Below are 216,018 nucleotides of genomic sequence, written 5' to 3'. Positions count from 1 at the left end.
GGTCACTCACGTGTTACTCACCCGTTCGCCGCTCGAGTACCCCGAAGGGCCTTTCCGCTCGACTTGCATGTGTTAAGCACGCCGCCAGCGTTCGTCCTGAGCCAGGATCAAACTCTCCAAACAATGCCTGAAAAATTCAACCCCAGCAGCACCCCAACACAACATTGGAATGCCACAAAGGAATCCGTCATAAAAGACGGGGTTCATGCATAAATGCACTGGCTTTTAACACGCTGTTGAGTTCTCAAGAAACGGACGCGATCACCATCACCCGAACCCGCAAACCGCGAGACCCGAACTCCGGGGCGTTCATTTCGTTGTGTCTCTATTCTCGCCGCCTGGAAGATTTCTGTCAAACCGACCCGATTCAGATCCATTTGACTCGAAACCCGCCAACCGACAGGAATTCGACGCCCCGTCTCCGGGGCAACCCCTCTACCTTACCCGACTCCAGACTCCGGTACAAACCGAAATCCCTAGCCGATCAAATCCAGAGGAGATGCCGACGACGGACACGCAGGCACCACACAACCACCGAGATGATCGAGAGGAGCCGCGCCGAACCGCGCCGACAACGAAAGATTACCAGCACTCGAACACCACAAGACCCGGCGAGACAGGGCATCCCCTCGCCGTGCTCCCGTCACCGCGGGCCGGCGGCGCTCGTGGAATCGCACCGGACGGCGGCGCACGGCGCAGGCCCCGCCGTCCACAACCAGCCGGGACGTGAGAGCCCGAGCGTGCTAGGACTTGATGCCACTCGCACCGCGTTTCCAAGGAGATGGAGGAGCGTCCTCGGCACGGGAGGCGGGCCGAGCCACACGGAGAGCCGAGCCACACGGAGAAGGGGTAGGAACGGAACTGTGACTCATCAGGGGATCCCTCGCACCCTGGCTGTTCTGCTTGGCGCCGCCGCAGCCGTCGTGACCCTCGCGGGCATTCAGGCGGTGGGCTCCATCGTGGGCCCGGTCGTCCTCGCGCTGACGCTGGTCATCGCCGTCTCCCCACTGCGCAACTGGCTGGCCCGGCATCACGCTCCCACGTGGGTGCAGGTAGCGGCCCCGCTCGCGGTGGTGCTGCTGGTACTGCTCGGCATGGTCGCGATCCTCAGCCTCGCCGCCGCCCAGCTCGCGATCCTGGCCCCGACGTACACCACGCAGTTCAACACGATGGTCGCGCAGGTCCAGCATTGGGCGGCCGGCCTCGGCTACGGCAGCGAGCAGTTGAACAAGGCGCTGGCGTCGTTCGACGCGGGCAAGCTGATCGGGCTGGCCCAGGGTGTGCTGTCCAGCCTGCTCGGCGTGCTGTCGAGCCTGTTCCTCATCGTGGTGCTGCTGCTGGCGATGAGCCTCGACGCGCCGGTGTTCGCGCGCATCCTCGCCGCCGCCTCCGCGGAGCGGCCGGCCCTGGCGCAGGCTCTCATGACGTTCACCGCGAAGACCCGCCGCTATCTCATCGTCTCGACCGTCTTCGGCCTGATCTGCTCGGTCCTCGACGTGGCGGCGCTGTACGTGCTGGCCGTGCCGCTCCCCCTGCTGTGGGGAGTGCTGGCCCTCATCACGAACTACATCCCGAACATCGGCTTCATCCTGGGCCTGATCCCGCCCGCCCTGCTGGGACTGCTGGAAGGCGGTCCCAAGACGATGCTGCTGGTGATCGCCGCGTACATCGCCATCAACGTGGTGATCCAGTCGTTCATCCAGCCGAAGTTCCTCGGTGACGCCGTCGGGTTGTCGACCACGGCGACGTTCCTGTCGCTGATCATCTGGGCGTGGGTGCTCGGACCGCTGGGGGCGCTGCTGGCGATCCCGCTAAGCCTGCTGGCCCGCGCCCTGTTGATCGACAGTGACCCCAACGGGGTCTGGGCCGCCGCCCTCGTGTCGGGGCGGCTACCCGAACGCGGCTCGGCTCCGCCGGATCAGCCGGCCACTCCCGGAGGGCCGCCGCCTGGCCCCAACGGTCTTCCCTCCGCCCCTGACCACTCCGCCCCTGACCGCTCCGCCACCTCGGACCGTTCCGCCGAGCTGGACGACTCCGCCGAGCTGAACCGGCCCCCCGCCCCCGATCAGCGCTCCTGACCCGCCGCACTCACCTGCCGCGCCGGCTGGGCGCGGCGTCTCGGACCCCGCGACATCGCGCACGTAGGGTCGGAACATGCGGCGATGGGATGACGACGAGCGCCTCACCGGGATCGCCGACGGCTCGGCGATGGAGCCTTCGGTGACCCGGCTGCTGGACGCCATGCGCCGGGACGGCTGGATCGCCGAGGACCCGCAGGCGCACCTGCTCCCCCACCTGCGCCGGGCCTGCGGCGCGGAGTGGCTGCTGACCGGGGATCGCCTCCTCGACGACGGGGTGTACGAGGTGCACGTCTCCCTCGCCGGCGACCAGGAGGGCGTACACGTGCACCGTGACGCCATCCGCCTCCTGTCGGCGATCGCCGAACCCGTCTTCTTCGTCCGGCAGGCGGGGGCGGGCGTGTTCGAGTGCGTCACCGGCGTACTGGACGGCGACGCGCCCGGCTTCGCGAGCCACGGGCATCTGGTGCGCCTCGTCGTCGCCTAGCGTCGCCGGATACCGGTCAGCCTGTGGACACCCGCACCGAAGCTCCTGGGACCGCGGGCACCGGACCGGGGTCCGCGGCCTGTCTGCGCGCCCACGGGAGCGCGGCCAGGAGGATCGGGAAGAGCAGCAGCGAGCTCAGCGCCCACGGCGCGTGGAGCTCGCCCCACTTAACCCCCTCGAACTGGGTCAGCACGATATAGCCGACCGCCGCCCAAAGGGAGCAGCCAATGATCGTCGGCCAGGCCGCGCGGGTGGGCCGGGCCACCAGGAACGGCATGAACCACAGCAGGTACTGCGCGCCCAGGCGCGGGGTGAAGATCATGAATGCCAGCAGGATCGCGATGCTGACGTCGATCGGATCGGCCTTGCGCCACCAGATCAGGCAGGCGAGCACCGCGGCGTAGATCATGTACTGGCCGATCCTGGCCGGGAGGGGGTCGAGGTTCCAGTTCCCGCCGCTCACCAGGGTCGTCCAGCCCCAGTCTCCGGTGATGGGACGGACGTCGCTCGGTCGCAGGCCGATCGTGTTCAGGATCTCGGGGAGCTTGGCCCACTCGGTGAAGCCGAGGACCGGGAGCGACAGCAGGAAGAACACGGGTGCGACACCGGTCGCGACCACCGCGACGGCGCGCGAGCGCAGTCCGGGCAGCAGCATCAACAGCGCGGGGACCAGGATGACGGGCCAGCTCTTGGCGCAGAGCGCGAGCCCCATCAGCAGACCGGCCCACAGCGCGCGTCCGGTCGCGGCGCGGTCCTCGGCGAGCGGATGGGTGAGACGGCGCACCATCTCGGCCGGGCGGAGCCACGGCAGCGGCTCGGGACGGCGCCACCCGGCCGGGCCGCGGGCCACGACGTACGCGGCCACGCCGAACACCAGGGAGACGGGCTCGACCTGGCCGTGCACGCTCGCCACCAGGATGGCGAGCGGGTTGCACGCGTACTGGAACGCCCGCAGTCGCGCGTTCTGGCCCCCGGCCAGCCTGCCGACGAGCGGAATGAGCGCGATGTCCGACACGACGGTCACCAGCCGCCCGGCCACGCTCCACGGGATGTGCAGCCACAGCAGGAGCCCGTAGACGTACGGGATCGCGGGCAGGAAGTGCCAGCCGCCGTTGCTCTCCAGCACGGGATCGCGGTGATCGAGGATCGCCTGGCCCGCGGGCTGGAAGCTCCTGACGTAGTCGACGGGCTGCCAGGTGTCCCTGGCCGAGAGCACCAGGATGAGCACGCGGACGGCGATGCCGACGGCCAGCGTGACGGCGAGGGCGGGCTGCCACCCTTTCCGCTGGGCCACGATCGCGGCCGCCACACCGGCGACGAGCACGAGAGCTGTGGGGATTGCGTAGTCCATGACGGTGTCAAGACTGCCTCACGAACCGTGAAGCAGGCGAGCCGGTAGGGGAAGTTCCCAGGCTTCGGTCGTATTTCGTCACACTACGGGGTACTCTGACTACGGACAGTGACCATCAGGAGACCTCGATGAAGATTCGGCTCTGGATCACCCTCGCCGTCGCCGTGTTCGTCGGCATGCTGATCGGCCTGCTGGCCCCCACGGGGAGCGGCGGCCGAGCCGGCGGGCTCATGCCGCGCCGACGAGCGTGAACACGCCCGCTCCGACGAGCGCGAACGCCCACATGCGGTCGAGGTTGAACCAGGCGCGGCGCAGGACGGCGACGCCCAGGAACTCGTAGACGACCAGGGCGATCGCGGCCGCCGTGAGGAACATGGCCAGCGTGTGGACGCCGGCCACGAGCATCCCGCCGGACAGCAGATGGCCGTGGTGCCCGGCGGGGATACGGGTCAGCACCGGCAGCAGCATCAGACCGGCGCCGTGCACCGACGACATCAGGAACGACCAGGCCGCGAGCTGTGGCAGCGACAGCCGCATGCCGACCCAGCGGAAGTGCCGCCGGGCGAGCAGATGCCACAGGCCGAAGGCGACGAGTATCACGCCCGATCCGATCGCCAGCGCGCCGCCCGTCACGATCGAGCCGGTGGCGCCCACGACGAGCACCACCAGCGCCACCGACGCGAGATGCCCGAGCGCGATCACCGGCAGGGACTGCAGCAGCAGGTCGCGGCTGCGCTCCTGCAGTCCCCTGGCGACCGCGAAGAGCCAGCCCATCGCGGGGTTGATCCCGTGGAACGCCCCAAGCAGGACGACGGCCGCCAGGGTCACGGGTAGCAGTAGGAGTCGGAGGACGCGTCGCCGCCCTGCAGCCGGGTCTGGTGCACGCGCAGCCCGCGGAAGTCGTCGCCGTGAGGGAAGAACCGCTCGTCCAGGGTGAAGGACTCGGCGTCCACCTTGGCCATCCACGCGCCCACGCCGTCGGGATAGAACTGGTCGTCCCAGGAGCCGTAGAGGGAGTTCGTCACATAGACGCGGCGGCCGTCGCGGCTGACCTCCACCATCTGCGGCCCGCCCGCGAGCGGCTCGCCGGGCGCCGCGGGATGGGCGGCGCGCCGGACGATGCCGCCGAGGCGGACCGACCCGATCTCCACCGGCTTGAACGGGTCGGACACATCGAACTGCTTGAGCTCGCCGGTGCCCCAGCAGGAGACGTACAGCCGCTGGTCGTCCACCGACAGGTCGATGTCGGTGACGAGCGGCGGGACGGCGCCGAACGGCTTGAGGACGTCGGGCAGGTCGTCGGGCGAGGCCGGTTCGGCCGGGATGTCGACGACCTTCCGGACCGCCCAGCGGGAGCCCTCCTCGTACCAGAGCCAGACCGAGGCCGACAGGTCCTCGACGCTGGTGACGACGCCGACGAACCCGTATTTCTTCGTGGGGTCGTGGGCGGGCCGCAGCTCCAGTGGCATCTGGTACTGGTCGCCCAGGTCGACCTCCTGGACGTGGCGGCGCCTGCGCAGGTCCCAGAAGTGCAGGCGGTGACCGTATTTGCGGCCGAGCAGCAGTTCGCCCACCACCCCGTCCTCGATCATGGAAGGGGTGCCCCACTCCGACGTCACGAGCACGTCGTGGTTGATGTGCCACCAGAAGTCGTAGGCGAGGTACTGCGGGCCGCGGTCGGTCTCCCACCGGCCGAGGACCTCGAACGAGGTGTGGTCGAGGATCGCGATGCCGCCCGGGCCCTCCTCGCCGTATCCACCGAGGGCGGAGACGTACAGGCCCTCGGGCCCGCAGTGGACGGTGTGGGGGCGGGAGTAGCCCGCGCGTTTGCCGAGGTCCTCCGCCTCGACGACCTTGACCAGCTCGGGGCTGACGCGGCCTTTGGTGTCGTAGACGTAGATCCGGGACGACCGCAGGCCCGGCACGATCAGGTAGCGCCGTTCGACGTGCGGGTGGGGCGCGGAGGGGCAGAGCGCGCTGCTGCACGCGTTCCATCCGAAGTGATGCAGCTCGTCGCCCGTGTACGGCAGGTCCGTCCAGCCCACCACCTGGCCGTACGACGACGACTCGGGGTCGGTGTCGAGCACGGCCAGCGCGTCGGGGCGCTCGGCCGAACGGTCGAAGGCCGCGACGTAGGCGAGCTTCTCCGGAGCCGCCGCGGCGGCGTCGCGGGGAGACGGATAGAACGTGGGGTCCGGCGTCCAGAGCGTCATGCCACCAGAGTCTTCCCGAATTACCCACCTGGTCAATAGGTTTGACCCCCGATAACCCGCTGCCCCGGCGACGTACGACCGGATATATCTTGCAATGTCACATTTAGTCGGGAGCAGGCATGTTCTTTGGGATCACCAACATCTGGACCTACGTCGCCGGCACATTTCTGATCATCCTGCTCCCCGGGCCGAACTCGCTGTTCGTGCTGTCGACCGCCGCCCGCCGCGGGGTCAGGGACGGCTACCGCGCCGCCTGCGGCGTCTTCCTCGGCGACAGCGTGCTGATGGTCCTCTCGGCGGCCGGGGTCGCGTCGCTGCTGAAGTCGACCCCCGTCGTGTTCTCGATCGTGAAGTACGCCGGCGCCGCCTACCTGGCCTGGATCGGGCTCGGCATGCTGCGGGCGGCCTGGACCTCCCTGCGGTCCCGTGCCGCCGACCGCGCCGCTGACCGGGCACCCGACGCCGAGCTCGGCGCGGCGGCCACCGCACAGGTGACCGCGGAGATCACCGCACAGGCCACCCCGGAGGCCGGTCCGGCGGGCGGGACCGGCCGGGCCGTGCGGAGCCCGTTCCGCAAGGCCCTGGCCGTCAGCCTGCTCAACCCGAAGGCGATCCTGTTCTTCGTGGCGTTCTTCGTGCAGTTCGTGGATCCCTCGTACGGCATGCCCGCGCTGTCGTTCCTGATCCTCGCGTTGATCGCGCAGGCGTTCAGCTTCGTCTACCTGAGCACGCTGATCTTCGGCGGCACGTTCCTGTCCGCGCATTTCCGGCGGCGGCGGGCGCTGGCCGCCGGCCTCACCACCGGGGTCGGCGCGCTGTTCCTGGGCTTCGGCGCGAAGCTGGCCACCGCCACGCTCAGCTGAGCTCACTCTCCCCGGTAGTCGGCCAGCGCGCCCTCGAAGGCGTCCATCGCCCGTTCGACGCGGTCGAGCCCGGCGGACGGAAGCCAGGCCATGACGCGGCGGACCCCGGCCCGATCGCACGCCTCCATCACCCGGGGGTCGGCCGGCACGGACAGCAGCATGACCTCGACCCGCCTGCCCGCCTCCTCCGCCAGCCGGAACAGCTCGGCGGCCCGCTCCAGCACGCCGGGGCCGTAGTTGGGCATCCAGGCGTCGCCGTAGGCGAGCACCCGGTCGAACACGCGCTTACCCGCGCCGCCGACCAGGATCGGCGGGTACGGCCGCTGGGCCGGCTTCGGCCACGACCAGATGGGGTCGAACGACACGAACTCCCCGTGATATGACGCCTCCGCCTGGGTCCAGATCGCCCGCATGGCGTCCATGTGCTCGCGCATCACCGCGAACCTGCGGGCGGGGTCGACACCGTGGTTGGCGATCTCCCTGACGTTCCAGCCCGCCCCCACGCCGAACTCGAAACGACCGCCGGTGAGGTCGTCCACGCTGGCGACGGACTTGGCCAGGCCGATCGGCTCGTGCTGCGGGACGAGGCAGATGCCCGTGCCCACCCGCAGCCGGGTGGTGGCCATGCCGGCCGCCATGCACGCGGTGATGGGGTCGTATGTGTGCCAGTAGCGGCGCGGGAGGTCCCCGCCCATCTGGTCCCTGGGCACGCCGCCTTCCGGCGGGACCGGGATGTGGGTGTGCTCGGTGAACAGCAACGCCTGGTGTCCCCGCTCCTCCACGAGCCGGGCCAGCGCCGCCGGGCGAACCGCGTCATGAGTGGCGAAGTATCCGAATCCTGAGTCCATTCGGCCAACGTAGCCCGCGCCGGCCGCCCCTCCCGGGAACGCGCCATCCGCGTGTCGCCTCGATGCGCAATGACCCATGCCGTACGGGTATGGGCGATTCCATGTATGTCACAGATCGGCCTCGAACCGGGGTCCGGTCGGGTACGGTAGGCGACCGACGACGGACCTTGCCCGGGCGTTATCGCGATGCATGTCCGGGTAGCGAGCTTTCTGCACGTCGGTAATCAACCGGCCGGTTGGAGTGTCATGTCCCATTCCTCCTTCGCCATGCCGCGGCTCACCGCGCTCATCAAGCAGGCGGTGCCCCGGCTACTCGAAGGGGTGGTCGCTCCGCTGGCCGTCTTCTACGGCGCCTACGCCCTGCTCGGGCAGAAGGGCGCCCTGGTCGCCACCCTGGGGTGGGTCTATCTCGGCCTGCTGTGGCGGATCGCCCGCCGCATCCGGATCCCCGGGACCATGATCTTCGCGACGTTGGCGGTCACCGCCCGCACCGCGGTCGGCCTGTGGACCGGCGATCTGCGGATCTACTGGATCCAGCCCGAGGTCGGCACCATCTGCGTCAGCATGGTGCTGCTCGCCTCGGTGCGGATGCGCCGGCCGCTGGTGGAGCGGCTCACGCTCGACTACATCCACCTCCCTTCGTTCGTGCTGCGCCACGAGCGGGTCCGCCGGTTCTTCGCGCGCATCACGCTCCTGTGGGCGTTCGTGCTGCTCGTCAACTCGTCGATGAGCATCTGGCTGGCGCTGCACGAGTCCGACGCCACCTACCTGCTGGTGCGCACCCCGACCGTCGCCGCCGTCACCGGGGTCGCCTTCCTCGGCTCCGCCTGGGCGTTCCGCCGGGTCCTGCGACGGCTTCAGGACGCACCGGCCTGAGCCGGGCGCGTGATAAGCAACCGGTATGAAAACAGCACTGGTCACCGGCGCCTCGCGCGGTCTCGGCGCCGCGATCGCGGAGCGGCTCGGGGCCGACGGATGGCACGTCGCCGTCAACTACGCCCATGACACCGAGGGCGCGTCGGCCGTGGCCGACCGGGTCCGGGCCGCCGGCGGCTCCGCCGCCCTGGCCCGCTTCGACGTCACCGACGAGGAGTCCGTACGGCGCGGCGTCGCCGAGATCGGCCCCGTCGAGGTGGTCGTCAACAACGCCACCGGTCCGCAGCCCTACATCCCCGCGGACAAGCAGACCTGGGCCGACCACCTCGACCAGCTCCGCTTCTTCGTCAAGGCGCCCCTGCTGATCCTGCAGGCGGTGCTTCCGGCGATGCGCGAGGCCGGATCCGGGCGGATCGTCAACGTCGGCAGCGAGGTGACCGACCTGGGCAATCCCGAGTTCGGTCACTACGTGGCGGCGAAGGCCGCGATGCACGGGCTGACCCGCTCGTGGGCCAGGGAGCTCGGGCCGTACGGGATCAGGGTCAACACGGTCGAGCCCGGATGGATCCCCGTCGAGCGGCACGCCGGCGTCACCCAGGAGGAGTACGACGAGTACCTGAGCCACCTCCCCCTCGACCACATGGGCGTGCCGGTCGACGTCGCGGAGACCGTCGCGTTCCTCGCCTCGCCCGGCGCGCGCTTCCTGACCGGTCAGCGGATCGCCGTCAACGGCGGCAGGACGATGAGCTGACCCCCGAACTGATCCCGAACTGTCCCTAAACTGATCCGGCACCGATCCCCGGCCGGCCCTCCCGCCCGCCGTACGGCGGGGCATTAGTCCCGCGTTCCCCCTCCCGACGCCCGGGTGAGGCGCGTCGGCAACGACGCCGTGCCTTCATTCAGGTGAAGGGAGGGCGGACCGTACGGTCCGCCCTCCACGAGATCGGAGCCGGATGAACCTCCTCGCGTCCAGTCCGCCGCCCGCCGTCCGCCCGGCCGAGCCCGTGCTGATCGCCACCGACACCTATCCTCCGGACGTGAACGGCGCGGCGTACTTCACCCGCCGCCTCGCGAGCGGCCTCGCGGCGCGCGGGAACCGTGTCCACGTGGTCTGCGCGTCCGCCGACGGCCCGCCGGGTGGCGAAAACGCGGACGGTGTGGTGGTCCACCGCCTGCGCTCGGTGCCGCTCGCCGGCCACCCCGCGATGCGGGTCGGCCTCCCTGTGGGGCTCGGCCACAGCCTGTCCCGCCTGATCGAGCGGATCAGCCCGCGCGTCGTGCACGTCCAGGGTCACCTCGTGGTGGCCGGGGCGGCCGTCCGGGCGGCGCGGCGGGCCGGCGTGCCGGTGGTGGCGACGAGCCGCTTCGTCCCCGACGACCTCGCCAGGTACGGCCGGGTGCCGGCCCGGCTGCGCGGCCCCGCCGGGCGGCTGGCCCGGCGCGACCTCGCCCTGGTGCTCGCCGTCGCCGACCACGTCACCACGCCGGCGCCCGCGGCCGGGCCGTTCCCCGGCGGCGGCGTCGCCCGGGCCGTCGAGGCGGTGTCCTGCGGCGTCGACCTGCGCCGCTTCCGGCCGGGACCGCAGGCGGGGGCCAGGCGGATGTTCGGCCTCGACGACCGGCCGACCATCCTGTTCGTGGGGCGCCTCCACGAGGTGAAGCGGCTGGGAGACCTGGTGCGCGCCCTCCCCCACGTGCTCAATCTCGTCGACGCGCAGGTCGTGGTCGCCGGAGCCGGCGGGCTGCGGGGTGATCTGGAGCGGCTCGCGACGCGGATCGGGGTGGGCGGCCGCGTGCGGTTCCTCGGCTTCGTGCCCGACGCCGAGCTGCCTCACCTCTATCCGGCCGCCGACGTCTTCGCCATGCCGGGCGCCGCGGAATCGCAGAGCATCGCCACCCTGGAGGCCATGGCCAGCGGGCTCCCCGTGGTGGCGGCCGGTCTGCCGGGGCGGCCGCATCTCGTCTCGGGCAACGGCCTGCTCTACCCGCCCGGCGACGTCAAGGAGCTGGCCCGATGCCTGACGGCGATCCTGTCGTCTGCGGAGTCGCGCGCGTCGATGTCGCGGGCGAGCCTCGCCCTCGCCGCCGAGCACGACCATGAACGCTCGTTCGCCCGCTTCGAGGAGCTCTATACGGAACTCTCCGGCAAAGCGAAGGCAAAGAATCATGGGAACAGGAGCTGAATTAGTCAAAAAATCGGTTAATGTCCGATCATGCCCGGCGCATATTTCCCCCGCATCCAGACAGTCACCGGAGCTCTTCCCGTCGCCGGAATCGAGGGCCCGATCCTCCCGTACGAGCACCTGCGCACCGACACGCGCTGGGGCATCGGCGTGGACTCCGACCCGAACCGCTGGCTCGACGAGGAGCGGCACGTCCTCGCCGAGATCAGGAGCCTGGGCCGGGAACGCGGCCTCGGCCTGGTCGTCGAGCACAGCGGCGCGGGCCTGGCCCGCGACCCCGCCCTGCTCGCCCGCCTGGCCATGGCGGGGCGGGTCCCCGTGGTCGCGGCGACCGGGTTCGGGCCGGAGCCGTTCGCGGGAGATCTGATCCGCCGCCACGGCGTGGACGACCTCACGTCCGACCTGCTGCACGAGATCGGCGTCGGGCTCGACGGCACCGGAGTGCGTCCCGGGCTCATCACGGCGACCTCGTGGGACGACACGCCGACGGCCGCCGAGGAACGGGCCGTCACCGCCGCCGGGCGGGCCTCGCTCCGGACCGATCTGCCGGTGGCCGCCGGGGGTCTGGAGGTGCTGGAGCTGCTGCTCACGCAGAACGTGCCGGCCGGGCGGATCAGCGCGCGGGCCGCCGACCTCGTGACCCAGCGCAAGATCGCCGAGACCGGGGCGTACGCGAGCGTGAGCGATCCCGAGGCGGTCCTCGCCCTGCTCGACGCGGGTCACGCGGAACGGGTGCTGCTCAGCAGCGGCGTCAGCCGCCGCGACCACCTCGCGGAGTACGGCGGGCCCGGCTACGGCCGGATGTTCGACGAGGTGATTCCGGCCCTGCTCCGCACGGGGGTCGACGAGGAGACCGTCACCCTCGTCACCCACGCCAACCCGCTGCGCTGGCTCGCCGGCTGAGCCGCCGGGAGACTAGGAGTCGAAGCCGAGGCCCATCGCGTCGAGGGCCCGCAGCCACACGTTGCGGCGGCCCTGCCGGGAGTCCGCGCGGGCGATCGACCACCGGGTGAGCTGGATGACCGCCGATCTGACCGGCTCGGGCGGGAACGGCACGGGCATGCGCCTGACCATGCCGAGCCGGGTCCGTTCGGTCTCCCGGCCCGAAAGCAGGTCGAGCATCACGTTGGCGCCGAACCGGGTCGCGCCGACGCCGAGGCCGGTGTACCCGGCCGCGTAGGCGAGCCGGGAGTCGTACGCGGTGCCGAAGAACGCGCTGAACCGGCTGCAGGTGTCGATGACCCCGCCCCACCTGTGGGTGAAGCGCACCCCCTCCAGCTGGGGGAAGGTGTCGAAGAAGTGCCCGGCCAGCTTCTCGAACGTGGCGTCGCGCTGGTCGTACTCGGGCCGGACCAGCCCGCCGTTGTGGTAGACGGCGTCGTACCCGCCCCACAGGATCCGGTTGTCGTCGGTGAGCCGGTAGTAGTGGAACTGGTTGGCCGAGTCGCCCACGCCCTGCCGGTTGCGCCAGCCGACCGCCGCCAGAGCCTCGGCGCTCAGCGGCTCGGTCATCAGGACGTAGTCGTACACCGGGACGAGGAAGTGCCGCAGCCGGCGCAGCAGCGGCGGGAACGCGCCGGTGCCGAGGGCCACCCGGCGGGCCCGCACCGACCCGTGCGGAGTGCGCAGCTCCAGCAGCGGCCCGTCGTCGCGCAGCGACCGCACCGGGGTCTGCTCGGCCACCCGGACGCCGAGGCGGACGCACGCGTCGCGCAGCCCCCACGCCAGCCGCGCCGGGTCGACCATCGCGACGCCCTCGCGGTCCCACAGGCCGCCGACGTACGTCGGGGAGTCGACCTCCGCGCGCACCTCCTCGCGGTCGAGCCGGACCAGCGGCCGGCCGAGCGACCGGGCGGCGCGGGCCGTCTCGTCCAGCCCGGCGAGCTGCCACTCCTCGGTGGCCGCCTGCAGCTCACCGGTCCGTTCGAAGGAGCAGTCGACGCCGTGCCGGACCAGGGACGCCTCGATCTCGTCGAGGTTCTCCCGGCCCAGCCGCTCCAGCGTGGCGATCTCGTCTGGCCAGCGGTCGAGGCCGTTGGCGAGGCCGTGGGTGAGGCTGGCCGCGCAGAAGCCGCCGTTGCGCCCGGACGCCGCCCATCCCACCCTGCCGCCCTCCAGCAGGACGACGTCGAGCGACGGGTCGCGTTCCTTTGCCATCAGGGCCGTCCACAGCCCGGTGAAGCCACCTCCGACCACGGCGAGGCCGGCGGTGACCTGGCCGGTGAGCCGCGGCAGCGGCTCCGGCGCGGCCGGGCGGTCCAGCCAGTACGACCTGCGCTCGGCGTCGGCGAGCGCCCGCTGCGGGTGCATGCGCGTTCACTTCCCTCGCGGGTCAGGCGCGCCGGCGTGCCAGCAGGGCATTGGCTACGGCGAGCAGGACACCGGCCGCGAAGATGAGCGTACCCATGACGTTGACCTGCGGCGGAAGGCCCACCCGGGTGGCGCCCCAGATCCACAGCGGAAACGTCAGCGTGCTGCCGGAGTTGAAGTTGGTGATGACGAAGTCGTCGATGGACAGCGCGAACGCCAGCATCGACCCGGCCAGCACCCCCGGGAAGATCATGGGCAGGGTCACGAGGCGGAACGTGGCCCAGGTGCCGGCGCCCAGGTCGCGCGCGGCCTCCTCAAGCGAGCGGTCCAGGGTCATGACCCGCGCCCGCACGGTCACGGCGACGAACGAGATCGAGAACATGACATGGGAGATCACGATCGTCCAGAAGCCCAGGGGCACGGCGAGGGTGACGAACAGCGACAGCAGGGACGCGCCCATCACGATCTCGGCGCAGGAGATGGCCGCGAACATGACGAGGTTCGTCGTGCCCGCGCCGCGGAACCGGTAGCGGCCGAGGGCGAGGCCGATGAGCGAACCGAGCACCCCGGCGACGACCATGGTCAGCACGGCGATGACGATCGAGTTCACCAGGGCCTGGGTAAGGTCGCCGATCTCGAACAGCTTGCCGTACCACTTGAGCGTGAAGCCCTGCCACGACGTGTTGTAGCGGCCGTGCGTGTCGTTGAAGCCGAACAGGATCATCACGGCGATCGGCAGCGCGAGCCAGGCGATCACCAGCCAGGTGTAGATCTGCAGGCCGCGGCCGCGCAGAAGTCCCCGGTTCATCGGGCGGCCACCTCCAGCACGTCCTCCGTGCCCAGCACCCTCGCGTAGGCGTAGATGCCGGCGAGCAGCAGCGCCATCAGCGTGAACGACAGGGCGGAGGCGACCGGGTAGTCCTGGTTGACCAGGAACTGGTTCTGGATCACGTTGCCGATCATCGTGTTGCTGGTGCCGCCGAGCACGGAGGCGTTGACGTAATCCGAGGTGGCCGGGACGAACGTCATCAGCACCCCGGCGAAGACGCCCGGCAGCGACAGCGGCAGCACGACGCGCAGGAACGTCTGCGTCCGGCCGGCGTACAGGTCCTGGGCCGCCTCGAGGAGACGGGGATCGATCCGCTCCAGGGCGACGTACATGGGCAGGACCATGAACGGCAGGTAGTTGTAGGCGAGGCCGCAGACGACGGCGACGCTCGTGGCCAGGATGTGGAAGTCCTGCGGGAGCAGGCCGAGGCTCTTGAGCGGGCCGAGCAGCAGCCCGTTGTCCGAGAGGAAGAACTGCCAGGAGATCGTCCGCAGCACGAACGACACGAGAAACGGCAGCAGCAGCAGGAACAGGTAGACGGACTTGCGCCGGCCGCCCCTGAACGCGATCCAGTACGCCACCGGGAAGCCGACGACGATCTGGATCAGCGTCGCCGCCAGGCCGTAGATCACGGACCTGACTATCTGGTCGTGGTAGGTGGTGATCCCGTCGACGTAGCTGTGCCAGTTGAACGTGAACGCGTAGCCGCTCACGACGTCGCCCGACTGGAGCGAGAGCGACAGCATGACGACGGTCGGGACGACGAAGAAGATCGCGAGCCAGAGCCCGCCCGGGAAGATCAGCGCGTACGGCGTGAGCGCCGCCCTCAGCCTGGAGCTCATGACGTCGTGATCGCCTGGAACAGGTTCTCGAACTGCTTCTGCCGCGCCGTGTCGGTGAAGCCGACGTAGGTGTGCAGCTTGGCGTAGTCGTCCTCGGAGGGGAACACGAGCGAGCTGCCGGCGACCGCGTCGAGCAGCTTCTTTCGGTCGCCGGTCGCCTCGGCGACGTCGGCCTGGATGACGCTCTGGGCCCCCGGCACCGGAGTGACGTAGTTGATGTACTCGGTGAGGTGGGCGGCGACGTCGGTCCGGTAGAAGAAGTCCATCAGTGTGATCGCGTCGACGGGGTTCTCCGCGGACTTCGGAATCATCATGTTGTCGGTCCAGATCGTGGCGCCCTCCTGCGGGATCACGAACTTGAGGTCCGTGCCGTCGGAGACGTTCTTCTGGAAGACGTCGCCGGACCAGGCCATCGTCAGCCAGATGTCGCCCCTGCTGAGCGGGTCGACGTACGACTGGTCGTAATACTTGCGCACGATGCCGGCGTCGCGCTGCTCGGTGAGCTTGGCGGCGGCCTTCTCCCAGTCGGCCTGTCCTGAATTGCCGGGATCGATGCCCAGCGCGAACATGCCGAAGTTCGCGATCTCCTGGGAGTCGGCCATCATGCCGACCTTGCCCTTGTACTTCGGGTTCCACAGGTCGAGGACGCTCGTCGGCGGGGTGTCGACGTACTTCGGGTTGTAGGCGATGCCGGTCATGCCGGACGTCCACGGGATGCTGTAGACGTTGCCGGGGTCGAAGTCCTCGGCCTTGTAGCGCGCACCGGCGTTGGCGGTGAAGTTCGGCAGCTTGGCGTGGTCGAGCGGGACCAGGTAGCCGAGCTTCACGAGCTGGCCGAACTGGATGCCGTTGGTGACGACCATGATGTCGTAGCCGATGGACTGTCCGGCGGCGAGCTGCGGCTGGATCTTGGCGAACCACGAGGGCATCTCGTGGATGACCTCGCGGTAGTTCACCGTGATGCCGGTCTCCGCGGTGAACTGCTTCAGCTCGGGGTGCTTGGGGTCCATGTAGTAGGGCCAGTTGGCGAAGTCGACGTGGCCGTTCCTGACCTTTCCCGTCCAGTACTTCTCGACGGCCGACTGGGCCTGGGCCGAGGTGGTGGGCTTGGCCACGCCCTTGCCCTGCACGCCGCAGGCGGCCAGGGCGAGGCCGGCGGCCGACATGCCGGCCAGGCGGAGGGCGTCCCGGCGGCCGATACGGCGCCGGGTCATGCCACGGAGGAACGCGGGGTCGCGGCTGAGGTCGTTCATATGGGTTCGTGCTCCGGGGGTATCGCGGGTCGTCACCGCAGGACGAAGGAGTGGCGGGGCTGCCAGGAGAGCCAGACGGTGTCGCCGCGCTCCGCGGTGGTGCTGCTGTCGTGGGCGTTCTGTTCGAACACGGTGATCTCGGCGCCGTCGGCCAGCACCACCATGTAGCTGTTGTACGTGCCGAGGTAGACGACCTCGGAGACCGTGCCCCGCACGACGCTCACGTCGCCCGCCGGCTGCTCGCGCGAGATCGTGATCTTCTCGGGGCGCACCGTGAGGTCGACGGCGTCGCCGGCGGCGACGGTCCCGCCGCGCGGGATCACAACGCGGTCGCCGGCGCCGAGCGCGAGGACGGCGGTGTCTCCCGCGACCTCCTGCACGGTGCCGCCGAGCAGATTGGATGTGCCGATGAACCCCGCGACGAATTTGGTGGCGGGCCGCTCGTAGATCTCCCGCGGGTCGGCGAGCTGCTCGACCAGTCCGTCGTTCATGACGGCGATGCGGTCGCTCATCGTGAGCGCCTCGCCCTGGTCGTGTGTGACGTAGACGAACGTGATGCCGACCTCGCGCTGGATGCGCTTCAGCTCGATCTGCATGTGCTGGCGGAGCTTGAGGTCGAGCGCGCCGAGGGGCTCGTCCAGCAGGAGGGCGCGGGGGCGGTTGACGAGCGCCCGGGCGAGCGCGACGCGCTGCTGCTGGCCTCCGGACATCTCCTTGGGACGGCGTTTCTCCCGGCCCAAGAGGTCGACGACCTCCAGGGTCTCGCCGACGCGGCGCCGGATCTCGGCGTCGGCGACCTTCTTGCGCTTCAACCCGAACGCGATGTTGTCCCACACGTTCATGTGCGGGAACAGCGCGTAGGACTGGAAGACCATGTTGACGTCGCGTCTGTTGGGGGGCACCCCCGTGACGTCCTCCCCGTGGAGTCTGACCACGCCCCCTGTGGGGTCCTCGAACCCGGCGATCATTCGCATGCTGGTGGTCTTGCCACAACCCGAGGGGCCGAGGAGGGAGAAGAACTCGCCCTCCGTGATCGTGAGGCTGACGCCCTTGACGGCCCTGACGACCTCGCCGTGCGAGGTGTATTCCTTGACCACGTTGTCGAGTTCGATGGCGGGCACGGTCTGGGAGGTGGGGGCGGCCGCGACGTCCGCCCCCGTGCCCGCCTGGGTTTCTGTCATTCCAGGCTTATCCCTCTTTATCAATAGGTCGTCGGCTTCTGCCGTCGGGGCCTATTCGCCGATGTAGTGCATGACGTGCTTGACGCGGGTGTAGTCGTGCAACCCGAAGACGGACAGGTCCTTGCCGTACCCCGAGTGTTTGAAGCCGCCGTGCGGCATCTCGGACACGAACGGGATGTGGGTGTTGACCCACACGACGCCGAAGTCGAGCCGCTTCGACATCCGCATGGCCCGGCCGTGATCGGACGTCCACACGGAGCCGGCCAGGCCGTACCGGACGCCGTTGGCCTTGGCGAGCGCGTCGGCCTCGTCGGTGAAGGTCTGGATGGTGATCACCGGGCCGAAGATCTCGTCCTGGATCATCTCGTCGTCCTGCCGGAGACCGTCGACCACGGTCGGGGCGAAGAAGTATCCCCGGTCACCGGCCCGCTTGCCTCCGGTGAGGACCGTGGCGTGGGCCGGGACCCGCTCCAGGAAGCCCTCGACGCGGGCGAGCTGGTTGGGGTTGTTCAGCGGGCCGAAGTAGGCCTCCTCGTCGTCGAGCCCGCCCATCCTGGTGGCGGCGGCCGCCTCCGCGAGCGCGGCGGCGAACTCGTCGTGGACGCTCTCCTGCACGATGACCCGGCAGGCGGCGGTGCAGTCCTGGCCCGCGTTGTACAGGCCCGCCTCCGCGACGGCCTGGGCCACCGCCCCGATGTCCCGGACGTCCTCGAAGATCACGACGGGGGCCTTGCCGCCCAGCTCCAGGTGGACGCGCTTGAGGTCGTCGGCGGCCGACCTGGCGACCGACATGCCCGCGCCGATGGAGCCGGTGATGGCGACCATGCTCGCGGCCGGGTGGCTCACGACAAGGGCGCCGGTCTCGCGGTCGCCCGTGACGACGTTGAAGACGCCGGCCGGCAGCACGTCGCCCAAGATCTCGGCGAGCTTCAGCGTGGAGGCCGGGGTGGTGTCGGACGGCTTGAGCACGACCGTGTTGCCTGCGGCGAGCGCCGGGGCGATCTTCCAGACCGCCATCATCATCGGGTAGTTCCAGGGGGTGACCTGGCCGACGACCCCGATGGGCTCGTGCCGGATGACGGAGGTGTGGTCGGCGAGGAACTCGCCGGCGGTCGGGCCCTCCAGCGTCCGGGCGGCGCCGGCGAAGAACCGGAAGTGGTCGGCGGCGACGGGCGTCTCGTCCTCGGCCATCCGGGCGCGCGGCTTGCCGGTGTTGCGGCACTCGGCTTCGTTGATCTCGTCGGCGCGCGCCTCGATGGCGTCGGCCACCTTGAGCAGCAGCGCGGCGCGCTCACCCGGGGTCGACTGCCCCCACGTCTCGAAGGCGGCCGCCGCGGCGGCGTAGGCCGCGTCGACGTCCTCCTGACCCGACACCGGCGCCTGCGCGTACGTCTCGCCCGTCGTAGGGTCTACGACGTCGGAGAATCGGCCGCTCGACGCGTCGACGAACTTCCCGTTCACAAAGTTCTGGAGACGGGTGGTCACCGTTGGCCTCCTCGTGAGGTGGCTGAGTTGTCGCGACTCTGGCAGACAAACACAACATGAACAAGGGATTTCGTGGCTAAGATACCAAATTGCTACGGAATCGCTTGACAAGGGCGATTCAGCTGACAACGTGTCAGACTCGAACCGCAACATGTCAGGAACAGCCGCGTAACACGAGGCCGGCAGGGCTCCCCCGGCACGCCCTGCCCAGAGAGGACACCCCCCTAGAATGACGACTCCGCAGAAGGTACGCGCGGCCGCCAAGGGTGGGCCCATCGTTCTCGACGAGATCTCCAAGCAGATCATCGAGCAGCTCCAGACCGACGGCCGCAAGCCGTACGCCGCGATAGGCAAGGCGGTGGGGTTGTCGGAGGCGGCGGTCCGCCAGCGCGTGCAGCGGCTGCTGGACTCGGGCGTGATGCAGATCGTCGCGGTGACCGACCCGCTGACGCTCGGCTTCCCCCGGCAGGCGATGATCTCGATCAAGTGCGAGGGCGACCTGGAGTCGGTCGCCGACGAGCTGGCCTCGATCGAGGAGATCGACTACGTCGTGCTGACCGCGGGCTCGGTCGACATCATGGTCGAGGTCGTCTGCGAGGGCGACAGCCACCTGCTGGAGATCCTCGGCAAGATCAGAGCCATCCCGAGCGTCCGCGCGACGGAGACGTTCGTCTATCTCAAGCTCCACAAGCAGACGTACTCCTGGGGCACCCACTAACGCGAGCACTGGCGCGGGCCGATCCTGGCCACCGCCCGCACCGGGGCGCCGTCGGCGCCGCGCAGCCGGATCGGCAGCAGCGACGCCTCGATGGCCCGGCCGGCCGCCTGGGCGTCGAGCAGCGTCTCCAGGTCGCGCAGGTTCTCCGCGATGACGGCGTGCGCGCCGCACAGCGTCCGGTGGGCAGGCAGGTCCGCGGCCGGGGTCGGGTCCACGCTGAGCGCGTCGACGCCGACGGTCCGCACCCCGGCCGCGACGATGAGCTCGGCCGTCTCCGGCGCCAGCCACGGGTGCGCGAGGTAGTGATCGGTTCCCCAGTGCGCCGACCAGCCCGTGGCGATCAGCAAAATCACGCCGGGGGCGAGATGCGGGGCGACCGCCTCCGGCGGGACGGGCGAGCGGGGTGCCAGGCCCCGCGCGTCGGCCACCGCCGCCGGGCCGACGAAGCGCTCGAGCGGGAGATCGTCGAGCGTGGGAAGCGCGTCGTCCAGGTGGTACGGCGCGTCCACGTGCGTGCCCGACTGCGACCCGAGATGCAGGGCGAGGACGTTCACGCCGTCGGCCGCGGCCGTCAGCGCCGGGGTGAGGACCACCTCGGGGTCCCCCGGGTAGACGGGCATCCCGGTCTCGACGGGCGCCGACAGGTCGACGATCACGTTCTCTCCCGCGGTGGATCACCGGCCGCTCCGAGCGCGAGCAGGCTCACCAGATCGTAGGCCACGTGCGAGGCGGCCACCGAGGTGATCTCGGCGTGGTCGTACGCCGGGGCCACCTCGACGACGTCGCCGCCGACGAGCCGGCACCCGGCGAGCCCGCGCAGGATCTCCAGCAGTTCGCGGCTCGTCAGGCCGCCCGCCTCCGGTGTGCCGGTGCCCGGCGCGTGCGCCGGGTCGAGCACGTCGATGTCGACCGAGACGTAGAGCGGCCGGTCGCCGATCCGGTCCCGCAGCGCGGCGGTCACCTCGTCGACCCCCCGGCGCATCACGTCGGCGCTGGTCACGACGCCGAATCCCATGCGCCGGTCGTCGTCGAGGTCCTGCTTGCCGTAGAGCGGGCCGCGGGTGCCCACGTGGCTGAGCGCCTCGGTGTCGAGGAGGCCCTCCTCGACGGCCCGCCGGAACGGCGTTCCGTGGGTGTACTCCGCGCCGAAGTAGGTGTCCCACGTGTCGAGGTGGGCGTCGAAGTGGAGCAGCGCGACAGGGCCGTGGAGCCGGGCGGCGGCGCGCAGCAGCGGCAGCGCGATGGTGTGGTCACCACCGACGACGACCAGGCGGGTGCCCGGCGCCATCAGATCCGCCGCCGCCCGCTCGACGGTCTCCACGGCCTCCCCGATGTCGAAGGGGTTGCACGCGACGTCCCCCGCGTCGGCGACCTGCGCGACCGCGAACGGCGAGACGTCCAGCCCCGGGTTGTACGGCCGCAGCAGGCGGCTGGCCTCGCGCACGGCGGCCGGGCCGAAGCGCGCGCCCGGCCGGTAGGACACCCCGCTGTCGAACGGCACGCCCAGCACCGCGACGTCGGCGCGGCCCACCTCGTCGAGGCGCGGCAGCCGGGCGAAGGTCGCCGGACCGGCGAAGCGCGGAACGCGCGAGGAGTCCACCGGCCCCCGGGGCTCCGTCATGTTCGGCGCCTCCCTTCTCGACGTCCTGTCTACCTTCTCAGCGGGACCGGGCGGCGCGCCTAGAGCTTCGGCTTGGCCGCTGTGTAGAGCCAGGCGTCGAAGAACGGGTCGAGGTCCTGCCCCGACGACCGCTCCGCGAGCTCCACGAAGTCGCGCGTGGTCACCGTGCCGTGCCTGTGCTCCTCGGTCCACGTCTTCAGCATCGGGAAGAACACGTCGTCACCGATCTTCACGCGCAGGGCGTGCAGCGTCATGGCGCCGCGCAGGTAGACGGCGTTCCAGTCGAACATGTCCTTCCGGCCCGGGTTGCCCGTCTTGAGGTCCCAGAAGTGGGCCTTCTGCTTGTAGTACTTGTCGAAGGTCTTCTGGGCGGACGGGCCGCCGTGCTGCTCCTCGTAGAGCCATTCGGCGTACGACGCGAAGCCCTCGTTGAGCCAGATGTCCTTCCAGCTCCGCAGGCCCACGCTGTCGCCGAACCACTGGTGGGCCAGCTCGTGGACGATCTCCAGATCCTCGCCGGGGCCGCCGTCGTACACCGGCCTGCCCTGGGTCTCCAGCGCGTACCCCACGCCGAGCTTGTCGCCGATGCCGCCGGTGGAGGAGAACGGGTACGGGCCGAACACCTTGGACTCCCACTGGACGGCCTTCTCCGTCGTCCGGTGGAGGTACTTCGACTTCTTGGCGACGGCCGGGTCGTAGGCCGTGATGCTGGGCACTCCGGCGACCATGCCCTCGGTGACCTTGAACTTCCCGATGGCGACCATGGCGAGGTAGGTCGCCATGGGGTGACTCATCTCCCACTTCGACGTCGTGTAGCCATGGCGGACGCCGACGATGCCGGCGTTCTTCGGCTCGCCGTTCGCCAGGACGGTGACGCCGACGGGCACCGAGACGTGGAAGGTGAAGGTCGCCTTGTCCTGGGGGTTGTCGTTCGCGGGGAACCAGCTGCGGGCACCGTCCGGCTCGGACACGACCGTGGCGCCGTCCTTGGTGTTGATCCAGCCCTCCAGGCCGAGCGCCTTGTCCTTGATGGGCTTGGGCGTCCCGGCGTAGGAGACCTCCACGGTGAATTGGCTGCCGGAGGCGAGACCGTGGCGCGGGGTGACGACGAGTTCCTGACCCGTGCGCCTGTAGGAGGCCCGCGTGCCGTTCACCTCGACCTTGGTGATCTTCGGGCCCGAGTAGTCGAGGTTGAACCGGGAGAGATCGGCGGTCGCCGTGGCCGTGATCGTGGTGGTGGCCGTCAAGTGGTGCGACTTCGGGGTGAAGCGCAGCTTGATGTCGTAATGGCCGACGTCGTAACCGCCGTTCCCGGCGTGGGGGAAGTACGGGTCGCCGAGGCCCGCCGAGCCCGGCTTGAACGTCTCGGTCCGGGCGGTGGCCGCGGACGCGCCGGCCGGGGCGATCAGGGGAAGGGAGACCGCGGCGAGCGCCGCGAGGGAGATCAATCGGGGAAACATGCCCCTATCGTGGTGCATTGCGGGGGTAATTTGGGGATTTTCCGGTTTGCGGCTCAGGGCCGTCTCGGGATGTGCCGCCTCAGGGAAACTCGTGATCGCGGGCGACGCGTGCGGCGGCTAGGCTCACAAACCTATGCGGGTCGCGAATCTCTCCTTCCGCTATGGGCGGCGGGCTCCGTGGGTGTTGTCCGGGGCGGAACTCTCCCTCGCCGAGGGCGACGTCGTCGAGGTGGTCGGGCCCAACGGCACGGGCAAGTCGACGCTGCTCCGCCTGCTGGCCGGGCTGCTCAGACCGGTGCGGGGCGCGATCGAGGACCGGCCGCCCGTCGTGGGCTACGCCCCCGAGCGCTTCCCCGCCGACCAGCCGTTCACCGTGAGCTCCTATCTGCGCCACATGGCCGCCGTCCGGCGTGCGGACCCGGCTGTCGTCGGCGAGTGGTCGGAGCGGCTCGGGATGGCCCACCTGCTGGACCAGCGGCTGCCCGATCTGTCCAAGGGGAGCGCGCACAAGGTCGGCCTCGCCCAGGCGCTTCTGTGTCGTCCGGGGCTGCTGATCCTCGACGAGCCGTTCGCCGGTCTCGACACCGCCACACGCGCCGAATTGCCGCGCGTCGTCGGCGAGGTCTCCGCCCGCGGCGGGATCGTCGTGGTGAGCGACCACCAGGGAGATCTGCGCGCCTTCCCCGGCCTGCGCCGCTGCGAGGTCCGCGACGGGGCGGTGCGCGCCTTGGATTCCACGGATTCCACGCGTGTGGAGACCCTCGTAGGGTCCCCGGGCGCCTCCTCCGGGGGCGCCTCTCCCGCAGGTGCCGGGCGTGCGGTCTCGTCGACGGTGCGGGCGGCCGTGCTGCGGGTCGAGGTGCCCGCGGCCGAAGCGACGGGGCTGGCCGACCGCCTCCGGGCGGAGGGATATCGGGTCGACATGGACTCCGGCGGACCGGCGAACCAGGACACTCCCCTACCCGAGGCGGCGGAATGATCGCACTGGCCAGGTTCCGTCTTGTGGGGTACATCGCCTCGCATCGGGCGCTCCAGCCCTTCATCGGGCTCCTGCCACTACTCGCGATCATGTACGCGACGCCCGTCCCGGCGGGTCAGGAGCTGGGCGCGATGGCCGACTCGGCCGGGATGCTGATCCCCGTGTTCGCCTGGGGCGCACGCGGGCTCCTGGACCGGGAACCGGACGAACAGCGGATGATCTCCCTGGTCGCCACCGGTCGCGGCGAGCTCTTCAGCGGCCTGCTCGCCGCTTACGCGTACGCCGGCGTGCTCGCGTCGATCTCCCTGATCGCTCTGGTGACGCGTCTCTCAGCGGATCCGACCGCGGGCATGCTGGCGATCGGCGTGCTCCTGCACGTGTTTTCGATCACGGCGGGTGTGGCGCTCGGAGCGCTGACGAGCCGGCCGATCCTCCCGTCACCGGCCGTCTCGACCATCGCCTTGATCGTCGGATACCTGGTGACGTTGATGGTCAGCACCTCCACCTCAGTCGGGCAGTGGCTCGCCGTCCCCGTGATGGCCTGGATGCGGGACGCCCATCATGGCCTGCTGACCGACCGGCTCCCGTTGCTCTCCGTTCAGTCACTGCTCTGGCCCGTCGTCGGAATCGCCGCCTACGCGTGGCTCCGTCGCACTCGCCCCTGAAGGCCCCTCAGACAGGCGTGGCGGCGGCGAGCTGGCCGCAGGCGCCGTCGATCTCCCGGCCACGGGTGTCCCGAACGGTGACGGGGACGCCATGGAACTCCAGCCTCCGGACGAACGCCCGCTCGTCCTCCGGGCGAGAGGCGGTCCACTTGGAGCCGGGCGTGGGGTTGAGCGGGATCAGGTTCACGTGGACGAGCTTGCCCTTGAGGAGGCGGCCCAGCAGGTCGGCCCGCCACTCCTGGTCGTTGATGTCCTTGATCAGGGCGTACTCGATGGAGATGCGGCGCTTGGTGATGGCCGCGTAGTTCCATGCCGCGTCGAGCACCTCGGCGACCTTCCACCTGGTGTTGATCGGCACCAGGGTGTCCCGCAGTTCGTCGTCGGGCGCGTGCAGCGAGACGGCCAGGGTGACGGGGAGACCTTCACGGGACAGCTTCTCGATCGCGGGCACCAGACCGACCGTGGAGACGGTCACGCCACGGGCGGAGATGCCGAGGCCTTCGGGCGCCGGGTCGACGAGCCGGTGGACGGCGCCGACGACGGCCTTGTAGTTGGCCATCGGTTCTCCCATCCCCATGAAGACGATGTTGGAGATCCTTCCGGGCCCGCCGGGGACGTCGCCTCGGGCGAGGGCGCGGGCGCCGGCCACGACCTGCTCGACGATCTCGGCCGTGGACATGTTCCTGGTGAGCCCCGCCTGACCCGTCGCGCAGAACGGGCAGTTCATGCCACAACCGGCTTGGGAGGAGACGCACATGGTGACCCGGTCGGGATAACGCATCAGCACCGACTCGACGAGAGACCCGTCGAACAGCTTCCACAACGTCTTGCGGGTCATCCCGTCGTCACAGGTGATCTCGCGTACGGAGGTGAGCAGAGACGGCATGAGCTGCTCGACCAGCCGGTCGCGGCTGTCACCCGGCAGGTCGGTCATCTGTTCGGGCGAGCCGGTGAGCCTGGCGAAGTAGTGGCGCGACAGCTGGTCGGCTCGGAAGGGCTTCTCCCCCAGTTCGACCACCGCTGCCCTGCGCTCGGCCATGGTGAGGTCGGCCAGATGGCGCTGGGGCTTGGCCCGGCGGGGCGCCACCAACGTCAGCTGCCCGGCCTTCGGCTGCTCGCTCACGCGAAACTCCTGATGATGAGGTCTTAACGGCTGCCCGATGCGGCTCTACATTCTGGTCTGGCGGTCAAATCCCGGCGGCGAACCCCGGAGGTCAGGTGTGACCATCGAAGCGGTGCTCACCAGCCCCAACCCTTACGGGAGCCGCACTCTGACGGTCGAAACGGACCGGGCGTCTTCGGTAGCTTACCTTCGCGACGCCCGAGGCACGGTCCACGGAGCGGTCTGGCTGGCCAACCACGTGCCCGCGCCGGCGACCATCGATCTGGTGAGAGCCAACACCGGGCTCCCGCCTCTGATGCCCGTGGGCGGTACGAAACGTCCCGAGGGGACTCCGCTCCTGGATCCGGCCGCAATCTCGGTGCTGTGGTTCGAGGAGGGTGACGGCGTCGCCCTGTACGAGCGCCAGGAGTTGCTCGCGATCATCCCCGGCTGGGCGGACATGGCCCGTGGGATGCCGGGGTACGCGCGGGACGCCGCCGGGGAGTCGCCGTTCGCCTGGTCCCTGAGCGAAGCGCTCGAGGGCCTGTCGCCGAGGGTGGCCAAGGCCCGGGCGTACTGGCACTGGCGCCGCGCGGAGGGCAGCTGGGAATCCTTCCAGCAGTTCGTTATGGGCCATCTCGACAGCAGGATGGGCCCGGCCGGGCGTTACTGGGACGTGAGCGGAGACCGGCTGCCCTTGGTGGGGGTGAGTGAACGCCCTCCGCGGGACGGCCGGGGATTCACCGTGCTCTCAACGGTGGGGATGAGCTGCCAGCGGATGCCGACCGCCGAGCGCTACGACACGTCGAGCCGCGTCGAGCTCGCGCTGGCCACCCGGCAGGATCCTCGGGTCGCCGCCCGGGTGTTCGCGTGGCTGGGCCAGTACCCGTGGCGGTCGGTCACCTGGCTCGGGCACGGCCATACGGCCCGCTGGTTCCAGCGGCCGGGAACGTTCCCCCTGAGCCTCGGGCAGGGCGAACAGGAGCTACAAGGTGTGATCATGCTGGCCGACCCTCCCGGAGTCCCGGAGACGAACGGCTTCATGTTCGGGGGTGACGCCGTGCGGTGGCTCTGGCTGATCCCGTTGACCGACGTGGAGCTGCGCCTCGTCGCGGACAGAGGCCATGAGGTGATCAGCGAACGCCTCGCCGTGCACACCAGGATCTGACCCGTAGACCGGCGGGCGACGGAGTCAGGCGGGCACCAGGAGCGTCAGCAGCAGCCAGACCGGGACCAGCGTGAAGAGCAGCGAGTCCAGGCGGTCCATCACGCCGCCGTGGCCGGGCAGCAGGGTGCCCATGTCCTTGATGCCGAGGTCACGCTTGATGACCGACTCGATCAGGTCGCCCAGGGTGGCGCAGACGACGGCGACCGCGCCGACGATCGCCCCCTGCCAGAGCTCGCCGTCGAGCAGGAACCGGACAAGTAACGCCCCTCCCACGACGCAGGCGAGTGCCGATCCGGCGAAGCCCTCCCAGGTCTTCTTCGGGCTGATGACGGGCGACATCGGGTTCCGGCCGAACAGGATGCCGGCGAAGTATCCCCCGATGTCGCTGCAGACCGTAACCGCGATGAAGATGATCACCCGGTCGGCGCCGTCGTCCGAGGCGAGGAGCAACGGTACGAATCCGGCGACCAGCGACGGGTAGACCGCGATGAACAGACTGGCGGTCGCGTCTCTGACGTAACCCTCGACGCCTTGGAACATGCGCCAGGCCAGCAGCACCATCACCGTCACGGCGAACGCGCCGACGAGGAAGGTGGTCCCCGCCCAGTACGGTCCGACGATCATGCAGGCCGTGCCGGCGAGCAGCGGGACCAGCGGCACCCGGATCCCTCGGCTGCCCAGGGCCTTGCTCAGCTCGTGCACGCCAAGCCCGACCGCCGCCAGGACCACGATGAGGAAGGCGACCTTGACGACGTAGAGGGAGCCGATGACCACCACCCCGAGCGCGACGCCGACGGCGACCGCGGCCGGCAGGTTCCGCCCGGTCCGGATCCGGCCCCCGTCGCCCTTGCCCGGCGGGTCGCCCTTGCCCGGCAGGTCTGCCGGTCCGCGCCCGTTGCTCGACGGGTGTGCCGTGCCCTCGGACGAGTCTCGATCGTCCGCGGCAGCCGTTCCGTCCACAGCGTCCCACTCTCTGTATACGCGTGATCCTTGTGCCGCATGCTCCACGCAGTGCGGCACAAGGATCACGGTCGTGCCGTTCGGCCTGGCCGGAGCGTCGCCCCGCCGGACCGGGTCCTCAGACCTCCAGCAGCTCGGCTTCCTTGTGCTTCAGCAGCTCGTCGATCTTCGCGACATGCTTCTGGGTGAGGTCGTCGAGCTCCTTCACCGCGCGGTGCACCTCGTCCTCGCCCGCCTCGCCTTCCTTGACGAGCTTGTCGAGGACCTCCTTCGCGTGGCGACGGATGTTACGCACCGCGACGCGGCCATTCTCGGCCTTGTTCCGGACGACCTTGATGTACTCCTTGCGGCGTTCCTCCGACAGCTCGGGGAACACCACCCGGATCACGGAACCGTCGTTGCCGGGGTTGACTCCGAGGTCGCTGTCGCGGATGGCCTTCTCGATCGTGTTCAGAGAGCTCTTGTCGTACGGCTGGACAAGGACCATGCGCGCCTCGGGCACGTGGAAGGACGCGAGCTGCTGGATCGGCGTGGGCGACCCGTAGTAGTCCACGCTGATCTTGTTGAACACGGAGGGGGTGATGCGGCCGGTGCGGATGCCCGCGAAATCGTCCTTGGCGACCGTCACCGCCTTGTCCATCTTCTCCTCGGCCTCGAAGAGGGTTTCGTCGATCACTGCGGCTCCCTATTTCCCTGCCGGACTCACCAGCGTGCCGATCTTCTCACCGCGGACCGCCCGCAGGATGTTGCCTTCGCCCATGAGATCGAAAACCACGATGGGCAGGCCGTTGTCCATGCACAGGCTGATCGCGGTGGCGTCCATGACCCCGAGACCGCGCGTCAGGACCTCGCCGTAGTCCAACTGGTCGAACCGCACGGCGTCCGGGTTCTTGCGAGGGTCCGAGTCGTACACGCCGTCGACCTGGGTGCCCTTGAGCAGTGCCTGCGCGCCGATCTCCAGCGCGCGCTGCGCCGCGCACGTGTCCGTCGAGAAGAACGGGGAGCCGAGCCCGGCGCCGAAGATGACGACCCGCCCCTTCTCGAGATGACGAATGGCCCGGCGCGGCAGGAACGGCTCGGCGACCTGCTGCATCGTGATCGCGGTCTGCACGCGGGTGTCGATGCCGCGCTTCTCCAGGAAGTCCTGCAGGGCGAGGCAGTTGATGACGGTGCCGAGCATGCCCATGTAGTCGGCCCGGGCACGGTCCATTCCGCCCTGCGACAGGGCCGCGCCGCGGAACATGTTGCCGCCGCCCACGACGACGGCCACCTGGACGCCCTCGCGGACCGCCTCGGCCACCGAGTCGGCGAGCTGGGCCACGACCAGGGGGTCGATGCCCAGCGACTCGCCGCCGGCGAACGCCTCGCCGGACAGCTTCAGCATTACGCGCTTCCAGCGCAGCGGCCCGTCGTACGACGAAGCCGCCGGCGTGGCGGGTCGGGTGTTCTCCTGCACGGCGGCGGCCTCCTCGTATGAGTGCGGGTCAAAGCTCCTGGCTGTCAGCCTAAGCCTGGCCCACCTTGTACCGGGTGAAGGCCAGGACCTTCACGCCCGCCTCATCCGCGACCTTCGTGATCGACTTCTTGTTGTCCTTCACGAAGGCCTGCTCCAGCAGCGTGAAGTCCTTGTACCAGCCGTTGACCCGGCCGTCGACGATCTTCGGGATGGCGGCCTCGGGCTTGCCCTCCTCGCGGGTCATCTGCTCGAACAGCGACCGCTCCTTCTCGATGACGTCGGCGGGCACGTCGGCGGGGCTGACGTACTTCGGCGCCATCGCGGCGATGTGCTGGGCGATGTCCTTGGCGATCTCGGCGTTCTCCTTGTCGAGCTGCACGAGCACGCCCACGGCCGGCGGAAGCTGCGGGTCGGTCTTGTGCATGTACGACGCGATGTAGCCGCCCTCAAGAACCGAGAACCGGCGGATCTCGATCTTCTCGCCGAGCGCCGCGTTGGCCTCGTCGAGCAGTTCCTTGACGGTCTTGCCGCCGACCTGCGACTCGAGCAGCGTCGGCACGTCGCCCGGCTTGGTCGCCACGATGTGCCCGACGATCTCGGCCGCGAGCTCCTGGAAGCGCTCGTTCTTGGCGACGAAGTCGGTCTCGCAGTTGAGCTCGAGCAGCGCGGCGAGCGAGTCGCCCTCGTGCTTGACGGCGACGAGACCGTTCGAGGCGGTCCGGGCCTCGCGCTTGCCGACGTCCTTGGCGCCCTTGAGGCGGAGGATGTCGACGGCCTTGTCGAAGTCGCCCTCAGACTCCTCAAGCGCCTTCTTACAGTCCATCATGCCGGCGGCGGTCAGCTCGCGAAGCCGCTTGACGTCGGCCATGTTCACGGAAGCCATTGTCCAAGTTCCTCTTCTGGACCCGAATTCTCTGGACCCGAATGCTGGTCGTCATGGGGGCGGGCGCCGAGTGCCGGCGCCCGCCCGGTGAAGCCGTGGTGCCGCCTGGGTGCCGCCGCCCTTCCGGGCCGGCGGAGACCAGGCCTGCTCGCCCTTACTCGGCGGGAGACTCGGCGGCGGGAGACTCGGCCGGGGTGGACTCAACGCTCTCGGCGGCCGGAGCGGCGCTCTCCACCGCGGCCTCGCCGGCCTCAGCGGTCTCCGTAGCCTCCGCCGTAGCAGCCGGCTCCGCCGTCTCCTCGCCGTCCGCGCGCTGCAGCAGCTCGCGCTCCCACTCCGCCAGCGGCTCGGCGGCGGCCACGCCCGCGGGCTTCTCGTCGCCGCGGCCGGCGCCGGAACGGGCCATGAGGCCGTCGGCCACCGCGTCGGCGATCACACGGGTGAGGAGGCTGACGGCGCGGATCGCGTCGTCGTTACCCGGGATCGGGTAGTCGACCTCGTCCGGGTCGCAGTTGGTGTCGAGGATCGCGACAACGGGGATGCCAAGCTTCTTGGCCTCGTTGATCGCGATGTGCTCCTTCTTGGTGTCCACCACCCAGATGGCGCTCGGCACGCGGGCCATGTCCCGGATGCCGCCGAGGGTGCGCTCCAGCTTCTCCTTCTCGCGGCGGCGCATCAGGAGCTCCTTCTTGGTGAGCCCGGACGCGGCCACGTTGTCGAAGTCGAGCTCCTCGAGCTCCTTCAGGCGCTGGAGCCTCTTGTGGACCGTCGAGAAGTTGGTGAGCATGCCGCCCAGCCAGCGCTGGTTCACGTACGGCATGCCGACCCGCGACGCCTGCTCGGAGATCGACTCCTGGGCCTGCTTCTTCGTGCCGATGAACATGATGGAGCCGCCGTGCGCGACGGTCTCCTTCACGAAGTCGTAGGCGCGGTCGATGAACGACAGCGACTTCTGCAGGTCGATGATGTAGATGCCGTTGCGCTCGGTGAAGATGAAGCGCTTCATCTTCGGGTTCCACCGGCGAGTCTGGTGGCCGAAGTGAACGCCGCTCTCGAGCAGCTGCCGCATGGTGACGACAGGGGCCATCGTGATGGTCCTCCATGGTTGTGTGCCCCACCGGCCCCTGAGGGCCTGAGAGGCACTGCCTCGGTTGGTCACGCGGGCGGACGCCCGCGCCCTGACGCCCCGAGCCGCTTTCGCCGGATCGGATCCGGACCGAGAAAGGCGACTCGTCATCGGGCGTGCGAATTCGGCCTGCCTGACAGGCCGTCGAACAGTCTACCCGGAACCGTCCCGTCAGATGACCGGCGCGACGCCCGTCCGGGCGTGGGTATCTCGCCAGGCCGCGAGCGGCGCCTTCGCCGGGAGCTACCAGTCAGGTGGATGTTCCCCGGGGCGTGGCGGAGGGCCGGCCCAATACGGGCGCGCACCTCGGATCATGCCCGGCGGCGTCACGTAGGTGAGCCGGCCGAACGCGCTGTCCATTGTGGCGAGCAGGCCGTCGGCTGAGGGCTCCGCGACGCCCCGGCCGTCGGCCCTGCCGAGATCGTCCAGCCACGCCGCCGTACGGGCCAGGGAGACCTCGATCCGCCACGGTCCTCCCTCCGCCCTACGGCGGAGCAGCGCGGCGACCGCGCCGAAAGCGGCGAGGTAGCCGGTGGCGTGGTCGAGCGCCTGAGCCGGCAGCGGTATCGGCCTGAGCACCGGTGCTCCGCGGGCCGGGAGACCCGGGGACGCGGCGGGGCCGACGGCCGCGGCGTTCTCGTGGGCGATCCCCGTCACCATCTGGACGAGGCTGTCGAACCCGCGGCGTCCACCCCAGGGGCCGTGGGACCCGTACGCGGAGATGTCGACACACACGATGTCCGGATTGAGCTCGGCCATGTCGGACGGGCCGAGCCCCCGGCCGCTCAGGGCGCCGGGCCGGTAAGCCTGGATCACCACATCGGCCGTCCGGATCAGGCGCCTGAGCGCGTCCGGCTCCTTACGGAGATCGATGTGGCAGGACCGCTTGCCGAACGCCGTCTCCACCACCAGTCCCGGCACCTCCGGGACGTGCGCGGCGCCGACCCGCAACACGTCGGCGCCGTGGGCGGCGAGCGTCCGGGCCGCGACAGGTCCCGCGATCACGCGCGTGAGATCCAGCACCCGCACCCCGCTCAGCGGCCGTCCGGCCGCGATCAGCGACCGCCGATCCCCCGTCAGCGGGTCCACCGTCAGCGGGTCCGCCTCAACCAGGCGAGCGAGATCGCCGGCAGCCGGACGTGCGAGATGCGCCTGATCCGTCCGGCTCCCGTGGGTTGGAGACGCGATCCGGCGAAGGGCGACCAGGGGCGACGCGGCGACGGCCTCGTAGTGAGGGTGCGCCCGCCACTCCGCCCTGCCGCGCATGGCCGCTGCGCACCCGTCCTCGCGGGTGACCGCCTCCTCGATCTCGACGGCGGTACGGCTCGCGCAGGCCTGGGCGAGATCGTCGCACCCCGCGTCCTGAGGAAGCCCCAGGGCACGCAGGACGGCCTCGCGATGGTGGTCGAAATTGCAGTGGAGCCGGACCCAGCCGTCCGCGGTCGGGTAGTCGCCGGACAGCGGCGCCCACAGGACAAGCGGTTCCCCGTGGATGCGGAAATGCCGTTCGCTCTGAAAGGCCACCGCCGCATGCCGTACGTCGACGGAAACCGCGGCGGCCGGGCCGGGCGCGTCACCGAGCGGTCCGGGTGGTGGCGCTTCCCCATCCTCACGGGCCGCGGTGTCAGCCGGCGGGAGCCGCCCGGCCGCGGCTCCGTACGCGGCGACCGCGGCGGTCACGGCGCCTACCGAGACGGCGGCGAGAGTGCCGAGCCGGTAGACGGAGGGCAGGACAGGATCTCCGCCCGTCACATGGACGTCGGGCACCTCCACGCCGGCGCTCTCGGCGAGCTCCTTGATCAGTGTCTGGATCACCCGCGGAACCCCCTCCCTGCCGAAGGCGACGCGCACCCCGGCCGCGCCAGTATCCATTGCCTGCCGTACCGGCTCTCCGGTTATCCACAGAATGGCGTTCTGCTTGTCGCGGCCTCGACTCGGTGGGCGAACGTCGGAGCCGGAGGTGATCCCATGGGCGCGAAAGACCGACTGGGCAGGCACGGTGAACAGCTCGCCGCCGACTATCTGAGCGCGAACGGCATGCGTATCCTCGCGCGCAACTGGCGCTGTCCGCAGGGCGAGATCGACATCATCGCCCGTGACGGGGAGGCGCTCGTCGTGGTCGAGGTGAAGACCAGATCCGGCCGCTCGCACGGCACGGCCTTCGAAGCGGTGACCCAGACCAAGCTGGTGCGCCTGAAGTGTCTGGCCGGTCGGTGGCTGGCCGGGCAGTCTGACCGGTTCGGAACGGTCCGGGTGGACGTGATCGCACTGGAGCGCTTCGCCGGTGACTTCGCCATCCGCCACGAGCGGGGGGTGGTGTGACATGGCTGTGGCACGGACCCGCTGTGTCGCGCTCCTCGGGGTGCGTGGCCGGGTCGTCGAGGTCGAGGCCGATGTCGGGCACGGGGTAGCCGGAACGCATTTCATCGGTCTTCTCGACACGGCGATCAGCGAGGCGCGCGACCGGGTTAGATCGGCTCTGATCAACAGCGGCTTCCCCTGGCCCGACTCGCGGGTGACCGTCAGCCTGTTCCCCGCGAGCCTGCCCAAGCGCGGCTCCACCTTCGACCTCGCGATCGCCGTCGCGATGCTCGCCGCGGCTCGGGTGATCCCCGCGCAGCGGGTGGCGGAGCCGGTGTTCCTGGGAGAGCTCGGGCTCGACGGCAGGGTGCGACCGGTCAGGGGCGTGCTGCCCGCCGTGATCGCCGCCGCCGAGGCGGGCGTGGCCATGATCGTGGTCCCCTCGCTGAACGCGGCGGAGGCCGCGCTCGTGCCGGGCCTCACGGTCGTGCCCGTCGTGAGCGTCGGAGAGCTGGTGGAGTGGCTGCGCGCCGGAGACTTGCACCGGCTGCCTGTCGTGGCGGAGGCGGCCTGCCTCGCCGACGGCGCTGACGACCGCGAGGGCCCCGGACCGCTCGACGACTCCGGCCTGCCAGCTGATCCTGATGTGCTCGATGATCCCGACGACGGCGAAGAACCGGACGACGAGGTTGCCGTCGGCGGCAAGGCGGCCGGAGGCGGCAAGGCGGCCGGAGGCGGCAAGGCGGCGGGAGACAGCTCCACGTCTGGCGGCCGCTCCTCTCGCCTCATCCTGGGCGGACAGACGCAGGACTTTCGCGGCCTCGACTTGCGCGATGTGGCCGGTCAGCCTATGGGACGCAAGGCACTCGAGGTGTGCGCGGCCGGTGGACACAACCTTTGGATGCTCGGCCCGCCGGGCAGCGGCAAGACGATGCTGGCCGAACGGCTGACGACGCTCCTGCCCCCGCTCCCGGCCGAGCACGCCCTGGAGGCCTCGGCGATCCACTCCGTCGCGGGCACTCTGCCGCCGGGACGCCCCCTGCTCACGCGGCCGCCGTTCATGGCCCCGCATCACAGCGCGACGATGGCGGCCGTGGTGGGCGGCGGCAGCGGCAGCGTGGTCCGGCCTGGCGCCGTGTCACTCGCTCATCGAGGCGTCCTGTTCCTCGACGAGGCACCGGAGTTCAGCACGGTCGTGCTCGAGTCGCTGCGGCAGCCTCTCGAGTCAGGTGCCGTGACCATCGCGCGGGCGGTGGGCACGGTGACATTCCCCGCCCGGTTCATGCTCGTCCTGGCGGCCAATCCCTGCCCCTGCGGGCTGCAGGGCACGGTCGGCCACCCGTGCAGGTGCACGCCGGCGGCGAGACGGCGTTACCTCGCCCGGCTCTCCGGCCCACTACTCGACCGGATCGACGTCAAGGTCCGAGTCGGCCGGGCCACGCGGGCCGAACTGCTGGCGGACCGCCGGCTCGCCGAATCCAGTGCCGTGGTGGCCGAGCGCGTGCTGCAGGCCCGAGAGCGGGCGGCGAAACGGTTGTCGCGAACTCCGTGGCAGAGCAACGCGGAGGTCTCGTCCGCGGCCCTGCACGACGAGTTCCGGCTGCCGCCGCAGGTTATGGCCCCGCTACACCGCGGCCTCGATCTCGGCACGCTCAGCGCCCGAGGGCTCGACCGTGTCCTGCGGGTGGCCTGGACACTCAGCGATCTGGCCGGGAAGGACCGGCCGACGGAAACCGAGACGTCAGCCGCGCTGGCGCTGTGGCTGGGGGCGGAGTGATGAGACCAGACAAGACGACCGAACAGGAGAAGCCGGCGGCCGAGGGCCTGCCACGGGAGGAGGAGCGGCTCTCGCGGGTGGCCCTCATGCGGATGGCCGAGGCGGGCGACCCGGTGATGGGCCGTCTGATCGCCGAGCACGGGGCCGTCAGGGCGTGCGTGAACGCGCGGCGCGGGGTCCTGCCGCCGGAGTTCGTCGAACGGGAGCGGGAGCGAGTGCCTGCCTCCCGGCGGGGGACGGATCTCGACCGGCTCGTCACGTCCTGGGCGGCCCGTTACGCCGACCCTGCCGCCGACCTGGCCCGTGGCCGGGAAGGGGGCTCACGCTTCGTCATCCCAGGCGATCCTGAGTGGCCGACGCAGCTCGACGATCTCGGTGACACGCGACCGTTCGGGCTGTGGCTGCACGGCCGGGCGAACCTCAGGCTCTCCTGCCTGCGGTCCGTCTCGATCGTCGGCGCCAGGGCCGCGACGCCGTACGGAACCACGGTGGCCGCCGAGATGGCGTCGAGCCTGGGTGATCGCGGGTGGTGCGTCGTCAGTGGCGGCGCGTACGGGATCGACGGCGCGGCGCACCGAGGGGCGCTGGCGGCGGGGGCGCCGACGGTGGCCGTGCTCGCCTGCGGCTCCGACGTCTGCTACCCGACTGCCCATGAGGACCTGTTCCGTGCCGTACGCGCCCAGGGCGTGGTGGTCAGCGAGTGGACACCGGGATCCCATCCCACGCGGCTCCGCTTCCTGGTGCGCAACCGGGTGATCGCCGCGCTGTCCCGGGGGACGGTGGTCGTCCAGGCGGCCGTCCGGAGTGGCGCGCTGAACACCGCCACGCACGCGTCCGGCCTGAACCGGCACCTGATGGCCGTGCCAGGCCCGATCACGACCGAGGTGTCCGCCGGGTGCCACGCGCTGATCCGGGAGGGGAAGGCCGTCTGCGTCACCGCGGTCGACGAGATCATCGAGCTGGTCGGGGCCATCGGTGACGACCTCGCGCCTCCGCGGAAAGGGCCGCCGCGCCCGCACGATGCCCTGAACGACGAGACACGGCGGGTACTGGAGGCGATTCCCGCCCGGGGTTCGGCAGGACCGGCCGCGATCGCCGTCGCCGCGGGAGTGGACCTCGCCACCGCGCTCGCCTGCCTCGGCGGTCTGGCCGCCGCGGGTTTCGTCGCCTCCGGCGAACGGGGGTGGCGTCTCAGTGGAGCACGGCGGGGCTGACCGGCGATCAGCCGTCCCGTTCGTGGCCCGGGATCGGCGGAAGTCCCGGTGGTCAGCCCGCCTCGGTGAGGTCGGTACTCGCGGCCAGTTCGGTGACCAGGTCGATGAGGTTGTGCAGGGTCGGCACGTCGAGCCTCGGGTTCCACGCCACCACGGTCTCCGCCTGATCGTCGAGAAGGGGGACGAACACGACCCCCGTTCTGCGCAGGCTGTGGGCCGAACGGGCGAGCCGGGTGACGCCGACACCGGCGGCGACCAGACCGAGCCCTGTCCGCCTCCGGCCGTGTCGACGTCGTGGTCAACAACGCGGGACACGGGTCGGTGGGCGCCGTCGAGGAGCTCACTCTGGCGGAGTTGCGCGCCCTCATGGAGGTGATGTTCTTCGGCGCGGTGGCGGTGACCAAGGCGGTCCTTCCGCACCTGCGACGCCGGCGGAGCGGGACGATCGTGCAGATGAGTTCGATGGGCGGCCAGCTCAGCATGCCGGGCTTCGGTGGGTACTGCGCGGCCAAGTTCGCCCTGGAGGGTCTGTCGGAGGCGCTCGCGGCGGAGGTGGCGCCATTCGGCGTGCGCGTGCTGATCGTGGAACCGGGTGCGTTCCGGACCGAGTTCGGCGGGGAGCGCATGCATCGCTCCACCGTCCTCGACGACTACCAGGTGTCGACGGGAGAGACCAGGGCCGCCGTGGACCGCATGGACGGCAGCCAGCCGGGTGATCCCGCCAAGGCCGCCCAGGCGATCATGCGGGTGCTCGACGACCCTCGGCCACCGCTCCGCCTGGCTCTCGGCGGCGACGCCGTGGACCACATCCGCGGCCATCATGAGCAACTCCGGAACGACCTGGACCGCTGGGAGAAGCTGAGCAGGGCCATGGATCTGTAGGGCGGCATGTTCTCTCCGAGCCGCCTCGGGCAGCCCACTAGCATGCCGCTCATGACCCCTCGTCCGCCCCGGCCGGCCGGCCGTCGTTCAGGTCCGCCTGCGGTTCCGGAGGCAGCTACGGTTCCGGAGCCGGATGAACTTCCGGAGGCAGCCGTGGTTCCGGAAGCGGCCGTGGTTCCGGAACCGGCCGTGGTTCCGGAACCGGCTGGGCGGACCGCGCCGGGATTCGACTCCGTCCGGGAGGCGTTCGAGCGGCATCTTCGCCTGGAACGCGGTCTGTCCGCGCACACGATCCGGGCGTATATGGGCGACGTGACGTCGCTGCTGGCGCATCTGGCGGCGGCGGGTCACGACAGCGTGGAGAGCCTGGGGGCCGAGGGGCTGGGGGTCGCGGCGCTTCGAGCGTGGCTGGGGGACCAGCACCGGGCCGGTCGATCCAGGTCGACGCTGGCGCGGCGGACCGCCTGCGCCAAGACCTTCACCGCCTTCTGCCATCGCCGAGGCTGGCTGGCCGCCGACCCGGGCCTGCTGCTCGGCACCGCCAAGGCGACCCGCGACCTGCCACCGGTGCTCGACCAGGCCGAGGCCGTGGCCATGCTGGACGGCACCGGCACCGGCACCGGCCCCGGCACCTGTGACCCCAGGGACCTGCGTAACCAGGCGATGGTGGAACTGCTCTACGCCACCGGCATGCGGGTGAGCGAACTGTGCGGCCTCGACGTGGACGACGTCGACCGCGAGCGGAACACAGTGAGGGTGCTCGGCAAGGGCGGAAAGGAGCGAACGGTTCCCTTCGGCTTTCCCGCCCTGCGGGCCCTCGACGCCTGGTGCGTACGCGGCCGGCCCCTGTGGCTCCGCGACGGCAGCGGGCCTGCCCTCTTCCTCGGCGTCCGCGGCGGCCGTATCGATCAGGGGACCGTGCGTCGCGTCGTCCACGCCCGGCTCGGCCGGGTCGAGGGCGCCCCGGACATGGGTCCGCACGGATTGCGCCACAGTGCCGCCACGCATCTCCTGGAAGGCGGAGCGGACCTGCGCTCGGTGCAGGAGATGCTGGGCCACGCGTCGCTCGCCACCACGCAGATCTACACCCATGTCTCCATCGAACGGCTCCAGGCCGCCTATCGGCAGGCGCATCCCCGAGCCTGACGGGAGCGCGGCGTCCGGCCGGTGGGGCAGAAGACGCACCTGTCCCCGGCCGAAGAGGAGCAGCGGATCCAGGTAGAGATCACCGCGTAGCAGGCCCCAGTGGAGGCACGATCGCGCGCAGTGACTCGTGTCGTCCTCCAGGACACCGATCACGTCGCCGGCCGTGACCGTGTCCCCGGGGCGGACCGACGCCCGGACCGGAAGGTAGGTCGTGCGGAGCCCGTCGGCATGGACGACGGTCACGACTCCACGCCCGGCCAGCAGACCGGCGTATCCCACGGTGCCGGGACCCGCCGCCAGGACCTCCTCCCCCGGACGTGCCGCGAGATCCACACCTCGATGTCCGCGGAGCCACCGCTGCGCCGGAGCGTCGAAGGGCCGGATGACGGGCGGCCGCCCCGGCAAGGGCTGTCCTGGCGGCCGCCTCGGCAGGAGCCGTCCTGGGGGCTGGCCTGGCGACAGCCGTCCCCGCAACGGCCACCGCCATGGCGTCCCGCCGGGGTCTCCCACCGCTCGGATCCGCGGCGCGGTTCCCACGCCCGCCACCGGCCCTCGCGGAACGCCTGGGGTGACGGCCGGTGCGACCCCGAAGTCGATGACGCCGGCGATCAAGACGGCGACCAGAGGGACGACCAGGAACGCGCGCATGCCCCAAGCCTTCCGTCCCACCGCCACCGGGACGCGCCCGAACGCCGTTCTGTGGACAGCGGCGGGTGGGAAGGCGGGACGGGTTCAAAAGCACAAAGCCGGCGGGACGGACCCGCGGACAGGGAAGCGGGGCCCAACCGGGAGGCGAGCCTCAGCCGGATGGAACTTGGCCGAGGGACGGACTCAGCCGGGAGACGGGCCTCAGCCGGAGAAGCCCTCCTTGGGCATCTCCAGATCTGGCTTGGCGAGCTCCTCGACATTGACGTCCTTGAAGGTCACCACCCGGACGTTCTTCACAAACCTCGCCGGGCGATACATGTCCCACACCCAGGCGTCCTGCATCTTCACGTCGAAGAAGACGTCGCCGTTCTCGGCCGTGCGCACGTCGAGGTCGACCGAGTTGGTCAGATAGAAACGGCGCTCCGTCTCGACGACATAGGTGAAGAGCCCCACCACGTCGCGGTACTCCCGGTAGAGCTGCAACTCCATCTCGGTCTCGTACTTTTCGAGATCTTCCGCGCTCATCCCGGTCCTCCTCTTCCGCACCCGGTCGAGATCACCCGATCAGACGACACCGGCCCCGACCCCATTCTCGTGCATGTCCCCATCCTGCCCCGTCCACGGGTCCGCGTCCGGGATCTCAGATCCACGAGTCACCCTGGCCACCGTCACGAACGAGAACCGATGATGGGGGCTCGGTCCGTGCACGGCCAAAGCGCGTCGATGGGCCGGCGTCACATAACCCTTGTGCGCGGCGAAGCCGTACTGCGGGTGATGATCCTCCAGCCCGAGCATGATCCGGTCTCTCGTGACCTTGGCCACGATGGAGGCCGCGGCCACACAGGCGGCCACCTGATCGCCCTTCCACACGGCCAGCGACGGCGCGGGAAGACCGGCCACGGGGAACCCGTCCGTGAGAACGTAGCCGGGGTCGATCCCCAGCCCCGCGACGGCCCTGCGCATCCCCGCGATGTTGCACTTGTGCAGCCCCCGCGCGTCGATCTCCTCTGGTGGGACGACGACCACGCTGACCGCGCGGGCCGTGGCGGTCACCTGCTCGTACAGGCGTTCGCGGACGGCCTCGCCGACGAGCTTGGAGTCCGTCAGCCCCTCGATGTCCCGGCCGAGGACGACGGCCGCGACCACCAGCGGACCGGCACAGGCGCCCCGTCCCGCCTCGTCGACTCCGGCGACCGGGGTGAACCCCCGCCGGGCCAGGGCTCGCTCGTAGCCGTAGAGTCCCGAATCCCGCCGTACGACGCTGGGGCGCGGGCGATAGGCAGCTGTCATGACGACTAGCAGATTACGCCCCATTCGGCCCGCGCGATACGGCACCAACCGTCCCGTACGACAAAGCCGCAGCTGAAATCAGTGGACCTGGCCGAAAGTCGCGGGATCGGACAGCCACGAAAGGCGGGACAGCGGCCAGTAGCGGGCGAAGGCGCGCCCGATGACGTCGTCCACGGCGATCGTGCCGTCGTGGCCGTCGTCCATGTGCATCCGCGAGTCGGCCGAGTTGGAACGGTTGTCACCCATCAGCCAGAGCCGCCCCTGGGGGACCTTGACGTCGAAGTCGCGGCCCGAAGGGTAGGCGCCGGGGTAGAGGTACTTGTTCTCCTCGTCGAGGGGCACGCCGTTCACGGTGATCCGCCGCTGGGCGTCACAGCACACGACGTGGTCGCCGCCGATCCCGATGACCCGCTTGATCGTGTCCTCGCCGTCCCAGCCCCGGAAGACGACGATGTCGCCCCGGTCGACGGAGCCCAGCTTGTACGCGAGCTTGTTGACCACCACGCGATCGTTGATCAGCAGCGTGTTCTCCATCGACTCGGACGGGATGTAGAACGACTGCAGGACGAACATGTGGACGAGCACCGCCACGACGATGCCGCCGAGCGTGAACAGTGCGGTCTCGCGCAGGCTGGAGCCCTTCTTGGGTGACGGCTCGCCGTCCGCTCCGCCTTCCTCGACGCTGTTTCCGGCCGTCGTCATCGGGCTACCGCCTCGCCCGGCCGCGCGACGCCCGCCGCCTGAAGGCCAGCCGTCTGCCCACGGCCATCAACGGGAGCGCCGCGGCGAATCCCCCGACGAAGGGCGCCGCGCCCGCCGCGAGGGCCAGCGCGGGCTGGGAGAACGTCTCGGGGATCGACAGCACGGTCGCCCGGTCGAACGGCCAGACGATGACGAAGGCACGGCCGACGACCTTGTCAGCCGGGATCGTGCCGCCGCCTGGATCGCCCTGGTGCCGGCGCGAGTCGAAGGACACCGAGCGGTGGTCGCCCATCACCCAGAGCCTGCCGGGCGGGACCGTGACCTCGAACTGGTCCGTCGACGGGGCGTCTCCCGGATACAGGTACGACTTCTCGTCGAGCGGCACGCCGTTAACCGTGACCCGGCCCTGGGCGTCGCAGCACTTGACCTTGTCACCGGGCACGCCGATGACGCGCTTGATGTAGTCCTTCTCGCCGGGCACCATCCCGAACGCCGTCCCGACCCAGCGGAGGGCCCCGGTGACGACGTTGGACGGAGGCTCGATCTGCACCTCGGGGTCCCAGGAGTCGAGCCCGGAGAACACCACGATGTCGCCGCGATGGATGTCTCTGACGTGGTAGACGAGCTTGTTGACCAGCACCCGGTCGTTGACGAGCAGTGTGTTCTGCATCGACTCGGACGGGATGTAGAACGCCTGGACGACGAAGGATTTGATCAGCAACGCCAGGGCGAGGGCGACCACGATGAGGACGGGGAGCTCCCGCCAGAACGAGCCCCTCTTGCCGCCACCCTCGGCGGTCTGCTTGACGTCTTCGGCGACCACGTCCACCCCGTCCTTGGCGGGGACGGACACACGCCTGTCCCCGACCTTCCTCTAGCCATCGCTGCTGAGCCTAGATGATGTCCATGCCCGTCACGCGTCGCGGACGCGGCCTGTCCGGCAAAAGAAAGTGGTCCGCACCTGCGGGCGCGGACCACCATCCTCTGTCGCCTACTTGCCGGCCGGCAGCGCCTCACGCTTCTCGCGGATGCGGGCGGCCTTACCGCGCAGGTCACGCATGTAGTAGAGCTTGGCGCGGCGGACGTCGCCACGGGTGACCACGACGATCTTCTCGATCACGGGGCTGTGCACCGGGAAGGTGCGCTCGACGCCGACGCCGTAACTGACCTTGCGGACCGTGAACGTCTCACGGATGCCGCCGCCCTGGCGGCGCAGGACGAAGCCCTTGAACACCTGGATACGGGACCGGTTGCCCTCGATGACGCGGACGTGGACCTCCAGCGTGTCGCCCGGGCGGAAGCTCGGTACGTCGCTGCGGAGGGCAGCCTTCTCGATCTCCTGGATCTGCGTGTGCATGGCAGCGGTTCCTCGTTGGCAGGGGCACACGGAGGTCCGCCCGGCCGAACCCGTGGCTCGGCGGCGAAGCGGACGCGCATGCTTGGCTTGATACGTCTGATGTGCCGCCCGACGCCGTACCTCGCGGTCGGGAAAGTGGGCAGCAGCGACTCAGTCTGCCATATCTTCGGGCCCGGGGCGAAACGACGGGGCGGATCCCTCGGCGCCCGCCGGGTCGTCCTGAGCGGGACGCCGCTCCCCGAACTCCTCGATCACCTGCCGGTCGCGCGCGTCGAGGGCGTCCCGGCCGGGCCCGGCGAGAAGGTCGGGCCGGTTCGCCGCGGTGCGGCGCAGCGCCTCGTCACGGCGCCACCGCGCGATCTTCCCGTGGTGTCCCGACAGCAGCACGTCGGGCACCTCGTGCCCGCGCCACACCGGCGGCTTCGTGTAAACGGGGCCCTCAAGCAGGTTGGCCATGGCCCCCGGCGCGAAGGAGTCGTCGGCCACCGAGCGAACGTTGCCCAGGACCCCGGGCAGCAGCCGTCCCACGGCCTCGACCATCACGAGCACGGCGGCCTCTCCCCCGGCCAGCACGTAGTCGCCGATGCTCACCTCGTCGACGCGCAGCCGGGTGCCGTACTCCGCCACGACCCGAGAGTCGATGCCCTCATAGCGGGCCGGGGCGAACAGCAGCCAGGGCTCCTTGGCGTACTCGAGGGCCACCTCCTGGGTGAACGGCCGCCCGCTGGGTGTCGGGACGACCATCCGGGGCGATCCGGACGGCTCCCCGCCCTCGGCCGAACGGCCCAGGTCGATGACCGCGTCGACGGCCTCGCCCCAGATCTCGGGCTTCATGACCATGCCGGGCCCGCCGCCGTACGGCGTGTCGTCGACGGTCTTGTGGACGTCATGCGCCCAGTCGCGGAGCTGGTGGAGGTGGATGTCGAGGATGCCGCGCTCGCGCGCCTTGCCCATGAGGGAGACGTCCAGGGGCGCGAAGTACTCCGGGAAGATCGAGATGATGTCGACCCGCATGACCGGCCCCTACTCCGTCTCGCCGGAGTCGAGCAGGCCGGGCGGGGCGTCCACGACGAGCACACCCCGTTCGAGGTCGATCTCGGGCACGAGCTGCCGGACGAACGGCACGTACGCCTCTCCACCGGCCGGCCGGTCGATCACCAGCAGGTCCTGCCCGTGGTGGAGGACGTCGGCGACCTCGCCCACGCGCTCACCCCCGGCCGTGACGACGGCCAGGCCGATGAGCTGATGGTCGTGGAACTCGTCGGGGTCCTCGGACGGCGGGATCTCGGCGGAGTCGATGACGAGCAGGGTGCCCCGCAGGGCCTCGGCGGCGTCCCGGCCGGCCACGCCCGCCAGCGTCAGCAGCAGGATGTCCCTGTGCCACCGCGCCCGCTCGACCGTTAACGGGCCCCTGGAGGCCGGCTCGGTCGCCAGGACGGATCCCGCGGCGAACCGTGCCTCGGGATCGTCGGTCCGCACCTCGACCGTGACCTCTCCCCGCACCCCGTGCGGTCGGCCGATCCTGCCAACGACAAGCTGCACGTGACGCCCTCTTCCTACACCGCTCGCCGGATCCATCCCCGTGCGGCACCGAAAAAACGAACCGGGGGACCTCAGAACGAGGTCCCCCGGCGTGAGGTTCTCCTCAGCGGGCCTCGTCCAGGTCAACCAGGTCGATCCGCACGTACTTGCCGTTCGACAGGGCGTTCACGACGGTGCGCAGCGCCCTGGCGGTACGACCGCCGCGGCCGATGACCTTTCCGAGATCCTCGGGATGCACCCGGACCTCGAGGACGCGCCCGGTGCGGACGCGCCGCGCCCGGACCCGGACCTCGCCGGGGTGCTCGACGATGCCCTTGACCAGGTGCTCGAGGGCCTCCTCGAGCACCTCAGGCCTCGCCTTCCGACTTCTCCTCAGCGGGGGCCGGGGCCTCGGCGGTCTCGTCGGCCTTGGCGGGCTTCCGGCTCTTCTTCGGAGTGGTGGCGGCGCTCGCGTCGCTCGACAGCGTCTCGCGGGCGGCGGCCTCGTAGGCGGCGTGCCGGTCGGGCCGGGGCTCGGCCACCTGGAGCGGGGTCGCCGGAGCCGGCTCGCCCTTGAACTTCTGCCAGTCGCCGGTCAGCTTGAAGATCTTGAGGACCGGGTCGGTCGGCTGGGCGCCGACGCCGAGCCAGTACTGCGCCCGCTCGGAGTCGACCTCGATGCGCGAGGGGTTCTCCTTCGGGTGGTAGAGGCCGATCTCCTCGATCGCACGGCCGTCACGCTTGTTGCGGGCGTCGGCGACGACGATGCGGTACTGCGGGTTGCGGATCATTCCGAGCCGCTTGAGCTTGATCTTGACTGCCACGGGTGTGGTCTCTCCTGCATTAGAGCGTGGGTGAGCGGTGTCGCATCGAGTGGGGCACGATGGGAGCCCGCCCGAGGGACAGGCGCGACCGGCGGGGGTGAGAGGGCACCCGCCTGGTCACGATGTTCCAGCCTGACATTCTGCCAGATGATTCGGGCTGCTCGGCCAAGAGACGGCACCGAGTCGGCCTGGTTTTCCCACGGTCCGCGACATCCGCGGCCGCCGGTCCGGCCCCGGACGCCCGCCGGCGCGAACGAAAGCGCCGCTTTCCGCATCCAACACTGCATGGAACGAAACAGACTCGCCATCCGACTCGCCGCGGCCGCCGGGCTGCTGCTCGGCGCCGCCGCCTGCGCGACCCCCGCCCCCTCCGCCTCCCTGAACGGCGTCACGGCGAAGGCCGCCGCCGAGAGCGCCGCCCAGACGACCTCGTCGGCCGTACGGCGCTGCCGCACCACCGCGCTCAAGGCCAAAATCGACGGCCAGGACGCGGGGGCGGGGCAGCGCTACGCGGCGCTGGTCCTGACCAACACCTCGTCGTCGGCCTGCTGGGTCTACGGCTACCCCGGCCTTATCATGATCGACTCGCATGGAGACGCGCTGCGCACCCGCGTCCGCAGGGAGAGCGCCCGGCCGCACCGGGTGACGCTGCGGCCGCGCGCGAGCGCCCACGCGCGGCTCCACTGGACCGTCGTGCCGAACGGGGCCGAGACCAGGTGCCCGTCCGCCGCCCGGCTCATGGTCATCCCCCCGGACGAGACGGCGCATCTGGAGATCCCGTTCCGGGCCGCCCCCTGCGACGACGGCCGGATCGACGTGACGCCGCTGGCCCCCGGATCACACATCTGATCCGGCGCATCTTGGTCCGGCGCGGCGGACGGCGTGGCTACTTCTGGCCGGGCAGGTCCAGCTTCGAGGGATCGAACCCGGGCGGGAGCTTGAGGCCCGGCGGGAGCTGGCCGCCGCCGAGGTTGCCGAGGACACCCTTGGGCGCCTTCGGCGTGTCGGCCGCTCCTCCCGCCGCCTTGCCGAGCGCGGACTTGCGGGGGTCGCCGCTGACCCGGCGGCCCTTCTTGGCCTTCTGCGCCTTCTGCTGCTTGCGCCCGCCCGGCATGCCGGGGATGCCGATGCCCTGGGTCATCCGGCGCATCATCTTCTGCGCCTCGAAGAAGCGGATGACGAGGTTGCCGACCTCGGTGACCGTGACTCCGGAGCCGCGGGCGATGCGGGCGCGACGCGACCCGTTGATGACCTTGGGGTCCTGGCGTTCGGCCGGAGTCATGGACCGGATGATCGCGGCGATGCGGTCGAGGTCGCGGTCGTCGACCTGGTTGAGCTGGTCGCGCATCTGCCCCATGCCGGGCATCATGCCGAGCAGATTCTTGATCGGGCCCATCCGGCGGACCATCATCATCTGCTCGAGGAAGTCCTCGAGGGTGAAGCCGTCGCCGGAGACGAGCTTGTCCGCCATCTTGGCGGCTTCCTGCTCGTCGAAGGTCTTCTGGGCCTGCTCGATCAGGGTGAGGATGTCACCCATGTCGAGGATCCGGCCCGCCATGCGGTCGGGGTGGAAGGCGTCGAAGTCCGCCAGCTTCTCACCGGTCGAGGCGAACATGATCGGGCGGCCGGTGACGTGCCGTACGGACAGGGCGGCGCCGCCGCGGGCGTCGCCGTCGAGCTTGGTCAGCACGACGCCGTCGAAGCCGACCCCCTCCATGAACGCCTGGGCGGTGCTGACCGCGTCCTGGCCGATCATGGCGTCGAGCACGAACAGGACCTCGTCGGGGCTGACGGCGTCGCGGATGTCCGCGGCCTGCCGCATCAGCTCCTGGTCGATGCCGAGACGGCCGGCGGTGTCGACGATCACGACGTCGTGCTGCTGGCGGCGGGCGTGCTCCACCGACTGCCGCGCCACGGCCACCGGGTCGCCCACGCCGTTGCCCGGCTCGGGGGCGAAGACGGCGACCTCGGCCCGCTCGGCCATGACCGCCAGCTGCTGGACGGCGTTGGGGCGCTGCAGGTCGCAGGCGACGAGCAGCGGCGCGTGCCCCTGGTCGCGGAGCCACTTGGCGAGCTTGCCGGCGAGTGTCGTCTTACCCGATCCCTGGAGGCCCGCGAGCATGATCACGGTGGGCGGCGTCTTGGCGTACCGCAGGCGGCGGGTCTCCCCGCCGAGGATCTCGATGAGCTCGTCATTGACGATCTTCACGACCTGCTGCGCCGGGTTGAGCGCCTGGGACACCTCGGCGCCGCGGGCGCGCTCCTTGACCCGGGCCACGAAGTCCTTCACGACCGGCAGGGCGACGTCCGCCTCGAGGAGCGCGATGCGGATCTCTCGGCAGGTCGCGTCGATGTCGGCGTCGGAAAGCCTGCCCTTGGACCGAAGCGAGGAGAAGACCGAAGTCAGCCGGTCGGAAAGCGTCTCGAACACGTGTTTGGCCAGCCTCGAAGCGAATGGACGGGGTCAGTGAACCAACAGCGACTCCAGCCTAGCCGCCCACGCGGCGTGCGTGCCCGAGCCGTTTACCAGGGCGCCCCCACATGAGTGGTCAGGGCGTGCTCGACGAGGGTGATCAGGGTGCTTTTGACGGCCTCCCGGTCACGGGCGTCGGTGCGGACGACGGGGACGTGCGAACCGAGGGTGAGGGCCTCGCGCAACTCGTCCTCTCCGTGGGAGTACTGGCCGTCGAACCCGTTCACCGCGACGATGAACGGGAGGCGGGCCTCCTCGAAGTAGTCCACCGCCGGGAAACTGTCCGCCAACCGGCGCGTGTCGACCAGCACCACCGCACCGATCGCCCCACGCACCAGGTCATCCCACATAAACCAGAACCGATGCTGACCCGGCGTCCCGAACAGATACAAAATCAAATCCCGGTCCAACGACACACGACCGAAATCCATCGCCACCGTCGTCGTCGTCTTGTGCGGCGTCAACCCCACATCGTCGATCCCCGCCGACGCGTCGGTCATCACCGCCTCCGTCGTCAACGGCACGATCTCCGAAACCGCCCCCACAAACGTGGTCTTCCCCACGCCGAAACCCCCGGCCACGACAATCTTCGTCGAGGTCAGGCCACGACTAGAGCCTGCGAAGTCCACTGAGCACCCTTTCCAGCAAGTTGCGATCCGGCTTGCCCGCGTCCAGCTGCGGCTGATGCACCTGCAGCAGTCCCTCGGCCGCCATGTCCGCGATGACCACACGTGCGACGCCGAGCGGAACCCGCAGCAGGGCGGACACCTCCGCCACCGACCGCACCTGACGGCACAGCGCGCTGATGGCGCGGTATTCGGGCGGCCGGTTGGACAGGTCGAGGTGCATGGTGGTCGCCGACGAGACCAGTGCCTCCAGCGCGAGCTGCATGCGGGGCGCGGTCCGTCCTCCGGTGACCGTGAACGGGCGTACGGGCGACGCGGGCTCCTGGGAGTGGGGGGCGCCGGGCGGCTGCCCCCACGGATCCACCGTCACCTCCTCGGGTGCGAGGATTGGAGCTCGGCGCGGAGTGCCGGGGTGAGCACCTGCCCGGCACGGTCGACCAGGAGCGCCATCTGGTAGGCGATGAGGCCGAGGTCGGAGTCGGCGGAGGCCAGGACCGCGAGACAGGACCCGTCGCTGATCGACATGATCAGCAACAGCCCCCGCTGCATCTCCACCACCGTCTGCGTCACCGGGCCCCCCTCGAACACCCGGGAGGCACCCTGCGTCAAACTGATCAAACCCGCCGCGACCGCCGCCAACTGATCAGCACGATCCTTGGGAAACCCGTCGGAGAACGCCAACGGCAACCCGTCCGACGACACCACCACCGTGTGCGCCACCCCGGGCACGGAGCTGACGAAATCACTGATCAGCCAGTTGAGGCCGCGTGCGGCCTGGCTCATCTCCCTCATGCTTGCTCCCCACTCCTCGTCCGATAGCCCTGGTCCTCACTGATCTCGCCGCGGGCCACGGCCCGGCCCTGCCGCACGCCCTGCTGCAGGCTCGACAGCCGGCTCCTGGCCCGGTCGGGCGACAGGGCGGGCGCGGGCGCGGGCGCAGCCGGAGGCGGGCTTGGGTCGGCGGAGCCGGGCACGAGGTTGGCCTTGGGCACCCGCTTCGGCAGGCCGGAGGTGGTCTTGCCCTCCCACGACGGCTTCTCGGTCGCGGCGGCGGCCGCCTGCCATCCGGCGTCGACCGCCGTCTCCTGCTGCCACTGCGACGCCGGTTCGGCGACCGGGGGCTTGCGGAACCACGCCGACTCCACCGAGGCGAAGATCGGCAGGAACTCGTCGGTGCTCGACGGGGCCGGCGGGGCCGACATCGGCGGCGTCGCGCTCACGGCGGGCATGGGACCGGTGGCCGCGTCGTCGTAGTCGTGGCGTCGGCGCCGCGCCGGTGGCGGCTGCCAGGCCGACGTCGGCCCGCCGGAGGCCGGCATGCCTCCCGGACCGCCAGGAGAGCCGGGACCGCCGGAAGAGCCCAGGGAGCCCATAGAGCCCAGAGAGTTCGCCGACGGCGGGAGGCCGGGCGGCAACGCGACCGGCCCCGTGCCGGATATCGACGACAGGCCGCCCGGGCCCATCGCGATCGGCTGCGACCAGTTCGCCTGCTCCGCCTGAGGGCTCCAGCTCGGCGCGTACGAGCCGGACAGTGAGCCGGGCATCGAGCCGCCCATGGAGGAGGGGATCGGCGACAGGCTCGTTCCGATCAGCGTCTCGGGCAGCAGCACCATGGCGGTCAGACCACCGCCGTCGTGCGGGCGGAGCTGCACCCGGATGCCGTTGCGCAGCGCGAGACGGCCGACCACGAAGAGGCCCATGCGCCGGGACACCGACACGTCCACGACCGGCGGGTTGGACAGCCGCCAGTTGGCCTGGACGATCTCCTCGGGAGTCATCCCGATCCCGGAGTCGGTCACCGACACCATCACGCCGCCGCCGTCGATCCGGTTGCCCGACACGATGACGCGGGTGTCGCGGGCGGAGAAGGCAAGCGCGTTCTCGACCAGCTCGGCCAGCAGGTGGATGACGTCGTTGACGGCCTGCCCGGCGATCGACACGTCGGCCGGGATGTTCAGCACCACCCGCTCATAGCCCTCGACCTCGGAGAGGGACGCCCGGATCACGTCGGTGATCTCGACGGGCTGGCTCCATCGGCGGGCGGGTTCCTGGCCGGCGAGGACCAGGAGGTTCTCACTGTTGCGGCGCATGCGCGTCGCCAGGTGGTCGAGCTTGAACAGGTTTCCGAGCCGCTGCTCGTCCTGCTCGCCCTGCTCCAGGCCGTCGATCAGGGTGATCTGCCGTTCCACCAGGGTCTGCGTGCGGCGGGACAGGTTCACGAACATGGCGCTGATGTTGCTGCGGAGCTGGGCCTCGTCACCGGCGAGCCGTACGGCCTCGCGGTGGACCTCGTCGAAGGCCCGGGCCACTTCCCCGATCTCGTCGGTCGAGCCGACCCCGATCGGCTGGACCTCCGGCGGCCCGCTCGTGCTGTCGGACTCGCGCATGCGCTGGACCAGGTCGGGCAGGCGGTGTCCGGCGATCTCCAGCGCCTCGGTGCGCAGCCGCCGCAGCGGGGTCACCAGCGACCGGGCCACGGCGGCGGTCACGAGCAGGACGACCAGGAGGACGATGACGACCAGGGTGACGTTGAGGGCGGCCAGATTCCGGTCCGACTCCTGGAAGCCGGCGCTCCTGGAGATGATCGACGAGCTCAGCTGCTTCTCGACCTCGTGCATCTTGTCGAGCTTCGAGCTGACCGCGGTGAACCACCGCTCGGTGTCGTCACTGCGGTTCTCCAGCCGCCGCAGCGTCTGTCCGTGCTTCTGCAGGTAGTTGGCGCGCAGCCGGTAGAACTCGGACCGGTCGACCAGGGTGCCCGTGACTGTGTCGTCGTAGAGCTGCCGCTCGGTGGGGCCCGCCGACGCCACGAACGACTCGTACTCGCTCGCCTCACGCGACTGGGCGCTGAGGAAGGCGTCGAACTCCGCGTCGCCGAACATCCCCTTCGCCAGGCCGTCGCCGAGCAGCGAGCGCTGCTTCGACGCCTCCTCCTCCGCCCGGGCGAGGGCCGCCACCGCGGTCATGCTCGCCGTGAGCTGCTCGTCCACGCCGCCCTGGACGGTCTCGTCGTAGAGGCGCAGGACGTCGGCCACGAGCTGGGAGTACTTGTCGTGCGCGGGCAGCGGGGGGATCTGCGACTTGAGCGCCGTGTCCCGCAGGGTGTCGAGCTCGCTGAGGCGGTCCTTGAGGTGGCCGATGCGCTGCCGGCCGAGGTCGCCGAAGGCGTCCCCGGCCACTCCCGCCTTCACCCGCACCTGCTCGGCCGCCGCGTCCACGGAGTCGTACTGGTTGTGGATGAGGTCGAGGGCCGGACCTCCCGGGCGGCCCATGGCGATATACCTGGTCGACAGGTCGCGTTCGAGCTGGAGTTCGTGCGCCAGATTACTCAATCCGGACACGAGGTCGGCGACCTCTCGAACACGCTGATATTCGGCGGCGCTGCCGATCGAGGTCGCCACCCGCAATCCGCCCAGTACGACCGCCGCGAGCGTGGGAATCAGGATGAGCGCGATCAACCGCGACCTCACCCGCCAATTGGCGAGCTTGAAACGCCTCTCCCCCGATGAGGCTGGTTCGGCGGCCGGCTCCGGACCGTCGGGCGTCCCCGGGCGGCCCACTGCCGGAAGGGCCTCCGGCTGGACGCGGCTCGCATATGTTGCCGTACTCACTGGTCGCAACCCCTCGCGCCGGTTCCGGCAAAGAAATACGGATGGGTGTCTCTAACAAGTTCGGGGCAATTTGAGCATAAGCCTAAGAGCTACACCAATAGCACCGAAACTTTGGCACGGTCCAGAGTCAGGAATGGGCCTCCCGCCAGGACGTTCGCGCGGCCCCGCGCGAGGCAGCCGACGGTGCGCCCGACACCGACGCGCCACCTTCCCGCGTTCCATCGGTCCAAAGCACCATTTCCCCTCTATCCTCCACGATCAGGGCACACGGCAACTTCTTCACTAATTTGGTGACAAAGACCGCCGATTCGTGTTAAGTCAGAGGCGGCTCCGCTACGCTCTCGCCCTCAAGAGAGATCACCTTCAATGAAGGCGCCCCAGCTCACTTCACCTAGGGAGACTCGGTGAGACGCTCACTTATGGGCCATACTTTTCTGGTTCTCATGGCGTCCGTAATTACGCTCACGGCATGTAGCGGGTCGGACACGGGCTCAACCAGCACAAATGCGAATGGTCCCGAAAAAACAACCCTTAAGGTTGGAATCCTCCCCATTCCGGACGCCGCACCCATTCAGATCGCGATCGACAAGGGTTTCTTCAAGGAAGAGGGGCTGTCGATTGATCTGTCCATCGAAGAGGGTGCCGCGAAGGCCCTGCCGAAGGTGGCGGGAGGCACTCTCGACGTGACCCTGGCGAACTATGTGTCGGCCTTCTCCATCCAGCAGGCCGGGCTGGGCAAGTTCAAGATCATCGCGGACAGCTTCCAGGCCGCCCCCGACACGTTCGTGATCATGGTGGCCAAGGACTCCCCGATCAAGACTCCCGCCGACCTGGCCGGCAAGAAGATCGCGGTCAACACGCTGAACAACATCGGCACCCTGGCCGTCACGCAGACGCTCAAGGTCAGCGGCGTCACGGTCAACCCGAGCCAGTTCGTGCCGATGCCTCTCCCCGACATGGCCGCCGCCCTCAAGAACGGCACCGTCGACGCCGCCTGGATGGCCGAGCCGTTCATCTCGATCAACCAGAAGCAGGGCGCCCAGAAGCTGGTCGACTCGATGGCCGGGCCGACGGCCGACTTCCCGGTCGCGGGCTGGGGCGTCTCCGAGGACTTCTACAACAAGAACCCCAAGACCGTCGCCGCCTTCCAGCGCGCGGTCGCCAAGGCACAGCAGCTCGCGTCGACCGACCGCAAGGTCGTCGAGGCGGCACTGCCCAAGTACTCGAAGATCGACGCGGCCACGGCGGCCGTCATCACCCTCGGGAAGTACCCGACCACCCTGAACGAGGGGCGCCTGCAGCGGGTCGCCGACCTCATGACGGAGCTCGGTTATCTCAAGGGCCACTTCGACGTGAAGCCGCTGATCGCCGCCCCGTCCACCGCGGGATGAGAACCAGAAGCACGCGCGTGCTCCGCGGCGCCGTCGGCGTCGCGGGGCTGCTCGTGGCGGCCGAGCTCGCGCTCCGCGCCGGCCACGTCACCCTGCTCCCCCTCGTCTCCACCGTTCTCCTGCGCGCCGCCGAGCTCACCGTCGACGGCGAGTTCCTCAGCGCGGCGGCCTCGACCCTGGCCTCCTGGGCCGCCGGGCTCGCGCTGACCGTGGCGGTCGGCATCCCGATCGGCCTGCTTCTCGGCGCGATGCCGAAGGTAGAGGCGGTCGTCCGGCCTCTGATCGAATTCCTGCGCCCGATCCCGTCCGTGGCGCTCATCCCCCTCGCCATCCTCGTGTTCACCGAGCAGCTCCACCTGCGGGCCGCCATCGTCATCTACGCCGCCTGCTGGCCCGTCCTCATCAACACCATCTATGGGTTGAAGGACGTCGACCCGGTGGCCAAGGAGACGCTGCGCAGCTTCGGGTTCGGGCCCCTCGCCGTACTCGTGCGGGTCTCCCTGCCGAGTGCCGCGCCGTTCATCGCCACGGGGATACGGCTGGCCGCTTCCGTCGCGATCGTCCTCGCGGTGAGCGTCGAGCTGGTCGCGGGCGGCACCGACGGCGTCGGCGTCTACATCATCAAGGCGGGCGGCGGTGGGCGTACCGATCTTATGATCGCCGCGACCGTGCTGACCGGCCTGTTCGGCCTGCTGGTGAACGTGGCCTTCGTGGCCGTCGAGCGAAAGGTGTTCCGGTGGCGGCACGCTCGTTAGGCGTCGTCGGCGCCCGCGTCGTCGTCGTGGCCGCGGCGGCGGCCCTGTGGGAACTGGTGACCAGGCTCGCCGCGCAGCCGTACTTCCCGGCGCCGTCGACCATCGTCCCGCGCATGTACGAACTCTGGTTCTCCGGGCCCGTGACCCACGTCTTTCTCACCGATGACGCGCTCGACACCTTCCCGCCGAGCCTCGGCCGGCTGCTCGTCGGCTGGGTCGCCGCCAGCCTGGCCGGCATCGTGCTGGGCCTGGCCATCGGCCGCTCGCGGGTGCTGTCCGACTTCCTCGATCCGGTGATCGACTTCGGCCGGGCGGTGCCGCCGCCCATGCTGGTGCCCATCTTCTTCGCGCTGTTCCGGATCGGCACGCCGACGCAGATCGCCACGATCGTCTTCGGCGTGATCTGGCCGGTGCTCATCAACGCCGTCGACGGGGCCGCCACCGTCGACCGCCAGCACCTGGAGACGGCCAAGGTCTTCGGCCTGTCGCGCCCGCAGGTCATCGGGCGCATCATCGTCCCGTCCGCCATGCCGAAGATCGTCGCCGGGCTGCGGCTGAGCCTCTCCCTGGCCCTGATCATGATGGTGATCTCCGAGCTCGTCGGGAGCACCAGCGGCATCGGGTACCGGCTGATGACGGCCCAGCAGAACTTCCTCATCACCGACGTGTGGGGATGCATCGTGCTGCTCGGCGTCCTCGGCTACCTGCTCAACTCCTCGTTCCTCCTCGTGGAGAACCGGATCCTCGGCTGGCACAGCCGCGCCCGGCAGAACGCATAGGAATACGCCATGCTCGAGATCATCGATGTGACCCACACGTACGGCGCCTACCAGGCGCTCGGCGGCGTGAAACTGACCCTGGCTGAGGGGGAGCTGGTCTGCGTCGTCGGTCCCTCCGGCTGCGGCAAGTCCACGCTGCTGCGCTGCGTGGCCGGCCTCGTCCAGCCGACCGGGGGCCGCATCCTGCTGGACGGGGTGCCCGTCTCCCAGACACCCGACAACCTGGCGGTCGTCTTCCAGGACTACAGCCGGTCGCTGTTCCCGTGGATGTCGGCCGCCGCGAACGTGGCGCTCCCCCTGCGCCGCAAGGGCATGGACCGGGCCAGCCGCCGCACCGCCGCCATGGAGGCGCTGGAGCAGGTGGGCCTGGCCGGGGCCGCCGGCAAGTATCCGTGGGAGATGTCCGGCGGCATGCAGCAGCGGGTCTCCATCGCCAGGGCGCTGGCCTACCGGCCCTCCCTGCTGCTCATGGACGAGCCGTTCGGCTCCGTCGACGCGCAGACCAGGGAGGACCTGGAGGATCTCGTCCTGCGCGTCTGCGCCCACCACGGTATGACGATCATGCTGGTCACCCACGACATCGACGAGAGCGTGTACCTGGGAGACCGCGTCGTCGTCCTGAGCCGCTCCCCCGGCACCGTCGCAGGTGACCTCCAGGTCTCGCTTCCCTCCCCGCGCGACCAGATCGCCACGCGGGAACACGAGACCTTCGTACGGCTCCGCGCCGAGGTCGGACGCCTCATCCGCGGCAACCAACTATCCCCCCAGGAGACATAGTTGTCCGAAGTAATCAACCAGGCCATCTCCGGAATCTCCCGGTTCGCGGCGATCCACACCATGGCCGAACTGGGCTGCGCCGACCATCTGGCCGAAGGTCCTCTCGGAGTCGACGAGCTCGCCCTGCGCTGCGGTGCCCAGCCGGTCGCCCTCGGACGCGTGCTGCGGCAGCTCGCCGCCCTCGGGCTCGTGCGCACGGTCGATCCGGGCGTGTACGCCCTGACGGAGGACGGCGCGGCCCTGCGCAGCGACGTGCCCGGCTCGCTGCGCTCCTCCATCCGCATGGTGGGTGAGGAGAGCTTCTGGTACGCCCTGGGCAACCTGCCGAGCACCGTGCGCCGGGGACGCCCGGCGATGGTGGAGCGGTTCGGGCCCGTCTACCAGTACCTCGCCGCGAACCCCGAGACCGGCCGGCTGTTCGACGACTACATGACCTCCAGGTCCGCGCCCTTCATCGAGGCCGCCACGGCCTACGACTTCTCGGGCGTGCGGACCCTCGTCGACGTGGGCGGGGGCAAGGGCCACAACCTCGCCGCCATCATGACCGTCAACCCGGAGCTGCGGGGGATCCTGTTCGACCAGGAGCACGTGACTCCGGGTGCGCGGACGGCCCTGGCCGAGCTCGGCGACCGGTGCGACGTCGTCTCCGGTGACTTCTTCGCGCAGGTCCCCGCGGGCGGCGACGCGTATTTGCTGGCGAGCGTCATCCACAACTGGGACGACGATGACGCCGTGCGGATCCTCACCAACGTGCGTACCGCCCTGGCGCCGGGAGGGCGGGTGCTCCTGCTGGAACTGGTGATTCCCGAGGACGACGAGCCGCACTTCGCGAAGGACATCGACATGCGGATGCTCGCGCTGCTCGCGGGCGGCACCGAGCGCACCGCCGCCGAGTACGCGGCGCTGCTGGAGAAGGCCGGGCTGCGGATGACCGGTGTCGTGACCGTGCCGGGCGGGGCGAGCGTCATCGAGGCGCGACCGGTCTGACCGGTCCTGTTCACGCTGTCCCGGCAGACCATCCCGGTCGTGCCCGGAAACGGGCCGGCCGGGAGGGCGGGTTCAGCCGCCGACGCCGGGGACGGCGACCCGCATGGTCAGGGCGTGCTCGACGAGGGTGATCAGGGTGCTTTTGACGGCCTCCCGGTCACGGGCGTCGGTGCGGACGATGGGGACGTGGGAACCGAGGGTGAGGGCCTCGCGGATCTCCTCCTCCCCGTGCGCATGGCGACCGTCGAATCCGTTCATGCCGACCACGAAGGGGAGGCGGGCCTCCTCGAAGTAGTCCACCGCCGGGAAACTGTCCGCCAACCGGCGCGTGTCGACCAGCACCACCGCACCGATCGCCCCACGCACCAGGTCATCCCACATAAACCAGAACCGATGCTGACCCGGCGTCCCGAACAGATACAAAATCAAATCCCGGTCCAACGACACACGACCGAAATCCATCGCCACCGTCGTCGTCGTCTTGTGCGGCGTCAACCCCACATCGTCGATCCCCGCCGACGCGTCGGTCATCACCGCCTCCGTCGTCAACGGCACGATCTCCGAAACCGCCCCCACAAACGTGGTCTTCCCCACGCCGAAACCCCCGGCCACGACAATCTTCGTCGAGGTCAGGCCACGACTAGAGCCTGCGAAGTCCACTGAGCACCCTTTCCAGCAAGTTCAGATCCGGCTTGCCCGCGTCCAGCTGCGGCTGATGCACCTGCACCAACCCCTCGGCCGCCATGTCCGCGATGACCACCCGCACCACGCCGAGCGGAACCCGCAGCAATGCCGAGATCTCCGCCACCGACCGCACCTGACGGCACAGCTGGCAGATCGCCTGACGCTCCGGGGTGAGGATGGACAGGTCCTGGTGGACCGATGTCGCGGAGGACACGAGTGCCTCCATGGCCAGCTGCATCCGCGGCGCCGTACGTCCCCCGGTCACCGCGTACGGCCGTACCAGGGAGCTCTGCTCCGCCGGCGCGGGCGACGCGGCGGCGCCCGGATTCGTACCGCCGTAGTGCCGGTGGGCGTCGTCCACCGGCGGATAGGGCTCACCGTTCCAGCCGCCTGCCACAACGTCCTCCTGACCTTTTCGTGCTCGCTGCGGGACTTGAGCGGCCCCCGGCCGCTCCGTTCCCAAGGCCGTCCGCTCAGCTGAGCGTCCTCAGGTGTGCCGTGCCGCCACCGGAGCGGGGCTCCGACGGGAGACGCCGGTCAGCGCGGGTGTGCCGACTGCAGCTCGGCGCGGACCGCCGGGGTCAGCACCTGCCCGGCACGCTCGACCAGCAAGGTCATCTGGTACGCGATGAGGCCCATGTCCGAGTCGGCGGAGGCCAGCACCGCGAGACAGGACCCGTCGCTGATCGACATGATCAGCAACAGCCCCCGCTGCATCTCCACCACCGTCTGCGTCACCGGACCCCCCTCGAACACCCGGGAGGCACCCTGCGTCAAACTGATCAAACCCGCCGCGACCGCCGCCAACTGATCAGCACGATCCTTGGGAAACCCGTCGGAGAACGCCAACGGCAACCCGTCCGACGACACCACCACCGTGTGCGCCACCCCGGGCACGTTGTTCACGAAGTCCGTTATCAGCCAATTAATGCCGCGGGCGGCCTGGCTCATCTCCCTCATGTGTCCTCCTTCTCGGTGTCCTGGGCATGTGGGTCGCCCAGGGGCGCCGCCCCGGGATAGCCCTGGTCCTCACCGGCTTCCCCGCGGGCGACGGCCCGGCCCTGCCGGATGCCCTGCTGGAAGCTGGAGAGCCTGTTGCGCACCCGCTCAGGAGAGAGCGAGGGCGGCGGAGAAGCCGGCGCCGCCGGGGCGGCGGGCTCCTTCGAGGGGGCGGGAGCCGTGGCGGAGCCGGGCACGAGGTTGGCCTTGGGCACCCGCTTCGGCAGGCCCGAGGAGGTGACCCCGCCGAGGGTGGGCTCACTCGCGGCCTTGGCGGCCTGCCAGCCCGCGTCCGCGGGGGACGTCCACGACCGCGCCTCCGGCTCCTCGGCGTCCGACTCGCCCTTCTCCGCCGGAAGGTCCACCTTCTTGAACCAGTCGGACTCCACGGCGGCGAAGATCGGCAAGAACTCCTCCTCCGCTTCGAGCGGCGAGGTGCGCACGACGGGAAGCGGACCGGTGTTGTCCTCTCCCTCGAACGACCCGCGTCCCGGCCAGCCGCCGGTGTTCTCCTGGCTCGGCGCGGCGCCCGTGCCGCCGCCCGGCGGAGGCAGATGCCCCGGCCACGGCGTGTCGACCGGCGCCTCACCCGCACGGCCCCGGCTGAAGGGGTTCGTGTCGAACGGCGACACGTCGAAGGTGGTCGTCTCGAAGGGATCCCTCTCGGCGGGACCAGAGGCGGGACGCCCCGGGACGGGTCCCGAGATGGGGCCGGAATCGAACGGGCTCCGCGCGAAGGGGTCCGACGGGCTGGCAAGGTCTCCCGCGGGCATGCCGAACGCCCCGCTTCCGAAGGGATCCATCTGCGAGGGCCCTTGACCCCCGCCGGCGAAGGGATTGCGCGCGAACGGATCGGATTCGGCCGCCGGGCCGCCGCCGAACGGGCTTCCGAAGGGGTCGGCCGGAGCGTCCGGCGATCCCGGCCGGTCACCACCCGTACCGAAGGGGCTGCGAGCGAACGGATCGGCGTCCGCGGAGGGACGCTCGAACGCCCCAGTGCCGAAGGTGTTACGGGAGAACGGGTCGGACTGCCCGCCCGCGGTCTGCCGGGGGAACTTCTCGAACGGCCCCCGCTCGAACGGGTCGGCGTTCGGCGTGCCCACGCCCGGGGCGTCGGCGCCGAACACCGGGGTGCGCGGAGGGCCATCTCCCGGTGTCGGGCTGGCCAGCGCCGGCGCGCCGAACTGCGCCCCCGCGCCGATGGCGGGCATCGGGCTGGTGAGCTCGGGCTGCGGCATGCCCGGCACACCCGGGAAAGCGGGACCGCTCTGGGCGAGCAGCGACTCGGGCAGCAGCACCATGGCGGTCAGGCCGCCGGTGTCCTGCTGACGCAGCTGCACCCGGATGCCGTGCCGCAGCGCCAGACGACCGACCACGAACAGGCCCATGCGCCGGGACACCGACACGTCCACGACCGGCGGGTTGGCCAGCCGGTAGTTCGTCTGCGCCAGCTCGTCGGGGGTCATGCCGATGCCCTGGTCGCTGACCGAGATGATGAGGCCGCCGCCGTCGATCCGGTTGCTCGACACCGTGACCTTGGTCTCCCGCGGGGAGAACGAGATGGCGTTCTCCACCAGCTCGGCCACGAGGTGGACGACGTCGTTGACCGACTGGCCGACGACCGCCGCCCCGGGCTGGACCTGGAGGTTCACCCTCTCGTAGTTCTCGACCTCCGACAGCGAGGCGCGGACGACGTCGACGATCGGTACCGGCTGACCCCAGCGCCGGGTGGGCTCCTGGCCGGCGAGGACCAGGAGGTTCTCACTGTTGCGGCGCATGCGCGTCGCCAGGTGGTCGAGCTTGAACAGGTTTCCGAGCCGCTGCTCGTCCTGCTCACCCTGCTCCAGGCCGTCGATCAGCGAAAGCTGCCGTTCCACCAGGGTCTGCGTGCGGCGGGACAGGTTCACGAACATCGCGTTGACGTTGCTGCGCAGCCGGGCCTCGTCACCGGCGAGCCGTACGGCCTCGCGGTGGACCTCGTCGAAGGCCCGGGCCACTTCCCCGATCTCGTCTCTCGCGACGACGCCGATGGGCGCGATCGCCGGGATCTCCGCGCCGTCGCCGGCCTCGCGTAGCCGCTGGACCGTGTCGGGCAGCCGGTGACCGGCGACCTCCAGTGCCTCGCGGCGCAGCCGGCGCAGGGGGCGGACGAGAGACTGCGCGACGCCGGTCGTGATGAGCAGGACCGCGATCAGCAGCGCACCGACGGCCACCGCGACGATGATCGCGCGGCGCTGCTCGTCGTCCTTGAGGACCTGGCTGCGGGCCACGATGGCGGCCGTCAGCTTCGCCTCGACGGTGCGTATCCGGTCGATCGGCTGCGTCATCGCGTCGTACCACTCGCGGGTGTCGTCGCGGGACGTCTGGTCGAGATGGTCGAGCGAGAAACCGGCGTTGGCGCGGTCGAGCACCAGCGTGCGGAGGAACTCCGCCTGGTCGACCTGGCCGCCGGTGACCGTGTTGTCATAGGCGGCCCGCTCGTCCCGGGTGGCGTTCTTGCGGAAGGTGCGCTGCTCGTTGGTCTGGTCGGAGACCGCGCCCAGGAAGTCCTGGAGCTGGGCCTGCTCGAACCGGCCCACCGGCAGCACCGTCGTGAGCAGGCCGCGCTGCACGGAGGCGGCCTCCTTCTCCTTGGCGAGCGCCGAGAGGGTCACCGACATCGCGGCCAGCTGGTCGTCCTGGGTGCCCTTGGCGAGCTCCTCCTGGAGGGCGAGCAGGTTCTCGATCACCAGTGAGTACTGCTGGAGCACCGCGCTCGGCAGCAGCCTCCCCTGCACCGCCTGCTGGCGGAGCGGCTTGAGGCTGTCCAGCTTGGTGAGGATGTGGTCGAGCTCGTCGGCGGCACGGCTACCGATGGCGGAGTGCACCTCGTCGGCCAGATCCCTGACCGGGGTGACCGCCTTGTCCGCGAGCACGATCTGCGCGTTGACCGCGGCGGTCGCCTTCTGCGGCCTGCCGATCGTCGCGTTCCAGGCGGCCCGGTCGCGCTCGGCCTGCAGCTCGTGGGTCAGCCCGGCGACCCGGTCGACCAGCCGCGCCAGGTCGTTGGTCTGCTGGTACTCGGCGGCGGTGTTGACTGAGGTCACGACACGGAGCCCGCCGAGCAGCAGCGCCGCCAGGGTCGGAATGAGGATGAGCGCGACCAGCCGGGAACGCACCCGCCAGTTGCGCAGCAGAAGCCTGCTTCCCTCGTCTGGCTCCTGCTCGGGCGGCACCTCGGTCCCGCGGTCCTCGTCAGTCCGGGGGTCTTGTGTCGTCACAGGCTTCGCAACCTCTCGCCGTATCCGCGCGCAGGGAAAGTGTCTCACCACGGTTGGGGCTGTCGTGACACAAGAGACATCCTGCGGGCGTGGGTAATTGCAGCACACCGGCACCAGGGAGGCCAACCGAACACCCGTGCACAAATCGCGCAGAAAGGCACAGGGATGACCTTAATTGGGTAAATATCCGGTCAGGTTCATTACCAAATTGTTCCCTGGAAGCAAGCGTGAGATGTCCAGATAACAACGAAGGGGCGACACCTACTGGTGCCACCCCTGTTGTCCGCACATACGTCAGAACGACCTCCCGTACGCCGCCCGGACGGTGAGCACATACTCGACCAGGCTGATGAGCGTGGACTTCACCGCATCCCGGGAGCGGGCGTCGGTCCGCACGACGGGAACGTGGGGCGGCAGGGAGAGCGCCTCGCGGACCTCCTCCTCCGAGTGGAGGAACTGCCCCTCCCAGCCGTTCATGGCCACCAGGAAGGGAAGCTGGGCCTCCTCGAAGTAGTCGATGGCCGGGAAGCAGTCGGCCAGCCGCCTGCTGTCCACCAGCACGACGGCGCCGATGGCGCCTCGGACGAGGTCGTCCCACATGAACCAGAAGCGGTGCTGGCCCGGTGTGCCAAACAGATACAGGATCAGGTCCTGGTCCAGCGAGAGCCGGCCGAAGTCCATGGCGACGGTCGTCGTCGTCTTGTTCGGTGTGAGGCCGAGGTCGTCGATGCCCGCGCTGGCGTCGGTCATCACCGCCTCCGTGGTGAGGGGCAGGATCTCGGAGACGGCCCCGACGAAGGTCGTCTTGCCGACGCCGAACCCACCCGCCACGACGATCTTCGTCGAGGTAAGACCACGACTAGAGCCTGCGTAGTCCACTGAGCACCCTTTCGAGCAGGTTGAGGTCTGGCTGTCCCTTGTTGAGCTGCGGCACGTGCAGGCGGACCAGACCCTCGTCGGCCATGTCGGCGATGAGCACACGGGCCACGCCGAGCGGGACCCGCAGCAGCGCCGAGATCTCCGCGACCGATCGTACAGAACGACATAGCATCATGATCGATTCCTGCTCCGGGGTGAGCATGGAATAGTCATCGCTCTTCAAGGTCACCGATGATACGAGGGTTTCCATCGCCATGTGGTAACGCGGCTCGGATCGCCCACCGGTGACGGCATACGGACGGAACAGAGGCTCGTCCTCTGTCCCGTCACCTGGCCGCACGCCCCTCACCCGGCCCTGTCATCGACGCGACGTCTGGAGCTCGGCGCGCAGCGCCGGGGTGAGTACCTGACCGGCCCGCTCGACGAGCAGGGTCATCTGGTAGGCCACCAGGCCCATGTCGCAGTCGGGGGCCGCCAGCACGGCGAGGCAGGAGCCGTCGCTGATCGCCATGACCAGCAGCAGCCCCCGCTGCATCTCGACGACCGTCTGGGTCACCGAGCCGCCCTCGAACACCCGCGAGGCGCCGACGGTGAGACTGAGCAGGCCGGCGGCGACCGCCGCGAGCTGGTCGGCGCGGTCCGGCGGGAAGCCGTCCGATTGCGCCAGCCGCAGCCCGTCCGACGACACCACCACGGCGTGCGCCACACCCGGCGTGCTGCCCACGAACTCGGTGATCAGCCAGTCGAACCTGCGTGCTTCCACGCTCAGCTCACTCACGAGCTCTCCTCCTCATTTCCCGACCCTTGGGTGAGGCCGTCGGCCGCTTCGGCCCGGCCCCGCCGTACGCCCTGCTGGAAGCTGGAAAGACGGTTGCGTACCGCGTCGGCCGACATCGGCGGTCGCGGAGGGGCCGCCGCGGGCCCCGGCGCTCCCACGGATCCCGGCACCAGGTTGGCCTTGGGGGTCCGCTTGGGCAGGCCCGCCGAGGTGACGCCTCCCAGCTGGGGGTCCCTGGCGCTCGCGGCCGCCTGGAAGCCGGTGTCGGCCTGCGACCGCCACCCGCCCTCGGGCCCGCCCTGACCGGCGCCGCCCTGACCGGCGCCGCCCTGACCGGCGCCGCCGCCGTCCGCGGTGGGCGCGGAGGCCGGGCGTCGCGGGGCCTGCGCGGACGGCGGCCCGGACGGAGCCTGCGCGGACGGCGGTGCGGACGGCGGCGCGCCGTCGGGACGTGGCGGAACTACCGCCTCTCCGGGGACCGGCCGCCGGAACCAGGCCGACTCGACGGAGGCGAAGATCGGCAGGAACTCGTCGCCCTGCTCCAGGGGCGAGTCGTCGATCTTGGGCAGCGGCCCGGTGACGGAGCCGGCGTCGGCCACGGTGAAAGCCCCGGAGTGCTCGGTGAACGCCCCCGAGTGCTCGGTGAAGGCGGCGGCGGCCCTGCCGGGGCGGCGGCCGAACAGCGGCGGCTCCTCCGGCTGGTCGTCGGTTCCGGACGGCTCGCCGAACGGTCCGGGCATCGCGTGCGGGCCGGACGGCTCGCCGAACGCCGGCACTCCGGGCGAGGGCGCGCCGCGACCCGGCAGCGTGTGGGGGCCGGACGGCTCACCGAACGCCGGAACCCCCGGCGAGACCGCGCCTTGACCCGGCATCGCGTGCGGGCCGGAGGGCTGGCCGAGCTGCCCGAACTGGCCGAACTGGTCGAGGCCGCCCGGCGCGGGCGCGGAGAGCGGTGACGCGGGCTGCGGAGGCTGAGAGGGCTGGGCCGGCGACGCGCCGAAGGGAGTGAAGGGGCCGAAGGCGCCGGGCGGAGTCTCGCCGTCGCCGTGCCGGTCCGCGGGCGTCGTGCCGGACAAGCCGGGCTGCGCCGGAACCGGCCCGAAGGGCCCGTCCTCGGCCGGCGCCGCCGGGCGGCGGACCGGGAGCCCGCCGCGTCCGCGTCCCGCGGCCCACGGCTCGAAGCCGCCGGCGGGACCGCCGGGCCCGGGGTCGCCGAAGGCCTGCCGTACCGGAGGGCCGCCCGCCGGCTGCGCGGCCGCCACGACCTGTTCGGGCACCGCGGGCTGTCCGGGTGCCGCGGCCTGGTCGGCGCTGCTGACGAGCTGGGCGGGGAACAGCACCATGGCGATGACACCCGCGCCGTCGCCGCGCCGGAGCTGGACCCGGATGCCGTGGCGGAGCGCCAGGCGGCCGACCACGAAGAGGCCCATGCGCCGGGAGACGGACACGTCGATCGTGGGTGGCTCGGCGAGCCGCCGGTTGATCTCGGCCATCTCCTCCGGCGACATGCCGATGCCGGCGTCCGTCACCCCGAGCATCACGGCCCCGCCCTCCACCGGGCTGCTCGACACGACGACCTTGGTGTTGCGCGGTGAAAAGGCGATGGCGTTCTCCACCAGCTCGGCGAGCAGGTGGACGACGTCGTTGGCCGCGTGGCCGGCGAGCGCGATGTTGCGGTGGACCCGGACGACGACGCGCTCGTAGTCCTCGACCTCCGACAGGGAGGCCCGCACGACGTCGACCAGCCGGGCGGGCTGGCTGCGCTTGCGCGGCGCTTCGTGACCCGCGAGGACCAGGAGGTTCTCACTGTTGCGGCGCATGCGGGTGGCGAGGTGGTCGAGCTTGAACAGGTCGGACAGGCGGTTGCCGTCCTCCTCGCCGCGCTCCAGGCCGTCGATCAGTGAGATCTGCCGCTCCACGAGCGTCTGCGTACGGCGCGACAGGTTGACGAACATGGCGTTGACGTTCGCGCGCAGGCGCGACTCCTCGGCCGCGAGGCGCACGGCCTGGGCGTGGACCTCGTCGAACGCCTGCGCGACTTCGCCGATCTCGTCCTCGGTGCCGACGGCGATGGGCTCGACCTGGGGTGCGTTGCCCGTGTCGTCGGACTCACGCATGCTGCGTACCGTGTCGGGCAGCCGCCGTCCGGCGATGTCGAGCGCCTCGGCGCGCAGCCGGCGCAGCGGCGTCACCATCGACCGCGCGATGAGCACGGTGGTGGCGAGGACGAGGAGCAGCAGGGCGAGGATGAGACCACCGGCGATGAGCGCGTTGCGCTGCTCGGCGGACTGCAGGTCGCGGGCGCGGGCGAGCACCACGGCCGAGACGCGCTGCTCGACCGTGTGCATCTGCGTGATGGTCTTCGTGCTCTCCTGGAACCACCGCTGGAGGGTCACGTCCCTGCCGCGGTAGGTGCTCATGGACTGGTTCCGCAGACCCAGGGTGATCGCCCATGACTTGGTGAGCTCGCTGGTGACCACGTCCTTGTCGCCGAGGAGTGTCACCAGGCGGGTGCTCTCCGACGACGGCGCCTCCGAATAGAACGTGGCGAGGTAGCCCTGCTGCCGCGACTGCGAGGCGAGGAAGTCCTGCAGCTCGACGGTCGTGAACGTCTGGTGCCGTTCGAGCAGCTCCCGGCTGAGCATGGCCCGCTGGAGGGACACCTCCTCCTTGGCGTGCGCGATGCCGCTCAGCGCCTGCTCGTTGCCGACGATCTGGGCGTCGTCGTCGTTCTCGCTGAGGTCGTCGTGCAGACGGAGGAGGTTGGCGATGATGAAGTTGTAGTTCTCCGGAGCGCCGTTGACGCGGTTGTTCTTGAGGCTGTCGAGACGGCTGGCCGCCTGCTGCGCCTGCTCCACCGCGCGGGCGCCGAACGCGAGGTCGATGTTCGCGAGGTCCGCCCGCACCTGCTCGACCAGCGGGTCGACCACCGCGCGCTGCTGCGCCCGGGTGATCTCCGTCTGCCCGTCGATGTTGAACTTCCGCGTGCGGTTGCCCGCGCTCCACACCGCCAGGTCGCGTTCCAGGCCGAGCTGCTGCGCGAGGTCTCGCAGGTGCAGCGAGTATTCGGCCGCCGACCTGGTCCTCTGATAACCGTTGAGGCTGTCGATCGAGCCGACGACCCTGACGCCCGCGAGCAGCACCGCGACCAGTGTGGGGGCGACGATCAGGGCGGTCAGACGGGTCGGGACCCGCCATCGCCGCGGCGACAGACGACTCCCCCGCCTGCGGTTATCGGTTGTGGACTGCCTCATGCTCACCGGCCCCGCCATCTTTCCGCTGCCTTCACGCGTCTGGACGGCATGAAGTGACACAGCTATATAAGCGGGGACAATTCGACCACAAGGTCATGATGGCTCGGGGCCTTACCCCCAGCGGAGCATCTCAATTGTTACCAAGAGGTGAGAAGATCGTCTCATCTCTCTAGCGAAGTGCGGCGAGGACGTATTCACGCACCTGCTGCCGCTGGCGCTCGTCCGTAAGCGGCTGACCTGCGCGATCGGCGACGTAGAACACGTCGACCGCCTCCGCGCCCAGGGTTTCGACCCGGGCGGCGCGCACGTCGACGCCGCACTCGCCGAACGCGCGCCCGATGCGCCACAACAGACCCGGCCGGTCGTGCGCGCGCACCTCGACGACGGTGGCCGTGGTGGAGGCGTCGTCGACGAGCGTCACCCGCGGCGGCGCCACCGGAACCCGGGGCGGGCGCATCGAACTCGTCCGCCGGGCCAGCCGCTGCTCGATGTCGAGGCGACCGGCGAGGACCAGCCGAAGGTCGGCCTCCAGCGTCGCGGGGTCGGGCGGCGTGCCGTACTCGGGCACCACGACGAACTCGATGACCGCGGTGGCTCCGGCTGAGGCCGCGGACGCGGACCTGACGACCATCCGGTGCGCGGCGAGCACGCCGGCGGCGCGCCAGAGCAGGCCCGGACGGTCGGGGGCGACGACCGTGACCGCGCTCCCGTTCACCCGTATGGCGCCGCCGCCGTGCCGGGCCAGCGCGGCCTGCTCCTCGGACAGGACGGGAGCGGGCGCCGGCGGCGTGCCGGACAGCACGGACCTGACCCGTCTGACCAGGTCGGCGACGAGGGACGCCTTCCAGGCGTTCCACGCGGCCGGACCCGTGGCGTTCCCGTCGGCGACGGCGAGCGCGGCCAGCAGTTCGAGGACCTCGCGTGAGCCGACCGCCTCGGCGACCCTCTCGATGGTGACGGGGTCTTCCAGGTCACGGCGCGTGGCGGTCTCGGGCAGCAGCAGATGGTGACGGACCACGGTGGCCAGCACCTCGACGTCCGCGGGCGGCAGGCCCATCCGCGTGCCGATGTCGCGCGCCACGACCTCGCCGGTCGTCGAGTGGTCGCCCGGCCAGCCCTTGCCGACGTCGTGCAGCAGCGCGGAGATGAGCAGCAGGTCGGGGCGGGACACCTCGCGGGTGTAGGAGGCCGCCCCCGCCGCGGTCTCGATGAGGTGCCGGTCGACGGTGTAGCGGTGCACCGGGTTGCGCTGCGGGCGGTGCCGCACCCGCTCCCAGTCGGGGATGAGCCGGACGAGGAATCCGGCCTGGTCGAGCTCCTCCCACACCGGGACGGCGGCACGACCGGCGCCGAGCAGCGCGACGAGAGCTCCCCTCGCCTCCTCGGGCCAGGGGACCGGCATCGGCGGCGACTGGGCCGCGAGAGCCGACACGGTGGCCGGTGCGAGCGGCAGGCCCGCCTCCGCCGCCGCTGCCGCCGCGCGCAGCACGAGCGTCGGGTCGGTCCGCGGGTTGACGCCCCTGGCCAGGACGACCTCGCCGCCGTGCTCGACCACGCCGTCGGCGAGCGGCCGCCTGCCGCGCGGCGCGGGGCCGGTGAGCAGCCGGTCGACCGTGCGCCACGTGGCGTCGAAGGCGTGCGAGATGGTGCGGCCGGCCTCGGCGAGACGGCGCATCAGCGCCTCCGCGTCGAGCAGGCCGAGCGTGCCGGCGACGGCGTCCTGCTCCTGCAGGACCAGGCGGTCGGTCCCGCGCGCCGTGACCAGGTGGAGCCCGTGCCGGATGTCCAGCAGCAGTTCGTACGCCTCGCGGACGCGGGGTCCTGGCGCCGACGCGACCCAGGCGGCGGCCACGGCCTGCATCGCCTGTACGTCGCGGATGCCGCCCCTGGAGTCCTTGAGGTCGGGTTCGAGGAGGAAGGCCAGCTCGCCGGCGGCCTCCGCGCGCTTGTCCGCCGCGGCTCGCAGCTCGCCCAGCCGGCGGCGGGAGTCGGCCCGCCATTCGGCGAGAACGGCCTCGCGGGCCGCCCGCGTGAGCTCGGGGTCGCCGACGATGTGCCGTGCCTGGATCAGGCCGAGCACGGCCTTCATGTCCTCGCGCGCCACCTTCACGGCCTCTTCGACCGTGCGGACGGAGTGGTCGAGACCGACTCCGGAGTCCCAGATCGGGTACCAGATCCGGTCGGCGACACGGGCCACGTCACCCCGGCCGTCGTGCAGCAGGACCAGGTCGAGGTCGCTGCCCGGGGCGAGCTCGCCCCGCCCCAGGCTGCCGACCGCGACCAGTGCGACCCCGCCGATCCCGTGGGGGCCGGCGGAGCCGCGGTCGTCGGGAAACCCGCCCTTCCCTCCCGGTCCGCTCCGCCCGTCCTGGGCGTACGGACGGGTGGCGGCCGTGCGGAACAGGTCGGTCAGCCACCTGTCGATGTCCGCGACGCGGTCCTTCCGCGCGGAGGCGAAAGAGCGAGTCTCCCCTCTCATCATCCGGTTACAGCGCCTCGGGTCCGCGCTCCCCGGTCCGGACCCGGACAACCGTGTCCACCGGCACGGACCAGACCTTGCCGTCACCGATCTTGCCGGTCTGCGCGGCCTTCACGATGACGTCGATGACGTCCTCCGCGTCGTCCTCCTCGGCGAGGACCTCGAGACGGACCTTGGGCACCAGGTCGACCTGGTACTCGGCGCCGCGGTAGACCTCGGTGTGGCCCCGCTGCCGGCCGTAGCCGCTGGCCTCGGAGACCGTCATGCCCTTGATGCCGAACTGCTCCAGCGCCGCTTTCACGTCGTCGAGCTTGAACGGCTTGATGACTGCCGTGATGAGTTTCATGCGTCGACCTTCTTCGCCTCAGCGGGGACGGGGCCGTTGACGGACGCCACTCCCGAGGAGTGAACGGTGCCGAGGTCGTAGCCGGTCTCGGCGTGGGTGGTGATGTCGATGCCGGTGACCTCGTCCTCCTGCTCGATGCGGAAGCCCATCGTCTTGTCGATGATCTTCCCGATGACATACGCCATGATGAAGGAGTAGAGGCCGACCGCGACAGGGCCGAGGGCCTGCACGCCGAGCTGGGAGATCGGGCCGCCGTAGAGGAGACCCTTGTTCTGGCCGGGGGCGAAGGGGTAGCGGGCGAGGATGCCGAGCGAGACGGCGCCGATCGCGCCGCCGACCAGGTGGACGCCGACCACGTCGAGCGAGTCGTCGAAGCCGAAGCGGTACTTCATGCCCACGGCGTAGGCGCAGACCGCGCCGGCGATGGCGCCAAGCAGGACCGCGGCCCAGGGGTCGATGAAGCCACAGGCGGGAGTGATGGCGACCAGGCCGGCGACCGCGCCGGAGGCGACGCCGAGCGTGGTGGAGTGACCGTCGCGCAGCTTCTCCACGAGGATCCACGCCCCGGCCGCGGCGGCCGTGGCGACCTGGGTGTTCATGAACGCGAGACCGGCGGTGCCGTCGACGGCCAGCTCCGAGCCCGCGTTGAAGCCAAACCAGCCGAACCACAGCAGGCCGACGCCGAGCAGGACCAGCGTGAGGTTGTGCGGGCGCATCGGGTCCTTGCGCCAGCCGGTGCGCTTGCCGAGCACGAACGCGAGCGCGAGGCCCGCGGCACCGGCGTTGACGTGGACGACCGTGCCTCCGGCGAAGTCCTCGATGCCGAGACCGGCCAGCCAGCCGCCGCCCCACACCCAGTGGGCCACCGGGAAGTAGACAAGCGTCGCCCACGCGATGCCGAAGACGACCCACGCGCCGAACTTCGCCCGGTCGGCGATGGCGCCGCTGATGAGCGCGACGGTGATGATGGCGAAGGTCAGCTGGAAGGCCGAGAACACCAGGCTCGGCATGCCCGTGCCGTCGTCCTTGGTGGCCGTGTCGACCAGGCTCTGCAGCCCGAAGGCGTCCCCGCCGCCGATGAGCTTGTTGATGAAGTTGTCACCGTCGCCGAAGGCGTCGAACGCCAGCGAGTGCCCGTACAGCACCCACGCGATGGTCACAGTGATGATGCTCACGAACGACATCATCATCATGTTCAGGACGCTCTTGGCCCTGGTCATGCCCCCATAGAAGAACGCGAGCCCGGGGGTCATCAGCAGCACGAGCGCAGTGGCTGTGATCATCCAGGCGGTGGTGCCGGTATCGATCTTCACCGACGCGGCCCTCCTTACAATTTGGCGTGTGGCCCTTTATCACTTCCCTCAGTGACTTCCTCCCGGGCACCGTCGACCGGCTGGCGCACTGACGTTGGCGACAGCGTGTTCTTCTGCCGTTTCAGGCCGGGACTCTGCGTGTTTCACATGTGTGAAACCCATGTGATGCTTGTTTCGGCCAGGTTTCGGACAGGGCTTGGGAGGGAAAAACGCGCACCCGCTAGAGGTGCGCGTTCGGTGAAGGGCCGGCCAATTCGTGATCAGGCCGCCGCGGAGGCCATCTTCCGCAGGCGGACGAGGGCGTCCCGCTCCAGGCGGCGGGCCCGGTCACGGCCGATGCCGTAACGCTCCCCCACCTCGGTCAGCGTGTGCTCGCGTCCGTCGACCAGGCCGTAACGCCAGCGCAGCATCTCCTGCATCTGACCTTCGAGGCCGGTGAGCCACTCCTCCAGGCGCTCCTTCTCCAGCGTCGCCATCGCCTGCTGCTCGGGGTCGGCCCAAGTCTCGTCCGCGATCATGTCGCCGAGCTCGGTCTCGTCCTCCTCGCCGACGCCCAGCTGAAGCGACACCGGGTCGGACGCCCAGCGGCGCAGCTCCTGCACCCGCTCGATCGGCAGGTCGAGCACCTCGGCCAGGTCGGCGTCGGTCGGCTCCACGTCGAGCTCCGCCAGCATGTCCCTGCGCACGCGCATCAGCCGGGTCATCTGCTCGCCCGCGTGGGTGGGCAGCCGGACCGGGCGCGCCTGCTCGTGGATCGAACGCCCCACCGACTGCCGGATCCACCAGGTGGCGTACGTCGAGAACTTGTACCCCCGCCGGTAGTCGAACTTCTCCACGGCCCGGACCAGGCCCAGGTTCCCCTCCTGGACCAGGTCGATCAGCGGCATCCCCCGCCCGGAGTACTTCCGGGCCACCGCCACCACAAGACGCAGGTTGGCCTGGATGAACTCGTCCTTGGCCCGCCGGCCGGACACCGCGATGCGCTCCAGCTCCTCGTCCGTCGCGTCCGCGGTCTTCGGCTCGGGCCGCCCGCCGTCGAGGAGCTGCTCGGCGAACAGGCCGGCCTCGATGCGCTTGGCGAGCTCCACCTCCTGCTCCGCGGTCAGGAGTGGAACCCGTCCGATCTCGGCCAGGTACGTCCCCAGCAGATCCCGCTCGGCAACGTACTGTTCCTGCGTCCGATTCCCCGTCGCCATTCGATGGCACCTCGTTCCGCCGCGCCGCGATATGCCCGTTGCGGAACCGGTTATCCGGGCGCGCCCGCCCCCTTCGGCGCGGCCAATCCCGGCTCCCCGGTCCTTACCCAAAGAACGGCTCACCCTGGGCAAAGATTCCCTCAATTAATACGACCGCAGAATGGTTTCCGGTTCCTCCCCAGGGAGGATGCGCACGCGCGGAAAATGTTCCGGCCTGCCCGGGGACCCGCTCAGACGACCTGGCGACCGCCACGCCACACCTGGGCGACGAGGGGCACCCCCGGCCGGTAGGCGAGGTGGACGTACGACGGCGCGTCGAGCACCACGAGGTCGGCGCGGGCGCCCACCCGCAGCGTCCCGACGTCGGTCCGGCGCAGGGCCCGGGCGCCGCCCGCGGTCGCCGCCCACATCGCCTCGCGCGGCGTCATCCGCATCTCGCGCACGGCCAGCGCGACGCAGAACGGCATCGAACTGGTGAACGACGAGCCGGGATTGCAGTCGGTGGCCAGCGCGACCGTGACGCCCGCGTCCAGCAGCCTCCGGGCGTCCGGGTACGGCGAACGGGTGGAGAACTCGGCCCCCGGCAGCAGGGTGGCGACCACCCCGCTGCCCGCCAGCGCCGCCACGTCTCCGTCCGTCAGGTGGGTGCAGTGGTCGGCCGACGCGGCGCCGAGCTCGCAGGCCAGCCGGACCCCCGGCCCGGGGCCGAGCTGGTTGGCGTGGACCCGGGGCGCAAGCCCGGCCTTGATGCCCTGCGTCAGCACGTGCCTGCTCTGGTCCTCGTCGAACGCGCCGCGCTCGCAGAACACGTCCACCCACTTGGCGAACGGCGCGCACGCCTCCAGCATGGGGCCGCTGACGAGGCGGACGTAGTCGTCGGCGCCGGCGCCGGGCGGCACCACGTGGGCGCCGAGGAACGTGGTCTCGGGGGTGAACTGGGCGGCGATCTCCAGACTTTCCCGCTCCGTCGTGACCGTGAGGCCGTAGCCGCTCTTGATCTCGACCGTCGTGGTGCCCTGCATGAGCATCTCGGCGACCAGGCGGGCGGTGGTGGTGACCAGCCGCGGGACGCCGGCCCTGCGGGTGGCGGCGACGGTGGCGGCGATTCCCCCGGCCGTGTAGGGCTCGCCCGCCATCCGGGCGGCGAACTCGGCCGTGCGGTCGCCGGCGAAGACCAGATGCGCGTGGCTGTCGACGAAGCCCGGGATGACGGCACGCCCCTCGACGTCGATCCGCTCGTCCGCGGCGGGGGCGTCCGCGGACCGGCCGATCCAGCGGACGAGCCCGCCCTCCGCCACGAGCGCGGCGTCCTCGATCTCCGCGCACTCGGGATCCGCGGTGAACAGCTGTCCGATGCCGATGAAGACCGTCGATGTCATGCCGCGTGATTCCACGATTACTGATCATCGCCGGGGCGCGCCCGGCGCAAACCCTCCCGGCGACAACGTTCCCGCCCAGCGGGTCAGGGGCGCACCCGGGCGATCGCGGTGGCGAGCAGCGCGCCCACGTCGCCGAGCGCGTGACGGCCGTCCACGACCACCCTGCGGCCCCCGGACACCACCGAGTGGACGTCGGAGGCGGTCGCCGCGAACACGACGCACTCGGCCGCGGTCCTCCTGGTGGCCCCGGCCGTGCGGACGGAGTCGAGGCGCACGGAGACGAGGTCGGCGCGTGCCCCCGGGACCAGGCATCCGGCGTCCGGGAAGCCCACCGAGGCGTGGCCGGCGGCGGTCGCGGCGTGCAGCAGCTCGGCGGCCTGCCAGTGGCCGCGCTCCGCGGTGGCCAGCCGCTCGTGCAGCTCGACCGCGCGGGCCTCCTCGAACAGGTCGACGACGGCCTGGCTGTCGGACCCGAGGGTGATCGGGGCGCCGGCCTCCAGCAGCCGGCGGGCCGGGCCGATGCCGTCGCCGAGGTCGCGCTCGGTGGTCGGGCACATGCACACATGCGTGGTGGAGCCGCCGAGCAGGGCCACGTCGACGTCCGACAGGTGCGTGGCGTGCACGGCGGTGGAGCGCGGTCCGAGCACGCCGTGCTCGTGCAGCACCTGGACCGGCGTCGCCGAATACGCCTCCACACACGCCTCGTTCTCGGCCCGCTGCTCGGACACGTGGGCGTGCAGGGGCGCCGTGTACCGGTGGGCGAACTCGGCCGGGACCCGCATCTGCTCCGGCGGCACCGCCCGCACGGAGTGGATGGCGGCGCCGATCTGGACGTCCTCGTCGTCCTGGTAGGCGAGGGCCAGCCGCTCGGCCCGTTCGGCCCACCGGTCCGCGTCCCCGTCGCCGAAGCGGAGCTGAACCCCGCTGAGTGCCTCGCCGATTCCGCCCGTGAGGTAGCAGGCGTCGAGCAGGCAGATCCGCAGCCCGGCCCGGCCGGCCGCCCGCACCAGCGCGTGGCCCATCGCGTTGGGGTCGCCGTACCGCGCCCCGCCGTTCTGGTGGTGCAGGTAGTGGAACTCGCCCACGCACGTGACGCCGGCGAGCGCCATCTCCGCGTACGCGGCGGTGGCCAGCTCCTCGTAGCCGTCCGGGTCGAGCGCCGCGGCGACGCCGTACATCTGCCGGCGCCAGGTCCAGAAACTGCCCCGCTCGGTCTGGGTGTGCCCGCGCAGCGCCCGGTGGAAGGCGTGGGAGTGGCAGTCGGCCAGCCCAGGCAGGGTCAGGCCGGCCAGCCGTACGGCGCCGGGCGGCGCGGGCACCCCCGTGCGGATCTCCCCAAGGCGCCGGCCGTCGACGGCGACGTACACGCTCTCCACGGCCTCGCCGGGTGGCAGCCACGCCATCTCGCACCAGTAGGCCGTGGGCGCGTTCATCGGCTCGGACCGGCCGAGGGTCGTACGGTGATCTCGGTGATGTGCGCGTCGGGCGTCGCGGTCACGGCGGTCATCACGGCGCTCGCCACGGACTCCGCGCGCAGGTAGCGGTGCGGTTCGTACGGCCCGCCCTCCTGTTCGCGGACGTCCCGCTGCATGTCGGTGTCGATCCGCCCCGGGTAGACCGTGGTGACCCGGACGCCGTGCGCGCTCTCCTCCTCGCGCAGCACGTCGGCGTAGGCCCGCAGGGCGAACTTGCTGGCGGCGTAGGCCCCCCAGTCGGGGTTGGCCCGCTGCCCGGCCCCGGAGTTGACCAGCACGACGTGGCCGCGGGCGACCCGGAGCGCGGGCAGCAGCAGACGGGTCAGCTCGGCCACGGCGATCACGTTCACCTCCATGGTGCGACGCCAGACGTCGACGGAGGTGTCGGCGAGGGGCCCGATCCGGGCGACGCCGGCGCTGTGGACGAGCAGGTCGAGCCGGTCGATCCCCTCGACGTCCTCCTCGATGACGCCGATCAGTTCGACGGCCCAGGGCCGCGCGCCGGGAAGCTCGGCGCACAGGGCGTCAAGCGCCGTGCCGTCGCGCCCGCCGAGGAACAGGTCGTGGGTCGGCGCGAGGGCCCGGGCGACGGCCGCACCCACCCCTCGGGAGGCGCCCGTCACGAGCGCTGTCGGTCGTTCGGACATGGAACTCACCTTAGATCGTGATCTCCGCTCTTCCGGCCCGCCGTGCCCGTGCCGGGCGCGCACGCCTGCTCCACCTGCTCGTACGGCCCATTCCCGCCACGAGGGGAGCCGAACACCAGGAGGGCCCGACTCGGGTGTTGCCTGGCTATGCAAATTTGTATATAAATTTGAATATGTCATCGACGCGGGTGCTGATCCTGGGCGTGCTTCTTGACGGGCCGCTCCACGGCTACGAGGTGCGCAGGAAGCTGGAGCTGTGGGGCACGGCCAACTGGGCGAACGTGGCGTTCGGGTCGATCTATCACGCGCTGGCCGCGATGGCGAAGGAAGGCCTGCTCGAGGTGGTCGACGCCGGAACGCGGTCCCGAGGTGGCCGGACCGTCTACGGGATCACCCCGGCCGGGCGCGAGGAGTTCGACCGGCGGCTGCGGGAGCACTGGTCGGAGATCATGCCGATCGTGGACCCGTTCCTGGTCGCGGTGACCTTCATGGACCGCCTGCCCAGGGCCGACCTGCTGGCCGCCGCCGCCGAGCGGGCCGGACGGCTCCGCGAGGGCTTCGCCCAGATCGAACGGGCCCTGCGGGCCAAGCACGCCGCGAACGCCCCCCGGCACATCGACGAGTGCCTGCGGCTGACGGCCGCCGAATATCAGGCCCAGCTCGACTGGGTGGAGCGCGCCACCGCGCTGATCGAGGACGGCGACCTCCCCTGACCCCCCTCACCAGGAGGACCAAGTGATCATCGATGCGCACGGACTGCGCAAGACCTATCGCACGAAGGGCCGGCGCGGCTCCGCCCCCGCCGACGTCGAGGCCGTCAGAGGAGTCGACCTCGCCGTACGCGACGGCGAGATCTTCGGCGTCCTCGGCCCGAACGGCGCGGGCAAGACCACGACCATCCGGATGCTCGCCACGCTCGTGGTCCCCACAGGGGGCACCGCGACGGTGGCCGGGCACGACCTGCTGACCGCGCCGGAGCGGGTGCGGGAGAACATCGGATACGTCGGCCAGGCGGGCGGCGTGGACGAGAACAACGGCGCGCGGGCCGGCCTGATGCTGGCCGCGCGCGTCAACGGGCTGTCCCCTCGGGACGCCGCCGCCCGGACCGAGGAGATGCTGGCGGCCTTCGACCTGACGGGCTTAGCCGACCGCCCGGCCAGGACGCTGTCCGGCGGCCAGAAGCGTCGGGTGGCGCTCGCGCTCGGCCTGGTCCATCGGCCGCCGCTGCTGTTCCTGGACGAGCCGACGACCGGTCTCGACCCGCAGAACCGGGCCAACCTGTGGGACCAGATCAGAGGGCTGCGCGAGCAGGGCACCAGTGTGCTGCTCAGCACCCACTACCTGGACGAGGCCGACGCCCTGTGCGACCGGCTCGCGATCATCGATCACGGCGTCGTGGTGGCCGAGGGCACCCCGGCGGAGCTGAAGCGCGAGGTCGCCGCCGACGTCGTCACCCTGCGGACGGACGACGGGAGCGCGGCGGAGCGCGCGCTGGCCGGCCTGCCGTACGTGCGGGAGATCCGGCCGGGCGAGCCGCTGCGGGTCTACGTGGACGACGGCGAGGCCGCGCTGCCCCGCCTGCTTGGCCGGCTCGCCGAGAGTGGCGTGGCGCTGACCGGCGTCGCCCTCGAACGGGCGACGCTCGACGACGTGTTCCTCCACCGGACCGGCCGCTCTCTCCGCGACGCCGCCTGATCTCCCGTCTCCGGCCCCGTCTCCCGTCCCCGTCTCCCGTCCCCGTCTCCCGTCCCCGAACCGGCCTGAACGTCCCGGCCGGTGTCCTCCCCCCGAGGTGATGACGTGATAAAGCACACCGGGTTGTTCCTCGCGTACGAGCTGAGGAACACCCTCCGCAACCCCGTCTGGCCGCTGTTCGGCATCCTCCAGCCGATCCTCTACCTGCTGCTGTTCGCACCCCTGCTGGCCAACACGACTCCGGGCGTGCCCACCGCCGAGACGCTCCGGCAGTTCACCCCCGGCGTGATGGTGATGATCGCCCTGTTCGGCTCGCTCTTCGTGGGCTTCGGGATGATCGCCGAGATCCGGGGCGGCGTGCTCGAACGGCTCGCCGCGAGCCCGGCGGCGCGGCCCGCCATCGTCCTCGGCCGCACGCTGCGAGACATGATCGTGCTGGTGGTCCAGGCCCTGGTCATCGTGGCTGTGGCCCTGCTGATGGGGATGCGGCCCAGCCTCCCCGGCGTGGCGATCATGCTCGTGCTCATGGCCCTCACCGGCGTCTTCGCCTCCGGCCTGTCGTACGGCCTGGCCCTGGCGCTGCGCGACGAGAACGGCATGTCGCAGATCATGCAGTTCTTCGCCCTGCCGCTGATCCTCTTCACCGGGATCCTGCTGCCGATGTCGCTGGCGCCGGCCTGGATGCAGGCGGTGGCGAAGGTCAATCCGCTCTACCACACGGTCGAGGCGGGCCGGGAGCTGTTCGCCGGGCACCTGGCGACCGCGCACGTCGCCGTCGCGTTCGCCCTGATGCTCGCGCTGGCGCTGATCACGCTGCGCTGGTCGGTCCGATCCATGCGCCATCTGACCGGTTGAGCCCGGCGTGCGTGAGGCGGGGCGGCCCCGGGAGGGGACGCCCCGCCTCGTGCCCGGCCGCCGACGCGCCCGCACGCGCGTCACCCCGGAGACCGGGCGGTGGTGAAGGAGAGGTTACGCATCACCGGGAGTTCCCGATCTCCGGTAGGGACAAGCTGTGGGCCGGTGTAAAGGCTGCTCACGGCTTCGCCATCTCAGCGGAGCCGCCCCGGGACATCCCCGGGGGGCGCCGTCATCCCGGGACGCCGTAGAGGAGGCGCATCTCCCGGGTCGCGTCCGTGATCTCGTACCAGGTCAGGCAGAGACGGGCCTCGGCCTCCTCGGTGCGGGCCTCGGCGGCCATCAGCCGGTCTCCGGTCAATTGGGCCGCCTCCTGTTTCAGCTCGGCCGCCATTTTCTGGAACCTGAAACGCGCCCGCGACTCCATTTGCCCGACCTCCCACCCCGGATTACGTACGAGCGGATAAATACCCTCAGGACGGATTTAAAAATCAAGGAGCGCAAACAGGCCATTTCGCCCATCAGGCGAGGAAGCCGCGCAACAGCGCCGCCGTACCCTCCAGATGCTCGGCGACCGCACGGCGGGCGGCCTCGGGGTCGCCGGCCAGGATCGCCGCGGCGATGGCGGCGTGCTGCGCCGCCGCGTGCTCGATGTTGGGACGGAGCACCGGAATCGCGTTGAGCAGGCCGGTCACCCGCAGGCGGGCGTCCGCGCAGGCGGCGGCCAGCAGCGGAGAGCCGGACAGCTCGGCGATGGCCAGATGGAACGCGATGTCCTTCCGGCGGTAGTCGTCCGGCGCCGCCTCGTTCACCCCGTCGAGTGTCGCGGTCAGGGTCTCGCGCTGCGCGTCGGTCAGCCGGGCGCCGGCGAGCACCTGGGCCGCGCCGCACTCGACCGCCATGCGGAAGGTCAGCGCGTCCTCGAGGTCCGACTGGCCCATCTCGTTGACCGCTCTGCGCAGATCGCCCATGCGCGGGTGAGGCGGCCGGTAGACCACGAACGCGCCGCCGTAACGGCCGCGCCGGACGTCGAGGTAGCCGGCGTCCTGCAGGGCCCGGATGGCCTCCCGGAGGGTGACTCTGCTGATGCCGAGCTGAGCGGCGAGCTCGCGCTCGGGAGGCAGCTTGCCGCCGTACGGGACGACGCCGAGCTTGATCGCCTGGAGCAGCCGCTCGACCGTCTCCTCGAAGGCGTTGCCCGAGCGGACCGGCCGCAGCAGCGCGAGGCTCCCCGTGACCCCCAGGCCCGTCGGCGCGCCGCCCATGACTGCCGTCCCTCCCGCTCCGATCTCCCGCCCCACGGCCGAGGTTAACCCACCGTGTGCTGTTGACTCAGCCGGTGTCATGGTGCTTGCATGCCCCTCATTGGTCTGGTTCCAGACTTTTGGACAGGAGGCGCCGTGCTGAGCGTGGACCGGCTACGCGGCGAGGTGGACGCGGGACGGGTGGACACCGTGCTCCTCGCCGTCACCGACATGCAGGGACGGCTGCAGGGCAAGCGGCTGTCGGCCCGGTACTTCCTCGACGAGGTGCTCCACCACGCCGCGGAGGGGTGCAACTACCTGCTCGCCGTCGACGTCGACATGAACACCGTGGACGGCTACGCCATGTCGTCGTGGGAGCGCGGGTACGGCGACTTCGTCATGAGGCCCGACCTGTCCACTCTCCGCCCGGTGCCGTGGCACGAGGGCACCGTCATGCTGCTGGCCGACCTGGTGTGGCAGGACGGCTCCGACGTCGTCGCGTCCCCGCGCCAGATCCTGCGCCGGCAGATCGACCGCCTGGCCGAGCGCGGGTGGACCGCGTACGTCGGCACCGAGCTGGAGTTCTGCGTCTACGAGGACGGCTACGAGCAGGCGTGGCGGCGGGGCTATCGAGACCTCACGCCCGCCAACCTCTACAACGTCGACTACTCCCTGCTCGGCACGGCGCGGATCGAGCCGCTGCTGCGGAAGATCAGGCTCGGCATGGAGGGCGCGGGCCTGTACGTCGAGTCGGCCAAGGGCGAGTGCAACCTCGGTCAGCACGAGATCGCCTTCCGGTACGCCGACGCGCTCACCACCTGCGACAACCACGTCATCTACAAGAACGGCGCCAAGGAGATCGCCGCCCAGGAGGGCCGGTCGATCACCTTCATGGCCAAGCCGAACCAGCGCGAGGGCAACTCGTGCCACATCCACCTCTCGCTGCGCGGCCAGGACGGGGAGCCGGTGATGGCCGGCGACGGGCCGCACGGCCTGTCGGAGACGGGACGGCGCTTCATCGCGGGCCAGCTCGCCTTCCTGCGCGAGCTCACCCTGCTCTACGCGCCCAACATCAACTCCTACAAGCGGTTCGTGCCGGGCAGCTTCGCCCCCACGGCGGTGAAGTGGGGCGTCGACAACCGGACCTGCTCGTTGCGGCTGGTCGGCCACGGCCCCTCCCTCCGGGTGGAGAACCGGGTGCCCGGCGGCGACGTCAACCCCTACCTCGCGGTGGCGGGGATGATCGCGGCGGGCCTGCACGGCATCGAGGCGGAGCTGCCGCTCGGCGACCCGTTCACCGGCAACGCGTACGCCGCCGACGCCGAGCGGGTGCCGGGTACGCTGCGCGACGCCCTGACGCTGTGGGAGGGTTCGACGCCGGCCAGGGACGTCTTCGGCGCGGATGTCGTCGAGCACTATGCGAACTGTGCGAGGGTCGAGCTGGCCGCCTTCGACGCGGCGGTCACCGACTGGGAGCTCTATCGGGGGTTCGAGAGGCTGTGAAGATAGTCAATCCGGCGACCGCGACCGTGATCGCCGAGGTCGAGATGGCCGGCGTGGCCGAGGTCGACCGCGCGGTCGAGCGGGCCCGCAGGGCAGGTCCCGCCTGGCGGGAGGTCTCCCCCGGCGACCGGGCCCGGCTGCTGCGGCGGTTCGCCCGGCTCGTGGACGACCACGCCGATGAACTGGCCGGGCTGGAGATCGCGAACGCGGGTCACACGATCGGCAACGCCCGCTGGGAGGCGGGCAACGTCCGCGACGTGCTCGACTTCTATGCCGGCGCCCCCGAGCGCGACCACGGCAGGCAGATCCCGGTGCCCGGCGGCGTCGACCTGACGTTCTCCGAGCCGCTGGGCGTCGTGGCGATCATCGTGCCGTGGAACTTCCCCATGATGATCATGACGTGGGGGGTGGCCCCCGCGCTGGCCGCCGGCAACACGGTGATCGTCAAGCCCGCCGAGTGGACGCCGCTGACCGCCCTGCGCCTGGCCGAGCTGGCCCTCGCGGCCGGCCTCCCCGAGGGCGTGCTGCAGGTCGTGCCCGGTGAGGGAGAGGTGGCCGGCGCCCGGCTGGTCGAGCACCCCGACGTGCGGAAGATCGTGTTCACCGGCTCGACCGAGGTCGGCAGGCTCATCGGGGCCACGGCCGCCGCCCAGGTGAAGCGGGTGACGCTGGAGCTTGGCGGCAAGAGCGCCAACATCGTCTTCGCCGACTCCGACCTGGAGAAGGCGGCCGCCTCGGCCCCGATGGCCGTCTTCGACAACTCGGGCCAGGACTGCTGCGCCCGCTCCCGCATCCTGGTGGAGCGTTCCGTCCACGACGAGTTCCTCGAACGGCTCGCCGGGGCCGTGCGCGCGCTCAGGGTGGGCGACCCCCGCGACGAGGCCACCCAGATGGGCCCGCTGATCAGCGCGGAGCACCGCGAACGCGTGGCGTCGTACGTCGCCGGGCTGGAGCCGTACGCCACGGGATCGTGCCCGGACGGCCCCGGCTACTGGTTCGCCCCGACGGTGCTGGCCGCCCCTGCCGGGTTCGACCCGCTCGCGGCGGGATCGGGGGCCTTCCACCGGGCCCACACCGAGGAGATCTTCGGGCCCGTCGTCACCGTCGTCCCGTTCGACGACGAGGCGCACGCGGTGCGGATCGCCAACGAGACGCCGTACGGGCTGTCGGGGTCGATCTGGACCCGCGACGTCGGCCGGGCGCTCCGGGTGTCCCGCGCGGTCGAGGCGGGCAACCTGTCGGTGAACTCCCACTCCAGCGTCCGCTACTGGACGCCCTTCGGCGGATTCAAGCAGTCCGGCCTCGGCCGCGAGCTCGGACCCGACGCGCTGGCCGCGTTCACCGAGACCAAGAACGTCTTCATTTCCACGGAGTAGACACATGCAGCGTTTGCAGGACCGCGTCGCCGTCATCACGGGCGCGGCCAGTGGCATCGGGCTGGCCACCGCCCGGCGGTTCGCCGAGGAGGGCGCCCGGGTGGTGGTGGCGGACCTCGACGAGACCGCCGGAGCCAAGGCCGCCGACGAGGTCGGCGGCCTGTTCGTCCGGGCCGACGTGGCGAACGAGGACGACGTCGTCCGGATGTACGCCACCGCCTTCGAGACGTACGGCAGTGTGGACATCGCGTTCAACAACGCGGGCATCTCCCCGCCGGACGACGACTCGATCCTGGAGACGGGGATCGACGCCTGGCGGCGCGTCCAGGAGGTCAACCTCACCAGCGTCTATCTGTGCTGCAAGCACGTCATCCCGTACATGCGGCGGCAGGGCAGGGGCTCGATCGTCAACACGGCGTCGTTCGTCGCGGTGATGGGCTCGGCCACCTCGCAGATCTCCTACACCGCCTCCAAGGGCGGCGTGCTGGCGATGAGCCGCGAGCTGGGCGTGCAGTTCGCCCGGGAGGGCATCCGGGTGAACGCCCTCTGCCCCGGCCCGGTCGACACCCCGCTGCTGCGCGAGCTGTTCGCCAAGGACCCCGAGCGGGCGCAGCGGCGGCTCGTCCACGTGCCCATCGGCCGGTTCGCGCGGGCCGAGGAGATCGCCGCCGCCGTCGCGTTCCTCGCCTCTGACGACGCGTCGTTCATCACCGCCTCCGAGTTCCTCGTGGACGGCGGCATCTCCGGCGCGTACGTCACTCCGCTGTAAGGGGTATGCCATGGCCCGTCCCGTGATCGGCGTGACGTGCTACGTCGAGCCGGCGAAGTTCACCGTCTGGGACATGCCGGCGGCGCTGCTGCCGTACATGTACGTCGAGCACATCGCGCGGGCGGCAGGCCAGCCGGTCATCCTGCCGCCCGCCGGGGAGCCCCGCGACCTCGCCGGACGGCTGGACGGGCTCATCGTCGCGGGCGGGGGCGACGTCGACCCCGCCCGGTACGGCGCCGCCCCGGCCCCCGAGACCGGATACGTCCGGAAATTTCGTGATGAGGCGGAGTTTGGGCTGATGACGGCGGCCCTGGAGTCGGCGCTGCCGTTCCTCGGGATCTGCCGGGGCCTCCAGGTGCTCAACGTGGCCCTCGGCGGCACGCTCCACCAGCACCTCCCCGACGTCGTCGGCCACCCCGGCCACTCCCCCGCCCCCGGCACGTTCGGCCGTCTCCCGGTACGGCTCGCGCCCTCGCTCGCCAAGATCTATCAGGGCGACGATCTCACCCCCGCCCACTATCACCACCAGGCCGTCGACCGCCTGGCCGGCCGGCTTGAGGTCACCGCCCGCGCCGATGACGGCACGATCGAGGCCGTCGAGGTGACCGGGCACCCGTTCGCCCTGGCCGTCCAGTGGCATCCCGAGGCCGACGAGGACGGTCCCCTCTTCCGCGCCCTCGTCCACGCCGCCCGCCGGACCAACGGGTAGGTGTAGCTGACGAAGCCTGGTACTGGACGCCTGGATGGCAGTCCGCGGAGGCCGGGGCGGACGCCGGCATCCGTGAGGGGCGGATCAGTGTCTTCGACTCGATCGACGACCTGTTCGCGGCGATGGACCGGGCCGTACCCGGCGGGTGACGGGACAGGCGGGAGCCACTAGGCTGGCCGTACACCGGTGATCCCGTGCGGGAGAGCGTCCTGGCATCCGGTCAGGATCCCTGAAGGAGCAAGCCCTCCCCGCGAACCTCTCAAGGCAAAGGACCGCGCGGGCCAGGTGTCCTCTGGAAAGAAGGCCGTCCGGCCTCGCCGAAGGTGAAAGTCCGGCAAAGAACGGACGAAGCTCTCAGGCACCGATGACAGAGGGGGAGGATGCACTCATCCGTCCTTTCCGAGGTGCGATCATGTCCCGAAGCACCCCGCTGCGCGGGGTCCACGAAAGCCTGGGCGCGACCCTGACCGATTTCGCCGGCTGGCAGATGCCGCTGCGGTACGGCAGCGAGTCGGCCGAGCACAACGCCGTGCGGACCGCGGCGGGCCTGTTCGATCTGTCGCACATGGGCGAGATCTTCGTCACCGGGCCGCAGGCGGCCGAGGCCCTCGACTACGCCCTTGTGGGCCACCTGAGCGCGCTGGCCGACGGCCGGGCCCGCTACACGATGATCGTGAACGACGAGGGCGGCATCCTCGACGACCTCATCGTCTACCGGCTGGGCGACGAGGAGTTCATGGTCGTCGCCAACGCCTCCAACTACGAGCTGGTCGCCCGTGAGCTGACCGCGCGCGCCGATGCGTACGACGCCCGGGTGGAGGACAGGTCCGGCGAGTACGCGCTGGTCGCGGTCCAGGGGCCGCGCGCCGCCGAGATCCTCAGAACGCTCACCGACGCCGACCTGGACGGCCTCAAGTACTACGCCGTGCTGTCCGCCGAGGTCGCCGGGGCACGCGCCCTCGTCGCCCGGACGGGATACACCGGCGAGGACGGCTTCGAGCTGTTCGTCGGGAACGACGACGCCGTGCCGCTGTGGAACGCGCTGTCGGCGGCGGGAGCCGGGCTGGGCCTGGTCCCGGCCGGCCTGTCCGCCCGCGACACGCTGCGCCTGGAGGCCGGCATGCCGCTGTACGGCAACGAGCTGAGCGCGCGGACCACCCCGTTCGACGCGGGTCTCGGCCGCGTGGTCCGTTTCGACAAGCCCGGCGACTTCGTGGGCAGGGCCGCCCTCGCCAAGGCGGCCGAGGCCGGCGAGCCCGCCCGCAGGCTGGTCGGCCTGGTGGCGCGCGGCCGCCGGGTGCCCCGGCACGGTTACCCGGTCACCCTGGACGGCGCGGTCGTCGGGGAGATCACCAGCGGCGCGCCCTCGCAGTCGCTCGGCAAGCCCGTCGCGATGGCCTACGTGTCCACCGGCGCCCTCGACGCCGCCGGTCTCGCCGTGGACATCCGCGGCAGTCACGAACCGGTCGACATCGTCGACCTGCCCTTCTACAGGAGGACCAAGTGAGCAGCATTCCCGACGAGCTGAGCTACACCAAGGAGCACGAGTGGATCGGCGGGCTCGACGACGGCCTGACGGTCACCGTGGGTGTCACCGCCTACGCCGCCGAGCAGCTCGGTGACGTGGTCTTCGTGCAGGTGCCCGAGATCGGGGCGACGGTCGCCGCGGGCGACGCCGTGGGCGAGGTCGAGTCGACCAAGTCGGTGAGCGACATCTTCGCGCCCGTCAGCGGCGAGGTCGTGGCGACCAACCCGTCCGTCGTGGACGACCCGTCGCTCATCAACTCCGACCCGTACGGCGACGGCTGGTTGTTCCAGGTCCGCATCTCGGAGGAGCCGGACGACCTGCTGTCGGCCGCGGAGTACGCCGCGCTCACCTCCGCCGCGTCCTGAGCGATCCCCCGAAAGGCACCGATCAATGGCGATCAGCGTCTTCGACCTGTTCAAGGTCGGGATCGGGCCGTCGAGCTCGCACACCGGCGGGCCGATGGCCGCGGCGCACAGGTTCGCCCGGGGGCTGCACCAGGACGGGCTGCTGGAGAAGGTCACCCGGGTCGAGGCGATCCTCTACGGCTCGCTCGGCCTGACCGGCAAGGGCCACGGCAGCGACAAAGCCGTCCTGCTGGGCCTGTCCGGGGAGAAGCCCGAGCTCGTCGACGTCGACACGGTGGACGAGCGCCTGGACGCCATGCGGACCGCCGGCACGGTGCGCCTCTACGGCTCACATGAGATCCCCTTCGTCGTGGGCGAGGACCTCGTGTTCGAGCGGAAGGTCTCGCTGCCCCATCACCCCAACGGGATGCGCTTCACGGCCTTCGCGGACGGCGCCGTGCTCCGGGAGAAGATCTACTACTCGGTCGGCGGCGGTTTCGTCGTGGACGAGAACGCCACCGGCGCGGACCGGATCAAGCCCGACGACACGGTGGTGCCGTACCCCTTCACCACCGGGGCGGAACTGCTGGCCCGCTGCGCCGAGACGGGGCTGTCGATCTCCGCGCTGATGCTGGAGAACGAGAAGGCCTTCGGCCGTAGCGCGGAGCGGATCCGCGAGGACCTGCTGTACCTGTGGTCGGTCATGGCCGAGTGCGTCCGGCGCGGCAGCACCCGCGAGGGCGTGCTGCCGGGCGGGCTGAAGGTCCGCCGCCGGGCCAACCAGCTGCTGCGGCGGCTGCGGAACGAGCCGGACGGCGGCGACCCGCTGCGGGTCATGGACTGGGTGACGCTCTTCGCCCTCGCCGTGAACGAGGAGAACGCGGCCGGGGGCCGGATCGTGACGGCCCCGACCAACGGCGCGGCCGGGATCATCCCGGCGGTCCTGTCGTACTACACCCGCTTCCTGGCGGGCGCGGACGACGACGGAATCGTCCGTTTCCTGCTGACGGCCGGGGCGATCGGCGTGCTGTTCAAGGAGAACGCCTCGATCTCCGGCGCGGAGGTCGGCTGCCAGGGCGAGGTGGGCTCGGCCTGTTCGATGGCGGCCGCCGGCCTCACCGAGGCGCTCGGCGGCACCCCCGAGCAGGTCGAGAACGCGGCCGAGATCGGCATCGAGCACAACCTCGGCCTCACCTGCGACCCGATCGGCGGGCTCGTGCAGATCCCCTGCATCGAACGCAACGCGGTGGCCTCCATCAAGGCGATCACGGCGGCCCGGATCGCGCTGCGCGGGGACGGACGCCACTTCGTGCCGCTGGACAAGGCCATCAAGACGATGCGCGACACCGGCAGGGACATGCTGGACAAGTACAAGGAGACCTCCAGGGGCGGGCTGGCCGTCAACGTCATCGAGTGCTGAGCCGGGCGCCGCGCCACTCGCCCGCCCGGCTCCGCGGCGTTGTCCACACCCCCGGCCAGGCGCGCCGGAGACGCCAATAAGGTGGTGTCCCGTCCCGCCGCGAGGAGGTGTCGTGAACGTACGGTCGCACCGGGCGTTCCTGATCGTGCTGGCCCTGGGTGTGGCGCTGCGCGGCCTCGCCGTGCTGGGATATCGGCCGGCGCTGTGGTTCTGGGCCGACTCGTTCTCCTACCTCAGCTCGGGGCTCGACCTGCGCCCGCTGGAGTCCCGGCCGTCGGGTTACTCGCTGTTCCTGCGTGCCCTCTTCCCGCTGCACAGCCTCGCGGCCGTCACGATCGCGCAACACCTGATCGGGCTCGGCATGGGCGTCTGCGTGTACGTCCTGCTGCGCCGGCGCACCCGGCTGCCGGAGTGGGGGGCGGCGCTGGCGGCCGCGCCGGTGCTGCTGGACGTCCATCAGATCCAGCTGGAACACCTGGTCATGGCGGATCTGCTCTTCACCGCCCTGATCGTCGCCGCGGTCACGCTCGTCCTGTGGCGTCCCCGCCCGCAGCCGTGGCGGGTTATCGCGGCGCTGGCGCTGCTCGCTCTGGCGACCGTCACGCGCACCGTCGGGCTGCCGCTGATCGCGGTCGCCCTGGTGCTCGCCTGGCCCGGCCGGCGGGCCGCGCTCACGGGGCTGCTCGCCGCCGGAGCCGTGCTCGGCGGCTACGCCGTCTGGTTCCACGGCACGTACGGGTCGTACGGCATGGGCGGCAGCAGCGTGTGGCTGTGGTCGCGGACGATGACCTTCGCGGACTGCGCGAAGATGGACCCGCCGCGCGAGCTGGCCGTGCTGTGCCCGTCCGGGCCCCGGCTGGCCGCGCCCGCCTACATCTGGGATCCCGGTTCGCCGATCCAGAAGGTGAAAGGGGACCGGGAGGAGCTGGCCGGGCGGTTCGCCTCCCTCGCGATCCGCAGCCAGCCGGTCGACTTCCTGCTCACCGGTCTGCACGACGCCGTGTGGGCGTTCGAGTGGGATCGACGGGTCTATCCCTCACCCGGGCCGCAGAGCGCCTACGTCTTCCCCGACTCCGTCCGGCCGTTCACGCCGAAGGTCGCCTCGGCCGGCCGTACGGCGACGCAGCTGACCACGGCCTATCAGGGGTCGCCGGGGGCCACGAAGGTGGCCGAGCCGTGGGCCGGGCTGCTGCGCCTCTACCAGCAGCAGGGCTTCCTGCGCGGGCCGCTGCTGGCCGTCCTGCTGCTCATCGGGCTCGGCGGGGTGGTGGCACGCCGGTGGGCGGCGCTGCTGCCGTGGGCGTTCGCCGTCACGCTGCTCTTCCTGCCGCCGCTGATCGCGGCGTTCGACCATCGGTACGTCGTGCCCGTGGTGCCGCTCGCGTGCCTGGCGGCCGGGCTGGCGCTGGGCGCGCCCGCCTCCGCGCCGCCCTGGCGGTCAGCGGCGGCGAACGTGCAGCCGGACGAGCGCAGGAAGAGTGTCGCCCTCAACAGCGCGGCGAACGCGTGAGGCCGCCGACTCGTCAAGCCGCCTGATCACCTCGTGGAGGTCGGCCTCCGGGCGCAGCGACACCGACGCCCGGATCCTGCGGCCGGCCACGAGCCTGACCTGGATCCTGCCGACCCCTTCGACGCCCTTCAGCGCCACGCCGAGCATCGCGGTGCCCGCGCCGGTGCGGCTCCCGCACCGCCCCCAGCCAAGGGCGACCGCGAGCCAGCGCGTCGCGGTGAGAGCCACCAGCATCGCCACGCCCGCGGCGAGCGGCGGCGCCCAGGCGTTCCTGACGAAGAAGCCGGGGTCGACGAGCCCGAGGTCGACGATCCGGGCCGCCGGCCGCGCGTCGCGCACGGCGAGCGCCCACACGGCTCCGGCCACGAGGACGAGACCCACGACGCCGATCCCGACGCGATTGCCCAGGTGCGGTCGCATGCTCACCCCCTCCCCGCGCGCAGCCGTACCACGACCTCGTGGCGGCACTGCGCCCGCAGACCGGACAGCCTGTCGCCGACCGCCGCGCCGACCTCGCGCAGCAGGTCGCCGACCCGCTGCGCGTCGGTGACGACGGTGACCTCGATCCGTCCCCGCAGGATGCGCACGTGGACGCGCTGCACGCCGTCCACCTCGCGCGCCGCCGCGGCCACGGTCCTGCGCAGCCCGCCGTGCGTGAGGCCCATGACCAGCAGCGGGTCGTCTGTCTCCAGCGGCACGAGCCGCGGCCGTCCCGGCAGGACGGCGAGGGCGACCAGCCCGGCGCCCGTGATAATCATGGCTGCCGCGGCGCCGGGAAGGGCGGGATGGCCGAAGGTCACGGCGAGCAGGCGGCGCAGCGGCGACGGCAGCAGCGACCCCCCGAGCATCGCCGCGACGATCTCGGCGGTGACGGCCCAGCCCACGACGGTGAGCGCGGCGGCGACGGCGACGGCGGCGGGTGTGCGTCCTGGCAGGAGTACGCGGGAGGCCGCCCGTCTCGGGGCCCGGTGACTCGGGACACCCGGCGCCGACGAGCCGGCGAGGATCTCCTGCACGACACTCATCCGCCGTTCACCCTTCCCGCGCACCGCGCGTGATCAGCTCGGTATTCACCCGCACATGGGTACACCCCGGCGGCGCTCTCCGAGCGGATCACCCGCCTCCTTGCTCGATCATGGGCGGCGATGGGCGGAGATTTTGCCGATCTCGCGGATAACATGACCGACACTCACGTTGGCCGGGGTCCCGGCGCTAGGCTGCGGCCATGGACGACCGTCAGCGACTCGATCGGGCCACCGCCGGTGTGGAGCCCCCCTTCGCCGTCGTCGACATGGACGCCCTGCGCGCGAACGCGGCCGACATGACGCGCCGGGCGGGCGGCAAGCCGATCAGGGTGGCAAGCAAGTCGATCCGCTGCCGGGCCGTCCTCGAACGGGTGCTGGCCATGGACGGGTTCGCCGGGGTGATGGCCTTCACCCTGCCCGAGGCGCTCTGGCTCGTGTCGGCCGGGATACGGGACGTGCTGGTCGCCTACCCCACGGCGGACCGGGACGCGCTGCGCGCCCTCGGCTCCGACCCCACGGCCGCGCGCGAGATCACCGTCATGACCGACTCCCCCGAGCACCTGGACCTCATCGAGGGCCTGGCCCTGCCCCACCCGATCCGGATCTGTCTCGACCTGGACGCCGGTTATGTGGCGCTCGGCGGCAGGTTCCGGGCGGGGGCGCTGCGGTCGCCGATCCGCACGCCCGAGCACGCCGCCGCGTTCGCGGCGGCCGTCGCCGGGCGTCCCGGGCTCCGCCTGGTCGGGCTCATGGCGTACGAGGCGCAGATCGCGGGGGTCGGCGACCGGGTTCCCGGCGTGTACGGCCGGATGGTGCGCCTCATGCAGGACCGGTCCCGGCGCGAGCTGGCCGTCCGGCGCGGCAACGTGGTGCGAGCCGTACGGGAGGTGGCGGACCTGGAGTTCGTCAACGGGGGCGGCACCGGCAGCATCGAGAAGACGGCGGCGGAGCGGGCGGTGACCGAGGTCGCGGCGGGTTCCGGACTGTTCCATCCCCGGCTGTTCGACTTCTACCGCGACTTCACCGGCCGCCCGGCCGCCCTGTTCGCCCTGCCGGTCGTGCGGCGGCCGTCGCCCGGCGTGGCGACCGTCCTCGGGGGTGGCTATCCCGCCTCGGGCGCCCCCGGCCCGAGCCGGCTGCCCCAGCCGTACCTGCCCGCGGGGCTGCGCTATCACCGTGACGAGGGCGCCGGCGAGGTGCAGACGCCGCTGCTCGGCCCCGCGGCGGCGGAGCTGCGGGTGGGCGACCGCGTGTGGTTCCGCCACGCCAAGGCCGGGGAGCTGTGCGAGCGCTTCGCGTCGCTCCTGGTCGTCGAGGGCGACCGGGTGGTGGAGGAGGTCCCGACCTATCGGGGCGAGGGCAGGACCTTCCTCTAGCGCCACAGCCCTCTGACGGCAGTCTGGACGGAACCGGATGCCGTCGCGGCGATGAGTCTGCGGGCGCCCACAGGTCTACCTCCCGACCGAGAACAACCGACTCATGGGGAGTAAGTGATGGGCCTCATCCACATCGAAATGTTCGCGACCCTCGACCTCGTCGGGCAGGCGCCCGGCGGCCCCGACGAGGACCCGGTGGGGTTCCCGTTCGGCGGCTGGCAGGCCCCCCTGCTGGACGAGGTCGCCGGGGCGCAGGTCGCCGCCGCGTACGAGGGCACGGACGCCCTCCTGCTCGGCCGGCGGACGTACGACATCTTCGCCGCCTACTGGCCGTACCAGGACGGTGAGGACAACCAGATCGCCGCGCTCTTCAACGGCGTCCCGAAGTATGTGGCCTCCCGCGGCAGGGCCGACCTCTCATGGGCCGGGTCCACGCAGCTCGGCCCGGATCTGGCCGGCGCGGTGCGCGAGATCCGTGACCGGCACGAGCACGTGAAGGTCGTCGGGAGCCTGGACCTGGTGCAGACCCTCCTGCGCGAGAAGCTCTTCGACCGTCTCGACCTCTGGGTGTACCCGATCGTGCTCGGCGTCGGGAAGAAGGTGTTCGACGGTGGCGCGGTGCCCACGAACGTCACACTCCTCGAACCGCCGGCAGCCAGTCCGAAGGGCACCGTGTACCTGCGCTACGGACTCGCCGGCGGCACGCCCGGGACGGGGGACATGACCGCGCCCGATCGCGGTGGCGGGCGCGACGACTGAGGCCGCCCCGGGCCAGGTGAGTGCGTGCCGTCAGCCTCAGGGAGGCGTCATCTGCCGCGGCGGCGCAGCAGCACGATCGCGGCGCCGACCACGACCACCACTCCGATCCCGATCAGCACGGGCGCGAGGCTCGGCGCCGGCTCCTCGCCCGCACCGAACTCGCCCGCACCGAACTCGTCCCCGCCGAACTCGTCCACACCGGATGCGCCCGCACGGGGCTCGGTCGCGGCGGGGCCGTAGGCGGCGGGACCACGCGGCGGACCCGTGACCGCGTCGTGGACGGACGCGACGAACTGCCTGGCGTTGGCCCTGACCCGCTCCACGCCGCGCTCGGCGACCCGCTTCGGGCTCATCCGGTCGGCGATGGCGTCGACCGTGCGGGCCAGCTCCGCCCGCGTCCGCTCGATCTGCCGTTCCAGCGCCTCGGGATCGGTGTCCGCCATGCGATCCCCCTCCTGTGGTGTCGGTGTGCGATCAGTCTGCCAGGTGCGAAGGGCCGGTCGCGCAGCGGCGAGCCGGTAGTTTGGTGCACGCTTGCCCGCCCATCGCCGCGGGTCACCTGTCAGGAGGACGTCATGAGCAAGTTGCAGCCGGGCGACGCCGCGCCGGACTTCACCCTGAGCGACGCCGACGGGAAGGAGGTGTCCCTGAAGTCCCTGCGCGGCAAGCGGGTCATCCTCTACTTCTACCCCGCCGCCATGACCCCCGGCTGCACCAAGCAGGCGTGCGACTTCCGCGACAACCTGGGCTCGCTCACCGCCGAGGGCTTCGTCGTGCTCGGGGTCTCCAAGGACACGCCGGAGAAGCTGCGCAAGTTCCGCGAGCGGGACGCCCTCACGTTCCCGCTCCTGTCCGACCCCAGCCTTGAGGTACACAAGGCCTACGGCGCTTACGGCGAGAAGCTGAACTACGGGAAGACCATCATGGGCGTCATCCGCTCGACGTTCGTCGTCGACCAGGACGGCCGGATCGAGAAGGCCCTCTACAACGTGAAGGCCACCGGCCACGTCGCCCGGCTCATCAAGGAGCTCGGCCTCTCCTGACCCCGCCGGAGGCGAACGCGTCGTTCGCGGGGACGGAACGATAACCGGGAGCCCCCGCCGCCGGCCGAACTGTAGGATGGTCGCGCCCGGCAGGGCGGCCTCCCGCCCCGCGAACGTCGGCCCATATTCGGCGGCCGCGCGGCAGGAGGATCTTCGTCACCGCCGCCCGCACGTCGTCTCCGGTACGGAGACCGAGCAGGCGGCGGAGCGCGGACAGGGGTCGTAGTCCAACGGCAGAGACACCGGCTTTAGGTGCCGTACAGTGTGGGTTCGAATCCCACCGACCCCACCACCGACCCCCAGTGTGTGATGTCGTCAGGAACGCCACGCCCGGTTCAGGACGAGGGCGGCCCGACCCGCGCGTCGCCGGGGCGCCGCTCGAACGGCCCGCCGTAGGGGCCCGGAACGGCCGGGCCTCTGTTGTCCCAGCTCATCCCGTAGTCGTCCGGATGGAGCCGATGCCACACGGCTCCGCCGACGGCGACCGCCCCGCCGCCGATCAGGATCCCGGCCAGCATTCCCGCCAGAGCCGCCGCGACCAGCGGCCCGCGCCCGGCGAACCCGCGCCCGCCGGGCGGAGTGGCGGCCGGGAAAGCACCCGGCCCGGAAAAGCGGGGTTCGAACGGCGATCCCGACGACCATCCCGGCTGTGGACCCGGCTGCGCTGCCGACCATGCTCCCGGCTGCGACCACGGTCGCGGCCCTGAGTGTGAGCCCGGCTGTGAACCCGGCTGTGAACCCGGCTGTGAAACTGACTGTGAGCCTGACTGGAATCCCGGCCGCGATCCCGGTGGTGAGCCCGATGACGGGCCCCAGCCGGGCGCCCTCCAGCCCGCTCCGCCGGGCCCGAACGCGTAACCACCCGGCTCGCGCAGCGTGTTTCCGCTTCCGCTTCCGGCACCGGCACTGGGCGAAGGCCCTGCGCCGATGGGCGCGTACGCCCTCGCGGCCGGGGTGGCGGCCGCCGAGCCGCCCTCCCCGGCCGGACCAGCGTTCCCCCGACGTCCGCCGCCCGCCGGGGCATCGCTGGTGGAAGCAGCCCCGGGGGGAAGCGGCCCGGTCCCCTCTCCAGGCCCCGGGCCGCGCGACATGTCCTCGGTGCCGCGCGGCCCTTCCTCGTGATCCGCCATCACAGATCTCCCTTTACCTCGCTCCCGCGAAGCACTCCCGGGAGAAAGAATGCCCCCATATCTGTAAGAAGGCAGTAAAGGTCGTCACGACTGCGACCTGAGTCGTATGGCGGTATCCGCCGCAAGAGGGAACAGGCCTGATCAGCGGCTACATATGGTGGTAGGCGTGTTCGGCAAAGCGCGCGCGTGGGCTCGGCGCCACAGCATGGTCATGGACGCGCTCACCGCGTCCCCGCTGGCGCTTCTCTGCGTGGTGACCGCTCCCATGCTCACCGCGAGTCGCCTGGCGCCGGACGGGTTCCCGCAGCGGTGCCTGGTCCTGCTGGTGTCGGCGGTCCTGGTAGTGCCGCTGCTCTGGCGTCGCAGGTATCCGGTGCAGGTGTTCGCGATCGTGGCACTGGCGGCGTTCGCGCAGTGGCTCGCCGCCTTCCCGGTCATCCTCGGCGACTTCGCGGTGCTGGTCGCGATGTTCGCGGTGGCCTCCCGCTGCTCGACCCGCTGGGCGGTGGCCGCGGGGCTGATCGCCGAGCTGGGACTCCTTCTCGCCATGCTCAGGTGGAGCCCCGACGTCGCGAGGGCCTTCCCGTCGTCGTCGGTGTTCGTGATCGCCATCTGGATCGCCGGCATCTACCTCAACACGCGCCGCAGATACGTCGAGAGCCTGGTCGAACGGGCCGAGCGGGCCGAGCGGGAGCGCGACCAGCAGGCCAGGATCGCCGCCGCGGCGGAACGGGCCCGGATCGCCAGGGAGCTGCACGACGTCGTCGCGCACAACGTGAGCGTGATGGTCGTCCAGGCGGACGGGGCCGCGTACGCCATCGACCGCGAACCCGAGCAGGCCCGCCGGGCCGTACAGGCGATCTCGTCGACAGGCCGGCAGGCGCTGGCGGAGATGCGCAGGCTGGTGGGCGTGCTGCGGCAGGACGCGGGCAGCCCGGCCGAGGAGTACGCCCCGCAACCGGGAGTCGCGCAGCTCGACGAGCTGATCAAACAGGTCACCGCGTCGGGCTTGCCGACCCGGTTCGAGGTGTCGGGGACGCCCCGCGCTCTGCCGGAGGGCGAGCAGCTCGCCATCTACCGGATCGTCCAGGAGGCGCTGACCAACGCTCTCAAGCACGGCGGACCGGGCGCCCGGGCGAACGTCGACGTGCGGTACACGTACGGCGAGGTCGAGCTCGAGATCTCCGACGACGGCCGCGGCGCCGCCGCGCCGAGAGGCGAGGGCGGCCACGGACTGATCGGCATGCGGGAGAGGGCCGCCATGTACGGTGGCGTTGTGGAGGCCGCGCCGCGTCCCGGCGGCGGCTTCCGGGTGCGTGCCCGCATCCCCCTGGGGGCGGCGGCGTGACCGGATCCGGCGGCCACGGGCAGGTAAGAACGGTGAGGCGGCAGTGATACGCGTGATGCTGGTCGACGACCAGGAGCTGGTGCGCACGGGGTTCCGGATGGTCCTCGGGGCGCAGCCGGACATCGAGGTCGTGGGAGAGGCCGCGGACGGCAGGGCGGCCGTCGACACCCTGCGGTCGCTCGACGCCGACGTGGTGCTGATGGACGTGCGCATGCCTCGCATGGACGGGGTCGAGGCCGCCCGGCTCATCTGCTCGGCCGCCGACGCGCCCAAGGTGCTGATCCTCACCACGTTCGACCTGGACGAGTACGCGTTCGCCGCGATCAAGGCGGGGGCGGCGGGCTTCCTGCTCAAGGACGTGCCGCCGGAGGAACTGGTGAACGCGATCAGGTCGGTCCACTCCGGTGACGCGGTCGTCGCCCCAAGCACCACCAGAAGGCTGCTCGACCGGTTCGCCGTGCTGCTTCCCGACGGCGCGGCCCGCGCGCACGCCGCCGACGTGCTCACCGCCCGCGAGCGGGAGGTGCTCTACCACGTGGCCCGCGGCCTCTCGAACGCCGAGATCGCCCAGCGGCTGCACCTCGCCGAGGCCACCGTCAAGACCCATCTCGGCCGTGTCCTGGCCAAGCTGGAGCTGCGCGACCGGGCCCAGGCCGTCGTCTTCGCGTACGAGACCGGGATCGTCGCGCCCGATCGTCCCCAGGGCTGACCCGCGCCTACCTCAGCAGTCGCACCCGCCGCGCGGACACCGTCTCCAGGGGCAGCCGAGATCCGTCCGGGAGGGCGAGGAATCGCCGGTTTCCCGGCAATAACGTCGACGGCATGACCACAACAACCGATGTCCGTACCGCCGTCGTCGCGAGAGGGCTGACCAAGGTGTACGGCGAGGGCGACGCGGCGGTGCGCGCCCTGCGCGGAATCGACGTGGCGTTCGCCACGGGCGCGTTCACGGCGATCATGGGCCCGTCGGGATCCGGCAAGTCGACCCTCATGCACTGCCTCGCCGGGCTCGACTCGGTGACGGACGGCGAGGTGCGGATCGGCGACGTCGAGATCACCCGGCTGACCGACAAGCAGCTCACGCTGCTGCGGCGCGACCGGGTGGGCTTCATCTTCCAGGCGTTCAACCTGCTTCCGACGCTGACGGCCGAGCAGAACATCCGGCTCCCGCTGGAGATCGCCAGCCGCCAGGCCGACCAGGTGCTCTTCGACCGGGTGATCGAGACCGTCGGCCTGCGCGACCGGCTGAAGCACCGGCCGGGCGAGCTGTCCGGCGGCCAGCAGCAGCGGGTGGCGGTGGCTCGGGCGCTCATCGGCAAGCCGCAGGTGATCTTCGCGGACGAGCCGACCGGCAACCTCGACTCGCGTAGCGGCGCGGAGGTGCTGGACTTCCTCCGCCGGTCGGTCCGGGAGCTCGGCCAGACGATCGTCATGGTCACCCACGACCCGGTCGCCGCCTCCTACGCCGACCGCGTGGTGTTCCTGCGCGACGGGTCGCTGGTGAGCGAGCTCCACAACCCGACGCCGCAGACGGTGCTCGACACGCTCGTGGCGCTGGAGGCCTGAGCCGTGTTCCGCACCACTCTCGCCGGCCTGCTGGCCCACCGGCTGCGGCTGGTGCTCACCTCGCTGGCCATCACCCTCGGCGTCGGCTTCATCGCCGGCACGTTCATCCTCACCGACACCATCCAGGCCGGCTTCTCACAGATGTTCACGGCGGACGCCGGCAAGATCGACGTCATCGTCCTCCCCAAGGACGACGAGCTCTCCGCCCAGACGCTGACCGCCGTCCGCGGCCTGCCCGGGGTGCGGGACGTCCAGGGCCTCGTCGCCGGCGACGCCGCGCTGGTCGGCGCGGACGGCAAGGTCGTCGGGGACGTCCCCACGGCCGGGGTGTACATCCCGGCCGGGCGGCTCCACCTCGTCTCCGGCAGGGCCCCCGGCGCCGACGGCGAGGCCGTGCTCGACCGCACGACGGCGCAGGCGCAGCACTTCACCGTCGGCGGCACGATCACCGTGCTCGACCATGGCGACGCCCGCCACGAGTTCCGGCTCGTCGGCCTGTTCGACGTGGGCGTCGACCGGGACCTCGCCTACCGGGGCGCGGTGGGCTTCACCTCCGCGACCGCGCAGCGGATGACGGGTGAGCAGGGCTACCGTGAGATCGACGTGCTCAGCGCCGGGCCCACCCCCGAACAGCTCAGCGCCACGGTCGCGGGCGCGGTCGGCGCGGGCGGCAAGGTGCGGACGGGGCAGCAGCGCGCCGAAGACCTCGCGCACAACGCGGGGGCGGACCTGCGGTTCCTGACACTCGGCCTGCTCATGTTCGGCGTGATCGCGCTTCTCGTGGCCACACTCGTCATCTACAACACGTTCAACATCCTGGTCGCCCAGCGGACGCGGGAGATGGCGCTGCTGCGCTGCATCGGCGCCACCCGCCGCCAGGTCTTCGGTTCGATCGTGCTGGAGTCGGCGGTGGTCGGCCTGATCTCGTCGGTGCTCGGCCTGGCCGTCGGCCTGGGACTCGCCGGGGCGGCGGTACTGATCATGCGGCGCACCGGGGCCGACCTCCCCACCGGCACCGTCTCGCTGTCCGCGTCCACCATCGCCCTCGGCCTCGGCACCGGCGTCCTCGTCACCGTCGGCGCGGCCCTGCTGCCCGCGCGGTCGGCGACCCGCGTGGCTCCCATCGCGGCCCTGCGCACCCAGGTGGAGGAGCAGACCTACCGCGCCGGCGTCGTCCGGATCGTCGTCGCCTGCCTGATCGGGCTGATCGGAGCCGCCCTGACGGCCGCTGCCCTCCTGATGGGGCCTGGCCAGAACGGGCTACTCGCCGCCATGGCGGGCGGGGTGCTCGTCTTCCTCGCGGTGCTGGTCCTCGGGCCGGTCATCGTCCGCCCCCTCAGCGGCCTGGCGGGCTGGCTGCCCCGGCGACTGTTCGGCGTGCCCGGACGGCTCGCCGTCGACAACTCCCGGCGCAACCCCCGGCGGGCCGCCACCACCACGATCGCGCTGACCGTCGGCGTCACCCTCATGACGTTCATGTCGGTGCTCACGGCCACCGTACGGGCGACGGTGAGCGACGAACTCGACCGGCAGTATCCGGCGGACTACCTCATCCACACTCAGTCGGGGACGGTTCCCCGTGCGGTGGCGGACGCCCTGCGGGCCCGGCCCCAGCTCACCTCGATCACGGAATTCCGTGGCAAGGACGGCACGATCAACGGCACGGACCACTCGATCGGCACCCTGACCCAGTCGTCGCTCGGCACCGCGATCAAACCGGAGGCGGTGGCGGGCACGATGTCCGATCTGAACGACACGACGGTCGCGCTGGAACAGAGCCTGGCCAAGGACCTGGGCGTGGGCGTCGGCGACACCGTCACGGTCGGCGGTGCCAAGAGCGGCGGCAAGCTCCGGGTGATCGCCCTGACGGACGGGCAGAGCTCCCTGCTCCCCCGGATCACCGTGGCGGAGCCGACCTTCCGGCGGTACTTCGGCGACGTCGACGACAGCATGATCCTCGCCGACCGGGCGCCGGGCGTTCCCGCCGCCACCGCCCGCGCCCTCGTGGACGACGCGACGAAGGCGTACCCGTCGGTGAAGGTGGGCAGCACCACCGAGGTCCGCACCCAGCTCGACGACTCCCTGTCGACGATGCTGATGGTCGTCACCGGCCTGCTCGGGCTCGCCATCCTCATCTCGCTGCTCGGCATCGCCAACACGCTGTCGCTGTCGGTCCACGAGCGGACCCGCGAGTCGGCGCTGCTGCGGGCCCTCGGGCTGACCCGGCCGCAGCTGCGCGGCATGCTGTCGATCGAGGCGCTGGTGCTCGGTCTCGTCGGAGCGCTGGTCGGCGTCGCGCTCGGAGTCGCGTACGGCTATGTGGCCGGCCAGACCCTGCGCGACCCCGTCTCTTTCCGGCTCCCCGTCGGGCAGATCCTGCTCTTCATCGCGGCGTCGGGTCTCGCCGGGGTGCTGGCCGCCGTGCTCCCCGCCCGGCGGGCGGCCCGCGCGTCCATCGTCGGGTCGCTGGCGAGCAGCTGACCGGACGGCGGGAGGGGCGGGCGCGGACCCCGCCCCTCCCGCCGGCTCACAGCCGCTGGCCGTGCCGATCGATCACCACGCTGAAGACGCCCGTCACGTCCTCGTAGGGCGGCTCCAGCGCCATGTGGCCGCGCTGGGCGTCGATCCAGAGGACCTCCCCCCGGCAGTTGACGGCGTTCCAGGCGTGGCTGCCTCCGCCGGCCCATCGGGTGATGAGGACGGCCGAGGCCCCGTGCCCGCCGAAAATCAGCCGCTGGGCGATGGCGACGTAGGCCCGGCGGCCGTGGCCCACGTACTCGAAGCGATACCCCAGCCACTCCTCTGCCCGGGTCACCCCGCCGGTCTCCCCGGTCAGCAGGGGCCGGCCGCCCGGGTCGAACTCGGGATTCCGGCGCGCCGCCACCACCGGCTCGCCGTGCCAGGTGGAGATGACGGCGAGCGCGCAGTCGACCGCGTTGTTCGACCGGAACGGATCCTCCGACGGTCCCTCCGCGTTGATCAGTCTGATCCAGGTGCCCCTCGGGTCGGGGAAGCGCCCGCGCACCGCCTGGATCAGACCTGCCTGCAGGTGCGGCGCCGGCTCGGAGAGCCCACCCGGCCTCCGGTACGGCCGCGTGTACTCCAGGCGCGGAGGACGGCTGGGCCGGTCGAGCCAGTCGAGGCCGGTCTCCTCCTCGGTGACCGCGGTCCACGCCCTCCCGCCGGCGATTCCGCTCCCCTGCCACTCCCGCCGCTCCGACCAGGGCGGCGGCGGACTCGCCGGGCCCGTCCCCGGGCCCTTCCGCGGCTCCCTCCCCGGTCCCTTCCGCGGTCCTCTCTGCGATCCCTTCTGTGATCCGTTCTGTGATCCGTTCTGTGATCCGTTCTGCGGCCCCTTCTGTGGGCCCGTCTGCGGCTCCCTGAGGCGGCCCAGGTCGGCCCGGTACGCCTCCGGGGCGTCCCGGAAGCCGGTCGCCCGGCCGTCCTCGTCGCCGGGAGGCAAGCCGTGCCCCGTGCGCTCGGAATGCCGCGGGTAGGCCGCGTCACGCGGACGGCCGATGCTCCAGAGGCGGCTGTCCTCCTGGTGTCCGGCCGCGTAGCCGTCGAGCGGCCCGTCGACCGGCCCGTCGACCGGGCTGTCGACCGGGCTGTCTGCGGGAACCTCGGCGACGTCCCCCGCGGCGACCTCAGTGGTGACGTCGGCGGTGACCTCAGCGGTGACCTCAGCGGTGACGTCGGCGGCCACCGCGCCGGTGACCTCAGCCCGGCCGCCGGCGGGGCTCTCTGCGGGGCTCTCTGCGGGGCTCTCTGCGCGACATCCTGCGGGACCTTCTGCGGGACTCTCTACAGGGCCGTCGGCGGTGCTGTCGGAAGTGCTACCGGCAGTGCTACCGGCAGCGAATGGCCGGGTATGAGCGTCCGGATCCACCAGGTCGTCCGGTTGATCCGGTTCTCCCGTCTGACCCAGATCATCCGCGTGGTCCAGCTCATCCGTGTGGTCCAGCTCATCCGAGAGCTCCGAGTCGTCCAGGAGCTCCCGGTCATCCTGGCGGGCCGAAGCCGGGCCCCCGTCACCGGGCGCGCCGTCGCGGAACTCGCCGGCCTCTCCGGCGGCCAACTTCCCGGCGTCGGCCTCCCCCGCGTTGTCGAGTCGCCCCGCGTCGTCGCGCTCAGGGTCATCGGGCTCAGGGTCATCGGGCTCAGGGTCATCGGGCTCAGGGTCATCGGGCTCGGCGTCGCCAAGCACCGCATCACCAAGCACCGCATCATCGGCCTCGTCGCTGTCGGGGCCGTCGCTTACGACATCGCCGGTCTCGGGATCTCCGGTCTCTACATCGACGGTTCCGGGATCGGATGTCTCCGAGATCACAGTCTCCGAGCTCACATCCGAGCTGCTGGTCTCGGAGAGCTCGGCGCCTGTCATCTGCTCGACGGCCTGGGCTGGAGGCGGGATCCTCCATCCCCGGTCGGCGCCGTTGACCAGACCGTGCAGGGCGGCGGGAAGCGCCGCCTCCGTCAGGCTCGGCACCGACGGCACGCGGAGGTCGATACAGCGGTCGATACGGCGGTCCTCAAGCGACGGAGCCGGCGCCTCGGCCGCCAGCTCGTAGTCGCGCCAGCGCCGGCCGTCCGCCGTCACGACCGGGTTGTACACACCCGCCGGCAACCGCCACCTGGCATGCCGGCGGGCCCTGTCCTGGTTCACGCGCTGCGGCCCCCTCCCTCGCGCACATTCGGGAGCCGATGCTAGATGGGGCCCGTCAGGCGGACAGCGGGTTTTTCCAACTCCAGACCCACGCCCCGGACCAGCGTGGGGATTAGCCCGCGATGCCGGGAATTCACCCCGCCCGGACGGTGATCGAGTGGTATCCGGTGGCCCCATCGGGGGCGGGCGGCTCCTCGACCGGGGTCTGCGTGTATCCGGTCGCGTCGGTCGCGCGGACCTCGATCTTGTGCCGTCCCTGGGCGAGATCGACCTCCGCCGACCACTGCCGCCAGGTGTCCGGGCCCGGTACGGCGGCCAGCTTGGCCTCCCGCCAGGCTCCGCCGTCCACCCTGACCTCGACGGCGTCGATGCCCTTGTGCTGGGCCCAGGCCACCCCCGCGACGGTCGTGGGACCCACGGAGACATTGTCTCCCTCACCGGGCACGTCGATCCGCGACTGCGTCTTGATCGGGCCCTTGGGCGCCCACCCTTCCCCGGTCCAGTAGGCCACGTCCTGGTCGAAGCGGGTGACCCTGATCTCCGTCACCCACTTGGTCGCCGACACGTACCCGTAGAGGCCGGGAACGACCTGCCGCACCGGGAACCCGTGGGCGGCGGGCAGCGCCTGGCCGTTCATCGCGACCGCGAGCAGCGCGTCCCGGCCGTCCATGACGACGTCGACGGGCGTGCCGCAGGTCCAGCCGTCCCGCGACACGCTGAGCAGCATGTCGGCGTCCCGCCGCAGGCCGGCCTCGCGCAACACGTCCGCGAGGCGGGCGCCGAGCCAGCGGGCGTTGCCGATGTAGTGGCCGCCCACGTCGTTGGACACGCAGGTCAGCGTGGTGTCCGTCTCGACGAGCGGGCGTTTGAGCAGATCGGCGAAGGTCAGCTCGACGGGCCGGTCGACCAGGCCGTGGATTTTGAGAGTCCAGGTGGCGGGGTCGATGGCGGGCACGACGAAGGCCGTGTCAACCCGGTAGAAGTCCGCGTTCGGCGTGACGAACGGCGCCAGCCCGGGGATGCGCAGGTCGGCACCGGCCGGGATGGGCCTGGCGGGCACGGCCGGCCGGGGCAGCGCCTTCATGACGTCCTGCCTGGCCTGCACGACGTTCGTGCCACCCGACAGCACCCGCGCCCCCAGGCCGGTGGCCCCGGCCACCCCAAGGCCCACCACCGCCCCGGTCAGCAGGCGGCGCCGGTCGAACTCGTGCAGGGCGGCCCCGGCGAGCATGACCGGCGGACGTGCGGGCGCGTCGGCGCGGGGTCCCGGCGAGGTCCGGGAATCCTCCCGGTCCCCCGCGCCGTCGGCGACCGTCGTCCAGGCGGCGACGTTCTCCCGTGCGGCCCCGCCGGAGTGGAACTCTCCGGCGTCATGGCGGGAGCGACGGACCAGCCGCGACAGCGTCCACGCCCCGGCGCCCGCGCCGAGCAGCGACGGCAGGACGTCAAGCACGCCCGACTCCGGCCGTGTGAGTGCGGCCACCGCGCCGACCAGCCCGAAGACCGCCAGGCCGGCGGCGCCGTACGCGACCCGCGACCGGGCGAGCAGGCCGAATCCGCCGGCGACGAACGCCAGCACCACGACGATGCCGGTGACCAGCAGCGGCTTGTCGTTGGAGCCGAACGTCTGAATGCCCCATTCCTTCAGGCCCGCCGGAGTGGCGTCGACCACGGCGCCGCTCACGGCGACGACGGGCGACGCGCCCTGGTTCACCACGGCGGCGACGAGCTGCGCGACGCCGAGCGCGACGGCGCCCGCGACGAATCCCATCAGCGCGGCCGCCCATGCCGGCGCCCGGAAGCCTTCTCGGTTCACATGTGGAACGCTACGCCGGGCGCCGGAACGAAGGTCTTACGGGCGGATTACGACAGGACCTCAGCCATGATCAGGGCGAGGGCGCGGAACGCCCTGCCCCGGTGGCTGATGGCGTCCTTCTCCTCAGAGGACATCTCCGCCGTCGTCCGGGTCTCACCCTCGGGCACGAAGATCGGGTCGTACCCGAACCCGTTGACGCCCCGGGGCTCGCGGATGAGAAATCCGTGCACCGAGCCATCCACGACGTGCTCCTCGCCCGAGGGCAGCGCGAGCGCGGCCGTGCAGGCGAAGTGCGCCTGGCGGCGTCCGTCGGGCACGTCGGAGATCTGCGCGAGCAGCAGGTCGAGGTTGGCCTTGTCGTCGCCGTGCGCTCCGGCCCACCGGGCGGAGAAGATCCCCGGCATGCCGTTCAGCGCGTCGACGCACAGGCCGGAGTCGTCCGCGACGGCGGGCAGTCCGCTCCCCGACGCGACGGCGTGCGCCTTGAGCAGCGAGTTCTCCGCGAAGGTGAGGCCCGTCTCGGCCACCTCGCCGATGTGCGGGAAGTCCTCCAGGCCAAGCAGCTCGACCGGCACCCCGGCGTCGGCCAGGATGCGGCGCAGCTCGACGATCTTCCCGGTGTTCCGCGTGGCCAGGACCACCCGTGTCATGCCGATCCGCCCTTCCCGTCCTTCCCGGCCCCGGCGAGGGACTCGGCCTGCAGGCGGGTCAGGTCGGCGCAGCCGCCGGCGGCGAGGTCGAGCAGGGCGTTCAACGCCTCCCGGTCGAACGGCGCGCCCTCGGCGGTGCCCTGCACCTCGACGAACTCGCCGCGGCCGGTCATCACCACGTTCATGTCGGTCTCTGCCTTCACGTCCTCGCTGTAGTCGAGGTCGAGCAGCTGCTCGGCGCCGACCACGCCGACCGAGACGGCGGCGACCGAGTTCACCAGGGGGTCTCCCGGGCACATCCGGCGTCCGCGCATCCAGGCGACGGCGTCGGCGAGGGCGACGTACGCGCCGGTGATGGCGGCGGTGCGGGTGCCGCCGTCGGCCTGCAGCACGTCGCAGTCGAGCAGGATCGAGTTCTCGCCGAGGGCCTTGTAGTCCACACAGGCCCGCAGCGACCGGCCGATCAGCCGGGAGATCTCATGGGTGCGCCCGCCGATCTTGCCGCGGACCGACTCGCGGTCACTGCGGGTGTTCGTCGAACGCGGCAGCATCGCGTACTCGGCGGTCACCCAGCCGAGGCCGCTGCCCTTGCGCCACCGGGGCACCCCGCTCTCCACGGTCGCGGCGCACAGCACCTTGGTTGCGCCGAACTCGACCAGGACCGACCCCTCGGCGTGCGCGAGCCAGTTCCTGGTGATGGTGACGGGACGAAGCTGATCCGGTCGGCGACCGTTGGTACGAGCCATAGGGGTCACCCTAGGTCATAGACGGCCCCGCTCCGCGCCAGCTCCAGCCTGCCGCGGAACCCGCCGCCCGAGGCCTCCTCCAGCACCCGCGCCCGGTCGTACCAGGGAACGAGGTGCGTGAGGACCAGCGTGCCCGCCCCGGCCATGGCGCCGTGCTCGGCCGCCTGGCGACCGGTCAGGTGGAGCCCGGAGGGCAGTCCCGGGCCCTCGACGAAGGACGCCTCGCACAGCAGAAGGTCGGCCTGGTGGGCCAGCTTCACCAGCTCGGCCGACTCGCCGGTGTCCGCGGAGTAGGCGACCGAGCGGCCCCGGTGGGACACGCGGAAGCCGTACGTCTCGACGGGATGGTTCATCGGCGCCGCGGTCACCTCGAACGGGCCGATGTGGCGCACCCCGGGCGAGAGCCGGTGGAAGTCGAAGGAGTTCTCCAGCACCGGCTCGTCCGGCATGGCGTACGCCGCGTTGAGCCGGGCGGAGGCCCCTGCCGGGGCGTGCACGGGCACCTTGGGCAGCGGCCCTTCGGGCGTGTAGGTGCGAACCACGTGGTAAGCGCACAGGTCGAGGCAGTGATCGGCGTGCAGGTGCGAGAGCAGGACGGCGTCGACGTCGTAGAGGCCGGTGTGCCGCTGCAGCGCCCCGAGCGCGCCGCTGCCGAGGTCGAGGAGGAGCCGGAAGCCCTCGGCCTCAACCAGGTAGCAGGAGGCCGGGCTGTCCGGCCCGGGGAAGCTCCCGGAGCAGCCGACGATGGTCACTTTCACAGCGAACCCCCAATGCCGGATCCGTCCGTCTCGTTCTCCGGCCTCGGCACCGGCTCGACGTCGGCGATCTCCGGACCGAGGAACCGGCGGCCGAGCCGCTCGAAGAGCACGGTGTCCCCGGTGGCCCGGAAGGTGTGCCGGGGCGTGGTGACTCCGTTGGACAGGCCCCGGTCGTGCAGGATCCGGTAGACGTCCTTGGCGGTCTCCTCGGCGCTCGACACCAGCGTCACCCCGTCGCCCGCGACGTACGACAGCGGGCCGGTCAGCAGCGGGTAGTGGGTGCAGCCGAGGATCAGGGTGTCGCAGCCGGCGTCCCGCACGGGTTTGAGGTAGCCCCTGATCACCTCGATGAGGTCGTCACTCATCGTCTCACCGCGCTCCACGAACTCCACCAGCAGCGGCGCGGCGACGGCCACCAGCTCGACGTGGGGGGCGGCCGCGAACGCGTCGTGGTACGCCATGGACTCGACGGTGGCGCGGGTGCCGATCACGCCGACCTTGCCGTTCCTGGTCGCCTTGACCGCGCGGCGGGTGGCGGGCTGGATGACCTCGACGACCGGGACGGAGTAGCGTTCCCTGGCGTCGTGCAGCACCGCGGCGCTCGCGCTGTTGCAGGCGATCACGAGCATCTTGACGTCATGCTCGACGAGGTGGTCCATCACCTCGAGGGCGTACGCGCGGAGCTGGGCGATGCTCTTCGGCCCGTACGGCTGGTGCGCCGTGTCGGCCACGTAGAGGACCGACTCGTGCGGGAGCTGATCGATGATCGCGCGGGCGACGGTGAGCCCGCCCACCCCGCTGTCGAAGATCCCGATGGCGCTGCTGTTGTTCGGCACGGTTCCCAAGGTTAGGGGACGGATCTCCGGCGCTCACGGTAAGAATCCTCACAACACGCGCCGGGGCGCGGTCAGGCCTCGTGCCGCCGGGACACGCGGTACGCGACCTGGTACGCGGCGCGCGACACGACGATCGTGAGGAGCCAGGAGTATTTGCCCAGCGAAGGGCTGAAGAAGCTCACCGGGATCGAGACGAGGAACACCCCGGCCGCCGCGCCCGCGCCGGCCAGCAGCCTGAGCATCGGGTGCGCGGACGCGTCGGCGCGCAGCAGCCCGGCGTGGACGGCGTGCCGCGCCATCTGCACCAGGAGCAGCGCGATCCCGCTGATGACGAGGGCGTAGAGGACCGGGCCCAGCACGAACCGCCCGTCCTCACTGTTCACGCGGGTGGCGAAGGGCACGACCACGACGAGGAAGAGCCAGCAGAGGTTGAGCCGCCGCAGGGTGGCGTCCACCACATGGATCTTGCGGAAGTACTGGTGGTGGGCCATCCAGAACGCGCCGATGACCCCGAAGCTGATCAGGAAGTTCAGGTAGTCGTCCGGGAGCAGGTCCAGGAACGCGTGCCAGACCTCGGTGTTCGTCTCCCCGTGGGGCACGGGGAGTTCCAGCGCGAGCAGGGTCATCGCGATGGCGATCACCGCGTCGGAGAAGAAGATCACCCGGTCGCGGACGTGCCGGCGGTCTTCTTCGTCCATGAAGTGGGGGCTTTCCGGGGGGTCCGTCACGTTCTGATCCGACACGGGGGGTAAGTGTGCCATGCCGCCGGGCTCCGCGCCCAGCCGCCCGGGACGGGCCCGATCAGGCGCCCCGCCGGCCCACCAGGGCGAGCTGGCGTGACTGCGCGACCAGCCGTCCGGCGGAGTCCCACACCTCGACGTCCTCGTCGAACCAGCCGTCGCTGACGAGCCGCCCGCTGCCGAGCAGCGTGAGCGGGCCCGGCGCGGGCAGGGCCCGCAGGTGCCAGGTGAGTTCCACGGTCGGCGCCCACCCCCGCGCGCCGGAGGAGAACACGACCGGTGGGAGCGAGTCCACCGCCAGCGCCAGCACGTACGGGTCGGGGTCCTGGGGCTGCGCCAGCCGGAAGTAGGCCCGCGACTCCGGCCGGCCGCTGGGGGCGCCGGAGACCCAGCCGATCGTGGCGGGGTCGAACAGCAGGTCCACCTGGGCGCCGAAGTTCATGTTCGAGTCTGGGCGAGGGCCGGGGAGGCGTACGCACTCCTCCGGCGGGGGCATGCGCACCCGCGGCCGCCCGGTCCACGCGGGCTCGGCGTCCCCGTCCAGGCTCGCCGTGGTGACCAGCGTCTCCACGAACGCCGTGCCGTCCCGGACGAGCCGCGCCCGGGTCACGGTCACGGTGCCGCCGGATCTGAGCTCCTCCACCTCCACCCGGGCCGGCCCCGGCCGGGGCGCGCGGAGGAACTGGGCGCTCGTCGAGACGGGATGGTCGTGGGGCGAGGAGTCGACCACCGCCCGCAGCACGGTCGCCAGCAGGTAGCCCCCGTTGAGCGGGCCGCCGAGCGAGTAGCCGTCGTCGAGGCACACGTCGTAGGTCCGCTCGTCGACGCGGATCACCTGGGTCGCCTCGTCGAACTTGGTCACGCGTTCCCCCGCTTCTCCGGAATGATGTTCTGTTGTCACTTTAGCCCGGCGACCCGGATTTAAGCGGATCAAGCCGTATGCAAGCGGATCGCTAGTAAGTGACCGTAAAGTCGGGACGTCCTCAACGAATCCCCCCAAGTGAGTGAGACATGCCCTCCGACATGCCGCCCGCCGGCCCTCCCTTTCCGGGCAATTCCGCACCGGACGACCCATTCTCGGGCAATCAGGACTTCGACCGCACCATCGCGTACCGCGGCCCCCGTGCGCAGCCCGCGCCGGGCGCGGACGCCCTGCGGACCCAGCGCATGCCCGAGTGGGACCAGCCCGAGGTGATCGGATACGGCACGGTCCCCGGCGAGCCCGCCCCGCCCCCCCGCCGCGGGAGCCGCGGCTGGATCATCGCCATCGTGGCCGCCATCCTCGTGGCCGTCGTGGGAGGAGGCGGCGTCTACGCCGTGTCCCTGCTCAGCGGCGGCGGCTCGCAGCCGCAGGACGTCCTGCCGGGGAACGCCATCGCCTACGTCCGGCTCGACCTCGACCCGTCCGCCGGCCAGAAGATCGCGCTGTTCCAGATCGCCAGGAAGTTCTCCGTCACCAAGCGGTCCTTCACGGGCGACGACCCCCGCCAGGCGCTCTTCAACCTGCTCAGGCAGAACGACGGCGAGCTGTCGAAGGTCGACTACGCCAAGGACGTGGAGCCCTGGCTGGGCGACCGGATCGGCGTCGCCGTGCTCGCCCCGGCCGCCAAGGGCGAGGAGCCCGGCGTCGCCGTGGCCGTCCAGGTGAAGGACGAGAACGCCGCCCGCGAGGGCCTCGCCAAGCTGGCCGGCGGCGCGAAGGACATCGGCGTCGCGTTCCGCGACGGTTACGCGATCGTCGCGCAGGCGCAGAACCTGGCCGACACCTACGCCAAGGCCACGCCGCTCACCGACACCCCGGCCTTCGCCGACGATGTGGCGGCCCTCGGAGAGCAGGGCGTGCTGTCCTTCTGGACCGACCTGGAGAAGGTCGGCGCGGCGGCCGGATCGACCGCCGACGCCGACGCCGCCGTGCTCGACGCCGTCCGCGGCGTCCACGTCGCCGGCGCACTGCGCTTCGACGGGAGCTACGCGGAGCTCGCCGGTCTCGCCCGCGGCGGGAGCGCGGCGTCCCGCGCCCAGCCGGAGCCGGTGAAGATCGGCGAACTGCCCGCCTCGACCGTGGGCGCGGTCGCGGTCTCCGGCCTCGGCGACGTTGTCTCGCAGCAGTGGCCGCAGATCGAGAAGGCCGCCTCCGGCGTGAGCGGCGAGGGCTTCACCCGGTTCGTCCAGGAGGCCAGGCAGCGGTACGGCCTGTCGCTCCCGGACGACCTCGTGACCTTCCTCGGCAAGGGCGTCAGCGTCGCCCTCGACGAGCAGGGCCTGAGCGGTGAGCAGCCCAACGTCGGCGCCGTCCTCGACACCGACCCCGCCAAGGCCGGGGCGGTGCTCGACAAGGTGGAGAAGTTCCTCGCCGACTCCGGCACGCCGATGAAGTTCGCCCGCGCCAACGGCGACGACCGGCTCGTCGTGGCGAGCACGCAGGAGTACGCCGACACCCTGACCAAGGCCGGCACGCTGGGCGACGGCGACACGTTCCGGCTGGCCGTCCCCGACGCCGGCGACGCCACCTACGCCGCCTACGCGGACCTCGACAAGGTGGAGAAGTTCTACCTGTCCGACGTTCCGGAGAGCGAGCGGGCGGACGTGCAGACCCTGCGGGCCGTGGGACTGAGCGGCCGGCAGTCTCCCGACGAGACGACCTTCTCCCTGCGCGTCGTGTTCAACTGAGCCTGTCCGGACCGGGCAGACCCGGGCCGACATGCCGACGGCGCCGTCCCCGCAGCGGGACGGCGCCGTCGGCGCGTCGTACTGGTAGTTCTGTCCGGGGTCCTGTCCGGGTCGCGATCGGCGTGATCGGGATCAGGCCCAGAGCTGGCCCTCCAGGCGGTCCTCGGCCTCGCCGAGGGTTCCCTCGTACGCACCCGTCGAGAGGTATTTCCAGCCGCCGTCGGCGACGACGAAGACGATGTCCGCCCGCTCCCCCGCCTCGACGGCCTTGCGGGCCATGCCGAGCGCGGCGTGAAGCGCGCAACCGGTGGAGATCCCGGCGAAGATGCCCTCGGTCGCCAGCAGCTCCCGGGTGCGGCGCAGGGCGTCGGCCGAGGTGACCGAATATCTCGTGGTGAGCACGGACTCGTCGTACAGCTCCGGGACGAATCCCTCGTCGACGTTGCGCAGCCCGTAGACCAGCTCGCCGTACCGGGGCTCGGCGGCGACGATCTTCACGCCCGGCACCCGCTCGCGCAGGAACCGGCCGACGCCCATGAGGGTGCCCGTGGTGCCGAGACCCGCGACGAAGTGGGTCACGGTCGGCAGGTCGGCGAGGATCTCCGGCCCGGTGGACTCGTAGTGCGACCGCCAGTTGGCCGGGTTGCCGTACTGGTAGAGCATCACCCAGTCGGGGTGCTCGGCGGCCAGCCCCTTCGCGACCCGGACGGCCTCGTTCGACCCGCCCGCCGCCGGCGAGGAGATGATCTCCGCACCCCACATGCGCAGGAGTTGCCTGCGCTCCTCCGAGGTGTTCTCCGGCATCACGCAGATCAAGTGGTAACCCTTGAGCCGCGCCGACATGGCCAGCGAGATGCCGGTGTTGCCGGAGGTCGGCTCCAGGATCGTGCAGCCGGGCGTGAGCAGCCCGTCCTTCTCGGCCTGCTCGATCATCCAGAGGGCCGGCCGATCCTTGATCGACCCGGTCGGGTTCCGGTCCTCCAGCTTGGCCCAGATCCGTACCTCCGCCGAGGGCGACAGCCGCGGCAGGCCCACCAGCGGCGTCCGGCCGACCGAGTCGATCAGTGAGTCGAAGCGCATCTAGCGCGCTCCACCGGCCACGGCGGGCAGCACGGTCACCGTGTCGCCGTCGGAGACGGGAGTGCCGAGCCCGCCCAGGAAGCGGACGTCCTCGTCGTTGAGGTAGACGTTGACGAACCGGCGCAGACCCGCGGCGTCGACCAGCCGGTCACGCAGGCCGGGGTGGCGCGCCTCCAGGTCGCCGATCAGCTCCTCAAGGGTGGCTCCCGTGGCGTTGACCGCCTTGGCGCCGTCGGTGTAGTTGCGCAGGATGGTCGGAATGCGGACCTCGATGGCCATCGCGGCTCAATCTCCTTGATCAGTGGTCGTCATGATTGTGAGCGTCCACCTGAGTTGAACGGGGTCAGGTGGGCGGGGATTCCGGCGCGGGACGCTCAGCGACAGTCGTAAACGACGACGGACGGCGTGTGCGCGAAAAGGAACAGCTGAACAGGAGATCCGGGACGACCCCGGCGACGCGGGACAGCCGGTGACGACACGGGACGAGCGTCATCGTTGGGCATGCGGCCAGTTTAGCCGTACACCTCAACGATCTTGACTTCCTCCTCGGTGACGACGCCGTCGAGGATCCGGAAGGAACGGAACTGCGGCTCGTCGAACGCGGTGGACACCAGCACGTAGTGGGCGTCCGGCTCGGAGGCGTAACTGATGTCGGTGCGTGAGGGGTACGCCTCGGTGGCCGTGTGGGAGTGGTAGATCACCACGGGCACCTCGTCGCGGTCGTCCATCTCCCGCCAGACCCGCAGTTGCTCCAGCGAGTCGAACCGGTAGAACGTCGGGGACCGCTCGGCGTTCTCCATCTGGACGAAGCGTTCAGGACGGTCGGACCCGACCGGCCCGGCGATGACGCCGCAGGCCTCGTCGGGGTGGTCGGCCCGTGCGTGGGCCACGACCTTGTCGACCAGTTCGCGCGAGATCGTCAGCATGCGGGAAAACTACCAAAGCGCTCGGACCAGGGTGTCCTGCAGGTAGGTCAGCCAGTCGTACGTCACCAGCGCCGGATAGCGCGGATCGTCCTCGGACATCTCCGCGATCTCCTCGTGAATCGCCTCAGTGACCTCCAGGCGCACACCCAGCGCGAGCCGGATGTCGTTGATCGCCCGCAGCCACGCCTGCCCCTGCTCGGCGGTGAGCTCCAGCCGTCCCGGCGCGGCCGTCTCCAGCACCGTGGTCGCGTCGGCCCGCTTGCCGTCCCGCAGGGTCGCCTCGGTGTAGCGGCGGAACTCGTCCGACGCCTCCTCGTCGTCGCTGTACGCCGAGGGGAACAGGCGCGCGAGCACCGGGTCGATCGGCGGGGCCACCGAGCCGATGCCGAGCGCGCGCTCGAGCGGATCGTCGCCGGTCGACCCGGGCTCGACCAGACCGAGGACCTGGGTGACGAGATTGCGCAGGATCGACACCTCGCCCGCGTCGAGGTGAACCGAGACGCCCTGGCGCGTCGCCTTGAAACCGGTGCTCATGTGCCCTTTCCCGGCTACGAGTCCCGCTGGACGGTGGCCCAGAGGCCGTAGGAGTGGAGGATCTGGACGTCGCGCTCCATCTCCTCCCGGGTGCCGTTCGCGACCACGGCCTTCCCCGTCTGGTGGACGTCCATCATCAGCTTCTCGGCCCTGGACCGGGGATAGCCGAACACCGTCTGGAAGACATAGGTGACGTACGACATCAGGTTGACCGGGTCGTTCCACACGATCGTGACCCACGGCACGTCGGGACGGACGTCCGACGCCGGGCGTTCGATCTCCACTGGAGCGGTACTACCCACGTCACCATCCTGCACCACGCCGGTCGTAGTCTTCGACACGTGTCTCAGAACGTGCCGCAGAACGCGCCGCAGACCTACGCCACCGCGCTGCTGACGGACCGATACGAGCTGACCATGCTGCAGGCCGCGCTGGCCGCGGGCACGGCCCACCGCGGGGCCGTCTTCGAGGTCTTCGCCCGTAGGCTGCCCGGAGGGCGGCGATATGGGGTGATCGCGGGTACCGACCGCGTGCTCGACGCACTGGAGGCGTTCCGATTCGAGGACGACGATCTGGAGTTCCTGGCCGCGGAGGGGATCGTCGACGACCGCACTCTGGCGTTTCTCGCCGATTACCGGTTTTCCGGAAACGTCCACGGTTACCGCGAGGGCGAGGTCTTCTTCCCCGGATCGCCCATCCTCGTGGTGGAGGGCACCTTCGCGGAGGCCGTGCTGCTGGAGACGGTGATCCTGTCGATCCTCAATCACGACTGCGCGATCGCCGCGGCGGCCTCCCGGATGGCCGGGGCGGCCGGCGGCCGCCCGCTGATCGAGATGGGCTCGCGCCGCACCCATGAGGCCGCCGCCGTCGCCGCCGCCCGGGCGGCCTACCTGTGCGGCTTCTCCTCCACGTCCAACCTCATGGCCGGGCGCCGGTACGGCGTGCCGACCGCGGGGACGGCCGCGCACGCGTTCGTGCTGCTCCACGATTCCGAGAAGGAGGCGTTCCGGGCCCAGCTCGACTCCCAGGGGCTCGGCACGACCCTGCTCGTGGACACCTACGACGTCGCCGCGGCCGTACGGACCGCCGTCGAAGTGGCCGGCGACGAACTGGGGGCGGTGCGGATCGACTCGGGCGACCTGGCCGCCGTCGCCGTCGACGTGCGGCGGCGGCTCGACGAGTACGGCGCGCGGCGCACCGGCATCGTCGTCACCGGCGACCTCGACGAGTTCGCCATCGCGGCCCTCGCGGCCGCCCCCGTCGACGCGTACGGCGTGGGGACGGCTCTCGCGACGGGCTCGGGCCACCCCACGGCCAGCCTCGTCTACAAGCTCGTCGCCCGCGAGAACGCGGCGGGCGAGATGACCCCGGTCGCCAAACGTTCGGTGGGCAAGCCGAGCAAGGGCGGGCGCAAATGGGCCTATCGCCGGACGGAGAACGGCCGTGCCACCGGGGAGATCGTCACGACCGCCCCGGTGGACGGCGACGACCGCCCGCTGCTGGCCGAACTCGTGCGCGACGGCCGCGTGATCGGCCGCGAACCCCTCGACGCCGCCCGCGAACGACACCGGTCGGCCCTGACCGAATTGCCAATGGAGGCGCGCAGCCTCTCCCCTGGAGACCCCGCAGTCCCTACTATCTTCAATTGATCGTGGGAGACCGGCGCATGAGGACGACGCCGGTCTTCCACGATCGCGCCCGAGGGGATGCCATGAAGACAGCGCTCGTCGTCGTCGACGTCCAGAACGACTTCTGCGAGGGCGGCGGCCTGCCGGTCGCGGGCGGCTCGGCCGTCGCCGCGGACATCGGCCGTCACCTGCTGACCCGGGAGTACGACCACGTCGTGGCCACCCGCGACTACCACGTCGACCCAGGCACCCACTTCTCCGACGAGCCCGACTACGTGAACACCTGGCCGGTCCACTGCCGCGTCGGCACGCCCGGGGCCGCGTTCCATCCCGGCCTCGACACCGCGAAGATCGAGGAGGTCTTCAGCAAGGGCGAGCGCCAGGCGGCCTACAGCGGCTTCGAGGGCGCGGCCGGTGACGGCACCGGGCTCGCCGGCTGGCTGCGCGAGCGCGGCGTCGAGGCGCTCGACGTGGTCGGGATCGCCACAGACCACTGCGTACGGGCGACCGCCCTCGACGCGGCCCGCGCGGGCTTCCGCACCCGGGTCCTGCTCGACCTGACCGCCGGGGTGTCCCGGGCGACCACGGACGCCGCCCTCACCGAGCTCGCCGCGGCCGGAGTGGAGCTTTCCGGCGCACCCGTCGTCCGCTCCTGACCCGCCGTCCTCCCGTTCCTCAGGCGGGGTGGGGTCCAGGCGGCGCCGGGCGCCTTCCGCGATCTCGGCCCGACGCGCGGCACGCCAAGGCTTCACCACAGCGCGTAACTGGTGTATTACCTAGAGCGACTGATGTCCGTCGATTGGCGTCCCGATGCTCGCGATCATGCTCGGCCTGTCCTGGCTCGTTCTGACCCCGGTCTGCGTGTGGCTGCTGTTCGGCCCGCACCGGTCGAGGCCCCTGCGCGGCCTCGCCGTGTTCGTGCTGACGTCGCTGCAGGCCACCACCATGGTCCTCGGCTTCGCCGAGCAGGCGCCGCGCCCGGCGCCGTCCGTCCTCGCGCGCTCCGGCGCCGCCACCACGCCGGAGACCGTCGCGGGCGCGGGAGGCTCCGCCGGGCCGGACGCCGCGCCGGCCGCTCCCCTCTCGCCCCAGGACGCCACCGACGCCGCCTCGGGCTGCGCCTCCCGGGTGCCCGTCCCCGAGGCCGTACGGCTCTCGCTGCGCGGCCGGATACTCACCGGAGTGACGGTCTACTGGCCCGCCGCCGTCGGCGAGTGCGACGTGGCGGCGGTCGCCCTGCGGCACGCCGGGGGACGGCTCCGGCTGTGGGTGCACGAGGGCACGCCCGGACACCACCGGAAGGGGGCGCGGACCCTGCCCGTCCGGGTGACGGGCGACACGGCCTCACTCGACGTCCGCCTCACCCGGCCGATCAGGCATCACGCCCACCTTGTCGCGGTCAACGGGCACACCGGCCGGGTGATCCGGCAGAAGCCCAGGCCCGCCGGCATGTAGGCCCAGTGGGCGCGCGCGGCTACCGCCGCTGGGCCGCCCACTTCCGGATCATGTTGATCCGATCCCGCACCTGCTCGGCCGTGGCCTGCGCGATGGCCGGGCCGCCGCAGACGCGGCGCAGCTCCGCGTGGATCACGCCGTGCGGCTGGCCGGTGCGGTGGTTCCACGCGCCGACGAGCCCGTTGAGCTCCTTGCGCAGCTCCTGGATCTGCTCGTGCGGGGCGAGCGCCTCCGGCTCCTGCGCCTCGGGCTTGGCCCGGCGCCGGGCGGCCTGCTGGTCGGCCTGCCGCTTGCGCAGCAGCGACGCCACCTGGTCGGGTTCGAGCAGGCCGGGCAGGCCGAGGAAGTCCTCCTCCTCCGGCGACCCCGGGGCCGCCGCGGTGCCGAACTCGCCGCCGTCGAACAGCACCCGGTCGAACGTGGCGCTGGCCTCCAGAGTCTGGAAGGGCAACTCCTCGCCGAGCGCGTCCGGCTGCTTCTTCTCCTGCTGCGCCTGCTCCAGAAGCAGATCGTCGAGCCCGTCCTCGTCGCGTCGCCGGCCGAGGACGTGGTCGCGCTCGGCCTCCATCTCGCCGGCCAGGCCCATCAGGATGGGAACGGACGGCAGGAACACCGACGCCGTCTCCCCCCGCTTCCTGGCCCGGACGAAACGGCCCACGGCCTGGGCGAAGAACAGAGGGGTCGACGTGCTGGTGGCGTACACGCCGACTGCCAACCTGGGGATGTCGACGCCCTCGGAGACCATCCGGACCGCGACCAGCCATCTGGCCTCGGAGGAGGCGAAATCCTTGATCTTCTTGGACGCCCCGGGGTCGTCGGAGAGCACGACCTGCGCGCCCTCTCCGGTGACCGCCCGGATGTGGCGGGCGTAGGCGCGGGCCGACTCGTGATCGGAGGCGATGACGAGGCCCCCCGCGTCGGGGACTCCCCTGCGCACCTCGGTCAGCCGCCGGTCGGCCGCGTGGATGACCTGCCGGATCCAGTCGCCCTTCGGGTCGAGGGCGGCCCGCCAGGCCTGGGAGAGCTGGTCCTTGGTCAGCGGCGTGCCCAGCGTCGCGGTGATCTCGTCGCCCGCGCGGGTGCGCCACTTCATCTCGCCCGAGTACGCCAGGAAGATGACCGGCCGCACGACGCCGTCGGCCAGGGCCGGACCGTAGCCGTAGGAGTAGTCGGAGACGCTGCGCAGCGCGCCCTCGGCGTCCTCCACGTACGAGACGAAGGGGATCGGGCTGTCGTCGGACCGGAACGGCGTGCCGGTCAGCGCCAGTCGCCGCGTCGCGGGCTCGAACGCCTCGCGGACGCCGTCGCCCCACGACTTCGCGTCGCCCGCGTGGTGGATCTCGTCGAAGATCACCAGAGTCTTGCGCACCTCGGTGCGGGCACGGTGCAGCGCCGGATGCATGGCGACCTGGGCATACGTCACGGCCACGCCGGTGAAGTCGCGCGAGGTGGTGCCCTGGCTGTTCTTGAACTCGGGGTCGATGCCGATGCCGACCCTCGCCGCCGCGTCGGCCCACTGCCGCTTCAGGTGCTCGGTGGGCGTGACGATCGTCACGGCGCGGATGACCCCCCGGCTGAGCAGCTCGCTGGCGATACGCAGCGCGTATGTCGTCTTGCCCGCCCCGGGCGTCGCGACCGTGAGGAAGTCTCTCGGCTCACGCTGGATGTAGAGGTCGAACGCCTCCTGCTGCCACGCGCGCAGCTTGGGCGCGGTGCCCCAGGCGGCCCGGTCGGGATAGGAGGGGGAAAGGTGGGACGCGGCCGAAACGCTCAACGACGCCTCCCCTGGCTCCCCGGAACACTGCTGTCTCTATCGGTTCGGTCCCTCACAGTGACCTCAGAGTAGCCCGACCGGCTGACAAGACATGCCGTTCGACCATGATCCTGGCCACGGACGGCCCGTTGCGCTAGGAGCGGACAGGGGCCGGACGCCGACCAGGGCGGAACACCCGCCGACACCGTAAGGCATCGGGGGGCGTCCGCCCTGGTGGTGGTCCGGCGGTGCCGGACAGCGCCCAGACCGGCGCGTCCGGACGGTTGCCCGGAGGCGCCTGGACGCCGTCCGGATGTCGCCTAGGCGCCGCCTAGACGCTGCCTAGACGCTGCCTGGACGCTGCCTGGACGCTGCCTGGACGCTGCCTGGACACTGCCTGGAAGAGATCTGGACAGCGGCTCAGACGGAGCCGGCGGGCACCCAGTTGGGGCCGCACGGCGGCGTCAGGTTCGGCGAGTTCGGGAAGAACGTGGCCGTGGTGGTGGCCGGGAGCGGCGACGTGCCCGTGGCGGTGCCCCACCTGCAGGTGGTCTGCCAGATCTGGGAGTCCGACGTCCGCGCGGTGATCACCAGGGACGCGTCGACGCCCACCTCGCTCGCCATGGGCGTCCTGTTCGCCACGGTGATGTTCACCACCGTGGCGCCCTGGCTGCCCTGGATCCCGCGGAGGTTCTGCCACACGCCGGTGTTGGGGTCCAGGATCCACGGAATGCCGCCGTTGGCCGACACCCGGAAGACGCGTCCCGGAGTGTTCGCGTTGGTGGCGGGAATGACCATGAACGTCGAGTCCAGCCACTGCGGCTGCGCCTGGACCTGGTGGTTGACGGCGGCCGTGTTCTCGGTGGCCGCTCCGGCCGCGGCCGAGCCCAGGCCCATGGTCGCGCACGCGACCGTCGCCGCGGCACCCCACGCCAGCAGGCGACCGGCCGTACGCGAGCCTGATGCCGAGCTGCACTTACGAGAAATCACTTGATTTCCCCCCAATGATGAGAATTGGTCTTTCCGGGTCACCGCGGTTTCGTGCGATGCGAGCCCGAAATTACCCGCCGGGGAAATCATGGGCGGCACGACACCTGCCGGAGGACGGCAAACAGATGCCCCGCCTATCTCAAAGCGCAGCGCCAAATGGCGACCTATCCCTTTGCTGCCATATTTTCCGGCATTATCGGGACGATGGCGCCGTAGTCGGATAATGGCCTGTTTTCCGAAACGACGGAAGAGAAGGCCGTGGCCTGTTGTCAGAAGACGCTGTTGTCAGAAGACGATGGTGCGTCCTTCGGCGCGGGCCTGGTCGGCCGAGTAGGACACGCCGTGCACCTTGAGCCCCTGGGCATCGAGCAGGGTGACGATGCCGCCGCCGTTGCCGAGGACGACTCCGTCGGTGAGGGTCGTCGCCAGGGTCGCGCCCGGAGCGAGGACGACGGCGGGCAGCGGACAGCTGTGTTTCCCGCGGTCGGCCAGCCGCCAGCCGGTCAGGTCGATCGGCCCGGCGGTGGTGTTGATCAGTGTGACCGTCTCCACCTCCGGCGCGGGCCCGATCGGGTTGACCAGCGCGGCCACGATCCGGACCGGCTCCTCGCCCCCCGTCTCGGGACGCATGCCGACGCCCTTTCCGAGGGCGTCGAGGCTGTGGCCGGTCACGTCGTCGGTGTGCCAGGCCTGACTCTGGAAGGCCAGGAAGACCGCGACCCAGCGAGACTCGGCGGCGAAGTGGATCAGCAGGGCCCCGTCCTGCCACACGCCGTCGTCGCGCGCGAAACTGGGGACGTTGCCCTGGTTCATGTGCACGTCGTGCACGCCGTTGCCCGGCCGGAACCCGAAGACCTTGTCGGGCACGCCGGTCTCCGGTCCCCACCGCTCACCGAACGCGTAGAGCGTGGCCCGCGGGTCGTTCCGGGCCTTCTGCACGTAGTGGTCCAGCAGATCGGCGAGATCGTTGTCCGGCCCCGTCACCTCCGGCGGCAGCGGCCGCATGCCCGACGGGTCGAACAGGTTGCCCCGGATGTAGTCGACGCTCGCCGTGTCCGGCCCCGGCGGCAGCGGCGTCCAGCCGGATCCCGCGGCCGGCAGCCGGTCGAGCAGCGGATGCCGGAAGTCGTCGGCCACCAGATAGAGCAGCTCGGACGGCGACTCGGCGGACTTCACGTTGACCGCCACCCGATAGTGGGTGCCGGCGTCGTCGACCACGTGGATCTGGTAGTGCGGGGTGTCCGTGGCCCCCTCCCGCCGGGTGTCGGCCACGACTCCCGTCAGCACTCCATAGGACTTCAGCGACACGGGCCGTCTCCCTCATCGTCTCGGCGCGGTACGCCCCGATCGACAGCGAAGCATCCGCGGCGGGCCATGTCCACGGGGCGCGACTCAGTACGCGGCTCGATGTCCGAGCCGGTGCGTCACCCGGTGCCCGACTCGATGCGGGGCGCGGTGCGCGGCCCAGTGCGCGGCCCAGTGCGCGGCCCAGTGCGCGGCCCAGTGCGCGACCCGGTGCGCGACCCGATGTCCCACCCGGTGCGCGGCTCAGGTCGCGCCCGAGATCACCGCGACGATGTCGGCCCGCGCCCGCTGATCGTCGGGATGGGCGAGCCCCAGCATGACCGTGCTCCGGCCGTCCGGACGGGTGAGCAGGGTCACCCGCATGAACGCCGGTTCGTTCACCACGTCGCTGTAGGTCGCCCGTACGGCCCGTGTGTGGCCCGGCCGGCCGTTCACGGTGACCGCCCGATCGTCGACCACCTCGACGTCGTCGCCCTGGAGCAGCAGCCGGGCGTACAGCTCGCTCAGGTCGATGACGGCCGAGCGCAGGTTGGGCGGGTCCACACCCTCACCGGGGCGCGCCATGACCGTCGCCAGGTCGCCGTGGGCCGCGACGGATGTGAAGCCGGTGACGGGGGCCACCACGCCTTCGGCCCAGCCGGGCGGGAGCGGATAGGTCACCCCGGCCAGCCGGTCCGAGACGACGGTGGGTGGCGGATCCTCGGCGCCCCGCAGGACCGTGACGACGATCGCGCCGATCACGGACGCCGACGCGACCAGTGCGAGCAGGGCGACGAGCAGCCGCCGAAGCAGGCTCGGCCGCCGCCGCGGCGGCGGAGCGGGCGCGCCGTAACGATGGGCGGAGGGAGGCAGGTCCTCCCCTGCCGCCTCCCACGTCTCGCTCCCCGGTGGGGGCCAGACCCGGCGGGTCCACTGATCGTCCACGAAGCCTCCCGGGCCGTCCCGCCAGGCGCGCGACGCGGCCGGCGGGCGCCGGGGGCCGCGAGCGCTGCTGTGGAGTTAGCCACATCCGCGACATGCCAGTCAACCCGTGCCGTCCAACCGCGCTGCGACCAGTTCGGATTCGCCCTCGCGGGGCCGGGAGGCGGTGCCGGTGGTCCCGGCCCGGTGTGCAGGTCTTGTCTGCCGGTCTGGTGGTCATCCATGGTTCTGCGCCGGGCCGAATCCCTCGGCAGTCATCAGCCATGACCCCGAACTGGTTGGAGCTCTAGTTGAGGGTTTCTCTGACTCCTATCGGCCACGGTCGGTAATGTATCGAACACATGATCGGACCAACGGTGGGCAGGAGGTGCCTCTGTGACGGCGGCTCACGACTCCGGCTTCGGTGGCGTCACCGGCTCCAGCGACACGGACGTCGTCACGATGCCCGTGGCCCCCGAGGCCGAGCGCGATGCCGGACTCCTCGGCTCATCTGTCTCTGATGCTCGTGTCCCTGATGCTCGTGTCCCTGATGCTCGTGTCCCTGATGCTCGTGTCCCTGCGGACGGGATGCCGGTCCCGCCCCTGCTCGCGGGCACCTGTCTGGATCCTCGCTTCCCCTCGCAGGGACGGCCGGCCGGGCCGCCGGGCGCAGAGCGGGGCGGGGCCGAGCCGGATGCGGGCGACGCGCATCAGGGGGACGCCCGGAGCGATGCGGAATCGGCTCCGGAAACGGCGACGCAGCCGACGGCAGCTCCGGCAGCCACGGAACCCGGCCTTGTTACCCGTGACACTGAAGACGATGTCGCGGACACCTTGGTGGAACTGGCCGCCCGGTTGGCGCGTGCCGGGCGACCGGACAGCGCGGCGGTGTGCTTGGAACGGGCCGAGAAGGTGATCCAAGCGATAGACCTGTTGGGTTCGGTGTTCGCGGCGCTGTTGCATCAGGTGCATATCACCGGTGAGGCAAAGGCGTACGGGCACGCCTCCACCGCCTCATGGCTCCGCTCGGACAGACCGAGCACTCCCCCACCGAGAACCCCTGCACCGGGCGCGTCTGCGCTGGACACTCCCGCACCCGGCGCGTCTGCCCCGGGCGCGTCTGCGTCGGCGGAGAGCGGCGCGGAGGCGCCGGGAACGCCTGGCGCGCAGGGGGTGCCGGTGGTGGTGCGGCGTGGTCCGGGGATGACGGGTGCGCAGGCGTCGCGGTGGTTGCGGATCTCCGGCGAGGTGGCCCGCCTCCCGCAGGTGAAGGCCCGCTACCGGGCCGGGTCCCTGTCCGGCGGAGCGGTGGACGCCATCACCACGGTGACGACCAAACTGACCGACACGCAGGCGACCGAAGCCGAGCCGATCCTGCTGCAGCTGTCCGACAGCGCGTCCTGCGCGGAGGTGGCCAAGGCCGGCCGCTACATCCGGGAGATCCTCGACCCCGGCGCGCTGGTCGAGGAGTGCGAGGACGACTACGCGTCCCGGTTCCTGCTGGTCCGCCCGTCCAGCACCGGTGGCGTGGAAGGCGAGTTCCGCCTGCCACGAGAGGCCGCGGCTCGGCTACGGGCGTTTTTGACTTCCTATGCCCGCCCGAAGGACAAGGACGACGACCGGCCGCTACGCGTGCGCCAGGCCGACGCGTTCTCGGCCCTGCTGAGTGAGAAGGTCTCCACCGAACTCATCGTCATGGTCCGCGCCGAATCCATCCCCGACGACATCCTCGCCCCCACCGGCACACGGAACCCCGGTCCGGACACGTCACCAGGTGCGAGCGGCATGCCCGGCACGGACCAGGATCCCGCCTCCGACCCTGGCCCTGGCCCTGGCCCCGGCCCCGGCACAACGATCGGCACAACCGATCCCACGACCCAGAACACCGCAGCGGGCGCCAGCCGGACGACGGGCGCACGCAGCTCCACCAGTGCGGCGCGTACGCGCGGCGATGATGTGGCGCCTCCCACGGCCGGTGTGGGCCGAGACGGTCCACACGAGGAGGCGGCTCCTCCCGAGGAGGGTCCACACGAGGAGGCGGCTCCTCCCGAGGAGGGTCCACCCGAGGCCGCTATCGAGCACGTGGGTCCTGGCCATGCCCGGGGACCTGCCCACGCCGCAGAGCCCGACCATAGTGCGGGTTCTGACGATGCCGCGTGGCCTGCCGACGGCCCGCGTTCCGGCGACCGCAGGGACGGCATGCCCGCCGCCGCTGCCACTGCCGCAGACGCAGGTGCGGGCGCGGGCGCGGGCGCGGGCGCGGATGGGCGGGCGCAGGGGCGGCCACAGTCCAGCGGCGGAACGCGCGCTGACGCGTGCCGCACCTGCGGGCATGCCCCCAACCGGTTGGCTCCCGGGCTGCTGGTGGCGACCGGGCAGTTGCTGCCGGTCAGCGACGTCCACCGCCTGGCGCGGACCTCGCGCCTGACTCGGATGGTGATGGACGCCAAGGGCCAGGTTCTGGACATGGGGCGTTCGGTGCGGCTGGCCACCCCGGCTCAGCGCAAAGCCCTGCTGGCGCAGTACGCCACCTGCTACTGCCAGGGCTGCCCGATCCCCGCCACCATGGCCGAAGTCGACCACGTCCACGGCTGGATCGACGACGGCGTCACCAACCTCGACCTCCTGGCCCCCGCCTGCACCTTCCACAACCGCGACAAATTCACCCACCCCGACCGCTACACCACCCACCGCAACCCCAACGGCACCTGGACCCTCACCCACCACCCCAACCGCCGAAGATACGAACGCAGCAGCCACGAACCCGGCACTCGCCAACGCCCGGGGTGAACACCCCGAGCAGAACACCGGGCCAGGCACCCGGGACAGGCATCCGGGACAGGCGCCCAGGACAGACACCGAGGGGAGACACCGCGGGAAGACGCCGGGACAAGGCACCCGGAATAGACGAACGCCCAGGCGGAGGCAGTGCGAGGCCAGAGCGCGACGCCGGGCCGCGAAGCATGCTCAACTCACGACCCCGCCGAACGATGCTTCCCGAGGAAGGACACCCACATCGGCTATTCGGCATTGCGGCAGTCGAGCACAACGACAGCTAGCGGCCAACCGATCCAGCGACCTACAGCCGGCGAACGCGACCAGCCGCCCTGGCATCGATCATCTAGACGGACATCCAGACGGACATCTAGACGGAGTCGGCAGTAGTGGTGTGCGGACTGGTGCCCTCCAGCCCGGTCGCGTCAGGCCCGGTTACGTCTGGCCCGGTCGCGTCTAGTTGCGTTGGCTGGGCGGCCGTCCCGGGGCGGCGGTAGATGTCCCATAGCTGCTGGATTCGCAGCGCCTGGCCAGCCGTGAACTCGCGCATGCACCGGTCCTGGCCGTAGTCCATGTAGTTGTGCGTCGGATCCTCGCCGACGGCGCCGCAGGTGTTCTTGCGGGCCGGGCAGCCCGTCGTGGCGTACGCCTCTGGGGGCGTGTCGTCCACGGAGTCTCCCGGCGGGCGGCATCCGTTCTCGAAGGTGTGGAGCAGGCCAAGCCAGTGGCCGATCTCGTGGACCGCGGTGAAGCCGCGCCCGAACGACCGCAGCGGGCCACCCGGAACGCTGCGCCAGTCGATCACGACGCCGTCCAGGAGTGGCTGCTCCCGGTACCAGTTGGGGTAGGTGGCGTAACCGAGGACCAGTTCCCCGAGCTGCGCGATGTAGAGGTTGAGCGTCTCCGGGCCGCCGACGTGGAGCTTGGTCTTCATCGCCGACTCGTTGCCCAGGGGATCACGGAACCAGGATCGGTTGTTCGTGTGGGTGACCCCGGCGAGGGAGAACGTGACCTTGGTGTCCACGCCTCCGTACCTGCCGCCGTAGGCGGCGTTGAGCGTGCTGATCTGGCGTGGCACGGCGGTGTCCGGCAGTCCGAGGGCGCCGTCCTTGATGATGTGCACCCACACCCGGACGACGATCCGCTCGGCGGCTGATGCCTGCCCGTCCGGCCGATCAGCCGGCCGGTCGTGCGGCTCGGACGGGCGGGACTGCGCGGCCGAGCGAGATGGATCTGCCGCTCGCAGTCGTGAGGCGGGCGCGAGGCAGGCGGCGTCGCGGGGCGACCGGCCTGTACCGGCCTTCCGCCGGTCGTCGACGACGGCGCGCGGGGCCGGATCGGCGTACGGCGCACCGGGATAATGGGCTCCCCAGCGCCCCGCGGGCAACATGGACGACGCGGGCTGCGAGGCGGCACCCGACGGGCGGGTGGCCGCGCGCGCGGCGGTGCCGACAGTGCCGGCGCCGCCGTACGCGAACAGGCATGCAAGGAAGACGGCGAGCGCGCGCCGGGCCATTCGTTCCCCCGATACGACTGGTCAGGAGCCTGACGCTAGCCGCCCGAGGGATCACCGTCCCGTACCGACACTCACTCGCCGGAGGGTTCGCCCTTCGGCAGCCCCTCGTAGATTTCCTTGCACTCCGGACACACCGGGTATTTCTTCGGGTCCCGGCTGGGCACCCACACCTTGCCGCACAGAGCACGGACCGGCGCGCCGGTCACGTAGCTCTCCGTGATCTTGTTCTTGTCGGCGTAGTGCGAGAAGCGCTCGTGGTCGCCGTCGCCGTGCGACAGCCTCGGCGTTACTTCGCTCTCGGGAAGAGTCTTCGTGCTGCTCACGCTCACCGAGTCTACTGAGCGCGGCGGGCCCGCGCGGCTGCCGCGCCCCCCGAACTTCCCCAGCTCTCCCGGGCGGCCCAGGCAGGGGCCACACAGCTTGGGTTACACAGCTTGGGCTACACAGCTTGGGCCCACACAGCTTGGGCCCGTACAGCAACGGCCCGTACAAGCAAGGGCGCACGCTGTATGGGCCCGCGCCGTATCAACCCATGTGGACCGCGACACCCTCCGTCTTCCGTCCCGCCTTGACGAGCAGGGCCAGGAGGGCGGCCACGACGGCGACGCCCGTGCTCACCATGAAGCCGAGGTGCAGGCCGTCCATGAAGGACAGGTGCGAGGCGTCAGTGATGATCTTCGCGGCCGGACCGGTGAGCCCGGGCGGGGCCATGCCCACCGAGGCGAGCCCCTTCAGGCCCTCCATCTGGGCGGGGGTGACGGACGCGGCGGCCGGGCCGAGGTAGCCGGGCAGCACGCTCGCCACCTCGCCGGACACGACCGCGCCGAGGACGGCGGTGCCGAGTGCGCCGCCCACCTGCATGGCGGAGTTCTGCACGCCGCCCGCGACGCCGCTGAGCTCCTCGGGAGCGTTGCCCACGATGATCTCGGTGGCCCCCACGAAAACCGGCGAGAGGCCGAAGGCCAGCAGCACGAACGGGATCGCGCTGTCCTGGAAGGTCGCTTCGAGGCTGAGCCGCGACATCAGGAACATCGCGACCGCGGTGATCACCATGCCGCCCGTGATGGTGAACTTCGCGCCCAGCTTGCCGATCAGCATGCCGGCGATGGGGGACGCCACGATCATGCCGGCGCTCATGGGGAGCATGCGCAGGCCGGACTGGAGCGGGCTCAGGCCGTGCACGCCCTGGAAGAAGAACGTGAGGAAGAACATCGCGCCGAACATCGAGAACGCCATGAGGATCATCAGCAGCGTTCCGACCGAGACCGAGACGTTCCGGAACAGGCTGAGCGGCAGCAGCGGCTCGCTCACCCTCGTCTGCCAGAACAGGAAGCCCGCGCCGATGAGGACGGCGGCGGCCAGGAAGCCGATGGTCCGGGCGTCGGCCCAGCCCCACTCGGGAGCCTTGATGATGGCCCACACCAGGGCGAACATCGCCCCTGACAACATCACGACGCCCAGCCAGTCGACCCTCGACAGCGTCTTGGCCCTGCTCTCCGTCAGCGCCCACAGGCCGAACGCCAGGGCCGCCACGCCGACCGGAACGTTGATGAAGAAGACGGACTGCCAGCTCACGTTCTCCACGAGGAGGCCGCCGACGATCGGGCCCGCGGCGCTCGAGAGGCCGATGATCGCTCCCCAGGCGCCCATCGCCATGTTGAGCCGCTCGCCGGGGAAGGCGGAGCGCAGCAGCGCGAGCGCGGCGGGCTGGAGCAGCGCGCCGAACAGGCCCTGCAGCACGCGGAACGCGATGAGCATGCCGATGGACGACGTCAGGCCGATCGCCAGCGACGTGAGCGCGAAGCCGGCCACGCCGATGAGGAAAACGCGCTTGTGCCCGAACAGGTCGCCGAGCTTGCCCGCCGTGATGAGGAAGACCGCCAGCGCGAGCAGGTAGCCGCTGGTGACCCACTGCAGGTCGGACAGCGACGCCTTCAGGTCGACGCCGATGACGGGGTTCGCGATGGAGACCACGGTCGCGTCGAGCATGACCATGATCACACCGAGCGAGACGGCGAGTAGCGTGAGCCCGGGGCGTTGCCGCCCCTCAGCTGGAGGTGCGTCGGAGTCGACGGCGAGCGCCTGAGCCATGATGGTCCCCCTTATCAAAACCTCTGGTCAACGCTCTGCAATTTATGTCACGCGATGACAGATGACAAATTGTTTTATCCGACATACGGTGACATCTGACGGTACGTGAACCGAGCGTTTCGAGGAGGTGACGGCCATGGGTCTCCGGGAGCGTAAGAAGGAGCGGACCAAGACCGCTCTGCTGGACGCGGGTATCGACCTCTTCCTGTCCCAGGGCTACGAGGCGACGACGGTCGACCAGATCGCCGCCGAGGTGGACGTCTCGACCCGCACGTTCTTCCGGTACTTCTCCTCCAAGGAGGAGGTCGCCCTCTGCCTCCCGGCCGAGGAGCAGGAGGCGTTCCTGGCCGCGCTGGCCGAGCGGCCGGAGTCGGAGTCGCCGTTCACGGCCCTGGTCAGGACCGGACGGGCGCGCCTGGCGCTCCTGCGCGAACTGGACGAGACCGACGCGAGCCGCCTGCTGAAGGTGCAGCGGCTCATCCAGACCACTCCCGCCCTGGTCGCCAGCCGGATGCGGCTGATCGTCCACAACGAGCGGCGGCTGCTCGCGGAGGTCGCGCGCCGCCAGGGCCGCTGCCCCGCGGACCTGCGCGCCCAGCTGGTGGTCTCGGTGTTCCTGGCGATGACCATGGCCTGCTACGGCGACTGCCCTCAGGACCCGGCGGCCCTCGCCGGACGCTACGAGAGCCTGCTGGCGCTGGCGGAGGACTCCCTGCGGCCCGGCTGGGACCTGCCCGCCCCGGACCAGGCAGGCCCCGATCCGGCCGTCGCGGATCCGGCCGTCGCCGACCGTCCGGCCGGAGAGGCCGCGAAGGTCGTCGTCGGCTGAGGGTGAACGTTTCATCGGGGCCGGCCCACCGCAGGTGACGGCCCTTTCCGGCGATCCCGCTGGTCTGGCGCCAGGCGAGCCGAACCGGTTCAGTTGATGCCTCGCCGGTCGTGGCCGCCTGGCACGCCTCGTCCTGTACGGCGTCGTGCGCCCCCGCCTATGGTGCGCGGAACGGCGCGCTGTCGGCCGCGCCCGGTCCCCCACCCGAGGTAGAGCATGAGAACACGACTGATCGCCGCGGGCGCGGCCCTCCTCGCCGTCCTGGCGTCACTGGTCGCGATGAGCCAGACGGCCCAGGCCGCGGCCGGGCTCCGAGTGACCGGCGGCAAGATCTACGAGGCGAACGGCAACCAGTTCATCATGCGGGGCACCAGCCACGCCCACACCTGGTTCCCGTCCCAGACCGGCTCCTTCGCCAACATCAAGTCGCTCGGCGCCAACACGGTCCGGGTGGTTCTGAGCGGAGGCCGCTGGACGGCCAACTCGGCGTCCGATGTCGCCAACGTGATCTCACTGTGCAAGCAGAACCGGTTAATCTGCGTGCTCGAAAACCACGACACCACCGGGTACGGCGAGCAGAGCGGCGCCTACACGCTCGACCAGGCGGTCAACTACTGGATCGGCCTCAAGAGCGTCCTGACGGGCCAGGAGAACTACGTCGTCATCAACCTGGGCAACGAGCCGTACGGCAACAACAACGTCTCCGGCTGGACCAGCGCGACCACCGCCGCGATCGCCCGGATGCGGAGCAACGGCTTCCAGCACATGCTGATGGTCGACGCGCCCAACTGGGGCCAGGACTGGCAGTTCGTGATGCGCGACAACGCCGCCGCCGTCTTCAACAGCGACCCGCAGAAGAACACGGTCTTCTCGATCCACATGTATGGCGTGTTCGACACGGCCGCCGAGATCACCTCCTACCTGCAGGCGTTCCAGACCGCGGGTCTGCCGCTCGTCATCGGCGAGTTCGGCAACATGCACTCCGACGGCGACCCGGACGAGGACACGATCATGGCCCAGGCCCAGTCGCGCGGCATCGGCTACATGGGGTGGTCGTGGAGCGGCAACAGCGGCGGCGTCGAGTACCTCGACCAGGTCACCAACTTCAACGTCAACCAGCTCACCTCATGGGGACAGCGGCTGTTCAACGGCGCCAACGGCATCAAGTCGACCGCCAAGGAGGCGACAATCTACAGCGGGCAGCCGCCGCAGAGCCCGTCGGCGTCCCCCTCTGTGTCTCCCTCCGCTTCTCCGTCCGCTTCTCCGTCGGCGTCTCCCTCTGTATCCCCGTCGGTCTCGCCGTCCCCCGGCGGATCCCGGGGCTGCTCGGCGACGTACCGGGTGACGAACCAGTGGGGCGGCGGCTTCCAGGGCGAGGTCGTCGTGACCGCGGGCAGCGGCGGCGTCAACGGATGGACGGTGACCTGGACGTACGCCAACGGCCAGACGGTCACCCAGTCGTGGAACGCCACCCTCACCAGCAGCGGGGCGTCCGTCACGGCCCGCAACGTGAGCTACAACGGCACGCTTGGAGCCGGGGCGAGCACCAGCTTCGGTTTCCTGGGCAGCTACGGAAGCACGAACAGCGTGCCGTCCGTGAGCTGCGCGGCCGCCTGATCGGGCGGTGACGGGGCCGGGCGCGTGACCGCGCGCCCGGCCCTCACGCGAGCCGGCGCGCCACTGCACACGCTGATACATGCGCCGCTGCACGCGCTGATACACGGACCGACAGACACGCCCACAGACACGCCGGCGGACGGCCTGATGCCCGCGCCGGCAGACACACCCGATGACGCGGCTAGTTGAGCGTCGGGTCGTCGGGGAAGTTCGCGACGAGCGCCAGCGCGCCGTTCTGCCGGCGCAGCACACCGCGCCACAGCGTCTCGGGGTCGGAGTGGAAGGTGTCCCCCGGCTCGGAGTCCACGACGTACCAGGCGCCCTCGCGCAGCTCGGTCTCCAGCTGACCGGCCGTCCATCCGGCGTATCCGGCGAAGATCCGCATCTGCGAGATCTCGCCGGCGAGGATCTCGGGGGGCGCGTCGAGATCCACCGTGCCCAGCCGCGAGACCGCCGCCTTCCCGCGCAGCCGCCGCCAGCCCAGGGGTTCCTCCCCGCTGAGGACGGCGGCCAGGGCGAGGGCGCTGTCGGTCTGCACCGGCCCCCCCTCGAACAGCACGGGAGGACCGGTGACCAGCGGATCCCAGGACGGCAGGACCTGGGTCACCGCGATCTCGCTGGGCCGGTTGAGCACCACGCCGAGTGTGCCGCCGTCCTCGTCGTGCTCAAGCACGAGCACGACGCTACGCCGGAAGTTGGGGTCGTCGAGCAGTGGCGTCGCTACGAGCAACCCGCCGACGTAGATCGCTTCCGCCATACATCCCATCATGAGGGAGGAACGGCGAATCGGGTACGCCGCCCCCTGTTCACCTATACGACTTCACCTATCCGACATTACGGTACGCGTCTTGGGGAACGCGATGGGTGATCGATCAGGCCTCGGTGAAGCCGCGGGGCCGCCCGCCGGCCGACTCGCGTACGGCCGCGGCGACGGCGTTGGCGACGTCGGGGTGGAAGACGCTGGGGATGATGTAGTTGGGGCCGAGCTCCTCGGCGGTCACCACGGCGGCCAGCGCGCGGGCCGCGGCGAGCAGCATCTCCTGGGTGACCCCGTCGGCCTGGGCGTCGAGCAGGCCGCGGAAGACCCCGGGGAACGCCAGGACGTTGTTGATCTGGTTCGGGTAGTCGGATCGCCCGGTGGCCACCACCGCCGCGTGCTCCCTGGCGTCGTCGGGCGACACCTCGGGCTCGGGGTTGGCCAGCGCGAACACCACGGCGTCCGCGGCCATCGTGGCGATGTCGTCGCCCGTGAGGATGCCGGGCGCGGACACGCCGATGAACACGTCGGCGCCCTTCACCGCCCCGCGCAGGTCGCCGCCGTAGCCGTCGGCGTTGGTGTGCTCGGCGATCCAGCGCAGTGAGTCGTCCAGGTCGTCGCGGCCCTTGTGGACGGCGCCGAGGTAGTCGCACACCACGACGTTGCGCGCGCCCGCCGCCAGCAGCAGCCGAAGGACGGCCGTGCCGGCCGCCCCGGCGCCCGCCATCGCGATCCGCACGTCGGAGATCTGTTTGCCGACCACCTTGAGCGCGTTGGTGAGCGCGGCGAGCACGCAGATCGCGGTGCCGTGCTGGTCGTCGTGGAAGACGGGGATGTCGAGCAGCTCGCGCAGCCGCCGTTCGACCTCGAAGCAGCGGGGCGCGCCGATGTCCTCCAGGTTGATGCCGCCGAAGCCCGGCGCGATCACCTGGACCGTGCGCACGATCTCGTCGACGTCCTGGGTGTCCAGGCAGATCGGCCAGGCGTCGATGCCGGCGAACCGTTTGAAGAGGGCGGCCTTGCCCTCCATCACCGGCAGCGCCGCGGCCGGACCGATGTTGCCCAGCCCGAGGACGGCCGAGCCGTCGGTGACGACGGCGACGGTGTTGCGCTTGATCGTCAGGCGCCGGGCGTCCTCGGGGTTGCGCGCGATGGCGAGGCTGACGCGGGCCACCCCCGGGGTGTACGCCATGGAGAGCTCGTCGCGGGTGCGCAGCGGCACCTTCGACTGCATCTCGATCTTGCCGCCGAGGTGCATCAGGAAGGTCCGGTCGGAGACCTTGTGGATGGCCACGCCCTCCACCGCGCCGAGGCTGTCGACGATCGACTGGACGTGGTCGGCGTCCTTCGCCGCGCAGGTCACGTCGATGCGGAGCTTCTCGTGGCCGGCGTTGGTGACGTCGAGAGCGGTCACCACCCCGCCGGCGTTCTCCACCGCGTGGGTGAGCAGGCTGACCGCCCTGCCCCCCGCCGGCACCTCAAGACGTACGGTGATCGAATAGGAAACGCTGGGCACGGTGGCCACCTCAATCCGCTCCTTTGCGGGTGTCTCGGCCGTACCGGCCGGCATGCGGCGTGCCCTCGGCCCGGCGGCGCTGCGACCTGGCGGCGCCGCGGCCTGGTGACACACCGCCCGCACCCCGGCAGGACGGCCCCGTGGGTGCTATCCATCGTGCCATCCCCGCCGGGGTGATTCGGCCCGCGGCACGACAGACCGCGGAGCGCGTGCCGGAGCGTCAGAAGTGCCGGAGGGTCAGAAGAGCGCGTTCGACAGCGCGCGCCTGGCCTTCGAGACCGAGGGGTCGTCGGCGGGCAGCGTCTCGAATAGGCCGAGGAGATGGACCCTGGCCCGCTCCCGGTCCGCGGCCGCGGTCCGCCGGACCAGCCCGACGAGCCGGTCGAACGCCTCGTCCACCTGGCCGTTGGCCATCTCCACGTCGGCGGCCCCGATGTGGGCGTCCACGTCGGCCGGGTCGGCGGCGGCCCGGCGCAGGACCTCGTCGGCGTCGACGCCCTGGAGGCGGGTGAACAGCCGCACCCCGGCCAGCCCGATCTTCGCTCCTTCGTCGGAGGGCGACCGGGCGAGGAGGCGTTCGTAGGCGGCGGCCGCCGCCGCCAGGTCTCCCTTGTCCATCGCCTGCTCGGCCGCCAGGAGATCGGGGTCGAGCGGCGGCTCCGCCAGGGCCTCCTCCTCCTGCGGCGCGGCGAGCTCGACGCCGAGCTGCTCGAACACCTGCGCCAGCGCCTGACGCAGCTGCTGCTCCGGCAGCGGCCCTTCGAACAGCGGCATCAGCTGCCCCTGGAAGGCCAGGTAGACGGTCGGGACGGCCCGCATGCGCAGGGCCTGGGCGAGCTGCGGGTCGGCCTCCACGTCGACCCTGGCGAGGATCCAGCCGCCGGCCGCCTCGGCCGCCAGCTTCTCCATCGCCGCGCTGAAGTCCCTCACCTGCTCCGCCCTCGGCACCGTCGCCTCGACGATGACGGGAACACTGAGGGAGCGCTCCACCACCTCGGTGTTGAAGGTGGCCGAGTTGACCTCGATGACGGCCGCGTCGGCCGCCCCGGGACCCGCGGCCTCGCGCCGCGCCTGCGCATCGAGGGCCTGCTTGCGCGCGCCGAGGTCCACGGCGCCGTAGAGCGATCCAGGTCGAGTGAAGTCCGCTGCCATACCCCCAATCCTGCCGTACGCGAGGGGCTGATCCGCGCCACCCCCGCCGTCTTCGCCGCCCGACATTCGGGCGATGTGGCATGATTCCGCCTTCCGGCCCATCATTCCGCCATGACTGCGAACCACTCGTGGGACATCGACGACTTCGTCCGGGCCGGCGAGGCGACGGTCCGCCGGCTCGCGCGTTACGTCGGCGAGAGCCAGCGGGGCGAGACCCCGGTGATCCGCCGTACGCCGCCCCGTGAGCTGGCCGAACGGCTCGGGCTCGCCCGCTGGATCAGGGACGGCGGGATGACGGCCGAGAGCTACGAGACCTTCCTGGACACCTATCTGGCCGAGGGGACACGCCTGCATCACCCCGCCTCCGTCGGCCACCAGACCGCGGCGCCCGACTTCCCGGCCGCGCTGGCCGACTTCGTGCACGGGGCGTCGAACGGCACCATGGCCGTCTACGAGATGGGCGCGTCGGCGGCCACGGTGGAGCTCGAGGTGCTGCGCTGGATGCTGGGCAAGGTGGGCTTCCCCGAAGGGGGCGGCGTGCTCACCCACGGCGGCTCGCTGGCCAACCTGACCGCGCTGCTCGCCGCGCGTGCCTCCGTCGCCCCGGACGCGTGGACGGACGGCGTCCCCGGCGACCTGGCCCTGCTCGCGCCGCCGTCGGCGCACTACTCGATCACCCGCGCCGCCGCGATCCTGGGTCTGGGCGAGCGGGCCGTGGTCCCGCTGGACGTCGACGACCTGGGCCGGATCGACGTGGCGCGCCTGCCCGGCGCCCTGGAGCGGACGAGGAGGGCGGGGCGGCGGCCGATGGCCCTCGTCGCGGCGGCGGGCGCGACCGCCACGGGTCTCTACGACGACCTGCGCGGCGTCGGTGAGTTCTGCGCCGGGCACGGCCTGTGGTTCCACGTGGACGGCGCGCACGGGGCGTCCGCGCTGCTCAGTGACGGGCACCGGCACCTGCTCGACGGCGTCGAGCTGGCCGACTCGATCATCTGGGACGCGCACAAGATGCTGCGCACCTCAAGCCTCGCCGCCGCCGTGCTCGTCCGGCGTGAGGCGGATCTGGACGCCGCCTTCCGGCAGAGGGCCAGCTACCTGTTCTACGGCGACCAGGAGTTCGACCTGATCGGCAGGACCGTCGAGTGCGCCAAGGCCGAGCTGGGCCTGAAGATCTTCCTCAACCTCGCCTGGCGCGGCGAGCGCGGCCTCGGCGAACACGTGGCCGGGCGGTACGCGACGGCGCACCGCTTCTGGGAGCTGGCCCGGGAACGGCCCGGATTCCACTGTCCCTACGAGCCGGAGAGCAACATCGTCTGCTTCCGATACGGCACCGGCGACCAGGCCGCGGTCCGGGAGCGGATGCTGGCCGAGGGGTCCTTCCATCTCACGTCCGTGGAGCTCGGCGGGGTCCGCCACCTGCGCGTCACGGTGATGTCCCCCGCCACCGACGACAAGACCCTCGAAGCCCTCCTCGACCGCGTCCCGGCCCTGTCACCCCCGCTGTGATCCCCGCTGTGATCCCCGCTGTGATCCCGCGTGACGACTCGAGGCCCCGCGTGATCAACCGTCAGAACCGCGCGGGCTCGGAGTAGGTGCCCCACTCGGCGCGCAGGACGTCGCAGATCTCGCCCAGGGTGGCCTCGGCTCGTACGGCGGCGAGCATGGGCGGGATCATGTTCTCGTCGGTCGCGGCGACCCTGGCCAGATCGGCCAGCGCGGCGTCCACGGCCCGCTCGTCGCGGGCGGCGCGGCGACCGGCGAGGACGCGGCGCTGCTCGGCCTCGACCTCGTGGCTGATCCGCAGGATCTCCAGGGGCTCCTCGACGGTGCTCGTGTGGCAGTTGACCCCGACGATCTTCTTGTCGCCCTTCTCCAGCTTGCGCTGGTAGTCGAAGGCCGACTCGGCGATCTCGGAGGTGAACCAGCCGTCCTCGATGCCGCGCAGGATGCCGGACGTCATGTCCCCGGTGCCCATCTCGCGGATCCGCTTGAAGATCGCCTCGGCCTCGGCCTCCAGCCGGTCGGTCAGCGCCTCGACGTACCAGGAGCCGCCGAGCGGGTCGACCACGTTGACGACCTCGGTCTCCTCCATGATCACCTGTTGGGTCCTCAGCGCGATCTCGGCGGCCTTCTCCGACGGCAGGGCGAGGACCTCGTCGAGCGCGTTGGTGTGCAGGGAGTTGGTCCCGCCGAGGACGGCGGCGAGGGCCTCGATCGCGGTCCTGACGATGTTGTTGTCGGGCTGCTGGGCGGTCAGCGACACCCCGGCCGTCTGGGTGTGGAAGCGCAGCCACTGGGCCTTCTCGGTGCGGGCGCCGTAGACGTCGCGCATCCAGCGGGCCCAGACGCGCCGGGCCGCGCGGAACTTGGCGATCTCCTCGAAGAAGTCGATGTGGGCGTCGAAGAAGAACGACAGGCCGGGGGCGAAGACGTCCACGTCGAGGCCGCGCGACAGGCCGAGCTCGACGTAGCCGAAGCCGTCGGCCAGGGTGAAGGCGAGCTCCTGCGCGGCGGTGGCCCCGGCCTCCCTGATGTGGTAGCCGGAGACCGACAGCGGCTTGTAGGCGGGCACCTCGGCGGCGCAGAACTCCATGAGGTCGCCGATGAGCCGCAGGTGCGGCTCCGGAGCGAAGATCCACTCCTTCTGCGCGATGTACTCCTTGAAGATGTCGGTCTGCAGGGTGCCGTTGAGCGCGCTCGCCGGCACGCCCTGCCGCTCGGCCGCCACGACGTACATGCAGAAGATCGGTACGGCCGGCCCGCTGATGGTCATGGACGTGGTGACGTCGCCGAGCGGGATGCCGTCGAACAGCGCGTCCATGTCGAGCGCCGAATCGACGGCGACACCGCAGTGGCCGACCTCGCCGAGCGAGCGGGGGTCGTCGGAGTCGCGGCCCATGAGCGTCGGCATGTCGAACGCCACCGACAGCCCGCCGCCGCCCGCGCCCAGGATCATCTTGTAACGCTCGTTGGTCTGCCGGGCGTTGCCGAATCCGGCGAACTGCCGGATGGTCCAGGGCCTGCCGCGGTAGCCCGTGGCGTAGAGGCCGCGGGTGAAGGGGAACTCCCCCGGCCACCCGATGCGCTCGAACCGGGGGTCGGCGCCGGGAGGCCCGTAGACGGGCTCGACCTCCGCGCCGGACAGCGTACGGAACTCGCGGGGCCGCTTGAGGGCGGCGTCGTACCGCGCCTGCCACCGCGCCCGGCCCGCCTCGGCGGATTCGCCGGGCCCGACAGTCTCAGCGAGCTTGGCGGGCTCGACAGCCTCGGCGCTCGTGCGTTCCCGGTTCATGTCCCCTCCCGGACTGGTGCTCCGCCCAAAATACTAGGACGTCCTACTAGTTCCCGCTATCGAGCGCCTCTCCACTGACGTCTCCGTTACTGACATCTCCGCGACCACGGGGCCGGATCACCCGTTGATCCCGAAACCGTGCGGATCTTTGACCAGGCCGGGAATCTTCGCCGCCGACACCCCGCGCGCCGCCGGCCGCCTCACTCGCTGAAGTCGCCCGCCGAGACTCGCAGGGTCCTGAGCAGGTCGAACATGTCCCCGAGCTCGTCGTCCTCGTACATGCCCATGCAGAAGCCGGCGTCCATGAGGTCGGCCGTCGCCCTCCGCACGACCTCGCGGCCCTGGTCGGTGATCTCCGCGAGCACGCCGCGCCCGTCCTTGGGGTTGCGCATCCGCCGCACCAGCCCGGCCCGTTCCAGCCGGTCGACGGTGTTGGTCACGCTCGTCGGGTGCACCATGAGCCGCTCGCCGATCTTCGACAACGGGAGGGCGCCCGTCCGGCTGAACGTCAGCAGCACCAACGCCTCATAACGGGCGAACGTGAGGTCGTAGGGACGGAGCAGGCCGTCGAGCTGCGCGATGAGGATCTGGTGCGCACGCATGATCGAGGTGACCGCCGCCATGGCGGACGAGGGCCCGAACGTCTCGCGCCAGGTTCGCGCGGCCTGTTCGATCGGGTCGAAAGGAAGCTTGAGGGGCCTTGGGCCACCGGCGGGCATGGGGCCTGAACTGGGCGGGACGGACACAGCGATATACGGTAGCGCGGCCACGGCGATGATCGGCAAGGGCACCCTGCGTAACCGGATTCATTCCTTGACCCCAGAACTCCCTCCCCCAGGGTCACGCTCCGTTATGGTTGCCACGTCGAAAGGTGAGGCGGCGGCAAACCCGGCGGCACGGGGAGCCTTGTCTGCTAGCAGCGGACGAGGCTGAGCCGGCCGGCGGATCAGCGCCACGGGGAACGGCGCGATCCGTGACCGCCGCTCACGCGAGACACGGGGGGTTCTCATGGGCAGCATTGCTGTCCCGGCGCCGCATGCGCGCCGGACATCGGCGACGGCGTGGCGGCAAGCCGCGCCCGGCTGTGGGTGACCACAGGGGCGATTCACGTGGGGAGCTGAGGCACGGCGCGGTCATCGCGGTGATCGTGCTGCTTGCGCTCGGCCTCGTCACCGCGTGGAGCGTCCTCATTCCCGGTTTTCTCGACTGGGACGACATCGTGCTGGGCGTCATCGGCTCGCTGCGGCTGACCGGGCCGCTGGCGGCGGCGTTCGCGGCCTGGGTCGCGACGCGGCGGCGCCGGGCCGAGCGCGGGCGCGCGCTGACGGCCTGGCGTGCCGTGAAGGCGCCGCTCGCGATCCTCACGGTGGTCACCGGGTCGTTCACGGCGACGGTGCTGCTGCTCGCGCTGCGCGCCGCGCTGACCGGGCAGTCGGGTCCGCTGCTGCCGGGCGGCCTGGCCATGTCGGTCGCCGGGCTGGCGCTCTATGTCATGGTCGGCTGGATCCTCGGCTGGCTGCTGCCGGCCGCCGCCACACCGGTGCTCGCCGCGTTCGGCACGTACGCGCTGTTCACCTGGCTGGCGGACGGCTCGACCTGGGCCGACCGGCTCACCCCCGCCACTCGGGCGCCGTACGACCTGCTCAGCGGCGTGAACGAGGCCGCGTTCGCGGACCAGACACTGTGGCTGCTCGGCCTCAACGGGGCCCTGCTGCTCGGCTGGGTCGCTCTCGTGACGCGGCGCGTCCTCGCCCTGGCCGCCGCCGCGATCGCGGTGCTGGCCGCCGGGACGGGCGCCGCCCGCCTGGTCACCGAGCCGCAGACGATGGCCGCGAGCGAGCGTCTCGTCTACACGTGCCAGGAGTGGCCGATCAGCGTGTGCGTCCATCCGGCCGTCCGCGCCGGGCTGGCCGAGCTGGCCGGGGTGTTCACCACGCTGGCGGCGCGGCTGGCCGACACCCCCGCCGCCTTCCGCCGGGTCGAGCAGCACGGCCCCGGCGACGACACGGCCACGCCCGGCGCGGTCGTCGTGCACATCGACGACGTGAGCCCCGGGTTCGCCCAGCGGGCCGCCACCGAGTTCCTCAACCGGCTGGCCAGGCCGTGCGCGGGAAACTCCGCCGCGGGATACCGGGCCATCGTGGTCGCCTGGCTGCGCGGCGACCCGCTGCCGACGGGACCGCTGCCCGAGCACCGGTACGCCGCCGTGTGGTTCTCCGAGCTGACCGAGGCGCAGCGGCGCGACTGGCTGCGCATGTTCTACTCCGACTTCGTCTCCTGCGGGCTGCAGAGCAGGCACTTCGGCGGCGGCCTCCGGCCGGCCGAGCCCGGCGGGTCCGGTTATCCGGTCAATCCCACCGCGGCGTTCGGCCCGGTCTACCCGGTGGCTCCGACGCCGGTCCGCACCCCGCCGATGGCGCCCCCGGCCGGCTTCCCCGGCGCCACCCCACCCGCCGTTCCCGGTGGGATGCCGACGCCGCGCGCGGACGCGATCGCGGCCGCGCCGGGACCGGACGGCGACGCCGGGACGGGCGCTGGGACCGGCACTGGGACCGGCACTGGGACCGGCGCTGGGCCGTACCCCGCGGAGGGTCCGGCCGCGGGCTCCGGCACAGGTCCGGGTGCTGGTCCGGGTGCTGGTCCGGGCACGGGTTACGTACCGGTGGGCGCGCCGGGCACGGCCCCCCTTCCGGGGACCGGGGGACCCGGCACCCTGCCGTCCGCCGCCCCGCCGGCGGGCTTCCCCGGCTCGGCCGGCCCCGGTTCGGGGCCGGCCGGCGCACCGGCCGGGTGGGGGCCGCCCGGCGCGACCGGCATGCGTCCGGGCGCGCGTCCCGGCACGCGGCGTCCGGGCCGGTGGCACCGCAGGTGGGACGGCCGATGGGACCACGGTTGGGATCGGCGATCGGATCGGCGGTCGGATGGACATCTGGATCAGCAGCCGGATCGGCGATGGGACCGGCGGGAGGAAGGGCTCCGGTCCGGCTCCCCGGTGCCGAGGTGAGGTGAAGTGAGGTGAGGTGAGATCGCCGGAAACGGGGGAAGATTTCCCCCGTGGACCGCCAGACCGCACTCCCCACGTCCCCTCCCGCCGAGACCGGCGGGCGACGCCCCCGCCGGGCCTGGCGCTGGCTCGCCGGGCTGCTCGTGGCCGCGATCCTCCTCGTCGGAGGCGCGCGGCTGGCCCTGTCATGGCTCAACCCGCTGGGCGAGGAGACGATCGACCGCAGCGGCCCGGTGCTGCTGCAGTCGATGCAGAACCTGAGCAGATTCGAGGCGGCGACCGGCAACTTCCAGGTGGTGGTCGACCTGGAGAAGGACGCCCGGTTCCTGCCCGACGCCATCAAGGGCAGCCGGACGCTGTTCGTGGGCGCCGGCAACGTGGACGCCTACGTCGACTTCTCCTCGCTGCCCAAGGACGCCATCACGGTGTCGGCCGACCGCAAGACGGTGACGGTGCGGCTGCCGCACGCCCAGTTGGAGAAGCCCAACCTCGACAACAAGAGGTCGTACGTGTTCGCGCAGCAGCGCGGCATCTTCGACCGCATCTCCGACTTGCTGTCGTCGTCTCCGGAGAACCAGCAGGAGCTCTACGTGCTGGCCGAACGGAAGATCGGCGAGGCGGCCGCCGCGAGCGACCTGCGTAATCGGGCCGACCAGAACACCAAGGCGATGCTCGAGGGAATGCTGAAGTCGCTGGGCTTCACGACGGTCGTCATCACGTACGGCGCGGAGCCCTGAGCGCCGCGCCGGCCGTCAGCCGAGCGCGGCGACGAGGTCGTCGGCCGCGGTGTAGGGGTCGGTCTCGGCGGCGAGCACCCGCTCCGCGAGCGCGTCGAGCCGCTCCCCGTGCAGGTCGGCGAGCCGGGCCCGGAGCTGGGTGAGGGCGATGGCCTCGATCTCGTCGCGGGCCCTGGCGAGCCTCCGGCGCCGCGCCTCGCCCGACTCCTCCAGGTAGCCCAGATGCTTGTCGAGGGCGGCCATCAGGTCGTCGGCGCCCTCGCCCCGCACGGCGACGGTGGTCACGATCGGGGGCCGCCAGGGCGTCTCCGCTAGCCCGGCCGCCGCGCGCAGTTCGCGTACCGTCGCCTGGACGCCCTCCCGGTCGGCCTTGTTGACGACGAAGACGTCGGCGATCTCCAGGATGCCGGCCTTGGCGGCCTGGACGCCGTCCCCCATCCCGGGCGCGAGGACGACCACCGTCGTGTCGGCCAGCCGGGCGACCTCCACCTCCGCCTGGCCGACGCCGACGGTCTCGATCAGCACGGCGTCGCAGCCCGCCGCGTCGAGGACCCGCAGGGCCTGCGGCGTGGAGAACGCCAGCCCGCCGAGGTGTCCCCGGCTCGACATGCTGCGGATGAAGACCTCGGGATCGGTGGCGTGGTCCTGCATCCGCACGCGGTCGCCGAGCAGCGCTCCTCCCGTGAAGGGGCTCGACGGATCGACCGCGAGCACGCCCACCCGGGCGCCGCGCCGGCGGAACGCCTTGATCAGCATTCCCGTGGTGGTCGACTTCCCGACGCCCGGGGAGCCGGTCAGGCCGATCACCCTCGCCGTGCCGAGCCCGCGCGGGCAGGCGGCCAGCCCGGCCGCCACCTCGCGCAGCGCCCCGGCACCGGCCGGCGTCAGGGCGGCGTTCTCGACCAGCGAGATCAGCCGGGCGACCGCGCGCGCCTGGCCCCGCGTCGCCTGTCCGACCAGCTCCCGGAGGTCCGCGGCGCTCATCTCCCCGCTCAACGCCCGGGCACGCGGATGATCAGCGCGTCGCCCTGCCCGCCGCCCCCGCACAGGCCCGCCACGCCCAGCCCGCCGCCCCGGCGCCGCAGCTCGTGGGCGAGGGTCAGCACGATGCGGGCGCCGGACGCGCCGATCGGGTGGCCGAGGGCGATGCCCCCGCCGTTCACGTTGACCTTGTCGAGCCCGATGCCGAGCTCCTTGGCCGACTGCAGCACGACCTGGGCGAACGCCTCGTTGATCTCGACCAGGTCGAGGTCGTCGACGGTGAGACCCTGCTTGCCGAGGGCGTGCTTGATGGCGTTGGCGGGCTGCGACTGCAGCGAGTTGTCCGGCCCGGCCACGTTGCCGTGCGCGCCGATCTCGGCGAGCCACTCCAGGCCCAGCTCGTCGGCCTTCGCCCGGGACATCACCACCACGGCCACCGCGCCGTCCGAGATCTGCGACGAGGAACCGGCCGTGATCGTGCCGTCGGCGGTGAACGCGGGACGCAGCCTGGCGAGCGTCTCGGCGGTCGTGTCCGGGCGGATGCCCTCGTCGGCGCCGAACATGATCGGCTCGCCCCGGGACTCCCCGGCGCGCCGTCCCGCCCCCCTGCCCTGGGGCAGCGGCACCGCGACGATCTCGTCGTCGAACAGCCCGTTCTTCGTGGCCCTGGCGGCGAGCTGGTGCGATCGGGCGGAGAACTCGTCCTGCTCCTCGCGTGTCAGTCCCAGCCGCGCGTTGTGCCGCTCGGTGGACTCCCCCATCGCGATCTGGTCGAACGCGTCGGTCAGCCCGTCGAGGGCCATGGAGTCCAGGATCGTCGTGTCGCCGTACTTCACGCCCTTGCGCAACCCCGGCAGCAGGTGGGGCGCGTTGGTCATCGACTCCATGCCGCCCGCGACGACGATGTCGAACTCGCCGGCCCGGATGAGCTGGTCGGCGAGGGCGATGGCGTCGAGGCCGGACAGGCAGACCTTGTTGATCGTCAGGGACGGCACGGACATCGGGATGCCCGCCCGCACCGCGGCCTGGCGGGACGGGATCTGCCCGGCGCCCGCCTGCAGCACCTGTCCCATAATCACGTATTGGACCTGGTCGGGAGAGACGCCGGCGCGGGTGAGAGCGGCCTCGATGGCGATGCCGCCGAGCTCCGCAGCCGTGAGGTCGGCGAGCGAGCCGAGCAGGCGTCCGATGGGGGTGCGTGCTCCGGCGACGATGACGGAACCAGACATTGGGGCCTCCATCACTGGATCAGGGCGACGGTGCAACGATACCCATCGGTAGCCGGGCGGGACCGCGACCGGTGCCGCCGGAGAGCCGAGCGAGAACCGAGTGAGAGCCGAGCAGAAGAGCGAGGGAGCGGCATGCTGCTGAGGATCGATCACGTGGGCATCGCCTGCCACGATCTGGAGGAGAAGATCTCGTTCTACGAGTCCGTGTTCGGGCTGACCGTGGTCAGCCGGGAGGTGAACGAGGAGCAGGGGGTCCGCGAGGCCATGCTGCACGTGGCGGACGGCGACGGCGGCGCGTCCTACGTGCAGCTCCTCGAACCGCTGAGTCCCGACACCGCCGTGGGCAAGTTCCTCGCCAAGCGGGGCGAGGGCGTGCATCATATCGGGTACGGCGTGGCGGACGTCACCACGGCCCTGGCGGAGATCGGGGCCAAGGGCGTGCGGCTGGTCGACGAGCGGCCCAGGCACGGATCGATGGGCGCGTCGATCGCTTTCCTGCACCCCAAGGACGTGGGAGGAGTCCTGACGGAGCTCGTCGAGGCGCCCCGGCGCTGAAGCCGGGCGCAAGGAAGGTACTCATACGTAACAAGTCGCGCAGATAGTCGGAGGGGGCCTCCAACGTGGCAGTACCGGAGTACGCTGGCGTACCACCGGACGTGGATGCCATTTTGCTTCCTCGCCTCGGAAGTCCGACCCCGTCCGGCCCCCCCTGTAGCCGTCTCGACAACCAGGATCGAGCCTCATGCAGTCCGACATCGACGCCCAGCTAAACAACTTCTTCGAAGACGCCCCATCTCGGGAATTCGACGTGGTGCTCCGGGGCTATGACCGGCACCAGGTCCACGACCATCTGAAGACGCTCGACACCGAACTGCGTCAGGCCAAGGAGCAGGTCTCCGCCCTTCAGCGCGACCTGACCGACTCCCAGCGTCAGCTGCAGGAGCAGGAGCGTCCGACGTACTCGGGTCTCGGCGCACGCATCGAGCAGCTGCTGCGTCTGGCGGAGGAGCAGGCGACCGAGCTCGTCCAGGCCGCCAGGTCCGAGGCGAACGAGATCAGGGCCGCCGCCAAGGTGGACGCGGCCGACCTGCGGGCCGCCGCGGAGAACGAGGCGGCGGAGAAGCGGGCCCTCGCCACGCGGGAGGCCGAGGAGCTGCGCAGCAGCGCCGATCGCGACGCGGAGGAGATCCGCTCGACCGCCCGCCGAGAGGCGGACGAGCTGACCGCCACCACCGAGCGCGAGGTCGCCAAGATCCGGGCCACCGCCGACCACGAGGTCGCGGAGAAGCGGGCGGACGCCGAGCGGGAGATCGCGAAGCTGCGCACGACGACCGAGCGCGAGGTCGCTCAGCTGCGGGCGTCCACCAAGCGCGAGCGCGACGAGGTGCTCACCACCGCGAAGCGTCAGGCGGACGAGATGCGCGCCCAGGCCCAGCGGATCCTGGAGGAGTCCGAGGCCAAGCGGGCGCAGGACGAGGCCGAGTTCGAGATCCAGCTCGCCGCGCGCCGGGAGGAGGCGGAGCGCCAGGAGGCGGAGCGCCACGCCACCGCCCAGGCCAACACCCAGAAGCTGGTCGCCGAGGCCGAGCAGCGGGCCGCCACCGCCGAGCAGCGGGCCGCCAAGGCCACGCAGCAGGCCGAGCAGACCCGCCGCGAGGCCGACACCCACGCCAAGCAGTTGCTGGCCAACGCGCGCAAGAACGCCGACCAGCTCGTGGCGGAGGCCAAGTCGAGCGCAGACTCGATCGTCACCGACGCCAAGAACGAGGCGGAGCGCACCCGTACGGCGATGCAGCGCCAGGTGGACGAGCTCACCCGTCAGCGCGACAGCATCACCAGCCACCTCGCCCAGCTGCGGCAGCTGCTCGGCGGCGCCCCGCTGCCGGGCATGGACCCGGAGCCCGCGCCGGTCACCGCGGCCCCGGCCAAGCCGGCGTTGTCCGCGCCCGCGGCTCCGCCCGTGGTCGAGAAGCCGGTCGTGTCGGCCGCCCCGGTCGAGCCGGCCCCGGTGAAGAGCGACGACGACGCGGAGTGGTGGCAGGAGTAGCCCCACCGAGGCGTTCGGGGAGTCAATGACGGCACTGTGACGGGGCCCGGCGGTTCACCGCCGGGCCCCGTTCCGCGTCCGCTGGTGTTCGGGTGGTATTCAGGAGGAGCTCGGACGGGCTCAGCCGAGGGACTTCACAAACTCGGCGACCAGCCGGTTGAAGGCCTCAGGCTGTTCCATGGCGACCAGATGCCCCGCCTGCTCGACCACGGCCGTCCTCGCGCCCGCGACGGTCCCCGCCATCGCCTCGGCCATCGCCTGGGCCTCGGGCGCCGGGGTCAGCTCGTCCTCGTCCCCCACGATGATCAGTGCGGGCACCCGCAGCCCCCGCAGCACGTCGAACGAGTCCGGCCGGGCCGCCATGGCGCGCTGCGCCCACGCGACGGCCGGGGGCGGCGCGGCCTGCACCAGCCCGCGCACCCGGCCGAGAACCATTCCCCTGCGCTGCTTCGTGGTCGCGCCCAGCATGGGCGGCATCGACTCCTCGACCAGGATGCCCGTGCCGCTCTCCAGCACGGCCGTGGCGATCCGCTCCCGGTTGGCCCGGGCCGCCTCCGTGTCGGCGCCGGCCTTCGTGCCCGCCAGGACGACGCCGAGCACCCGCTCGGGGTGGCGGCGGCACACCGCCATGGTCACGTAGCCGCCCATCGACTGACCGCCGATCACGGCACGCTCGACGCCCTCCTGGTCGAGCAGGTTCACGACGTCGTCGGCCATGGCGTCGAGCGAGGGCTCGTCGTCGCCCAGCCGGGACCCGCCGAACCCGCGGAGATCAGGTGTGATCACCCGGCAGAACGGCGCCAGTCCCTCGCGCTGGGCGAGCCACATGGCCGACGACAGAGGGAAGGCGTGGAGCAGGACGACAGGCACGCCACTTCCGGTGGAACGCGAGTAGAGCTGCATCAGGTCACCGTAGACCCGTGGCCGTCTCCGCGCCGGGGTTCGCCGCCGATTCGCGGCATGTCACCCCGGCGGAGGCCCGCAAGGACGCATCACACGGCGGTGGGCAGCGGCGCGGCGGCCGGGTTGACCCGCTTGACGATCTCGTTGAGGACGATCCGCACGTACGGCTCGCCGACCCACAGGTGCTTGGCTCCCTCGACGCCGACGACCTCGGCCTGCGGCACCCGGGAGAACCGCTTCGCGGCCTCCTCGGGGCGCAGGTAGTCGTCGAACTCGGGCACCAGCGCGACCAGCGGCCGGCCGAAGGCGGCCCAGCCGTCCAGGTCGTCGTCGGTCGCCCGGTGCAGCGGCGGCGACAGCAGGACGGCGCCCTGGACGAGCGGGTCCCTGCCCCACTTCAGCGCCAGCTCGGTGCCGAACGACCAGCCCACCAGCCAGGGCCGCGGCAGGTCGTGGAACTCGGCGTACTCCAGCGCGGCGGCCACGTCGAACCGCTCGCCCTCACCGTCCCCGAAGGCCCCCTGGGACGTGCCGCGGTCGGAGGTGGTGCCGCGGGTGTTGAAGCGGAGCACGGCGAGGCCGGCGAGGGCCGGCAGCCGGTACGACGCCTTGCGCAGCACGTGGCTGTCCATCATGCCGCCGTGCGTGGGCAGCGGGTGCAGGCAGACCAGCGTCGCCTCCGGCGCCCGGTCTTCAGGCAGCGCCAGCTCGCCGACCAGGGTCAGGCCGTCCGCGGTGTGCAGCTCGATGTCCTCGCGCCGGGCCGGCAGCACCGTGGACGCCCTGATGTCCGTTCCCACCTAGAACTCCTTCTGTCGGATCCACCCTCGGGCCGGTCAGTAGCGGCTTCGCCCCGGGCCCCGGTTGAGACGGTTGCGCCAGCAGGCGGTGTGCCAGTGCCGGCGCTCGTCCTCGCCGCCCGGCCAGTCGGGCCAGCTCACGATATGCGGCACGCCCGACCGGATGTCCTGCTCGCAGCCCGGACATCGGTAGGTCTTGTCCGGCCCCGACCCTCCCACGTTGCGGACGACCCAGTCGCCGTCGGACGCGCTCTCGCGCCGGTCCACGCCGGGGACGGACGTGACGGGGCGCGTGGCGCCGCGACGATCCGGACGGTCGAACGGATCGAGGCGCCTGGCGCGGCGGGGGCTCACTGCGGCGATCCTTCCCGGGGGCTCATGTCAGGCAGAACGGGCGAGAACGGCTCATTCTTCCAAGGATGGTCGGTGGACGTACTCCCGGGCGGCCGGCATCGGCGGCCCTCCGGACGTCAGGTGACGTCAGCGTCACGCGTCAGCCTCACGAGCCGGTGTCACGAGCCGGTGTCACGAGTCAGTGTCACGAGTCAGTGTCACGTATCAGTGTCCCAGAGCGTCCCCCGGTCGTTCCAACCCCCGGTAGGGTTGGCCCACATGCGGCTGGTCATCGCGCGGTGCAGCGTGGATTACGTGGGCAGGCTGACGGCTCATCTTCCCATGGCGCCCCGGCTCATCCTGATGAAGGCGGACGGCTCGGTGTCGATTCACGCCGACGACCGGGCGTACAAACCGCTCAACTGGATGAACCCGCCGTGCAAGGTGCGTGAGGAGACGATCGACGACGTCCTCACCTGGTCGATCGTGCACGGCAAGACCGGTGAGAAGCTCGTCCTCACCATCGAGGAGGTCCTGCACGACTCCAGCCACGAGCTGGGCGTCGACCCGGGGCTCCGCAAGGACGGCGTCGAGGCCCACCTGCAGGAGCTGCTCGCCGAGCACATCACCACTCTGGGCGAGGGATGGAGCCTGGTCCGCCGGGAGTACATGACCGCGATCGGGCCGGTCGACATCCTGTGCCGTGACAATTCGGGCGGCACGGTCGCCGTCGAGATCAAGCGGCGGGGCGACATCGACGGCGTGGAGCAGCTCACCCGCTACCTGGAGCTGCTGAACCGCGACCCGCGCCTGGCCCCCGTGCGGGGGATGTTCGCGGCGCAGGAGATCAAGCCGCAGGCCCGCGTCCTCGCCCAGGACCGGGGCATCGACTGCGTCACTCTCGACTACGACGCGCTGCGGGGCATCGAGCCGGAGAACCCGACCCTTTTCTGAGCTGTGTCCACCGTTCGCAGGACACCGAGATCGTCCAGTCGGGGGTGCCGCCGGAGGCCCGTGGCGGAGATGCTTGTGCCATGACACAAGCCGCGACAAACGCCGCGACAGAAGCGGTGACACCGGCGATTCGCGTACGCGGACTGACGAAGCGGTACGGCGACGTGCACGCCGTGGCCGGAATCGACTTGGACGTGCGGCAGGGAGAGGTCTTCGCCATCCTCGGCCCCAACGGCGCCGGCAAGTCGACCACCGTGGAGATCCTGGAGGGATACCGGACCAGGGACTCCGGAGAGGTCAGCGTACTGGGGAGCGATCCCGGACGGCCCACCCGCCTGTGGCGGTCCCGCATCGGGATCGTCCTGCAGACCGCCAACGACGCGGCGGAGCTCTCCGTCCGCGAGACCCTGCGGCACTTCGCGGAGTACTACCCGCGTTCGCGGAACGTCGACGAGCTCATCGAGCTGGTGGGGCTCACCGAGAGCGCGTCCAAGCGGGTCCGCCAGCTATCCGGCGGGCAGCGCCGGCGCGTCGACGTCGCCCTCGGCGTGATCGGCCGCCCCGAGCTGCTGTTCCTCGACGAGCCGACCACCGGCTTCGACCCGGAGGCGCGGCGCCAGTTCTGGGAGCTGATCGAGGGCCTGGCCCACGACGGGACGACCATCGTGCTGACCACCCACTATCTGGAGGAGGCCGAGGCCCTGGCCGACCGCGTGGCCGTCGTGGCGCGCGGGCGCGTCGTCGCCCTCGGCGATCCGGCGACCCTGGGCGGCCGGGCCACCGCCAAGGCGAAGGTGACCTGGTCGGACGGATCGGTCGAGACCGACACCCCGACGCAGACCGTGCTGGAGCTCAGCGCCCGCTACGGCGGGGAGGTCCCCGGGCTCAGCGTCACCCGTCCCACGCTGGAGGATGTCTATCTCCGGCTCATCGATCCCGCCTGACCCGCCCCCCCTCCCCTGACGAGGCGTTCGCATGACCGATACCGCCACGGCCGTCCCCTCGACGGCCGCCTCCTCCGTCTCCCTGCCGTCGACGCTCCGCCTCGGCCTGGCCCGCGGCGCCGTCGAGACCAAGATGTTCTTCCGCGAGAAGGACGCCGTAGTCTTCACCTTCGCCTTCCCGATCATCCTGCTCGTGCTCTTCGGCTCGATCTTCTCCGGCAGCCTGGAAGGCACCGGGCTGACCGTCTCGCAGCTCTACACGGCCGGACTGATCGGCGCGGGCGTGATGGGCTCCGGTTTCCAGAACCTCGGCATCGGCATCGCCGCCGACCGCGACGACGGCACGCTGAAGCGGCTCGCCGGAACGCCCATGCCGGCCGCCGCCTACTTTGTGGGCAAGGTCGTCAACGTCCTGGTCGTCGCGTTCCTCGAGGTGGCGATCCTGCTCACCATCGGCGTGCTGATGTACGACCTCGACCTGCCGTCCGATCCGTCCAGATGGGTGACCTTCGCCTGGGTGTTCGTCCTGGGCGTGTCGGCGGCGGCCCTGCTGGGGATCGCGGCCAGCAGCCTGCCCCGGTCCGCGAAGAGCGCGGCAGCGGTGATCAGCATGCCGTTCGTGGTGCTCCAGTTCATCTCGGGGGTGTTCATCCCGTTCACGGAGTTGCCGCCGTGGCTGATCAACATCGCGTCCCTCTTTCCCCTGAAGTGGATGTGCCAGGGCTTCCGATCGGTGTTCCTGGGCGACGCGGGGGCCGCCCTGGAGATCGCCAAGTCGTACGAGCTCGGCCGGGTGGCCCTGGTGCTCGGCGCCTGGCTGGTCGGCGGCCTGGTTCTGTGCCTGACGACGTTCCGCTGGAAGGGCCGCAAGGACGGATGACGAGACGTCGCGGGGCCGGGAAGGCCCCCGGCGGGGGGCCGGACGCCACGTGCGACCGGCCCCGGCCCGCGCACGCCTGGGAGGCCCTGCGGGGCTGGGAGACGCTGTTCGGCCTGACGCTCGCGGTGGCGGTGCTGTTCGTCGCCGGGGACGGGAAGGCCACCCCGGCCGCGAAGGCGGCGACTCTCGCACTGCTCGCCGTCGGCGCTGCCGGCTACGTGCTGCTGGGCCGCCGGGCCCTCACGCAGGACGAACACGACAGCCCGCGCGCGCTGCTCTACTGGGCGTTGATCGCGGTCGCCTTCATCCCGGCCGTCATCCTGGTCCGGACGTCCGCGTTCGTGCTGTTCGCGCTGTGTTCTCAGGCGTTCATGATGCTGCGCCTGCGCACGGCGGTCGTCGTCGTCCTAATCTTCAACCTCCTGCCCGCCGCGCGGTTCCTGTTCCGGCCGCCTGACGACACCGGGGACCTCCTGTCCTTCGCCGGGTCGACGGCGATCATCTTGACGTTCACGCTCGTCTTCGGCCCGTGGATCTCCCGGATCATCGACCAGAGCGCCGAGCGGGCCAAGCTGATCAGGGACCTGGAGGAGAGCCGCGGCGAGGTCGCACGGCTGTCGGCGGAACGCGGCGCGCTGGCCGAGCGGGAACGGCTCGCCGGTGAGATCCACGACACGCTGGCCCAGGGGCTGAGCAGCATCATCATGCTCCTCCAGGCCGCGGAGGCGCGGGCCGACCCCGCCACCCACCTCGACCTCGCCGTACGGACCGCACGGGAGAACCTGGCCGAGGCGCGGGCGCTCATCGCGGCGCTCAGCCCGCCCCCGCTGGACGGGTCGACGCTGGAGGAGGCGCTGCGCCGGGTCACCGCGAGGCTCGGCGAGGAGACCGGTGCGACGGCGAGCTTCGCCGCCGAGGGCGCGTCGCGCCCGCTCCCGCCCAACGTCGAGGTGGTGCTCCTCAGGGCCGCGCAGGAGGGCCTGGCCAACGTCCGCAAGCACGCGACGGCCGACTCGGTCGCCGTCACTCTCGAATACGGCGGCGACCGGGTGTCGCTGCGGGTGCGCGACGACGGCGCCGGGTTCCGGGCCGGCTCCGCCCAGGGGTACGGCCTGCGCGCGATGCGCGGAAGAGTCGAGCAGGAGGGCGGCACGTTCGCGGTGGAGAGTTCTCCCGGGCACGGGACGACGCTGCGGGTGGCGCTGCCCACGAGCCCGGGGGCCGGCCGCGACATCGAGCCAACCGGACAGGAGCGTGAGCCGTGATCCGCGTACTGATCGTCGATGACCACCCCGTCGTACGGGAGGGGCTGCGCGGGATGCTGGACTCCGCGCCCGAGGTGTCGGTGGCCGGGGAGGCCGGCTCGGGCGACGAGGCGGTGGTGCGGGCGGCCGAGCTGCGGCCCGACGTCGTGCTGATGGACCTGCGGATGCCCGCCGGCGACGGAGTGAGCGCCACGACCCGGATCCTGTCCGGCCGCCCCGAGTGCCGGGTCATCGTGCTCACGACCTACGAGACCGACCAGGACATCATCCGGGCGGTGGAGGCGGGAGCCGCCGGCTACCTGCTGAAGGACACCTCGCGCGCCGATCTTCTCGGGGCCATCGCCGCCGCCGCGCGCGGCGAGACCGTCCTGTCCCCGTCCGTGGCCACCCGGCTCGTCAGCCACCTGCGCTCCCCCGCACCGGCGTCCCTCTCCAAGCGGGAGACCGAGGTGCTGTCGCTGGTGGCGCGGGGGCTGACGAACGCCGAGGTCGGCAAGGCGCTGTTCATCAGCGAGACCACGGTCAAGACCCACCTGCTGCGGATCTTCGGCAAGCTGGGGGTCTCCGACCGTACGGCCGCCGTCACCACAGCCCTGGAGCGCGGACTTTTGTGATAAAAAGTCCGATTTGGCTGGGTACGTGCAAATGCAATTGCATCCGGAAAACCGAATGTCCTCTCATCACTTTGATGGCGATTTGACCGCCTTGTCAAGCTGTCATCCGGCTTCGGCATAGCTGCGAAGTGCGATTTTCACGACACTTCCAGTCAAAGGATCTTGGGTTCATAATGAGTAGTTCTGGGGGGCCATGACAACGCGAGGTGCATAGTGGCAGGACGGGACTACAGGGGGATGTCGGCCGCTGAGAGGCTGGCCGACCGACGCGAGCGGCTACTGAACGCCGCTTACTCCCTTTTCGCCCATCCCGGCTTCCACGCCACCACGATCGAGCGGCTCTGCGCGACGGCCCGCATCTCCAACCGGGCCTTCTACGAGTGCTTCTCCAGCCGGGAGGATCTCATGCGCGCCGTATACGAGCGGTGCGTGGAAGAGACGCTGGCGTCGGTCACCCAGGCCATCGACAAGGCCCCGTCGACCCTGGACGACCGCATCGTGGCCGGCATTGCGGAGTACATCCGCTTCGTCACGAAGGATGTCCGCCGGGCACGGGTGATGCACTTAGAGGTGCGCAGGGCGGGCGACGTGCTCAGCGGCGCCCGGCAGCACACCGTCGGAGCCTTCACCAAGATCATAGAGAGCTCGGTCGGGGACGGGTCCGACCCGTCGGCGCCGGAGCTCCACCTGCTGGCGCTCGGCCTCATCGGAGCCATGACGGAGCTGCTCATCGAGTGGGTGCTGGCCAGCCCTCCCCCGCCCACGGAGAAGCTGGTCGAGGCGTCGGTGCACATCTTCCGCCGGACGTTCACCACCCCTGAGCTCTCCGGTTCCGGCCACTACGCTGGGCGTCATGACCCGAGCTGACAACGACAAGCCGGTCGTCCTGTCCAAGATCTACACCAGGACCGGTGACGACGGCACGACCGCTCTCGGCGACATGAGCCGCACCCGCAAGACCGATCCCCGCCTGGCGGCGTACGCCGACGTCGAGGAGGCCAACGCCGCCATCGGGGTCGCTCTCGCCACGGGCGGGCTTCCGGCGGACGTCGTGGCGGTGCTCGGACGGGTGCAGAACGAGCTGTTCGACGTCGGGGCCGACCTGTGCGCCCCGGTCACGGATGATGCGGAGTTCCCCCCGCTGCGGGTGGAGGAGTCGTACGTCACCTGGCTGGAGGAGCGGTGCGACGCCTTCAACGCCGGGCTGAAGCCGCTGCGCAGCTTCATCCTGCCCGGCGGCGCCCCGGCGGTCGCGTCGCTGCATCTCGCCCGGACGATCGTGCGGCGGGCCGAGCGGACGGTCTGGGCCGCCCTGGAGGCGCACGACGACGTGAACCGGCTGACGGCCACCTACCTGAACCGGCTGTCCGACCTGATGTTCATCCTGTGCCGGGTCGCGTCCGACGGCCAGGAGATCCTCTGGAAGCCCGGCGCCACCCGCTGAGGCGCCCCGCGGTCGTCAGGCCGCGTCGAGGTGGGCGCTGGGCGGGGCCGACTCCAGCCAGGCGAGAAAGCCGGTCAGCGCGTCCTCGCTCATGGCCAGGACCAGGGGCCCGCGCTCCGCGGAGCAGACGACGGTCCAGTAGCCGGCCGGGCCCTCTCCGGTGGTCAGCCGCCTGCGGCTGGAAACGGTGAGGCCGCGCCTCGCGATCGCGTGGCGCGGCCTCAGTCGCAGTCCCAGGAAGGGGATCCAGTGGAGCTCTCCCCCGGTGTAGCGGGCCACCCCGCTGCGCCAGCCCCCCTGGCCGTGGCGTACCCGGCACATGACCGTGCCGCGCCTGCGGGCCAGGGCGAACCCGCGGATACAGAGAAAGACGGCCACGGCGACGACGCCCGTGAATATGTCAAGCGCCACCACCGCCGCCCTCCTTCTACAGAGTCAGACCTCAGACTCAGAGCTCTTCGCCGGCCGCACGCAGCCGGGCCGCCGCACGCTTGGCGTCGAGCCGCGCGTCGGCGTCCTCCTGGTCGGCCTCGATCGAGGCCTGGGCGCGCTGCAGCGCGTCCTTCGCCCGGGCCACGTCCACCTCGGAGCCGAGCTCCGCCGTCTCCGCCAGGACGGACACGTCGTTGTCGGCGACGGAGATGAACCCGCCGTGCACCGCGGCCACGAGGTCTCCCCCGTCACCACGCTTGACCCGCAGCACGCCGCCCTCGACGAGCACACCGAGAACAGGAGCGTGTCCCGGCATAATACCGATCTCGCCGTCCACGGTCTTGGCTATGACCATGTCGGCGTCGCCGGACCAGATCTCGCGTTCCGGCGAAACCACGCCAACGCGAAGCGTTGCCACTTTTCTCAGCTCCCCCTTCAAGGAGCCGCCACAGGCGCCCGTACGGTCCGCAGCCGGGCCGTACGGGCGCGTGGGGCGACTAGCGCTCGAGTTCCTTCGCCTTGGCGATGGCCTGGTCGATGCCGCCGACCATGAAGAACGCCTGCTCGGGCAGGTGGTCGTACTCGCCGGCGCACAGGCCCTTGAAGGACGCGATGGTCTCGTCCAGCGGGACGAACTCGCCCGGCTGGCCGGTGAACGCCTCGGCGGCGTACATCGGGTGGGACAGGAAACGCTCGATGCGGCGCGCCCGCTGAACGGTGACCTTGTCCTCTTCGGAGAGCTCGTCGATGCCCAGGATGGCGATGATGTCCTGCAGTTCCTTGTACTTCTGCAGGATCCGCTTGGTCTCCTGGGCGACCGCGTAGTGCTCGTCACCGATGATCTGCGGGTCGAGGATCCGCGAGGAGGAGTCGAGCGGGTCCACCGCGGGGTAGATGCCCTTCTCCGAGATCGGCCGCGAGAGCACGGTCTGCGCGTCGAGGTGCGCGAACGCGTTGTGCGGCGCCGGGTCGGTGATGTCGTCGGCGGGCACGTAGATCGCCTGCATCGAGGTGATCGAGTGACCGCGGGTCGAGGTGATGCGCTCCTGGAGCACACCCATCTCGTCCGCGAGGGTCGGCTGGTAACCCACGGCGGACGGCATGCGGCCGAGCAGCGTGGACACCTCGGAACCCGCCTGGGTGAAGCGGAAGATGTTGTCGATGAAGAGCAGCACGTCCTGCTTCTGGACGTCGCGGAAGTACTCCGCCATGGTCAGCGCCGACAGCGCCACCCGCAGACGGGTGCCCGGCGGCTCGTCCATCTGGCCGAAGACGAGCGCGGTGTCCTTGAGGACGTCCGCCTCCTCCATCTCCAGCCACAGGTCGTTGCCCTCACGGGTGCGCTCGCCGACGCCCGCGAACACCGAGGTGCCCGAGAACTTCAGCGCGACACGGCGGATCATCTCCTGGATCAGAACGGTCTTGCCGACGCCCGCGCCGCCGAACAGACCGATCTTGCCGCCCTTGACGTACGGCGTGAGCAGGTCGATGACCTTGATGCCGGTGGGCAGCATCTCGGTGCGCGCCTCGAGCTGGTCGAAGGCCGGGGCCGGACGGTGGATCGGCCACCGCTCATTGACCTGGATGGACGCCTTGGGTGCGTCCAGCGGCTCGCCCAGGGCGTTCCACACGTGGCCCTTGACCGAGTCGCCGACCGGCACCGAGATCGGCGCGCCGGTGTCGGTGACGGCGGCGCCACGCACCAGGCCGTCGGTGGGCTGCATGGAGATGGCCCGGACGATGTTGTCACCCAGGTGCTGGGCGACCTCGAGCGTCAGGGTCTTGGTCTCCTCGCCGAGCGTGACGTCGACGGTGAGCGCGGCGTAGATGTCCGGCATGGCCTCGACGGGGAACTCCACGTCGACGACCGGACCGGTGACGCGGGCGACACGGCCCAGCGTGGTGGTCTCAACAGTCTGTGCGGTCATTTCACTCTTTCCCCGCTGCGGCGTCAGCCAGCGCGTTGGCGCCACCGACGATCTCGCTGATTTCCTGGGTGATCTCGGCCTGGCGTGCCTGGTTCATCTGGCGGGTGAACACGCCGATCAGCTCGTTGGCGTTGTCGGTGGCCGACTTCATGGCCCGCCGCCGGGCCGCGTGCTCCGACGCGGCCGACTGGAGCAGCGCGTTGAACACACGCGACTCGATGTAGCGCGGCAGGAGCTGGTCGAGCACCTCACCCGCGGCCGGCTCGAACTCGTAGTAAGGCATCGGGCCGTCCGGCGGCGCCTCAGACTCCTCGACCTCCAGCGGCAGGATCCGCTTGACGATCACGTTCTGGGTCAGCATCGAGACGAACTCGGTGTAGACGACGTGGATCTCGTCGATCCCGTTGTCCTCCTTGAACGCCTCGATCAGCGCGCCGGCGATGTCCTTGGCCTGGGCGTACGACGGGTTGTCGGAGAACCCGTCCCACTCGCCGAACAGCTCCCGGCCGCGGAAGCGGTGCCAGGTGATGCCCTTGCGGCCCACGACGTACGGCTTCGCCGTGATCCCACGCGAGACCAGGTGGGCCTTCAGGGCCTCGGCCTCGCGCAGCACGTTGGCGTTGTAGCCGCCGGCGAAGCCGCGGTCGCTGGTGACGATCAGGACGCCGGCCGTGGCCGGCTGCTCCTTCGCCACGGTCAGCGGGTGGTCCACCGTCGCGGTGTTGGACAGGACGGCCGACACCGCGTGCGTGATCTCACGCTCGTAGGGCACGGCCGCCTGCATCCGCTGCTGCGCCTTGACGATGCGCGACGAGGCGATCAGCTCCTGCGCGCGCGTGATCTTCGCGGTGGAGCGCACCGACCGGATCCGCCGTCGCAGCTGCCTCAGCTGAGCACCCATCGGTTACTTCGCCTCGGGCTTGCGCACGTGCCGGACGACCTTCTCCTGGCCGACCTCGGAGGCGTCCAGGGCCTCGACCGGCTCGTCCTTGACGAGCAGCTCGCCGCTGGAGGTGGTGAAGCCCTTCTTGAACTCCGTGATGGCGTCCTTGAGGGCGGTCACCGTGTCGTCCGACAGCTCCTTGGTCTCCCGGATGCTGTCGAAGACACCCTTCTGGGTGGTCTGCAGGTGGTCGAGGAACTCGCTCTCGAACCGCCGGACGTCCTCGATCGGCACGTCGTCGAGCTCGCCGGTGGTGCCGGCCCAGACCGACACGACCTGCTTCTCGACCGGGAACGGGCTGTACTGCGGCTGCTTGAGCAGCTCGACCAGGCGGGCGCCCCGCTCCAGCTGGGCGCGGGAGGCCGCGTCCAGGTCGGACGCGAAGGCCGCGAACGCCTCCAGGTCGCGGTACTGCGACAGCGAGAGCCGCAGCGTACCGGCCACCTTGCGCATGGCCTTGACCTGGGCGGATCCGCCGACTCGGGAGACCGAGACACCGACGTTGATCGCCGGGCGGACGCCGGCGTTGAACAGGTCGGTCTCCAGGAAGCACTGGCCGTCGGTGATCGAGATGACGTTGGTCGGGATGAACGCCGAGACGTCGTTGCCCTTCGTCTCGATGATCGGCAGACCGGTCATCGAGCCGCCGCCCATCTCGCTGGACAGCTTGGCGCAGCGCTCCAGGAGCCGGGAGTGCAAGTAGAAGACGTCGCCGGGGAACGCCTCACGGCCCGGCGGGCGGCGCAGCAGCAGCGACACCGCGCGGTACGCGTCGGCCTGCTTGGTCAGGTCGTCGAAGACGATCAGGACGTGCTTGCCCTGGTACATCCAGTGCTGCCCGAGGGCCGAACCGGTGTACGGCGCGATGTACTTGAAGCCCGCGGGGTCGGACGCCGGGGCGGCCACGATGGTGGTGTACTCCATCGCGCCGGCCTCCTCCAGACGGCCGCGCACCTGCGCGATCGTGGAGCCCTTCTGGCCGACGGCGACGTAGATGCAGCGGACCTGGCGGGCCGGGTCACCGGACAGCCAGTTCTCCTTCTGGTTGAGGATCGTGTCCACCGCGATCGCGGTCTTGCCGGTGCCACGGTCACCGATGATCAGCTGGCGCTGGCCGCGGCCGATCGGGGTCATGGCGTCGATCGCCTTGAGGCCCGTCTGCAGCGGCTCCTTCACCGGCTGGCGCTGGACCACGGAGGGGGCCTGAAGCTCGAGGGCGCGGCGGCCCTCCGCCTCGATGGAGCCCTTGCCGTCCAGCGGGTTGCCGAGGGGGTCGACCACGCGGCCGAGGAACGCGTCACCGACCGGGACGGACAGGACCTCGCCGGTACGGCGGACCTGCTGTCCCTCCTCGATGCCGCTGAAGTCGCCCAGGACGACCGCGCCGATCTCGCGCACGTCGAGGTTGAGCGCCAGGCCGCGCGTGCCGTTCTCGAACTCGATCAGCTCGTTCGCCATCGCCGAGGGCAGCCCGGAGACATGGGCGATGCCGTCGCCGGCGTCGACGACGGTCCCGATCTCCTCGCGCGCGGCGCCTTCCGGCTCGTACGCCTGGACGAAGCGCTCAAGCGCGTCCCGGATCTCGTCCGGCCGGATCGTAAGCTCCGCCATCTCTACTCTGTCTCCCTATTCGCCTTCAGCCGGCCAACCGGCGGCGGACTTCTTCGATACGTCCGGCGATCGTGGTGTCGATGTAGTCGTCTCCGACCTTCACGGAGAACCCACCGAGCACCCTCGGATCCACCTCGACGTTCAGGTGGACGTCTCGCCCGTAGGTGGCCCGCAGCCATGCCGCGAGCCGCTGCTTCTGCTCCTCGCCCAGCGGTACGGCTGTGCGCACGACGCCCACCAGACGCTCCCGCGCCCGGGCGACGATCCACCCGTACTGGTCCAGGGCCGTCTCAAGGCTACGTCCTCGCGGATGCACCACGACCTGGGTGACCAGGCGGAGCGTGGAGGGGGCGACCTTGCCGCCGAGCAGCCCGGCGAGCAGCTCCCGCTTGCGCTCCGCCGGGACCCCGGGGTCGCTCAGCGCGCGGCGCAGGTCGGGATTGGCCGACAGGATGCGGCCGAACCGGAACAGCTCGTCCTCGACGTCGTCGAGACGCCCGTCCGACTCGGCCTCGGCCGCGGCGGCCATGACGCCGACGCGCTCCAGCGAGTCGGGCAGGTCGCCGGCGTGTGACCACCGGGACCGGACCGCGGCGACCGCGACCTCAAGGGCGGTCGCCGAGATCTTGCCTTCGAGCAGCCCGCGGACGACCTGCTCCTTCTGGTCCGCCGGGCGGGCGGGGTCGGAAAGGCCCCGCCGCAGCCCGTGTTCCCGGTCCAGCAGATCGGCGACGGCGAACAGCTCGTCGGCCAGCGTGCCGAGGTCGGCGGACGCCGCGACGGCGTTGAACCGCTGCTCGACCTCGGCCAGGGCCGTTCTGCTCAGGCCGCGCATCAGCGGACCGCCTCCGGCCGGCCCTCGAGCTCCTCGAGGAACCTGTCGACGATGCGGCGCTGACGCGCCTCGTCCTCAAGCGACTCGCCCACGATGCGGGAGGCGAGCTCGGTGGAGAGCCGGCCGATCTCGCCCTGCAGCTGCGCGAACGCCTGCTGCCGGTCGGCCTCGATCTGGGCGTGTGCCGCCTCGACGAGACGCCGGGCCTCGGCCTGCGCCTCCTCGCGGAGCTCCGCCTTGATCTGGGCGCCCTGCTCGCGGGCCTCCTCGCGGAGCCGGGCCGCCTCCTGGCGGGCCTCCGCGAGCTGGGCCCGGTACTGCTCGAGAGTGCGCTGGGCCTCGGCTTGCGCGTCCTCGGCCTTCTTGATGCCGCCCTCGATCGCCTCGGTCCGCTCGGCCAGCGTCTTCTGGATGCGCGGGGTGAGGATCTTTCCGACGACGAGGAAGACGACAAGGAAGGCGAAGCTGCCGACGACCAGTTCGTAGGCCTGCGGGAAGAGAGGGTTCTCCGCTCCCTCCGCGGCCAGGAGCGCAGCTGCTTCAGTCATTGGTGCAGCCTTCCGTTAGGAATGGTCGTCTTACTTGATGCCTTGGAAGATGAACGGGGCGACGAGGCCGATGAGGGCCAGCGCCTCGGTGAGGACGAAGCCGAGGAGCATGTTCTGGCGGATCACGCCGTACGCCTCGGGCTGACGGGCGATCGCCTGCACGCCCTGACCGAAGATGATGCCGACGCCGATGCCGGGGCCGATGGCGGCGAGACCGTAACCGATGGCGGTGACGTTGCCGGAGACCTCAGCGAGAACGCTCATTACGGTGCTTCCTTTACTGGTCGGCCGGTGACGGCTCACCGGTCTGATCTACGTCGTGGGTGTTCTTCGTCTCGAGGGGGAGACTCAGTGGTCTGCGTGCAGCGCGCCGCCGATGTACATGGCGGCGAGCAGCGTGAAGAGGAACGCTTGCAGGAACTCGATGAACATCTCGAAGCCGGTCATCGCGATGGTCATCACGGCACCGAGCACGCCGAGCCCGGATCCCAGCGGGGTGAGCCTCTCGAAGAGGAACCAGAACCCGACCGAGCTGAAGAAGGCGAGCAGCATGTGGCCCGCGAACATGTTGGCGAACAGTCGGACCGCGTGCGTGAACGGCGCGATGATCATGTTCGAGAGGAACTCGATCGGGGACAGCAGCAGGTAGATCGGCTTCGGGAGTCCCGGCGGGAACATCATGTTCTTGAAGTAGCCGATCGGCCCCTGGTGCTTGATGCCCAGGTAGATCCGCAGTGCGTAGATCACTACCGCGAAGACGATCGGGAAGGCGATGTGCGACGCGATCGGGATCTGGATCAGCGGCACCACGCCGAAGAGGTTCCACAGCAAGATGAGGAAGAACAGGCTCATCAGCAGCGGCATCCACCGCTCGGCGTCCTTGCCCAGGAAGGGCCGGGCCACCTGGTCGCGGACGAACTCGTAACCCTTCTCGCCGATGTTCTGCATGCCCCGCGGCACGAGCTGCGGCTTCGCGAACGCGCTCCACGCGAAGGCGCACACCAGCAGCGCGCCCACGACCGCGAAGATCACCGGCTTGGTCAGCCAGGCCGGGGCGCCCTCGTAGAGAGGCGGGAAGTTGAAGATCGACGGCCCGGGAGCCTGGAATTCGTCCCCGGCCACAAGCACCAGCGGGGTCACAGGACCACCTCGGCTACCCGCTTGGGGCCGATTGCCCGAAGCATGTGCTTGTTCGTCCGTTCGCTACGCTCGCGCACGGGCGTTCCCTTCAGAGTGATCGATCAACAGAAGAGCGAGGGAAGCCGGCCGGGCTGTCAGCGGCCGTACTTCACATAGACGAGGTAGACAGCGAGCCCGACCCCAAGAATGACGCCTATAGGGATGAACGCGTACACGCCTGTCCAACGGCTCAGCAACCAGCCAGCGCCGCCCCACACCAGGATCCCGGAGAGAATGTAGCTCGGGACCGACCAGGCAGCGTTGGCGAAGTCGCGACCGTCGTTTTCCGGCGTGCGCTTCTGTTCGCTCATCGCGGGCACGACGATAGCAGGAGCGGCGCGGACTAGTCATATCGGGCTGCCCCACGCGTCGGCTCACCGCGATCCCCGGCCGGGCACCTGGACGTCGGGCTCGACGTACAGCATCTTCAGCTTCATGAAGCCGCGCATCTCACCCGCGGTCCACGCCAGCGTGCAGGCGACGACCGTCAGGGCGAGTGACTTGGTGTCGAAGGCGCTGACCCCGTCGATGGCGATCATCAGGAGCATGAGCGCCAGCACCTTGACGACATAACCGACCACGGCGGCCGCCATCATCGCCATCGGGGACACACGGCCCGCCCAGGAGACCACCGCCAGTCCGACGGTGAAGAACGCGGCGACGAGGACCAGGCCGATGCCGGCGCCCAGCGCGCCCTTCGCACCGATCGCGAACGCCGCGACGACCACGGCGACCAGACCGACGATCAGAGTCGGCACGGCGGCGCCCTTGAGCACGCGCACGTCGTTGGCCTGCATCGGAACTCCTGTGATCGGTTGTCAAGCGAGCGATTGCTACCTTTACGGGCGCGACGAGCGCCCGCCTCTGCTAGTGAAAGCTATCACAAGCTTCCAAGTGTGAGCTTTACCTGGTCTTTCGACCGGCCACCTGATCGTGGCGCGGGCCTGCGACGTGCTTGTCCCCCGGCATCGCGGGGCGCGGAAGCGAGGCGCGCGCGGGCGCCTGCGCCGGGATCTCCGAAGCCGCCGCGTCTCCCACCGGCGCCGCCGGGACGGCGGCGTGTGCGCCGATCTTCCGGTAGCGCAGGGCGTCCCTGCGGCTGCGCCACCGCGGCAGCGCCATCACCACCAGCACGCCCACGGCGAGCAGGATCGTCAGCGGGAACAGGACGAGCGGCACGCCGCTGACCGACAGGCCCACGATCGTGAACGCGAACAGGAAGGTCCACGCGTACATGATCAGCACGCTGCGTCGGTGGGAGTGCCCGATGTCGAGCAGCCGGTGGTGCAGGTGTCCCCGGTCGGGGGCGAACGGCGACAGACCGGCCGACGTCCGGCGTACGACCGCCATGATGAGGTCGGCCAGGGGCAGCACCATGACGGCCACCGGCAGGAGGAGCGGCAGGATGACGGGGAACCGGTTGATGCTCGCGTTGGGCTCGACCGACGACGTGATGGTGATGAGCGAGGTGGCGAGCAGGAGCCCGATCAGCATGGCGCCGGTGTCACCCATGAAGATCTTGGCCGGGTTGAAGTTGTGCGGCAGGAAACCGAGGCACATGCCGATCAGAATCGCGGCGATCGCCGCGGTGACGTTGATCCGCGAGCCGCTGCTGGTCTGCGACAGCACGATCGAGTAGGCGAACGTCGCCATGGCCGCGATGCCGACGATGCCGGCGGCGAGACCGTCGAGCCCGTCCACGAAGTTCACCGCGTTGATGACGACGACCACGATGAGGATCGTGATGACGGTTCGCAGGGTGCTGTCGAGGCCCGTCGCCCCACCCATGAACTGCGGCAACGGCAGAAACGGCAGGTACATCCCGAAGTAGACGAGCAGCCCGCCCGCGCCGACCTGGCCGCCGAGCTTCACCAGCGCGTCCATGCCCAGCCAGTCGTCGAGGAAGCCGGTCACCACGATGAGCGTGGCCGCCGACAGCAGGGCGATCACGGTCTGGCCGCTCTGCCCGCTGCTGAAGGCGTCGCCGACGTACGGCAGGCGCGTGGCGACCAGAATCCCCGCGGCCATCCCCCCGAACATCGCCAGACCACCCAGCCGGGGGATCGGGACCTTGTGCACGTCCCTGTCCCGCACCTCCGGCGCCGCCCCGATGCGCAGCGCGAACACCCTGACCGGCGGCACCAGCAGGTACGTCACCGCGGCCGCCACGAGCGCCAAGAGGAAGTAAAACCGCACGGACCCAGCTTCCCGGTTAGGCGTACCAGTTGTAACGGGACACCGACGTGACGGTCCTGTTCGCCGCGGCCTCGCGCGCGTCGCGACAGCCACAGGCACCGGCCGGACGTGTCGCGGTCAGCCCCTTTACCCGTTCGATGACTGACGCTATCGCACTTGGCTTGCGGATCGCCTGCAGGACGAGAGACGCGATCTCCTTCATTTCGGGCACACCCCTCCCCCGGCCGTACGAGGGGGCGTGATCTCAGGAGAACGCGTGTGGCGCTCCCGCCCGGCTCGGCACCCATCGCGGGGTGTCCGCGGCCTGGTCGCTGATCGCGGTGAGCACCGCCTGGCGGTACATCCCCAGGCGGGTGCGCCACTCCGCCAGGTCGTCGACGTACCGTCCGGCGACGGGTGCGTCCCACACGTCCCTGCTGCGCGCCATCTCGAACGGCCTGTCCAGCGACCGCGTCAGCTGGTCCATCAGCGGGACCACCCGCAGCCACAGGTCGACGAGCTTCTGGTACTCCGGGTTGAACACCCAGCCCGTCGGCTGACCTCCCGGAGTGAGCAGGTCGGTGCCGGACGGCGAGGGCGGCGTCTCACCAGGCTGCAGCGGCTGCGGCGCCGGCGGGTCGACGAACGTCACGATCACGCCTCCCAGGTGGGACCGGCCGGGAGGATCCCCGCCGGACCGGATGTGGTTTCAGTCAGGCCCGACCCGATCAGGCCGGTTTCCGTCCCGTGGGATTCAGCCAAGCCGGATCCGGTCAGACGGGAAAGAGTCCACGGACGCGAACGGCGGCGGCCCGGCACGGCTCAGCTCCCCGTGGGCGGGACCGGCCGGTCGGCGTCCCCCGCCTCGGAGCCGCCGGACAGTCCGACGGCCGGCATGTCGATCGGTTCGATCTCCCGGTGGTGCTCCACGAGCGTCCGCAGCACGGCGTCGTCCGGCTGGCTGGCCGGATAGGAGAGCACGTCACCGGGCTGGGCCGCCGCGAGCGCCCGCGGGTCGGGCACCGCCCCGCCGGCCGACCCACTCGACCCACTTGCCCCGCTCGACCCGCTCGACCCGCTGTCGCCGGTCGCCCCGGCCGTCTGGCCGCCCGGGGCCGGCGCGGCGGTGTCTCCCGCATGACCGGTTCCCCCATGCGCGGGTGGGAAGGGGGCGTGGTGTGTGGGCGTCCCGCGTACCGCCTCGCCTCCGCCGGTGGCGAACGGATCCTCGGTGAGGTTGTCCTCCGGCGTTCCGACGTAGTCGCCCATCGGATCGCCCGGCGCCAGGCCGGGGTGGGACCCCGCGCCCGAGCCGCCGGTGGTGGCGTGACCGGCGCTCTGCGTCGCGGCGGGCGTGCCCGTGTTCGCGTGTGAGGCGCCTGGCGCGGAGTTGCCCGCAGCGGCATGGGCGCCGGTCTGGGTGGCGGCGTGGGTGCCGGGCTGGGTGCCGGCCTGGGTGCCGGCCTGGGTGCCGGCCTGGGCGGTGGCCTGGGCGGTGGCCTGTGTGTGGCCGCCCGGCGCGTCGGCCGCCCGCTGTCCGGCCGGGGCGGCGTGACCGGCGGGATCGCCGGACGCCGTGCCGCTGGGTGTGGCATGACCGGACGCCGTGCCACCGGACGCGGTGTCGGCGGGGTGGTGCGGCTCCAGCGGCTCCACGAACCCGGGAGCACCGTCGGGGTGCGGACCGGTCACGTGCTGAACCTGAGCCGGCTGGACGTGGCCCGGCTGGACCTCGACGCTCGGCATGTCCATGGGCGGAACATCCTGCATGTGCTGGTTCAGCCAGTCGATGTCGTCCGCGCTGGGCATGTTCATGGGCGTGCTGACGACCTTGACGCCGTCGACCACGATGACCTGCCGTCCGCGCGTCAGATCGACGTCGTCCGGATGATCGATGCCGGGCGTGTCGATGATCTGGGAGTCGTCACGCGGCGGCGGTTGCTCCCCGGTCGCCTTGGTCTGATCGGACGGCGCCGGGCTCGCAGCCTGCCCGCTCTGCCCACCCTGCCCGCTCTGCCCACCCTGCCCGCTCTGTCCGCCATGCCCACCTTGCCCGCTCTGTCCGCCATGCCCGTTCCCGGTGGTCGTGGCGGTGGTGTCGTGCGTCACGGGGGCCTGGCCGACGGACGCGGTGGCGGCATGGCCTGTGGCGGGAGCCTGATCGCCGGCCGCGACGGCCCCGCCACCAGCGGAAGGGGCGTTTGGAGAAGGCGCGCCGGCGGAAGGGACGCCGGCGGAATGGGCACCGCCAGCGGTTCCACCAGGAGCAGCGCCCCCTGTGGCAGCGTGCCCCGCAGCGACGTCCCCTGTGGCGGCGCCTCCGGTAGCAACGGTTCCTGGAGCTGCGTTTCCTGGAGCAGCGTTTCCTGGAGCAGCGTTTCCTGGAGCAGCGTTTTCTGGAGCAGCGCCGCCGGTAGCGGCGCCGCCGGCGGTCGTGGCGTCGTGGCCGGTGCCGCTCGCGCCGGGCCAGGTGCCTGCCGTGACCGCGTGACCGGTAGCGTCCGGCAGCCCGGCGTTCACCACGTTGCCGGTGACACCTGCACCATTGCCCGCGACCGCGTGGCCGGTGGTGCCCGAGGGCCCGGCGTTCACCACGTTGCCCGTGACACCTGCACCATTGCCCGTGACACCTGCGGCGCCCGTGGGATCACCGACACCACCCGTATGACCGGCTGCGACCCCGTTCCCGGCATTCCCGATATCTCCGACCGGCCCGACCGGCCCGACGTTCCCGACTGGCCCGGCGGGCGCGGCAGGCCCGACGTTCCCCACGTTCCCGACGTCTCCGACAGGCCCGACCGGCCCCGGAGCCGCGCCGGCCCCGCCGTTCATCGCCCCCGGAGGGCAGGTGCCGGAGCCTGAGCCGTGGCCGATCTCGCCGCCCGCACCCCCGCCCGCACCCCCGCCCGCACCGTCAGCCGCGCCGCTCACCGCACCGTCGGTCGCGCCGCCCACCACACCGGAGCCCGCACCAGCACCAACGCCTGCGCCAGATCCCGCACCCGCACCCGCACTGGCATGTGTGCCGTCGGCGGGCGCGTTACCGACGCCCACCTGGGCACCGGTGTTCGAGTCGGTACCGACGGGTGTGCCCTGCCCGATACCGGCGTTCGGCGGGGTTCCTGCATTCGGTGGTGTTCCGGCGTTCTGGGGGGAACCGGTGGGCTGGGGAGAACCGGTGGGCTGGGGAGAACCGGTGGGCTGCTGCGGTGTGGCACCCGTGCCGTGGTCCACCGTGGCGGCCGTGCCCTCGACGACGCCATGGGACGCGTTGGCGAGCGTGCCCTCGACAACCGCGTGCGTCTTGTCGCCGCCGCCGGCGTGGGTGATGCCGTCGCTCGCGGCGCGCACCTCGTGTGTCGACCGCGTTGGCTGTGTCGACTCGCCCCGCTGGGCGGAGGGCTCGGAATGGGGCGTGCCGCTCGTCTGACCGGCCGAGTGGTTCCCACCGGACGACGTGGACGACGCCTTGTCCCCCTGTTTCTCCCCCGCGCTGCCGCCGGGCGTCTGACCGTCCGGCCGGTGTTCCGGCTTGTGGTCCGCCGTGGGCTTGGGCTCCGGTTTCGACTCCGGCTTGGAGTCGGCCTTGTGGTCGGCCTTGTGGTCGGGCTTGTGGTCGGTCTTGTCCGGCGCGGGCGCCGGATCGTCGGCGGGCCGGGAGGTGTCCAGCTCGGCCTGTTGAGGCGCCTTGGCCTCCGCCTTGTGCTGGGAGGCGTCCTTGCCCTCGGCCGACTTGCCGTCCGCGGACTTGTTCTCGACCGACTTGTCAGACTTCTCCGACTTGTCCGGCTTCCCGTCCGTCGCCTTGTGGTCGGACTTGTGGTCGGACTTGTCGTTGGCCTTGTGCCCGTCGGCCTTCTCGTCCGGCTTGTGGTGATCCGGCTTGTGCTCGGCCTTGTGCTCAGCCTTGTGCTCAGCCTTGTGCTGATCCGGAGTGCCCTGATGGCCGTCGGCGGGCTTGGATGTGTCCGTCTCCGCCGAGAAGACGGCAGGCTTGGCGGTCGAGACCGTGCCGCCGCCCTGCTGCTTCTCCCTCTTCTCCAGGAGTTCGAGCCGCTTCCCGACGTCTCTGACCATCGTCGAGCAGTCGTCCGCCACCTGGGACGGCCGGTGGGTGACATGCACGGACACACCGGCCGTACGCGTCAACTGGGCGACACGTGTCTCGACGCTCTCCATCTGCCTGGCGGCGTTCTGGACCTCCGAGAGGAGTTCGCGGACGAGCTTCGGGTCCATCCCGTCGAGCTTGGCCATGGGCGCGCCTCCACAGAGATATCGGCGCACTTCACGGTAGCCCCGGCGAAGCCTCCCGAGAAGCCCGATAGCCAGACGGCATGGATCAGCCCTGATCGGAGCCGTACGGCCGGATCGGGCCCCGGCTCACTCCTCGGTGGCGAGGTAGCCGACGATGCCGCGGATCTTGTCGACGGGGATCGCACCCTTGCGCAGAACCCTCGGCACCGCGGTGGTGAGGTCGATGATCGTGGACGGCACATTGTCGTTGCACGGGCCGCCGTCGAGATAGACGGACACCGTCTCACCCAGCTGCTCCTGCGCCCCATCCACCGTGGTCGCGGGAGGGTTCCCGGACCGGTTGGCACTGGAGACGGCCATGGGACCGGTCTCCTTCAGCAGATCGAGCGCCACGGGGTGCAGCGGCATGCGGACGGCCACGGTCCCCTTCGTCTCGCCGAGGTCCCACGACAGGGACCGGTTGGCCCGCAGGATCAACGTGAGCGGGCCGGGCCAGAAGTTGTCCACCAGGTCCTGCCCCTGCGTCCCGAGGCTCTCCACGAGGGCGCTCGCGGCCCGTACGGTGCCCACGAGGACGGGGACCGGCATGTCCCTGCCGCGCCCCTTGGCCTCAAGGAGGGCGTTGACCGCCGAGTGCGTGAAAGCGTCGGCGCCGATGCCGTAGACGGTGTCGGTGGGCAGCACGACGAGCTCGCCGCCTCGCACCGCCGCGGCGGCCTCGGCCAGGCCGGTGGTGCGCTCGTCCGGGTTGGAACAGTCAAACCGTCGACTCACAGGGGCCATCCTTCCATGCGCCCCCTCCGGCCTCGCACCGTGCCGGACGACGGGGCTGATCGTATGTCTCACTCGGTGCTGTCTCGGTACTGGCCGGTGCTCGCTCGGTCCCCTGGCTCAGTCCTGGCCGAGGCGGGCGGTGACGAACCGGTCGCGGCCGGTCAGATCCTGCCTGAGGCGGACGTCGCGCCAGCCCTTCTCCTCGGGGAACAGCCAGTACACCGCCGTGCCCTGCTGGTCCGCGTGTTCCACGGCGACGTATCCGCCCGGTCTGAGCAGCCGCCGTGCCGTACGCTCGACGGCCCTGATCTCGTCGAGCCCGTCGTCCCCCGACCCGTACAGGGCCCGTGAGGGGTCGTAGTCGCGCACCTCGGGGTCCCGGGGGATCGCCCCGGGCGGGATGTACGGCGGGTTGGAGACGACCAGGTCGACCTGCCCGTTCAGCTCGGGCAGGCAGTCGGCGAGGTCTTCCGGGTGCAGGGTGGTCCGGCCCTGGCCGTGCTCCAGCACGTTCCGCCGGGCCCAGCCGTACGCCACGGGGTCCACCTCGACGGCGTGTACCTGGGCCAGGGCGACCTCCTGCGCGATGGACAGCGCGATCGCGCCGGATCCCGTGCCGAGGTCGACGACGACGGGCTGCGCGACGTCCATCTCGCGAAGGCGGTCGATCGCCCAGCCCGCGACCACCTCGGTCTCGGGGCGCGGTACGAAGACCCCGGAGCCCACCTCCAGCGACAGGTATCTGAAGTAGGCCCGGCCGGTGATGTGCTGCAGTGGCTCTCGGGCCTCCCGGCGCGCGACGCCCTCCCAGAAGCGGGCGTCGAAGTCGGCGTCCTTCACCGTGTGGAGCCTGGACCGGGGGACACCGTGGACAAAGGACGCGATTTCCTCGGCGTCCGTGCGCGGCGACGGAACGCCCGCCTCGGCAAGCCGGGCGGTCGCATGGGCGATCTCGTCGAGCAGGAAGGTCATCGGTCTCTTACGGCACGGGTGTCGCGGCTGACGCTCTGGATCTGATGTCGTGTCGGGCGGTTGTCTCGGGCGGTCGTCTCGGGGTGCGGAAACAGTCTCGTGGTCACGGAGCGGCGGAACAACGGAATCGTACGGAACTCCTCCGGCGACGTCCGGCTCACGTGTGGGCGGCGAGCTTCTCCGCGAGTTCGGCGTCGAGCAATGCCTGTATCACCGCGTCGAGATCGCCGTCCAGCACTTGGTCGAGGTTGTAGGCCTTGTAGCCGACCCGGTGATCGGAGATGCGGTTCTCCGGGAAGTTGTACGTGCGGACCCGCTCGGACCGGTCGACGGTGCGGACCTGTGACTTCCGTTCCGCCATCGCCGCCGCGTCCGCCTCCTCCTGGGCCACCGCGAGCAGCCGGGCCCGCAGGATGCGCAGAGCCGACTCCTTGTTCTGGAGCTGGCTCTTCTCGTTCTGGCACGAGACCACGACGCCGGTCGGCAGGTGGGTGATCCGTACGGCGGAGTCGGTGGTGTTAACGCTCTGCCCGCCGGGGCCGCTGGACCGGAACACGTCGATCCGCAGGTCGTTGGGGTCGATCTGGACGTCGACGTCCTCCGCCTCGGGATAGACGAGGACTCCGGCCGCCGAGGTGTGGATGCGTCCCTGCGACTCGGTCACCGGCACGCGCTGGACGCGGTGGACGCCGCCCTCGAACTTCAGCCGGGACCAGGCGCCCTCCTTGCCCTTGATCGCGACCGTGACGTCCTTGTAGCCGCCGAGGTCGGAGTGCTGCGCGTCGATGATCTCGGTCTTGTAGCCGGCCCGCTCGGAGTAGCGCAGGTACATCCGCAGGAGGTCGCCGGCGAACAGGGCCGACTCCTGGCCGCCCTCACCCGCCTTGATCTCCATGATGATGTCCTTGTCGTCGTTCGGGTCGCGCGGCACCAGCAGGTGCGTCAGCCGCTCCTCCAGACCGGGGATGCGGGCCTCCAGATCGGCGGCCTCCTCCGCGAACGCGGGGTCCTCCGCCGCGAGCTCCCGCGCGGTCGCGAGGTCCTGGCGGACGCCGTCCAGCTCCCGGTAGGTCGCGACGATGGGTGTGAGCACCGCGTACCGCTTGCCGTACGTGCGCGCCTTCGACTGGTCGGCGTGCACGGCGGGGTCCGCGAGCCGCAGCTCAAGATCCGCGTACTCGGCCAAAATCTCGTCGAGGTTCACCCCACGCTCCTTTTCTTTCGGAAATCCGGCCTAATCACCAAGGACGCCGACCCGGTAGCGCCGCCTCTGCCGAGGGGCGCCTCCGAGCCGGCGTCCTGGAGGAGCTACTTGCTCTGGGCCTTCTTGCCGAAACGCGCCTCGAACCGCGCCACCCGGCCACCGGTGTCGAGGATCTTCTGCTTGCCCGTGTAGAAGGGGTGGCAGGCGGAGCACACGTCGGCGTGGATGACGCCACTCTTCGCGGTGCTGCGGGTGGTGAAGGTGTTACCACACGTGCAGGTCACCTCGGTGACGACGTACTCCGGGTGGATGTCGGGCTTCATGTCTTCAGTCCTAACGCTCGTGTGCGGTCGCCGGGTCGCTTGTCGCCTGATCGGCCCGCGCGCGTCGGCACACCTGACGCGCGCCGCGGGAACCGGTACCGCTGCGGTTCGGCTACCAGTGTGCCAGATCCTGGAACCTTCCCCGGCCGTGCGCTATTCCTTCGCGCCCCTGCGGGGCGCGGCCGGAGGATCTCGCCGTCCGTGCGGAGCGATCCCGGTACGCCACGGCCTTTGATCGAAAAGCGAAACGATCAGAAGGAAGCCCCGGCTGGGCGTGGACGAGAACGGCTGTGGAACGCCCTCCGAAACTCGGGCACGAGTTTACATCCAGGTGGACGAGTCACACAGGCCCCACTAGGCTCCGGTGTCCAAACCCGACTTTTGCCTCAATTTAACCACGGTTAGGGGTATCTATGAGGAAGAGCCTGCGGCTTGCTCTGGCAGCCGCGACGGGGGCGGCCGTCCTCGTCTCGGGCGAGGCCATCACCTTGGCCTCGTCCGCGAACGCGACTGTCTCCGCGGCCGCCAGGGCGGCCGCCGCCACTTTCGGCAGCATCGATTTCAGCGACAAGTTCATCCCGCCGACGGGAAGCGACAAGATTCCCTTCAAGGTGCATCTGAACAACGCCTACGTGGACAAGGACAAGCCCGCGAAGGTCACCGTCCGGTTCCTGAAGGTCGACGAGACCGAGGCGTCGGCGCACACCGCGGACGTCACCCAGCTCGGCAGCGTCACCACCGTTCCCACGGACGGCAAGGCCGACGTGTCCGGCTCCATCCCGGTCTCGTCCGGCGACAAGCCCGGCGACTGGAAGTACCAGGTCGGCGTCACGCAGGGCGACGCGCCGTCCACCACCACGCCGACGTACACCGGCTGGGTGACCCTCGCCGTCGCCAAGGCGACGCGGGTCACGGGCGCCAACGTCGACCCCGACCCGGTCTACCTGAAGTCGGGCAAGGAGGTGGACGTCTACGCCGCCTTCAAGCTGGAGCGCGGCGGCGCGGACGGTGAGGAGAAGATCACCGACGTGCGGCTGGAGTCGCGGGACTCGGACGACTACTACGCCCTCACCACGGGCCTGGAGGCGGACGACTCCTACCACGACTCCACGGCCTTCGACTACAGCACCTCCGCGGGTTCCTGGCAGTTGAAGATCGGCGTCTCGCGCGGCACCAAGAAGTACAGCTTCGTCAGCAACTTCGAGGTCAAGAAGAGCAGCTCGAAGAGCAAGTCGAAGATCACCCTTTACGCCTCTCCCACGAAGGTGAAGAAGGGCAAGACGACGAAGCTCTACGGCAAGGTCTACCGGGGCTCGAAGGCCTGGAGCAAGAAGATCCTGAAGCTGTACTTCAAGAAGAAGGGCACCTCGAAGTGGAAGTTCGTCGGCTACGTCGGCGCGACCTCCACCGGTAAGTACGCCAAGACCGTCAAGCCCAAGTACGACGGCTACTGGCGCACCACCGCGGCGGCCACGAGCGCGACGTACGGCTCGCTGTCGAACATCAAGTTCGTCGACGTCAAGTAGTCGACGTCAGGTAGTCATCTCCGCACGGGCCGCGTCACCAACCCCTGGCGCAGCCCGTACGGAGACGGAAAAGTGAAGGGCCCGCGCGGATCGCTCCGCGCGGGCCCTTCTCCGTTCCGTCGCCCTGGCCGCCGGCGACCGGGGGCCGGAGGGGTGTCGTCAGTCGCGGTCGTTGCTGACCGTCGTCTTCTGCACCTGGAGCAGGAACTCGGCGTTGGACTTGGTCTCCTTCATCTTCTCGAGAAGGAGCTCCAGCGCCTGCTGCATGTCGAGGGCGTGGAGGACCCGCCGGAGCTTCCAGACGATGGACAGCTCCTCCTTGGCCATGAGGATCTCCTCCTTGCGGGTGCCGGACGCGTCGACGTCCACCGCGGGGAAGATCCGCTTGTCGGCCAGGGACCGGTTGAGCTTGAGCTCCATGTTGCCGGTGCCCTTGAACTCCTCGAAGATCACCTCGTCCATCTTCGAGCCGGTCTCGACCAGCGCGGTGGCGAGGATGGTCAGCGAGCCGCCGTTCTCGATGTTGCGCGCCGCGCCGAAGAACCGCTTCGGCGGGTAGAGCGCGGTCGAGTCGACACCACCGGACAGGATGCGTCCGCTCGCGGGCGCCGCGAGGTTGTACGCCCGGCCGAGACGGGTGATCGAGTCGAGCAGGACGACGACGTCGTGACCCAGCTCGACCAGCCGCTTCGCCCGCTCGATGGCCAGCTCGGCGACGGTCGTGTGGTCCTCGGCGGGACGGTCGAAGGTCGAGTGGATGACCTCGCCCTTGACCGACCGCTGCATGTCGGTGACCTCTTCCGGACGCTCATCCACCAGGACGACCATCAGGTGGCACTCCGGGTTGTTGTGCGTGATCGCGTTCGCGATCGCCTGGAGCACCATCGTCTTGCCGGCCTTGGGCGGCGACACGATGAGGCCGCGCTGCCCCTTGCCGATCGGCGAGACGAGGTCGATGATCCGGGTGGTCAGGACGTTCGGCTCGGTCTCCAGGCGCAGCCGCTCCTGCGGGTAGAGCGGCGTCAGCTTGTTGAAGTCGGGCCGCTGGCGGGCCTGCTCCGGGTCCATGCCGTTGACCGTGTCGAGGCGGACCAGCGCGTTGAACTTCTCGCGCCGCTCGCCCTCGCGCGGCTGTCGGACGGCGCCGGTGATGACGTCGCCCTTGCGCAGCCCGTTGCGGCGGATCTGGGCCAGCGCGACGTAGACGTCGTTGGAGCCGGGCAGGTAGCCGCTGGTCCGGACGAACGCGTAGTTGTCCAGGATGTCGAGGATGCCGGCGATCGGGATGAGAACGTCGTCCTCGCCGATCACGGGCTCGTTGCTGTCGAACCGGTCGCGCCCGCGGCGGTTGCGCTCGCGGAAGCGGCCACGGCGGCCGCGGCCGTCCTCGGTCTGCTGGTCGCCCTTGCCGTCACCGCGCTGGTCGCCACGCTGGTCACCGCGGCTGTCACGGTTGTCACGGCTGTCGCGGTTGTCACCGCGGCTCTCAGAGCGGGACTCGGTGCGGCTGTCGCCGCGTCCCTGCTGGTCACGGCCCTGCTGGCCCCGGCCGGGGCCGTCACCGGTGTCCGCGGCCCGCTGCTCGGCGCGCTCGCGGCGGTCGCCCCTCTCTCCACGCTCGCCGCGCGAACGGCGCTCCCTGCGCTCACCACGCTCCGGACGGCCCTCGGCGCGGCTCTCGCCGTGCGCGGCGTCGGACTGGACGTCGGCCGCGACGCCGGCGACCGCGTCGGAGGCGGCCACGGGTGCGGCGGGCTCCGCGGCGGGCCGCTCCTCGCGCACGACGGCCGCGTCAGAGGCGGCCGGCTCGGCGGCGGAGGGCGTGGCGGCGGGGGCGGTCGAGGTGGCGGCGGCCCGGGAACGTTCCCTACGGCCACGGGCAGGGCGTTCGACGGAGGCGGGGGCCTCGACGACGGCCGCCTTCGGCTCGGCGGAGGCTTCCCCTGACCCGCCCTGCTTCTCCTGGATCGCGGCGATCAGCTGGCTCTTGCGCATCCGGCCGGTCCCGGTGATACCGAGGCCGGTCGCCATTGCCTGCAGCTCAGGGAGCACCATGCCGGCCAGGCCGGTGCCGGAGCGACGACGCGGTCGGGCCGGGGCAGTGGGGGTGTCGCCGGCGGCCTGGCCGTCGGAGAGGAGTTCGGTGGTGTCGCTCAACTAAGGGTCCTTCCCAGGGGTCGGGCGCCGGAATCGTGCGTCCAGGCGTCCCGGTGGTGCGACCCGGCAGGACAGACCGGGTCGGGCTTCGCGAGTCTCATGTGTCGATGACCATCGGGACTCACGAGCGGTTGACATTCAGGGTGCAGCCCCCGAATCGCCGCCACCGGCCAGACGTCTTGGTGGTTCGAACGCGCATGTCTCCGATAACGTCGCCCCCGGCCACGCCACCCTGCGGTGGGACGACTGGAGGTAACGGTTTCGGGGAAATCGCCACGTCCGTGTCGGACGACACGGAACGAAGTGCAGCGATGTGCGAATGACAAGCACGCACCCAACACGGGGGCACCTGGTGCGGCTATCAGCCTAACATCACCAGAGCGCACAGCTATTCCCTGAAGGTCGAAGAAACATCAGCGTGTCTCGGGAAACCGAACGTACGCACCAGACGGGTCGACGTTCATTGGCTGGATGTGCCAGTCATTACCCACTTCTGGTGCGATCAAATCCTGGGTTTCCTTGGTCGTCAACGCGAGGACGGTGGGACCGGCGCCGGAGACGACGGCCGCCACCCCCGCCGACCTCAGCCTGCGTATGAGCTCCGCGGTCCGCGGCATCGCGGGCGCGCGGTAGTCCTGATGCAGGCGATCCTCGGTCGCCGCGAGCAGCAGAGCCGGCTCGGGCCTGCCGGTGAGCGCCGCGACCAGCAACGCGGCCCGGGCCGCGTTGGCGGAAGCGTCGCGATGCGGCACGTCGCGCGGCAGCAGCCCGCGCGCCTCCTCCGTGGACAAACGGAAATCCGGGATCAGCGCCACCGGCCTGACGTCGTCGTGCGGCGTCAGTTTCACCATACTCGCCACCCCCGAGGGGTCGGTCCAGGAGATGGTGAGCCCGCCCGCGAGACACGGCGCCACGTTGTCGGGGTGGCCCTCCAGCTCCGTGGCCAGCGCGAACGCCTCCGAGTCGGGCAGGATCCGGGCCCCGGCGGCCGCGTCCGGCCCCGCCGCCAGGGCTCGCGCGGCGAGGATGCCCGCGCAGATCGCCGCCGACGACGAGCCGAGGCCGCGGGCGTGCGGGATCCGGTTGCGGCAGCGCAGCCGGACGCCGGCGGGCTGTGGAGCCCCCATCCGGGTGAAGGCGGCGCGCATCGTCCGCACGATCAGGTGGCCCTCGCCGTCGTCGAGCTCTCCTGCGCCCTGTCCCTCGACCTCGATGCGCACACCGGCGCTCGTCGTGAGGGACGCCTCCACCTCGTCGTACAGGTCGAGGGCGAGGCCGAGGCTGTCGAAGCCCGGACCGAGATTGGCGCTGGTCGCCGGTACGCGTACGACAACCACGTCACTGTCCGTCATGTGTCACCTGGTTCACGGTCCGGTCGCGGCCCTCCCCGGGGCCTGGGCGTCAGGCCAGTTCGAGGGCGGACGCCGCGGCGAAGGCGTCCACGGGGATCGTCATGGGAGACGGGGCGCCGGAGATCGCCCAGTCGGGATCCTTGAGGCCGTTGCCCGTGACGGTGCAGACCACCCGCTGCCCCGGCGTGAGCAGGCCCTGCTTGTGCGCCTGGAGCAGGCCCGCGACGCTCGCCGCTGAGGCGAGCTCGACGAAGACGCCCTCCTCCTGCGCGAGCAGCTTGTAGGCGGCGGCGATCTGCCGGTCGGTCACGGCCTGGATGTCCCCGCCGGACTCGTCCCGCGCCGCCTCGGCGAGCCGCCAGGAGGCCGGGTTTCCGATCCTGATCGCGGTGGCGATGGTCTGCGGGTGGGTGACCGGCGCGCCGCCCACCAGCGGCGCCGCGCCGCTGGCCTGGAAGCCGAGCATCCTCGGCCGCCTCGTGGCCACGCCGTCGTCCGCGTATTCCTTGTAGCCCATCCAGTACGCCGAGATGTTGCCGGCGTTGCCGACGGGGATGCAGTGGACGTCGGGGGCGTCGCCGAGGGCGTCGACGATCTCGAACGCCGCGGTCTTCTGCCCCTGCAGGCGGTGCGGGTTCACCGAGTTGACCAGCGCGATCGGGTAGTTCTCCGCGAGCTTCCTGGTCATCTCCAGGCAGTCGTCGAACGAGCCCTCGACCTGCAGCAGCCGGGCGCCGTGGACCAGAGCCTGGGCCAGCTTGCCCATCGCGATCTTCCCGCGCGGCACCAGGACCGCGCACGCGAGGCCGGCCCGTACGGCGTAGGCCGCCGCCGACGCGCTGGTGTTGCCGGTGGAGGCGCAGATCACCGCCTTGGCGCCCTCTTCGACGGCCTTGCTGATGGCCACGGTCATGCCGCGGTCCTTGAAGCTGCCCGTCGGGTTGAGCCCCTCGACCTTGAGGTGGACGTCACAACCCGTGAGCCGGGAGACGCGCCGGGCCGGGATGAGAGGCGTGCCGCCTTCGAGCAGGGTCACCACGGGCGTCGTCTCGGAGACCGGGAGACGGTCGCGGTACTCCTCGATGAGGCCTCGCCAAGCCCTGAACATGATCGCTCCTCCCGCGGCGGTGAGCGCCCGCCTGCGCGCTGAGCACCGAGTCTACGGCCATGTGCCTGAGATACGGGATCCGAATGTCCAGCAACTGGACAGGCATCGACGGATGCCGTTCTCTCAGGGGAAACTCAGGCCCTTTCGCTAGGGTTGACCGGTTCTCAGGAGACTTGTGAGGCCGTGAGGAGTGTGTGGCGTGGGCGAGGAACGACCGAGGATCCGGCACAACGACTACTCTCCGCTGACGCCCCCCGCCCTCGGCGCCTGGGACCCCCGCCTCACCGTCAGCGTGGTCGTCCCCGCGCACGGCGGTCAGCGGAAGCTCGATCTGACGCTCGCCGCGCTGTCCGCCCAGACCTATCCCGCGGCGCTGACCGAGGTCGTCGTCGTGGACGACGGCAGCGAGCCGCCGCTGAGACTGCCGGAGATCCGCCCGGCCGGCACCAGGATCGTCGCCGCCGGCCCCGGCGGCTGGGGGCCCGGCCACGCGGTGAACAGCGGCGTGCGGGTGAGTGACGGCGCCGTCGTTCAGCGACTGGACGCCGACATGGTGCTGCACCGGGCGCACCTGGAGTCGATGATGCGATGGCACCACCTGACCGACTACGTCGTCGCGATCGGGTCCAAGCGGTTCGTCGAGGAGCCGGAGGCGACTCCCGCCCAGGTACGCCGGGCGGTGCTGGCCGACGCCCTGGACGCGGTCGTCGACCTGTCCCACTCCGTCCCCAGTTCGACGGAACGGACGATCATCCGGCTCGACGGGCTGCGCCGGAGCAGGAACCCGTACCACAACTGCACGGGGCCGACGCTGAGCCTCCACCGGTCCCTGTTCGAGGCCGTCGGGGGTTTCGACCCCGACGTGATCAGGGGCGAGGACACCGAGTTCGGCTATCGGCTGGCGCAGGCGGGGGCCGTATTCGTCCCCGACATGGAGGCCGTCTCCGCGCACCTGGGGCTGCCGTCGCAGCGGCGCGACCGGGAGGCGGCGATCCGGGCGGTGCAGCCCTATCTGGCGCACCGGATCCCGCTCCGCCGCGATCTGCGCAAGGAGCCGGGCCGCGGCTGGCTCGTGCCGTACGTCGAGGTGGTGCTCGACGTGGGAGACGCGTCCGAGGAGGAGGCTCGCCGGGCGGTAGCGTGCGCCCTGTCCGGAACGCTCCAGGATGTACGAGTCACCCTCGTGGCCCCGTGGTCCGCCCTGCCCTCCGGACGCCACTCGGTGCTGCGCGATCCGGCGTTCGGCCTGCGCATGCTGCGCGAGGAATACCGCCACGACCCGCGCGTCCGCCTGGCCGACGCACCGTCCCCGACCGCCGCGCCGGCGCCGTTCCGATATGTGGGGCCGGCCGGGACGCCGCTCGGCGCGCGCTCGCTGGAGCGGATGGTCGGGCACGTCGCCGACGAACGCCTCGGCCTGCTGGAGATCGCCCTCCCGGACGGCGGGCGGGCCCGGCTCGAACGGACCGAGGCCGTCTCCCGCGCCCTGCTACTCGCCGCACCGGACGAACCACTCACCGATGTGATCCGGCAGACTCACGGTGTGGAGCGGACCGATCCTTCGCGCTTCTGGCCGTGCGCCTGACGGCTCCGCCGCCCGCGGACACCCGGCCGGCACCCCGGCGACGCCCTCGGGCACCCCGCCGACGGCCCCGGCGGCCCTCACAACGGCGGCGACAGGGCTGTGACCTCGCAATCTTGACCTTCTATCAGTCTTTTCCCAGGAACTTCTCAAGATCCGTGAAGCAATTGGCAGAATCGTGGCATATGACTACGGTCGTCACCGGTACCTGACATCGCGGCCGTGCACGGACCCGCTCGGGTTGAGGTTTGGACCGCCGGTTCGGATGTGCCTGTCGTGCCCCCTTGCCATCGGGCCGCCAACACGACGGAGGAACATCGATGCCCACGCCCCGCACCCTGGCCCTCGTCGGCATGGCTCTCGGCGCGGTCGCCGCGGCGGCGCTCGCCGTGCTGATCCTCCTGGAGGTCGTCGACCCCCTCGCAGCGGTGATCCTTGGCGGCCTGCCGTACGCGCTGGCGGCCCTGGCCCTGGTGGTGGTGAGCCTCCGCAGGGTCGACGGCAAGGCGCTGCGGATCGACACCCGGGTGAAGAAGCAGGAGGCCACCCTGGTCCGCGTGGAGACCCTGCTGCGCAAGATGGACGAGCGGCTGTCCTCCGTTGCCGCCGTCGCCAAGGACCGCACCGGACGCTCCGAGGACCTGCAGGCCGTCCTGTCCTCGCTCGGTGAGGACCGGGTGAACGCCACGCTCGGCCTGCGGGAGATCGACGGCCGCGTCGACGCCCTGCGGCGTGAGCTCGACCGGCTGGCGGAGTTGCCCGACCGGCTCGACGCCGTACGGGACGACCTGTCCGGCCAGATCAGGCAGACCTATCGGCAGCTCGAGGCGTACGTGGATCTGCGGTCCTTGATCAGTCCCCGGGCGCCGCTGCCGGAGCTGCGCGGGTGGGCGGCCTCCCCCGACGCGCTGCGCTGTCTGATCGAGGACGTCTGCGCCCGCCGGCCCAAGCTGGTCGTCGAGTGCGGCAGCGGCTCCTCCAGCGTGTGGCTCGGCTACGTCATGGAACACTTCGGCGGCGGCCGCGTCGTGTGCCTGGAGCACGACGAGCGCTACCTGGAGCTGTCGCGGAGCCTGGTGGCCGCGCACGGGCTCACCCACGTCGTCGAGATCAGGCACGCGCCGCTGCGGACCTGGGAGGAGGGCGGCGAGAGCTGGCAGTGGTACGACCGGGAGGCGCTGCGCGACCTCGACGAGATCGGCCTGCTGCACGTGGACGGGCCACCCGCCGCGACCGGCCCGCAGGCGCGCTACCCGGCGGTCCCGCTGCTGCTGCCCCACTGCTCGGCCGACGTACGGATCTTCCTCGACGACGCCTCCCGGGACGACGAGCGCGCCGTCGTCGCCCGCTGGCGCCGTGAGCACTCCCTGGAGCTGACCCGGCGCGAGGCCGAGAAGGGCCTCGCCATCCTCACGATCGCGAATCCATGACCCCCACTCCCCTCATCAAGCACAACGACTACTCCTCCCTGCGGCCGCCCGCGCTCGGCGCGTGGCGGCCCACCCGCACGGTCACCGTGGTCGTCCCCGCCTACAACTGCCAGCCCGCCCTCGACCGGACCCTCGCGGCCCTCGCGGCGCAGACCTACCCCGCCCATCTCATGGAGGTCGTCGTCGCCGACGACGGCAGCGAGCCCGCCATGCGGATCCCCGAGCACGCCCCCGCGTCCACCCGGATCGTCCGCGTCCCCGACGGTCGATGGGGACGCGGCTGGGCCCGGCAGACGGGAGCGTCGGTCGCCGGCGGTGAGATCGTCCACTGGGTCGACGCCGACATGATCCTCGACCGGGCGCACGTCGAGGCCCACATGCGCTGGCACCACCTGGCCGACTACCTGGTGGTCCTCGGCTCGATCAGGTTCGTCGCCGACGACGCCGAGCCGCCGTCGCCGGCGCGGCTCTCCTCCGGCGACGTCGACCTCGGGCCCGGCCTGCCGCACAAGTACACGGCGGACACGCTGGCCAAGACCCGCGACCTGCTCGACGCGGGCGGCGACGCCTACCTGCTGCACACGGGGGCGACGACGTCCGTCCCGGCCCACCTGCTGCGGGCCGCCGGGGGGCTCGACACCTCGCTCAACATGGGCGAGGACACCGACCTCGGGTTCCGGCTCGCCCAGGCCGGGGCCGTGTTCGTCCCCGACCGCGAGGCGGTGAGCTGGCACATCGGCAAGTCCACGGTCATGCTGCGGGAGAAGGAGGTGCACCGGCACAACTGGTCGCTCCTCGGCGACCGCATCCCGGTGCTCCGCTGGCTGCGCGGCCATCAGCGCCGCCAGTGGGCCGTGCCGTACGTGCAGGTGGTCGTCGACGCGACCGGCGCGACGTACGAGCAGGTGCGGGCGAGCGTCGACGCGGCGCTGGCCGGAACCGTGGCGGACGTGGCCGTCGTCCTGGCCGGGCCGTGGAGCGCGCTCACCGAGGGCCGCCGCTCGTCCCTCGACGATCCGATGCTCGACTACCGGCTGATGCGCAACCTCTACGGGAACGAGCCGCGGGTGACCTTCGCCGGGTCCGTCCCCGCGAGCGCCGCGCCCGCGCCGTTCCGGGTGATCTGCCCGCCAGGCTGGGTCCTCGGCGCCGACGCGCTGAAGAAGCTGATCGGTCTGGCCGAGCGCGACGGCCTCGGCCTGGTGTCCGTCGCCCTGGACGAGACCCCCGCCGGGGTGGCCGCCCTGCGCCTGGAGCGCACGGCCGCCTTCGCCCGGGCCGCCCTGACCGGCGCGCACGGTGATCCAGAGAAGCACGGTGATCCAGGGAAGCACGGTGACCCCGAGAAAGCGGTGGACGCGATGTTCGGCACGATGTGGGTGGCCGGGAGCGACTACCAGGTGGTCCCCATGGACCAGGCCCAGGAGACCGGTGGCGACGCCGCCAAGTGGCGGGCCGCCGCGGCCAAGTGGCAGGCGGAGGCCGAGAAGCTCCGCGCCGAGGTCGAAAGGCTGCGGGCGGCGGCGGAGTCCGCCCCCGCGGAGCACTCCCCCGGCCTGAGCCGGGTCCGGACGCTCGTGCCCGGCCGGAGGCGCGGCTGATGTTCGAGCAGGTGGTGACGGAGGCCGTGCGCAGAAGCCGGTACGTGATCGTCTACCACGTGGGGCTGGAGACGCCTCCCGAGGTCGAGGGCGTGCGGGCGACCGTGGATCTCGACGGCGCCCTTTCCAGGGCTCCGTCCCCGGAGTTCGAGGTCGTGGAGGTGCTCGTCCTCGCCGGGACGCCGACCGACCTGCGCCGCGCGGCGAGCCTGCAGGCGTCGCTGTCCATGGCCAGGGCCGTCGTGGTGATGGTGGCCGAGGCGCCGCACTGGTATCCGGCCCCGGCGCCCTCGCTCACGCCCGCCCACCGCTGGCGCACCCTCACCGAGCTGCGGGTGCACAAGCCCGCGGGCGCCGCCTGGGCGGTGGAGGCCCGGTTCTCCGCGCACGCGCCCGCGGGCCGCGTGCTCGCCGCGACCGCCCGGGCCTTCGCGGGCAACCGGCTGGACACGGTGGACTCCTCGCCCGTCGCCGCGCTGGCCGGCCCCGGCGCCGCCGCCTGGCGGCCCGGTGACCCGAACGCGTCGGTGACCCCTCCGGCCGGGCCGCTCCCGCTACGGATCGGGGCGCCAGGCGGCGACGTGGTGGTGCGGACGGTCGCCGATCCCCCCGAGTGGGACGGTCCGCGGCCCCCGGTCGACCTGACGCCGCCGGAGGAGCTGAGCTGGGAGCGCATCGGCCGTCCGGGCGGCGGGGCGCTGCTCGCACGGGACCTGTCCGACCCGCGGCTCGTGCCTCCCGTCGACGACCGCTCGGTGAACCCGATCAACTTCGTCACCACCCCTCGGCGCGGCGTCGGCGACCTGGTCACCGAGGGGGACCGCTGGGCGGTCACGCACGAGGGCGAGGTCATGACCCGCATCGCGCCCTCGGGCTGCGTGACCGTCGTCGACGTGTCCCGCATCAGGCAGCTGCGCGGCCTGAGGATCGACTGGCGGCGCGGCCACAGCGGCCCGCTGGCCGCCGTACGGGCCGTGGCGTCGCTGGCCGCGGCGGGCGTCCCGCTGATCGGCGGCGAGCTGCCGAAATGGGCGGGGGCCCTCGGCCCGGAGCTGGCCGGGCTGCTCGGCTCGGTGACCGAGGACGACCTGGCCGACGATCTGCGCCGCGAGGAGTACAGCATCCGGCTGCGCCGCCGGGCCCTGCGCGACCACGGCGTGCGGGCGCGCTGGGAGCAGATGGGCGCACCGGCGGGGCGGCGTCCCCTCACGTCGGTGCTGCTGCCCACCCGGCGCCCGGACATGCTGGGCTTCGCGCTCGGCCAGATCTCCCGCCAGCGCGACGCCGACCTCGAGGTGATCCTCGCGCTCCACGGGATCCCGCGCGAGCACCCGAGCGTGGCCTCGGCCCTCGCCGGGTTCGACCGGCCGATCACCGTGCTGGAGATCGGGGCCGGGACGGTGTTCGGCGAGGTGCTCAACCAGGCGGCCGCCCGCGCCTCCGGCTCGTTCCTGCTCAAGATGGACGACGACGACTGGTACGGCCCGGACTTCCTCGCCGATCTCCTGCTCGCCCAGTCGTACTCGGGGGCGGACGTCGTCGGGACGGCCCCGGAGTTCGTCTACCTCGCCTCGATCGACGTGACCGTGCACCGGGAGCAGATCACCGAGCAGATCACGAACTTCATCGCGGGCGGCACGATCCTGGCCACCCGCTCGGCGTTCGAGGCGGTGGGCGGCTTCCGCCCGATCCCCAGCACGGTGGACACCCAGTTCCAGCACGCGATCCAGATCGCCGGCGGGCAGATCTACCGCGCCCACGGCCTCGGCTACATCCTGCGCAGGGGGCCGGCCGCCTCGCACACCTGGCGCGAGCCGATCGGCACCTTCCTCAAGCGCAACCGGAGGCAGTGGCGCGGGTTCCGGCCCAACGCCCTGATGGAGCTGCCGGAGGGCGCCGCCGTGGCAGAGGGAGTGCGATGACCGTCCCCGGCCCGCGCGTCAGGCGCAACGACTTCGGCGTCCTGGAGCCGCCGGAGCCCGGAGAGTGGGAGCCCCGGCTGTCGGTGAGCGTCGTCATCCCGGCCCGGCAGTGCCAGCAGACGCTCGACCTCACGCTGGCCGCGCTGGCCGCGCAGAGCTATCCCGCGCACCTCCTCGAAGTCGTGGTGGTCGACGACGACGGCACGCCGCCGCTCGTGCTGCCGGAGATCGCCCCCGAGCGCACACGGGTGATCCGGGCCGCGCCCGGCGGATGGGGCATCGCCTGGGCCGTGCAGTGCGGGGTGGAGGCCGCCGAGGGCGACGTGATCCACCGCCTGGACGCCGACATCGTGCCGTACCGGACTCATGTGGAGTCGCATCTGCGCTGGCACCACCTCGCCGACTACCTGGTGGTCCTCGGCACGGTGCGCTTCACCGGCGCGGGCGGCGGCCTGCCCGCGCCCGCCGAGGTGCGGGCGGCCGTCGCGGCCGGCGCCGAGGACGGCCTGTTCGACATGGCGAGCAGTGAGACCCACGACTGGTGGGAACGGCTGGTGGACGAGCACGACGGGTTCCGCCGGGCGCCCAGCGCGATGCTGCACCGGATCCACGTCGGGGCCACGGCGTCGGCCCCCGCCGCCCTGCTGCGCGCCGCCGGGGGCCTCGACACGTCCCTGCGGCTCGCCGAGGACACCGAGCTCGGCTACCGGCTCACCCAGGAGGGCGCCGTCTTCGTGCCCGACCGCGCGGCCCGGAGCTGGCACGTGGGCCGGCCCACGGCCATGAAACGCGGCGACGAGGTCCGGCGGCACAACCGGCCCTACATCGCCGACCGGGTGCCCTACCGGCGGGCGCTGCGGACCGAGGCCGGGCGGCAGTGGCTCGTGCCGTACGTCGAGGTCGTCGTGGAGGTGGGGGACGCCGGTTTCGAGGATGTCAGGTTCACCGTCGACTCCGCGCTCGCCAGCACGCTGCCCGACGTCCATGTGACCCTGGCCGGGCCGTGGCGCCGGATCCGGGACGACGAGCGGCGGGCCCCGCTCGACGACCCGCTGATCGACCTGCGCCTGATGAGGGCGGCCTACGCCCACGACGGGCGGGTGGCCTTCACCGAGAGCGCGGCCGACATCCGGACCCCCGGCCCCTTCCGGCTGTCGTGCCCGCCCGGCTGGGCGATCGGCGCTGAGACGCTCGACCGGCTCACCCAGCACGCCGAGGAGTACGAGCTCGGCCGGCTGCGGCTCGCCCTGGAGGAACGGGCCGACGGCGTCGTCACCGCGGTGTTCGACCGCACCTCCGCCCTGGCCCGGGCCGTACGGGTGGCCAAGGACGGCGAGGATCTCGACGACGTCGTCCACGAGGTGTTCGGGCTCGAATGGCTGGACGCGGAGACCTGGGGCGTCGTACCCGGCGCCTCGGTGCGGCTCGGGCGGCGCGGCAACCGCAACACCGAGGCGGCGCTGTGGCGGCGGAACGCCGAGCGGCACGAGGCCGAGATCGAGCGCCTCAAGGCGGCGGCGGCCGCGCTCAAGGAGGAGGTCAGGGTCCTGCGCAGGGACGGGGCCAAGGCCGAACGGGACGCCTCACGCTGGCGGGAGAAGGCCGAGGCCAATCGCCGCGAGGTCGTCCGGCTGCGGCGGGCCCTGCCCCGCGCGGTCCTGACCCGGGCCGTGCGGCGCATCCTGCCGCCCGCGAAGCCCGGCCCGGGGTCCTGACGGCCGGCCGGCCGTCAGGACGGACGCCCGGTCAGTCCCCGGGGCAGTCCTCCAGCCAGTCCCCCGTCAGTCCCCCGTCAGTCCTCCGTGGGGACGGGGCGCATCTTGCCGCCGATGACGTCGCCGAAGCGCCGCACCACCGTGCCGTGGGACTTCCGCTTGGCGAGCCAGTCGAGGAAGCGGGTCAGGGTCCGCTCGCTCACCGAGTAGGTGTCGCACTTGTCGCACATGTGGTGGAAGACCAGCGGGAGCACGCCGCCGCCGCTGCGCTCCGCGTTGACCACGAGCTGCTCGATCTGCGCCGGCGTGGCGTCGACCAGCACCGAGCCGGGGGTGCGCACCGAGTAGAGCGTCTCGGGCCGCATGGGCTCCGCCACGACGCAGGTCTTGCAGCGCCGGTTGGACAGCCCGCCCACCGTCCTGGCCGCGTTGTAGCCGCACTGGCGGGCCGCCTGCTTCGCGCCCGCGTCGAGCGCGCCGTAGGGGTAGGCGAAGGTGCGGACCCGAAGTCCCATCTTGAGCAGGGCCGCCCTGTCGTCGCAGATCTCGGCGCGCTGCTGCTCGAAGCTCAGCTGGGTCAGGTACGGATGGGTGAGCGTGTGGCCGCCGATCTCGTGACCCGCCTTCTGGATCGCCACGACCTGCTTGCGGCTCAGCTTGCCCTTCGTGCCGAGGGTGCCGCTGTTGACGTAGAACGTGCCCCGCATGTGGTGCTTTTCCAAGATGCGTGCGACCTTGGCGTGACTGGCGTCGCCGTCGTCGAAGGTCAGCGTCACGATGGTCTTCGGGCGGGCCGCTTCCGCGTCCGCCTGTGCCGGAGCGGCGGGAGAAGCGAGCGGGACGAGCATCGTCGCCAGGAGGGCCGTCCATAGAGCTCTCTTCACGATCAGGTGTCCCCTTCGTTCGGACCGGTCCAGGCGTTCCCCATTTTGCCGTAACTTGACCGTCCAAACGCTGTCAGGGACGAATGTAGGCGACCCATGTCGGCCGGGAGCCGCTGCGGCGCAGCACGTGCCGCTTCCACTTCTCCGCGCCGGGCGGCGGGACGTCCTTGGTGAGTACGGCGAAGACGTGGCCCTCGGGGGCGTGGGAGAGGTCGGGCACCGGCCGCCCCGCACCGAGCGAGAGCGCGTCGCATCGGGCGATCAGCGCCATCGCCGGGTTCACCTGGCGGCCGACGAGCGTGCAGGGCGCGTGGACGCCGAGCTTGACCATGTCCTTCACGATTCCGGCCTGGTAGCCCCGCTCCTTGGTCTCCCCCGCCGACACGTCGCGCAGCGCGTACGCCTGCACGGCGACGTGGGCCGCCAGCACGATCGCCACCGTGATCCTCACCAGGGCCGAGGCGAGCGGTACGGGTCTTCGGCCCGCCACCCGCACCAGGGCCTCGGCGGCCGGGATCGCCAGGAGCGCGTAGGCGGGGAGCAGGAAACGGGGGGCGCTGTAGTCCACCAGGAAGAGGTACGGCACGGCGACGCAGAGCCCGGTCACCGCGGCGACCGCGTGCGCCGCGGACCGCGCGACCACCGCACCGCAGATCGCCAGCAGCGGGAGCACCAGCCACCACAGGGCCCACTGCGGGTCGTCGAGGGTCGTCGTGCACGGGCGGCAGAAGGCGGGCCCGTTGGCCGTCTTGAACTCGTAGAGGAAGCCCGGCGCGGGGGCGATGCCTCCCTGGACCTCGCCGGCCGCGCGCCAGCGCTCGAGCGGCCCGCCGAAACGCTGGAACCCCTCGATCACCCAGGGCAGGAAGCCCGCGGCCACGGCGGCCGAGACGACGGCGAGCGCCCGGACGTCCCGCCGGACCAGGGCGGTGACGCCCAGCGGCAGGGCCAGCCAGAGGGCGTCCCCCGGCCGCAGCAGGGCGACTCCGGCGACTCCGGCGGCCAACCCGGCCCACGCCCACCAGCTCCCGGACCGCCGGCTCCCGGACGACCGGCTCCCGGACCGCCGATCCCGGGCCGTCAGGACGGAGCAGCCGGCCGCCAGCAGGCAGCCGTACGCGACATAGAGGTTGGGCATCACCTGGTCGCCGTACCAGATCGTGACCCACAGGGTGGCGAACAGGCCCGCGGCGAGCGCGAGCACCCGCCCGCGGAGCAGGGAGCACCACGGCAGGAACGCCAGGAACAGTCCGGCGGCCGACACCAGCGTCAGCCAGAGCCTGATCGCCGTGGGATCCACGGTGAAGTGCGCGACGGGCGCGACCAGCCAGGTGATGCCCCGCGCGCGGGGCGCGCTGAAGTCGGCGTCGGGCACCATCGGGGCCACCTGGCTCGTGTAGACCGCCTCGTCCCACTCCAGGGACATGGTGTGCGGCAGCACGACCAGCTGGATCACGGCGTAGGCGACCGCGATCAGCGCGAGGACGACCTCGGGCCGCCGGAGGCCGGGGCGCGGCCGCTCCGCGTCTAATCCGGATGCCCCGGGTGCTCCGGACGGGCCTCTCGGCAGCGGCGCCGTGGACAGGTCATGGGGTGTCATCGCCCTCCACGCGCATCAATCCGGCGACGGCGCGGACGATGTCGAGGTCACGCAGCTCCTCGATGGTGGCGGAGAGGGCGGCGTCGCTGGCCCGGTGGGTGACGAGCACGAGCCGGGCGTCGTCGCCCCGCCCCTCCTGCTGGACGGTCTGGATCGACACGTCGTGGCGGGCGAACGTCTCGGCGACCCGGGCGAGCACACCCGGTTTGTCGGCCACGTCGAGCGACACGTGGTAGCGGGTGACCGTGTCGCCCATCGGGTGGACCCGCAGGTCCGCGTACGTCGACTCCTCCGGCCCACGGGTGCGGGCGAGGCGGTTGCGGCCCACGGCCACGATGTCACCGAGCACGGCGGAGGCCGTGGGGGCGCCGCCCGCGCCCGCGCCGTAGAACATCAGCCGGCCGGCCGACCGCGCCTCCACGAACACCGCGTTGTACGCCTCCCGGACCCCCGCGAGCGGGTGGGACCTCGGGATCATGGCGGGATGCACGCGGACGCCGATCGACCTGCCGTCGTCTGATCGGGCGCAGATGGCCAGCAGCTTGATCACGTAGCCCATCGCCCTGGCCGAGGCGACGTCCGCGGCGCTGATCTCGGTGATGCCCTCGCGGTGGACGTCGGCGGCCGTCACCCGGCTGTGGAACGCGATGCCGGCGAGGATGGCGGCCTTCGCGGCGGCGTCGAAGCCCTCGACGTCGGCGGTGGGGTCGGCCTCCGCGTAGCCCAGCGCCTGGGCCTCCTCCAGCGCGTCGGCGAAGGACGCCCCGGTCGAGTCCATCTTGTCGAGGATGTAGTTGGTCGTGCCGTTCACGATGCCGAGCACCCGGCGGACGTGGTCGCCCGCCATCGACTCCCGCAGCGGCCGGAGCAGCGGGATCGCGCCCGCCACGCTCGCCTCGAAGTAGAGGTCGGAGCCGTGGGTCCGGGCGGCCCCGTGGACCGTCGCGCCGTCCTCCGCGAGCAGCGCCTTGTTGGCCGTCACCACGGACTTGCCGTGCGCCATCGCGCTGAGGATCAGCGATCTCGCCGGCTCGATCCCGCCGATGACCTCGACGACGATGTCCACGTCGTCGCGGGTGACGAGGGCCTCGGCGTCGGTGGTCAGCAGCGCCGGATCGATCTCCGCGTCACGCCTGCGCCCCAGCCTCCGCACGGCCACGCCGGCCAGCTCCACGGGGGCGCCGACCCTGGCCGCCAGGTCGTCGGCCTGCTCGCCGAGCAGCCGCACCACCTGCGACCCGACGACGCCGCATCCCAGCAGCGCGACCTTGAGCGCCCCTTCGCTCACGACCCCTCCTCGGTTCGGTCATGCACGCGCCGGCGGCCAGGGCGCCTCACGGCTGGCCTCGCAGCAGGTCCTCGACGGTCTCCGCGTGCATGATCACCCGGGACTCGCCCCGGGAGACCGCGACCACGGCCGGCTTCGGCAGGTAGTTGTAGTTGTTCGCGAGCGACCGGCAGTAGGCGCCGGTGGCCGCGACGGCGATCAGGTCGCCCGGGGCCAGGTCGGCCGGCAGCCACAGGTCGCGCACGACCATGTCGCCGCTCTCGCAGTGCTTGCCGACCAGGCGGGAGCGCATGGGCTCCGCGGCGCTTGACCTGGAGGCCAGGACGGCCGTGTAGTCCGCGCCGTAGAGGGCCGTGCGGATGTTGTCGCTCATGCCGCCGTCGACGCTGACGTAGGTGCGCAGGCCCTCCACGTCCTTGACGGTACCGGCCTCGTAGATCGTCATGCCGGCCGGTCCCGCGATCGACCGGCCGGGCTCCACCGTGAGGTGGGGCACCGGCAGCCCGGCCGCCGCGCAGACCTTGGTGACGATCTCGTGCAGACCGTCGGCGATGATCTTGATGTCCGGCGCCTCGTCGCCCTCGACGTACGGGATGCCGTAGCCCCCGCCGAGGTCGAGCTCGGGCAGGACCACCCCGTGCTCGTCCTTGATCTCGACCAGCAGCCGGGCGAGGCGGCTCGCGGCGACCTCGAACCCGCCCGTGTCGGTGATCTGGGAGCCGATGTGGGAGTGCAGCCCCACCAGTTCGAGCTGCGGCAACGCCAGGATGCGGCGCACGGCCTCGGCGGCGGCACCGGAGCTCAGCGACAGGCCGAACTTCTGGTCGTCGTGGGCGGTGGCGATGAACTCGTGAGTGTGGGCCTCCACGCCGACCGTCACCCTGACCATGACCTTGGGCCGGACGCCGTGCTTGTCGGCGAGGAACCCGAGCCGGGCGATCTCCTCGAACGAGTCGACCACGATGTGGCCGACGCCGGCCTCGACGGCCTTCTCCAGCTCGCCGAGCGACTTGTTGTTGCCGTGCATCGTGATCCGCTCGGGCGGGAAGCCGACGCTCAGCGCGACGGCCAGCTCACCGGCGCTGCACACGTCGAGGCCGAGCCCCTCCTGATGGATCCACCGGGCCACCTCGCGGCACAGGAACGCCTTGCCCGCGTAGTGGACCTCGCCGTCGGAGAAGGCCGACCGGTAGTCGCGGCAGCGGGAGCGGAAGTCCTCCTCGTCGACGACGTAGAGCGGCGTGCCGTACTCTCGCGCCAGGTCCCTGACGTCGACGCCGCCGATCGTGACGGCACCGCCGGACCGGACGGACGTCCGCGGCCAGATCGCCGGTTCGAGCGCGTTCAGGTCGCCGGCCGTGTGCGACGGGCGCTCCTCGGGCAGCGCGCCCGCGACGACCGCGGCGGCATGCAGATCTCCGGCGGGATGGGCGAATCGACTCACCCGAACGAGGCTATCCGAACGGTGCCCCCTCTTGAGACGCCCGCCCACGTGGCGAGACGAACCCAGGGGGCATTTCACATCCTTTGTGGCAGTCCGTCCCCCACAATCGCGACCAAGACCGCCCTCACGGCCCGGGCCAGCCACACGCGGGCCGTGTGGAGCGCCGTAGGCGGGCCGTCCCCGGCCGGCGCCGCGGGGGCGTGCTCGTGGGCGGTGTGGTAGGCCAGCGCCAGCCGCTCGACGTACGCCGCCCACGCCGGATCCCGGCCGGCGGAACGGCTCGGCAGCTCGGCGAGCAGCCGCAGGACGCCCAGCTCGGCGGGATGATCGAGCGTCTCCGGCCGGAACCCGCCCATGGGGACCCCCAGGTCGGCGGCCCACCTCTCCGCAGAAACGGAGCGCGTGTGCGCGAACCGGACGGCGAAGCCCGGATTGGCCCAGGTGCGGGGGAAGTCCGGCCAGGCCGCCGCCGGGACGCGGGGCGAGCCGGGCGCGCCCGCCCGCTCCGGACCCCGCTCCACGATCTCCCGGACGATCTCGCCGGGACGGGCCGGCACGATGAGGAGGAAGCCGTCGGGACGCACCCGCACCTCGGCGATCCCGTCGTCCTCACGGAGCCGGGTGGCGATCTCCTCCGCCGCCGCGAGGGCCCCGCCCGGGGAGCCCAGGGCGGCGGCCGAGACCAGCAGCGCCTCCGCCGCCCACGAGCCGCGCGGGACCGGCGCGGCGCCGAGCAACCGGCCGAGCCGAGCGGGCGTCACGGGCCAACCCTACGCGCGGCCGGCCGGACGGCCCGTCGCGCGGCCGGTCACACGGCCCGTCGCGGGGCTCACAGGAGGGCGAGCGGCTCGGCCGGGAAGTAGCCCTCCAGCCGGGCCGAACCGAGCAGACGGCCCTCCGCGGACGGGCGGACGCACACGTAGGAGAAGCGGTCGGCCGAGTAGACCCGCACGCCGTCCGTACGGCACTGCCGCATCACGACCTCGCCCCACTCCTCGGAGACGTCGGCGATGCCCAGGTCGGTCAGGGTCTGGCGGCGGGCCAGCAGGGTGCCCCCGGCCACCTCCGGCAGGAAACGGTGCTCGGCCTCGGGCTGGCGCAGCAGCGTCGCCCCCGCGCCGGGCAGGTGCGCGTAGAACGACGCCTTGCCCAGCACCTCGGCGTCGGTGGACCCGAAGTGCCTGACCAGGTCGGACAGGTAGTGCTCGCCGTACAGGTCGCGGGGGTCGAGGACGGCCACGTGGTCGCCGTCGGCCAGCCGCAGCGCCCGGTCGAGGGCCGCCCCGCGGGTGATCGGCTCGCTCGCCGACCTGACCACGAGATCGGCCACGTCGCCGGGCAGGGCCTGCCGCGCGGTCTTCTCGACCAGGCCGGCGTCGAGCCCCTCGGCCACGATCACGAGCTGACCGGGCCGGTGGACCTGCCGGGCGACCTGGGCGAGCAGGTGATCGAGCTCGGCCTGGCCGGCGACGGCGGTCACGGCGGTGATCGTCCCGAGGTTGCGCACGCTCGGCACGCCCAGAGTGTCGAGGATCGGGTCGAGCAGCGGAGTCACCGACGTCCTGGCCCGCCAGGCGAGGTGCGCCTCCCTGGCCAGCCGCTCGGGATCGGCCATCAGGATCCGGGCCGCCGCGACGATCTCCTCGCCCTTGGCCCCGGCCCTGACCTGGAGCACCGGCGTCCCGCAGGCGGCGACCTCGGCGATCACCCGCGGCTCCGCGTCGGCTCCGGCGACCACCAGCGCGGGCCTGCGGTACGCCGTCAGCACGTCGTCGTACGAGGTCTTGTCGTCGCCCTGCCCCACGAGCGCGGCCCAGGGCCGGTGGGGCGCGGCCGGCCCTTCAGGTCCCGGCTCGGGAGCCGGCGGGGGGCTCACCGTGCCCAGCGTGACGACCTCGCCGGTACGGCCGCCCGCCGGGGGGAGGGGGTTGTGCACCCGCGGCTGGATCGCGTGCGGGAGCACGCCGACCCGGTCGTGCCGCAGGGCCGCCCGCCACTCCCGCGCCCGGGACTCGGTCGTGGCGAGGACGTACTCGAAGTGCTCCGCGGCCGGGACGGCGCGCGAGACGGCTCCGCCGGAATGCCAGAACACCGTCTTGATGCCCCGCTTGCGGCAGGCGCCGACGAGATCGCGCAGCGCCCGCGACTCCCCGGCCAGCGCCTCCAGCCACCGGCCGCCGTTGCCCTGCCGGGGGCCGGGCCGTACCGACTCGACGAACAGCACGTGCGGCGCCTGCTGGTCGAGCATCGCCTCCCAGTTGTCCGGCCCGAAGTTCGTCACCAGCCGCCACTCGTAGCGCAGCAGCGCCTCGGTCTGCCGGTCGACGATCCCGGCGACGGTGAGGTAGGGCCGGGCCAGCGGCCCCTTCGGCACGGTGAAACCCTCGGCGAGCGGCGCGGAGACCTGCGGCGCCTTCGGGTCGGGCACGGCGGCGACGGCCCTGTCCTCGGGCACGGCGGGCAGTTCGGGGGCGAACTCCGACCGCTTGGGCGCCGGAGACTTCTTCACCGGCGCCTTGAGGGTCTTGGCCACCGCGCCGGGGTTCTTGGTGTGGAGGGCGTCGCCGAGCTTGATCCAGCGGCTCTCCTGGACCGACGCGAGCCGCCAGTTGGCCACCTCGGTCTGGTAGCGCTGCTCGGCCAGGTTCTTGGCCAGCTGGGCGTTCTGCCGCTCGACCGTCTTCAGCCGGGCCTCGACCTCGCGCATCCGCGTCAGAGCCTCGGCCTCCGAGCGGGCCACCTCGTCGAGCCGCCGCCGATACTCCGTGAGGAGCCGGGCCAGCTCGGCCGCCCCCGCCGCCTGCTCGACGGCCCGGGCCAGCGCCTGCCGCAGGGATGCCGGCTCGTTTCGCTCGCTCATAGGGATGACTCCGCGGGGCTAGACCGAAGGGACGAGAGTCACAATATTCGCAGAACACCCTGATCGATCTCAGGCGGAGTCCGCACCTCGGGGGTCCCTCCAGCCACATTCGCCGCGCCGCCGCGCCGCCGCGCCGCCCGGAAGAGCGACCGGCGACCCATGGCCGAGTGACGGAATCCTCACGCGCGTCGCGACCAGCGTGTCAGCGATCATGCGACCAACGTGTCAGCAACGAAGCGGCCAGCGTGTCAGGTGACCAGCGTCCACCGCGTCAGCCAACGCGGCCCGCCTCTTCTTCTCGGCCCGTACGCGCCCACGAGCGGGGGCGGCGGTCCGTAGACTCGGCTGCGGTCCAAGGGAGGGCAAACCGTGCGCAAGGGTGAGTGGCCGCGTTTCCAGGCCAGGCCGTACGTCTGCGGCGCGATCGGGCCGTTCGACGAGGCGAGGCTCGACCTGCTGGCGAGGTCAGGCCCGGCGGTGCGACCGGTGCACACCGGCGCCGGCGTCGCGCTGCTCGCCTCGGCCCCGCTGGCGCCGTACAGCCCGGGAGGCGAGGCCCAGGCGGCCGCCCGGCCAGGCTCGGCCGGCTCGCCCGAGACAGGCGGCTTCGCCGGTGTTCCCGGCGACGGCGTGACGCGCGCGTTCGCCTGGGGAGACCGCCGGCCGGCCGCGACGGCGCCCGGGGACGCCGTCGAGTGGGTGGCGATCGCGGAGGCGTACGAGACCCCGGGTCTCGTCGACGAGCCCGACGCGGTCACGTTGCACACCGGCGGGTTCGGGCTGGTCGACGTCTACTACCTGGCCGACGGGGACGCCGTCTACTTCTCCGGTCTGATCGAGCCGCTGCTGGCGCTGGCCCGGCGGCCGTACGAGGTGAACTGGCGGGCCTGGGCGGCCATCCTGACGCTGACCTATCCCCTGCTTGAGGACACTCCGTACGCCGAGGTCAAGCGGCTGCCGGGCGCGACCGCGCTGACCTGGTCGCGGGACGAGCGCCGGCTCAGGCTCGACCGGCGGGCGCCGCGGTGGGTGCGGGAGGAGCCGGTCGACCGTGGGGTGACCGGGGCCGACCTGGTGGAGCTGCTGCACGAGGCCCTCGCGCCGTACGACCGGCTGCTGGTGCCGGTCAGCGGGGGATACGACTCGCGGCTGCTGGCCAGTGTGGCGACGTCCCGGGGAATCGACGTCGAGTCGTGGACGACGAGCCCGGACGACGGCCTCGACAACGACATCGACTTCGCCCGCTACATCACTCGCGAGCTGGGCATTCCCCACCGGATCATCCCGCAGGACGCGGCGCGGTTCCCGGACGAGGCGCTCTGGGCGGCCCGCCGGCTGGAGTACCTGACCAGCCACCACGCCTGGTACTCCCCCTTCGCCCGCGAGGTGCACGCCGCCGGACGGCCCGTCGTGGACGGCCTGGCCGGCGGCCCGCTGATGAAGAACTTCCTGATCACGTCGGACGCCGTCGCGGCGGGCACCGGCGCGTCCCGGCGCACGGCCCTGCTCGGGTCGCTGACCACGGGCGAGGCGCACATCCCCGTCCTCGGCGAGCCGGCCGGGGCGTGGATGGACGACCAGGTGCGCGAGGTCTTCACGGCGGCCACCTCGATGCTCCACGGCCACCGGGCGGAGCTGCCGCTCAGCGTCCTCCACACCCGGACGGTCCGTGGCATCGCCCGCTCCCCCGTCAACCTCGTCGGGCCCGAGACCGCGCCCGTCTTCCCGTTCCTCCATCCGCCGTTCTTCGACGCGGCCCTGTCGGTGCCGGTGGACCGCAAGGAGGGCGGCCGGTTCTACCGGGAGATCCTCCACGCCGCCAATCCCCGGGTGGCGGCGCTTCCGTCGACCAACGGCGCCCTGCCCCACCGCCGGGTGCCGCTGCGCTCCGCGGGTCCCGTGGCCCGGGAGTGGAACCACCGCATGCTCGTCCGGGCCGCCGCGATCCCCGGCCTGCTCTCGCCCCAGATGCTCGACGCCGTGGCCGGCGGACCGGACGCGCTGACGGCGTTCGGGTCGTGGAACTCGCGGTTCTGGCTGCGCGGTCTGGCGGTCTTCGGCGCCTGGCTCGGAGACTACGAAGACCTGCTCGGCGACCTGACGCCGCCCTGGGCCGCCCGGACGGTCGCCACACCCGTACGGTGACCGTAGGTGATCACCTGAAATCAGGTAAAAACTGCCTGTAAAAAGCCGGTCAGGGTTTTCAGTCAGCCCTGGTCGGGTGGTAATTTCGGTCAAGTAGAGCCAAACGATTTGGCGTGAGCGTCAACGCTCGGGTGTGACCTGACCACGCGCCCTCTCTTCCTCAAGCGAGTACAGATGAACGCTGCTGCGCCCTGCCCTGACCCGGTTCCGCCGGCCTTGGGTGATCTTCCGGAAGTCACCGACTTCACCTCGCAGGACCCCGAGTGGTACAAGCGCGCGGTCTTCTACGAGGTGCTCGTCCGGGGCTTCCGCGACTCGAACGGTGACGGCACCGGCGACCTGCGCGGCCTGATCGAGAAGCTCGACTACCTCACGTGGCTCGGGGTCGACTGCCTCTGGCTGCTGCCGTTGCAGCAGTCGCCGCTGCGCGACGGGGGGTACGACGTCTCCGACTACCTCAAGATCCTCCCGGAGTTCGGCGACCTGGGCGATCTCGTGAAGCTGGTCGAGGCCGCCCACGAGCGCGGACTGCGGATCATCACCGACATGGTGATGAACCACACCAGCGACAAACACCCCTGGTTCCAGGCCTCCCGCGAGGATCCCGACGGCCCGTACGGCGACTTCTACGTCTGGTCCGACGACCCCACGAAGTACGCCGGAGTCCCGGTGGTCTTCGTGGGCACCGAAGAGTCCAACTGGACGTACGACCCGGTGCGCCGCCAGTACTACTGGCACCGGTTCTTCTCCCACCAGCCGGACCTCAACTACGACAACCCGGCCGTCCAGGAAGCGATGATGGAGGTCATCCGCTTCTGGCTCGACCTCGGCGTGGACGGCTTCCGGCTCGACGCGGTGCCGTACCTCTTCGAGCGCGAGGGCACCTCGTGCGCGGGCCTGCCGGAGACCCACGACTACCTCAAGCGGATCCGGGCGGAGGTCGACCGGCTCTACCCCGACCGGGTGCTGCTCGCCGAGGCCAACGGCTGGCCCGAGGACGTGGTCGAATACTTCGGCGACCCGATGACCGGCGGCGACGAGTGCCACATGGCGTTCCACTTCCCGCTGATGCCGCGCATCTTCATGGCCGTGCGGCGGCAGAACCGGGAGCCGATCTCCGAGATCATGTCCCGCACCCCGAAGCTGCCGGACACCGCCCAGTGGGGTATCTTCCTGCGCAACCACGACGAGCTCACGCTTGAGACGGTGACGGAGGAAGAGCGCGACTACATGCACGCCGAGTACGCCAAGGACCCGCGGATGCGGGCCTACCTCGGCATCCGGCGGCGGCTCGCGCCCCTGCTCGACAACGACAGGGACCAGATCGAGCTGTTCACCGCGCTGTTGCTCAGCATGCCGGGCTCACCCGTCATGTACTACGGCGACGAGATCGGCATGGGCGACAACATCTGGCTGGAGGACCGCGACGCGGTCCGCACCCCGATGCAGTGGAGCCCTGACAGGAACGCCGGTTTCTCCGACGCGGACCCCGGCCGGCTGTACCTGCCCGTGGTGATGGACCCCGTCTACGGCTACCAGGCGGTCAACGTCGAGGCGCAGATGAAGAGCGAGTCGTCGCTGCTGCACTTCACCCGCCGGATGCTGCAGATCCGGCGGGAGCACCCGATCTTCGGCACCGGCGACTACACCGAGCTGTGGTCGCACAACCCGAGCGTGCTCGCCTACCTGCGGGAAGAGGGCGACGACCGGGTGTTGTGCGTGAACAACCTGTCCCGCTTCGCCCAGCCGGTCGAGCTCGACCTGCGCCGCTTCGGCGGGGTCACGCCCGTGGAGTGCCGGGGCGGGGTGCCGTTCCCCACCATCGGCGAGCTGCCCTATCTGCTCACCCTCCCGGCGTACGGCTTCTACTGGCTGTCCCTGCGCGGCTGACCCCGGCTCCGTGATCACCGGCCCGGCGGCTGCCGGGCCGGTGATCAGCCCGGCAGCCGCGGGGTGACCGGCACCTGGGCGCGCGCGGCCCGGCGGGCGGGGATCAGCGCCACCAGCAGGGCCGCGCCGACCGCGATCAGGACGGCGGCGGCGAACATACCGGGAGTCGGGGGACGGCCGATGCCGGCGCCGACGCCGCTGTCGCGCCCCTCCATGTCGATGAGGCCGCGCGACCAGAGCGCCCCGGCGGAGGCGCCCACCAGCACGCCGGCGACCACGAGCAGCCCGGTCCCGGTGACGAGCGTCGCCATGACCTGCCGCGGCGTGAGGCCCATCGCCTTGAGCACGGCCAGGTCGAACACGTGGTCGCGGAGCCCGAGCCCGATGGCGGTCAGCAGGTTGGCCAGGCCGATCAGGGCGAGCACGGTCACGAGCGCCACGATGATCACACGGATCACCGACAGCCGGTCGGCCGGGTTCACCGCCTGGGCGACTTCGAGGCCCTGCCCCTGCAGCCGGGCCCGCGTCTGGCCGGGATCCGCGCCGGGACGCAGGGCCAGGGCGTAGAAGCCCGGTGGCACGGCGTCCTTCGCCGCGAGACTGTCGATGCCCATCGACAGGACCTCGCCGTCCTGCTCGGGCTCGACCACCCGGCCGACGATCCGGACGATGAGCGGAGTGCCGCCGATGGTGATCCGCACCCGGTCGCCGATGCGCACGCCGAGCAGGTCGAGCAGCCCCTGACCGGCGACCGCCTCCCCCTGGTCGCGGAACATCCGGCCCTCCGCCACGGGGAAGGGGTAGGGATCCCCGGCCGTGCCCAGCGCCCTGGTCCGCACCGTCCGCGTCTGCCCGGGGACGAGCGCGTCGAGCTCCGTGCCGGGATAGGCGGCCACCACGTCGGGATCGGCCATCGCCCGCTCGTACACCTCCGCCGCCGTCAGGTCGCCGGGCCGTACGGAGAGGGGGGCGGCCTGCCCGACGCTCTCGGGATGCCGGATGAAGTCGTCGAGCGTGGCCCAGCAGCCCAGCCCGATCGTGATCATCATCATGGGGATGGCCACCCCGCACACGGTCAGCGCCGCGGGGGTACGCCGGGTGAAGGCGTCCCTGGCGCCCAGCACGAGCGCGGGCGGGAGCCGTACGAGGAAGGCGACCCGGGCGAGCCGGGACAGATGCCCGCGCGGCGGCGTGGCGGGCGCCGTGGGGAGAGGCGGGGTGCGCCCGCCGCGCCAGGCGGGGAGCCAGACCGCCAGCAGGACCGTCAGCCCCGTGCCGAGCACGATCGCGACGAGCGGCCCCGGCGCGAGCGGCGCCACCACGGTGTCCGGCAGCGCGAACGCGTTGATCAGGCCGCCCGCGACCAGGCCGAGGACGATCCCGGCCAGGCCGAGGGCGCCGTGCTCGACGACGAGCATGCGGGTGATCTGGCCCGCGGTGAAGCCGAGCGACTTCAGCGTGGCGAGGTCGCGGACCTGGGTGAGCACCCGCCCGCCCGTGGCGTTGGCCACGGCGAGCGCCGCGGCGACCAGCCCGGCGACGCCGAAGAGCGCGAGCAGCAGCCCGAGCAGGCGATTGTCGAGCTCCATCGACGCCCGGACCTCCCGCCAGGTGCTGACCCGCTGCACCTGGTTGCGCAGTGTGAACACGGCTCGCTGCACGACGAGGTCGGTGGCCGCGGGATCGGCGAGCCGCAGGCCCGTCACCGTCTCGGTACGGCCCGGCGCGGGCTCCACGAGCGTCAGCGTGGGGCCCTGGGCCCACGCGAGGCCAGGCGTCCATTCGGGATAGAACCCCTGGTCGCCGCTCTCCGCGAGCCCGGCCACGGTCAGCGTGTGGGTCGCGCCGTTCAGCCCGGTGACCGTGAACGGGTCGCCCGGCCGCAGCCCGAGCGCCCGGGCGAACGACCACTCGACGACGATCTCGTTCTGCCGTCCGGCGTTCAGCCAGTGTCCCTCGCGCAGCAGCGGACGGGCGACGGACGGGAGCACCGGCGGCGTCTCCTGGAGCGCGATGGGCACCCTGCGGCCGTGGTCGACCAGGGTCGCGGGGGCGCTGCGGTACGGCCCGGCCACCTCGGTCACGCCGTTCAGGGCCCGGAGGGCCGGCACGTCGGGCACGTCCTTGGTGTGGATCCAGATGTGCGCCCCGTGGCTGCGCTCGAACAGTCCCCGCCAGGGGTTGGTGCCGTCCTCGAGCAGGGTGGCCGCGACGATCAACGCGGTGACGATGCCGGCCACGGCGAGGACGGTCAGCGCGGCCTGCCCGCGCCGGGCCCGCAGGTCGGCCCGCACCCATCTGCCCTCGGCGCTCTGCCAGACGTTCATCGGAGCGGCTCGCCGTCAGCCCCGCAGCTCGACGACGTCGCCGGCCGTGCCGCCCGGCCGCCGCCGCGCGGAGCCGATCGCGCCGTCGTCGACGATCTGGCCGTCGAGCAGGCTCACCACCCGGTCGGCCATGCTCGCCGCCCGGGCGTCGTGGGTGACCAGCACGATCGTCTGGCCCTGCCCGTGGACCCGGCCGAGCAGCCGCAGGACGTCGCGGGTGTTGCGGCTGTCGAGGTTGCCCGTCGGCTCGTCCGCGAGCAGCAGCGTCGGCTGGTTGGCGAGCGCGCGGGCCAGGGCCACCCGCTGCTGTTCGCCGCCGGAGAGCCGCGCCGGGGCGGCGCCGGCCCGGTCGGCGAGGCCGAGCTCACCGAGCAGGTACTCGCGCCGTTCCCTGGCCTGGCGGGGGGACGCGCCCCCGAGCAGAGCGGGCAGCTCGACGTTGTCGGCAACCGTCATGTTGGCCACGAGGTTGAAGAACTGAAAGACGAAGCCCACCTTCCGGCGGCGCAGCAGGGCCCAGCCGCTCTCCGAGAGCGTGTCGGCCCGTTTGCCGTCGAGCCAGATCTCCCCGCTCGTGCGCGTGTCGAGCCCGCCGAGCATGTGGATCAGCGTGGACTTGCCCGACCCCGACGGCCCGGTGATGGCGACGAACTCGCCCGCCCGGACGGTCAGGTCCACACCGCGTACGGCGGGCACCGGCAATCCGCCGGTCTGGTAGACCTTGACCAGGTTGACCGCCTTGACCACGGGCGTCCCGCTCATGCGGTCGGTCCCGTAAGCCTGGTCACGCCCCGCATCGTCCCAAGTCGCGGCCCGTGCCGCAACAGCGCGTCAGGGGAGATCTTCCTGGCAGCGCTCCAGCCAGTCGAGATCGGCCTGCAGGTGCAGCATGGCCCCCTCGATCAGCAGCAGGGCGACCCGGTTGCCGGGATCGGTGCGTTCGGCCAGCTCACGCAGGTCGCGCATCAGTGACAGGTAGTGCCGCCGCTGCCGGTTGACCAGGGCCATCCGGTCGGCGAGACCGGTCATCGGGGCCAGCACGAGCTTCATGAAGAACTCGTCGCGGACCCGGGGGCCCTCCGTCGGCTCGTCGACCCAGCTCTCCAGCGCCTCGCGGCCGGCGGCGGTGATGTAGTAGACCTTCTTGTTCGGCCGGTTCGACTGCTCCACGTCGACCGACCTGACGTAGCCGTCCTTCTCCAGCCGGCCCAGGGTGACGTAGATCTGCCCGATGTTGGGCGACGGGTAGGCGCTGCCGAATATGGCTTCCAGGGCCTGTTTGAGTTCGTAGCCATGGGCAGGTTCCTTCGCGAGGAGCGCCAGCAGCGGCTGCCGCACCGCTCACCCCCAGCCCTTGAGCAGTTATCGGAGCGTTACCGGCTCCGCCGTTGACTGCCACATTATCGCTATGCATAACATGCATGCACTTACCTAACACGTATGTAACCGGCCATTAATGCGGAGGCCACGTGATACGCCGAGCCGTCGCCCTGCTGACCACCTTCCTGGTGGCGGCGTGCGGAGGGCTCGCGGACTCCGCCGGCCCCCCGGCCGCGGACACCGGCGGCACCGGCCCCATCACGTTCGCGATCGGCCGGGACACCACGGCCTATCTCGGCCCGCTGATCGACCGCTGGAACCGGTCCCATCCGGCCGAGCGGGTGACGCTCCTCGAACTGCCCGAGGCGTCCGACGAGCAGCGCGCCCAGATGGTCGCCAACCTGCAGGCCCACAGCGACGTGTACGACGTGCTGGGGCTCGACGTGGTCTGGACGGCGGAGTTCGCCGACGCCGGCTGGATCGCGCCGCTCGACCGCAGCCTGTTCCCCCTCGACAAGGTGTTCCCCGGGGTCGCCGCCACCGCGATCTACCGGGACCGCCTGTGGGCCGTCCCGTACGTCACCAACGCGGGGCTGCTCTACTACCGGTCCGACCTGCTCGCCAAGGAGCACCTCAAGCCGCCCAGGACCTGGGCCGAGCTCCGCGACGACGCCATGCGACTCGGGGCGAAGTATCGGATCGGGGGCTACGCCGGGCAGTTCCTGCCATACGAGGGACTGACCGTCAACTTCGCCGAGGCGGTCCAGTCGGCGGGCGGGTCGATCCTCAGCCCCGACGCGCGCCGGGTGACGATGGACCTCGGGCCGGCCCGCAGGGCGCTCGACTTCCTCGTCGGCGGGGTCCGCGAGGGGTGGATCCCCCGGGAGGCCCTGTCGTACAAGGAGGAGGAGTCGCGGCTCGCCTTCCAGGAGGGCAGGCTGCTGTTCGCCCGCAACTGGCCGCCCGCGTACGGACCGGCCGCCCACTCCCGGCTTGCCGGGAAGTTCGCGGTCACCCGCCTGCCCGGGCCTGACGGCCCGGGGTCCAGCTCGCTCGGCGGGGTCAACCTCGCCGTCAGCGCCTTCTCCAAGCGGCAGAAGACCGCACTCGACTTCATCCGCTACTTCACCGGGCCGGAGATCCAGCGGCTGGTGCTCACCGAGGGATCGTTCCCCCCGGTCTGGGCCGAGCTGTACGACGACCCGGCCCTGATCAAGCGGTTCCCCTACCTGCCCGTGCTGAAGGAGACCATCCTCTCGGCGCGGCCCCGGCCGGTCACCCCTGACTACAACCAGGTCAGCCTGGTGATCTCCAGTGCGGTGTCCGGCGCCCTCGATCTCGGCAGACCCACAGACGAAACCGTCGCCGAGCTGAGGCAACAGCTCGGCGAGGTGATCCAGTCCGGAGGATAGATATGCGCAAACTCCCCATCGTCGTCGCGCTCCTCGGCCTCGCCGCCGCGGCCTGCGGCACCGGCTCGTCCGGCGGCTCGGAGGGCGGCGCGAGCAGCGCGCCCGCCTCGGGCGGCGGCGACAAGCCACTGGCCGGCCAGAAGATCGAGGTCGCCGCGAAGTGGACCGGCGACGAGCAGGCCAACTTCGAGAAGGTGCTCAAGGCCTTCGAGGAGAAGACCGGCGCCACCGTCACCTACGCCTCCACCGGCGAGGACACCGGCGCCTACCTCGGCCCGCGCATCGAGGGCGGCAACCCTCCGGACGTCGCGATCCTGCCCCAGCCCGGTCTCGTCCAGCAGTACGCCGACCAGGGCGCGCTGAAGCCGCTGGCGCCCGAGGTGCAGGCGCAGATCGACCAGAACTACACGCCGTACTGGAAGGAGCTGGGCTCCGCCAAGGGCCAGGTCTACGGCGTGCTCGTCAAGGCGGCGCACAAGTCGCTCATCTGGTACCGCCAGTCGGCCTTCGACGACGCCGGCGCGCAGCCCGCCACCACCTGGGACGACCTGATCGGCAAGACGGCGCAGTCGCTGTCCGACTCCGGCACCACGCCCTTCGCGCTGTGCGCCGCCTCCGGCTGGACGCTCACCGACCTGTTCGAGAACGTCTACCTCTCGTCGGCCGGGCCGGACAACTACGACAAGCTCGCCAAGCACGAGATCCCGTGGACCGACGCCACGGTGGCCACCGCTCTGGAGAAGATGGCGCAGATCTTCGGCAAGAAGGAGTTCGTGCTCGGCGGCGCGTCCGGCGCCCTGCAGACCGACTTCCCGACCTGCGTCACCCAGGTCTACGGCGAGAAGAAGGCCGCGATGGTCATCGAGGCCGACTTCGTGGCCGCCTCCGTGGGCCAGTCGGGCGCGAAGGTCGGCGAGGAGGCGCAGATCATGCCGTTCCCGAAGGTCGGCGACGCCGCGCCCGTCGTCCTCGGCGGCGACGTCGGCGTGGTGATGAAGGACTCCAAGGGCGCGCAGGCGCTCCTTGAGTTCCTGGCCTCCAAGGAGGGCGGCGAGGTGTGGGCCAAGCAGCCCGGCTACCTCTCGCCCAACCGCAACGTCTCGCCCGACAACTACCCGGACAATCTGACCAAGCAGCTCGCGCAGACGATCATCTCCGCGGGTGAGTCGGTGCGGTACGACATGTCCGACCTCGCGCCGAGCGCCTTCGGCGGCACCGACGGCAAGGGCGAGTGGAAGGACCTGCAGGACTTCCTCCGCAACCCGTCCGACGTCAAGGGCGCCCAGAAGAAGCTCGAGGCCGACGCCGCCAAGGCGTTCAACAAGTAGGGAAGACGGCCGTGACCGATCGGTTGGACGGCCAGAGGGACCCCGGCGGCGACCAGGCCGCCGGGGCCGCCCCCGGCCCGCGCGCCACACCCCCCGACGACGCCCCGTCCCCCGCGTCGTCTCCCGCCCCCGCGTCGTCCGCCGCCTCTTCCACCCCCCCGGCATCCGCCCCGGCATCCGGCTCGGCCGCCGTCCGGGCGCGGCTCGGCCCCTCGCCGGCGATGGCGGGGATCTTCCTCCTGCCGGCGTTCCTGCTGCTGGCCGCCTGGATGATCTATCCGGTCATCTGGTCGATCGGCCGGAGCCTGTACGACGCCACCGGCGGCCGCTTCGTGGGGCTCGGCAACTACGTGTCGATCTTCACGGACTCGTCGGCCCTCACCACGATCAAGAACAACGTCATCTGGGTCGTGGTGGCCCCGATCTTCGTGACGGCCCTCGGCCTGGTCTTCGCGGTGCTGACCGAGCGGATCCGCTGGGCGACGGCCTTCAAGCTCGTCCTGTTCATGCCGATGGCCGTGTCGCTGCTCGCGGCCGGGGTCATCTTCCGCCTCGTCTACGAGCAGGACCCCGACAAGGGCGTGGCCAACGCCGTCATCACGAGCGTCCACGATGTCTTCTCCTCCGATCACGGCTATCCCGGTGCCCGGCCGAGGGAGAACGACCAGGCCCCCGCCACCGTGCAGGGCGGCGCCGTGGTGGCCAGGCAGCAGGCCCAGCCCGGCAGTCCGGTGCTGATCCCGCTGGTCGGCCTGCCGCAGGACGCGGTCAAGGACGCCGCGCCGGCCGCGACCGCCCCCGCTGAGGGCGTCGGCGGCACCGTGTGGCTCGACGTCGTCCGGGGCGGCGGCGGGACGCTCAACCAGGTCGACCCGCAGGAGAGGGGCCTCGCCGGGATCACGGTGGAGGCGGTCTCCGGCGGCTCGGTCGCGGCGACCACCGAGACCGCGGCGGACGGCACGTTCCGGTTCGAGGGCCTGCCCGCGGGCTCCTACGTCATCCGGCTGCCCGCGTCGAACTTCACGGCGCCGTTCAACGGCGTCACCTGGCTGGGGCCGTCGCTGATCACCCCTGCGATCATCGGGGCGTACATCTGGGTGTGGGCCGGCTTCGCCATGGTGCTCATCGCCGCCGGTCTGTCCGCCATCCCGCGAGACGCGCTGGAGGCGGCCAGGATCGACGGCGCGACCGAGTGGCAGGTGTTCCGCCGGATCACCGTTCCGCTGCTCGCGCCCGTGCTTCTCGTGGTCTTCGTGACCATGATCATCAATGTGCTGAAGGTCTTCGACCTGGTCTTCATCATCGCCCCCGGCTCGGTGCAGCCGCAGGCCAACGTGATCGCGCTGGAGATGTGGCGGGTGTCGTTCGGCGGAGGGGGCAACCAGGGCCTGGGCAGTGCCCTGTCCATCTTCCTGCTCGTTCTGGTGGTGCCGTTCATGATCTTCAACATCCGCCGGTTCAGGAGGGACGAGCGATGACGACCCTGGCCGAGCCCCGGACCGCCGGGGCCGTCGAGCGCGGGATCGCGGGCCGGGTGATCGACCGGATCGGCTCGGGAGTGATCCAGGTCTTCCTGATCCTCGTCGCGCTCTTCTGGCTGATCCCCACCCTGGGCCTGCTCGTGGTGTCGCTGCGCAGCGAGACCGCCAACAACTCGTCGGGCTGGTGGTCCCTCTTCGCCAAGCCAGCCGAGCTGACCTTCCGGAACTACTCCAACCTGCTCGCTTCGGGATTCGGCTCGTCGTTCTGGAACACCGTGCTGATCACCGTACCGGCGACGGCGCTGGTGATCGGCTTCGCCGCGATGGCGGCGTACGCGTTCGCGTGGATCGAGTTCCCCGGCAGGGACACCGTCTTCCTCATCGTGGTCGCCCTGCTCGTGGTGCCGGTCCAGATCGCGCTGATCCCCATCGCCAAGCTGTACGGCGCCATCGGGATCTTCGGCTCGATCCTGAGCGTCGTGCTGTTCCACGTGGCCTTCGGCCTGCCGTTCGCGATCTTCCTGCTGCGCAACTTCTTCGCCGGCATCCCCCGGGAGCTGCTGGAGGCGGCGCGCATGGACGGCGCGCCGGAGTGGCGGATCTTCGCGACCGTGGTGTTCCCGCTGGCGAAACCCGCCATCGCCTCACTCGGGATCTTCCAGTTCCTCTGGGTCTGGAACGACCTGCTCGTCGCCCTGGTCTTCGCCGACACCGATAACCAGCCGATGACGAAGGCACTGCAATCCCAGATGCGGCAATTCGGCACCAATGTGGATATTCTCGCGCCGGGTGCCTTTCTGTCACTGATCATCCCGCTGGTCCTGTTCTTCGCCTTCCAGCGGTACTTCGTCCAGGGCCTGCTCGCCGGATCGGTGAAGTAGCCCTGGCCGGCAACAGGGGGAAATGACGTCGGATGCCCGCCTTCACGGGGGTAGGCGGGCATCCGACATTTTCGTCACGCCACGCCGTGCCATTCTGGAAAAGCCGATAGAGTGCGCGACCATGGCAGGACGTCCCTTGCACGAAGTCGTGGAAGCCGGATGGGCGGAGGCCCTCGCACCGGTCGCCGAGCGGATCACCGCGATGGGCGACTTCCTCCGGCAGGAGATCGCGGAAGGCCGGCAGTACCTCCCGGCCGGGCCCAACGTGCTCCGCGCGTTCCAGCAGCCCCTCTCCGACGTACGGATCCTGATCGTCGGTCAGGACCCCTATCCCACCCCGGGCCACCCCGTGGGCCTGAGTTTCTCGGTGGCCCCGGACGTGCGGCCGCTGCCGGGAAGCCTCGTGAACATCTTCAAGGAGTACATGGAGGACCTCGGCTATCCCCCTCCGTCCAACGGCGATCTCACCCCCTGGACCGAGCAGGGCGTCCTGCTGCTCAACCGGGTGCTGACCGTCATGCCGGGCAAGCCCGCCTCACACCGCGGCAAGGGCTGGGAGGAGGTCACCGAGCAGGCCATCAAGGCCCTGGTGGCCCGGGGCGGCCCGCTCGTGGCGATCCTGTGGGGCCGCGACGCCCGCAACCTGCGCCCGCTGCTCGGCGACGTGCCCTGTGTCGAGTCGGCGCATCCGAGCCCGCTGTCGGCCCGCAGCGGCTTCTTCCGCTCCCGCCCGTTCAGCCGGGCCAATCAGCTCCTGGAGGAGCAGGGCGCCGCGCCGGTCGAGTGGAAGCTGCCGTGACGAGTGCCGATAGGATCACCACCATGAGCAATGGAACGGACACGGCTCGCTACCTGCGCCTCACCGTCGACCTGGTGGTCGAAGTCCTCGACGTCGGCGCGCTGCAGGCGGCGGCGCTCGCGGAGATCCGCGACCCCCAGACCGAGCTGGAAGACGGAGAGCGCCAGGAGCAGATCGAGCTGGTCAACTCCGACGAGACCGGAGCCGCAGCCCTGCAGTGGCTCATCGAACCCGATCATGTCCTCGGCCTGGTCGAGCACGTCAGCGAGGTCGAGCCGCGCGAGGCGATGCTCGGCGTCGAGCCGTCCGACGGCGTCCTCGACGAGGAAGAGGACGACCACGACCACGACCACGATCACGATCATGACGGGCCCGCCCACCTGAAGTGAATCCGGCGTGGGCCTCCGGCGGGCGACGGCCGCGGCTTTCCCCAAGCCGCGGCGCGGCCCGCTCAGGAGCTCAGCAGGTCTTCGCGGCGCTTCAGCAGGGACTCATGGTCGCGGGTCAGTTCTGCGCACCGGTCGCCCAGCTGGTTCACCGTCCGGCCCAGCCACTCGGCGATCTCCCGCACCGCCGCCGCCGTACGGTTGATCCGCTGGTGCTTGATGGCATCGGTGATGATGTTGTCGAAGAAGACGTCGGCGAACCAGCGGGTGTCGACCTTGGGAAGCCGGGGCGCCACGACGACGCCGATGTCGGCCAGCTCCCGTGAGAACCGGTCGAGCTCGCGCTGCGCGTGCCAGGCCGCCTGGTCCGCCTGACGCAGGTGACCGTGCTCCATCATGTCGGCGATGCTGCCGCCGAACCCCAACATGTCGAACGTCGAGGCGCCGTGGGCGCCGCCGAGGTGGCGCAGGACGTGGCCGACGGCCTGGCCGGCGGCCACCCCCGCCTCGCGGGCCTCCTCGTGCTCCCGCAGGTCGGCCGTGACGCCGGCGATCAGGGTGGCGATGGCCGCGAGGTCACGGCCCCGCGGATCGCCTGACTCCTGCAGCATCCGCTCCTTGCGGGCCAGCAGGACCTCCAGCTCCTGACGGGGAGAGCCGATCGTGGCCAGCTCACGGTCCGTCTGCCTGAGGTCGGAGATCAGCCACTCCAGCCGGGACCGCTGACCGGTCACCCGCTGCCGGGCGGCGGCCGCCTCGGCCCGCTCCCGCGCCAGCCGCTCCTCCCTGCTCCCCATCACGCCGGCCAGGAATCCGGCGAAGCTGCCCCGCTCCAGTCTCGCCACGTCGTCGTCTTCCTTGGCGAGCTCGCGTTCGAGATCGACGAGGACGCTCCGGACCTGGTCGATCTGCCCCTGGAGGGTGCCGCGCTGCCGGGTCAGCCGCTCCATGCGGCGAGCCCGATCCCGTGCCTGGCGGATCTCCTCGTCGATCGCGGCGAAATCAGTCACATACCGCCAGACGTACGGCATTACGGGAACGTTCCCCGGGGCCGGCCGGTGCCGGCTAGGGGTTCGCGGCGAGGAAGAGATAGCCGGCGCAGAGGGCGAGGTGGACCGCCGCCTGGAGCAGGGTGGCGCGGCCGGGCATCACGGTGAGGGTGCCGACGACGGCGGTGAGGGCCAGCAGCACGATCTGGTTGGGGCCGAGCCCGAGCAGCAACGGACCCGTGAACCAGACCGACGCCACCGCGATGACCGGGATGGTCAGCCCGATGCTGGCCATGGCCGAGCCGAGAGCGAGATTGAGGCTGATCTGGGTGCGGTCGCGGCGGGCGTTGCGGGCGGCGGCGAGAGTCTCGGGAAGCAGCACCAGCAGGGCGATGACGACACCGACGACGGACTGGGGCAGCCCGGCCGCGGTGACGGCCTGCTCGATGGTCTTCGACTCCGTCTTGGCCAGGCCGACGACGGCGATGAGCGCGGTCACCAGCAGGGCGAGGCCCGTCAGTGCGGTGCGGGCCGACGGCGCCACCGCGTCCCCGCCGATGTCGCCCAGACCGGCGTCATCCCGGCCCGTGTCATCCCGGCCCGTGTCATCCCGGCCCGTGTCATCCCGGCCCGTGTCATCCCGGCCCGTGTCATCCCGGCCCATGTCGCCGCGGGCGGCGGCGTCCCGGGCGGCGTCGTGCTGAGCGGTGCTTTCACGGCGGGCTACCTCGGCCCGTCCGGGCACGGGAACGGACAGGAAGGATTCGCGGTGACGCACGTTCTGGACGAACACGAACAGCGCGTACAGGACCAGCGAGGCCGTGGCGGCGAACGCCAGCTGCGGACCGGAGAACTCCGGGCCAGGGGCGCTGGTGGTGAAGCTGGGGATCACCAGGCTCAGCGTGGCCAGTGTGATCACCGTGGCCAGGGCGGCGCCCGTGCCCTCGGGGTTGAACTCCGCGACGTGCCTGCGCAGGGCGCTGAGCAGCAGCGCCAGGCCGACGATGCCGTTACAGGTGATCATGACGGCGGCGAAGACCGTGTCGCGGGCCAGCGACCCGGTGGCGGGGCCGCCGGAGATCATCAAGGTGATGATCAGGCCGACCTCGATGACGGTGACGGCCACGGCGAGGATCAACGAGCCGAACAGGTCACCGACACGGTGGGCGACCACCTCGGCGTGGTGCACCGCGGCCAGCACCGAGGCGGCCAGCAACCCGACCACCACGACCTCGACGAGGATCGGGAGCTCGCGCCCCCACACCCCCAGCAGCACCAGGATCGCCACGACGGGGATGATCCTCGCGGCCACGACCAGCGGGGGCCCGGAGACGACCGCGCCGGGCCACGAGATCGTCGAACGGCCTCCGCCGCCCCGCGATCGCGCCCTGCGGCCCCCCATCACGGGGAGGCGCCGACGGCGAGCGGCGACCGGCTGGACGGTTTCATCATGGATCCCCTTCGGTACGCGGCGTCTCGACCTCAGTCTTTCCGAGCAGGCGGGGCCCACCGACGCCGGGTCCGGCCCCCTCGCGCGGCGCGGGATGACCCGCGTGGGCCCCCTCACTCAGGCCACCAGCGGTCCGGAGCCCCGGCGGACGGGCCGGTCGCCGGGGCCGGTTCCCGGGCGGCGACCGGCACGGAGGCCGGCCTCGAGACCGTTACGGACCCCGCCCCGGAGGCCGACCCGGAGACAGCCGTTGTCGGCGGCCCGGCGCGACAGGCGTACCCGCAGGGGCTCGCCGTCACCCGCGCCCCCCGCCACCGAAGCCCCCGCACCTGAAACCCCCGCGCCGGAGGCCCCGGAACCGGACGCGCCGGAGACGATGGCGATCTCCGTGCGGTCGATCGTCAGCCGGTCGGGCAGGGTCCGCAGCCACGACCCCGGGTTGGCCGCGACCCACTTCAGATGCCCGGCGAGGAGCTTCTCGGCGACGGCCCGCACCACGGTGACCGCGCACAGGCTGTGGGCACAGGCGCCGCCGGCAAAGACGATCTCGGGCATGCCGAACCGCCGCAGGCCCCGGCTGGTCACCCGCAGGCAGGTGCACCTGCCCGTGCCCGAGGCGTCGCAGGCCGTCTCCCCGTCGTGGGACTCCACGGCCCAGCCGAGCCAGTCGTCGCCGATCCTGAAGAGACGCCGCTCCCCCGGGCAGCCGGGACAGTGGTCGACGACCCCGCCGGTCAGCGGGTCGGCGATCGTACCCTGGTACGCCTCGGCCACCCCGCGCGCGACCGCCCTGACCGCCTGCGCCACCTCGGGCTGGCCGTAGACGGGAGCCGTGCTGTGGATCACGACGTGATGACGGGCCTTCCGGACCTGTTTGAGGTGATCGGCGTCCAGATCCATCCGCCGCCAGGGCGACTGGGCCGTGCGGTACGCCTCCAGCTCCAACACGGACGAGCCGAGCAGCGCCACGGCGTTCCGCCGGTGGGGACCGCTCACCCGCCAGGGGACGATCGACGACAGCTCGGTCGGCGCGCGGTCCACCGCGACGACGAAGGCGGACGTGGTCGTGCGCGGCACGGGGTAGCTGATGTTCATGGGCTTCCTCCCATCGCTGGACGGCTCCAGCCTGCGCGGCCACCCTCGACCCCAGCTCACCCGAACGCCGTTCTGTGGATATCCCCAGCTCACCGCAACGCCCGTCCACTGATCGGAAAGCCCTGAACAGCAGCGAAACGTACGCTCGGCGAGGAAAGATCACTCGCCAGGGAATCTTCCTGGGTGCAACGCACCCTCCCTCACCGCGTTCGTCCCGGCCCGGGCCGACCTAACCTCTTTTTATGGACACACCCAAGGCCGTCGGCGGCGACAATCCGCTCGGCGACTTCCTGCGCGCCCGCCGGGAGCTGCTCCGGCCTGAGCAGACCGGGCTGGTGTCCGGCGGCCGTCGCCGGGTGAGCGGTCTTCGGCGTGAGGAGGTCGCCCTGCTGGCCGGAGTGAGCACCGACTACTACACCCGGCTGGAGCAGGGCCGGGAGCGGCACCCGTCCGCGCAGGTCCTCGACGCGGTGTGCCGCGTGCTGCAGCTGGACGAGCAGTCGCGGGCTCTTCTGGACCGGCTCGCCCGGCCGTCCACGCGCCGCCGTCGTCGTCCGCGTTCAGCGGAGAAGGTCAGCGATCACCTGGTACGCCTCATGGAGGCCTGGCCCGACACGCCCGCCTTCGTGATCGGGATCAGGCTCGACATCCTCGCCCGCAACCGGCTCACGGAGGCGCTTCTCCAGTGCTTCTCCCCACCCGACAACCTGGCCCGCATGGTCTTCCTTGATCCCGTCGCCACGGACTTCTACCGTGACGTGAACCGCGTCGCGCAGCACACGATCGTGCTGCTGCGGGCGGCGGCGGAACAGTCCCCGCACGACACGCGGCTGGCCGAGCTGGTCGGCGAGCTGTCCATCAGGAGCGGTCACTTCCGCCAGTTGTGGTGCCGCCCCAGCGCTCCGCCCAAGGGGACCGCGATCCTGGCGTTCCATCACCCGGAAGTGGGCGACCTCGACCTCCGCCTGCAGATGTTCACCGTCAACGCCGCTCCCGGCCAGCAGCTCGTCGTCCTCCATCCGGAGCGTCCGTCGGCGGTCGAGGGGCTGGCTCTGCTGGGCACGATCGCCGCGGGCGACGGCGTGTCCTTCGGCCAGTCGCGGACACGGGCCGCCCAGGCCCGCCGCTCGGCCTGACTCCCCCCTGGACTCCGCCGGACTCCACCTGACTCGGTCGGCACCTCCGCCTGAGAGGGTCAGACCCGGACGATCGCCAGAGACCGCGGCGGGAGATAGACGTCGCCGTCGATCAGTCTCGTGCCCTCGTCGGAGGCGAGCAGGACGCTCGTGGCCCCGGGCGACAGCCGCACCGGGACCGGGCGTTCCCCGACGTTCGCCACGACCCGCAGCCGGCCGCGTTCGACGACGATGAAGTGGCGGTCCTCGTCGGCCCACGCGCGCACCCGGTCGAGCCGGGGGTCGGCCAGATCGGGGTGCGACTTGCGCAGCGCGATCAGGTCGCGGTACCAGCCGAGCAGGGAGGCGTGCTCGTCGTCCGCCAGCTCGGCCCAGTCGAGCTTGGACCGCAGGAACGTCTCCTCGTCGCCGGGCTCGGGCGCCTTCCAGTCGTAGCCGAAGCCCTCGAACTCCCTGGCCCGACGCTCGGCCTCGCCCTCGGCCAGATGGGGCTCGAAGTGGTCGGTGAAGAAGTAGAACGGGGTGCTCGCTCCCCACTCCTCACCCATGAACAGCATCGGCGTGAACGGCGACGTCAGCAGCAGGCCCGAGGCGATCCACAGCTGCTCGGGCGACATGCGATCGCCCTCCGGGCGGTTGCCGATCTGGTCGTGGTTCTGCACGCAGCACACGAACCGGTAGCCCGGGACGCCGGTCGCCGGGCGGCCGTGGCCGCGCCCCCGGAACGTCGAGTAGGTGCCGTCGTGGAAGTAACCCCTGGTGAGGACCTTGACCAGGGCCTCCAGCGAGCCGAAGTCGCAGTAGTACGCCTGGGTCTCGCCGGTCACCGCCGCGTGGACGGCGTGGTGCACGTCGTCGTTCCAGGAGGCGTGCAGGCCGAGGCCGCCCGCGTCACGCGGGGTGATCAGTCGGGGGTCGTTCAGGTCGGACTCGGCGATCAGGTGGAGCGGCCGGCCGACCGTCGCCGACAGGGCGTCGGCCTCGGCCGACAACTCCTCCAGGAAGTGCACCGCCCGGGAGTCGTGCAGCGCGTGCACGGCGTCCAGTCGGAGCCCGTCGACGTGGTAGTCGCGCAGCCACTGCAGGGCGTTGCCGATGAAGTAGCTCCGCACCTCGTCCGAGCCGGGGCCGTCGAGGTTGACCGCGTCGCCCCAGTAGGACCCCCTGAAGTCCTTGAAGTACGGCCCGAACCTGGCCAGGTGGTTGCCGGACGGCCCGAGATGGTTGTAGACCACGTCGAGGATCACCCCGAGCCCCGCCTGGTGACAGGTGTCGACGAAGCTCTTCAGCCCGTCCGGGCCGCCGTACTCCTCGAAGACGGCGTAGAGATCGACGCCGTCGTATCCCCAGTTGCGGGTCCCGGGCACGGGCGCGACCGGCATGATCTCCACGAAGTCGACGCCCAGGTCGACGAGGTGGTCGAGTTTCCTGGCCGCGCCCCGGAAGGTGCCCTCCGGGCTGAACGTGCCGACGTGCAGCTCGTAGATCACCGACCCGCGCAGGTCGCGGCCGTGCCAGTCCTGGTCGCCCCAGGTGTACCTGCCGTGGTCGTAGACACGGCTCACCCCGCGCACGCCGTACGGCTGCCAGCGGGTGCGGGGGTCGGGGAAGGGGCCGTGGCCGTCGACGTGGAAGGCGTAGTCGAGCCCGTGCTCCCCGCCGGGGACGGTCCACCAGCCGCCCTCCCGCCGGGTCATGGGGTGCCTGCCACCCAGGTACTCCACGTCCAGTTCCGTCGCCTGGGGTGCCCAGACCTCGAACATGCCCTCTCCCGTCGTCGACCGCACGACCCCACTCTGCCCCGCCACGCGCCGGCAGTCATCCTTCGAGGATCGCGACCGGATGGCGGGCGAGGAGGTGGGCCAGCGGCACCCTCCCGGTGTACGCGCAGCCGGTCAGCAGGTCGCGCCAGCGGCCGTGCGGCAGCGTGATCGTGTCGCTCCGCCAGCCGCCACGCCGTTCCAGCCCGACGGGGAGCCGGGTGACCACGGCGACCGCCCGGTCACCGCGCGCGAACGCCACGGCGTGCTTCCCCGCCTCGATCGGTACGTACGGCGCCTCGGGGTCGATCCGCCGCCGCAGCCCGAGCGCGGTCGTCGTGACAAGCATCTTCTGCCCGTCCCAGCTGTCGTCGGGGTCCGCGAGCAGCCGGCGCCGCCGGTCGAAGTCGACGGGCCGCCGGTTGTCCGGGTCGACCAGGGAGAAGTCGGTGATCTCGGTGCCCTGGTAGACGTCGGGCACGCCCGGCATGAGGAGCTGCACGACCTTCTGCCCCAGCGAGCCGGCCCGCGCGTACCGGTCCACGACCTCGGTGAACGCGGCGACCGAGTAGCCGCACTCCTCGACGGCCCGCCGGGCGAACTCCCTGACGCCCCGTTCGTACGTGGGGTCGGGGTCCATCCAGGAGATCGCGGTCTTGGCCTCGCGGGCGGCCTTGAGCAGGTAGTCGGTGAAGCGCTCGACCGTGATCGGCCAGGCGGCCATCAGGTTCTGCCAGGCGAGGTAGTCGAGCCTGGGGTCGAACGACACGACGGAGGCCCAGGAGTCGACGGCCATCGCCCACTCCCGCGGCAGCTCCGACAGCACGGCCAGCCGCGCCCGCACGTCCTCCGAGCGCTTGGTGTCGTGGGTGGACAGCGTGGTCATCGTGCGCGGCGGCAGGCCGGCGGCGAACGCGTGGAACTCGGCGGGCGAGACGCCGAAGCGGTCGGGTTCGCCGCCCACCTCGTTGAGCGCGGCCAGCGGATACCAGCGGTAGAGCGCGGTGTCCTCCACGCCCTTCGCCATGACCGGCCCGCAGGTCTGCTGGAACCGGACGACCGCCTCGGGCGGGCCGTACAGGACGAGGTCGGCCGTCTTCGCCACGGCGTCGGGGTCGGCGCGCGTGGCGGCCAGCCGGGCGGCGTCGGCGACGATCCGCACGGACTCCTCGGGCGGCCGCTCCCCCGGGTTCGCGTACGCCCGGTAGACCGGCATGGCGGCGAGCAGTTCGACGACGGCGTCGCGCAGCGCGGGGTCGCCCAGGGCTGCGGTGAGCCGGTCGACCTCGCCACGGAGGAAGCGCTCGATGACCTGCTTCTTCGACTGGTACGTGACGGTCTCGTAGTCGTCGCGCACCCCGGTGTGCCGGGCGAACGTCTCGATCAGCGACTCGCGCGAGGAGGGGTCGACGAACAGCCGGGTGATCATGTTGAGCGTCTCGTAGCCGGTGGTGCCGTCGCACGGCCAGTCGGCGGGCAGCCGCTCACCGTCGACGAGGATCTTCTCGACCCACAGCGGGCCGGACACGTGGGGCCGCAGGCGCCGGACGTAGCCGCCGGGGTCGGCCAGGCCGTCGGGGTGGTCGACCCGCAGGCCGTGGATCAGGCCCTCCTCGATCAGGCGGAACGTCACCGCGTGGGTGGCCGCGAACACCTCCGGGTCCTCCACCCGGAGGCCCACCAGGGAGGAGACGTCGAAGAAGCGCCGGTATCCGGGGCTCTCCCGCCAGCCGACCAGCCGGTAGTGCTGCGCCTCCAGCAGCTCGGGCAGAGGGAGGTGCTCCGTGCCGGGGCGGATGGGGAACTCGTGATCGTGATAGCGCAGGATCGGCCCGTCGACGCGGAGCCCGCCCGGCTCGTCGCCCAGGACCGGAAGGGCGACCGGCCACTGGAAGTCGAACCACTTGGCCTCCGGCGACCCCGGGCCGTCACGGAGCGCGGCCCACAGCTGGGCGTTGCCCGACTCCGGCACCGGCACCGTCATGTGGTTCGGCACGATGTCGGAGATCAGCGGCAGCCCCGCCGCGGCCAGCGCGCGGAGCCCCTCCTCGCCCCCGAACTCCGCCCGGATCCGGCCGTGGTCCACCACGTCGTAGCCGTGGAGGGACTCCGGCACGGCCTGCAGGATGGGCGACAGGTAGAGGTTGCCGACGCCCAGCTCCCGCAGGTAGCCCACGAGCTCCGCGGCCCGCGCGAAGCCGAAGTCGGGCGTCAGTTGCACGCGGTAGGTGGAGGTCACGGATCCCCCCTTTCCCATCCGGCCGCACGACGACACACGAGAACATCACGAAGCGCCGGGCGGCGCGAAGCGTGCACGCCCCGACCAGGCTGGTCGCCCAGGGTCACCGCACCCGGCGCAGCACGCGGACGGAACGGCCGGAGACCGGCACGGCCTCTCCCGCCCGCGCGAGGCTCGGCGTGCCTGGCCCGGGGACGGCGGTGTCGATCTCGGTCGTCCACAGCTCGCCGTAGTCCTTCGGGACGGTGAACCGGATGACCTCGGAGTGCGCGTTGAAGAGCAGCAGGAACGAGTCGTCGCTGATCCTCCTGCCCCGGCGGTCGGGCTCGGTGATCGCGTCGCCGTTCAGGAAGACGGCGAGCGCCCGCGCGTAACCGGTCTTCCAGTCGGCGTCGGTCATCTCCGTCCCTCCAGGGGTGAGCCAGGCGATGTCGCTCAGCTCGTCGTGGGAGCCTCGTACGGCCCTGCCGTAGAAGAACCGGCGGCGGCGGAAGACGGGATGGTCGCGGCGCAGCCGGGCCAGCCGCCGGGTGAACTCCAGCAGTTGCCGCCGGTCCAGGATCTCGGCGTCCTCCGCCGCCGAGCCGCCGTCCCCGAAGATCGCTGACCAGTCGACCCAGCTGATCTCGTTGTCCTGGCAGTAGGAGTTGTTGTTGCCGCCCTGGGTCCGGCCGATCTCGTCGCCGTGCGACAGCATGGGCACGCCCTGCGACAGGAACAGCGTGGTCAGGAAGTTGCGCTTCTGCCGCTCCCGCAGCTGCGCCACCGGGCCGGTCGCCGGGCCCTCGACCCCGCAGTTCCAGGAGCGGTTGTCGTCGGCGCCGTCGCGGTTGTCCTCGCCGTTCGCCTCGTTGTGCTTCTCGTCGTACGACACGAGGTCCTGCAGCGTGAAGCCGTCGTGGCAGGTGACGAAGTTGATCGAGGCGGCGGGGCGGCGGCTGTCGTCCTGGTAGAGGTCGCTCGACCCGGTGAGCCGGGAGGCGAACTCGGGCAGCGCGGCCGGCTCGCCGCGCCACAGGTCGCGGATGGTGTCGCGGTAGCGGCCGTTCCACTCGGTCCAGCGGGCGGGGAAGTTGCCCACCTGGTATCCCCCGGGCCCGACGTCCCACGGCTCGGCGATCAGCTTCACCTGCGACAGCACCGGGTCCTGCTGGACGAGGTCGAAGAACGCGCTCAGCCGGTCGACGTCGTGCAGCTCACGCGCCAGCGAGGCGGCGAGGTCGAAGCGGAACCCGTCGACGTGCATGTCGCTGACCCAGTAGCGCAGCGAGTCCATGATCAGCTGCAGCGCGTGGGGGCTCCGCATGAGCAGGCTGTTGCCGGTGCCCGTGGTGTCCATGTAGTAGCGGCGGTCGTCCTCGACCAGCCGGTAGTAGTTCGCGTTGTCGATGCCGCGCATGGACAGGGTCGGGCCCAGATGGTTGCCCTCGGCGGTGTGGTTGTAGACCACGTCGAGGATGACCTCGATCCCGGCCTCGTGCAGGGCCTTGACCATGGCCTTGAACTCCAGCACCTGCCCGCCGCGCTCCCCCGAGCTGGAGTAGGCGTTGTGCGGCGCGAAGAAACCGATCGTGTTGTAGCCCCAGTAGTTGGACAGGCCCCGCTTGTGCAGCACGTCGTCGGTGACGAACTGGTGCACCGGCATGAGCTCGATCGCCGTCACCCCGAGCCCGGTGAGATGGTCGACGATCTCGGGGTGACCGAGCGCCGCGTAGGTGCCGCGGATCCGGTCCGGGATCTTCGGGTGGTTGATGGTCAGGCCGCGGACGTGCGCCTCGTAGATCACCGTGTCGTGGTACGGCGTGGCCGGCGGCCGGTCGTGTCCCCAGCCGAAGAAGGGATTGACGACGATCGAGCGCGGCATGTAGGGCGCGGAGTCGCTGTCGTCGCGGCTGTCGGGGTCGCCGAAGCGGTAGCCGTACACGGCCTGGTCCCACCGCACCGCGCCCTCGATGGCCTTGGCGTACGGGTCGAGCAACAGCTTGCCGGGGTTGCACCGCTGGCCGTCGCCCGGCGAGTAGGGCCCGTGCACCCGGTAGCCGTACCGCTGGCCCGGCCCGATCCCGGGCAGATAGCCGTGCCACACGAAGCCGTCGACCTCGATCAGCGGCACCCGCTCCTCGTGGCCCTCGTCGTCGAACAGGCACAGCTCGACGCCCTCGGCCACCTCGCTGAACAGCGAGAAGTTCGTCCCCGCGCCGTCGTAGGTGGCCCCGAGGGGATAGGGATCCCCCGGCCAGATCTCCCTCATCGGACCCCTTCGCCTTCCGGCTCGGCGGCCCGTGCGGGAAGGCCCCGCCGCCCACCGGCTCTATGGTCGTTCCCGGACGGCCCGCCCCCCGGGCGCCCGTCCGCGTACGCGATCATGTGGCTCTCGTTCACAAGACATGGTGCCTGCCCGAAAAGGCCTTCGACAGTCCCGCCACGTTAACGGCGAGTATGGCGAAGGGGCGAACGCGCCATCGATGGGCAAATGGGCGTCCACCCCTCCGCGTACCGGTCGCGGCCGCCCCGTGTTATCCGAACTGGGTCAGCCGCGTTTGGTCACTTCAGCTTGGCGAGATACGCCTTCATCTCCGCGATCTCGGCGGCGCCGGTCGTGGCGATCGAATCGGCCATCGCCTTCGTCCCGTCGAATGCGCCGCCGTTCCGTTCCGACCTGGCGAGCGCGACGGCGCCCTTGTGATGCTCGATCATCATGGTGATGAACATC

198 protein-coding genes, 1 tRNA gene, 1 rRNA gene, 1 pseudogene and 2 riboswitches (1 of these 203 cut by a window edge) are annotated in these 216,018 nt (G+C 71.2%); of the genes and pseudogenes, 76 read left to right on the top strand and 125 right to left on the bottom strand.

Translation table 11 applies throughout. The features are described 5' to 3' along the window. Positions 1–123: ribosomal RNA gene (locus tag JOL79_RS16165) — 16S ribosomal RNA — on the bottom strand; the annotation flags it as partial. Between the two features lie 740 nt (positions 124–863). Here JOL79_RS16165 and JOL79_RS16160 point away from each other — a divergent pair. Together JOL79_RS16160 and JOL79_RS16155 are read left to right on the top strand one after the other, a co-directional pair. Further along, a complete protein-coding gene (locus JOL79_RS16160; RefSeq protein WP_307848548.1) occupies positions 864–2,078 on the top strand; it encodes an AI-2E family transporter in 1,215 nt (404 codons plus the stop codon). A 76-nt stretch (positions 2,079–2,154) separates the two neighbouring features. Then, the gene (locus JOL79_RS16155) at positions 2,155–2,565 is read left to right on the top strand and encodes a hypothetical protein (RefSeq protein ID WP_210156623.1); all 411 of its coding nucleotides are present in this window, start codon (positions 2,155–2,157) and stop codon (positions 2,563–2,565) included. A 16-nt stretch (positions 2,566–2,581) separates the two neighbouring features. On the opposite strand, the gene JOL79_RS16150 is transcribed toward JOL79_RS16155, so the two are convergent. Continuing rightward, positions 2,582–3,916 carry a putative hexosyltransferase gene (locus JOL79_RS16150; protein ID WP_210156622.1) on the bottom strand — a complete coding sequence of 445 codons (1,335 nt, stop codon included), beginning with the start codon at positions 3,914–3,916 and terminating at the stop codon, positions 2,582–2,584. Between the two features lie 128 nt (positions 3,917–4,044). Between JOL79_RS16150 and JOL79_RS35025 the strand changes: the two genes are divergently transcribed. Beyond that, a complete protein-coding gene (locus tag JOL79_RS35025) occupies positions 4,045–4,167 on the top strand; it encodes a hypothetical protein (protein ID WP_269143817.1) in 123 nt (40 codons plus the stop codon). On the opposite strand, the gene JOL79_RS16145 is transcribed toward JOL79_RS35025, so the two are convergent. Continuing rightward, a complete protein-coding gene (locus JOL79_RS16145; protein ID WP_210156621.1) occupies positions 4,145–4,744 on the bottom strand; it encodes a hypothetical protein in 600 nt (199 codons plus the stop codon). The genes JOL79_RS35025 and JOL79_RS16145 overlap by 23 nt on opposite strands. Next, positions 4,741–6,129 carry a selenium-binding protein SBP56-related protein gene (locus JOL79_RS16140; RefSeq protein WP_210156620.1) on the bottom strand — a complete coding sequence of 463 codons (1,389 nt, stop codon included), beginning with the start codon at positions 6,127–6,129 and terminating at the stop codon, positions 4,741–4,743. The genes JOL79_RS16145 and JOL79_RS16140 overlap by 4 nt, the downstream gene beginning before the upstream one ends. Before the next feature lie 119 nt (positions 6,130–6,248). Here JOL79_RS16140 and leuE point away from each other — a divergent pair, with 119 nt between their 5' ends. After that, on the top strand, positions 6,249–6,992 hold the full coding sequence (leuE, locus tag JOL79_RS16135) for a leucine efflux protein LeuE (protein ID WP_210156619.1): 744 nt from the start codon (positions 6,249–6,251) through the stop codon (positions 6,990–6,992). 2 nt (positions 6,993–6,994) lie between these two features. Here the strand turns inward: leuE and JOL79_RS16130 are convergent, their stop codons facing one another. Continuing rightward, entirely contained in the window at positions 6,995–7,840 is an 846-nt protein-coding gene (locus tag JOL79_RS16130; protein WP_210156618.1) for an LLM class F420-dependent oxidoreductase, read from the bottom strand. 246 nt (positions 7,841–8,086) lie between these two features. On the opposite strand from JOL79_RS16130, the gene JOL79_RS16125 reads away from it, so the two are divergent. The 4 genes from JOL79_RS16125 to JOL79_RS16110 all read left to right on the top strand — a co-directional run bounded on the left by JOL79_RS16125 (position 8,087) and on the right by JOL79_RS16110 (position 11,802). Next, entirely contained in the window at positions 8,087–8,716 is a 630-nt protein-coding gene (locus JOL79_RS16125; RefSeq protein WP_210156617.1) for a VC0807 family protein, read from the top strand. Positions 8,717–8,741: 25 nt separating this feature from the next. Continuing rightward, positions 8,742–9,467, top strand: a complete 726-nt coding sequence (locus tag JOL79_RS16120) for an SDR family oxidoreductase (protein WP_210156616.1) — start codon at positions 8,742–8,744, stop codon at positions 9,465–9,467. A 202-nt stretch (positions 9,468–9,669) separates the two neighbouring features. Further along, positions 9,670–10,899: a glycosyltransferase gene (locus JOL79_RS16115; protein WP_210156615.1), complete on the top strand. Its 1,230-nt coding sequence runs from the start codon at positions 9,670–9,672 to the stop codon at positions 10,897–10,899. 30 nt (positions 10,900–10,929) lie between these two features. Further along, positions 10,930–11,802: a phosphotriesterase family protein gene (locus JOL79_RS16110; protein ID WP_210156614.1), complete on the top strand. Its 873-nt coding sequence runs from the start codon at positions 10,930–10,932 to the stop codon at positions 11,800–11,802. Between the two features lie 12 nt (positions 11,803–11,814). Here JOL79_RS16110 and JOL79_RS16105 read toward each other — a convergent pair whose 3' ends face one another. Genes JOL79_RS16105 through JOL79_RS16080 form a run of 6 tightly spaced genes read right to left on the bottom strand, consistent with a single transcriptional unit; the run spans position 11,815 to position 18,799 of the window. Then, positions 11,815–13,209, bottom strand: a complete 1,395-nt coding sequence (locus JOL79_RS16105) for an NAD(P)/FAD-dependent oxidoreductase (protein WP_210156613.1) — start codon at positions 13,207–13,209, stop codon at positions 11,815–11,817. Between the two features lie 22 nt (positions 13,210–13,231). Further along, entirely contained in the window at positions 13,232–14,017 is a 786-nt protein-coding gene (locus JOL79_RS16100; protein ID WP_210156612.1) for an ABC transporter permease, read from the bottom strand. Then, positions 14,014–14,880 (bottom strand): ABC transporter permease, encoded by an 867-nt coding sequence (locus JOL79_RS16095; protein ID WP_210156611.1) that lies wholly within the window; start codon positions 14,878–14,880, stop codon positions 14,014–14,016. The genes JOL79_RS16100 and JOL79_RS16095 overlap by 4 nt, the downstream gene beginning before the upstream one ends. Then, positions 14,877–16,133, bottom strand: coding sequence for a polyamine ABC transporter substrate-binding protein (locus JOL79_RS16090; protein WP_210156610.1), 1,257 nt, complete (start codon positions 16,131–16,133; stop codon positions 14,877–14,879). The genes JOL79_RS16095 and JOL79_RS16090 overlap by 4 nt, the downstream gene beginning before the upstream one ends. Before the next feature lie 32 nt (positions 16,134–16,165). Continuing rightward, the gene (locus tag JOL79_RS16085) at positions 16,166–17,314 is read right to left on the bottom strand and encodes an ABC transporter ATP-binding protein (protein ID WP_210156609.1); all 1,149 of its coding nucleotides are present in this window, start codon (positions 17,312–17,314) and stop codon (positions 16,166–16,168) included. A gap of 51 nt (positions 17,315–17,365) precedes the next feature. Further along, on the bottom strand, positions 17,366–18,799 hold the full coding sequence (locus tag JOL79_RS16080) for a gamma-aminobutyraldehyde dehydrogenase (protein ID WP_307848547.1): 1,434 nt from the start codon (positions 18,797–18,799) through the stop codon (positions 17,366–17,368). 229 nt (positions 18,800–19,028) lie between these two features. Between JOL79_RS16080 and JOL79_RS16075 the strand changes: the two genes are divergently transcribed. Continuing rightward, positions 19,029–19,517, top strand: a complete 489-nt coding sequence (locus tag JOL79_RS16075; protein WP_210156607.1) for an Lrp/AsnC family transcriptional regulator — start codon at positions 19,029–19,031, stop codon at positions 19,515–19,517. Here the strand turns inward: JOL79_RS16075 and JOL79_RS16070 are convergent. From JOL79_RS16070 to JOL79_RS16060, 3 genes are read right to left on the bottom strand one after another with little or no spacing between them, the layout of a single operon-like run. Continuing rightward, positions 19,514–20,173: a cyclase family protein gene (locus JOL79_RS16070; protein WP_210156606.1), complete on the bottom strand. Its 660-nt coding sequence runs from the start codon at positions 20,171–20,173 to the stop codon at positions 19,514–19,516. The genes JOL79_RS16075 and JOL79_RS16070 overlap by 4 nt on opposite strands. Beyond that, a complete protein-coding gene (gene speB, locus JOL79_RS16065; RefSeq protein ID WP_210156605.1) occupies positions 20,170–21,138 on the bottom strand; it encodes an agmatinase in 969 nt (322 codons plus the stop codon). Before speB ends, JOL79_RS16070 begins: the two co-directional genes overlap by 4 nt. 59 nt (positions 21,139–21,197) lie before the next feature. Beyond that, positions 21,198–22,598 carry a M1 family metallopeptidase gene (locus tag JOL79_RS16060; RefSeq protein ID WP_210156604.1) on the bottom strand — a complete coding sequence of 467 codons (1,401 nt, stop codon included), beginning with the start codon at positions 22,596–22,598 and terminating at the stop codon, positions 21,198–21,200. 133 nt (positions 22,599–22,731) lie between these two features. On the opposite strand from JOL79_RS16060, the gene JOL79_RS16055 reads away from it, so the two are divergent. Further along, positions 22,732–23,577, top strand: a complete 846-nt coding sequence (locus JOL79_RS16055) for an ATP-binding cassette domain-containing protein (RefSeq protein ID WP_210156603.1) — start codon at positions 22,732–22,734, stop codon at positions 23,575–23,577. After that, positions 23,574–24,242, top strand: coding sequence for a hypothetical protein (locus tag JOL79_RS16050; RefSeq protein ID WP_210156602.1), 669 nt, complete (start codon positions 23,574–23,576; stop codon positions 24,240–24,242). Before JOL79_RS16055 ends, JOL79_RS16050 begins: the two co-directional genes overlap by 4 nt. 7 nt (positions 24,243–24,249) lie before the next feature. Here the strand turns inward: JOL79_RS16050 and rlmN are convergent, their stop codons facing one another. After that, positions 24,250–25,365 (bottom strand): dual-specificity RNA methyltransferase RlmN, encoded by a 1,116-nt coding sequence (rlmN, locus tag JOL79_RS16045; RefSeq protein ID WP_210156601.1) that lies wholly within the window; start codon positions 25,363–25,365, stop codon positions 24,250–24,252. A gap of 97 nt (positions 25,366–25,462) precedes the next feature. Here rlmN and JOL79_RS16040 point away from each other — a divergent pair, with 97 nt between their 5' ends. Beyond that, positions 25,463–26,512, top strand: a complete 1,050-nt coding sequence (locus JOL79_RS16040) for a suppressor of fused domain protein (protein WP_307848546.1) — start codon at positions 25,463–25,465, stop codon at positions 26,510–26,512. Positions 26,513–26,536: 24 nt separating this feature from the next. Here the strand turns inward: JOL79_RS16040 and JOL79_RS16035 are convergent, their stop codons facing one another. The 6 genes from JOL79_RS16035 to JOL79_RS16010 all read right to left on the bottom strand — a co-directional run bounded on the left by JOL79_RS16035 (position 26,537) and on the right by JOL79_RS16010 (position 32,752). Further along, a complete protein-coding gene (locus JOL79_RS16035; protein WP_307848545.1) occupies positions 26,537–27,472 on the bottom strand; it encodes a phosphatidate cytidylyltransferase in 936 nt (311 codons plus the stop codon). A gap of 118 nt (positions 27,473–27,590) precedes the next feature. Next, positions 27,591–28,148 carry a ribosome recycling factor gene (gene frr, locus JOL79_RS16030; RefSeq protein ID WP_210156599.1) on the bottom strand — a complete coding sequence of 186 codons (558 nt, stop codon included), beginning with the start codon at positions 28,146–28,148 and terminating at the stop codon, positions 27,591–27,593. Between the two features lie 9 nt (positions 28,149–28,157). Then, positions 28,158–28,856 carry a UMP kinase gene (pyrH, locus tag JOL79_RS16025; protein WP_230984891.1) on the bottom strand — a complete coding sequence of 233 codons (699 nt, stop codon included), beginning with the start codon at positions 28,854–28,856 and terminating at the stop codon, positions 28,158–28,160. 121 nt (positions 28,857–28,977) lie between these two features. Then, entirely contained in the window at positions 28,978–29,811 is an 834-nt protein-coding gene (tsf, locus tag JOL79_RS16020; RefSeq protein WP_210156597.1) for a translation elongation factor Ts, read from the bottom strand. Between the two features lie 154 nt (positions 29,812–29,965). Next, positions 29,966–30,898 (bottom strand): 30S ribosomal protein S2, encoded by a 933-nt coding sequence (gene rpsB, locus JOL79_RS16015; RefSeq protein ID WP_210156596.1) that lies wholly within the window; start codon positions 30,896–30,898, stop codon positions 29,966–29,968. A 282-nt stretch (positions 30,899–31,180) separates the two neighbouring features. Next, positions 31,181–32,752 carry a CoA transferase gene (locus JOL79_RS16010; RefSeq protein ID WP_210156595.1) on the bottom strand — a complete coding sequence of 524 codons (1,572 nt, stop codon included), beginning with the start codon at positions 32,750–32,752 and terminating at the stop codon, positions 31,181–31,183. Between the two features lie 153 nt (positions 32,753–32,905). Here JOL79_RS16010 and JOL79_RS16005 point away from each other — a divergent pair, with 153 nt between their 5' ends. Genes JOL79_RS16005 through dprA form a run of 3 tightly spaced genes read left to right on the top strand, consistent with a single transcriptional unit; the run spans position 32,906 to position 36,229 of the window. Then, on the top strand, positions 32,906–33,259 hold the full coding sequence (locus JOL79_RS16005; RefSeq protein WP_210156594.1) for a YraN family protein: 354 nt from the start codon (positions 32,906–32,908) through the stop codon (positions 33,257–33,259). A gap of 1 nt (position 33,260) precedes the next feature. Then, on the top strand, positions 33,261–35,015 hold the full coding sequence (locus JOL79_RS16000; RefSeq protein WP_210156593.1) for a YifB family Mg chelatase-like AAA ATPase: 1,755 nt from the start codon (positions 33,261–33,263) through the stop codon (positions 35,013–35,015). Continuing rightward, positions 35,015–36,229: a DNA-processing protein DprA gene (gene dprA, locus JOL79_RS15995; protein ID WP_210156592.1), complete on the top strand. Its 1,215-nt coding sequence runs from the start codon at positions 35,015–35,017 to the stop codon at positions 36,227–36,229. Before JOL79_RS16000 ends, dprA begins: the two co-directional genes overlap by 1 nt. Before the next feature lie 52 nt (positions 36,230–36,281). Here the strand turns inward: dprA and JOL79_RS15990 are convergent, their stop codons facing one another. Continuing rightward, positions 36,282–36,419: a hypothetical protein gene (locus tag JOL79_RS15990; RefSeq protein WP_210156591.1), complete on the bottom strand. Its 138-nt coding sequence runs from the start codon at positions 36,417–36,419 to the stop codon at positions 36,282–36,284. A 77-nt stretch (positions 36,420–36,496) separates the two neighbouring features. On the opposite strand from JOL79_RS15990, the gene JOL79_RS15985 reads away from it, so the two are divergent. Together JOL79_RS15985 and JOL79_RS15980 are read left to right on the top strand one after the other, a co-directional pair. Next, positions 36,497–37,111, top strand: coding sequence for an SDR family NAD(P)-dependent oxidoreductase (locus JOL79_RS15985; protein ID WP_230984889.1), 615 nt, complete (start codon positions 36,497–36,499; stop codon positions 37,109–37,111). A 153-nt stretch (positions 37,112–37,264) separates the two neighbouring features. Beyond that, positions 37,265–38,257 carry a tyrosine recombinase XerC gene (locus JOL79_RS15980; protein WP_372446782.1) on the top strand — a complete coding sequence of 331 codons (993 nt, stop codon included), beginning with the start codon at positions 37,265–37,267 and terminating at the stop codon, positions 38,255–38,257. A 75-nt stretch (positions 38,258–38,332) separates the two neighbouring features. Here the strand turns inward: JOL79_RS15980 and JOL79_RS15975 are convergent. The 10 genes and pseudogenes from JOL79_RS15975 to rpsP form a co-directional block, all read right to left on the bottom strand. Continuing rightward, positions 38,333–38,905, bottom strand: a pseudogene (locus JOL79_RS15975) (murein hydrolase activator EnvC family protein); the annotation flags it as partial. A gap of 201 nt (positions 38,906–39,106) precedes the next feature. After that, positions 39,107–39,430: a DUF2469 domain-containing protein gene (locus JOL79_RS15970; protein ID WP_067184127.1), complete on the bottom strand. Its 324-nt coding sequence runs from the start codon at positions 39,428–39,430 to the stop codon at positions 39,107–39,109. A gap of 39 nt (positions 39,431–39,469) precedes the next feature. Beyond that, entirely contained in the window at positions 39,470–40,195 is a 726-nt protein-coding gene (locus JOL79_RS15965; protein ID WP_210156588.1) for a ribonuclease HII, read from the bottom strand. Between the two features lie 78 nt (positions 40,196–40,273). Then, positions 40,274–40,897, bottom strand: coding sequence for a signal peptidase I (gene lepB / locus JOL79_RS15960; protein ID WP_210156587.1), 624 nt, complete (start codon positions 40,895–40,897; stop codon positions 40,274–40,276). 4 nt (positions 40,898–40,901) lie between these two features. Then, positions 40,902–41,750, bottom strand: coding sequence for a signal peptidase I (lepB, locus tag JOL79_RS15955; RefSeq protein ID WP_372446781.1), 849 nt, complete (start codon positions 41,748–41,750; stop codon positions 40,902–40,904). A gap of 138 nt (positions 41,751–41,888) precedes the next feature. After that, positions 41,889–42,254, bottom strand: coding sequence for a 50S ribosomal protein L19 (gene rplS, locus JOL79_RS15950; RefSeq protein ID WP_210156586.1), 366 nt, complete (start codon positions 42,252–42,254; stop codon positions 41,889–41,891). A 150-nt stretch (positions 42,255–42,404) separates the two neighbouring features. Beyond that, positions 42,405–43,268: a tRNA (guanosine(37)-N1)-methyltransferase TrmD gene (gene trmD, locus JOL79_RS15945; protein ID WP_210156585.1), complete on the bottom strand. Its 864-nt coding sequence runs from the start codon at positions 43,266–43,268 to the stop codon at positions 42,405–42,407. Between the two features lie 9 nt (positions 43,269–43,277). Beyond that, complete coding sequence (rimM, locus tag JOL79_RS15940; RefSeq protein WP_210156584.1) at positions 43,278–43,796, bottom strand: ribosome maturation factor RimM; 519 nt, start codon at positions 43,794–43,796, stop codon at positions 43,278–43,280. 103 nt (positions 43,797–43,899) lie between these two features. Next, a complete protein-coding gene (locus JOL79_RS15935; RefSeq protein ID WP_210156583.1) occupies positions 43,900–44,142 on the bottom strand; it encodes an RNA-binding protein in 243 nt (80 codons plus the stop codon). Position 44,143: 1 nt separating this feature from the next. Then, positions 44,144–44,599 (bottom strand): 30S ribosomal protein S16, encoded by a 456-nt coding sequence (gene rpsP / locus JOL79_RS15930; RefSeq protein ID WP_210156582.1) that lies wholly within the window; start codon positions 44,597–44,599, stop codon positions 44,144–44,146. A gap of 285 nt (positions 44,600–44,884) precedes the next feature. On the opposite strand from rpsP, the gene JOL79_RS15925 reads away from it, so the two are divergent. After that, complete coding sequence (locus JOL79_RS15925; RefSeq protein ID WP_210156581.1) at positions 44,885–45,448, top strand: DUF4232 domain-containing protein; 564 nt, start codon at positions 44,885–44,887, stop codon at positions 45,446–45,448. Positions 45,449–45,485: 37 nt separating this feature from the next. Here JOL79_RS15925 and ffh read toward each other — a convergent pair whose 3' ends face one another. From ffh to JOL79_RS15900, 5 genes are all read right to left on the bottom strand, one after another. Continuing rightward, the gene (ffh, locus tag JOL79_RS15920; protein WP_210156580.1) at positions 45,486–47,030 is read right to left on the bottom strand and encodes a signal recognition particle protein; all 1,545 of its coding nucleotides are present in this window, start codon (positions 47,028–47,030) and stop codon (positions 45,486–45,488) included. A gap of 92 nt (positions 47,031–47,122) precedes the next feature. After that, entirely contained in the window at positions 47,123–47,674 is a 552-nt protein-coding gene (locus JOL79_RS15915) for a GTP-binding protein (protein WP_210156650.1), read from the bottom strand. A gap of 7 nt (positions 47,675–47,681) precedes the next feature. After that, positions 47,682–48,062 carry a DUF742 domain-containing protein gene (locus JOL79_RS15910; RefSeq protein WP_307848544.1) on the bottom strand — a complete coding sequence of 127 codons (381 nt, stop codon included), beginning with the start codon at positions 48,060–48,062 and terminating at the stop codon, positions 47,682–47,684. Positions 48,063–48,064: 2 nt separating this feature from the next. Further along, positions 48,065–48,490, bottom strand: coding sequence for a roadblock/LC7 domain-containing protein (locus JOL79_RS15905; protein ID WP_269143816.1), 426 nt, complete (start codon positions 48,488–48,490; stop codon positions 48,065–48,067). Further along, entirely contained in the window at positions 48,487–51,156 is a 2,670-nt protein-coding gene (locus JOL79_RS15900; RefSeq protein ID WP_230984829.1) for a sensor histidine kinase, read from the bottom strand. Before JOL79_RS15900 ends, JOL79_RS15905 begins: the two co-directional genes overlap by 4 nt. Positions 51,157–51,728: 572 nt before the next feature. Here JOL79_RS15900 and JOL79_RS15895 point away from each other — a divergent pair. The 5 genes from JOL79_RS15895 to JOL79_RS15875 are packed head-to-tail and all read left to right on the top strand — an operon-like array spanning position 51,729 to position 55,998. Next, a complete protein-coding gene (locus tag JOL79_RS15895) occupies positions 51,729–52,700 on the top strand; it encodes an ABC transporter substrate-binding protein (protein ID WP_210156647.1) in 972 nt (323 codons plus the stop codon). A 17-nt stretch (positions 52,701–52,717) separates the two neighbouring features. Next, a complete protein-coding gene (locus JOL79_RS15890) occupies positions 52,718–53,455 on the top strand; it encodes an ABC transporter permease (RefSeq protein ID WP_307848543.1) in 738 nt (245 codons plus the stop codon). After that, the gene (locus JOL79_RS15885; RefSeq protein ID WP_307848542.1) at positions 53,437–54,234 is read left to right on the top strand and encodes an ABC transporter permease; all 798 of its coding nucleotides are present in this window, start codon (positions 53,437–53,439) and stop codon (positions 54,232–54,234) included. The genes JOL79_RS15890 and JOL79_RS15885 overlap by 19 nt, the downstream gene beginning before the upstream one ends. Positions 54,235–54,243: 9 nt before the next feature. Continuing rightward, positions 54,244–55,011 carry an ABC transporter ATP-binding protein gene (locus JOL79_RS15880; protein WP_210156577.1) on the top strand — a complete coding sequence of 256 codons (768 nt, stop codon included), beginning with the start codon at positions 54,244–54,246 and terminating at the stop codon, positions 55,009–55,011. Continuing rightward, positions 55,012–55,998 carry a methyltransferase gene (locus JOL79_RS15875; RefSeq protein WP_230984827.1) on the top strand — a complete coding sequence of 329 codons (987 nt, stop codon included), beginning with the start codon at positions 55,012–55,014 and terminating at the stop codon, positions 55,996–55,998. Between the two features lie 72 nt (positions 55,999–56,070). On the opposite strand, the gene JOL79_RS15870 is transcribed toward JOL79_RS15875, so the two are convergent. The 15 genes from JOL79_RS15870 to JOL79_RS15800 form a co-directional block, all read right to left on the bottom strand. Next, complete coding sequence (locus JOL79_RS15870) at positions 56,071–56,631, bottom strand: GTP-binding protein (RefSeq protein WP_210156644.1); 561 nt, start codon at positions 56,629–56,631, stop codon at positions 56,071–56,073. 7 nt (positions 56,632–56,638) lie between these two features. Beyond that, complete coding sequence (locus JOL79_RS15865) at positions 56,639–57,079, bottom strand: DUF742 domain-containing protein (RefSeq protein ID WP_372446780.1); 441 nt, start codon at positions 57,077–57,079, stop codon at positions 56,639–56,641. A 140-nt stretch (positions 57,080–57,219) separates the two neighbouring features. Further along, positions 57,220–57,642 carry a roadblock/LC7 domain-containing protein gene (locus JOL79_RS15860; protein WP_269143815.1) on the bottom strand — a complete coding sequence of 141 codons (423 nt, stop codon included), beginning with the start codon at positions 57,640–57,642 and terminating at the stop codon, positions 57,220–57,222. Next, on the bottom strand, positions 57,639–60,941 hold the full coding sequence (locus JOL79_RS15855) for a sensor histidine kinase (protein WP_307848541.1): 3,303 nt from the start codon (positions 60,939–60,941) through the stop codon (positions 57,639–57,641). Before JOL79_RS15855 ends, JOL79_RS15860 begins: the two co-directional genes overlap by 4 nt. Before the next feature lie 294 nt (positions 60,942–61,235). Next, positions 61,236–61,820 (bottom strand): GTP-binding protein, encoded by a 585-nt coding sequence (locus JOL79_RS15850; RefSeq protein ID WP_210156576.1) that lies wholly within the window; start codon positions 61,818–61,820, stop codon positions 61,236–61,238. Continuing rightward, positions 61,801–62,160, bottom strand: coding sequence for a DUF742 domain-containing protein (locus JOL79_RS15845; protein ID WP_210156575.1), 360 nt, complete (start codon positions 62,158–62,160; stop codon positions 61,801–61,803). The genes JOL79_RS15850 and JOL79_RS15845 overlap by 20 nt, the downstream gene beginning before the upstream one ends. 18 nt (positions 62,161–62,178) lie before the next feature. Beyond that, positions 62,179–62,598, bottom strand: a complete 420-nt coding sequence (locus JOL79_RS15840) for a roadblock/LC7 domain-containing protein (RefSeq protein ID WP_372446779.1) — start codon at positions 62,596–62,598, stop codon at positions 62,179–62,181. Further along, on the bottom strand, positions 62,595–65,852 hold the full coding sequence (locus JOL79_RS15835) for a sensor histidine kinase (protein WP_210156574.1): 3,258 nt from the start codon (positions 65,850–65,852) through the stop codon (positions 62,595–62,597). The genes JOL79_RS15840 and JOL79_RS15835 overlap by 4 nt, the downstream gene beginning before the upstream one ends. Positions 65,853–66,021: 169 nt before the next feature. Further along, on the bottom strand, positions 66,022–68,331 hold the full coding sequence (locus JOL79_RS15830; RefSeq protein ID WP_210156573.1) for a [protein-PII] uridylyltransferase: 2,310 nt from the start codon (positions 68,329–68,331) through the stop codon (positions 66,022–66,024). Positions 68,332–68,338: 7 nt separating this feature from the next. Beyond that, on the bottom strand, positions 68,339–68,677 hold the full coding sequence (locus tag JOL79_RS15825) for a P-II family nitrogen regulator (protein WP_203887678.1): 339 nt from the start codon (positions 68,675–68,677) through the stop codon (positions 68,339–68,341). Then, positions 68,674–69,990, bottom strand: coding sequence for an ammonium transporter (locus JOL79_RS15820; protein ID WP_307848540.1), 1,317 nt, complete (start codon positions 69,988–69,990; stop codon positions 68,674–68,676). Before JOL79_RS15820 ends, JOL79_RS15825 begins: the two co-directional genes overlap by 4 nt. 260 nt (positions 69,991–70,250) lie before the next feature. After that, complete coding sequence (locus JOL79_RS15815) at positions 70,251–71,186, bottom strand: sigma-70 family RNA polymerase sigma factor (RefSeq protein WP_210156572.1); 936 nt, start codon at positions 71,184–71,186, stop codon at positions 70,251–70,253. 230 nt (positions 71,187–71,416) lie between these two features. Next, positions 71,417–72,565, bottom strand: a complete 1,149-nt coding sequence (gene hutI, locus JOL79_RS15810) for an imidazolonepropionase (RefSeq protein ID WP_210156571.1) — start codon at positions 72,563–72,565, stop codon at positions 71,417–71,419. Between the two features lie 83 nt (positions 72,566–72,648). Further along, positions 72,649–73,998, bottom strand: coding sequence for a formimidoylglutamate deiminase (locus JOL79_RS15805; protein ID WP_210156570.1), 1,350 nt, complete (start codon positions 73,996–73,998; stop codon positions 72,649–72,651). Beyond that, positions 73,995–74,687, bottom strand: a complete 693-nt coding sequence (locus JOL79_RS15800; RefSeq protein ID WP_210156569.1) for an SDR family oxidoreductase — start codon at positions 74,685–74,687, stop codon at positions 73,995–73,997. Before JOL79_RS15800 ends, JOL79_RS15805 begins: the two co-directional genes overlap by 4 nt. A 173-nt stretch (positions 74,688–74,860) precedes the next feature. Between JOL79_RS15800 and JOL79_RS15795 the strand changes: the two genes are divergently transcribed. From JOL79_RS15795 to JOL79_RS15785, 3 genes are all read left to right on the top strand, one after another. Continuing rightward, on the top strand, positions 74,861–75,400 hold the full coding sequence (locus JOL79_RS15795) for a PadR family transcriptional regulator (RefSeq protein ID WP_210156568.1): 540 nt from the start codon (positions 74,861–74,863) through the stop codon (positions 75,398–75,400). A gap of 22 nt (positions 75,401–75,422) precedes the next feature. Continuing rightward, positions 75,423–76,382, top strand: a complete 960-nt coding sequence (locus JOL79_RS15790; RefSeq protein WP_307848539.1) for an ATP-binding cassette domain-containing protein — start codon at positions 75,423–75,425, stop codon at positions 76,380–76,382. Positions 76,383–76,487: 105 nt separating this feature from the next. Next, positions 76,488–77,237: an ABC transporter permease gene (locus tag JOL79_RS15785; RefSeq protein ID WP_210156567.1), complete on the top strand. Its 750-nt coding sequence runs from the start codon at positions 76,488–76,490 to the stop codon at positions 77,235–77,237. 232 nt (positions 77,238–77,469) lie between these two features. Here JOL79_RS15785 and JOL79_RS15780 read toward each other — a convergent pair whose 3' ends face one another. Both JOL79_RS15780 and JOL79_RS15775 read right to left on the bottom strand, forming a co-directional pair. After that, a complete protein-coding gene (locus JOL79_RS15780; RefSeq protein WP_210156566.1) occupies positions 77,470–77,631 on the bottom strand; it encodes a hypothetical protein in 162 nt (53 codons plus the stop codon). A gap of 127 nt (positions 77,632–77,758) precedes the next feature. After that, the gene (locus JOL79_RS15775) at positions 77,759–78,502 is read right to left on the bottom strand and encodes a FadR/GntR family transcriptional regulator (protein WP_210156565.1); all 744 of its coding nucleotides are present in this window, start codon (positions 78,500–78,502) and stop codon (positions 77,759–77,761) included. Positions 78,503–78,592: 90 nt separating this feature from the next. On the opposite strand from JOL79_RS15775, the gene JOL79_RS15770 reads away from it, so the two are divergent. The 8 genes from JOL79_RS15770 (at position 78,593) to JOL79_RS15735 (ending at position 87,640) form a co-directional block, all read left to right on the top strand. Further along, positions 78,593–79,984: a glutamine synthetase family protein gene (locus tag JOL79_RS15770; RefSeq protein ID WP_210156564.1), complete on the top strand. Its 1,392-nt coding sequence runs from the start codon at positions 78,593–78,595 to the stop codon at positions 79,982–79,984. Between the two features lie 44 nt (positions 79,985–80,028). Next, positions 80,029–81,360 carry an aldehyde dehydrogenase family protein gene (locus JOL79_RS15765; protein WP_230984878.1) on the top strand — a complete coding sequence of 444 codons (1,332 nt, stop codon included), beginning with the start codon at positions 80,029–80,031 and terminating at the stop codon, positions 81,358–81,360. A gap of 4 nt (positions 81,361–81,364) precedes the next feature. After that, positions 81,365–82,129 carry a 3-oxoacyl-ACP reductase gene (locus tag JOL79_RS15760; protein ID WP_210156562.1) on the top strand — a complete coding sequence of 255 codons (765 nt, stop codon included), beginning with the start codon at positions 81,365–81,367 and terminating at the stop codon, positions 82,127–82,129. A gap of 10 nt (positions 82,130–82,139) precedes the next feature. Next, positions 82,140–82,838 (top strand): gamma-glutamyl-gamma-aminobutyrate hydrolase family protein, encoded by a 699-nt coding sequence (locus JOL79_RS15755; RefSeq protein WP_210156561.1) that lies wholly within the window; start codon positions 82,140–82,142, stop codon positions 82,836–82,838. A gap of 187 nt (positions 82,839–83,025) precedes the next feature. After that, positions 83,026–83,123, top strand: a riboswitch (glycine riboswitch). After that, positions 83,124–83,219, top strand: a riboswitch (glycine riboswitch). A gap of 31 nt (positions 83,220–83,250) precedes the next feature. Beyond that, positions 83,251–84,345 (top strand): glycine cleavage system aminomethyltransferase GcvT, encoded by a 1,095-nt coding sequence (gcvT, locus tag JOL79_RS15750; RefSeq protein WP_210156560.1) that lies wholly within the window; start codon positions 83,251–83,253, stop codon positions 84,343–84,345. Beyond that, positions 84,342–84,731, top strand: coding sequence for a glycine cleavage system protein GcvH (gene gcvH, locus JOL79_RS15745; RefSeq protein WP_210156559.1), 390 nt, complete (start codon positions 84,342–84,344; stop codon positions 84,729–84,731). Before gcvT ends, gcvH begins: the two co-directional genes overlap by 4 nt. A 25-nt stretch (positions 84,732–84,756) precedes the next feature. Continuing rightward, positions 84,757–86,130 (top strand): L-serine ammonia-lyase, encoded by a 1,374-nt coding sequence (locus JOL79_RS15740; protein ID WP_210156558.1) that lies wholly within the window; start codon positions 84,757–84,759, stop codon positions 86,128–86,130. A 112-nt stretch (positions 86,131–86,242) separates the two neighbouring features. Continuing rightward, complete coding sequence (locus JOL79_RS15735) at positions 86,243–87,640, top strand: hypothetical protein (RefSeq protein WP_210156557.1); 1,398 nt, start codon at positions 86,243–86,245, stop codon at positions 87,638–87,640. On the opposite strand, the gene JOL79_RS15730 is transcribed toward JOL79_RS15735, so the two are convergent. Both JOL79_RS15730 and JOL79_RS15725 read right to left on the bottom strand, forming a co-directional pair. Further along, complete coding sequence (locus JOL79_RS15730; protein WP_210156556.1) at positions 87,569–88,060, bottom strand: hypothetical protein; 492 nt, start codon at positions 88,058–88,060, stop codon at positions 87,569–87,571. The two genes, JOL79_RS15735 and JOL79_RS15730, sit on opposite strands and share 72 nt — an antisense overlap. 2 nt (positions 88,061–88,062) lie before the next feature. Further along, positions 88,063–88,665: a DUF6286 domain-containing protein gene (locus JOL79_RS15725; protein ID WP_210156555.1), complete on the bottom strand. Its 603-nt coding sequence runs from the start codon at positions 88,663–88,665 to the stop codon at positions 88,063–88,065. Between the two features lie 200 nt (positions 88,666–88,865). Between JOL79_RS15725 and JOL79_RS15720 the strand changes: the two genes are divergently transcribed. Together JOL79_RS15720 and JOL79_RS15715 are read left to right on the top strand one after the other, a co-directional pair. Further along, on the top strand, positions 88,866–90,041 hold the full coding sequence (locus tag JOL79_RS15720) for an amino acid deaminase/aldolase (protein ID WP_210156554.1): 1,176 nt from the start codon (positions 88,866–88,868) through the stop codon (positions 90,039–90,041). 117 nt (positions 90,042–90,158) lie between these two features. After that, positions 90,159–90,800, top strand: a complete 642-nt coding sequence (locus JOL79_RS15715) for a dihydrofolate reductase family protein (protein WP_210156553.1) — start codon at positions 90,159–90,161, stop codon at positions 90,798–90,800. Between the two features lie 47 nt (positions 90,801–90,847). Here the strand turns inward: JOL79_RS15715 and JOL79_RS15710 are convergent, their stop codons facing one another. Continuing rightward, positions 90,848–91,243, bottom strand: coding sequence for a DUF3618 domain-containing protein (locus tag JOL79_RS15710; RefSeq protein WP_210156552.1), 396 nt, complete (start codon positions 91,241–91,243; stop codon positions 90,848–90,850). Between the two features lie 132 nt (positions 91,244–91,375). On the opposite strand from JOL79_RS15710, the gene bcp reads away from it, so the two are divergent. Together bcp and JOL79_RS15700 are read left to right on the top strand one after the other, a co-directional pair. After that, positions 91,376–91,843, top strand: coding sequence for a thioredoxin-dependent thiol peroxidase (gene bcp / locus JOL79_RS15705; RefSeq protein WP_210156551.1), 468 nt, complete (start codon positions 91,376–91,378; stop codon positions 91,841–91,843). A gap of 216 nt (positions 91,844–92,059) precedes the next feature. Continuing rightward, a tRNA-Leu gene (locus tag JOL79_RS15700) sits at positions 92,060–92,135 on the top strand. A 43-nt stretch (positions 92,136–92,178) separates the two neighbouring features. On the opposite strand, the gene JOL79_RS15695 is transcribed toward JOL79_RS15700, so the two are convergent. After that, entirely contained in the window at positions 92,179–92,361 is a 183-nt protein-coding gene (locus JOL79_RS15695) for a hypothetical protein (RefSeq protein WP_210156550.1), read from the bottom strand. Positions 92,362–93,139: 778 nt separating this feature from the next. Here JOL79_RS15695 and JOL79_RS15690 point away from each other — a divergent pair. From JOL79_RS15690 to JOL79_RS15675, 4 genes are all read left to right on the top strand, one after another. Further along, a complete protein-coding gene (locus tag JOL79_RS15690) occupies positions 93,140–94,321 on the top strand; it encodes a sensor histidine kinase (protein WP_307848538.1) in 1,182 nt (393 codons plus the stop codon). Positions 94,322–94,364: 43 nt separating this feature from the next. After that, positions 94,365–95,030: a response regulator transcription factor gene (locus JOL79_RS15685; RefSeq protein ID WP_210156548.1), complete on the top strand. Its 666-nt coding sequence runs from the start codon at positions 94,365–94,367 to the stop codon at positions 95,028–95,030. A 113-nt stretch (positions 95,031–95,143) separates the two neighbouring features. Then, positions 95,144–95,887: an ABC transporter ATP-binding protein gene (locus JOL79_RS15680; protein ID WP_210156547.1), complete on the top strand. Its 744-nt coding sequence runs from the start codon at positions 95,144–95,146 to the stop codon at positions 95,885–95,887. 3 nt (positions 95,888–95,890) lie between these two features. Continuing rightward, a complete protein-coding gene (locus JOL79_RS15675; RefSeq protein ID WP_210156546.1) occupies positions 95,891–98,368 on the top strand; it encodes an ABC transporter permease in 2,478 nt (825 codons plus the stop codon). Positions 98,369–98,414: 46 nt separating this feature from the next. Here the strand turns inward: JOL79_RS15675 and JOL79_RS34015 are convergent, their stop codons facing one another. The 8 genes from JOL79_RS34015 to JOL79_RS15635 form a co-directional block, all read right to left on the bottom strand. Next, positions 98,415–100,553: a toxin glutamine deamidase domain-containing protein gene (locus JOL79_RS34015; protein WP_307848537.1), complete on the bottom strand. Its 2,139-nt coding sequence runs from the start codon at positions 100,551–100,553 to the stop codon at positions 98,415–98,417. 133 nt (positions 100,554–100,686) lie between these two features. Next, positions 100,687–102,369: a molybdopterin-dependent oxidoreductase gene (locus JOL79_RS15665; protein WP_307848536.1), complete on the bottom strand. Its 1,683-nt coding sequence runs from the start codon at positions 102,367–102,369 to the stop codon at positions 100,687–100,689. Between the two features lie 47 nt (positions 102,370–102,416). Beyond that, entirely contained in the window at positions 102,417–103,019 is a 603-nt protein-coding gene (locus JOL79_RS15660; RefSeq protein WP_210156545.1) for an XTP/dITP diphosphatase, read from the bottom strand. Continuing rightward, entirely contained in the window at positions 103,016–103,765 is a 750-nt protein-coding gene (gene rph, locus JOL79_RS15655; RefSeq protein ID WP_210156544.1) for a ribonuclease PH, read from the bottom strand. Before rph ends, JOL79_RS15660 begins: the two co-directional genes overlap by 4 nt. Positions 103,766–103,770: 5 nt before the next feature. Further along, positions 103,771–104,523: an MBL fold metallo-hydrolase gene (locus tag JOL79_RS15650; RefSeq protein ID WP_210156543.1), complete on the bottom strand. Its 753-nt coding sequence runs from the start codon at positions 104,521–104,523 to the stop codon at positions 103,771–103,773. Next, positions 104,520–105,359: a glutamate racemase gene (murI, locus tag JOL79_RS15645; protein ID WP_210156542.1), complete on the bottom strand. Its 840-nt coding sequence runs from the start codon at positions 105,357–105,359 to the stop codon at positions 104,520–104,522. The genes JOL79_RS15650 and murI overlap by 4 nt, the downstream gene beginning before the upstream one ends. A gap of 71 nt (positions 105,360–105,430) precedes the next feature. Next, positions 105,431–106,087: a TMEM175 family protein gene (locus JOL79_RS15640; RefSeq protein ID WP_210156541.1), complete on the bottom strand. Its 657-nt coding sequence runs from the start codon at positions 106,085–106,087 to the stop codon at positions 105,431–105,433. A 73-nt stretch (positions 106,088–106,160) separates the two neighbouring features. Beyond that, positions 106,161–106,961 carry a thioesterase family protein gene (locus tag JOL79_RS15635; RefSeq protein ID WP_210156540.1) on the bottom strand — a complete coding sequence of 267 codons (801 nt, stop codon included), beginning with the start codon at positions 106,959–106,961 and terminating at the stop codon, positions 106,161–106,163. 149 nt (positions 106,962–107,110) lie between these two features. Between JOL79_RS15635 and JOL79_RS15630 the strand changes: the two genes are divergently transcribed. Further along, positions 107,111–108,769 carry a DUF3352 domain-containing protein gene (locus tag JOL79_RS15630; protein WP_210156539.1) on the top strand — a complete coding sequence of 553 codons (1,659 nt, stop codon included), beginning with the start codon at positions 107,111–107,113 and terminating at the stop codon, positions 108,767–108,769. A gap of 132 nt (positions 108,770–108,901) precedes the next feature. Here the strand turns inward: JOL79_RS15630 and JOL79_RS15625 are convergent, their stop codons facing one another. The 5 genes from JOL79_RS15625 to clpS form a co-directional block, all read right to left on the bottom strand. Beyond that, positions 108,902–109,849 carry a PLP-dependent cysteine synthase family protein gene (locus tag JOL79_RS15625; protein WP_210156538.1) on the bottom strand — a complete coding sequence of 316 codons (948 nt, stop codon included), beginning with the start codon at positions 109,847–109,849 and terminating at the stop codon, positions 108,902–108,904. After that, positions 109,850–110,128 carry a MoaD/ThiS family protein gene (locus JOL79_RS15620; protein ID WP_210156537.1) on the bottom strand — a complete coding sequence of 93 codons (279 nt, stop codon included), beginning with the start codon at positions 110,126–110,128 and terminating at the stop codon, positions 109,850–109,852. 233 nt (positions 110,129–110,361) lie between these two features. After that, positions 110,362–110,775 carry a M67 family metallopeptidase gene (locus JOL79_RS15615; RefSeq protein WP_210156536.1) on the bottom strand — a complete coding sequence of 138 codons (414 nt, stop codon included), beginning with the start codon at positions 110,773–110,775 and terminating at the stop codon, positions 110,362–110,364. A gap of 9 nt (positions 110,776–110,784) precedes the next feature. Further along, positions 110,785–111,309 carry a DUF2017 domain-containing protein gene (locus JOL79_RS15610; RefSeq protein ID WP_210156535.1) on the bottom strand — a complete coding sequence of 175 codons (525 nt, stop codon included), beginning with the start codon at positions 111,307–111,309 and terminating at the stop codon, positions 110,785–110,787. Between the two features lie 14 nt (positions 111,310–111,323). Beyond that, positions 111,324–111,611 carry an ATP-dependent Clp protease adapter ClpS gene (gene clpS, locus JOL79_RS15605; protein ID WP_210156534.1) on the bottom strand — a complete coding sequence of 96 codons (288 nt, stop codon included), beginning with the start codon at positions 111,609–111,611 and terminating at the stop codon, positions 111,324–111,326. Positions 111,612–111,650: 39 nt separating this feature from the next. On the opposite strand from clpS, the gene JOL79_RS15600 reads away from it, so the two are divergent. The 3 genes from JOL79_RS15600 (at position 111,651) to JOL79_RS15590 (ending at position 114,392) form a co-directional block, all read left to right on the top strand. Continuing rightward, positions 111,651–112,958, top strand: a complete 1,308-nt coding sequence (locus tag JOL79_RS15600) for a nicotinate phosphoribosyltransferase (protein WP_307848535.1) — start codon at positions 111,651–111,653, stop codon at positions 112,956–112,958. Between the two features lie 62 nt (positions 112,959–113,020). Continuing rightward, on the top strand, positions 113,021–113,593 hold the full coding sequence (locus JOL79_RS15595; protein WP_210156533.1) for a nicotinamidase: 573 nt from the start codon (positions 113,021–113,023) through the stop codon (positions 113,591–113,593). A gap of 154 nt (positions 113,594–113,747) precedes the next feature. Further along, positions 113,748–114,392, top strand: a complete 645-nt coding sequence (locus tag JOL79_RS15590) for a hypothetical protein (protein WP_210156532.1) — start codon at positions 113,748–113,750, stop codon at positions 114,390–114,392. A 19-nt stretch (positions 114,393–114,411) separates the two neighbouring features. On the opposite strand, the gene JOL79_RS15585 is transcribed toward JOL79_RS15590, so the two are convergent. The 4 genes from JOL79_RS15585 to JOL79_RS15570 all read right to left on the bottom strand — a co-directional run bounded on the left by JOL79_RS15585 (position 114,412) and on the right by JOL79_RS15570 (position 119,364). Next, positions 114,412–116,166 (bottom strand): DEAD/DEAH box helicase, encoded by a 1,755-nt coding sequence (locus JOL79_RS15585; RefSeq protein WP_210156531.1) that lies wholly within the window; start codon positions 116,164–116,166, stop codon positions 114,412–114,414. A 399-nt stretch (positions 116,167–116,565) separates the two neighbouring features. Then, complete coding sequence (locus JOL79_RS15580; RefSeq protein WP_210156530.1) at positions 116,566–117,135, bottom strand: hypothetical protein; 570 nt, start codon at positions 117,133–117,135, stop codon at positions 116,566–116,568. A 285-nt stretch (positions 117,136–117,420) separates the two neighbouring features. Next, positions 117,421–118,443, bottom strand: a complete 1,023-nt coding sequence (locus tag JOL79_RS15575) for a DUF2278 family protein (RefSeq protein ID WP_210156529.1) — start codon at positions 118,441–118,443, stop codon at positions 117,421–117,423. Positions 118,444–118,683: 240 nt separating this feature from the next. Further along, the gene (locus JOL79_RS15570) at positions 118,684–119,364 is read right to left on the bottom strand and encodes a hypothetical protein (RefSeq protein ID WP_210156528.1); all 681 of its coding nucleotides are present in this window, start codon (positions 119,362–119,364) and stop codon (positions 118,684–118,686) included. A 438-nt stretch (positions 119,365–119,802) separates the two neighbouring features. On the opposite strand from JOL79_RS15570, the gene JOL79_RS15565 reads away from it, so the two are divergent. After that, complete coding sequence (locus tag JOL79_RS15565) at positions 119,803–122,130, top strand: HNH endonuclease signature motif containing protein (RefSeq protein ID WP_307848550.1); 2,328 nt, start codon at positions 119,803–119,805, stop codon at positions 122,128–122,130. Between the two features lie 355 nt (positions 122,131–122,485). Here JOL79_RS15565 and JOL79_RS15560 read toward each other — a convergent pair whose 3' ends face one another. The 3 genes from JOL79_RS15560 to JOL79_RS15550 form a co-directional block, all read right to left on the bottom strand. Further along, complete coding sequence (locus JOL79_RS15560) at positions 122,486–123,631, bottom strand: zinc metalloprotease (RefSeq protein WP_210156526.1); 1,146 nt, start codon at positions 123,629–123,631, stop codon at positions 122,486–122,488. A 71-nt stretch (positions 123,632–123,702) separates the two neighbouring features. Beyond that, positions 123,703–123,960 carry a DUF3039 domain-containing protein gene (locus tag JOL79_RS15555; protein WP_210156525.1) on the bottom strand — a complete coding sequence of 86 codons (258 nt, stop codon included), beginning with the start codon at positions 123,958–123,960 and terminating at the stop codon, positions 123,703–123,705. Positions 123,961–124,156: 196 nt separating this feature from the next. Further along, positions 124,157–125,722: a DHA2 family efflux MFS transporter permease subunit gene (locus JOL79_RS15550; protein WP_210156524.1), complete on the bottom strand. Its 1,566-nt coding sequence runs from the start codon at positions 125,720–125,722 to the stop codon at positions 124,157–124,159. A 136-nt stretch (positions 125,723–125,858) separates the two neighbouring features. On the opposite strand from JOL79_RS15550, the gene JOL79_RS15545 reads away from it, so the two are divergent. After that, positions 125,859–126,551 carry a TetR family transcriptional regulator gene (locus tag JOL79_RS15545; protein WP_210156523.1) on the top strand — a complete coding sequence of 231 codons (693 nt, stop codon included), beginning with the start codon at positions 125,859–125,861 and terminating at the stop codon, positions 126,549–126,551. Between the two features lie 216 nt (positions 126,552–126,767). Then, positions 126,768–128,168, top strand: coding sequence for a cellulase family glycosylhydrolase (locus tag JOL79_RS15540; protein WP_210156522.1), 1,401 nt, complete (start codon positions 126,768–126,770; stop codon positions 128,166–128,168). A 181-nt stretch (positions 128,169–128,349) separates the two neighbouring features. On the opposite strand, the gene JOL79_RS15535 is transcribed toward JOL79_RS15540, so the two are convergent. The 3 genes from JOL79_RS15535 to JOL79_RS15525 all read right to left on the bottom strand — a co-directional run bounded on the left by JOL79_RS15535 (position 128,350) and on the right by JOL79_RS15525 (position 131,593). Next, positions 128,350–128,925, bottom strand: coding sequence for a YqgE/AlgH family protein (locus JOL79_RS15535; protein WP_210156521.1), 576 nt, complete (start codon positions 128,923–128,925; stop codon positions 128,350–128,352). A 115-nt stretch (positions 128,926–129,040) separates the two neighbouring features. Continuing rightward, entirely contained in the window at positions 129,041–130,450 is a 1,410-nt protein-coding gene (locus tag JOL79_RS15530) for an NAD-dependent malic enzyme (protein ID WP_210156520.1), read from the bottom strand. Positions 130,451–130,678: 228 nt separating this feature from the next. After that, a complete protein-coding gene (locus JOL79_RS15525) occupies positions 130,679–131,593 on the bottom strand; it encodes a tetratricopeptide repeat protein (protein ID WP_210156519.1) in 915 nt (304 codons plus the stop codon). Between the two features lie 111 nt (positions 131,594–131,704). On the opposite strand from JOL79_RS15525, the gene JOL79_RS15520 reads away from it, so the two are divergent. Beyond that, positions 131,705–133,099, top strand: a complete 1,395-nt coding sequence (locus JOL79_RS15520) for a pyridoxal phosphate-dependent decarboxylase family protein (RefSeq protein ID WP_210156518.1) — start codon at positions 131,705–131,707, stop codon at positions 133,097–133,099. Positions 133,100–133,160: 61 nt separating this feature from the next. On the opposite strand, the gene icmA is transcribed toward JOL79_RS15520, so the two are convergent. Together icmA and JOL79_RS15510 are read right to left on the bottom strand one after the other, a co-directional pair. After that, entirely contained in the window at positions 133,161–134,885 is a 1,725-nt protein-coding gene (gene icmA, locus JOL79_RS15515; RefSeq protein ID WP_210156517.1) for a coenzyme B12-dependent isobutyryl-CoA mutase large subunit, read from the bottom strand. 200 nt (positions 134,886–135,085) lie between these two features. Beyond that, positions 135,086–135,604 carry a MarR family winged helix-turn-helix transcriptional regulator gene (locus JOL79_RS15510; protein WP_210156635.1) on the bottom strand — a complete coding sequence of 173 codons (519 nt, stop codon included), beginning with the start codon at positions 135,602–135,604 and terminating at the stop codon, positions 135,086–135,088. A 422-nt stretch (positions 135,605–136,026) separates the two neighbouring features. On the opposite strand from JOL79_RS15510, the gene JOL79_RS15505 reads away from it, so the two are divergent. Then, positions 136,027–137,889, top strand: a complete 1,863-nt coding sequence (locus tag JOL79_RS15505; RefSeq protein ID WP_210156516.1) for a hypothetical protein — start codon at positions 136,027–136,029, stop codon at positions 137,887–137,889. 50 nt (positions 137,890–137,939) lie between these two features. Beyond that, positions 137,940–138,626: a DUF4230 domain-containing protein gene (locus JOL79_RS15500; RefSeq protein WP_210156515.1), complete on the top strand. Its 687-nt coding sequence runs from the start codon at positions 137,940–137,942 to the stop codon at positions 138,624–138,626. 15 nt (positions 138,627–138,641) lie between these two features. Here the strand turns inward: JOL79_RS15500 and meaB are convergent, their stop codons facing one another. Continuing rightward, on the bottom strand, positions 138,642–139,610 hold the full coding sequence (gene meaB, locus JOL79_RS15495) for a methylmalonyl Co-A mutase-associated GTPase MeaB (protein WP_210156514.1): 969 nt from the start codon (positions 139,608–139,610) through the stop codon (positions 138,642–138,644). Between the two features lie 8 nt (positions 139,611–139,618). Continuing rightward, a complete protein-coding gene (locus tag JOL79_RS15490) occupies positions 139,619–140,836 on the bottom strand; it encodes an acetyl-CoA C-acetyltransferase (RefSeq protein WP_210156513.1) in 1,218 nt (405 codons plus the stop codon). Positions 140,837–140,968: 132 nt separating this feature from the next. Here JOL79_RS15490 and mce point away from each other — a divergent pair, with 132 nt between their 5' ends. Both mce and JOL79_RS15480 read left to right on the top strand, forming a co-directional pair. Beyond that, positions 140,969–141,391 carry a methylmalonyl-CoA epimerase gene (mce, locus tag JOL79_RS15485; protein ID WP_210156512.1) on the top strand — a complete coding sequence of 141 codons (423 nt, stop codon included), beginning with the start codon at positions 140,969–140,971 and terminating at the stop codon, positions 141,389–141,391. Between the two features lie 187 nt (positions 141,392–141,578). Further along, positions 141,579–142,883, top strand: a complete 1,305-nt coding sequence (locus JOL79_RS15480; RefSeq protein ID WP_210156511.1) for a DivIVA domain-containing protein — start codon at positions 141,579–141,581, stop codon at positions 142,881–142,883. Positions 142,884–143,003: 120 nt separating this feature from the next. Here JOL79_RS15480 and JOL79_RS15475 read toward each other — a convergent pair whose 3' ends face one another. The 3 genes from JOL79_RS15475 to JOL79_RS15465 all read right to left on the bottom strand — a co-directional run bounded on the left by JOL79_RS15475 (position 143,004) and on the right by JOL79_RS15465 (position 144,940). Next, positions 143,004–143,786: an alpha/beta fold hydrolase gene (locus JOL79_RS15475; RefSeq protein WP_210156510.1), complete on the bottom strand. Its 783-nt coding sequence runs from the start codon at positions 143,784–143,786 to the stop codon at positions 143,004–143,006. Positions 143,787–143,875: 89 nt separating this feature from the next. Next, on the bottom strand, positions 143,876–144,586 hold the full coding sequence (locus tag JOL79_RS15470) for an alpha/beta hydrolase (protein WP_210156509.1): 711 nt from the start codon (positions 144,584–144,586) through the stop codon (positions 143,876–143,878). 36 nt (positions 144,587–144,622) lie between these two features. After that, on the bottom strand, positions 144,623–144,940 hold the full coding sequence (locus JOL79_RS15465; protein WP_210156508.1) for an Rv1322 family protein: 318 nt from the start codon (positions 144,938–144,940) through the stop codon (positions 144,623–144,625). Positions 144,941–145,198: 258 nt separating this feature from the next. On the opposite strand from JOL79_RS15465, the gene nucS reads away from it, so the two are divergent. From nucS to JOL79_RS15430, 7 genes are all read left to right on the top strand, one after another. Then, positions 145,199–145,873, top strand: a complete 675-nt coding sequence (gene nucS, locus JOL79_RS15460; RefSeq protein WP_210156507.1) for an endonuclease NucS — start codon at positions 145,199–145,201, stop codon at positions 145,871–145,873. Positions 145,874–145,953: 80 nt separating this feature from the next. Continuing rightward, positions 145,954–146,817 carry an ABC transporter ATP-binding protein gene (locus JOL79_RS15455; protein ID WP_210156506.1) on the top strand — a complete coding sequence of 288 codons (864 nt, stop codon included), beginning with the start codon at positions 145,954–145,956 and terminating at the stop codon, positions 146,815–146,817. Between the two features lie 31 nt (positions 146,818–146,848). Beyond that, positions 146,849–147,697: an ABC transporter permease gene (locus JOL79_RS15450; protein ID WP_210156505.1), complete on the top strand. Its 849-nt coding sequence runs from the start codon at positions 146,849–146,851 to the stop codon at positions 147,695–147,697. Continuing rightward, entirely contained in the window at positions 147,694–148,962 is a 1,269-nt protein-coding gene (locus JOL79_RS15445) for a sensor histidine kinase (RefSeq protein WP_210156504.1), read from the top strand. The genes JOL79_RS15450 and JOL79_RS15445 overlap by 4 nt, the downstream gene beginning before the upstream one ends. Beyond that, a complete protein-coding gene (locus JOL79_RS15440; RefSeq protein WP_210156503.1) occupies positions 148,959–149,576 on the top strand; it encodes a response regulator in 618 nt (205 codons plus the stop codon). The genes JOL79_RS15445 and JOL79_RS15440 overlap by 4 nt, the downstream gene beginning before the upstream one ends. A gap of 237 nt (positions 149,577–149,813) precedes the next feature. After that, on the top strand, positions 149,814–150,443 hold the full coding sequence (locus tag JOL79_RS15435) for a TetR/AcrR family transcriptional regulator (RefSeq protein ID WP_210156502.1): 630 nt from the start codon (positions 149,814–149,816) through the stop codon (positions 150,441–150,443). Next, a complete protein-coding gene (locus JOL79_RS15430) occupies positions 150,430–151,020 on the top strand; it encodes a cob(I)yrinic acid a,c-diamide adenosyltransferase (RefSeq protein ID WP_210156501.1) in 591 nt (196 codons plus the stop codon). Before JOL79_RS15435 ends, JOL79_RS15430 begins: the two co-directional genes overlap by 14 nt. A 15-nt stretch (positions 151,021–151,035) precedes the next feature. On the opposite strand, the gene JOL79_RS15425 is transcribed toward JOL79_RS15430, so the two are convergent. The 18 genes from JOL79_RS15425 to rpmE all read right to left on the bottom strand — a co-directional run bounded on the left by JOL79_RS15425 (position 151,036) and on the right by rpmE (position 168,198). After that, positions 151,036–151,431 (bottom strand): DUF2550 domain-containing protein, encoded by a 396-nt coding sequence (locus JOL79_RS15425; RefSeq protein ID WP_307848534.1) that lies wholly within the window; start codon positions 151,429–151,431, stop codon positions 151,036–151,038. 37 nt (positions 151,432–151,468) lie between these two features. Further along, positions 151,469–151,870, bottom strand: a complete 402-nt coding sequence (locus JOL79_RS15420; RefSeq protein WP_210156499.1) for a F0F1 ATP synthase subunit epsilon — start codon at positions 151,868–151,870, stop codon at positions 151,469–151,471. A 79-nt stretch (positions 151,871–151,949) separates the two neighbouring features. Beyond that, positions 151,950–153,380, bottom strand: a complete 1,431-nt coding sequence (gene atpD / locus JOL79_RS15415) for a F0F1 ATP synthase subunit beta (protein WP_210156498.1) — start codon at positions 153,378–153,380, stop codon at positions 151,950–151,952. A gap of 1 nt (position 153,381) precedes the next feature. Next, a complete protein-coding gene (locus JOL79_RS15410) occupies positions 153,382–154,281 on the bottom strand; it encodes a F0F1 ATP synthase subunit gamma (protein WP_210156497.1) in 900 nt (299 codons plus the stop codon). 3 nt (positions 154,282–154,284) lie between these two features. Continuing rightward, positions 154,285–155,934, bottom strand: coding sequence for a F0F1 ATP synthase subunit alpha (atpA, locus tag JOL79_RS15405; protein WP_210156496.1), 1,650 nt, complete (start codon positions 155,932–155,934; stop codon positions 154,285–154,287). A gap of 25 nt (positions 155,935–155,959) precedes the next feature. Further along, positions 155,960–156,769: a F0F1 ATP synthase subunit delta gene (locus tag JOL79_RS15400; RefSeq protein WP_210156495.1), complete on the bottom strand. Its 810-nt coding sequence runs from the start codon at positions 156,767–156,769 to the stop codon at positions 155,960–155,962. After that, on the bottom strand, positions 156,769–157,317 hold the full coding sequence (locus JOL79_RS15395) for a F0F1 ATP synthase subunit B (protein WP_210156494.1): 549 nt from the start codon (positions 157,315–157,317) through the stop codon (positions 156,769–156,771). Before JOL79_RS15395 ends, JOL79_RS15400 begins: the two co-directional genes overlap by 1 nt. A 30-nt stretch (positions 157,318–157,347) precedes the next feature. Continuing rightward, the gene (atpE, locus tag JOL79_RS15390; RefSeq protein WP_210156493.1) at positions 157,348–157,581 is read right to left on the bottom strand and encodes an ATP synthase F0 subunit C; all 234 of its coding nucleotides are present in this window, start codon (positions 157,579–157,581) and stop codon (positions 157,348–157,350) included. A gap of 84 nt (positions 157,582–157,665) precedes the next feature. Continuing rightward, positions 157,666–158,457 (bottom strand): F0F1 ATP synthase subunit A, encoded by a 792-nt coding sequence (atpB, locus tag JOL79_RS15385; RefSeq protein ID WP_210156492.1) that lies wholly within the window; start codon positions 158,455–158,457, stop codon positions 157,666–157,668. A 134-nt stretch (positions 158,458–158,591) separates the two neighbouring features. After that, positions 158,592–158,807, bottom strand: a complete 216-nt coding sequence (locus tag JOL79_RS15380) for an AtpZ/AtpI family protein (RefSeq protein WP_230984822.1) — start codon at positions 158,805–158,807, stop codon at positions 158,592–158,594. Between the two features lie 63 nt (positions 158,808–158,870). After that, complete coding sequence (locus tag JOL79_RS15375; protein ID WP_210156490.1) at positions 158,871–159,293, bottom strand: Cg1360 family ATP-synthase-associated protein; 423 nt, start codon at positions 159,291–159,293, stop codon at positions 158,871–158,873. A gap of 106 nt (positions 159,294–159,399) precedes the next feature. Continuing rightward, positions 159,400–160,692, bottom strand: coding sequence for a glycosyltransferase family 4 protein (locus JOL79_RS15370; RefSeq protein WP_210156489.1), 1,293 nt, complete (start codon positions 160,690–160,692; stop codon positions 159,400–159,402). 244 nt (positions 160,693–160,936) lie between these two features. Then, positions 160,937–161,323 carry a hypothetical protein gene (locus tag JOL79_RS15365; protein WP_210156488.1) on the bottom strand — a complete coding sequence of 129 codons (387 nt, stop codon included), beginning with the start codon at positions 161,321–161,323 and terminating at the stop codon, positions 160,937–160,939. A 170-nt stretch (positions 161,324–161,493) separates the two neighbouring features. Further along, positions 161,494–164,925, bottom strand: a complete 3,432-nt coding sequence (locus JOL79_RS15360) for a hypothetical protein (RefSeq protein ID WP_210156487.1) — start codon at positions 164,923–164,925, stop codon at positions 161,494–161,496. 126 nt (positions 164,926–165,051) lie between these two features. Beyond that, a complete protein-coding gene (locus JOL79_RS15355) occupies positions 165,052–165,708 on the bottom strand; it encodes an L-threonylcarbamoyladenylate synthase (protein WP_230984821.1) in 657 nt (218 codons plus the stop codon). A 108-nt stretch (positions 165,709–165,816) separates the two neighbouring features. After that, positions 165,817–166,671 carry a peptide chain release factor N(5)-glutamine methyltransferase gene (gene prmC, locus JOL79_RS15350; protein WP_210156485.1) on the bottom strand — a complete coding sequence of 285 codons (855 nt, stop codon included), beginning with the start codon at positions 166,669–166,671 and terminating at the stop codon, positions 165,817–165,819. A gap of 157 nt (positions 166,672–166,828) precedes the next feature. After that, entirely contained in the window at positions 166,829–167,875 is a 1,047-nt protein-coding gene (gene prfA, locus JOL79_RS15345; RefSeq protein WP_210156484.1) for a peptide chain release factor 1, read from the bottom strand. 104 nt (positions 167,876–167,979) lie between these two features. Next, positions 167,980–168,198: a 50S ribosomal protein L31 gene (gene rpmE / locus JOL79_RS15340; RefSeq protein ID WP_210156483.1), complete on the bottom strand. Its 219-nt coding sequence runs from the start codon at positions 168,196–168,198 to the stop codon at positions 167,980–167,982. Positions 168,199–168,611: 413 nt separating this feature from the next. Here rpmE and JOL79_RS15335 point away from each other — a divergent pair, with 413 nt between their 5' ends. Then, positions 168,612–169,724, top strand: a complete 1,113-nt coding sequence (locus JOL79_RS15335) for a hypothetical protein (protein WP_210156482.1) — start codon at positions 168,612–168,614, stop codon at positions 169,722–169,724. Positions 169,725–169,883: 159 nt separating this feature from the next. Here the strand turns inward: JOL79_RS15335 and rho are convergent, their stop codons facing one another. The 3 genes from rho to thrC all read right to left on the bottom strand — a co-directional run bounded on the left by rho (position 169,884) and on the right by thrC (position 174,341). After that, positions 169,884–171,881, bottom strand: coding sequence for a transcription termination factor Rho (gene rho, locus JOL79_RS15330; protein ID WP_210156481.1), 1,998 nt, complete (start codon positions 171,879–171,881; stop codon positions 169,884–169,886). Positions 171,882–172,294: 413 nt separating this feature from the next. Then, positions 172,295–173,233: a homoserine kinase gene (thrB, locus tag JOL79_RS15325; protein WP_210156480.1), complete on the bottom strand. Its 939-nt coding sequence runs from the start codon at positions 173,231–173,233 to the stop codon at positions 172,295–172,297. Between the two features lie 49 nt (positions 173,234–173,282). Further along, positions 173,283–174,341, bottom strand: a complete 1,059-nt coding sequence (gene thrC, locus JOL79_RS15320; protein ID WP_210156479.1) for a threonine synthase — start codon at positions 174,339–174,341, stop codon at positions 173,283–173,285. A 199-nt stretch (positions 174,342–174,540) separates the two neighbouring features. Between thrC and JOL79_RS15315 the strand changes: the two genes are divergently transcribed. From JOL79_RS15315 to JOL79_RS15295, 5 genes are all read left to right on the top strand, one after another. Then, positions 174,541–175,926, top strand: a complete 1,386-nt coding sequence (locus tag JOL79_RS15315) for a glycosyltransferase family 2 protein (RefSeq protein ID WP_307848533.1) — start codon at positions 174,541–174,543, stop codon at positions 175,924–175,926. A gap of 317 nt (positions 175,927–176,243) precedes the next feature. Next, positions 176,244–177,353, top strand: a complete 1,110-nt coding sequence (locus JOL79_RS15310) for a class I SAM-dependent methyltransferase (RefSeq protein WP_230984820.1) — start codon at positions 176,244–176,246, stop codon at positions 177,351–177,353. Continuing rightward, complete coding sequence (locus JOL79_RS15305) at positions 177,350–178,954, top strand: glycosyltransferase family 2 protein (RefSeq protein WP_210156477.1); 1,605 nt, start codon at positions 177,350–177,352, stop codon at positions 178,952–178,954. The genes JOL79_RS15310 and JOL79_RS15305 overlap by 4 nt, the downstream gene beginning before the upstream one ends. Further along, positions 178,954–180,876: a glycosyltransferase family 2 protein gene (locus JOL79_RS15300; RefSeq protein WP_210156476.1), complete on the top strand. Its 1,923-nt coding sequence runs from the start codon at positions 178,954–178,956 to the stop codon at positions 180,874–180,876. Before JOL79_RS15305 ends, JOL79_RS15300 begins: the two co-directional genes overlap by 1 nt. After that, positions 180,873–182,591 carry a glycosyltransferase gene (locus tag JOL79_RS15295; protein WP_210156475.1) on the top strand — a complete coding sequence of 573 codons (1,719 nt, stop codon included), beginning with the start codon at positions 180,873–180,875 and terminating at the stop codon, positions 182,589–182,591. The genes JOL79_RS15300 and JOL79_RS15295 overlap by 4 nt, the downstream gene beginning before the upstream one ends. A 77-nt stretch (positions 182,592–182,668) precedes the next feature. On the opposite strand, the gene JOL79_RS15290 is transcribed toward JOL79_RS15295, so the two are convergent. The 6 genes from JOL79_RS15290 to JOL79_RS15265 form a co-directional block, all read right to left on the bottom strand. Further along, complete coding sequence (locus JOL79_RS15290; RefSeq protein ID WP_210156474.1) at positions 182,669–183,475, bottom strand: polysaccharide deacetylase family protein; 807 nt, start codon at positions 183,473–183,475, stop codon at positions 182,669–182,671. A 73-nt stretch (positions 183,476–183,548) separates the two neighbouring features. Beyond that, positions 183,549–185,075: a glycosyltransferase family protein gene (locus JOL79_RS15285; RefSeq protein ID WP_210156473.1), complete on the bottom strand. Its 1,527-nt coding sequence runs from the start codon at positions 185,073–185,075 to the stop codon at positions 183,549–183,551. Next, the gene (locus JOL79_RS15280) at positions 185,062–186,363 is read right to left on the bottom strand and encodes a homoserine dehydrogenase (RefSeq protein WP_210156472.1); all 1,302 of its coding nucleotides are present in this window, start codon (positions 186,361–186,363) and stop codon (positions 185,062–185,064) included. The genes JOL79_RS15285 and JOL79_RS15280 overlap by 14 nt, the downstream gene beginning before the upstream one ends. 46 nt (positions 186,364–186,409) lie before the next feature. Continuing rightward, entirely contained in the window at positions 186,410–187,807 is a 1,398-nt protein-coding gene (gene lysA / locus JOL79_RS15275; RefSeq protein ID WP_210156471.1) for a diaminopimelate decarboxylase, read from the bottom strand. Positions 187,808–187,881: 74 nt separating this feature from the next. After that, positions 187,882–188,568: an anticodon-binding protein gene (locus JOL79_RS15270; RefSeq protein WP_210156470.1), complete on the bottom strand. Its 687-nt coding sequence runs from the start codon at positions 188,566–188,568 to the stop codon at positions 187,882–187,884. A 68-nt stretch (positions 188,569–188,636) separates the two neighbouring features. After that, positions 188,637–190,667 carry a hypothetical protein gene (locus JOL79_RS15265; protein ID WP_210156469.1) on the bottom strand — a complete coding sequence of 677 codons (2,031 nt, stop codon included), beginning with the start codon at positions 190,665–190,667 and terminating at the stop codon, positions 188,637–188,639. A 369-nt stretch (positions 190,668–191,036) separates the two neighbouring features. Here JOL79_RS15265 and JOL79_RS15260 point away from each other — a divergent pair, with 369 nt between their 5' ends. Both JOL79_RS15260 and treS read left to right on the top strand, forming a co-directional pair. Beyond that, the gene (locus JOL79_RS15260) at positions 191,037–192,812 is read left to right on the top strand and encodes an asparagine synthetase B family protein (protein WP_210156468.1); all 1,776 of its coding nucleotides are present in this window, start codon (positions 191,037–191,039) and stop codon (positions 192,810–192,812) included. 174 nt (positions 192,813–192,986) lie between these two features. After that, positions 192,987–194,702 carry a maltose alpha-D-glucosyltransferase gene (gene treS, locus JOL79_RS15255; RefSeq protein WP_210156467.1) on the top strand — a complete coding sequence of 572 codons (1,716 nt, stop codon included), beginning with the start codon at positions 192,987–192,989 and terminating at the stop codon, positions 194,700–194,702. A 44-nt stretch (positions 194,703–194,746) separates the two neighbouring features. On the opposite strand, the gene JOL79_RS15250 is transcribed toward treS, so the two are convergent. The 3 genes from JOL79_RS15250 to JOL79_RS15240 form a co-directional block, all read right to left on the bottom strand. Then, positions 194,747–197,029, bottom strand: coding sequence for an ABC transporter permease (locus JOL79_RS15250; protein ID WP_210156466.1), 2,283 nt, complete (start codon positions 197,027–197,029; stop codon positions 194,747–194,749). A gap of 15 nt (positions 197,030–197,044) precedes the next feature. Beyond that, positions 197,045–197,791 (bottom strand): ABC transporter ATP-binding protein, encoded by a 747-nt coding sequence (locus JOL79_RS15245; protein WP_210156465.1) that lies wholly within the window; start codon positions 197,789–197,791, stop codon positions 197,045–197,047. Between the two features lie 69 nt (positions 197,792–197,860). Then, positions 197,861–198,367 carry a PadR family transcriptional regulator gene (locus tag JOL79_RS15240; protein WP_210156464.1) on the bottom strand — a complete coding sequence of 169 codons (507 nt, stop codon included), beginning with the start codon at positions 198,365–198,367 and terminating at the stop codon, positions 197,861–197,863. A gap of 131 nt (positions 198,368–198,498) precedes the next feature. Here JOL79_RS15240 and JOL79_RS15235 point away from each other — a divergent pair, with 131 nt between their 5' ends. The 6 genes from JOL79_RS15235 (at position 198,499) to JOL79_RS15210 (ending at position 204,639) form a co-directional block, all read left to right on the top strand. Then, a complete protein-coding gene (locus JOL79_RS15235) occupies positions 198,499–199,761 on the top strand; it encodes an ABC transporter substrate-binding protein (protein ID WP_210156463.1) in 1,263 nt (420 codons plus the stop codon). A 2-nt stretch (positions 199,762–199,763) separates the two neighbouring features. Next, complete coding sequence (locus JOL79_RS15230; RefSeq protein ID WP_210156462.1) at positions 199,764–201,089, top strand: ABC transporter substrate-binding protein; 1,326 nt, start codon at positions 199,764–199,766, stop codon at positions 201,087–201,089. An 11-nt stretch (positions 201,090–201,100) separates the two neighbouring features. Then, positions 201,101–202,567, top strand: coding sequence for an ABC transporter permease (locus tag JOL79_RS15225; RefSeq protein WP_210156461.1), 1,467 nt, complete (start codon positions 201,101–201,103; stop codon positions 202,565–202,567). Beyond that, entirely contained in the window at positions 202,564–203,451 is an 888-nt protein-coding gene (locus JOL79_RS15220; protein ID WP_210156460.1) for a carbohydrate ABC transporter permease, read from the top strand. Before JOL79_RS15225 ends, JOL79_RS15220 begins: the two co-directional genes overlap by 4 nt. A gap of 121 nt (positions 203,452–203,572) precedes the next feature. Then, positions 203,573–204,250 (top strand): uracil-DNA glycosylase, encoded by a 678-nt coding sequence (locus JOL79_RS15215; protein WP_210156459.1) that lies wholly within the window; start codon positions 203,573–203,575, stop codon positions 204,248–204,250. Positions 204,251–204,273: 23 nt separating this feature from the next. Further along, positions 204,274–204,639, top strand: a complete 366-nt coding sequence (locus JOL79_RS15210) for a hypothetical protein (protein WP_210156458.1) — start codon at positions 204,274–204,276, stop codon at positions 204,637–204,639. A 62-nt stretch (positions 204,640–204,701) separates the two neighbouring features. Here JOL79_RS15210 and JOL79_RS15205 read toward each other — a convergent pair whose 3' ends face one another. The 3 genes from JOL79_RS15205 to JOL79_RS15195 form a co-directional block, all read right to left on the bottom strand. Further along, the gene (locus tag JOL79_RS15205) at positions 204,702–205,667 is read right to left on the bottom strand and encodes a hypothetical protein (protein ID WP_210156457.1); all 966 of its coding nucleotides are present in this window, start codon (positions 205,665–205,667) and stop codon (positions 204,702–204,704) included. Positions 205,668–205,701: 34 nt separating this feature from the next. Continuing rightward, positions 205,702–207,027 (bottom strand): calcium:cation antiporter, encoded by a 1,326-nt coding sequence (locus tag JOL79_RS15200; RefSeq protein WP_210156456.1) that lies wholly within the window; start codon positions 207,025–207,027, stop codon positions 205,702–205,704. 165 nt (positions 207,028–207,192) lie between these two features. Further along, positions 207,193–208,170 (bottom strand): hypothetical protein, encoded by a 978-nt coding sequence (locus JOL79_RS15195; protein WP_210156455.1) that lies wholly within the window; start codon positions 208,168–208,170, stop codon positions 207,193–207,195. A 242-nt stretch (positions 208,171–208,412) separates the two neighbouring features. Between JOL79_RS15195 and JOL79_RS15190 the strand changes: the two genes are divergently transcribed. Beyond that, on the top strand, positions 208,413–209,306 hold the full coding sequence (locus JOL79_RS15190; protein ID WP_210156454.1) for a helix-turn-helix transcriptional regulator: 894 nt from the start codon (positions 208,413–208,415) through the stop codon (positions 209,304–209,306). Positions 209,307–209,365: 59 nt separating this feature from the next. Here JOL79_RS15190 and treZ read toward each other — a convergent pair whose 3' ends face one another. From treZ to JOL79_RS15170, 4 genes are all read right to left on the bottom strand, one after another. Beyond that, positions 209,366–211,093, bottom strand: coding sequence for a malto-oligosyltrehalose trehalohydrolase (gene treZ, locus JOL79_RS15185; protein ID WP_307848532.1), 1,728 nt, complete (start codon positions 211,091–211,093; stop codon positions 209,366–209,368). 31 nt (positions 211,094–211,124) lie between these two features. Next, entirely contained in the window at positions 211,125–213,305 is a 2,181-nt protein-coding gene (treY, locus tag JOL79_RS15180) for a malto-oligosyltrehalose synthase (RefSeq protein ID WP_307848531.1), read from the bottom strand. 103 nt (positions 213,306–213,408) lie between these two features. Further along, complete coding sequence (gene glgX, locus JOL79_RS15175) at positions 213,409–215,556, bottom strand: glycogen debranching protein GlgX (protein ID WP_210156452.1); 2,148 nt, start codon at positions 215,554–215,556, stop codon at positions 213,409–213,411. Positions 215,557–215,849: 293 nt separating this feature from the next. Beyond that, positions 215,850–216,018, bottom strand: the 3' end of a protein-coding gene (locus JOL79_RS15170; RefSeq protein WP_230984848.1) for a DUF305 domain-containing protein. 485 nt of this gene lie beyond the right edge of the window; only the last 169 of its 654 coding nucleotides appear in the window; its start codon lies beyond the right edge, outside the window; the stop codon is at positions 215,850–215,852.

The sequence above is a fragment of the Microbispora oryzae genome, from assembly GCF_017896165.1.
GTDB classification, from domain to species: Bacteria; Actinomycetota; Actinomycetes; order Streptosporangiales; family Streptosporangiaceae; genus Microbispora; species Microbispora oryzae.
The sequence above is the reverse complement of the archived record's forward strand: the minus strand, read 5'-3'. Positions and strand labels throughout refer to the sequence as shown.

Bases quoted from the DNA above. Each gene is read 5' to 3' on its own strand.
- JOL79_RS15905 (WP_269143816.1), bottom strand. From the start codon at position 48,490: ATGAGGGAGATGAGCCAGGCCGCACGCGGCCTCAACTGGCTGATCAGT.
- JOL79_RS15775 (WP_210156565.1), bottom strand. From the start codon at position 78,502: ATGGGCGGCGCGCCGACGGGCCTGGGGGTCACGGGGAGCCTCGCGCTG.
- treS (WP_210156467.1), top strand. From the start codon at position 192,987: ATGAACGCTGCTGCGCCCTGCCCTGACCCGGTTCCGCCGGCCTTGGGT.
- JOL79_RS15475 (WP_210156510.1), bottom strand. From the start codon at position 143,786: ATGCAGCTCTACTCGCGTTCCACCGGAAGTGGCGTGCCTGTCGTCCTG.
- JOL79_RS15335 (WP_210156482.1), top strand. From the start codon at position 168,612: ATGAGGAAGAGCCTGCGGCTTGCTCTGGCAGCCGCGACGGGGGCGGCC.
- JOL79_RS15615 (WP_210156536.1), bottom strand. From the start codon at position 110,775: ATGCTGACGATCTCGCGCGAACTGGTCGACAAGGTCGTGGCCCACGCA.
- JOL79_RS15630 (WP_210156539.1), top strand. From the start codon at position 107,111: ATGCCCTCCGACATGCCGCCCGCCGGCCCTCCCTTTCCGGGCAATTCC.
- JOL79_RS15815 (WP_210156572.1), bottom strand. From the start codon at position 71,186: ATGGCGACGGGGAATCGGACGCAGGAACAGTACGTTGCCGAGCGGGAT.
- JOL79_RS16005 (WP_210156594.1), top strand. From the start codon at position 32,906: ATGGGCGCGAAAGACCGACTGGGCAGGCACGGTGAACAGCTCGCCGCC.
- JOL79_RS15730 (WP_210156556.1), bottom strand. From the start codon at position 88,060: ATGCGACCGCACCTGGGCAATCGCGTCGGGATCGGCGTCGTGGGTCTC.
- JOL79_RS15560 (WP_210156526.1), bottom strand. From the start codon at position 123,631: ATGGCCCGGCGCGCGCTCGCCGTCTTCCTTGCATGCCTGTTCGCGTAC.
- prmC (WP_210156485.1), bottom strand. From the start codon at position 166,671: ATGACCTTCCTGCTCGACGAGATCGCCCATGCGACCGCCCGGCTTGCC.
- speB (WP_210156605.1), bottom strand. From the start codon at position 21,138: ATGACGGAGCCCCGGGGGCCGGTGGACTCCTCGCGCGTTCCGCGCTTC.
- JOL79_RS16125 (WP_210156617.1), top strand. From the start codon at position 8,087: ATGTCCCATTCCTCCTTCGCCATGCCGCGGCTCACCGCGCTCATCAAG.
- JOL79_RS15770 (WP_210156564.1), top strand. From the start codon at position 78,593: ATGCCCCTCATTGGTCTGGTTCCAGACTTTTGGACAGGAGGCGCCGTG.
- atpA (WP_210156496.1), bottom strand. From the start codon at position 155,934: ATGGCGGAGCTTACGATCCGGCCGGACGAGATCCGGGACGCGCTTGAG.
- JOL79_RS15610 (WP_210156535.1), bottom strand. From the start codon at position 111,309: ATGAGCACCGGTTTCAAGGCGACGCGCCAGGGCGTCTCGGTTCACCTC.
- JOL79_RS15805 (WP_210156570.1), bottom strand. From the start codon at position 73,998: ATGAACGCGCCCACGGCCTACTGGTGCGAGATGGCGTGGCTGCCACCC.
- JOL79_RS15455 (WP_210156506.1), top strand. From the start codon at position 145,954: ATGACACAAGCCGCGACAAACGCCGCGACAGAAGCGGTGACACCGGCG.
- JOL79_RS15595 (WP_210156533.1), top strand. From the start codon at position 113,021: ATGAAGACAGCGCTCGTCGTCGTCGACGTCCAGAACGACTTCTGCGAG.
- JOL79_RS16120 (WP_210156616.1), top strand. From the start codon at position 8,742: ATGAAAACAGCACTGGTCACCGGCGCCTCGCGCGGTCTCGGCGCCGCG.
- JOL79_RS15360 (WP_210156487.1), bottom strand. From the start codon at position 164,925: ATGGCCAAGCTCGACGGGATGGACCCGAAGCTCGTCCGCGAACTCCTC.
- JOL79_RS15210 (WP_210156458.1), top strand. From the start codon at position 204,274: ATGAGCAATGGAACGGACACGGCTCGCTACCTGCGCCTCACCGTCGAC.
- JOL79_RS16055 (WP_210156603.1), top strand. From the start codon at position 22,732: ATGCGGGTCGCGAATCTCTCCTTCCGCTATGGGCGGCGGGCTCCGTGG.
- JOL79_RS15565 (WP_307848550.1), top strand. From the start codon at position 119,803: ATGCCCGTGGCCCCCGAGGCCGAGCGCGATGCCGGACTCCTCGGCTCA.
- JOL79_RS16100 (WP_210156612.1), bottom strand. From the start codon at position 14,017: ATGAACCGGGGACTTCTGCGCGGCCGCGGCCTGCAGATCTACACCTGG.
- JOL79_RS15535 (WP_210156521.1), bottom strand. From the start codon at position 128,925: ATGGCGGAAGCGATCTACGTCGGCGGGTTGCTCGTAGCGACGCCACTG.
- glgX (WP_210156452.1), bottom strand. From the start codon at position 215,556: ATGAGGGAGATCTGGCCGGGGGATCCCTATCCCCTCGGGGCCACCTAC.
- JOL79_RS15720 (WP_210156554.1), top strand. From the start codon at position 88,866: ATGGACGACCGTCAGCGACTCGATCGGGCCACCGCCGGTGTGGAGCCC.
- JOL79_RS15510 (WP_210156635.1), bottom strand. From the start codon at position 135,604: ATGCCCGCCGGTGGCCCAAGGCCCCTCAAGCTTCCTTTCGACCCGATC.
- JOL79_RS35025 (WP_269143817.1), top strand. From the start codon at position 4,045: ATGAAGATTCGGCTCTGGATCACCCTCGCCGTCGCCGTGTTCGTCGGC.
- JOL79_RS15795 (WP_210156568.1), top strand. From the start codon at position 74,861: ATGTCATCGACGCGGGTGCTGATCCTGGGCGTGCTTCTTGACGGGCCG.
- trmD (WP_210156585.1), bottom strand. From the start codon at position 43,268: ATGCGGGTCGACATCATCTCGATCTTCCCGGAGTACTTCGCGCCCCTG.
- JOL79_RS15375 (WP_210156490.1), bottom strand. From the start codon at position 159,293: ATGCAGGCCAACGACGTGCGCGTGCTCAAGGGCGCCGCCGTGCCGACT.
- JOL79_RS15780 (WP_210156566.1), bottom strand. From the start codon at position 77,631: ATGGCGGCCGAGCTGAAACAGGAGGCGGCCCAATTGACCGGAGACCGG.
- JOL79_RS15695 (WP_210156550.1), bottom strand. From the start codon at position 92,361: ATGCTGGCCGGGATCCTGATCGGCGGCGGGGCGGTCGCCGTCGGCGGA.
- JOL79_RS15590 (WP_210156532.1), top strand. From the start codon at position 113,748: ATGCTCGCGATCATGCTCGGCCTGTCCTGGCTCGTTCTGACCCCGGTC.
- JOL79_RS16085 (WP_210156609.1), bottom strand. From the start codon at position 17,314: ATGACAGAAACCCAGGCGGGCACGGGGGCGGACGTCGCGGCCGCCCCC.
- JOL79_RS15400 (WP_210156495.1), bottom strand. From the start codon at position 156,769: ATGCGCGGCCTGAGCAGAACGGCCCTGGCCGAGGTCGAGCAGCGGTTC.
- bcp (WP_210156551.1), top strand. From the start codon at position 91,376: ATGAGCAAGTTGCAGCCGGGCGACGCCGCGCCGGACTTCACCCTGAGC.
- mce (WP_210156512.1), top strand. From the start codon at position 140,969: ATGCTGCTGAGGATCGATCACGTGGGCATCGCCTGCCACGATCTGGAG.
- JOL79_RS15480 (WP_210156511.1), top strand. From the start codon at position 141,579: ATGCAGTCCGACATCGACGCCCAGCTAAACAACTTCTTCGAAGACGCC.
- JOL79_RS15395 (WP_210156494.1), bottom strand. From the start codon at position 157,317: ATGACTGAAGCAGCTGCGCTCCTGGCCGCGGAGGGAGCGGAGAACCCT.
- JOL79_RS15740 (WP_210156558.1), top strand. From the start codon at position 84,757: ATGGCGATCAGCGTCTTCGACCTGTTCAAGGTCGGGATCGGGCCGTCG.
- JOL79_RS15860 (WP_269143815.1), bottom strand. From the start codon at position 57,642: ATGAGGGAGATGAGCCAGGCCGCCCGCGGCATTAATTGGCTGATAACG.
- JOL79_RS16050 (WP_210156602.1), top strand. From the start codon at position 23,574: ATGATCGCACTGGCCAGGTTCCGTCTTGTGGGGTACATCGCCTCGCAT.
- JOL79_RS15825 (WP_203887678.1), bottom strand. From the start codon at position 68,677: ATGAAACTCATCACGGCAGTCATCAAGCCGTTCAAGCTCGACGACGTG.
- JOL79_RS15835 (WP_210156574.1), bottom strand. From the start codon at position 65,852: ATGAGGCAGTCCACAACCGATAACCGCAGGCGGGGGAGTCGTCTGTCG.
- JOL79_RS15965 (WP_210156588.1), bottom strand. From the start codon at position 40,195: ATGACAGCTGCCTATCGCCCGCGCCCCAGCGTCGTACGGCGGGATTCG.
- JOL79_RS15710 (WP_210156552.1), bottom strand. From the start codon at position 91,243: ATGGCGGACACCGATCCCGAGGCGCTGGAACGGCAGATCGAGCGGACG.
- JOL79_RS15620 (WP_210156537.1), bottom strand. From the start codon at position 110,128: ATGGCCATCGAGGTCCGCATTCCGACCATCCTGCGCAACTACACCGAC.
- JOL79_RS16150 (WP_210156622.1), bottom strand. From the start codon at position 3,916: ATGGACTACGCAATCCCCACAGCTCTCGTGCTCGTCGCCGGTGTGGCG.
- JOL79_RS15800 (WP_210156569.1), bottom strand. From the start codon at position 74,687: ATGTCCGAACGACCGACAGCGCTCGTGACGGGCGCCTCCCGAGGGGTG.
- leuE (WP_210156619.1), top strand. From the start codon at position 6,249: ATGTTCTTTGGGATCACCAACATCTGGACCTACGTCGCCGGCACATTT.
- atpE (WP_210156493.1), bottom strand. From the start codon at position 157,581: ATGAGCGTTCTCGCTGAGGTCTCCGGCAACGTCACCGCCATCGGTTAC.
- JOL79_RS16155 (WP_210156623.1), top strand. From the start codon at position 2,155: ATGCGGCGATGGGATGACGACGAGCGCCTCACCGGGATCGCCGACGGC.
- lepB (WP_210156587.1), bottom strand. From the start codon at position 40,897: ATGACGACGGCCGGAAACAGCGTCGAGGAAGGCGGAGCGGACGGCGAG.
- thrC (WP_210156479.1), bottom strand. From the start codon at position 174,341: ATGTTCAGGGCTTGGCGAGGCCTCATCGAGGAGTACCGCGACCGTCTC.
- JOL79_RS15830 (WP_210156573.1), bottom strand. From the start codon at position 68,331: ATGAGAGGGGAGACTCGCTCTTTCGCCTCCGCGCGGAAGGACCGCGTC.
- JOL79_RS15525 (WP_210156519.1), bottom strand. From the start codon at position 131,593: ATGGCAGCGGACTTCACTCGACCTGGATCGCTCTACGGCGCCGTGGAC.
- JOL79_RS16105 (WP_210156613.1), bottom strand. From the start codon at position 13,209: ATGCACCCGCAGCGGGCGCTCGCCGACGCCGAGCGCAGGTCGTACTGG.
- JOL79_RS15760 (WP_210156562.1), top strand. From the start codon at position 81,365: ATGCAGCGTTTGCAGGACCGCGTCGCCGTCATCACGGGCGCGGCCAGT.
- JOL79_RS15215 (WP_210156459.1), top strand. From the start codon at position 203,573: ATGGCAGGACGTCCCTTGCACGAAGTCGTGGAAGCCGGATGGGCGGAG.
- JOL79_RS16110 (WP_210156614.1), top strand. From the start codon at position 10,930: ATGCCCGGCGCATATTTCCCCCGCATCCAGACAGTCACCGGAGCTCTT.
- JOL79_RS15285 (WP_210156473.1), bottom strand. From the start codon at position 185,075: ATGACACCCCATGACCTGTCCACGGCGCCGCTGCCGAGAGGCCCGTCC.
- tsf (WP_210156597.1), bottom strand. From the start codon at position 29,811: ATGGCTTCCGTGAACATGGCCGACGTCAAGCGGCTTCGCGAGCTGACC.
- JOL79_RS15970 (WP_067184127.1), bottom strand. From the start codon at position 39,430: ATGAGCGCGGAAGATCTCGAAAAGTACGAGACCGAGATGGAGTTGCAG.
- JOL79_RS15205 (WP_210156457.1), bottom strand. From the start codon at position 205,667: ATGCCGTACGTCTGGCGGTATGTGACTGATTTCGCCGCGATCGACGAG.
- JOL79_RS15680 (WP_210156547.1), top strand. From the start codon at position 95,144: ATGACCACAACAACCGATGTCCGTACCGCCGTCGTCGCGAGAGGGCTG.
- atpD (WP_210156498.1), bottom strand. From the start codon at position 153,380: ATGACCGCACAGACTGTTGAGACCACCACGCTGGGCCGTGTCGCCCGC.
- JOL79_RS15895 (WP_210156647.1), top strand. From the start codon at position 51,729: ATGGGCCATACTTTTCTGGTTCTCATGGCGTCCGTAATTACGCTCACG.
- JOL79_RS15550 (WP_210156524.1), bottom strand. From the start codon at position 125,722: ATGGCTCAGGCGCTCGCCGTCGACTCCGACGCACCTCCAGCTGAGGGG.
- JOL79_RS15355 (WP_230984821.1), bottom strand. From the start codon at position 165,708: ATGGCCCCTGTGAGTCGACGGTTTGACTGTTCCAACCCGGACGAGCGC.
- JOL79_RS16075 (WP_210156607.1), top strand. From the start codon at position 19,029: ATGACGACTCCGCAGAAGGTACGCGCGGCCGCCAAGGGTGGGCCCATC.
- JOL79_RS15725 (WP_210156555.1), bottom strand. From the start codon at position 88,665: ATGAGTGTCGTGCAGGAGATCCTCGCCGGCTCGTCGGCGCCGGGTGTC.
- JOL79_RS15305 (WP_210156477.1), top strand. From the start codon at position 177,350: ATGACCCCCACTCCCCTCATCAAGCACAACGACTACTCCTCCCTGCGG.
- JOL79_RS16140 (WP_210156620.1), bottom strand. From the start codon at position 6,129: ATGACGCTCTGGACGCCGGACCCCACGTTCTATCCGTCTCCCCGCGAC.
- JOL79_RS16095 (WP_210156611.1), bottom strand. From the start codon at position 14,880: ATGAGCTCCAGGCTGAGGGCGGCGCTCACGCCGTACGCGCTGATCTTC.
- hutI (WP_210156571.1), bottom strand. From the start codon at position 72,565: ATGACATCGACGGTCTTCATCGGCATCGGACAGCTGTTCACCGCGGAT.
- JOL79_RS15435 (WP_210156502.1), top strand. From the start codon at position 149,814: ATGTCGGCCGCTGAGAGGCTGGCCGACCGACGCGAGCGGCTACTGAAC.
- JOL79_RS15540 (WP_210156522.1), top strand. From the start codon at position 126,768: ATGAGAACACGACTGATCGCCGCGGGCGCGGCCCTCCTCGCCGTCCTG.
- JOL79_RS16000 (WP_210156593.1), top strand. From the start codon at position 33,261: ATGGCTGTGGCACGGACCCGCTGTGTCGCGCTCCTCGGGGTGCGTGGC.
- JOL79_RS16090 (WP_210156610.1), bottom strand. From the start codon at position 16,133: ATGAACGACCTCAGCCGCGACCCCGCGTTCCTCCGTGGCATGACCCGG.
- dprA (WP_210156592.1), top strand. From the start codon at position 35,015: ATGAGACCAGACAAGACGACCGAACAGGAGAAGCCGGCGGCCGAGGGC.
- JOL79_RS15230 (WP_210156462.1), top strand. From the start codon at position 199,764: ATGCGCAAACTCCCCATCGTCGTCGCGCTCCTCGGCCTCGCCGCCGCG.
- JOL79_RS15765 (WP_230984878.1), top strand. From the start codon at position 80,029: ATGGCCGGCGTGGCCGAGGTCGACCGCGCGGTCGAGCGGGCCCGCAGG.
- JOL79_RS15660 (WP_210156545.1), bottom strand. From the start codon at position 103,019: ATGACACGGGTGGTCCTGGCCACGCGGAACACCGGGAAGATCGTCGAG.
- JOL79_RS15250 (WP_210156466.1), bottom strand. From the start codon at position 197,029: ATGAACGTCTGGCAGAGCGCCGAGGGCAGATGGGTGCGGGCCGACCTG.
- JOL79_RS15190 (WP_210156454.1), top strand. From the start codon at position 208,413: ATGGACACACCCAAGGCCGTCGGCGGCGACAATCCGCTCGGCGACTTC.
- JOL79_RS15220 (WP_210156460.1), top strand. From the start codon at position 202,564: ATGACGACCCTGGCCGAGCCCCGGACCGCCGGGGCCGTCGAGCGCGGG.
- rpmE (WP_210156483.1), bottom strand. From the start codon at position 168,198: ATGAAGCCCGACATCCACCCGGAGTACGTCGTCACCGAGGTGACCTGC.
- JOL79_RS15545 (WP_210156523.1), top strand. From the start codon at position 125,859: ATGGGTCTCCGGGAGCGTAAGAAGGAGCGGACCAAGACCGCTCTGCTG.
- JOL79_RS16130 (WP_210156618.1), bottom strand. From the start codon at position 7,840: ATGGACTCAGGATTCGGATACTTCGCCACTCATGACGCGGTTCGCCCG.
- JOL79_RS15715 (WP_210156553.1), top strand. From the start codon at position 90,159: ATGGGCCTCATCCACATCGAAATGTTCGCGACCCTCGACCTCGTCGGG.
- icmA (WP_210156517.1), bottom strand. From the start codon at position 134,885: ATGAACCGGGAACGCACGAGCGCCGAGGCTGTCGAGCCCGCCAAGCTC.
- pyrH (WP_230984891.1), bottom strand. From the start codon at position 28,856: ATGCTGAAGCTGTCCGGCGAGGCGTTCGCCGGCGGCGAGTCGCTGGGC.
- rplS (WP_210156586.1), bottom strand. From the start codon at position 42,254: ATGCACACGCAGATCCAGGAGATCGAGAAGGCTGCCCTCCGCAGCGAC.
- JOL79_RS15245 (WP_210156465.1), bottom strand. From the start codon at position 197,791: ATGAGCGGGACGCCCGTGGTCAAGGCGGTCAACCTGGTCAAGGTCTAC.
- JOL79_RS16060 (WP_210156604.1), bottom strand. From the start codon at position 22,598: ATGTTTCCCCGATTGATCTCCCTCGCGGCGCTCGCCGCGGTCTCCCTT.
- JOL79_RS15265 (WP_210156469.1), bottom strand. From the start codon at position 190,667: ATGAGCGAGCGAAACGAGCCGGCATCCCTGCGGCAGGCGCTGGCCCGG.
- JOL79_RS15410 (WP_210156497.1), bottom strand. From the start codon at position 154,281: ATGGGTGCTCAGCTGAGGCAGCTGCGACGGCGGATCCGGTCGGTGCGC.
- thrB (WP_210156480.1), bottom strand. From the start codon at position 173,233: ATGACGGACAGTGACGTGGTTGTCGTACGCGTACCGGCGACCAGCGCC.
- JOL79_RS15925 (WP_210156581.1), top strand. From the start codon at position 44,885: ATGGAACGAAACAGACTCGCCATCCGACTCGCCGCGGCCGCCGGGCTG.
- rpsB (WP_210156596.1), bottom strand. From the start codon at position 30,898: ATGGCCCCTGTCGTCACCATGCGGCAGCTGCTCGAGAGCGGCGTTCAC.
- JOL79_RS15295 (WP_210156475.1), top strand. From the start codon at position 180,873: ATGACCGTCCCCGGCCCGCGCGTCAGGCGCAACGACTTCGGCGTCCTG.
- JOL79_RS15195 (WP_210156455.1), bottom strand. From the start codon at position 208,170: ATGAACATCAGCTACCCCGTGCCGCGCACGACCACGTCCGCCTTCGTC.
- JOL79_RS15310 (WP_230984820.1), top strand. From the start codon at position 176,244: ATGCCCACGCCCCGCACCCTGGCCCTCGTCGGCATGGCTCTCGGCGCG.
- JOL79_RS15300 (WP_210156476.1), top strand. From the start codon at position 178,954: ATGTTCGAGCAGGTGGTGACGGAGGCCGTGCGCAGAAGCCGGTACGTG.
- JOL79_RS15450 (WP_210156505.1), top strand. From the start codon at position 146,849: ATGACCGATACCGCCACGGCCGTCCCCTCGACGGCCGCCTCCTCCGTC.
- JOL79_RS15200 (WP_210156456.1), bottom strand. From the start codon at position 207,027: ATGGGGGGCCGCAGGGCGCGATCGCGGGGCGGCGGAGGCCGTTCGACG.
- JOL79_RS15445 (WP_210156504.1), top strand. From the start codon at position 147,694: ATGACGAGACGTCGCGGGGCCGGGAAGGCCCCCGGCGGGGGGCCGGAC.
- gcvT (WP_210156560.1), top strand. From the start codon at position 83,251: ATGTCCCGAAGCACCCCGCTGCGCGGGGTCCACGAAAGCCTGGGCGCG.
- JOL79_RS15880 (WP_210156577.1), top strand. From the start codon at position 54,244: ATGCTCGAGATCATCGATGTGACCCACACGTACGGCGCCTACCAGGCG.
- JOL79_RS15490 (WP_210156513.1), bottom strand. From the start codon at position 140,836: ATGTCTGGTTCCGTCATCGTCGCCGGAGCACGCACCCCCATCGGACGC.
- JOL79_RS15380 (WP_230984822.1), bottom strand. From the start codon at position 158,807: ATGAGCGAACAGAAGCGCACGCCGGAAAACGACGGTCGCGACTTCGCC.
- JOL79_RS15430 (WP_210156501.1), top strand. From the start codon at position 150,430: ATGACCCGAGCTGACAACGACAAGCCGGTCGTCCTGTCCAAGATCTAC.
- JOL79_RS16115 (WP_210156615.1), top strand. From the start codon at position 9,670: ATGAACCTCCTCGCGTCCAGTCCGCCGCCCGCCGTCCGCCCGGCCGAG.
- JOL79_RS15520 (WP_210156518.1), top strand. From the start codon at position 131,705: ATGACTGCGAACCACTCGTGGGACATCGACGACTTCGTCCGGGCCGGC.
- meaB (WP_210156514.1), bottom strand. From the start codon at position 139,610: ATGAGCGCCGCGGACCTCCGGGAGCTGGTCGGACAGGCGACGCGGGGC.
- JOL79_RS15625 (WP_210156538.1), bottom strand. From the start codon at position 109,849: ATGCGCTTCGACTCACTGATCGACTCGGTCGGCCGGACGCCGCTGGTG.
- JOL79_RS15755 (WP_210156561.1), top strand. From the start codon at position 82,140: ATGGCCCGTCCCGTGATCGGCGTGACGTGCTACGTCGAGCCGGCGAAG.
- rph (WP_210156544.1), bottom strand. From the start codon at position 103,765: ATGGCTCGTACCAACGGTCGCCGACCGGATCAGCTTCGTCCCGTCACC.
- nucS (WP_210156507.1), top strand. From the start codon at position 145,199: ATGCGGCTGGTCATCGCGCGGTGCAGCGTGGATTACGTGGGCAGGCTG.